We start from the raw sequence: 230686 nt of genomic DNA on the forward strand, positions 1-230686 counted from the left end.
GAATCTGGCGAACCATGATCGCCGACGAGAAACAGCGACACACAGGCAGCTCCGGCGAGATCCTCACGGCGGCTTGACAAATAGAGAGGCACCCCGCTTCCTTGGAGGGCTCTGAGCATGGTCCGATAGGGCTGGGAAGGAGCCCCGCGTGGCAGCACCGAAGAAGTATCTGGACGAGTTGAAGGCTCGAGCGGTTCGCTTGTATCTGGAGTCGGACCCGAAACCGACGATCCGTAAGCTCGCCCAGCAGCTCGGGGTGCATCACGAGGCGCTGCGGAACTGGATCCGCCAGCGAGATTTACACCGTGGACGAGTATTTCGGTGAGGTGGATGAGGGCGGCCATCGGGCCGGGACCGGTCCGAAGCCCTGTTGGATGGTGGTGGCGAGGGCGTCGGGACGGTGCCATGCGGCGCGGTCGAGGTCGGCTGAGGTCGCGAAGGCCGCGTGATGATCGGCGCCGAGCCAGTCGTGGTGGTCACTTGCCCGAGGGCGATGCCGGTGAGTTGGGCGGCGAAGATTCGCATGCCGCCGACGAGATGGTTGAGTTCGGTGCGCAGGTCCCAGTCGTCGCACAGAAACGGTCGGTCGAGGTCGGTCTCAATGACGGCGGCGACGATGCCGCCGCCGGTGAGGAGTATCGCGGCCGGCTGCTGCTGCCGCGGTGGCGAGGATGTGGCGCATTGCTCAGCTGAGGCCGTATCCGAGTCCGAACGTAACGGCCATCCATCTGAGGAACGCGTGGAGGCCGACGCCGATATCGAGGCCTAAGGAGTCCATCGATCTCATCTCCTTCCGAGATCGAATCTTCTGCGGTTCCCCGACCTGTTCATCATTTTATCGCTGATCACAGCCTTGCCGCATCATCGATCGACACTGACCGGAGGTTGGTCGGCGCGGTCGGTGGCGCGGGCGCGGCCGAGGGGGAACGGGAGGGTGATGAGGTCGCCGCGGTGATGGGCCTCGATAAGTTCGAGATGGGGGGTGAGGCCGGTCAGGCCGGTGAGGCGGGCTTGGCTGTAGGGGGTGCCGACGAGCAGCAGTTCGACTTCGCAGTCGTGCGCGGTGTCGGTCGGTAGCGAGCGGTCGAGGGTGGCCGCCATCGTCGTGACCGGTTCGAAGGCCGCGGTCGAGATAGCTCTCACCGGCGTCGGACGGTCCGTAGATCCAGGTGAGGACTTCCGGGCCGGAGCATTCCCCGAGGAAGGTCCAGCCGCGTACTCGCATCATGATGTCCAGCGCGGCGAACACCCGCAGGTCCGCCGCGGGCACGGGGTGACCGCAGGGTGTGCCCAGCGCGCCTGCGTCACCGAGGACGGGGGTATCGGCGATGCCAGATGTGCGCGCGCATCGCCGCGACCTACGCGGCCTCACCGCGCGGTGAGCTCCAGGCCACCTCACCGCCGGATCGGCTGGCGCGTCGGCGGGCTGGTTTCTTCGCACCGGACATGGGCGCTCATGCTCGCAGCCCGCCTTGCCGGACCCCGACGCACGCCCACCGTGTCGCGGGTGACAGCAGGATCTACCCGGCGGCCCCGGGCGCGCCCCCCTCGGTGCACACCGGCTTGTCGATGGGGTCCTCCTCAGGGCTTGATCTGCTCGTGGTCTGCGTCACTGCGCCGGTGACGCCGCGCCGCTGGCGCTGCGTGATCACCACAGGCCGGGCTTGCTGAAAGATATGCGGCGGCGCTGCTATGCGCCGCTTACCAGGGCCCAGCCTCATTGCGGAGATTGCGGAGATTGTCGACCCACGGCTTTCCGGATTGATTGCGGCCGCTGCTAACGGGAAACCGTGGACGACGAACGATATCCGGACCCGAAGGTGCTGTGGCGGCCTGTCGTTGGTCTTCGCCGCACGGCGGGGTGTCGCACGATCGCAGGAGGTGTTGCATTGTCTGTCGACCGGCACGACGGGTATGCCACGACGGGCGCTGACCGCCCTGGCGGCCCGGTCCATCGAAGTGAGGCCGCGGCCGCAGAACGATTCGCTGTCCGTAGTGCCGCGGCGTTGCTGGGTGTCGCGGCCGTCGGTATCGGGTTCGGTGTACTCACAGCACTGGTCCGGGCGCGGTGGGCACCCTTGCAGACCGCGGATCAAGCGGTCACCGACAGCCTGGTCTCCGTGGTGGCGGAGGACAGGATTCTGCGGAGGATTCTCATCGGTGTCACCGATCTCGGAGGGACCGGCACGCTGATCCTGGCGCTCGCCGTCGGCGGGCTCTGGCTGCTGCTGCGTCGTCTGCCACGACTCGCCGTCTACGTGGTACTCACAGGCGCGGGCGGACTGATTCTCAACCCGGTCGTGAAAGAACTTGTCGAACGGTTACGTCCGGTGGTGGAGACTCCCGTCTACAGCACAGGCGGGTGGAGTTTCCCCAGTGGACACGCGATGGGATCACTGGTGTGCTACGGCGTTGTCCTGCTGGTTTTCGCACCCACCCTGCAAGCGGGCCCACGCCGCGTGCTGATCGGGTTCGCAGTCCTGATCGTGATCGGGGTCGGGCTCAGCCGGATAGCCCTTGGCGCGCACTACCTCACCGACGTCCTCGCGGGCTGGTTACTCGGGTCGCTGTGGCTCGTGCTGGCCACCGTCGCGTTCCACCGATGGCGTGGCGACGCGCAAGTCGACGACGCAGGCCCGTTACCCGGTGACGTACCGCCGGCCGAGGAAGACGACTTGCGGCCGGTCCCGCTTCGGCATCCGCCCACCCTGCCCCACCCATGGCGCGGGATCGGCGAGCTGGCGGTCGCGTGGGTGCTGCTGGTCGGGCTGCTCGTCGGAATCGGCATGCTGGTGCGCGCCCCGGAGTCCGAGACCCCTGTCCTGCGGTGGGACCACAGCATTGTGGCGGCGCTGGCCGAGCACCGTAACCCCACGCTCACCTCCGTCCTCGGCGTGTTCGGCGAACTCGGCAATACCACCGCCGTCATCACGCTCGCCCTGATTGTCTCCGCACTGGCGGTTGGTCTCCTGCGCAGCTGGCGACCGGTGTTGTTCCTCGGCGTCGCACTGCTGGGTGAGATCACGCTGTTTCTGACCACCGCCGCGATCGTCGACCGTGACCGTCCTCATGTCCCACACCTCGATCCCGAGCTCCCACCCACCGCGAGTTTCCCCTCCGGGCACGTCGCTGCCTCGCTGACGCTTTACGCAGGCACCGCCGCACTCCTGTGGGCGACCAGCCGAGGCCGGTACCGGCTCTTCGCCGCCGCACCGATCCTTATTCCCGTACTGGTGGGTGTGCAGCGCATCTACGCCGGTGCCCACCATCCCACTGATGTCATCGGCGCGGTCCTGCTGTCTTCGATATGGACCGCGATCGCCTGGTGGGTCGTCCAACCCGTATCGACCTCTGGTCAGCCGCCACAGGCGCAACACCATGCCCAGCAAAGAAGGACCGGGAGTTTCTCTACAGCGTGAGGCCGATGTGGAACTCCTCGGCGAACTCGGCCGCACTTCTGTACTCCCGACCCGCCTACGCCGAAGCCCTCCCTGACGAGAAGGCCACGAGCGCGACCGCATTCACGCACCGGGCCAGGGCATGGTTTGCCGCGCACGGCATTACCCGTATCGAGAGAATCGTGACAGACACCGGTTCCTGCTGTCGCGCTGAAGCGTTCGCTCGCGCCTTGCTATGTTCACGGCATCATGGTTATGCGCTGGAATACCTCGCACCACCGATCGGCTGATCGAGCCGTCGGCTCTGGGCCGCGCTCGCGATGGCGGCCAAGGGGAGGTGGTGGGCACGCTCAACCTCGCATGGTCACACTGCTGGGCCGCGTACTGGCCCTGCGCCCAGCACCCGAGAACACTTCCAACCTCCTCACCGTGCCCGGCCCGGACGACCTCACCCGGTAACGGCGGGCCGCCAACCGATCACGGCAGTGTCGGCGCCTGCGAAGGCGGTGATCGGGTCATCAGTGTCGTAGCCGACCAGGCGGCGCGACCACCAGACCGCCAGTGCGGCCGTTGCGGCGGCGGTGAGGGGAGCAAGTGTCGGCCTGCGCGCGGCTCCGTTCCGGGGGTCGAGGAACTCGGCGCGGAATGTTCCGGTAGCACCCGATTGGCCTTCCAAGAGGCCGAGAGCCGTGCCGAACCGGGGCGCTACCGCACATAGTTTCGTGAGTCGACCGTGACAGCGGGGCTGTTGCGCCAGCTCGGAGCTGCACAGCCTTTGCTGTGCCGCCTTCGCGGGGTGCCTGCCGCCGGGGTCGAGTGCGTGTCGGGGGATTCGAGGAGCAGTGCAGCGAGCCCGAGTATGCTCACCTGGTCCCGAAACGCTCACGGCCTGTGGGGGTTCCAGGGGCTGCGTGGTTCGCTTCTGTTGTGTCCTGCTCTGCCTCGGGAGGTCGTCGTGCGTGTCGGTCGATTGGTATCAGTCGTTACTGCGGTGATGCTCGCCGCGCTTGTCACCGGCGGCGGCCCCGCAGCCGGACAGAGCGATTACGCGCAGACCGGGCTCACCCTGCACAACAAGTACCGGGCCAAGCACGGCTCCCCGGCCATGACCTTGGCCCAGAACCTGAACAACCAGGCCCAGCAATGCGCGAAGTATTACGCCACCAAGAGAACGATCGATCACAGCTGCCCCTACAAGAACGGGGCCGGGGAGAACCTCGTCGGGGGACAGGGCAGCTGGGACGCGGTCTCCTTTGTCCAGATGGGCACACAGATGTGGTACGACGAGATCAAGAACTACGACTTCGACGACCCCGGGTTCAGCATGTCGACCGGGCATTTCACGCAGGTGGTGTGGAAGGCCAGCACCCGACTCGGTATCGGGTACGCCTCGGAGGGCGGCTGGACTGCCGCCGTCGCTCTCTACAACCCAGCCGGCAACGTAGAGGGGCAGTACCCCCAGAACGTGGCACGCCCGCGTTGAGCCGGGCCTGTCCACGTCGATGCGCTGGTGGGTGACGGCATCGATGATGACGGTGCCGTAGCGGTGACGGCGACGCAAAGCGAAATCGTCGAGGCTCACGGCACTGGGCACCCGGCGTTGCGGCAGCGGGATCTGAAGTAGCGTTCGGATGGCGGTATGACGGGAGAGGCGAATCGACAATGCTCGCAACAGTCGGATGCTTGCTCGTCCAGCCAGTTCCCGCACGACCGCACGCAGCTGAGAGGTCAGCCGTGTGGTGCGTCGCTGATAGCGTTCCAGGACACCGGGAACCTGCTCACGGAAGGTTTTCCGGCACGACGGGGTCGGACACTGCAGACGGCGGACACGCACACGGACGACCACTGGTCGGCCGTCCAACGGCAGGTCGGTCACCGTCCGATCGTGATACCCGTGGACACTGGTCGACCGCGCGCCGCAGCCAGGGCAGGCGGCGGTGGCGGAATCCGGAGTCCTCGCCCGAACCGCGACCCGACCCGGCTCCATCACCGCATCCTCGACGATCAACAGGGACAGGTCCGAAAACAACAGGCCCACAGGAACATTGACGAACCCGCGAACCGGCAGTTCTCCCGCCACCGCGCTACCACCAAAAATGGGACAGAGCCCATCGGGACTGTCGGGTTGTCCCTTCGTCCGCGGCGGCCGCACGTGACCATTGAAAGACCCGGTCGAATAGCGTGAAGAGCGATCACTCGGTACATCGGCCTGCCCGCCCTACCATCTGGCCGTCGTCATCGGACGTGCGGCGGCATCATCGGCGGCCTCGCCCATGCGAGTACCGGCATCGACCGGCCCGCCGGGTTCAAAGGTAGTTCGTTCCGAGCAGCGCCAGCGGTGGTGTCGTGAGGGGGTCGTCTACTTCGGTTCCGATTGCGACTGACGTGTGCGGGGGGTGATGCCGAATGCTGTTGCCGCACCGGCGGCGGCGACGAGGGCGACGAACAACCAGCCGTGCCGGAACGCGGTCAGCATCGCGTCGTCGTCGGCGTCGAGCGATCCGAGGACGGCGACCAGCATGGCGACACCCAGCACATAGCCGAGCTGGCGAGCGGTGTTCACCACAGCACTGCCGGTGGCGGACTCCGCCGGCGGCAGATCGACGGCAGCGGTGGCGATCATGCTGGGCAGCGCGAGACCGATGCCGATGCCGGAGATCACCCACCCCGGCAACACGTCGGTGGCGTACCCCACGGGCGTGGTGGCAGTGACCAGCACGAGCACCACCCCACCGGCAAACAGCAGATTCCCCAGGGCCACAACGACACCCACCGGAATCCGCCGGATCAAGCGCTGGCTGACGGCGGCGAAGATCGGCACCATGAGCGGGCCCGGGACGATGGCGAGTCCGGTTTCGATGGTGCTGAAATGTGCCCTATTCTCCAGCCACAGAGCGATGCTGAGGAACCACGCCCCGAACGCAGTGCAGAACGCCAGCACGGTGACGTTGGCCCACACGAACGTCCGCACCCGGAACAAGGCCGGCGACACCACCGGATTCGGATGCCGCATCATCCGCACCACGAACGCGACCACGCCGACCGCCGCGACGGCCAGTGCGCCGCCCATCGCGGCACTAGTCCAGGGCCAGTCGCCGCTCTTCACCAGGCACAGCGACAGCGCCCCGATCGCCACGATCAGCAGCGCCACCCCGAGCAGGTCCGGCACCCGCGCCGGGATCCGCTGGTGCAGATTCGGTACCAGGTGCATGGCCGCCAACCCGGCGACCACTCCCACCGGGAGATTGATCAGAAACACCCAGCGCCACGAAGCCTCGGCCAACGCCCCGCCCACCACCGGGCCGAACGCCGCAGCGGCCGAACTCGTTGTGGCCCAGATCTTCACCGCCCCCGACACCCGTGCCGGCGGCAGCACGGTGAGAATCAACCCCAGGCTGGCCGGGGTCAGCGCGGCGGCGCCGACCGCCTGTAGGACCCGGAACGCCACCAGTGCCCACAGCGACGGAGCCACCGCACAGGCCAGGCTCGCCACCGTGAAAAGGCCGAGGCCGACCAGGAATCCGGCCTTGCGCCCGAACCGGTCCGAGAAGCGCCCCGCCGGAATCAGCAGTGCCGCATAGACGATCGCATATCCATTGAGCACCCAGCTCACATCCGCCAGCGAGGAACCTCGATAGGACTCACCGATCTTCGTGAACGCGACGTTCACCACGAAGACATCGAGCATGGCCATGAACGCCGCTGCGCACAGCACCCACACGATCGCCGTCGAATGGTCCCGGCCCGACCGTAAGGTGGTCGTCTCGTCCGTGGTCACGGTCCGCTCGGCTGCTACGCCGTCCATCAGGTATCCCTTCTTGTCAGCACCGCGCTCGGCGCCATGCGTCGATCAATACCGGTGCGATCAAAGAATACGGTCGACCGTATGGACATGTCGAGGTCTCTTCCAAGTGTCGGAACTGACAGAATACGATCGACCGTATTGTCACAGGCGAGTAGAAGGTGGCCGAGGAAGGCATCGATCGGCGGACATTGCGCGGCGGGCGGTCACGGCGTGCCGTGACCAGCCGTGCGGTCGAGATCGCCTCTTTGGACCGACTCGACGGACTCAGCTTCGGACGTCTGGCCAATGACCTCGGCATCAACAAAGCCGGAATTCAGACCCTGTTCCGCACCAAGGAGAGGTTGCAGCTCGCGACCGTGAAAGCGGCACAGCAGGCCTCGTCGCGGCGGTCGTCCTGCCGGCTCGGGACGCCCCCGAAGGCGTCGCACGCCTGCGCGCCCTCGTCGACGGATGGATCGACTACGCTGCACGGCCGCTGTTCCCGGGGGGTCTGGGGCGCAAACCTGCCGATATTCGACAGCCGACCAGGCCCGGTGCGGGATGCGTTGCTCCAGCAGCAGCGTGCCTGGGTACTTCGAGACATTGCCTAGCTTTTCGAGCCCGTCTTCAGGTAGCTATGGGCGACGAGTGCCGAGCGCAAATGCCACAGCCCCTTGGAGGGAGCAGTATCGAGGCCGGTCAGCTGAGCGATCCGCTTGAGGCGGAAGTCGACGGTGTTGGGGTGTACATACAGAGCCCGCGCGGTGAGCCGCCTGTCCGAACCGTGGGCGACATAGCAGGACAGCGTGGCCAGCAGTTCCGGATGCTCATCGATCGGGTCGAGCAACGCCGCCAGGTGTGTGCGCCCCGGCCCTGGCCGCGTCAGCTGGTACTCGAGGGCCAGATCCTGCATCCGATACACGCCGCCGGTCATACCGAGCTGCTGCACCATGTCGAGAAGATCATGGGCCTGCCGCGCGCCGTCGGGAATATCGGGGGCTGCCGAGCGGACGACGGTCGCGGTGATCGGCGCGCCCGCCGCGTGGGCGACGTCGCCTACCAACGAGTCCAGTAGACCGTCGGGGATATCGGTGGGCAGCAGAACGGTGCCGCCGCCTACCGACAGAATCGACAATGATCGGTCGTAGCTGCGGCGGGCCAGTTCCGCCTCGATGGTGCCCGGGATGCGGCGGTCGGCGACCAGCGGCGGGGAGCTGTGCCGCGGCCGATCGGGCTCGGGCGGGATCGCGAGTGCGAGAACCCAATATTCTCTGGCTATCTCGATGCCACATTCGCGGGCGGCGGCCGCCGTGACGTCTCCGCTGAGGAGTGCCGCGGCCAACGTCCGCGCCGCGATGTAGCGCTCCGCTGTCATCATGTGAACATGTCCTGCCCCGGTATGGAGCTCGCGGACGTAGGCGCAGGAGATCGTCGAGTCCAACAGCGCGAGAAGCTCGAGCACCGCGGCCGCAAGGTGTTCTACGGCGACGTCGTTACCGTCCGACGCATGAAATCCGTCACCGTGGCGGCCGCCCACGGCGAGCTGTCCGATGCTCGCTCGCAGAGTCTCGTGAACTGTACGCAGGACCGTTTCCAGCGGGATTCCGATGCGCGCCCAAGTGGCGGCCGCATCCGCGAGTTGTACTGTCCCGTCCTCGTCGACCGCACCGACCGCCAGCCGCACGCACTCTTGTGCCAGCTGGGTGATCCGGCCCCTCTCGACGCCCGCGATCCCGCCTGACAGTGCGACACCGGTGGTGAAGCAGTCGATGACGCTGCGTGCGAGCGGGCCGACCTCGTCGACGGCATCGGTCGCGAATGACAGCGGCGGACGCGTGTCCGGGGTGTCCGCCTCGATTACCCCACCGCGTGTTACTGGATTCCTTGACACTTGTGACTCCCATCGCGCCCAACGCCGCGCGTACCCCTCGGTCCCGATTCCGAGGAGTTGCGGTACCGGTACCGCGGGCTGACTCGCGCCACGTCCCACGTAGCCGTCACGTCCACTCGGTGAAACAAGCGGCGTCTCGGGCTCGAACCGACACTAGAGTTGGTTCGGATGCGGAAATGTCCAGCAATTTGGACAGTGACCGTGCCGGCCTGCCGGCGACCGTGTCGGCCGGCGAGATCAGGTCCGGAGGTGTGCGGGCCGGCCCGCGGCCACCTCATCGGTCCACAGTCCGCGCTTCTCGAGCATCTCGATCACGTAGTCGGCGTTCTCGATGATGTGCGCCTCGGTGAGGTTCCTGGCACGACGCGAATCCTGTTTGCGCAACGCCTCGATGAGCTCTTCATGTTGCGGCGCGGCGGTTTTCACATGAGCTTCGATGGAGGCGTAGAAATGGTTCGGCAGGTGTTTGACGATGTTGGCCAGCAACCGGGCCAGGCCATCGGAATCGGCGGCCAAGTTGATCGTGCGGTGGAACTCGTGACCCAGCCGGCCGATCTCATCCACGTCACCACGCTGGATCGCGGCCTCGCACTCGGCCACGAGATCGGTCAGTCGATCCAGCTCCTGTGGGGTGATCCGTTCGGCCGCACGTGCGGCCAGCTCGCCGGACAGTTGGCTCTGGGCCCAGAACAGGTCGCGGATGTGCTGGCGGGTGAAGGCGGCCACCACGAAGCCACGGCGTGGGAGCAGGGTGATGAGTCCCTCGGTGCTCAATGACAACAGCCCCTCCCGGACGGGAGTGATACTCACACCGACGGCCTCCGCGATCGGCTCCATGCGAAGGAACTCACCTGGACGCAGGTTGCCGGACAGAATCTGTTCGCGCACATACGCCGCGACTTCCTCGGGCAACTGCTGATGCCGGGCACGGGTACGGGCGGGAATGTCGGCCCCGTTCGACTTCACCGGCTGCTCCTCCTCTGCTCGCGGCACACGGATGCGCCACCCTACGGGCAGCGCTTCGTGCAGCACTGATCGCAGATACAATATATCGCGCATGCGCCCTGGCGGCGCGGCCGCGCGACGCGGAACCGCCGGTGTCGCCGGGGCCGCCCTGTGCGGCTCGATCCGCGACGATGGCCGCCGTCTCCGCGGCGCGAAGTGGCAACGCCCCGTGCCGTTCTGGCGCGGCCGGTGCGGTTCACTCCTTCATCGGCCCTGGACCTTGTGGGCGGGTCATCCTCGTCGGCGATACGGGTGCGCGCCAGCCGCACGGCAGTCCACAGGTCGCGATGATCTCGCGTTGCGTGCTGCCATCCGAATAGTGGTGTATCAGCAGCGAGGCGGACGCGGGGTAGTGGCAGTCCGCGCATAGGCCGAAGTAGTTCAGAATCTCGCTGACGTCCGTGCGAATTCGCTCTGTCACTGCTTCTACTCCGGAGGCTTGCCCGGCGCGCCGCTGGGCGCCAGGAGTTAAAGTATTATATAAATAATGCAGGGCGACCGGTTCCGCCGAGTCGGGGCCGGGGAGGCGAGCGACGACTCGATCTTCGTGGACTTTGTGTCAGTCCGGTCGGTACTCCGACTCGACACGGAGGAGTGTGGCGGTCCATATGGTGAGGATGCGGAGAGTTTGCACCTAGGCGCCGCTAGGCACCGGCCAGGCGCAGCGAGTGCCGCTTGGCGGCGGCCGCCAGTTCCCGCTCTCTGGCGCTGTCCGGCCCGCCTTGCCTGGCAAGATGTTCGTGCAGGCGGGCTTTGGCTGCGTACCACGCCGCGAGCGATTCCGTGTCGGCGCCGTGGGCGGGGCGCGTTAGGCACAGTGTGGTCATTTCGATCAATACGTTCATATCAGGGTCCTTCGACGATGCGGGCGTGAACGGCGGTCCACCGGAAACCAGCCATTATGTTAAATATATAATATCTCCACCATGTTGGTGAGGCAACTGCGGAGAGTGGCGAGAAGTAGGTAGGTCCGCGGCCGATCAGCCGTCGCGAGGGGGATGAGGGTGCACGAGACGAGGCTTTCCTGCACCAGTCCGACCTGAAGCGCGCCCGCTCCCGTGGACGAGGACGTGGCGCCGCTGTTCGGCACGTGTTCGTCGTGCCACTCCGCCGAGCTGGAATATGGGTGCCATCCTCCGGCGTGGATTCGATCGTTCCGTCGTGGTCGTGCTTTCCAACGGAACCGAAGAAGAGCAATGCGATGGCGTAGCTGGATTGTGCCCCGGCGATGGTCCGCGGCGATACGCTGGGCATCGGCGAAAGGTGAGCGTATTGCCTGGTGTCCGGATCGACTCGCACCGATGACCGACGATGACCCGCTGCGAACGCGCCGTGAGATGAGCACATCCGTCACGGCGTCGGCGGCGGTCGGTCGGAGGGGGCCGGGGAATCTGCCGCTCGAGTTGACCAGTTTCGTCGGTCGGCGCACCGAAATCTCCGAAGTGCGGAATCTGCTGTCGGCGTCGCGGCTGGTGACATTGACCGGGAGTGGGGGCGTCGGGAAGACGCGGCTGGCGCTTCGAGCCGCGTCGAATTCGCGGCGTGGTTTTCCCGAGGGGGTGTGGTTGGTCGAATTGGCCGACGTTTCGGACCCCGCACTGCTGGTCGAGGTCGTGGCGGCGACCATGGGCGTGCGGGACGAGTCGGCCGAGCGGTTGCTCGAGATTTTGGTCGGGTATCTGAGTTCGCGGCAACTCCTGCTCGTGCTCGACAACTGCGAGCAGTTGGTCGACGCGGTGGCCGAGCTGACCGAGACGTTGCTGCGGGCCTGTCCTGACCTGCGGGTCCTGGTCACCAGCCGCGAGCCGTTGAATGTCGCGGGCGAAGTGCTGCTGCGGGTGTCGCCGCTGACGGTCCCGGATCCGGATCGGGAGCCGTCGATGCAGGGGCTGGCTCGCTTCGATGCGGTGACGCTGTTCGCCGATCGCGCGGCCGCCGCGGTTTCAGGATTCGAACTCGATGAGGACAACAAGGCAGCCGTAGCGGGAATATGCGCCCGCCTCGAGGGAGTACCGCTGGCGATCGAGCTGGCCGCGGCCCGGATACGGACGATGTCGCCGCAGCAGATCCTGCGGCGTCTCGACGATAGGTACGCATTGCTCACGCGCGGCAGCAGGACGGCGCCGACCCGGCAGCAGACGCTGCGGTGCTGCGTCGACTGGAGCTACGAGTTGTGCACCGCGCTGGAGCGGCGGTGGTGGGGGCGGCTGTCGGTGTTCGCGGGAGGCTTCGAGCTCGACGCCGCGGAGCAGATCTGCGGCGTCGATCTCGCAGCACACAGCGCGCTCGATGTGTTGTCGTCCTTGATGGACAAGTCGATTCTGCTCCGGGAGGAAACCGACGGCATCGTACGTTTCCGGATGCTCGAGACTTTGCGGGACTACGGTCGGGAGAAACTGCGTGCGTCCGGCGAAGAGAAGGATCTGCGCCGACGTCACCGCCACTGGTACCGGCAGCTGGCACTGGATTGGGAATCGGAGTGGGTCGGCGCCAGGCAGCCGGAGTGGATCGCCCGGCTCGATCGCGAACAACCCAACCTTCGAGAAGCGTTGGAGTCTTTCCTGTCCGACGACGCCGACGGAGCCGCCGACGCCGGAATGAGCACAGCCGCTGCGCTGTTCGAGTTCTGGAACTTCCGCGGTCTGTACGGGGAAGGCCGGGCCTGGCTGGATCGTGTCCTGGCCCGGCCACGCGCTCACTCGATACCCGATCGCGTCAACGCATTTCGTGCCGACAGTCAGCTGGCCGCGGCGCAAGGCGATTTCCAGGCGGCGACCGCCCTGCTGGAGCAGGGACGAGCGCTCGCCGAACAATCGCCCACTCCCGTGGTCGAAGCGCGCATCGCCTACGCCGAGGGTGCTCTCGCGCTCGCCGGGGGCGACTCCGCCCGTGCCCGCGCCGCCTTCGCGCGTGCCCTGACGTCACTCGGCCCGGAGGGGCCGGACAATCTACGCTTCAGTGCCCTGACGTTGCTCGGTTGGGCATACGAATTGAGCGGTGACACAGCCCGGGCGGCGACGTGCTATCAGCAGATTCTTTCCGCCACGCGGACAAGCGGCGAAATTCTGCATCGTTCGGCGGCGCTGCGCGGCTTGGGCGTCGCGGCCTGGCGACAAGGCGAGCGGCATCGCGCGAGGCGACTGCTGGAGAACTCCCTGCGTCTCAACCAGCGGCTGAACAACCCGTTCGTGGCCGCGTTCGGCCTCGAGGCGCTGGCGTGGACGGTCGAGCACGGGGACGAAGAGCGTGGCGCCGTTCTGATGGGCGCTGCGCAGGGAGCCTGGCCGGCCGGTAGCAGCGTCGCGAGTGTGTTCCCCAACATGGCGCGTTTTCACAGCGAAGGCGAACAGCGCATGCGCCGCGAGCTCGGTGAACGCCGATTCGAGGCGGCATTGCGGCGTGGCCTGGCGATGGGGATGGCCGCCGCCGCGGCGTACGCGGTGGGCGAACGGTCAGGCGGCGCGACGGCCCCGGCGGGCTCCTCGGAGTTGACCAGACGTGAGCGGCAGGTCGCCGACCTCGTCTCGCGAGGACTCACCAACAAGCAGATCGCCGCCAAACTGGTGATCTCGCAGCGCACCGCGCAGGGCCACGTCGAGCACATCCTGACCAAACTCGGCTTCACTTCGCGCGCGCAGATCGCGGCCTGGGTGGTGGAGGAGGCCGAACGAGGCGGATCTTGACCGGCGCGCCTCCTCCACCACAGTCGCCGCTACGCGTGTGCGGAGCCGGGGACGTCTACTTCATGTGGGAGTCGAACCAATCGAGCATCACCTCGGGGTGCTCACCGAAGTAGTTGTACCCGCGGAAGCGTTGGTCGGTCCCTTCGATCCAGTGCAGTTTCTTGTCGGCGGCACCGATGTTGTCGTAGATCGCCTGCACATCGGACGGGTAGGTCAAGGTGTCGTCGCGCACCTGCGCGACCAGCGTCGGCATCCGCACCGCTTCGGCACGTGGGATGGGCGATTGCTCGTCCACGTGGAAGCCGGTGCGCGCGTGCAGCGCCTCGTCGAACAACTCGACACCGTTGTCGATGCCCGCGCCCTCGACGATGGTGCGCTCGACGAACGCGCGCGCGGAGATGGGTTGGAGCGCGATCATCGCCTTGATGTCGGTGAATTCACCGGGATGTTTGTCGATCGCCACGAATGTCGAGTCGGCTCCCAGACAGACGCTCAGTAGTCCGGTGGTCATGGTCGCGGTGTCCGGCCGGGACTTCGCGTAGCGAATCGAGCCGATCACATCCCGGTATTCGAGCAGACCGATCCCGACGGTGCGGCCGTGGCCGTCAGGGCTGAGGCCGTGATTGCGGATGTCGTAGCACAGGATGTTGTAGCCGGCATCGTGCAGGACTTTGTACTCGGGCAGGAAGTTCACCTCGAACCCGCCGAAGTCCTGGAACCCGTCGAGGTGACCGGCGTAGCCGTAGCGGTTGCCGGGCAGGAAATGGTTGTGGATGATCAACCGGTCGGAGTCGGCGGGGATGAACCAGCCCTCCAGCGTCAGACCGTCCATCGAGGGGAAGAACACATCCTCGTAGGTCAGCCCGACCTCGTCGGGGCGCCGATACACCGGACTGCGCTTTCCGTGCGCCCAGAGCTCGACCATCGGGTCGATGACCTTGTTCGGCGCGACCGCTCCCATAGCCTTCGCGCCGACGTCGGTCAGTATGTCCTTGACCTTTGCCGTTGTGCGAGTCATCGCGTAACGCCTTTCTGCTTGTGGGTTTGCCTCCCTCTGAGACCTACCCGATGGACGTAGAGCGAATCACACAAAGCATAAAATTTGACGCATAATATGTGTCCCTCTTAGGCCGGCCTGGCGGCGATCCTTCGGTCGCTACCCATCGACGGGGCGGCTCCGTTGCGGGGAGAAACGATGTCGGCGCGAGGTGCGAGGTGGTCGGTTTCGTCGTGCATCTGGCGTGCCCTGAGTGCCTGCAAGTCGGTCCACGCGGCCAGCCGTCCGCCGACGCTGCCGCGTGCCCGAGCGGACTCGAGTCCTTCGAGGGTGCCTTCGGGCCCGTCTGGGCCCGGACACCGCTGTGCGGGCGAAGGTTACGAACAGATCTGCGAGCGGGGCATTCGTGATGAAGCGCTTCTGGCCGTCGACGAGTCAGTCGTCGCCGTCGCGGCGGACTCGGGTGCGCAGCCCGCCCGCTCGGAGCCCACAATATAGAATGTGTAATATTAGGTAGGATTGTCATCGATGTCACGAACTCGCGCTGGTGACACCAGTCGGCCGAAGGTCCTACTCGAATCGGACCAGCGGCGGATGTCGTCGACCCCGATCAGCGCCATCGTTCGTATCGGTGTCACCACCGCGCGGTAGCAAGGAAGGACCTCCGTTCGTGTCGAGAACCATCGTCGAACAACTGGCCGATTTCACCACCGAGGTCGACTATCGTCGCCTGCCGGAAGAGGTCGTCGTCGAATGCAAGCGCATCCTGCTCGATTCGATGGGCTGCGCACTCGGTGCGGTCGACCAGCACAAGGGAAAGATCGGCATCGAATTCGGGCGACTGGCCGGTGGCGCCGGCGGTGCCGCCACCATCATCGGCACCGCCGATCGGACGTCGATCTTCGGTGCCGCCTTCGCCAACGGCGAGTTGATCAACGCCCTCGACTTCGATGCGGTGCTGCCGCCCGGTCATGTGACGCCGTATGTGCTGCCGCAGACGATGGCGGTGGCCGAAAGTCGGCAGCGTTCGGGCCGGGATGTGATCGCCGCGATCGCGCTGTCGCACGAGATGTCGTTCCGCTTCTACAAGTCGGTCGACTATCTGCGCGACCGCACCGACACCGAGATGAACCTGTCGCCGGTGCTGGGGTACAGCAACACGATCTTCGGCGCCACCGCGGCTATCGGAAAGCTCGAGGGCTACTCCGCCGAGGTGCTCGCCAACGCGCTCGCGATCGCGGCCAGCACCTCTCCGGTGAATTCGATGCGGTCGTGGCTCGCGCACGCGCCGACCGCGACGATCAAATACTCGCTGGCCGGCGCCCTCACCAATGCCTCGCTGACCGCGGCTTACATGGCCAAGCTCGGTCATCGTGGTGATCTACCGGTGCTCGATGACGCCGACCTCGGCTACCGGCGCTTCATCGGCACCCGGCGCTGGGAACCGCAGAACATCACCGCCGGTCTCGGCAGCGAATGGTTGTTTCCCGCCGAGCAGACCTTCAAGCCGTATCCGCACTGCCGCATCCTGCACGCGCCGCTGCACGCGCTGACCGAGATCGTGGAGAACAACGATCTGAAGCCGGAGGAGATCGAGGCGATTCGTTGCTGGGGCGAGGCCGCGGTCCTGCATCCGCTGTGGTTGAGCAATGTCATCGAACACACCCATGACGCGCAGTTCAGCATCGCGCACGGTCTGGCCGTCGGGGCACACAACATCACCCCGAGCAAGGCGTGGCACGATCCGGAACTCGTGTTCAGCCGTTCGGTCATGGATCTGATGGAGCGGGTTACCTTCCAGCCGCATCCGGACTATTTCAAGGCCCTCTCCGCGCATCCGTCCGCGCGGCCTGCTCGTATCGAAGTAGACGCCCGCGGAACGACTTTCGTCGCCGACCGGGTGTATCCGAAGGGCAGCCCGACCCCGGATCCGGAGACCAGGATGACCGACGCGGAACTGATCGCCAAATTCCGGGTCAACGCCGACGGGGTGATTCCGGAGTCGCGGATGGACAGCATCGTCGAAGCGGTGTTCGACCTCGAGAGCGTCGACGACTTCGCGACGGTCATGCGCCGGTTGGGCACCCGGTGACCGCTATCGGCTGAAGGTCGCAGTCGAATACGACCGGCGACGGATATCGCCTCGGGTGTGCGCTGCGACACACCCGAGACCGGGCGCCACGCAGCGCAACTACCGAGCCGCCCCACCGTGTCGGGACACGGCGGCTCCAGGACAGGACCGGCGGGAGCGAAGCTCGGCCGGTGCGAGGAGAAGAACGTGGTCTATCAGGGCAACTACTCAAAGCTGTTCATCGGCGGCCGCTGGGCCGATCCCACCGCCACCGAGCAGATCGCGGTGATCTCGCCGTATACGGAACAAACCGTGGCGCACGTGCCCAACTCCGCCGCCAGCGACGTCGATCGTGCCGTCGCGGCGGCCCGGCATGCCTTCGATCACGGCCCATGGCCGCGGATGCCGCTGGCCGAGCGTATCGAGGTACTGGCCCGCGTCAGTGCCGGGTTGGGGGAGCGGCAGGAGGAGATCGCCGAGCTGATCACCACCGAGATGGGCAGCCCCATCACCCTGTCGCGCGGTACCCAGTCGCTGGGGGCGAAACTGCTGCTGGATGCCTTCCTCGGCCTGGCGCCGAGCTATGAGTGGAGCGGTATCAGGCGCTCCGCCACCGGCACAGGCCTGGTGACGCGGGAACCGGTCGGCGTTGTCGCCGCGGTCATTCCGTGGAATATGCCGTTGCAGATCACCATGCTCAAACTGGGACCTGCCCTGCTCGCCGGATGCGCGGTGGTGCTCAAGACCGCGCCCGAGGCGCCACTGAACGCCTACGTACTCGCCGAGATCCTGCAGGCAGCCGGGTTGCCGGACGGCGTGGTCAACATCCTGCCCGCCGACCGCGGGGTCAGCGAACACCTTGTCACCCATCCCGATATCGACAAGGTGTCGTTCACCGGCTCGACCGCTGCCGGCCGGCGCGTCGCGGAGCTCTGCGGACGCGATCTGCGGCGCGTGACCCTGGAACTGGGCGGCAAGTCGGCGGCGATCGTGCTCGACGATGCCGACCTCGATCTCGCGATCGGCCAGATCCGCAAGCTCTCGATGCGAAACAACGGCCAGGCCTGCAGCAACAAGACCCGGATCGTGGTGGCCAGGTCCCGCGAGGCCGAACTCGTCGAACGGCTGGTCGCGATGGTCGAGTCGATGCCGGTCGGTGATCCGGCCGATCCGGCGACCGAGATCGGTCCGGTGGTCAGCGCCCGCCAGCGCGCGATGATCGAGAGCTATCTCGAGATCGGTCGCAACGAGGGCGCGAAGGTCGTCATCGGCGGCGGCAGGCCCGCCGGACTGGACCGGGGATGGTTCGTGGAGCCGACGGTTTTCACCGGGGTCCAACCGGATATGCGCATCGCGCAGGAGGAGATCTTCGGCCCGGTGCTGTCGGTGCTCAGCTTCGCCGACGAGGACGAGGCCGTGGCGATCGCCAACAACTCGATGTTCGGTCTCAATGGTTCGGTGTTCGCCGCCGACGACGAACACGCGTTGGCGGTGGCCCGCCGGATACGCACGGGGACGGTGGAATTGAACGGCAATGTGGTGGGCTTCCACTCGCCCATCGGGGGCTTCAAGTGCAGTGGCATCGGTCGCGAGGCCGGGCTGGAAGGGTTCGACGGATATGTCGAGCCCAAGTCCTACGGTCTGTCGCCTTCGCTGGCGGAATCGCTGTCCTGACATCGCCATTCGATCGACCCGGCACGGTGACGTGGCCGCGGCGGCTGCGGCGAGTTGTTCCGTTGGTCATTCGGCCGGCACGGTGCCCGGCTCGATCACGGTGGAGCGCAGAGCGGCCACGTCGGTGCGCAGCGCTCGGATCTCGGCGACGAGTTCGGTGATCTCCCGGTCGGTACTTTCCACATTCGCCTCGACGCTCTTCAGCTGATCCATCACCCAGCTGGTGGTGGTGCCGATCGCGAAACTGATCAGGCCGATGCCCAAGGTCATCAAGATCAGCGAGATCAAACGGCCTTCGGTGGTCACCGGATACACATCGCCGTAGCCGACGGTGGTCACCGACACCATCGACCACCACAACGCGTCACCGAAATTGTGGATCTTGGTGTCGGTCGCTCCGTACTCGGCGTCGAAGAAGGCGAGACTGCACAGCACGAGAAGCAGTAGCGAACTCGTCCCGACGAAGACCGCGAGTCTGGCTCTGGTCGTGGTGTTCCGGTTCAGGGTGCCGATCACGAGCATGGCTGCCCGCAACAGCCGTAGGGGGCGAAGCGGCGGCAACACCACGATCAACAGGTCGACCGGGTGGGTACGCAGGAACCGCAACCGGTTCCCGGAAAGTCCCAACCGCACCGCGAAATCCAGCGCGAACGCCGCCCAGATCACCACGTCGACCCGGGTGAGCCAGGCGTCCAGACGAGGTGAGGCCCCGGTATCGAGGACCTGCCAGGCGTAGACGCCCAGGAATGCGACGGCCAGCACCATCAGGGGGATGCCGGTCGTCCGCTCCCAGGACTCTCTGCGGGTGAACTCGGAATGTGTTTCGGTCATCGGACTACCTGTGTCGCTCAGCTGCGGTGTCGGCGACACCGCAGGCTCGGCCGCTGAGTTCCCGGAAGAGACCGGCCGTTCTCCAGCCGATTCTCACACGGAACCCAGATCACCGTCCCGATCCGGTCGTGATTCCAGCGACGTGTCGGCTGACGGCGTCGCGACAGCCGCCGCTGTCGCCGACGGCGGTGATCGGTTCGTGGCATCCTGGCACGGCAACGACCCCGCATCGCCGCGGTGGGCTGGAGCTGGTCTGATACCGAAGGCCGCGGGTCGGAGCTGGGCCGCGGCTCAGAGGTCGTCGGCGAGCTCGTCCTCGTCGACGGGGCGGGTCAGCAGCTGCTCCATGAGGATTTTCGTGGCGGGGCTGGATTCGCGTCCACGGGCAGTGGCGAGGTGGATCCGCCGTTCGGCCCACGGCTCGGCCAGATCGAGCACAGCGACGCGGCCGGTCCATTCGTGACCGACCAGGCACTCCGGTTGCACGGTGACACCGAGCCCGGCATTGACCAGGCTGATGGCCGCGCCGCCACTGCGCAACACGTGCTTCGATGTGTAGTCTTCGCCGATGCGCTTCGCCGCGGCGCGCAGCGCCCCGACCAGCGCGCGGGGAGCGATCAGGTTCTCCGGCAACAGATCCCGGATCGTCACGCTGCCCTGTCGGCTGAGCCGGTGCCCGAGAGGAACCACGGCGACGATGCGGTCGCGCCGGTACGGCGTCACCTCCACGCCGTCGAGGTCGAGCCCGTACGCGGAGGCGAAGAAGCCCAAGTCGGCCTCGCCGCGCGCGACTTCCTGCACGATGTCGGCGTTCTCCACCTCGTGCACGACCAGATCGACCAGCGGGTACTCGCGACTGAACTCACCCAGCTCACGGGCCAGGAACGGCACGATCACCGACCTGGCCGACACGATCCGCAACTCGCCCTGCACGCCCTCGGTCAGCGAGGCGAACTCCGCGCGCATGTCGTCGAGGGTGGCGAAGATCATGCGCGCGTGGCGGGCCAGGATCGCACCCGCCGGACTCGGCGCCACGCCCTTGGCGGTGCGGTCGAGGAGCTTGACGCCTGCGATGTTCTCGAGCACTTGGATCCGCTTGGTCGCGGTGGACGCGGCGATGTTCTCGCGGATCGCGGCCAACCCGATCTGCTGTTCCTCGATCGCGGAGAGGAACAGGCGCAAGGTGAACAGGTCGACCTGGCGAATCAGGTGCAACCGGTTGAGCGTGCCCATCTCATCACTCACCTCCGCCATCGAGCTGTGACCGGGTGACTCCGATCATAGTGCAGAACCTGCCGAAGAATATTTTATATGCTGCATTCAGTTGGCGGGCACCCGTTCGATGAGGGCGACCTTGACGTGGTCGGGTCGCTTCAGGGTGCCGTCGGGCACCAACTCCACAACGGTCTTCACATTGAGGGCCGAGCGCACGCGCTGTTCGATGGTGGCGCGCAGATCGTTCTGCTGGTCGGCGTTCAGATCCTGGGCGTACTCGACCACCAGCGGCAGCGGGCGCTGGGTGGAGTGGCCCTCGAAATCGGCGCGGATTCGCATCTCGCCGGTTGTCGCGGGCGCGAGTTCCAAGACGAGTTCCTTGACCGCGGAGGGGAACAGGTTGATGCCGCGCACGATGAGCATGTCGTCGGTGCGGCCGACGCAGCGCACCTTGTAACCCGTGCGGCCACAGGCGCAGTCGGTGCCGGTGACCACCACGTGGTCACGGGTGCGGAAGCGCAGCAGTGGAGAGGCCTGGCGGCGGAGCGCGGTGTAGACGAGTTCGCCGCTGGCACCTTCGACCGGTGTCACCTGGTCGCCGGTCTCGGGATCGATGAGCTCGGCGATCATCAGATCCGGTGACAGGAAGTGCATGCCGTCGCCGACCTCGCACTCGCCCCAGTAGGTGCAGGCGATGTCGGTGCCGCCGAGCATTTCCCGGGCGGTCGCGCCCCACAGTGATTCCAGCTTCTCGCGCACGGCGGGCAGACCACCGCCGGGCTCGCCACCCACGCTGATGGCCCGTACGCCCAGTTCGGCGGCTGCCCGCCCGACGATCTGCGGAGCCTGCTCGGCGAGGTGGGCGAGGAAGTACGGGGTGCCGATCAGGGCGTTGGGGCGCTGGTCGGCTTGCACGCGAAGCAGCCGTTCGGCGCCTGCCTCGGCGCCGATCGGAATGTCGACGATGCCCATGTACCGCAGGATCTGCACGATCGGCAGGCCACCGACGAAGCCCTTACTCATGCCGAAACCGTGCAGCAGGCGGTCGCCTGGCCGGAAACCGTTGGCGTACAGGGCGCGTGCGCCCAGCTCGCTCCACGTGTGGATGTCGCTTTCGGTGAGGCCGACATAGGACGGCGAGCCGGTGGTCCCCGACGAAGCCTGGATCTGCACGATGTCGGCATCGGCGGCCGCGACGTGCGCGCCCAGCGGCGGTGCGGCGGCGAGGCTGTCGCGCAGTTCCTGCTTCTCGGTGAACGGCAGATCGGCCAGGTCGGCGATTGTGTCGATCTTGTCCACGTCGACGCCGTGTTCGGCGAACTTCGCTCGGTAGAACGCGCTGTTCGCGGCCAGGTAGGCGACCTGCTCGCGGAGCCGCTCGTCCTGAACCCGGCGCGCCTCCCGCACCGAGAGGGTCTCGACAGCGCTCCAGTACCGCGCCGAGAAAGGAACACTTCTCATGATGACTCCCGAATGGCCGTTGCAACGTCGCCGCGCTACCGTGTGGTCCGGCGACGATTGTTCCCCGACCATAGTGGGGCTACTAATTCTATTCAATTCGCTGTCTTCGAATTGTAGATTCGGAATTTTTCACTTGCTAACACTCCTTCCGTTCGTCAACCTCGGATTGTCGCTGAATCTGCCCTGCTGACCTGCTGATTCGAGAAGAAGTCGGCTTCGGCCAGACGAATGCGGGAAGAGGAGTATCTGCCCGGCTCGATCCCCTTTTCGGGGATTCGGAGCTGTCGAATGGGTAATTCGAAGAACATCACTTGGCGCATCGGACGAGCGGAATTAACGTACTGCCCGGCGAAACAAATATCCGAACCCATCGCATACGGAGCGCAAAGCATGAATTCGAACTTCCTGGACGAGGCGCAGGCCGCCTGGCTCGACGTCGTGAACAAGTTCATGGACGACGAGATCACCGTCGAGTACGTGCGCAAGTGCGATGTGGGCCGGGAGTACCCGTACGAGGCGTACGAGAAGATCGCCGCGCAGGGCTGGCTCGGCATCCTGATCGAGGAGGCCGACGGGGGCTCCGGCGGCGACATCTTCGACTACTCGCTGATGGCCGAGGGCCTGGGCAAGTTCGGCTTCGATTTCGCCTGCTCGGTGCTGGTGCCCACCTTCACCGCGATGAACATTCTGAAGTACGGCACCGACGAGCAGAAGGCGCGCTACGTCAAGCCGTTCATCGACGGCCAGATCCGCTTCTCGGTGTCGATCTCCGAGCCCGACGCCGGCTCGGATGCCTCCAACACCAAGACCCGCGCCCGGCGTGACGAGAACGGCGACTGGGTGGTTTCGGGTCAGAAGCTGTGGTGCTCGGGCGCCGCTGCCAAGGACACCGTCATCGCGATGCTGGTACGCACCGACGCCGACGACAAGCACGGCGGCCTGTCGGTCCTGCTGATCCCGAACGACACCCCCGGCCTGGACATCCGCAAGCTGCCGACGCTGTCGCGCCACGCCACCGGCACCACCGAGATCTTCCTCGACGAGGTTCGCGTCCCCGCCGACGCGCTGCTGGGCGAGGTCGGCCAGGGTTGGAAGATCATCACCGAACACCTCGAGCTCGAGCGCTGCGCCGTCGCCGCGGCGTACGTCGGCAACGCCCAGGAGGCGGTCAAGGCCGCCAACAAGTACGCCCACGAGCGCATCCAGTTCGGCAAGCCGATCTATGAGTTCCAGGTGCTCAAGCACATGCTGGCCGAGAACCAGACCCGCGTCGACGCCGCGCGGCTGCTCTGCTACCGCGCCGCCATGATGAAGGCCGCGGGGCTGCCCGCCGCCCGCGAGACCTCGATGGCCAAGCTCTACGGCTCCGAGACCCTCAAGCAGTGCGCCCTCGACGGCATGCAGATTCTCGGCGGCTACGCCAACCTCCCGGAGGCCGACATGGAGCGCTACCTGCGCGAGAGCGTGCAGTCGACCATCGGCGGCGGTACCTCGCAGATCCAGCGCACCATCATCGCCAAGTCGATGCGCCTGTAGTCCGGCGTGTAATTCCACCCTCCCGCAAGTACTTTCGAGGAGAATTCCGATGGCCACCATCAACAACCGCATCGACATGCCGCTCGATGAGATCGAGGTCGGCACCGTCTTCCGCTCGGGCGGACGCACCATCACCGAAGCCGACGTGGTGAATTACTGTGCACTGACCGGCAATTGGATCGAGATCCACTCCAACGTCCACTACGCCGCGCAGACCCGCTTCGGTGAGCGCTTGGTGCAGGGGTCGCTGACCTATTCGCTGATGACCGGTCTGATCCAGTTCGGTCCGTCGATCCAGGCGAACTACGGCATCGACAACCTGCGCTACCTGAAGCCGGTGCTGATCAACGACACCATCTATGTCACCGCCGAGGTGATCGCCAAGAAGGACAAGGACGAGAAGTTCGGCGTCATCACCTTCCTGATGAAGGCGCTCAACCAGCACGGTGACGTGGTCCAGCGCAGCGAGTGGAGCCTGCTCATGCTGCGCAAGCGTGAGGACCTCGACGCCCTTGTCGGCGCGTCGCTGCCGACCGAAAAGGTGCGGGGCTGACCTCATGACCGGACAACCCGTCGCCGCGATCGTCGGCATGGGCGATGCCTATGCCACGCGCGCCGACCGCAAGGACCCGCTGCAGCTGGCCGTCGAGGCCACCGTGGCGGCGCTCGCCGACGCGGGGATCACGAAGAACCAGGTGGACGCCCTGTTCACCGGTCGCTCGCCGTGGGCCGACAAGCGCTCGCAGTGGAACAACATCTTCGCCTCGCATATGCAGATGCCGCTGACGTTCACCAGTGAACTCACCCTGCACGGCGCCGGCCTGACCGCCACGCTCGCGCAGGCCTCGCAGATGATCGCCGCGGGCAAGGCCGAGTACGTGCTGTGTCTGCAGAGCGATGCGACGGAGTTGTTCGTCGACGCGGTGGCCATGGGCGCCGAGGCCGACGCGGATCCGCAGTACGAGGTGATGTACGGACCGACGATCCCGTCGCTCTACGCTCAGGCCGCGCGCCGGTACTTCCACGAATTCGGTATCACCGAGGCCGATCTGGCCGAGGTCGCCGTCGCCAACCAGCGCTGGGGCGCGCATCATCCGCACGCGGCCAAGGCCAAGCACGGCGAGATCGATGTCGCGACCGTGCTCGCTTCGCCGTACGTGGCGACCCCGCTGCGCCGGTGGATGTGCTCCACCTGGGGCGGCGGCACCGGCGGCGCGCTGGTCGTCACCGCGCCCGACAATGTGCGGGCCGAGCAGAAGCCGGTCTACCTACACGGGTACGGCTCGGCCACCACCCACGAGTACCTGTCGGACCGGATGAATATGCGCACCTGCAAGTTTCCCGACTTCGGCACCCTGCCGAACCTCACCCACACCGCCACCATCGAGGCGGCGCGGCAGGCCTACGCGATGGCCGGGCTCGGCCCCTCCGATATCGACATGGTGCAGATGTCGGTGAACTTCGCGCACATGGGCCCCATCGTCATGGAGGACCTGGGCTTCGCGAAGAAGGGCCGTGGCATCGACGTCTATCGCGAGGGCCGCACCGGCGTCGACGGCGACCTGCCGACCGACACCAACGGCGGCTGGCTGTCCTTCGGCCAGCCCGGCATCTCCTGCAACATGGACACCATCATCGAGACCGTGCGTCAGCTGCGCGGGCAGGCGCTAGGACTGGCGCCGACGCGCAAGCCGGAGACCGCGCTGGTCCAGGGCGCGGGCGGCATGCTGGCGGCGGGCAGTGTCCTGGTGCTGACGGCCTGAGCGGAATCGGAGAACATCATGAGCGAAGCAACCGCACCCAACGACTGGCCGCAGCCCTACCAGCTGCTCGACGCCGCGCCCTACTGGGCGGCGCTGGACGAGCATCGGCTCACCTTCCAGCGCTGTGCCGACTGTGCCGAAGCCGTCTGGCCCGCGCACTCGTACTGCCCCTACTGCGCCTCGGCGGCGCTGGCCTGGGAGGACTCGGCCGGTCGTGGCACGGTCTATTCCTTCAGCACGGTGCTGCGCGGCCCGACGCCGGTCTGGGCGTCGATCACGCCCTACACCGTCGGGTTCGTGCAGATGGCTGAGGGCTACATGCTCTTCGCCCAGATCGAAGGCGCCCCTGAATCCCTCGCGATCGATCAGGACGTCACCCTCCGGTTCGTCGAACGCGGCACCCAGACCATCCCCGTTTTCACTGCCGCGAACCCCGGGTAGACGCGCACGATGACAGCACATGATCGATCACGACCAGGGCAGGAGCAGGCCATGCAGAACGAACTTCCGCTGTCCGGGATCGTCGTGGTCGAGCTCGGCGACAGCGCCTCGGCGCCGTTCACCGGCAAGATCCTCGCCGAACTCGGCGCCGAGGTGTGGAAGGTCGAGCGGCCGACCGGGGATTCCTCGCGAGGCTGGGGCCCGAGCATGTGGAAGGGTAGCGGCGCGGCGTTCCACGCGCTCAACCGCGGCAAACGCTCGATCAGCATCGACATCAAGGATCGCGATCAGCTCGTGCTGCTGCAGCAGCTGATCGCCGAACGCGCGGATGTGTTCCTGCACAATCTGCGACCGGGTTCCGCGGCGAAATACGGGCTGGACGCCGAGAGCTTGCGGGTGACGAAGCCCGAGCTCGTGCACTGCGAGGTCGGGGCCTTCGGGCACAGCGGGCCGATGAACACCCTCCCCGGCTACGACCCGCTCATGCAGGCCTTCTCCGGGATCATGAGCATCACCGGCGAGAACACCGGGCCGCCCGTGCGCGCGGGGGTGTCGATCATCGACTTCGGCACCGGCATGTGGGCTGCCATCGGCATCCTCGCCGCGCTGCACCGGCGCCGGTCCAAGCTCGACGGTGCCGCCGTGAACGCCTCACTGCTCGAGACAGCGATCGCGTGGATGTCGGTCGGCGTGGCCGGCTACACCACCGACGGCGCGCCCGGGGAACGGCACGGCTCCGGTGTCGCGTTCATCGTGCCGCACCGGGCGTACTCTGCCGCCGACGGCGATCTGATCGTCAGCTGTGGAAACGACGGCTTGTTCGCGCGCCTGAGTCAGGCGCTGGACCGGCCCGAGTGGGCGAGCGACGACCGGTTCGCCACCAACGCCGGACGCCTGGCCAACCGCGCGGAGATCGATCGCCTGATCGGTGGTCGGCTGGCCGCGCATCCGCGTGCGTACTGGCAGAAACGCTTGCAGGACTTCGGAGTTCCCGTCGCACCGGTGCAGACCACCGCCGAGATGGTCGCCCACGAACAGACCAAGGCGCTGGCCATCATCGGCGCGCCGTCCGAGGACGAGATCGGGGTGGTCGGGCTGCCGCTGTCCTTCGACGGCAAACGGCCACCACCCTTGCCCGCGGCACAGGACATCGGAGCTTCCGACGACGAGCTGCGTGACCGCCTCGGTCAGCGTTCGAGCGGGCTGGGCAATGGGTAGCGGTCCGCTGGCGGGCGTTCGCGTCGTAGAACTCGGCGGCGTCGGACCGACCCCGTTCTGCGCCATGCTGCTGTCGGACCTGGGCGCCGATGTCATCCGGATTGACCGGCCACCCGGCTACGACGGCGGAGCCCCGATCGACGCCCGATTCAATCTGCTCAACCGCGGAAGACGCAGTGCGGTGGTCGATCTGAAGAATCCTGCCGCCGTGCGGGCTGTGCTCAAGCTGGTCGGCGAAGCCGACATTCTGCTCGAGGGCTTCCGGCCGGGCGTTGCGGAGAAACTGGGTCTGGGCCCCGATCAGTGCTTGGCGGCCAACCCGGCACTGGTCTACGGCCGGATGACCGGCTGGGGCCAATCCGGCCCACTCGCCCAGGACCCCGGCCACGATGTCAACTACATCTCGCTGACCGGTGTCCTGCACTCGGTGGGCCGCGCAGGCGAACCACCCGCGATCCCGCTCAACCTGGCCGGCGACTTCGGCGGCGGCGCACTGTATCTGGCGCTCGGCGTTGTCTCCGCACTGCTGGAGAGCGGAACCTCGGGCCGGGGCCAGGTGGTCGACGCCGCCATGGTCGACGGCTCGGCCTCCCTGATGACCCTGTTCTACGGCCTGTTCGCCGCCGGCTACTGGAGCGACGAACGCGGCGTGAACCGGCTCGACTCGGGCGCGCCTTGGTACAACGTCTACGAAACCGCCGACGGCGGCTGGATCAGCTTGGGCGCCAACGAATCCCGCTTCTGGCGCAACCTACTGCGCGTACTCGGCATCGACGAATCGGAGATACCCGACCAGCACGACAAATCGCAGTGGCCGACGGTGCGCAAGCGGTTCACCTCCGTCTTCCGGACCAAGACCCGCGACGAATGGTGCGCCCTCGCCGAAGGCCAGGAGGCATGCCTGGCACCGGTGCTGTCCCTCACCGAAGCCACACGAAACACCCACCTGCGCGCCCGCGGCACCTTCGTCGACATCGACGGCGTCGTCCAGCCCGCTCCCGCACCGCGTTTCAGCCGGACGCCCGGTGCGATCCAGCGTCCGCCGGCCGAACCCGGTGAGCACACCGACGAAGTGCTGACCGACTGGGGATTCACCGAGGGTGAACTGTCGGCACTGCGCGACGCGGGCGCCATCGGCTGATCATCCACAGCTCCAGCACCACAAATGAAGAGCGGCCATGGCCACCGGAAACGTCTCGCTTTCGATCTCGGCAACGGACGGACCGGAACCGAGACCTACCACGTGAAGAACGACAAGGTCGTCTTCGAAACCGCCACCTTCTGAGGTGCGAGTGCGGTCCGGCGGACAGTGTTACCGGACCGCACTGTGGCGATCGTCGGCTGAAGATCAGAGATGCTCGGCGGAAAACGGCTCGATCTCAAATTCACTTCCGGCACCTTCCGCGACGATCTGGTGATCCCGCCCGGCACCATCACCAGCGCCCTGCCGCCAGACGGTGCGATCTTCTGCTATTGGGAGATCGAGGCGGTGATCTTCACAGTGCTGTTGCGTGCGCTGGAACCCGTGCTGGGGGTCAATGTCATCGGTGGTGCCTTCGGTTCGACCAACGTGCACAACGCCAACGGTGTCGGCCCCGACGCACGCCCTGGTTCTGCTCGGCCATGGCCGGCGGCGAGAACGGGCCATCATGCGACGCGAATACATCGCCGACACCGCCGGTCCCGGCTTGCATCGGGGCGGCGCCGCGATCGCCGTGATATCCAGTACGTGCAGGCCGCCCAGCACCAGACGATGCCGCTGCGGTTTCGCCAGGCCAGCGAAGTCGGCCCGCTGGTCCGAACCGATGACGACGTCTGTGCCCGGCCTCAGGAGCCGGTGCGGGCCGCCAGTGTTTCGGGCGTGTGGGCCGCGCCGGTGGACACCAGACGATCGATCTCGCCACTGTCGAAGCCGTATTCGCTCAATACCTGCACCGAGTTCTCACCGAGTCGTGGTGCGGGATAGCGGAAATCGGGTGTGTCCTCGCTCCAGTGCTGAGGGATGCCCAGCGCCCGCAGCAGACCTTCGGTCGGGTGCTCTTGCTCGACGAAGAACCCGACGTCCTTCATGTGCGGATCGTCGAGGAGTGTTTCGGGGGTGTTCATCTCGATGGCGGGGATGTCGGCCTCGGTGAGGATCTGCACCCACTCCGACGTCGTCTTGGATTCGAGTACTTCGGCGAGGAATCCGTAGAGCAGGCCGATGTTCTCGGTGCGGCCACCGATATCGGCGAAGCGTGGGTCCTGCGACATTTCCGGCTTGCCTGCCAGGGCGAAGAATCGGTGCCAGTGCTTGTCGGTGTAGACGTTGACGCCGAGGTAGCCGTCGCGGGTGCGGTAGGGGCGGCGGTCGGAGTTCATCATCCGGGCATAGCCGGAGGTGCCGATCGAGGGAATGAAGGTGTGGCCGTAGAGATGATCGCCCATGGCGAATTGGGCGAAGGTCTCGAACATCGGCACCTGCACCTCCTGGCCACGGCCCGTGCGTTCGCGGCGGTAGAGGGCGGTGGTGACGGCGTTGGCCGCGGCCATGCCGACGACGCGGTCGGCGATCGCGGTGGCGATATAGGTGGGCGGGCCGGATTTGCGGCTCTGCAGGACCGGCATGCCGACGGCGGCCTGGATCAGATCGTCGTAGGCGGGCCGCTCGGCGTACGGGCCGTTCTGGCCGAAACCGAAGGTGCCGCAGTAGATGAGGCGCGGATTGCGTTCTCGCACCTGCTCGTAAGCCAGGCCCAGGCGCGCCATCGACTTCGGTCGCAGGCTGTAGAGCAGCACATCGGCCGAACCCAGCATGCGCTGCAGCGCGGCATCGCCGTCAGGAGACTTGAGATCGAGCACCACGCTGCGCTTATTGCGATTGAGGTGCAGGAAGATCGCGCCCATGCCCGGGTTGCGGCGCGGGCCGACACCGCGGGTGGTGTCGCCGGCCGTCGACTCGATCTTGACCACGTCGGCGCCCATGTCGGCGAGCAGCAAGGTCGCGAAGGGGCCCATGAAATTCGAGGTCAGGTCCAGGATGCGCACGCCGTCGAGCGGTCCGGTCATGTGTTCGTCTCTTTTCGTGAAGTCCGGAATTCGTGCCGGGAGAACCCGAGGCTCGATCACCGGCTCCTCCGAGCCTAGGTCGCTGGGGCGGCCGGTCCCAGTGACAAGTTCCGAAGCAGGGATTCGCCGAGGCCGAATCGGTCTGCCGCTGATTCAGACAGTAGTTCTTCCGGGGTCAGCGGGTGCATAGGAAGAATCTTTCCCATTGTCGGAAGTTTCTGCCGGAGAGAAGGTTGTTGCATCGGCTCCGAGCCGGAACAGATCTCACCGAAAGGATCGTGCCTGATGCGCACAAGCGTGAATTTCCCGAGCAACGGCCTGCGCCTCGCAGGCATCCTGTTCACCCCCGACGACCGCACCGGAGAGCGCCTGCCCGCCGTCGTGGTGTCGCACCCCGGCGGTGGTGTCAAGGAGCAGACCGCCGGCATCTACGCGCAGCGCCTGGCCGACAAGGGCTACGCCGCCCTCGTGTTCGACGCCGCCTACCAGGGCGAGAGCGAAGGCGAGCCGCGCTTCCTGGAAGACCCGTTCCAGCGCAGCGAGGACGTCAAGTCCGCGGTCACCTTCCTGACCACCCGCGACGATATCGACCCCGCCCGCATCGGTGCCCTCGGCATCTGCGCGTCCGGCGGCTATGTGCCCTTCGCGGCGCAGACCGATCACCGCATCAAGGCCGTGGCCACCGTCAGCGGCCTCGACATCGGCGACTACCTGAGCAACGGCCTCGGCCGCAGCCAGGACCCGTCGGTGCTGCAGGAGATGCTCGATGCCGCCGGTGCGCTGCGCACCGCCGAGGCGCAGGGCGCCGAGCCGAACTACCAGATCTGGGCGCCGCCGAGCGCCGAAGGTCTCGAGGACGCCCCCGAGCTGTTCCGTGAGGCGCACGACTACTACCGCACGCCCCGCGCGCAGCATCCGCGCTCGGAGAACAAGTGGCCGCTGCAGAGCATCGACCGCATCGCCCAGTTCGACGCGTACGCCAAGATCGCCATGATCTCCCCGCGTCCGCTGCTGATGATCGTCGGCTCGAAGGCCGACACCGCCTACTTCAGCGAGGAAGCCGTCGCCAAGGCCGCCGAGCCGAAGGAACTGTTCGTGGTCGACGGGGCCAGCCACATCGACCTCTACGACGTGGACCAGTACGTCACCCCGCCGTGGAGAAGCTGGACGAGTTCTTCGGAAAGGGTCTGGCCGGCTGATCTCGGCCGTCGCGTCACCGTTCACACGGACGTCTGCCCCGCACGGGTGATCCTCGTGCGGGGCAGACATTTTCGTGTGTCGGTCAGGAAGTTTTCACCAGGATCGGTCCGTCGCCGAAGATGGTTCCGGTGTCGACCGAGGGCAGTGCCGAGCACACTGCTGCCCTGCTCATTGCTCACGTAGACGAACCGGCCATCGGGCGTGTAGCCCGGATCGACCGGGAGAGTACCGCCGCGCACGGGATCACCGAGCGAGGTGAGTTCTCCCTCCGCACCGATCCGGTAGCTGTGAATCTTGGCATCGGCGGCGCTGGTGAAGCGCAGATATCGGCCGTTCGGATCGACCGTGACCATGGGCCTGCGGGCGCGGTTCGCCGTCGGCGCGCCGCGGTAGGTGGTGCGGAGGGCCGGTCCGCTACGGTCGTCCCGGGTCGGGCTGCGCGGACGGCGCCGGGTGCCATGAGGTGCCGCGGTAGCGGTGACGAGGGAGGATGAATCGGGGGAGGGTGTCACGCCGAGAGGTGAAGTGATCGTACTCAGGGCGTGGCAGCGCGCGGCAGACCTGGGCAGAGTTCGGTATACGGGATCGCCTTCGACACGAAGTCGTCCCATTCCTCGGGACTCGGATTCACCGTGAGCTTGGCGCATATCCGCGCCGGATCGGCGGAGTACACCGGCGTCAGCTTGATCGTGCCGTCGACGCCGCTCGTGGCGATGGTCTTGCCGTCGGGCAGGAAGGCGACGTCGGTGATCGCGGCGGTGTGGCCGGTGAGCGGTGCCGCGAGGGGCTGTCCGCTCGGGATGTCCCAGAGCCGGATGGTCCGGTCGAGACCGACCGAGGCGAGGACGCGCCCGTCGGGGCTGAAGGCCACCTTCGACACCGCCTCGGTGTGCCCTTGCAATATGGCTGATTGTTTCGCGGAGGCCGCGTCCCACAGGATGATTCGACTGTCGGCGGCGGAGGCGATCGTCTTTCCGTCCGGACCGAACGCCGCGCTCTGCACGCTTCCGGTGGTACCCATATCCAGTAAGTTCGACACTTCGCCGGTCGCGACATCGAATAGCAGCACCGAAGGGACTTGATCGCTGCCTGCGGCCAAGAGATGGCCGTCGGGGCTGACAGTGACGGCGGTACCCATCAGCGCATGCCCGATTGCCGGGGGAGTGTCGAGGGCTTGCCCGCTCTCGACATCCCACCAGCGCCACCTGCCTTCGCCGCTGGTCACGAGGCGCGCGCCGTCGGGGCTGAAGGCCACACCCGATAGCACTCCACGGTGGCCGACGAGTGGGCCGCCGAAAAGCGCTCCGGTATCGGCGTTCCACAACCGTGCGGTGCCGTCGACACTCGCGGAGGCGATCCGCCGTCCGTCGGGGCTGAATGCCACCTGCGTCACCGCGCCGGTGTGCCCGGTCATCGGCCTGCCGATCGGCTGTGCGGAACGCACATCCCACAACTGGACGACGCCGTCGTCGCTACCGGACACGATCCGGCGACCATCCGGGCTCACCGCCAGCGCGTCGAACGCCGAACTCTGATACGCGAGCGCGATGCTCGCCACATCCCAGATCCGCACCGAACCGTCGCGGCCGCCGGAGACGACCTCGGTGCCGTCCGCGCTGAACACCACATCGGCAACCAGATCGGTATGACCGGTGAGCGCCGTTCCGATCGGTCGGCCGGTGGCGGTATCCCACAACCGCACCGCGTGATTGGAGTCCGCACTGACGACACGTTTGCCGTCTGGACTGAAGGACACCGCGACCACCGCGCTGCCACCGTCGCCGTTCCAGGGCGCACCGATCTGCTCTCCGGTGGTCGTATCGCGCAGCCGTAGCGTGCCGTCGGCGTCGCCGAAGATCATCCGGCTCCCGTCCGGGCTGAACGCGATGTCGCGCACTCCATTGCCATCTCCGGTCAGTGTCGGGCCGATCTGCCGGGCGGTCGTGGCGTCGCGCAGCCGTATGACGCCGTCGCTACGGACAGCGGCGATCGGTTGTCCGTCCGGGCGGAACGCGACTCGCACCACGGCTTCACCGGCCCCGCTGAGCACTGAGCTGATCTGCTGCCCGGCTCTGACGTCCCACAACTGGAGGGTGCCGAGGAGCCCGCCGGAGACGATCCGTTGTCCGTCGGGGCTGAACGCCATCATCTTCACGTCGACGGCCGCGCCGGTCATCGAGCTGCTGCTCGGCTGCGCGGTCACCGCATCCCATAGTTCGATGCCGGTGTTGCGGCCGACGGCGACCCGCTGCCCATCGGGGCTGAACGCCACCGCCTCAGCCGGTCCCGGCCCTAGATGAAACGAGGTGGGGTCTCGATCGGCACGCCGGAGGCGCTGTCCCACAACCGGACCGGTGACCGACCCGGCCGGGCATCGGGGCCGAAGCTACCGATCCGGCCCGCGCCACCGGTGGCGATTCGGGTCCCGTCGGGGCTGAGGGCCAGGCTCGAGATGGGTTCGCCGGTCTGGAAGACGGTGCGCAGATGCTTCCGCGCGTACAGCGCGTCGATCACCGCCTTGTCGGTCTGACCGCGGTCGATCGCGCGTGCCGTGAGGATCTCGTGCAGCGCCCGCGTGTCGGAGCTGGATCGGTTTCCGGACAGGATGCTGTCGCTGTCGGTGAGCAGACGCCGGACCACGGCTTCGCGGGTGCGGGCGTCGGCTCGGTCGCTGGCGATATCCGCGCGCCAGAAACCGATTCCCGCGAGTACCGCCACCGCGGCGGCGACGACCAGCAGTGCCGCGAGGGTGCGTGCCTGTCGGCGAAGAGCGGCGATACGGTCGCGTTCGCGGTGCCTGCCCGCGAGCAGGAACTCGCGGGTGGGCTCGAGCCGCCGCTGGAAGGCGGGGTTCGCCGAGAGGGTTTCGGCCTCGGTGAGCCGGGTGCCTCCCCACAGCCAAGCCTCGTCGCGCCCGTTGTGTTCCCAGGCTCGCGCTGCTTGCTCGAGACGGTCGGCGGCTTTCAGGTCGTCTGCTTGCTCGAGCAGCCAACCGGCCAAATCCTCCCATTGCCGCAACAGGCTTTCCAGCGCGACCTCGACGACGATCCGGCCGTCACGGTGATCTTTGACGAGCAATCTCTTGTTCACGAAAGCATCGATGAGCGGGTGGCTTTCGGCCGGGAGTTCCGCCCAGCTCGCGATACGGCGCATCGGCTGATCGTTGTCGGGGTTGATCGTCGCCAGCGCGGGCACGAACGCCGACCGCAGCAGCCGCAGCTGTGCTCGCCTGGCGTCGGGATCGGTTGACAGCAGAGCGTCGATCTCCGTTTGCACCACGCGGTCGATGCCCCCGATCGAGCTGTACTGCTCGAGGGTGAGAACTCCGCCGGAGGCATAGTCGTCGTAGAGCCGGGACAAGGTCAACGCCAGCAGGGGCAGGGTGTCCGCGCCGTGGTCACCGTCGGCCAGGAGCCGATCCACCAGCTGGGGTTCGATGGTCAACGGCGCGTGTTCGTCGGCGCGCGCGGCCGGTGCGGTGATGACCTCTTTGAATTGGGTGCGCGGCAACGGTTTCAACTCGTTGAACACGTAGGTCCGCACGCCGTCGAACTGGGGCGCGTTCTGCAACTGTTCGTAGCGATCGGTGCGAATGGTGAGCACCGCGATGATCGGCGGCTGTCGCACGGCCTCGTCTTGCGGCGCGACGAGCAACCGGCCGAGCAGGGCAAGGAATTGCTCACCCTGGACACCGGCGTCCGCGACGAACAACTCCTCTGCTTGATCGATCGGCAGCAGCAGCGTGGGAAGGGGTGCGGCCCCGTCGTCGAGCTGCCTGTCTCGCGCCGCATGCTGCATCTCGAGCAGCCAGTCACGGATCCGATCGGTGTCTCCGGGCAAGGCGGCCTTGATGTCCCCGAGCGCAGGCGCGGTCAGACCCAGCCGAACCCGGGTGGCGTGGATCGCAGCGGCCAAGCCGTGCGCACCGGTGAGCGCGTGCTTTTCCGGCCGCACCAGCCCCAGCACGAGGAACTGCCGGTCCTCACGCATCAACCGCGGCAACAACCCGGCGCGCAGGAACGACGACTTCCCGGTACCCGACGGGCCCACCACGGCGAACACCGACTCCGACCCGGCCGCCCGAATCCCACGCAGGCGATCCAAGCCCTGCCTGATCTGCGCGTCGCGACCGAAATACACCGCGGCATCCACCGCGTCGAACGGTTGCCAGCCGCGATACGGCGACCTGTCCGGCTCATTCGGGGGCGGCCAGGGGAAATTCTCGGCGCCGATCCCGGCATCGCCCAACCCGGCCAGCAACCGGCGCAAGCCCTCGGTGCGGAACAGCACCGGTTCGGGAGAGCCGTCGACCGGAATCTCCGTGACGGGACCGTCGCCGAACAGATCACAGCGTTGCCACGCGCGGGTGGCATCGAGATCGGTCACCGGTTCCAGTGCCGCGCAGTAGATGCGCTTGCCCAGGTTCTCCGCTGTCAGATATTCCGCTACACACTCGGTGGACGCATGCCAATCCCGGGAAGTCAAGCAGATCACCGCTTCACAGCGAGTGATGGCGCGACGCAGCGCATCCCGCCAGCGCACGCCCTGGGGGATCCCCGCCTTCTCGTCCGAGTCCAGGAAGATATTTCCCGCCAGCCCTGGCTGCTGCTCGACCAGCCAACGCACGAGGGCGACGGCTCGCACGTTGTCCCGACTCGAATGACTCAGGAAGACCCGCGTCATCCCACCTCCACCACGGAGAACCAGTGGCCGTCAACATCATCCAGGCCGCGCGGCTACCCTACCGGCTCGGTTTGCCTACAGCAGGCACCGGTCGAGCGCCGGTCGGGCAGTTCCACGGGGGCGTGGGCGATCGCGCGATCACACCGCTGTCGTTGCTGCTCGGTCGTCGTTGTTTGGTCTCTGCTGACCAGGGAAAGTAATGGGAGATAACCGGTTCCGTAGCCCGGGGTCGAGTCAGGGAGGTCGCTAATGCCCATCAAGTACCGTCAGCGTAGATCCTTCGGGCCGCTGAAACTCAATTTCACCCAATCGGGTCTGTCCTCGTGGAGTATCAAGATCGGCCCGTGGTCGTGGAACTCCCGCAGCAAGAAGAACAGTGTCGACCTGCCGGGTCCGCTGAGCTGGCGCCAGCGCTGAGGGATCGGCGAAAGCCGTTGACGGCTCACCGGTTCGAACCGGCCCAAGCCGCACCGAGACGAGACGCCTCCACGAACCATGTCGGACCGCCGGTCGCGCGGCCGTGCGCGGTCGGCGGCGTGAAACTCCGGCCACGGTGCCGGGCTCGATCGCCGTTGGCCACATCTTCCAGCGGCGAGGTTGTCTCTGGACGCGAGCCGCAAGCGCGTTGCCGAGCGGCGCGGCCTCGACCCCTGGCGGAGGCGCAGTGCCCCTCCCGCGGCCGGGGTTCGCGCCGGCTCGACCGGTTCCCGCCGAGCTGCTGATCACCCCGCGCGTCCCGCGCTTGACCTTGACACTGTGACATGGTCTTCACTGGGTGCAGGAGGTGGTCCCCATCAACTCGGCACACAGGAATTCACCCGACACGCGGCTGCTCGAGGCATTGTCCGCCGGAGACTCGTCGACGCGGCTCCAGGCGGCGCTGGCGGTCGGCACGCACCCCGACAACGGCTTCGTCGACGCGCTCGTGGCACGGTGCGCGATCGAGCCCGACTTCTTCGTGCGCGACATGCTCACCTGGGCGTTGACGCGCTTCCCATCGGAGATCACGGTGCCCAGACTCCGTGCGGAGCTGCGGTCCGAACGCTCCCAGGCCCGGAGCCAGGCGTTGCATACGCTGTCGAAGATCGGCGACCGGGATTCGTGGCCCGCGATCACCCGGTCGTTGCTGCACGACGCCGACGACGAGGTCGCGCGAAGTGCGTGGCGTGCGGCCGTCGTCCTCGTCCCCGCGGGGGAGGAGGAAGGTCTGGTCGCGGAACTGGCCGCACAACTCGGTCGCGGTGACCGGAATGTGCAACGGAGCCTCAGCCGGGCACTCGTCGCGCTCGGAGACGTGATCGAGCCCGCCCTGCGGACCGCACGGGCGAGTGCGGACCCGGCGGTGTGTGCACATGCCCGCGCCACCCAGCAGCTCCTGCACGACCCGGATGCCGGTTTCGACCCGGCCGTCGACGAGGCGAAACGGATCGTCGCGCTCGGCCCGGAACGGGTCGAGGGAACAGCGTGCTGATCGGCGAGGTGGCGCGCCGTTCCGGAGTGAGTACCCGGATGCTCCGGCACTACGACTCCCTCGGGCTGGTGCGGCCGACCGGCCGCACCGTGGGGGGCTACCGCGAGTACTCCGCCGAGGACATCCGCCGGATCTTCCACGTGGAAAGTCTGCGGTCCCTGGGATTGTCGCTGCGGCAGATCGGATCCGCCCTGGAGGATCCCGCCTTCACCCCGTCCGCGCTGGTCGGTGACCTCATCCGACGGACCGAGGAGCGATTGCGGCGCGAGCAGGAGCTGCTCGAGCGACTGCGTGCCGTCGATGCCTCGGCGCCCACCGGCTGGCAGGGCGTCCTGCGCATCGTCGAACTCCTGCACGGGCTGCACTCGCCCAGCGCTGCGCGCCGCCAGCAAACCGTCCTGGCTCCGCCCGAGGACGTGCCGGTTCCCCTCGAGTTACTGGCTGAGGCGGTGCTCGCCGAATCCGATCCGAACGTCGCCGGTGCCCTCCGGTGGGCCCTGGCGCGGGCGGGCGGTGACGGTGTGGCGAGCGTGGCATCCGGCGTGTACTCCGAGAATGTCGACATCCGGCGGCGCGCGGTGCAGGCGATCGCCGAGATGCCCGGCGATGAGGCGACCTCGCTGCTCGCGGACGCCCTCGGGGACACCGACGCGACAGTGCGCGGGCACGCGGCTCTGGCATTGGGTACACGTGGCGTGACCACAGCCGTGCCCGCGCTGGTCGGCATGGTGGTCGAGGGTGCGAACGACGTCGAGGCGGCCGAGGTGCTCGGCGCACTGGCACTGGATCCGGAGTGCGCGGACCGGATCATGAGCGCGCTGGCCGATGAACTCGCCGCACCCACCGCGGACTCCGCTGTGCGGATACGCCTGACTCAGGCACTCGCCGAGATGCCGGGGACCATCGCGCTGGGCATCCTGCGACGAACGGCCCAGGACGACGATCGGGCGGTCGCCATGATCGCCTCGGCCCTCGCCGGAGTGCTCGAGAAGCGGGCCACGCCCGGACCCGAGGCGTAGCCGATTGCCGACCGCTCGCTGTTGCCCGCCGCCACAGCACCGTGGCGCAGACCCACGGACGGCACGTCGGTGTGGCTGCCCGGGGGTAGACCTCTCGCCAGAGACTTCCGCAAGAGCGTGCATGGGGGTCGACTGGGCATCCTACAGCCACCGCCGACCACCGAGGCGCCCGCGCGGATCCGCACCGGCGAGGTCTGGTTCGACACCCGCTACCGCGCCGAGGAATCCTGACGTCAGGCCAGAGTCCGGGTCGGAACGCTCGGTATATCGTTCATCGCCGAGCGGCGGTATGTCCCCGGCGCCACGCCGTAAGCGCGCTTGAACGCCTTGGCGAAGGCGAATTCGGAGCTGTAGCCGACCTGCGCGGCCACATTCCTGAGCGGGGCGTCGGATTCGCGGAGCATGCGGCCTGCGCTGGTCATCCGCCACCAGGTCAGATACGACACCGGAGGTTCGCCAACCAGTGCGGTGAACCGCTGGGCGAACACCGACCGGGACAATCCGTTTCGCGCCGCCAGTTGTTCCACCGTCCAGGGGGCGGCCGGGTGGGTGTGCATATCGCGCAGCGCCTGGCCGACCGCCCGGTCGGCGAGCGCCCGCGCCCATCCCGGCGCATCGGTGCGCTGGTCTGCCCAGGTGCGCAGGATGTAGAGCAGCATCGCGTCGACCAGCGGGGGAACGATGCCATCCCGGCCGGGCCGATCCTGGTCGAATTCGGTCGCCAGCAGGCCGACGAGATGACCGAGCTCCGCGTTCCCGGCGGGTAGGTGCAGGAACACGGGCAATTCCCGCATCAGCGGATGCGGCCGCGTTCGATCGAGCTGGTAGGCGCCACAGAGCAGGATCGACTGCGCTCCCGTGCCGTCCACGCGGACATGACCGATCGGCGAATCCGGTTCCGAGCGCTCGGGAGCGAAGTCGATCAGCGGCGTATGCGGACTGTCCGCGAGAGCGTGTGTGCTCCCTGTGCGGAGGAAAACCACATCGCCCGGGCTCAGCGCTAGGGGCTGGGTGCCGTCGGCCAGCAGCCAGCACGTGCCGCTGAGCACGACGTGGAAGGTCGTGCCGGTGACGGCCGAAAAGCGCAGGCCCCACGGCGCTCGTACATCGGTGCGGGCCGCGCGGGTTCGGCCCGTTCGCATCGCGGCAAGCGCGTCGGAGAGAACGTCCACAGGTTCAGGACTATAGGACATGTATTCCGGATTTTCAGGCATTCATCATCCGGGCGATGATCCGTAGATTTCTTCCGGTACAACCGATCCGAGGAGAAATACGATGACTGTTCTGGTGCTCGGCGCGACCGGCAAGACCGGTAGGCCCGTGGTGGACGCGCTGGTAGCCCGCGGCGTCCACGTGCGCGCGGCAAGCCGCACTCCCGCCGCGGCCACCACCGGGGTCGAACCCGTGCGTTTCGACTGGGCCGACCGTTCCACCTGGGCTCCCGCGCTGCACGGCATCGACGTCGTGTACGTCGTCGGCCCGTACGCCGTGCCCGGTGAACCCGGCCTCGTCGGCGAGCTGCTGGCCGCCGCCGCGCACGTGCGCAAAGTAGTGCTGCTGTCGGTGCTGGGCGTCGACGAGTTGCCCGACGCTGTTCCGATGGCCGCTTGGGAGGCGGACGTGCGCGCTTCGGGCAAGGAGTGGATCATTCTGCGGCCGAACTGGTTCCAGCAGAACTTCGGCGAGGGCTTCGCGGTGTCCCTGCGCGAGAACGGCGAACTCGCGCTTCCGGCCGCCGATGCCGTCGTTGGCTTCATCGACACCCGTGACATCGCGGAAGTGGCCGCCGCGCTCATCGAGGAGGGACACTCGGGAGAGGTTCACATCCTCACCGGCCCAGAGGTCCTGACCCTCCGGCAGGTCACCGAGACCTTGGGTGAAGCCGCGGGCCGGGAACTGCGCTACCGGGCCATCACCGCCGACCGGTTCGCCGACGGCCTGCGCGAAGCCGGTCTGGACGAACGCTCGATCATCTGGCAGCTGGCCCTGTTCCGGTTGATCCGCGACGGCGGCAATGCCGTGGTGACCGATACGGTCGAACGGATCACCGGCCACCCTGCACGGGATCTGAAGTCCTATGCCCGCGAGAACGCCGCCACATGGAGGTGATCACGCCCGGGATCGACCGACGGTGACCCCGGGGTCGGTCGCGGAATTCAATCCAGGCCGGCCCGGGTGGCGATCTGTGTCGCCCCCGCATCGGGCTCCCAGCCAGGAGGTCCGAAGGTGTAGCCGAGCCAGTCGCGTACGCGCCGCGTGGAGCGGAGGTCACGCCACAGCGCACCGAATTGGTAGTACTGGAGTGTGAGGATATCGGTGCTTTCGATGTTCTTGGTGAGTCCGTAGGTCGGACGGAACGTTTCGGCGCGGAAGCTGCCGAACACGCGGTCCCAGAGGATGAGGATTCCGCCGTAGTTCTTGTCGAGGTATTCCGGATCGCTGGCGTGGTGCACGCGGTGATGGGAGGGGGTGTTGAACACGAACTCGAACCACCGCGGCAGTGTCCCGATGGTCTCGGTGTGCACCCAGAATTGGTAGACGAGGTTGAACGACCAGGCCGTGAACACCATCCACGGCGGTACGCCCAGCAGGGGCAGCGGCGTCCAGAAGAGCAGTTCGAACCACGGATTCCACTTCTGCCGCAGCGCTGTCGCGTAGTTGAAGTACCGGCTGTTGTGGTGCACCTGATGCGCGGCCCAGACCAGCCGTACGCGGTGTGAGACCCGGTGATAGAGATACCAGAGCAGGTCCACGCCGACCATGACCGCGACCCATGCGAGCGGATTGCGCGGATCGAGCTGCCACGGTGCGCGCACATACAGCGCCGCGTAGGCGATCAGTGCGGCGAATTTCGCCGCGCCACTGATGAATACGGATACCGCCCCCATGATGAGGCTGGTGCGGGCATCGACCTTCGCATAACCGGCCAGGTCGTCGTGCCCGCGCAGGGCGGCGATCTCGAGCGCCATGGCCAGGACGAAGAAGGGGATGGCGTAGGTCACCGGTTGATTGATCTGTTGCCACAGGGACATGGCCTGGTTCCTCCGACACCCTTATATGACCTTACGGTCACTTCCGTTGAAGTGACCGTAAGGTAAGTTCCAGGCCATGTCAACGGCCGCGGGTCTGGGAACCAAGGGCATGCCCTCCGACGATCGACGCCAAGAGATTCTGGCGGCCGCCTTGCGGGAGTTCGCCGAGCACGGATTCGCGGGAGTGTCGATGGTCTCCATCGCGGCGCGCGCGGGTATCTCCAAAGCGCTGGTGTATCAGCACTTCGTCTCGAAGGAGCAGCTGTACGCCGAATGCCTGACCATCGTGGGGGAGCCGCTGCTCGAACGCCTGGATCTCGAAATGGGCGGCGAGGCGGAGTTTTTCGCCGTACCGGCGAACGCGCTGCGCGGCATCTTCGACACTCTCGGCCCGGACCGCACCGCTTGGCGCATCATCCACGACCCCACCGCTCCCGATGCCGGTGGCGCGGGGGAATTGGCCCATGCCTACCGGGAACGGATCGCGAACCACGCGGCCTCGGGAGTACGCCGATTCCTGCACGAACTCGGCGACACCGACGAGAAGGACATCGACGCGCTCGCCCGGATCTGGACAGCCGCGGTTGACGCGATCATGGCTTGGGCTCGGGAGCATCCGGAGGAGTCGGCCGAGGGGCTCACCCGCCGGTTCGGCCGGCTCATCGACACGGTGTTCTCTATCGGCTCCAGCCGCGGGTGACCGCAGGTGGGTCTGTCGCATCGATCTGAGGACGACAGTGTGACCCGCGAATCGACAACCGGGCTGACTACAGCTTCAGCTCGTGGTCACCTCGGCCTGCGGCGCGAATTCCCGGTGACCGCATCGTGTTCCGGTCGCGGATTACGTGTCGGGGTCTTCATCTCGGTCGCTGTTGGGACCTGGGCCCGCCAGGTTGCCGGACGCCTCGGATCGGCCCTCGAGAATGCTCTTTTCTCGGGCATCCGGGGTTTCGTGCGAGTCTGCCTCGTCGGCGGTGTCGCGGGGTTGATTCATGGGTGGTTCTCCTGAGGGGTTGGATCGTCGCTATCGCGACCATCGCCTACCCCTTGATACGCGGGACAAACCGAGGGAAGCCGGCCAGCGGCGATCTCGGAGTGCCCGGCGGCCGATCAATATCGCTTGCGCCGCCGGGCTGGTCCGAGGCCTCCGGGGTCGGAGCCGGTCGATCACCCACCGCCGAGACCTCGTGCGTCAGAATCTCTGCCCGTGAACCCTGTTCATGCGCTCGGCCGCGCTTCTGAACGGGAGCCGGGTGCGGTTCACTGGGGCCCTGCGACGCACGGACTCGGAAGCGCGGACATCGTGGCCAGGTCGCAGATTCCACTGGTCAATATCTGCAAAGGGGCGGCGACCATCAGCACGAGAATTCCGATGATGTCGCCGCGCTCGAGGTAGTACAAGCCCGTGCGCGCCGCCGCCGATCCGGAGTCCGCCGCCGACGAGCCGGTTCCGGCCGCGACGGTGGTCACCGAGGCGGAGCTGATCGGTTCGGCCGTCGCACCGGCCGCGGTGACGACGAGAGTCGCCGCTGCGGCCGAGGCGGCGGCGAGCCGAAGGGGGGTACGCATCATCGCGCTCCTCTGGTTGTGAATACGTATTCACATACTAACGTGCTTGCGTGCCGTCCCGTATGCGAAATCGCAAAGCCATCGGTTCCGGAGGTGTGGGGCGCAGCTCGCGGAGGCGAGTAGAAGACTTGCTCTAAGCAGCGGCTATGTCGAGTCCACCGCATGCCGAAGCTGTCACGCGCCAGGAGGGGAAGAACCTACAGCGCCATCGAATCGCCGACGTGTCGACGCCTCCTGCATTGCGTGAATATTCAGTCACATAGTGCCGAGTCGTTCTCGAAGGGTTGGTCACCCGTCGAGTCGGTGCGGTCTCCGGGCGCCGGTCGTGTCGCTGGCCCTCGGCAAATTACGCCACCTGACTTGATCTCGCGGTGACGAAGAGCGGAGACAGATGGCACGGCACAGCGACGCGGCCCGGCGGGCTCTGATGGACGCGGCCGAGGAACTGTACGGCCGCTACGGCATCGACCAGGTCTCCAGCCGGCGGATCGCCGAGCACGCGGGCAATGCCAACCACTCCGCGGTCGCCTACCACTTCGGCGCTCGGGACGGACTGATCGGCGCCATGCTGGACCGCTACCCCGAGCAGTCCGAGCCGATGCGGGCCGGCATGCTGGCGGCGCTCGGACCGGAGCCCACCCTGGTGGAATTACTGCGCTGCCTGATCGTCCCGGCCGTCCGCGGCCTGGCCGACCGGCCCGCGCCGTCGTGGCGGGCGCGGTTCGTCAACCAGGTGCGCGCCACACCGTCGACGGCGGCGCTGCTGGAGCGGCCGATCGGCGGGCGCGCGGCCACCGACACGATCATGGCGGCGACCCGGGAACGGTTGCGGTCCATCGACCAGCGAGTGCTGGACGGGCGCGGCTGGATTCTCACCCGGATGGTGTTCGAGGTCTGTGCCGCCTACGAAGCGGAGGTCGCGGCGGGGGAGCGGGAGCCCGACTGGGCGGCATTGGGCTGTTTCCTCACCGACGCGGCGGCCGGGATGCTCGCCGCGCCGGTCACCGTCTCCGGCGGGTTCGCCCCGGACCCGTCGTTTCTTCGCATCTGAGAGGATCCGTCATGGCAGGACGTGTAGCAGGCAAGGTCGCGGTGACCGGGATGGCGCGAGCTTTCGCCGCCGAACTCGGCAAGTACGAGATCCGGGTCAACAGCATCCATCCCGGCGGGGTGAACACGCCCATGGGTTCCGGTGACATGCAGTCCGCGCTCGCCGCGGCGGGGGAGACCAACCCGCTGCTCAACGGGATGGGCACCCCGTTCCTGCCGCGCTGGGCCGCGACCGCGGAGGAGATCGCCGACACGGTGCTCTTCCTGGTCTGCGACGAATCGAAGTACATCACCGCGGTGCCGCTGTCCATCGACGGCGGTGCCGCGCACTTCTGAGGACCCCCGCCGCGAGCGAGCAGCGCGCGCGGCGGGGCGGGCGGTCAGATGCCGCGGTTCTCCGACTTGATCATCCACGCCAGCTTCTCCAGCGAGGCGATGACCTGATGCAGCAGATCGCTGGTGCTGGGGTCCTCGGCGTCCACGGCGTCGTGCACGTCGCGGATGGTGTCGATCGACGCGTAGGTCCGCGTCGTGATCAAATCGACGACGTCGGTGGTGTTCACCTCTTGGGCGGGAAAGGGCGGCAGGCTCGTCGTCGCGGCGACGGTGTCGGAACGCCCGTCGGGGACGGCGTCGAGGGCTCGCATCCGCTCGGCGATGGTATCGCTGCTCTCGCGGGCCGCGTCGACGAGTTCGTCGAGCTGGAGGTGCAGGTCGCGGAAGTTGGTCCCGACCACGTTCCAGTGCGCCTGCTTGCCTTGCAGATGCAGTTCGATGAGATCGACGAGCACGCGCTGTAGGCCTGCGGCCAGCCGGGGGGAAGCGGTGAAATTCCGGACATCGTCGGCGAGGCGGCGATTGGTCCGCTGCTCGGTCCGAGGTGCGGCAGTCATGGGTTGTACTCCTTTCGGAATCCTTCAGCAGGACCAACCGCCGCTTTATTGGAATCATTCCAGAATGCACTGTTGGGTGGGTCACTGCGCTACGGATCGGCGACCACCGCCCGCTCGCGATCATCTGCCGGAGGTAACGGCGTGAGCGAGTCCGCGAGGCCGCCGATCCATCCGCCGGCCGAGGTGAGCGGGATCGGCTGGGACTTCGGCCCCGTGACGGCTGCGGCGGCCACCCCGATGGTCGTGCAGGTCTCCCGGTTCGTAGCGTTTTTCGCTGGTCAACCGCCATCCAGCGATCAGCGGCAACGGCCGGCCCTGGCGCGCGGGACTCGAGCAGGTGTAAGCCCGTTGAGAGACGGTGGGTTTAGTCCGAGCCCGGCTGACTTCCACGGGCGGCTCACGGGCCGAGCGGAGTTGGGTAGGGGGCAGCGGCGTGTCCGGTCCGGCCCTACACTCGACGCACACACACGCTTTCGACGGAGGTGATCGGCGGTTGAATCCCATGGATCCGCGCGACCAGCACACCGCACGTTACGAAGCCGGTTATCAGCCGGGAAATTACCGTGATCCCGGGTACGGCCAAGATCACGGGTACAGCCAAAGCCCTGGGCAGGGCCGGGATCCCGGGTATGGCCAGGGGGCCGGCTACGGCCGGGAGTCCGACTACAGCGCGTATCAGCAGTCCGATCATCCGGAGCAGCAGCGGTCCCGGCCGCCGCAGGGGCCGGAGGTCAACATCGGCATGTTCACCGGCGGTGTGATCGCGGCGGCGGTGGTGACCGCGCTGGCGGCCTGGCTGTGCGCCTGGATCATCGAAATCATCGCAACCAGGGTGAGCGAGAGCGGCAATTTCGGGGTGTGGAACCCGATGGCCCAGGACGCGTACTGGTTCGCGGTGGTGGCCTTCATCTGTGCGCTGCTGGGCGGTGTGCTCTGGTATCTGCTTCGCCTGGGCACTCCGTCACCGGAACTGTTCTTCAGCTGGATCGTGGGAATCCTCACCGCCGCGGCGGTGATCATTCCACTGGCCCTGTCCAGTGACCTGTGGGTGGGTATCTCGACGGGGATCGAGCATTTGGTGATCGGGCTGCCCATTTTCAGCCTGGTGCGCATGGTGGGCGCGAAGAGCATCGTGTACCCGTGACGAACGAACCGGCAGCGTAGGCACGACCACGACGCTCCGCTGTTCCCAACAGGCATCGATGCGGTTGACGGGCCGATCAGTTCGCGGCGCCGGGCAGGCGCACGGTGAATTGGGTGTGGCCGGGTTCGCTGGCCACCGAGATGTCACCGCCGTGCGCCTTGACGACGGCCGCGACGATCGCCAGACCGAGGCCGGTGCTGCCCGCCCGCCGCGAGCGCGAGGAGTCGCCGCGCGCGAAACGGTGAAAGACCGTGGGCTGCAGAGCTTCCGGTATGCCCGGACCGTCGTCGGTCACCTGTAACACGGCTCCTCCGTCGCCGTGGAAGTTCAGCGAGGTGAGCACCGTTGTGCCGGGGCCGGTATGGACCCGGGCGTTGGTCAGCAGATTCGCCAGCACCTGATGCAGCCGGGCAGCGTCACCCGCGGTCACCACCGGCTCGTCGGGTAGCTCCAGATCCCAGCGATGCTCGGGCCCCGCGATGTGCGCGTCGCTCACCGCGTCCACCGTGAGCTGGGTCAGATCCACCGGCTCGTGTTCGAGTCCGCGACCGGAATCCAACCGCGCGAGCAGCAGCATGTCCTCCACCAAACCCGTCATCCGCCGGGATTCGGACTCCACCCGGGCCATCGCGTTGGCCACCTCGCCGGGCACCTCCGCGCGTTCGCGTTGCGCCAGTTCGGCATAACCGCGAATGGCGGCCAGCGGGGTGCGTAGCTCGTGGCTGGCATCGGCGAGGAATTGCCGGACCCGCGTCTCGCTGTCGTGGCGCGCGGACAACGCGCTGGTGATGTGATCGAGCATCCGGTTGACCGCCGAGCCGAGCTGGCCGACCTCGGTGCGCGGATCGGCGTCGGCGGCCGGAACCCGCACGGGCAGGACCACTTCACCGCGACCGAGTTCGAGGCCGGCCACCCGCGCGGCCGTCGCCGCGACCCGGTCCAGCGGCGCGAGCGCGTGCCGGATGAGCCAGATGCCGACCAGTATGGCGACGATCGACACGACCGCGGTGACGATTCCCAGGATCAGCAGGACGCGCAGCAACGTGGCATCTACGGTGGTCAACGGCAAACCGGTGACGACGACGTCGCCCGACCAGGTCTGGTCCGCGACCACTCGATACCGGCCCTGGCCGCCGAGAGCGACATCCACCGGTCTGCCGGTGGCGGCCACTGCGGCGAGTTGCTGTTGCGCGCTCCGTGACAGCGACCCTTGTGTGCCGTCGGCGCCTATGCGGCCCGCTTTGGTGACGCTTCCTTCGTGCACGATGGCGCCGATCATGTCGGGCTGGATGCCCCGTCGGTCGAGGAAGGCCGGTCCCGGACCGGTGCCAGGGGGTGGGGGCGGCGGTGGTGGCGGTGGCGGCTGCCCGCTGGGGGGTGGCCCGAGACTCGGACCGCCGCCGACATCACCGAGCGAGCGCTTCTGCACGTCGATCAGTTCGGTGTCCAGTTGGTGCACCAGGAACTGCCGCAGCGCGAATTCGGTAGCGGCGCCGATCCCGACGACGACGATCACCAGCAACAGCACCTGACCGACCAGCAGGCGGGCCCGCAACGACCAGCGCCGTGGCCGAAGCACCCGGCGCGCCGCCTCAGCCCGCGGGCTTGAGGACATACCCGGCGCCGCGCAGCGTGTGGATCATCGGTGCGCGTCCACTGTCGATCTTCTTGCGCAGATAGGAGACATACAGCTCGACGATGTTGGACCGGCCGCCGAAGTCGTAACTCCACACCCGATCCAAGATCTGCGCTTTGCTCAAGACCCGCTTCGGATTACGCATGAAGTACCGCAGCAATTCGAATTCGGTGGAGGTCAGGACGATCACCTCACCGGCACGGGTGACCTCGTGGCTGTCTTCGTCGAGCACGAGATCACCGACCACCAGCTGCGCGTCGCTGTCCTCGGTGGCCACGCCGGTGCGGCGCAGGAGCGAACGCAGCCGCAGCACCACCTCTTCGATGCTGAAGGGCTTGGTGACGTAGTCGTCGCCACCGGCGGTCAGCCCGGCGATGCGATCCTCCACCGAATCCTTGGCGGTCAGCAGGAGCACCGGCAGGGACGGGAGCTGCGCGCGCAGTCTGCCGAGTACCTCGAGGCCGGTCATGTCCGGCAGCATCACATCGAGCACTACCACGTCCGGGCGCGCCTCACGGGCCTTGGCGATGGCGGTCCGGCCGTCACCCGCGGTCGTGACCTCCCACCCCTCGTACCGCAGCGCCATCGACATCATCTCGGCCAGCACGGGCTCGTCGTCGACCACCAGGACGATGATCGGGCTGCCGTCGACGCGGCGCAGGACAACTCGTTCGGCCGGGCCGTTCCCGGTGGTCGTCGCGGACATCGTCCCACCATGGCCACGAACGCTTGGGGTTCGCTGTGCCGTACCTATGTGTCCGCTGTGAGCACGGGCTCAGCGGAATCGGGCCCGCGCCGCGGTTCACAGCCGGCACATAGCTTCCGCCAACGAAGGACAAATTCTGACGCTCAACGATTCTCGGGTCGGCCTCGAGCAGGGGCCGACGGCTCCGGACCTGATCCGACAACAGGAGGAACGCAGATGAGTTTCACATCGAAGCTGGCAATGACCGCCGTGACGGGGGCCCTCGCGCTCGGTGCGCTCGGCATCGGGGCCGGTGTGGCCAGCGCCGATGCTCCTCAGGGACCGGTGCAGGGACAGCAGTGCCAGCCTCCTGGCGATCACCCGCAGGGCCCGCCTCCCGGTGACCACCCGCAGGGTCCGCCGCCCGGCGAGCGTCCGGACGGCCCACCTCCGGGCGATCACCCCGATGGTCCGCCGCCCGGCGATCACCCGGACGGCCCGCCGCCGCAGTGCCGGCCCGGACAGTAATCTGCCGCATCCGTGACATATTCGGACAACCACTGAGCAGATCGAGCGAGGCGGTGGCCCCGACTGTCCACCGCCTCGCTGCGTCTACCGCCCCCTCCGTCCCTGTCCAGGCCCACGGGACGACATCATTTTCGGGCTCGATTCGGCCGCTGACGGTAGGTATTACGCCGCCACGGCTCCCCACTGCCGAACCGCGGGGCTCGGCCGACCGGGTTCGATTCAGAGGGGGTCGGGCTCGTGCGATCCGTGGACAGGTGGTTCGAATGCCGTGGTCTGCGGATCGGCCGGGGGCGCGGTGCCGCGACGGCTCCAGCATCCGGCAAGGAAGGCCACGGCGGTGATGATCGTGACGTGTACCGCCATCAGGACGAGGAACGGCAGGAAGAATCCCTCGTCGGTGACCGCGCCACGGTCGGTGACGCAGTAAAGGGTGTAGTCGACCGAGGTGCCCTCGGAGTCGTGGTAGGTGTCGGACACCACTACGGGTTCACGGTAGGGGTCCGAACAGAACAGTGGCGCGGTGAGTTCGGCCTCGCCGGGCCAGATCGCCACGGGTACCACGATGCTGACCATGCCGACGCCGACACCGGTCGACAGGGCGGTGGTGAGCGGTCTCGCCATGGCCTTACATCTGCCGGATTCGGAGGAACGCGCCGGTGCGGTCGAACTCGGCGACCGTGTCCGTCCGCGGGGAGGTGACGTTCGCGACGATCCGGATCTCCCGGCCGAAGCGGCTGACGATGATCACGGTGACCTGGCCGTCGGCGAGTTCGCTGCGACTCAGAGCGGTATCGGCGATGTCCTCGATCCGCCCGAGTCCCGGCACCTCGCCGATCGCGAAGTTCTCACCGTCGATGTCGTCGAAGGCCGAAACCCGCACGGGTTGCGGCGCACTGAGCGCACCGAGGGTGAACGAGTAGTCGTCGAGCCTGCGGGAACCGTCCGGCTCGCGCACCCGCAGTCGAACGGCCGCTTGCCGCGCGGTCGGATCGGGCCGAGCGGACAGGAATCGAGTCACCTGGTTCGGCTGAGCGGCCAGTACCATGCGGAACCGGGTGGAATTCGGCGCGGTCAGCAGGATGACATTCGCCTGGAAATCAGCGATTCCCAGACGCTCTCGCACCGCGGCGATCGCCGAATCCGTCAGCCCGTTCACCAGTCCGCCGCCCCGCGCCCGCAAATCCTGTTCGAAGTCGCCGCGATCGACCGCCCCGATGCATCCACCGGCGCTCAGCACGACCAAACACAGTGCGGCCCTCAGCCACCTCCGACGGCCCATACCGGAATGCTGAACGTCTAGTGGTCATACGCGACGTCGATCCGGCCGCCCGCACCTTATCGGCGATCCGAGCGAAGCAATCCCGCCTCGGCTCACAAGGTGAATCGGCGTCCCTTCGCGGCCCATTCGCCGCGGCCGCGCTGCGTGATGGTCCAGCGACCGCGGTGGCGGCAGTCCATGATCAAACCGCGCGACTGCAGCCGCAGCAATGCGCTGCGTACCGACCATGCCGTCAGTCGCGCCTGCTGAGCCAGTTGCTCGACGGTGAGCAATCCGCCTGGCGCCAGCACACCCAGCACCGCGAAATCGGCGGCAGTCCTGGGTCGTCTCATCATGTCGGAGCCCTTTCCCTCGGGGGAGAAAGGCAGCCCGGGATCGCCGTCGGCGCCGTGGCCCCGAGTTGCCGAATCGACGGTAGAAGCCACAGCGGTACCGCCGCCACGACTTTGCGCGACTTTGCGAAGTGCGTTGACCCGCAGAGCCTCCGGTAGGGACGATTGCACGACATCGTCCGCCAGCTCTCGCAAAGGATCAGCTATGAACCTGCGACTTCTCGGATCCGGATCCGATCATGGAGCTTGTCCCGCCGTGTACGCGAGCGACACCGGCGTGCTCGTGGTGCAGGGCGATGCCACCGACCGCACCGGGACGGTCCTGGTGCCGCACCAGCTGCTGGACTGGCTGGAGCCGGGGATGTGGCTACGGGTGGAGGCGAGCGGAACCTGCGGGTCGGTGCTGGTGGCCGGGGAACCGGTCACCGATCCCGAGTTGCTCGCCCAGCTGACTCTCGAATGTCACGAAACCGCCGTGGTGGTGCGCTGATGCTGCACGTCGTCGGCGACCGCTGTTACGAGCCGCTGTTCCGGGCGGCTCGGTTCCGCGCGTTCCATCTGGAGGTTCGGGATCAGTACCTGATGGACGACGAGCAGGAGGCGTTGCGCCGCTTCGATGCCGGAGTAGCGTACGAGCGAGAGGAACAGCCCGAGTCGTGGAAAGCCTGGGATGCTCTGATGGTCGAGTCAGCCGGTCGCGGGGTCGCGCTCGAACGACTACGCGTCGTGACGGTTCCGCACACGGACTACACCCGGTGGCTGTTGTCGGCGACCGACGACAACATCGCCACCGGCGAGGCGGTGCGCTGGCTGCCGCGACATCTGGTCGATCCCGCCGATCTGCCCTACGACGATTACTGGCTGTTCGACACGAACACGGTCGCCTTCAACACCTTCGCCGAGGACGGGGCGTTCACCGGGTTGTCGATCACTACCGACCCTGCGCTGGTCGCCAGCTACTCACGGGTGCGGGAGCGGCTGTGGCCCAAGGGGATCGACCATCAACGATATTGCGAGAGTGAGCACGTAGGCGAGTGAACGGTGTGTCGGACGCACGCGAGGTGCTGGGCGCGCGCCTGCGTGAACTACGTCGCGCCGCCCACCTCACCGGCTTGGAACTGGCCGCGAGGTGCGGCTGGCATTCGAGCAAGGTCTCCCGGATCGAGGGCGGCAAGCAGACGCCTTCGGAGGCGGACCTCGCCGCGTGGTGCGAGGCGTGCGGCAATACAGCGGTGCTGGACGATCTGGTTGCCAACGCGCGCAATCTGCAGTCGATGTACCTGGAGTGGCAGCGCACCGTCGCCTCCGGACACGCGCGCAGGCAACGGCAGTCGATCGACCTGGAGGCGCAGACCACGCAGATCCGCTGGTACGCGCCGGACACGTTGCCGGGACTGCTGCAAACCGAGGGCTACGCGCGGGCGATCCTGACCGCCTGCATCGCCGTCACCGGCGGACGCGACGACCTGGAGGACGCGGTGGCCGCGCGCATGGCCCGCAAGCAAGTGCTCTTCCGGGCCAAACACCGGTTCCACTTCGTGGTCAACCAGGCCGCGCTGTGGCGCACGGTCGGCGACGCCGCCACCATGACCGAGCAACTCACCCACCTGCTCGCGGTGATGGCCAATCCGAGGGTCCGGCTGGGCATCATCCCGATCTGCGCCGACTACCGCGCCCCGGCGACGAACTTCGTCATCTACGACCGGGCGCAGGTGCTCACCGAGACGGTCTCGGCCGAACTGACCATCACCCGGCCGTCGGAGATCGCCCTGCACGAGAGAACCTTCGCGATCCTCGCCGACCAAGCCGAGTACGGCGATCGCGCCCGGGCCTTGATCGCGAAGGCCTTGGAACGCCGACGCGGCTCCTGATCGCACGGAAGCGCGGAAACGGCGATGCCGCCGCTGTCGCCAGCGACGGCATCGCAGCGGCCGAGGCCCGTCAGCGGACGAATGTCGCCGCCTGATCGGCGAGGTCGAGCAGTGGCTGCGGGAACACGCCGAGCGCGAACGTGACCGCCGCGGTGATCGCCACGATCGTCGTCGTCATCGGCGGGGTGACCAGCAGCGGAGCGTCGGCGGGCGGGTCGGTGAAGAACATCAGCACGATGACTCGCAGATAGAAGAACGCCGCGATGGCACTGCAGATCACGCCGATGACGACCAGCGCTGCCGCGCCGCCCGACGCGGCGGCCTCGAACACGGCGAACTTGCTGACGAAACCGCTGGTGAGCGGCAAACCGGCGAAGGAAAGCAGGAACAGCGCGAAAACGGTGGCCAGCCACGGGGAGCGGCGGCCGAGCCCCGCCCACCGGGGCAGGCCGGTGGCTTCGTCGCCGTCCGGTTCGCGGACCAGGCTGACCACGGCGAACGCGCCGAGCGTGCCGATGCCGTAGGCCGCCAGGTAGAACAGCACCGCCGCGACACCGCGGTCGTTCGCCGCCACCGGGCCGGTGAGCAGGAAACCGGCATGTGCCACCGAGGAATACGCGAGCATTCGTTTGACGTCGGTCTGCGTGATCGCCATGACCGCGCCGACGGCCATGGTGGCTATCGCGACGGCCGCGAGGATCGGCCGCCAGTCGTCGCGCAGGCCGGGCACCGCGACCTGCAGCACCCGTACCAGCGCGCCGACCGCCGCGATCTTGGTGGCCGCCGCCATGAAACCGGTGATCGCGGTGGGAGCGCCCTGGTACACGTCCGGCACCCAGGACTGGAACGGCACCGCGCCGATCTTGAACAGCAGACCGACGGCGAGCATCGCGACCCCGAGCACCGCGAGCGTCGCGTTGTCCGGATGCTGGGCGATGGCGTCCGCGATGCCGCCGAGCCGCACCGTGCCCGCCTGGCCGTACAACAGCGCGACACCGTAGAGGAAGAACGCCGAGGAGAACGCGCCGAGCAGGAAGTACTTCAGCGCCGCCTCCTGCGACAGCAACCGCTTGCGCCGGGCCAGTCCGCACAGCAGATACAACGGCAGCGACAGCACTTCGAGCGCGACGAACATGGTCAGCAGATCGTTGGATGCCGGGAACAGCATCAGCCCGCCGACGGCGAGCAGCGTCAAGGGGAACACCTCGGTGGTCGCCACACCCGCGCGCAGCGCCGCTGTTTCGGCCGCGCTGCCGGGCACCGCCGAAGCCTGTGGTGTGAACGCGTCCACACCGCGCTCGCGGGTGGCGGCGGCCCGGCTCCAGGTTCCCGGTCCGGACCGCGCCTGCCGACGAGGCTCGGCTCCGCGCTCGGCGATGAACAGGATGGCGAGGATCGACACGACCAGGATCGTGCCCTGCAGGAACAGCGTCACGCCGTCGATCGCGACCGCACCGGCGACGGCGGTGGATTCGGTGCCCGCCAACGCCACTACGGCGATCAGCGCTGCGGCCGGGCCCGCCACGCTCAGCACCAGGTGAACGGTATAGCGGTAGTTGCGGGCGACGAACGCTTCGGCCAGTACGCCGAGCACGGCGGCGCCGAACACGATGAGCATGGGAGACAAGGCGCCGTATTCGATGCTCGGCGCGGTGACGCTCGCGGCGAGTGTCGTAGCGGAGGCGAGGTCGTTCACTTGTGGGCACCTCCGGGATGGTGGGCCGAGCCCGCCTCGGGCAGTGGGGGCGTCGAGGGCGCGGGATCGTTGCGGCCGATGGTGGTGAGGGTCTGGCTCACCGCGGGATTGATGAAGTCGGTGAGGACTTTCGGATAGATGCCGAGGAACAGCAGTGCGGCGATCAGCGGGACCATCACGACGACTTCGCGCGGCGCCAGATCATAGATCCGCTCGTTGCCCTCCTTCACCGGTCCGGTCATCATCCGCTGGTAGAGCCACAGCACATAGAGGGCCGCGAGTACCAGCGCACTGGCGGCGATCACGGCGGCGAACCCGTAGCGGGTGAATGTCCCGATCAGCACCAGGAATTCGCTGACGAACGGGGCGAGCCCGGGGAGCGACAGCGTCGCCAGACCGGCGATGAAGAACGTCCCTGCCAGCACCGGGGCCACCTTCTGCACCCCGCCGTACTCGGCGATGAGCCGGGTCCCCCGCCGCGAGACCAGGAATCCGGCCACCAGGAACAGCGCGGCGGTGGAGATGCCGTGGTTGACCATGTACAGCGTGGCGCCGGTCTGGCCTTGGCTGGTCATGGCGAAGACACCCAGGATGATGAAGCCGAAGTGGGAAATCGAGGTGTAGGCGATCAGCCGCATCACGTCGGTCTGCCCGATGGCGAGCAGAGCGCCGTACACGATGCCGATCACCGCGAGCGTGATCACCAGCGGCGCATAGGTGTCCGACGCGCCGGGGAACAGCAGCAGGCAGTAGCGCAACATACCGAACGTGCCGACCTTGTCCACCACCGCCATCATCAGCACCGCGCTGGACGGCGTGGCGGCGACGGCGGCGTCGGGCAGCCAGGTGTGCAGCGGCCACAGCGGTGCCTTGACCGCGAAGGCGAACATGAAGCCGAGGAACAGGGCATTGAGCACCGCGGGTCCGGCGCCGAGTTGCCCGGCGTTGGCGGCGGCGACCACCGTGCGGAAGTCGAACGTGCCCGACGAACCCTCCCCCAGGCCTTCCCGGGCGGTGAGCACGTACAGCCCGATGACCGCGGCCAGCATGATCAGCCCGCCGAACAGGTTGTAGAGCAGGAATTTCACCGCCGCGCGGGAGCGCTGCCTGCGCAGCAGAGCGTCCCCGGTGCGCGGCCCGAACCCGCCGATGAGGAAGTACATCGGGATGAGCATCGCCTCGAAGAACACGTAGAACAGCAGGATGTCCAGGGCGACGAAGGAGATCAGCACCATCGCCTCGACGAGCAGGGTGAGCGCGACGTAGGTGTGGGCCACCCGTCTACCGCTGCCGACTTCGCGATCGTCGTGCCAGCCGGCCAGGATCAGCAATGGCACCAGCGCCGCGGTCAGCAGCACCAATACCAGCGCGATGCCGTCCAGACCGAGGGTGTACCCCGCGCCGAATGCCGGGATCCACCGATGGGATTCGACGAACTGGTACTGCGCGCCCGCGGTGTCGAAGCGCACGGCGAGGGCGATGCCGATGCCCAGCACCAGCACCGAGAAGCCCAGCGCCACCGCACGAGCGAGGGTGCGCTGCGCGGCGGGCAGCGCGAGCACGATCGCCGCACCGACGACCGGGGCCAGCCACAGCGTCGTCAACCAGGGAAACTCGTTCACCACAACCTCACCGCCAGCAGGGCGGCGGCCACCAGGGCCGCGCCGGTGAACATGGACAGGGCATAGGAGCGCACGAATCCGGACTGCACTCGCCGGCCCCGCGCGGACAACCCGCCGATCAGCGCCGCCGTGCCGTTGACGACGCCGTCGATGCCGCGGTTGTCGAGGAAGACCAGCGCCCGGGTCAGGTGCTGTCCGGGCCGCATGAACCCGGCTTCGTTGACCGTGTCGCCGTACAGATCGCGCCGCGCCGCGACGGTCAGTGCGGAGACGGATTCGGGCGCGGTCTCGGGAACCTCGCGCTGCGCGTACTGCGAGTAGGCGACCGCGACACCGACGGCGACCACGCCGAGCGCGAGAATCGTGACCAGCGCCGCCGGAACGGTTTCGGTGCCGTGGTGGGCGCCGACGACCGGTTCGAGCCAATTCTGCAGCGAGGAGCCGAAGACGAACACCGCACCGGCTCCGACCGAGCCGAGGGCGAGCAGGATCATCGGACCGGTCATCACCGAGGGGGATTCGTGCGGGTGGGTGTCCGGTTTCCAGCGGCGCTCGCCGAAGAACGTCATCAGCATGACCCGCGTCATGTAGAACGCGGTCAGCCCCGCGCCGAGCAGCGCCGCCAGTCCCAGCGCGATCCCGCCCGGACCGCCTTGGTTGAACGCCGCCTCGATGATCCGGTCCTTGGAGAAGAACCCGGCGAACGGCGGCACCCCGATGATGGCGAGGTAGCCGAGGCCGAAGGTGACATAGGTGATCGGCAGCAGAGTGCGCAGTCCGCCGTAGCGGCGCATGTCGGTTTCGTCGTTCATCGCGTGCATCACCGAACCGGCGCCCAGGAACAGCCCGGCTTTGAAGAATCCGTGGGTGAGCAGATGCATGATGGCGAAGGCGTATCCGGCGGGCCCGAGTCCGGCCGCCAGCACCATGTAGCCGATCTGGCTCATCGTTGAGGCGGCGAGCGCCTTCTTGATGTCGTCCTTGGCGCAGCCGATGATAGCGCCGAACAACAGGGTCACCGCGCCCACCAGCACCACGCCGAGGCGCGCGTTCGGTGCGAGATCGAAGATCGCGTTGGAGCGCGTGATCAGGTATACGCCCGCGGTGACCATGGTGGCCGCGTGGATGAGCGCCGACACCGGGGTGGGGCCCTCCATCGCGTCGCCGAGCCAGGACTGCAGCGGCACCTGGGCGGACTTGCCGCACGCGGCCAGCAGCAGCAACAGGCCGATCGCGGTGAGCGTGCCCTCGCTCGCACCGGGCGCGGCGCCGAACACGACGCCGAAGTCGACCGACCCGAACGTCGCGAACATCACCATCATCGCGATCGCCAAGCCCATGTCACCGACCCGGTTGACGACGAACGCCTTCTTGGCGGCCGTTGCCGCCGAAGGCTTTTCGTGCCAGAACCCGATGAGCAGGTAGGAGGCCAGACCGACGCCCTCCCAGCCGAGGTAGAGCACGAGGTAGTTGTTCGCCAGGACCAGCAGCAGCATGGCCGCGAGGAACAGGTTCAAATAGGCGAAGAACCGCCGCCGTGCCGGATCGTGGCTCATGTAACCGATCGAGTACACGTGGATCAGCGAACCGACGCCGGTGATCAGCAGCGCGAAGCACATCGACAGCTGGTCCAGTTGCAGCGCGAAATCGACCTGGAGGCCGGTCACCGGGACCCAGCTGAACAGGTCCTCGCGCACCGCGCGGTCGGCGGTGTCGCGCCCGAGCATGTCGGCGAACGCGAACACCGCGACCCCGAACGAGGCCAGCGCCATGACGGTGCCGAGCAGATGACCCCACTTGTCGGCGTAGCGTCCGGTGAGCAGCAGGACGATCGCGCCCGCCAGCGGGAGGGCGGGCAGCAGCCACAGCGTTGCGGTGTCCACGTCAGAACTTCAGCAGGTTGGCGTCGTCGACCGAGGTCGAGCGGCGGGCGCGGAAAATGGTCATGATGATGGCCAGGCCGACGACGACCTCGGCGGCGGCGACCACCATCGTGAAGAACGCGAACACCTGACCGTCCAGGTCGGCGTGCATCCGGGCGAAGGTGACGAACGCGAGGTTCACCGCGTTGAGCATGAGTTCGATGCACATGAACACGACGATGGCGTTGCGCCGCAGCAGCACTCCGGCCGCGCCGATCGTGAACAGCAGGGCGGACAGGAACAGGTAGTTCTCGGGATTCACCGGTTGCCTTCCTCGTCGCTGGGGTTGTCGGTCCCGTCCGATGCGGGCGTGGTGCCGACCGAGATGACGGCCGCTTCGGTGAGCGCCCTGGTGCGGCGGTGCCGCAGGATGGTGCTGACCGACAGTTCCGCGAACGACCCGTCGGGCAGCCGCGCGGGGACGTCCACCGCGTTGTGCCTGGCGTAGACGCCGGGGGTGGGCAGCGGGGTCGCGCGGTGCCCTTTCTCGCGGAACCGGCGGCGCGACAATTCGCGCTGATCGGTACGGGGCCCGAACTGCTCGCGGTGGGCCAGCACCATGGCGCCGATGGTGGCGGTGATCAGCAGGGCGCCGGTGAGTTCGAAGGCCCACACGTAGCGCAGGAAGATCAGCTCGGCCAGTTCGGCGATCACGTTGCGGCCGGGAAATCCGTTGGCGGGAAAGGTGATCCCGGATTCGCGCACGCCGTGGGCGATGCCGCCGCTGAGCAGCAGCCCGAAGCCGACGCCGACCGCGGCGGCGGCGAGCCGCTGGCCGCGGATGGTCTCCTTCAGCGATTCGGCGGAGTCGACGCCGACGAGCATCAGCACGAACAGGAACAGCATCATCACCGCGCCGGTGTACACCACGATCTGCACCACGCCGAGGAACAGCGCGTCCTCGGCGATGTAGAACGCGGCCAGCGCGATCATCGTGGTGGCCAGGCACAGCGCGGAGTGCACCGCCTTGTGGGCGAACACCATGCCGAGCGCCCCGAGCGCGGCCAGCGGAGCGAGGATCCAGAACTGGATGGTCTCGCCGGTGGAGGCGCGGGTCAACGGCTCCGCGGCCAGGATCACATCGGTCACCGTGTCGCTCCTTCCGCGGCCGCGGCGGCTTGCCTCGGCGTGCCGGCCGGGAGAGGGACCGCGGTGGCGCCGTTGGTGGCAGGCGCGTCGCCGGGGACCCGGCCGAGGTAGTAGTCCGCTTCGTCGGAGCCGGGGTGCATGGCGTGCGGCGGCGCGCTCATCCCGGGCTGTAGCGGCGCCAGCAACCGGTCCTTCTCGTAGATCAGGTCGGCCCGGTTGTCGTCGGTCATCTCGTAGTCGTTGGTCATCGTGAGCGCCCGGGTGGGGCAGGCCTCGATGCACAATCCGCAGCCGATGCAGCGCAGGTAGTTGATCTGATAGACCCGGCCGTACCGCTCACCGGGCGAGAACCGTTCGGTCTCGGTGTTGTCGGCGCCTTCGACGTAGATCGCGTCGGCGGGGCAGGCCCACGCGCACAGCTCGCAGCCGATGCACTTCTCCAAGCCGTCGGGATGCCGGTTGAGCTGATGCCTGCCGTGGTAGCGCGGCGCGGTCGGCGTCTTCTGCTCCGGATAGAACTCGGTGTTCGGCTTCTTGAACATGGTCGCGGCGGTGACCGCGAACCCGGCCAGCGGGTCGAGCAGACCGGCCTTGGTGCGGGTGGCGTCGCGCTCGTGCGCGTCGGCGGGCAGCGGCGGCACCGGGAACCCGAGGAAGACCGTCGAATCGGTGGGTTCCGCGGCCACGGGTTCCTCGACGGGCGGCGCTGTTCCCATGGCCCGGCCCGCCCGCAGGAACTGCAGCACCAGCAAGCCGGTGACCACCAAGCCGCCGATCACCAGGATCGGAGTCTGCACCGGGTACCCCTCGGCCTGCAGCACCCGTGCGGTGGCCACGACCATGACCCAGGCCAGCGAGGTCGGGATCAGCAGTTTCCAGCCGAGATTCATGAACTGGTCGTAACGCAGCCGGGGCAGTGTGCCGCGCAGCCAGATGAATACGAACAGGAACGTCCAGACCTTGGCGGTGAACCACAGCACCGGCCACCAGCCGGAGTTCGCGCCGTCCCACATGTTCAGCGGCCACGGTGCGTGCCAGCCGCCCAGGAACAGGGTGGTGGCCAGCGCGGAAACCGTTCCCATGTTGACGTATTCGGCCAGCATGAACATGGCGAACTTGAGCGAGGAGTACTCGGTGTGGAAGCCGCCGACCAGCTCGCCCTCGGCCTCGGGGAGGTCGAACGGGGCCCGGTTGGTCTCGCCGACCATCGAGACGCAGTAGATCAGGAACGACGGCAGCAGCAGGAACACATACCAGGTGCCCTCCTGCGCGGACACGATGCCGGAGGTGGCCATGGTGCCGCCGAGCAGGAACACGGTGGCGAAGCACAGCGCCATCGCGATCTCGTAGGAGATCACCTGTGCGGTCGAGCGCAACCCGCCCAGCAGCGGATAGGTGGAGCCCGACGACCAGCCGGCCAGCACGATGCCGTAGACGCCGATGGAGGTGATCGCGAGGATGTACAACACCGCCACCGGCAGATCGGTGAGCTGCAGCGGGGTGGTGACGCCGAAGAACGACACCTCGGGTCCGAGCGGGATCACCGCGAACGCCATGAACGCCGGCACCACCGCGATGACCGGCGCCAGGATGTAGATCGGCTTGTCCACGATCGCCGGGACGATGTCCTCCTTGAGGGCCATCTTCACGCCGTCGGCGATGCTCTGCAGCGACCCGAACGGCCCGGTCCGGTTCGGGCCGATCCGCATCTGCATGCGTGCCACGATCTTGCGCTCCGCGAGCACCGCGATCAGCGGAATCAACATCAGATAGACGAAGATGGCCACGGCCTTGACGATCACCAGCCACAGCGGGTCGTGTCCGAAGCCCGCGGGAGTGTACGGATCGGAGGCAGCGGCGTGCGTGACCGTCGACGCGGTGACGAGCGTGGCGAGCTCACTCATGACGGTGCTCCTTCATCCTCTCGTCGGCGTGCCGCAGATGCACGATCGCGCCGGGCTGGACGGCGAGCTGCTCGGCGATGGAGCAGCCCGGCGAGTGCTGCGGCAGCCACACGACGCGGTCGGGCAGGTCGCTGATCATCAGGGGGAGCGTGACCGCGCCGCGGCTGGTGGCGACGGTGACCGGATCGTCGGGCTGTACGCCGAGTTCGGCGGCGGTGGCGGCCGACAGGCGCACCATCGGCGGCCGGGCGATGCCCGCCAGGTTCGGTTCGCCGTCTTGCATGCGTCCCGCGTCCAGCAGCATGCGCCAACTGGCGAGCACCGCGGTGCCGGGTTCGGGCCGCGGCAGCGGATGCGGCTGGTGTGTGGGCGCGGTGACGGGCGCGCCGTCCCACGCGCCGAGTTCGTCGAGTTCGGCGCGAGCGGACTCGACGTCGGGCAGGCCCAGACGCACCGACATCTCCTCGGCGATGGCGTGCAGCACACGTTGATCCGACAGCGGCGCGGACCGGCGGCGCACCATGTCCTCGCCGAGCGCGGCGGCGAACGGGCGCGGCCTGCCCTCCCAGGTGCGGAAGGTGCCGGATTTCTCCATGGCCGCGGCCACCGGGAACACCACGTCGGCGCGTTCGGTGACCGGGCTGCGGCGCAGTTCCAGGCTCACCACGAACCTGGCCGCGTCGATCGCGGCCAGCGCGGCGGCCGGGTCGGGCAGGTCGGCGACATCGACCCCGCCGATGACCAGTGCGCCGAGGCCGGAGGCGGCCTCCAGGATGGCCGTCGTGTCGCGGCCCGCGCCGACGGGCAGTTCCGGCACGTTCCAGACTGCTCGAACCTGTTGGCGGGCACGGGGATCGGCGACCGGCCTGCCGCCGGGGAGCAGGCCGGGCAGGGTGCCGGCTTCGACCGCGCCGCGTTCGCCTGCCCGGCGCGGCACCCAGGCGAGGGCGGCTCCGGTTTCGTCGGCGAGGCGCACGGCGGCCGACAGTGCGCCCACGACCCCCGCCATCCGCTCACCGACCATGATCACCGCGCCGGGTTCGCGCAGCAGCCGCGCCAGATCGGCCAGCTGGGCGGGATCCGCCCCCGGCGTGGTGATCTCGCCGGCGCGGATGGCGTCGAGCAGATGCGGTTCGGCGCCGGGCACGGCGCGCATCAGCCGTCCGGACATGCGCTCGAGCCCGCGCGAGGAGTACGGCGCCAGCGAGTAGATCGGCAGACGGCGCTTGCGCGCGGCCTTGCGCAATCGGAGGTAGACGATCGGCGACTCTTCCTCGGGTTCGAATCCGACGAGCAGGACGACCGGTGCGGCCTCCATGCTGTCGTAGGTCACCGTGGCGGACCGGCCCGCGACGCGGGCGGCGAGGAAGTCGGCCTCCTCCGCCGAATGCGCGCGGGAACGGAAGTCGATGTCGTTGGTGCCGAGGGCGACTCGCGCGAACTTGCCGTAGGCGTAGGCGTCCTCTTCGGTGACCCGGCCGCCGACGAGCACGCCGGCGTTGCCGAACGACGCGGCCAGTCCCTCGGCGGCCGCGGCCAGCGCCTCCGACCAGGAGGCGGGGGCGAGCTCGCCGTCCCAGCCGCGCACCAGCGGGGTGGTGAGCCGGTCGGGTTCGGTGGCGTAGGCGAACGCCCAGCGGCCTTTGTCGCAGTTCCACTCCTCGTTGACCTGCGGGTCGTCCCCGGCCAGTCGGCGCAGCACCTTGCCGCGCCGGTGGTCGGTGCGCTGCGCGCAACCGGAGGCGCAGTGCTCGCACACGTTCGGGCTGGACACCAGGTCGAACGGACGCGCGCGGAATCGGTAGGCGGTGCCGGTGAGCGCGCCCACCGGGCAGATCTGCACGGTGTTGCCGGAGAAGTAGGAGTCCAGGGGTTCGGCCTGCGCGGTGCCGACTTGTTGCAGCGCACCGCGGTCCATCAGCTCGATGAACGGATCACCCGCGATCTGCTGGGAGAAACGGGTGCAGCGGGCGCACAGCACGCAGCGTTCCCGGTCCAGCAGCACGGCGGTCGACAGCGGAATCGGTTTCGGATAGGTGCGTTTGCGTCCGTCGAACCGCGATTCGGCGCGGCCGGTGGACATCGCCTGGTTCTGCAGCGGGCACTCGCCGCCCTTGTCGCATACTGGGCAATCGAGCGGATGGTTGATCAGCAGCAGCTCCATCACGCCCTCCTGCGCCTTGTCGGCCGCGGGAGAGGTGAGCTGGGTGCGCACCACCATGCCGTCGGTGACGGCCATGGTGCAGGAGGCGACCGGTTTGCGCTGTCCCTCGACCTCGACCAGGCATTGACGGCAGGCGCCGACCGGGTCCAGCAGCGGATGGTCGCAGAAGCGGGGGATCTGGATGCCGATCAGTTCGGCGGCCCGGATCAGCAGCGTGCCGGGCGGCACGCTGACGGCGGTGTCATCGATGGTCACGGTCACCAGATCGGCGGGCGCGGGCCCGCCGGTGCGGTCACCCACCGTGGCGGGCCCACTCGTCGCCCGACCGCCACCCCTGATCGAATCGCTGCGCGATACCGGTTTCATCGGACCTCTTCTCCTGACTCGGCCCACGCGGTGGAGCGCGCCGGGTCGAATGGGCATCCGCCGAGCCGCAGGTGTTCGGCGTACTCCTCGCGGAAGTACTTCAGTGAGGAGATGATCGGGCTGGCCGCGCCGTCGCCGAGGGCGCAGAACGACTTGCCGTTGATGGTGTCGCTGATGTCGAGCAGCTTGTCCAGGTCGGCGGTGACGCCCGCGCCCGCTTCGATCCGTTGCAGCAGCTGCACCAGCCAGTAGGTGCCCTCCCGGCACGGGGTGCACTTGCCGCAGGATTCATGGGCGTAGAACTCCGTCCAGCGCAGCACGGCGCGCACCACGCAGGTGGTGTCGTCGAAGATCTGCAGGGCCTTGGTGCCGAGCATGGATCCCGCGCCCGCGACGCCTTCGTAGTCCAGCGGCACGTCGAGGTGTTCCTCGGTGAACAGCGGCGTGGACGAACCGCCCGGGGTCCAGAACTTCACTCGGTGCCCGGCGCGCACGCCGCCCGCGTAGCCGAGCAGTTCGCGCAGCGTGACGCCCAGCGGCGCCTCGTACTGGCCCGGCCGGGCCACGTGCCCGGACAGTGAGTAGAGGGTGAATCCGGGTGACCTCTCGCTGCCCATCGAGCGGAACCACGCGATGCCGTTGCGGATGATGGGCGGCACGCTGGCGATGGATTCGACGTTGTTGACCACGGTCGGGCAGGCGTAGAGACCGGCGACGGCGGGAAACGGCGGGCGCAGGCGAGGCTGGCCGCGGCGGCCTTCCAGGGAGTCCAGCAGCGCGGTCTCCTCGCCGCAGATGTAGGCGCCCGCGCCGGCGTGCACGATCAGCTCGAGGTCGTAGCCGGAGCCGAGGATGTCGTGCCCGAGGAAGCCCGCCTCGTAGGCCTGGGCCACCGCGGCCTGCAACCGTCGCAGGACCGGCACCACCTCGCCGCGCACGTAGATGAACGCGTGCGCCGCGCGAATGGCGTAGGCGGCGATGACGACGCCTTCGATCAGCGCGTGCGGCGAGGCGAGCATGAGCGGAATGTCTTTGCAGGTGCCGGGTTCCGACTCGTCGGCGTTCACCACCAAGTAGTGCGGTTTGGTGACCCCGTCGGGCCCTGGGCCCTGCGGGATGAAGCTCCACTTCATGCCGGTGGGGAAGCCCGCGCCGCCGCGGCCACGCAGGCCCGCGTCCTTGACGGTCTGGATGATCTGGTCCGGTTCCATCCGCAGGGCGGTGCGCAGCGCCTGGTAGCCGTCGTGGCGCAGGTAGGCGTCCATCGTCCAGGACCGCGGATCGTCCCAGTGGGTGGTCAATACCGGGGTGAGCGTCATCGCGGGCCCTCCGGATCCTCTTGCGGCGCAGGGGCTTGCATGCCCTGTTCGCGGGCGACCCGCAGACCGGCGAGCGTGGCCGAGCCCGCGGCGCCGTCGAGCACGCCGGGGCGCTCGTCCGGGAACCCGGCCAGGATGCGCGCGGTCTGCTTGAACGTGCACAGCGGCGCGCCCCTGGTGGGAGTGACCTGCTGTCCGGCGCGCAGCGCGTCCACCAGGGCGCGTGCGGATTCGGGGGTCTGGTTGTCGAAGAACTCCCAGTTGACCATCACCACCGGCGCGAAATCGCAGGCCGCGTTGCACTCGACGTGCTCGAGCGTGATCGATCCGTCCGCCGTGGTCTCGCCGTGCCCGATGCCGAGATGGTGCTCGAGCGTGGCGAGGATGGCATCGCCGCCCATCACCGCGCAGAGCGTGTTGGTGCACACTCCGACGTGGTAGTCGCCGGTGGGTGTGCGCCGGAACATCGAGTAGAAGGTGGCCACCGCGGTGACTTCGGCGCCGGTCAGGCCCAATTGCTCGGCACAGAACTCGATCCCGGTTCCGGTGACGTAGCCCTCCTCGGACTGCACCAGGTGCAGCAGGGGCAGCAGCGCTGAGCGCGGATGCGGATAGCGCCCGATGATCTCCTTGGCGTCGGTCTCGAGTCGCTCGCGCACGAATGGCTGATAGGGCTCGGGCCGGGTGCCGAGCTTCAGCAGGACTTGCGTCCCGCCCGGCCCGCGGCCACCGCCGTCGGTGGATTCGCTGTGCGATGTCGGGTTCATCGGTCCACTCCGCCCATGACCGGGTCGATACTGGCGACCGAGGCGATGACGTCGGCGACCATGCCGCCCTCGCACATCGCCGCGACCGCTTGCAGATTGGTGAACGAGGGGTCGCGATAGTGCACCCGGTAGGGGCGGGTGCCGCCGTCGCTGACCATGTGCACGCCCAGCTCGCCGCGCGGCGACTCCACCGCCGTGTACACCTGGCCCGCGGGGACGCGGATGCCTTCGGTGACCAGCTTGAAGTGGTGGATCAGCCCCTCCATGGAGGTGCCCATGATCTTGCCGATGTGCCGGGGCGAGTTGCCGAGGCCGTCCGCGCCGACCTGGAGGTCGGCAGGCCAGGCGATCTTCTTGTCATCGATCATGACCGGGCCTGGCCGCAGCCGGTCCAGGCACTGCTCGACGATCTTCAGCGACTCCTTCATCTCCTCCACCCGGATGACGTAGCGGCCGTAGCAGTCGCACCCGCTGGTGGTGGGGACGTCGAATTCGTAGTTCTCGTAGCCGCAGTAGGGCTGGGCTTTGCGGATGTCGTGCGGCAGGCCGGTGGCGCGCAGCACCGGGCCGGTGATGCCGAGGGCCATGCACCCCTGCAGGTCGAGATAGCCGATGTTCTGGGTGCGCGCCTTCCATATCGGGTTGGCGGTGAGCAGGTGTTCCATGTCGCGCAGCCGTTTGGGCAGTAGTGCGAGCAGTTCGCGTACCTTGGTGACCCCGTCGTCGGGCAGGTCCTGGGCCAGGCCGCCGGGGCGGATGTACGCGTGGTTCATGCGCAGTCCGGTGATCGTCTCGAACACGTCGAGGATCAGCTCGCGTTCGCGGAAGCCGAACAGCATCGGCGTCAGCGCGCCGAGTTCCATGCCGCCGGTGGCCAGGGCGACCAGATGCGAGGAGATGCGGTTGAGTTCCATCAGCAGCACGCGGACGATCGTGGCGCGCTCCGGGATCTGCTCGGTGATGTCGAGCAGTTTCTCCACGCCCAGGCAGTAGGCCGTCTCGTTGTAGAACGGCGACAGGTAGTCCATGCGGGTGACGAAGGTGACGCCCTGGGTCCAGTTGCGGAATTCGAGATTCTTCTCGATCCCGGTGTGCAGGTAGCCGATTCCGCAGCGGGCCTCGGTGACCGTTTCGCCTTCGATCTCCAGGATCAGGCGCAGCACACCGTGCGTGGACGGGTGCTGCGGGCCCATGTTGACGACGATGCGTTCCTCGCCCGCACCGGCCAGCGTCTCGGCCACCTGCTCCCAGTCCTGCCCCGCCACGGTGACCGTGACGGGCTCGGGTGCGACGCCCTCGGCGACGCCGGGCGCGGTGTCGGTGTCGTTCATCAGCTGTAAGCCCTCCGCTCGTCGGGCGGCGGGATGCGCGCGCCCTTGTATTCGACCGGGATCCCGCCGAGCGGGTAGTCCTTGCGCTGGGGGTGGCCGCGCCAGTCGTCCGGCATGGTGATCCGGGTCAGCGAGGGGTGCCCGTCGAACAAGATGCCGAAGAAGTCGTAGGTCTCGCGCTCGTGCCAGTCGGTGGTCGGGTACACCTCGTAGAGCGAGGGAATATGCGGGTCCGCGTCCGGTGCGGAGACCTCCACCCGCACGCGGCGGTTGTGCGTGATCGACATGAGGTGATAGACGGCGTGCAGTTCACGGCCGGAATCCTCCGGGTAGTGCACCCCGTTGACGCCGAGGCAGAGTTCGAAACGCAGTGCGGGATCGTCGCGCAGCGCGCGCGCCACCGGCAGCAGCTGCTCCCGGTGCACGTGCAGGGTGAGCTCGCCGCGGAAGACGATCACCTTCTCCAGCGCCGCGTCCGAGCGGGTTCCGGCGGCGGTGAGGGCGGCGCGCAGCGCGTCGACCACTTGGTCGAAGTACCCGCCGTAGGGGGCGGGCGTGCTGCCGGGCAGAGTGACCGGGCGGACCAGACCGCCGTAACCGGAGGTGTCGCCGGTGCCGGTGACGCCGAACATGCCGCGGCGCACCCCGATCACGTCGGCTCCGCTCTGCGCGGAATCCTCCTCCGGCAAAGTGCCTTCGGGGCCCGCTGTGGCCGCGGCGTCGATCGCGTCGTGCGCGGGCGGGATGTCGGTGTCGTCGGGGGTGTCGAAGGTCATCGCAGCAGACCCTCCATCCGGATGGTCGGCGTCGAGGCGAGCGCGGCCTGTTCGGCGGCGCGGATGGCCTCTTCGCGGTTGACGCCGAGCGGCATCTGCTGAATCTTGGCGTGCAGTGCCAGGATCGCGTTCAGCAGCATCTCCGGCCGGGGCGGGCAGCCGGGCAGGTAGATGTCGACCGGCACCACATGATCGACGCCCTGCACGATGGCGTAGTTGTTGAACATCCCGCCCGACGAGGCGCAGACGCCCATCGCCAGTACCCATTTCGGTTCGGTCATCTGGTCGTAGACCTGGCGCAGGACCGGGGCCATCTTCTGGCTCACCCGGCCCGCGACGATCATCAGATCCGCCTGCCGCGGCGAGGCGCGGAATGCTTCCATGCCGAAGCGGGCGATATCGAAGCGGCCCCCGCCGGTGGCCATCATTTCGATGGCGCAGCAGGCCAGCCCGAAGGTGGCCGGCCATAGGGAGCCCTTGCGCAGGTATCCGGCGAAATCCTCGACCGTGCTCAGCAGGAAGCCGCTGGGCAGTTTTTCCTCGAGACCCATGTTCTACTGACTCGCTTCCACTCGTCTGCTACGAATTCGGTTGCGCGGCAATCAGTCCCAATTGAGACCGCCGCGCTTCCACTCGTAGGCATAGGCCACCGAGACGTTGACGATGAACAACGCCATCGCGGCGAGACCGAAGAGACCGAGCGCATCGAAGTGGACTGCCCACGGGTAGAGGAACACGATCTCGATGTCGAAGATGATGAACAACATCGCCGTGAGGTAGTACTTCACCGGGAAGCGTTGTCCCGTAACGCTTCCCGGACCCCCGGCGACGGCATGCGGGGTGGGTTCGATCCCGCATTCGTACGGTTCCAGCTTCGCTCGATTGCGCCGCTTCGGCCCGACCAGGGCCGATAGGGCGATGGAGAACAGCGCGAACGCCGCCGCGATCGCGCCGAGTACGAGCGTCGGCACCTCGATATTCACGACTGCACTTCCCCTCTTGCGAGCTGCAGCTGATAACAGCGTCCGAGGCGGGCTGACGTCGGTGTCCGCCTCGGACGGACTCGCCCCTCGGCTCCACTCGGAACCGGTGATTCCTGGATCCGGATCCATGTGAGGTAGGGCACAGCCTACAACCGAACGGTCGCTCCGCAGCGGGTTTGGGGCCGCCGTTTGATCGAATTCAGTACAAGCATTTATGACCGAAACGGTGGTAATCCGCGCGGACGATCGCGACGTTGGGTGAACGGTCAGTTGGATGATGGCCGACAGTGGATATCACGACGTCGAATGTGGTCCCGAGCGGGATCAGAGTAGGCAACCGCAACGGAGGTACGGTGCCCGGGAGGGCTGCCGAGGGCAGGCTTGGAGCGGCGTTTCACCGCGCCGAAGCGTGGCCGGGGGCCGACCGCGACTAATTCATGATCGCTATGAATAGCTGAGTGGAGGCCTCGGTGATCAAGCCGCGGAACGGCTGCGCAGCAGCGCGACAACGGCCTCGGTGAGCCGGAGCGGATCGATCGGATGCGCCACCGCGGCCTCCGCGCGGGACCAGTTCGCCAGCCACGCGTCGTCCGGCCGCCCGGTCAGCACCAGAATCGGCGGGCAGGCGTCCACTTCGTCCTTCAATTGCTTGGCGATGCCGAGCCCGCCGGTCGGGCTCGCCTCACCGTCCAGAACGGCCAGGTCTATGCCACCGGCATCCATCTGCGCGATGACCACCGGACCGGTGGCGACCTCGAGGTACTCGAACTCCGGTAACTCCGGACTGGGACGCTTGCCCAAGGCCTGGATCACCTGGCGCCTGGTGTCGGCGTCGTTGCTGTACACGAGAACCCGCAGAGGGGTGGAACGAGGGGAATCGGCCACGAACGGCATGGTACGTCCGCGAGGGCGGACCGCGTGGCAGGTTCGGCGCAGATGGTCTCGCGCGCGTCGTGCACCGCGCGTCAGCAGCGGCATCATCGCCCGAAAGCCGATGGCAAGCAGTTGATAAGAATCTGCCGGTAGAGTCCGGCCGATGCGGGGAGATATCACCCAGGCCCTCGTCGACACCGACGTATGGACCGATGAAATGCTGGGCAGCGCCGGGATTCCGGTGATCGACGTGCCGTTCGTGACCATCGGCAGCGGAATCGGATCGTTCGTCACCTACGACACGCTCCGGATCTTCGGCGTGCCCGCCGAGGCGATGGCGGTGCTCGGCCCGCAGGAGCACCCCTGGGCCTCCTACGAGTACCTGACCCGGGTCTCGCAGATTCCGCGCGGCGAGCGCCTGCGCAGCGACTCGGCCTCGATGCCGGACAACATGTGGGGCTTCCCGTCGTACGCGGTGCGCGAGGCCGTCGCGGACAAGTCGATCAAACCGCTGTGGAACGTTTTCGTCGAGCCCATCTTCGCCAACTACTACACCCCGCGCGCGGGCCAGGCGTTCGCCGCCATGGAGCGGGAGTTCCACCGCATCGGCTACGCCCGGTCCCTGCATCGCGGCCAGGTACGCATGGTGCGCAAGCGTCAGGGCGGCGGATACTTCACCATCCTCACCCCGCCTGCGGGTGCGGCGCCGACCAAGCGGGTCGCCTTCCGCAGCACGTATGTCCATGTGGCGGTCGGGTATCCGGGTCTGAAGCTACTGCCGGACCTGCAGGAGTATCGCGAGACCCACCGTGACCCGACCCGGGTGGTCAACGCCTACGAGCCGCACGAGCACGTCTACCAGGCGCTGCAGCGTCGGCCCGGTACCGTGCTGATCCGCGGCAGCGGGATCGTGGCCAGCCGCGTCCTGCAACGGCTCATCGACGACCGCGACAAGTACCGGCTCGACACCCGGATCCTGCACCTGTTCCGCACGTATGTCGCCGGCCCGCACGGCAAGAACATCTTCAGCAGGCGCAAGGGCGGCGACGGGTGGGCCTATCAGGGGTTCAACTACCCGAAGTCGGTGTGGGGCGGTCAGTTGAAGCAGAAAGTGCGCAACCTGCAAGGTGAGGAACGGGCGCGGGCGTACAAGGAGATCTCCGGCACCAATACCCCGATTCGGGACAACTGGCAGGAACAGTTGCGCCGGGGCCGCAGGGAGGGGTGGTATCAGGTGATGGCGGGCACGATGCGGGCTCCGCGCCCCGCAGAGGGACGCCAAGGCGTGGTCGCGACGATTCTCCCGGACGCCACTGCGCCACTGCCGTTTCCGCCGCCGACGCGACCGTTCGACACGACCGTCGACTACATCGTCGACTGCACCGGGCTGGAAGCCGACATCCGCGAGCACCGTCTGCTGGCCGACCTGCTCGACCACGCCGGTGCCGGTCGCAATCCGCTGGGCAGGCTCGACGTGGACACCTCGTTCGAGCTGATCGGCACCCGCAGCGGCACCGGGCGGATGTACGCCTCCGGCAGCGCTACGCTGGGCGGGCCGTTCGCCGGTGTGGACACTTTCCTGGGGCTGCAGATCGCCGCGCAGGAGATCGCCGACGATCTGGCCGCGGTCGGGTTCTGCCGCAGGATGGGACCACTGCGCTCGACGCGGCAATGGTGGCTGTGGGTTACGAACGAGAAGATCTGAGCACATGCTTCCTACCTTGAACGGGCGAATCCAGACCCGTCTTCTCGCGCTGAGCGTGATCGGCTTCGTCGTCGCGCTGATCATCACCCCGTTTCTGCCGACCGGCTCGTCGAGCATCGGTCAGGCGTACCGGGTGACGTTGTCGGTCCTGCTGGCCACCGTTCTGGTCGGTGTGCTCTGGGAATTGCTCTACCATTTCCTGCAACAGTTCCGCTGGGAGAAGGACTGGCCGACTCTGTTCGGTCTGGTCACCATCGTCAACGAGGGGGCGCTGATGTGGCTCCTCGTGCGCCACACCACGGTGGTGTTGCCCGAACATCTGCGTCCCTCGCCCGCGGCGTTCGGCATTCAATTCGTTCTCACGTGGATCGTCTTCTGGCTCATCGTGAACGGGCCGATGCGGGTGGTGTTCCACCGGTGGCGGTTCCAGGGCGGCCGATTCCTGTGAGCGCGCAGATCGAGGTGCTGCCCGGTGCCCATCTGGTGGCGAGTGCGAGCGGCGTGGTCGTGGTCGTCGCGCACCGGGGCGACAGCGCCGTGACGGCGGAGACGATGGCGGCCCGGACGATGACGGCGCTGCTGGACATCGTGCGTGAAGCCGTCGCGCGCGACCGGCGCCGCAGCGGGCGCGCGGTGGCGCGGCTGGCCACGACGTGGCTGATGAGCCTGTCCAACGGTGAGGAGGACGAGGTCGAATTCGGGGTGATCACGCCGGTGGACGACGGCCTCGCGGTGTTCCTGCACGGTGGGGTCACCGCGGTGCTCGCCGGTCCCGGCCACCCGGAGGTGCTGCGCGGCCGGGACGCCGGATTCACCGTCGACCGCATGGTGACTCCCGCCCCCGTCGGCGGCGCGGGATTGTTCGTGGACGAGGCGGGCTGGGCGGCGGAGGCCCTGCCGGGGCGCGGGATCTTCGCGCTCGGCGAGGGGACCGCCCCGGGGTCGGGTGCGGTGCGGTGGCCGGGTGCGTTGCCCGGCGCGATCGACGGCGAACCGGAGAACCTGGGCGCCACCGAGTCCATGCGGCCACCCCGATCGGCGCACCAGCCGCCCGCGGCTACATCGGCACGAGAGCCCGGCCCCGCACCCCGGCGAACGACGGCGCCGCGGCACCTCGAAGGACGCGCAGCGGCCGAACCGGCTGTCGTCCCGGAGCCGCCCGCGGTCGCGGCGCCGCAACCGCACCCTGCCACGGGGCCGCAGTTCGCGCAGCAACCGCATCGTCCCGCGACTCGGCCGGGTTCCGAGCAGGTGTCCGGAGCACCGCCACGGCGGGCGCCGAACCTGCGCAAAGGCGAGGAATCCAACGACACCGCAACGGAAGTCGATCTCCAGGCGGCGCCGCGGCGGGCCGCGCCACGCGAAGGCATGACGCCTCCGGTCGCGCAGCCGATACCGCCGGGTTCCGAGCAGGCTGCGGCGCGGCCCGCCCATCGCACCGATCGGGAATACGCGATCGCCAACGACGCGAATCTCGCCGAGACGATGGTGCCCTCCTCCGAGGTCGTCGCGGACGCGCTCGGCTCGACCGGTTCGAACCCGCTGGGGCACCGGGTGATCGTGCACGGCTTCCAGTGCGCCCGGCATCATCACAACGATCCACGAGTGTCGTTCTGCGCGGTGTGCGGCATCCGGATGGATCAGCTCACCTGCGTGCTCAGCGAAGGGGTGCGCCCACCGCTGGGTGTGCTGTTACTCGACGACGGCACGTCGTTCGTGCTGGACAACGACTGCGTCCTCGGTCGCGAGCCGGAGTATTCGGAGGCGGTCGCGCGTGGCGCGCGCCCGATACGGCTGGAGGACAGCTCCGGCGGAATGTCGCGAGCACACGCGGAGATCCGCCTCGTCGACTGGGACGTCACGGTCGTGGACGGCGGTTCCACCAACGGCACCCACATTCGTCATCCCGGACGTCAGGACTGGGTCCGGGCGGCCCCTGGCCTACCGATAACCCTCGCCCCGGGCGCCCAGATCCAACTGGGCGGCCGGGTCCTGACCTTCGACTCTCAGCACGGCCAGCTGTAATCCCGGTACGCGACCGCCGATCGGCGGGACACGGTGACCGTTGCGGCCTTCCTGGTTTCGAAGTGGACTCAATCGGAACCAGCGTGACGGACGGTGCGTCCAAACCTGCAAGATCACAGATGAAACACGCATGACGCACTACGCAGACAGGGGATTGCATGACCGAGACAGCGGGCTTCGGCACAGATTTCGTTATGGTCCCAGCCGAAGTCTCCGACGCGGGCCGCTACATCCAGCAGGCCGCGCAAACACTGCGGGACGGCATCCGCTCGGCCGATACCGAGGTGGCCGGGCTCATGGCGACATGGCGCGGCTCGGCCGCGGATGCCTACTCCACGGCGTGGGGCGAGGCCCGTCAGGGCGCCATCAGCATTTTGGAGGCCCTGCACGGCATGGGTGAGTTGCTCGGCGTATCGGTCGACACGGTCGTGGGCACCGACACTGCCCGCACCGAGGCCATCATGGCCGCGACATCCTCGCTGGATCTGCCGTGACTTCCGCATTCGGGGTGGACCTCGACCACTTGGACGCCGTGACCGCCCGTATCGCCGGGCTCGTCGGATTCACCGAGGACACCTTCACCGGCGTCGAGCAACGGGTAACCGCGCTGCACCGCGCATGGACCGGTGCCGCTGCGGCGACCCACGCTGAGGCGCATCGAGATTGGGCCGAAGGCGCGGCCGACGTCCGCGACGGCATCGCAGCCATGCGTGCCGCTGCGGCAGCGGCACATGCCGCCTACAGCGATGCGATCACCACCAACATGCGGATGCTGGAGAGCTGAGACCGCATGACTGTGATGGATGTCGACCCGCAGACGTACTACTCGACAGCGACCAGATTGCAGCAGGCCGCTGCCAACTGGTTTTCCGCCATCGACGGACGTTTCGGTGCGCTATCGAACTGCTCGAGCATGGCGGGAAGCTATAAGGAGGCTCGTGAATGGGCGGACGCCTACGACAACGGTGCCGGAGAACTGCTGCGACAGACCACGCTCATTGCCGAAGCGGGTGGGAATTTCGCATCCGTCCTGCAGACCGTGGGCTACAACTATGCGGCGGCCGAACACACAGCCACCGTCAACGCAGGCGGTAGTGGACCGGAAAAACCTGCTCCATTTCCTCCGGCCGTGTACCTGTGCAGGGTGCCGCTGCCCAGCGCGGGTGGTCCCGGAAACGGCTTGGTTTCAGATTCTGTCGAGCTGATAGAGACAATCGGCATAACAGTCCCGGATGGTGATACCGATAAATTGCGGGCCGTGGCGGATGCGTGGAAGAATATCCGAAACGATCCGTCGGTGACCGGCTTTCCGGATACGCTCGACCAGATTGCCGAGGAAATCGAGCAGAATGCTGCGCCGGAGATTTCGCTCATCGTGCAGAATATCGCGATGCTGCGCGATGCCGCGAACGATGCCATTGCCGCCTTCGACGAGTTCTCGATGTCCTGCCTGGACCATGAAGACGACTTGAAGCAGCTGCGGGAAAAGCTTGTTCTCCTCTTGGAGGACTTGGGCAAAGAGCTGTTGAAAGAGTTGGCGATCACGATTGCGATAGCCGCTGCCGCGTCCGTCGTTACCGCCGGACTGGGCGCGGCTGCCGGTAGTGCGCGGGCGGCACAGATCATCGCGAAGGTCGCAACGCCGATTCGTGCGCTGGTCGACGGGTGGAAGATCGCCCGGAAGGCAAAGCCCTTCCGGGCGAATCGACTCGGTGGCCTGGCGCAGAAGGAGAAGGAGCTGCAGCGGCTCAAGCGGATGGGGGAGCGGGCTGCGGCGCCGACGCGACCCGCGTCGCTGTCGCGTGCCGAGGTGGACGCGATCGCGGATTACTCCGGATCGGGACACCAGTACGCGAATCTCCCCTTGCGGGCCGGGCGTCCCCTCACTCCGGAGCAGCAACGCTACGTCGACACGCTCAATTCCGCGCTGGACAAACTGCCGGACCATCAAGGACCGGTCACTCGCGTAACGGAGCTGCGGCCGGAGGACATTCAGAAGTATTACGATGCATATCGAAAAGGTGGTAATGTCACCGAAGATGCATTTACCAGTACCTCACCGTTGAAAAATGGCGGCAATGTTCGAGAAGGTAATGTCGAATTCAACTACTTCTCGCAAACCGGAAAAGATATCACGCAACACTCCGCACCTGGCAATCCTGAAGTGTTGTTCAAGACGGGAACCACATTCAAACCTACGAACATTACAACCGACTGGGTGACCGGCCGCACGATCATCGAGATGGTCGAAGTAGTTCCGAAGTAGACAGGAGAACATTGTGGAGCAGGAGACATTCAGAGCAATCGGCAAGAGGTGGAGCCCGGGAAGCCCCGACGACATTCCCCCCGAAGTGATGGCCGCAGCCGAAGCTGCTTTCGCGGAATTCAGGTCGCGGCGCCCACAAGTGCATCCAGACGACCTTCCTGAGCGATTCAAAGACGACCTGGCAGGAACCGAGGCCGACGAGTGGTATCGGCAACATAACACCGAGGAGGCGCGCGACCGGCGCGAAGCGGAGTGGTTGCGCCAACGGGCGGAGTGGGAGCAGCAGCAGCGCGACAGGCACTGATCCATCGACCGCAACGCCGACCGAAGAGAGGCCTCGCCGTAGCGAGGCCTCTTGGTTAGTTAGGTGGCGGCGTGACAAATCGAGGTCGAGACGCCCCCGCGGCCGGTCGGCCACTCACGCCCGACGGAAGCGGGTGATGCCCGACCAGGGGTTGCGCATGGGTTTGCGGGGGTCGGGCTGGGGGAGATAGGTGAACGGGCGCAGGTACCAAGGTGCACGGCGGAACCTGCGGGCGTGCACCAGCAGGTTCTCCAGCTCGACCGGCTGCCAGCCGAGGTCTTCGAAGAAGCGGACGCCGTTGGGCGGCTCGAACTTCATCGGCGCGTTGGCGAAGGTGTCCCCGGAACGCATCTTCTTCATGCCCAGGCTCAGGTCGAGCAGCCACCAGGCGATTTCCGGACGGGTCAGGGCGTCCGCCAGCTCGGTGACCGTAGACGGATCGAGGTACATCAGCAGCCCCTCGGTGAGCACCAGGGCCTTCGACGCGGGGGCGGTGACCGGGCCGATCGCGCCGAGCGCCTCGTCGAGGAACTTCCCGCGGGCCTCGGGGTCGGCCAGATCGACCGCTCGGCGCAGGAGCACGCAGTGCGGCGTCTCACCGGCGAGCGCGTCGTCCTTCTCGGCGACGATCCCCGGCAGGTCCGCCTCGATCCAGAGCAGCTCGGCCGGGAGCTCGAGCCGATAGGGTCGGGTGTCCAGGCCGGCGGCGAGGTTGAGCACGCGGTCGCAACCCTCGGTGATCGCTTTGGCGACGAGGTCATCGATCAGCTTGGTCCTGGTGACGATCGGCCACCCGTCCCGCATCATGGGGGGTGCGCTGTCGGCGATGGCATGGCCGCGTTCGCCGGCCAGCCGGTCGGCGAGCGGATCGCGGAACAGCGCGTCCCGGCGCGCCGTCTCGCGCGCACGGTAGGCCGCGACCCAGCGCGCGGTGTCGGACACGTCGGACGGTACGTCCCCTCGGGTCATGGCAGCCAGTCTGTCACATCGATCCGGCGATTCTCCGCGCCCGGCCGCCGTGCCCAGCAGCGCGATCAACCGGGGTGGAAGGCGTCGGAGCCGACCTCGGCCGGGTCGAGCAGATGGGTGAGGAACAGCCGGGTGGTCGGCGTCGGGGTGCGAGTGGTGATGGCATGCCACGGACGGTCCAGCGGAGTGCCCTCGACCGGCAGCACGCGCAGCACACCGTTCTCCAGATCATGGGAAATGGCATCGCTGTGGATCAGCGTGACGCCGAGGCCTTCTCGCGCGGCGGCCAGGACGGCGCCGTGCGAACCGAGGGTCAGCGTGGCCGGTTCGATCCGGAGCTGGTCGAGCAGGCCGAGGGTGGCCTCGCGGGTGCCGGAGCCGCGCCCGCGCAGCAGCCAGGTGGCGTGCAGCGGATCGAATTCCGGCAGGCCGACCACGACCAGGCTGCTCGGCCGCCGGGCGCGCACCACCAGCCCGGTGTCGCGCGGTGGGCGGCCCGCGATGACGAGATCCGTTTCGTGATGCTGCAATTCGAGGAACAGCGCGTCGCGCGGATGCACCGACAGGCTCAGTTCGATGTCGGGGAACCGGCGGCGGAACGACGCGAGCGGCCGCAGCAGAACGTATTCACCCGCGGTGGCGACCACGCCGATCCGCAGGCGCCCGGTCTCGGCGCGGCGCACCGCGGCCTGCGCCTCCTTCATCAGGCCGAGGATGCCGCGGCAGTATTCGGCGTAGACGCGGCCTGCCTCGGTGAGCGTGATGCCGCGGCCGGACTTCGCGATCAGCTTGGCCCCCAGCTGTTTCTCGATATGCGCGACGGCCGCGGAGACGGCGGCTTCGGTGATGTGCAGTTGCGCCGCGGCGCGGCGAATGCCGCCGTGGCGGGCGACGGCCAGGAAGGTTTCCATCCGTGCCGCGCTCACCATACCCATCGAACGACGGTAACAAACTCGAAGAAAACGTTGAGTATCGCGAGAAACAATCAAATTGTTTGTCGGTATCCGGCCCGTCATCCTGGAAATCCCAAGGCACGCCCGTTCGCCCGGGTGCGGGTGTCCCGCAGTGGCACAGCAGGAGGAACGATGGCCGAAGAAATCGAACGCGACCGCTGGGATCCGGGTGTCCAAACCTACGCCTCGATGGGGTATTACGCGCCCGACTACCAGCCGACGGAGACCGACGTGCTCGCCGTGTTCCGGGTGACCCCGCAGCGCGGCGTCGATCCGATCGAGGCGGCCGCCGCGGTGGCGGGTGAATCCTCCACGGCCACTTGGACGGTGGTGTGGACCGACCGGCTCACCGCGCACTCGCGCTATCAGGCGAAGTGCTATCGCATCGAGGAGGTCCCCGGGCGGCCGGGCGAGTACTTCGCCTACATCGCCTACGATCTCGACCTGTTCGAGGAGGGATCGATCACCAACCTGACCTCGTCGATCATCGGCAACGTGTTCGGTTTCAAGCCGCTGCTGGCGCTGCGGCTGGAAGACATGCGCATTCCGGTGGCATACGTGAAGACGTTCCAGGGGCCGCCGCACGGCACGGTGATGGAACGCGAATATCTCAACAAATACGGTAGGCCCCTGCTCGGTGCGACGGTGAAACCGAAACTCGGGCTATCGGCGCGCAATTACGGCCGGGTGATCTACGAGGCGTGCAAAGGCGGCCTGGATTTCACCAAGGACGACGAGAACATCAACTCCCAGCCGTTCATGCGCTGGCGCGACCGATACCTGTTCGCGATGGAGGGCGTCAACCGCGCGATGGCGGAGACCGGCGAGATCAAAGGCCACTACCTCAATGTGACCGCGGCGTCGATGGAGCAGATGTACGAGCGCGCGGAGTTCGCCAAGGAACTCGGCAGCGTCGTCATCATGATGGACCTCACCGTCGGATTCACCGCGATGCAGTCGATGTCGTACTGGGCGCGCCGCAACGGGGTGCTGCTGCATCTGCATCGCGCCGGGCATTCCACCTACACCCGGCAGAAGACGCACGGGGTCAGCTTCCGGGTGCTGGCCAAGTGGTGCAGGCTGATCGGCGTCGATCATCTGCACGCGGGCACCGTGGTAGGCAAGCTGGAGGGCGATCCCGCGACGACCAAAGGGTTCTACGACACCCTGCGGGACAACCACGTTCGGACCGAGCCGGCCAACGGGATCTTCTTCGACCAGTACTGGGCGAGCCTGCCCGGCGTGATGCCGGTGGCCTCCGGCGGTATCCATGCCGGGCAGATGCATCAGTTGCTCGACCTGTTCGGCGACGACGTGGTGTTGCAGTTCGGCGGTGGCACGATCGGGCATCCGCTCGGCATCGCGGCGGGCGCGGAGGCGAACCGGGTCGCGCTGGAGGCGGTCGTCCAGGCCCGCAACGAGGGCCGTGATCTGCTGAAGGAGGGGCCCGAGGTGTTGCGCAAGGCGGCCGAGATCTGCCGCCCGCTCGACGTCGCCCTCGCTACCTGGGGCGATGTCACCTTCGATTACACCTCCACCGACGCGCCGGATGCCGTGCCGACGGCCAGCCGCTGACCATCCCGGAAGGACAAACCGATGTATCTACGGCACGGAACGTTCTGCTACCTGCCGCCGCTGACCGATGAGCAGATCGCCGCCCAGGTGCGCTACGCGCTGCTCAACAGCTGGCCGGTATCCATCGAATACACCGACGATCCGCATCCACGCAACGCCTACTGGGAGATGTGGGGGCTGCCGCTGTTCGACCTGGACGAGCCCGACGGTGTCCTGGCCGAGATCAACGCCTGCCGAGCCACTTTCCCGCGGCATTACGTGCGGGTGCTGGCCTACGACGCCCGCTACACCAGACAGACGACAGCACTGAGCTTCCTGGTGCAGCGGCCGCCCGACGAGCCCGGCTTCGTGCTGACCCGCACCGAGGGCCCGGACCGCAGGCAGACCTACGGCCTGCACTCGTATGCCACGACCGTCCGCCCGGGAGACCGGTATGGCGGCTGAGCCCAACGGCTCGGGATTCCGTCTGCACCGGCCGGGGACCGACCTCCCCGGCGCGGTGCGGACGGCGCCCGCCGAAACGGAGGCGCCGGAGATCCTGGGCGAGGACGCGGTGCTGGATCTGTCGGCCGACATCGCAGGCCACGACGTCGAGGAGACGCTGCGCAGACTGGACGCGGAACTGATCGGCCTGGCCCCGGTGAAGCGGCGGGTGCGCGAGATCGCGGCGCTGCTGCTGATCGACCGCGCGCGGCAGCGATTCGGGCTGACTTCGTCGCGGCCGACCATGCACATGAGCTTCACCGGCGGGCCCGGCACGGGCAAGACCACGGTGGCATTGCGGATGGCGCAGATGCTGCACGCGCTCGGCTATATCCGCAAACCCAAGGTACACACCGTCACTCGTGACGACCTGGTGGGCCAGTTCATCGGGCACACCGCCCCCAAGACGAAGGAGGCGCTGGCCAAGGCGGCGGGCGGCGTGCTGTTCATCGACGAGGCCTACTACCTGTTCCGGCCGGAGAACGAACGCGATTACGGGCAGGAGGTGATCGAGATCCTGTTGCAGGAGATGGAGAACGAGCGCGCCAGCCTGGTGGTGATCTTCGCGGGATACCCGGACCGGATGGATCGCTTCTTCTCCGCCAACCCCGGCCTGTCCTCGCGGGTGGCCCACCATTTGGAGTTCGCCGACTACACCCACGCCGAGCTGCTGGACATCGCCGGACTCATGGTGGCCGCGGAGAACTTCCATTTCGACGACGCGGCGCGCAGCGCTTTCGGGGAGTACCTGGAACGCCGGATGGCCCGTCCGCGCTTCTCCAACGCGCGCAGCGTTCGCAACGCGCTGGACCGCTGCCGGTTGCGGCAGGCCAAGCGGCTCGTCGAGCTGCGCAGACCACTGACCAAGACCGATTTGATCACGCTCACCGATCAGGATGTGTACGGCAGCAGCGTGTTCACCGACCCCGGGCCCACCGCACGAGCCCCCCGGTGACGAGATCGAGGCGCTATGCCAGAAGGACTGAAGACCCTCACCCGCTACACCATCGAGCAGGAGCATCGGCATCCCGGCTCGTCCGGTGAGTTCTCCGCCCTGGTGAACGTGATCGCGACCGCGACGAAGATCGTCGCCAATCAGGTCACCCGCGGCGCGATCGTCGGATCGCTCGGCCCCTCGGGGCCGGACAACCGCCCGCGGACGGTGCACCGCGAACCGGACGCGATCGCCAACGACATCATGGTCGCCGAAACCCAGTGGACCGGCCACCTTTCGGCGTTGCTCTCCGAACAGATCAGCGAGATCCATCCGGTGCCCGCCACACATCGGCGCGGGAAATACCTGCTCGCGTTCGATCCCCTGGACGGTTCGTCGAACATCGACGTGAACCTTCCGGTGGGCACGATCTTCAGCGTGCTGCGCGCGCCCGTGCGGGACACGGGGTCGCGGGACGGTCCGGCCGCGGAGGACTTCCTGCAGTCCGGTGTCGAGCAGGTGTGCGCGGGGTTCACGCTGTACGGGCCCGCGACCATGCTGGTGCTGACCACCGGCAGCGGCGTGGACGGGTTCACCCTGGACCGGGAGATCGGCGCGTTCGTGCTGACCCACCCGCGGATGCGCATTCCCGAGGACACCTCCGGTTTCGCGATCAACGCGGCCAACGAGCGCTTCTGGGAGCGACCCGTGCGCCGCTACGTGCACGAGTGCCTGGACGGCGTGGACGGGCCACGCGAGCGGGATTTCAACATGCGCTGGGTGGCATCGCTGGTCGCCGACACCTTCCACATCCTCACGCGGGGCGGGGTGTACCTGTATCCGCGCGACACCCGCCCGCCCGCGCGTCCGGGGCGGGTGGCGTTGCTCTACGGCGCCAACCCGATCGCGTTCATCGTCGAGCAGGCCGGCGGCGCGGCGACCACCGGCAGCGAGCGGGTGCTGGAAGTGCTGCCCGGGGATGTCCACCAGCGGGTGCCGCTGATCTTCGGCTCCCGCAACGAAGTGGAGCGCATCGAGCGGTATCACCGTGAACCCGACGAGGGGCCCAGCTTCGACAGTTCGCTGTTCGGCAGGCGGTCGCTGTTTCGTCCGGCCCAGCGCTGAAGAGGAGAACCATGTCGGTCAAGCACCCGGTCGTCGCGATCACCGGATCCTCCGGGGCGGGGACCTCCAGCGTGACCCGGACCTTCCAGGAGATCTTCCGCCGCGAGGGGATCACCGCGGCCGTTGTCGAGGGCGACGCGTTCCACCGCTACGACCGCAACGAGATGAAACTGGCCATGGCCGAGGCCGAGCAGACCCGCAATCTGCGGTTCTCGCATTTCGGTGAGGAAGCCAACCTGCTGAAAGAACTGGAGACGCTGTTCCGCGACTACGGCGAGACCGGCGTCGGGACCGTGCGCCGATACCTGCACGACGAGACCGAGGCCAAGCCCTACGGACAGTCACCGGGGACCTTCACGCCGTGGGAGGAATTGACGCCGGGTAGCGATCTGCTGTTCTACGAGGGCCTGCACGGCGCGGCGGTCACCTCCACGGTCGATGTGGCCCGGTACACCGATCTGCTGGTCGGCGTCGTGCCGATCATCAATCTGGAGTGGATTCAGAAGGTGATCCGGGACAAGACCGAGCGCGGCTACTCCAGCGAGGCCGTGATCGACACGATCCTGCGGCGGATGCCGGACTACGTCACCTACATCTGCCCGCAATTCTCCCGCACCTACGTCAACTTCCAGCGCGTGCCGACGGTGGACACGTCCAATCCGTTCATCGCGCGCACCATTCCGACGGCGGACGAGAGTTTCGTGGTGATCCGGTTCGCCGACCCGAAGGTGATCGACTTCCCCTATCTGCTGTCGATGCTGCACGACTCGTTCATGTCGCGGTCGAACTGCATCGTTGTACCCGGCGGCAAAATGGAGCTGGCCATGCAGCTGATCTTCACGCCGCTGATCCTGCGGTTGATGGACAAGCGGCCGAAACGGTCGTACTGAGGGATGGTGCGGCCGCTGCCCGGTACCGCGAGCGCCGTCGGCGTCAGTCGGGGAGGAGCGGGACCGAGAGGCCCTCGCCCCGGTGCAGGAGGGTCGCGCGGGTGACGGCCGCGGAGCCGAAACGGTTGCGCAAGTCGTCGAGGGTCGCGTCGAGGGTGCCGGTGGCGCGGGCCTCGAAGGGAAGCGAGAGCTGGACGGTGTCGGCGTCGTCGAGATTGGTCAGCGCCAGGCCGATCAGGGTGAGGCCGCGTTCCTGGATGAGCGGCATCGCGCCGGCGAGCAGAGCGCGGGCCGCGAACAGGATCGTCTCGGTGTGGCCGGTGGCCTGGGCGAGCGTGTGGGAGCGGGTGGCCCGGGTGAAATCGTCGAAACGCAGCCGCAGCACCACCGTTCGGCACACCCGGTCGGCGGCGCGCAGCCGCCTGCCCAGCCGATCGGTGAGCCCGTGCAGGTAGGCCTCGATCTCGTCGGGAGGACGGCGCTTGCGCCCGAGGGCGCGCTGGGCGCCGATCGAACGCCGCCGCCTGCCGGTCTCGACGCGACGCGGATCCCGCGCCCAGGACAGGGCATAGAGGTGGCGGGCGGCGGCGGGACCGAGTATCGCCCGCAGCGGACGCTCGCCGAGTTCGGCCAGCTGACCGACGCGGGTGATGCCCTGCTCGTGCAACGTGCGCGCGGTGACGTCGCCGACACCCCAGAGTCTCTCCACCGGCAGCGGATGCAGGAACTCCAGTTCGCCGTCCGGCCGGACCAGCCGCAGCCCGTCGGGCTTGGCGACGGCGCTGGCCACCTTGGCGAGGAACTTGGTGCGGGCGATGCCCACCGAGATGGGCAAGCCGACCCGGTCGCGGACTTGCGCGCGCAGCCGCGTCGCGATGGCGACCGGCTCGCCCGCGATCCGGCGCAGCCCGCCGACGTCGAGAAAGGCCTCGTCGATGGAGATGCCCTCCACCACGGGCGTGGTGTCGCGGAAGATCTCGAAGACGGCCTTGCTCGCCTCGGCGTAGGCCGACATCCGCGGCGGCACCACGATCGCGTGCGGGCACAACCGGCGCGCCTGCCCGCCGTTCATCGGCGTGCGCACCCCGAACGCCTTCGCCTCGTAGCTCGCCGCCAGGACCACGCCGCCGCCGACGATCACCGGCTTGCCGCGCAGCCGCGGGTCGTCCCGCTGCTCGACCGAAGCGTAGAACGAGTCGAGGTCGGCATGCAGGATCGATGCCTCCGGCCGCGCGAGTATCCGGGGCCTGTGGGGGACGGACGCATCGGACACGAACATATGTTCGCATAAGCCTCCGTCGGGCGTGTCGAACTCCCCGGACTGCTCGGAGTACCGCCAAGCGCCCGGGAGCTGGAATCAGCGGTGGGGGCGAAGGCTACCAGTACTGATGCCGCTTTCCGTCGGTGTCGGCGACGAAGATGACCGCATCGGCGCCGTCCAAGTCCGCCGGGGTGAGCGGGATGTGGCCGGGCACGAAAGGTGCGCTCGTGCCGATCGACGGAGCCAGCGCGGCGCGCAGGGCCTGGGCTGGGAACAGAGCACGGCGCGAGGTCGCCTCGGCCAACACGCGCTGGAGGGTGCCCGGCTCACTGTGAGGACTGGCGTCGGTCGCCACGAACGCGTAGCGCTCGCCGAGGGTGAGTTCGACGAGCGCGCCGGCGCTGCCCCAGTTCGCCTCGTCCCGGCCGATCGGCGTGTGGGACTGCACGCGCTGCAAGTGCGCGTTGTGCGCGAACACCAGGCTCGGTCCGCGTCGCCGCTCCTGCGCGACGATCGCGAGCAGGTTCTCGGCCATCATCTCGGCGCGCACGCTGAGCAGGGTCGCGATGCGATCGGGTGCGGAACCGGCCATGGCCGCGTGGTAGCGCAGCAGGCCCTGGGCGGTGCGCGCGTGCGCGGCGGCGTGGTCGTAGCCGGTCGGGTCGGCGCGACGCAGGCCGGGTGCCGCGCGGTGCAGCGCGCAGGCGAGATCGTCCGCGACGACGCGCAGGGCACGAGCGCGATCCGAGTCGCCGATGGACGCAGCCGGGTCGAACATGGCCGCCTGGTTCGTCCAGTCCGCGTCCTCGCCGAGCAGTGCGTCGAGGTCGCGGACCGATCCGGGCCGCAGCGCCGCGGGCAGATAGTCGGTAACCGAGGACAGCGCGCGTCGCGGACTCGGGGCGCCGGAGTGCTCCACCGGAGCGTCGAAGCCGTGGAAGCGAACCCGGTCCGACGGCGCGCGGGTGGCGTTGTGCGTGCGGAGCCATTCGACGAGTTCGCGGTTGCCCGGCACCGCGCCGAACCCGTGGCTGAACCCGGTCGCCAGCACCGTGTCGAGGTCCGCGGTGGCCCCCGCCACGTAGTCGTCGACAACGGACGCGGCGAAGACATCGGTCTCCAGCACGATCGACCGGTACCCCCGTTCGACGAGGTGACAGAGGATCTCGTTGCGTAACAACGGGAACGCCTCGACCCCGTGCGTCGGCTCGCCGAGGGCCAGCAGGGCCGTCGGCTCGGTCCGCGCGCCGAGCAGTTCGTCGAGGGCACGGCCCAGGTTCGCCGGGTCGTCGAGTTGGCGGCCGACGGCACGCAGTGCTGCGGAAGTGGACATGAGCACCCCTTTCCAGAAGGAACTGCCCTCGACAGTATCGTTGAACATTCGAGTGAAACTTTTGTGACTGATCCCTGGTATTCAGAGATCAAAGCCTCAATCGGAGGTGTGAGCTGCGGCCGATCGACCTCGCCCGGGAACACGGTTTGTCCGCACAGGCGATCCGCAACTACGACGACGCGGGCATCCTTCCGCCCACCGAGCGCACCGAGACCGGGTACCGGCGCTATACGGCCCTGCACGCGCAGGCGCTGCGCGCCTTCCTCGCATTGCGCGCAGGCCACGGGCACCGGCAGGCGACGGACATCCTGCGCGCGACCAACCGCGGCGACTCCGAGTCCGCCTACCGGCTGATCGACGCCGCGCACGTCGCGCTGCTCACCGAACGCGACACCCGCACCGAGGTCGCGACGGCACTGGGCGGCCTGGCCCGCACGATGCCTACCCCTGTCCACGGCCGACCGCTGACCGTCGGCGAACTCGCGCGCCGGCTCGGCGTGCACGCGGCGACCCTGCGCATGTGGGAGTCCCATGGCATCCTGCGCCCCGGCCGTGACCGGGCGACGGGTTACCGCCACTACGGACCGGACTGCGTACGCGACGCCGAGATCGCACGACAGCTGCGCCGGGGCGGCTACCGGCTGTCCCAGGTCGCGCGGTTCATCGAGTCGCTGCGCGCGGCGGGCGGGGCGGACGCGTTGAGCGCTTTCCTCGACTCCTGGCAGGACCGGTTGACGATGCGCAGCCGCAATCTTCTCGCCGGCGCGGCCCAGCTCGACACCTACCTCGCCATGCTCGATCGGACGCCGCGCGACCCGGCGTGAGGGCACGGCCCCAGTCGTGCAAGGCATCCGGCGGCCCTGATCGGCGCGGACGGATCTACTGGTTGCCTCCGTAGTAACCGGCCGTAACCGGTACCCTGTTCCCACGACGGGGCACAGCTCGGATGAGGGAGTCGGTACGGTGCGTGGATTCGGGGATCTGGAGGCGGTGATCATGGACCGCATCTGGGATCAGGACGCAGAGGACACAACGGTGCGCGAGATCTTCGACGACCTGTCGGCTCAGCGCGACATCGCCTATACGACGGTGATGTCGACCATGGACAACCTGCATCGCAAGGGCTGGCTGGCCCGCGAACGCGCCGGTAAGGCCTATCGATATTGGCCGACGCTCACCAGGGAGGAGCACAGCGCCCGGCTCATGCTCGAAGCGCTGGGTTCCGGCGGACGCTCCGATCTGGTGCTCAGTCATTTCGTCGATCGGATCAGCGCCGAGGAGTCGGCCGGGCTGCGCGCCGCGCTGCGCAGACTCGCGGCGCGCAAGTCACCAGAAGTCCCGTGAACCTGGCCATCGCTCTGACGCTGTACGGCAGCGTCGTGGCGACTTTCGGTCCGCCCGTGCTGCGCAGTCTGACCCATCGCGGCATCGCGCCGCGGCTGGGCGTGATCGCCTGGGTCGTCGCGATCGTCGGCGCTCTCAGCGCCTGGGGGATCGCCGCGACGGTGGTGACCATCGAGTTCGCCACCTACTGGGGACATCCGAAGGACGCGCTGCGCTCCTGCGTATCGTTCCTGTGGACGCCCATGCATGTGCACGGCGCCGCGGCCACCCGGGCGGCCACATTCGCCGTGGCGGCGCTGGTGGCCACCGGCACGGTGGCGCTCATCGCGCGCGCGGTGGGTGTCGTGGTGGACATGCGCAGGCGCACCAGCGTCCACGCCAGGGCCGTCCGCCTGGTCGGCAGGCCGGTGCCGGGCATCGGTGCGGTCGTGCTCGATTCGCCGGAGCGGCAGGTGTATTGCGTGCCGGGACGGCCCGACACCATCGTGGTCACCACCGCCGCGCTGGACGTGCTGGACGACGACCAGCTGGCCGCGGTGCTCGCGCACGAGCGCGCGCACCTGTCCGGCAGGCACGCGGCGTTGTCGGCGGTGCTGCGCGCGGTGGCCACCACGCTGCCGGGACTGCGCTTGTTCACCGTCGGTGCGGCGGAGATCGCCCGGCTGCTGGAGATGTGCGCCGACGACAAGGCCGCCGACGAGCACGGTTCGCTGCCGCTACTGGGCGGGTTGCTGGCGATCGTCGGCATCGTGGAGCCCGCGCCCCCGGGGGCGCTGGCCGCCGCGGGCACGGCGGTACTGGCCCGCGCCGAGCGGCTGGCCGACCCGGTCGGCGCGATCCGGCGAGCGACCACCCGCACCGCGCTGCTCGGGGTGATCGCGATGACACTGACCGGGTCGGCGCTGGCGGCCGCGACGGTGGCCGGTGTCGGCGCGCTGCTGAGCTGAGTGGGAGAAGGAGCGCGCGTGCGGGCCACCTGGGATCAGGTCTTCGCCTGGCGGCTGGATCGTCAGTATGTCCGGTCCCGTGCGGACGAGGGCGCGGTAGCCATCGCCGGGCGTTTGTGCGGCGTGCAGGCCCAGGTCGCCTCCGCGGCGGAACTGGCGGTCGGGCTGCGCAGCACGAAACCGGAACCGGGTGGGCTGGTGCGCGCGCTCGGGGACGGCACGCTGATGAAGACCTGGGCGATGCGCGGCACCCTGCACGCGCTCACTCCGGATCTGGCCGCCGCCTGCCTTGCGCTCATCGGCTCGGCACGCACCTGGGAGAAGCCCGCCTGGCAGAAGAACTTCGGTGCCTCGCCCGCGGAGGTTGCCGCGCTGGCGGAGGCGGTCGCCGAGGTGCTCGACGGCGCGGTGCTCACCCGCGAGGAACTGGTCGAGGCGCTGGTGTCGGAGCCGGGCTTCCACCGGCTCGGTGAGGAATTGCGCTCCGGCTGGGGCGCGCTGCTCAAACCCCTGGCCTGGCAAGGGGTGCTCTGCCACGGCCCGTCGCGGGGCGCCAAGGTGACGTTCGCCCGTCCCGCCCAGCTGGTGCGCGACTGGCCCGGCCTGCCCGCGCCGGATGCCGCGGCGCCCGCGGCGATCCTCGGCTATCTCGGTGCCTACGGCCCGGCGACGCCGGAGACCTTCGACGCCTGGCTCAGCCGCAACAGTCTGCGCAAATCCACGGTGCGGCGCTGGTTCGCCGAGTTGGGTGACCTGCTCACCGAAGTCGACGTGGAGGGCCGCCGCGGCTTTCTGCCGACCGATCAGGTCGACGCGCTGGCCGCCGCCGCGCCGAGCGCGACGGTGCACCTGCTCGGCGCCTTCGACCAGTACGTGCTGGGACCGGGCACCGGTGACACCGTCGCGCTGCCCGCCGCCCACCGTGCGAAGGTGAGCCGGACCGCGGGCTGGATCTCACCGATCGTCGTGGTGGGCGGACGTATCGCGGGCACTTGGGAACTCACCGAGGACGCCGTCGAGATCACCATGTTCGACGATGCGCCGGTGCCGAAGCGGGGGCTGGACGCCGCTGTCGCGCACTTGGCGCTGACCGCAGGGCGCGAAAGCCTCACGGTGCGGGCCGGGTAGCGATGCAGCGGGCCACATAGATCTTCGTCGCGCCCCAGCTGATGCCGGACCGGCTGGGCTTCATCGCGGCGTGGACCGTGGTGGCGAACCCGCGAGCTGTCCGGTCCGTGGCGGGGATTTTCGGCTGGAGCAGCACTCGTCGCCGATGGCCGTGGTGCGGCCGCTGCTCAGCACCGCGGTTTTCCTGCCGCTCGCGGACCGGCGATTCCAGCGCCTCAGCCGCTGAGCCGTCGCCGCACGCAGACCCGGCGGATCAGCCGGCGGATCGGGCGACCGCCGACTCGGTGGCCGATTCCGGTTGCGCGGTAGCGGGTTTCGGCATGCGGGCGGCTACACCGACCACACCGGCGAGGACCGCGACCGCGGCCGTCACGTACCACCCGCGCCGGAACGCCTCCAGTGTCGCTTCCGGATCGGCGGGTGAGCCGAGCACCGCGACCAGCACCGCGACCCCGACCGCGAGACCGATCTGGCGCGCCATGCTCAGCACGGCCGACCCGGTGGCGAACCGCTGTGGCGGCAGTCCGCTGGTGCCGGCCGCGAAGGCGGTCGGCAGGGTGAGGCCGACACCGATGCCGCTGACCACCATCCCGCCGAGCAAGCCGCCGACGTAGTCCGGCGTCAAGGTGATCGCTCGCGCCCACCACAGCATGCCCGCACCGAAGACGATCCCGCCCGCCGCGATGACCGGCCCGGCGCCGATCCGCCCGATCAGCCGCCCCGCCAGGATCGCGATCACCGGCACCATCAGCGGGCCGGGCGCGACGGCCAGACCGGTGCGTATCGCCGACCAGCCCCACACGTTCTGCGCCCACAGCACCACCGACAGCAGCATCGCGCCGAAGGCGACGTTGAAGAAGACGGCGTTACCGGTCATCCAGGCGAAGTTGGGTGCGCGCAGCAGCGCCGGATCCACCACCGGGCTGTGGTGCCGGGCCGAGGAGACCACGAACGCCACCGTCAACAGCGCCGCCACGGCGAACGCGGTGAGCACGCCCGCCGACGACCACCCCCAGTCCGTACCCTTCACCAGTCCGAGCACCAGCCCGGCGATCGCGCCGACCAACAGCGCCGCGCCGAACAGGTCGGGCATCCGCCCGCCGTCGCCTTCGGGATCGGGCAGCATCCGGACGCCGACGACCACCGCGATCAAGCCGAACGGCACGTTGACCAGAAACACCCAGCGCCAGCCGAATTCGACGAGCAGGCCGCCCAGCACCGGGCCGAGTGCCGCGCCGAGGCCGCCGAAGGCGACCCACAGCCGCACCGCCGCGGCGCGGCGCTGCGGCGGTGCGGCCGCGAGCACCAAGCCGAGTGAGGCGGGCGTCAGCAGCGCGCCGCCGACGGCCTGCAGGACGCGGAACAGCACCAGCGACCCGACGTCCCAGGCGGTCGCGCACAGTGCCGACCCGGCGACGAATATCACCAACCCCAGCAGGAAGGTGGTTCGAATGCTGCGGCGGTCGCCGAGTCGTCCTGCCGGGACCAGCAGTGCGGCGAACACGATCGCATAGGCGTTGAGCACCCAGGACAGCCCGGAGATCCGCGCTCCGCCGAGATCGGCGGACATGTCCGGAAGGGCGACGTTGACGATGAACAGATCCAGGCTCGACAGCAGCACGCCGATCGAGACGACGGCGAGCACGGCCCGGAAGTCGGCGGCGGCCCGATTCGGCGCCGCGGCAGGGGATGGCATGATCTTCTCCGTTTCAGCCGAGCACGCGGCGGGTCTGGCGGGCCGAGGCGAGCAGCAGGCCGCTCCGGTCCCAGATCGAGGTGTCGTCTACCGACCAGCCGCCGCCGGTTGAGGAATTCACCGTGCGAACCAACACCGGCAGGCCACCGAGGGGCGCGCCGTGCACGTGCATCGACAGCGCCACCGTGGGGATCGCGACGGGCGCGCGCAGCGTGGGAAATATGGCGGGCGGCAGAGCGTCGGCGAGGATCGCGAGGGCCGCCGCGTCCGCGGGGAGCTCGGGGAGGAGTGTGATCCAGGCGCACATCATCGGTTCGTCCGCGCCGGTGAGCGGCAGCGGTCCCGCCGCGGGGCGGATGTCGAAGTGGGCGGCCGCAGGCACGAGTTCGGGCGGGAGGGCGAACCGCGCGCAGGAATCGACATCGGGCACCCGCGGTGCCGGTGCGCCCGTGTACGTCGCGATGCCCGAGTCCACAGTGCGACCGAGCGTGACGGACGCCGCCGCGACCGGGCCGCCGTCCTGCTCGGCGTGCACGTCCACCACTACGGTGCTGCGACCGACCGTGTGCTCGGTCGCCCGAAAGGTCAGGACATCCTCGGTGGGGCGGCCCAGGAACCGCAGGTCCACCGCCCGCACCGGCAATGGTTCGGCAGCTGCCGCGCGAGCCACCTCGATGAGCAGAGCCGCGATCACGCCGCCGTGCGGTCCGGTCCATCCGCGCCAGGACCGGTCGACCCGCGCCTGCCACCGGCTCGCGCCGGTGCCGGTGAGCGCGAACTCCTCGGCGAGCGTCCGCGTAGTGAGTTGCTTCATGCAACGGACACTAGGTTAGTGAGTTCTTTCAAGCAACTGACTATGCTGACGGATATGCGCAGGACGAGCTTCGAGGACATGAACTGCTCGCTGGCCCAGTGCCTCGAGGTGGTGGGGGAATGGTGGACGCTGCTGATCGTGCGCGACGCCCTGTTCGGCGTGACACGCTTCGACGATTTCCACGCCCGGCTCGGTATCGCCCGCAATATCCTCACCCAGCGTCTCGAGCATCTGATGGAGCACGGCGTGCTGACCAGAGAGCCCTATCAGGACAATCCGGTTCGCTACGACTACCGGCTCACCACGAAAGGCCGCTCGTTGTGGCTGGTCGTCACCGCGATGCGGCAGTGGGGTGACGAATGGGCCGCGCCGGACGGCCCGCCGGTGCAGACGACGCACGCCGCGTGCGGGAACCTCGCGACCGTCGAGCCGGTGTGCTCGGAGTGCGGTGAGCGCATCGCGCTGCGCGACCTGCGTCCCGTTCTCGGCCCGGGCGCCAAGGACCCTTCCCTCATTCCGGCCGGGTGAGGCGGGCGCTGTCCATTCCGCGTTCGTCGTCGCGCGGCGATAGGCTGCGGCGGTGGCGGACGGGCGAGTGCGGCAGTTGATCGACACGGTGGCATGGGTGCGCATCGAGGACGGACGGATCCTGTGTGCCAGACCGCGCGGCAAGGACGTCTTCTACATCCCGGGCGGCAAGCGCGAAGGCGCCGAGACCGATCTGCAGACGCTGCTGCGCGAGATCGAGGAAGAACTCACCGTCGCGCTGCTGCCGGAGACCGCCGCGCACGTCGGCATCTATGAGGCGCCGCATGGTCCGGGGGACGGGGCGGTGGTGCGGATGAGTTGCTACACCGCGGATTACCGCGGAACGCTCGCCGCGAGCAGCGAGATCGAAGAGGTCGCGTGGTTCTCCTATGCCCACCGGCCCCTCGTCCCTCCGGTCGACCAGATGCTGTTCGACGATCTGGTGCACGCGGGCCTGCTACGGTGAATCGCGGGCCGAACAGCGCTACCGTCGGCGGTATGTCGTGGTTTCGGGCACTCCTGCGTTACGCCGCCTACGCGCTCTGGGCGCTCCCGCTGGCGGTGCGGCGAATTCCGATCCGGCTGCGCGTGCCGCGGCGACTGCTCGGTGAATCCGTTCTGCCGCACAAATTCTCCGTCACCCGATCGGTCTCGCACTCGGTGCTCAGTGGCACGGTCGGCCTGACGGCCTGGTTTCTGGCCTTCCTGGCGATCGTCGCCGCGTTCCGCGGGATCTTGTTTCCGGTCGTCGCGAGCGACAATCTCGAAGGATCCTGGGGCGGCCCCACTTCGGCGGGTGCGTGGGCGGTGCACGCGGCGCTCGGCGTCGGGCTGCTGCCGATCTGGCTGCTGGCCCTCGCCGGGCTGGGCGCGTTCCAATTGCGGCTCACCCGCGGCCTGCTCGGCCGGAATGGGCCGTGGTGGCCTGCTCCGGCCGCGGTAGTGCTGGCCGCGGGTGGCGCGCTGCTTTTCGTGGCCTGGCTGCGGCAGGTGTGAGGGTTCACAGGTCCCGACCGCCGCGCAGCCGCCGCGCCCTCAGGTGATGGCGTGTGCGCGTTGTGCCCGCTGGATGAGGTGTTCGACGAGGGTGAGCAGGACATCCTTGCACGACCCTCGGTCGCGCGCGTCGCAGAGCATGACGGGGGTGGCCGAGTCGAGGTCGAGGGCGTCGCGTACTTCGTCGTTGGTGTAGCGCGGTGCGCCGTCGAAGCAGTTGACGCCCACCATGAACGGCAGACCGCGGCGCTCGAAGAAGTCCACGGACGCGAAAGAGTTGCCGAGCCTGCGGGTATCGGCCAGGACGACGGCGCCGAGCGCGCCGCGCGCCAGTTCGTCCCACAGGAACCAGAACCGGTCCTGGCCCGGTGTACCGAACAGGTAGAGCACCAGGTCGCGGTCGATGGTGAGCCTGCCGAAGTCCAGCGCGACCGTGGTCGTGGACTTCTGTTCGACGCCGGACAGATCGTCGATTCCGGTGCTCACCTCGGTGATCAGTTCCTCCGTGCGCAGTGGCGCGACTTCGCTGATCGCCGAGACCATGGTGGTCTTGCCGACGCCGAACCCGCCGGCGACGAGGATCTTGACCGACGCGGCCAGTTGCGGAGTGCCGCTCGGGTCAAAGTTTTCGGATTCCATCCAGTACCGCTCGCAATATGTTGAGGTCATCGGGTCCGGCCTCCGTCGGAACGGGAGCGCGGAAGATCAGTTGCCCGTCGCCGATCAGATCACCGACGAGGATCTTCGTCACCGCCAGCGGCAAACGCAACTGTGCGGAGACTTCTGCGACGGTCTGCGAAACCCGGCACAGGCGAAGGATATCGGCGTACTCGGGTTCGCTGCGTCGCAGTGTGGCCGCGGAGGAGTCCGCGATCACGGTGGTGAGCATATCCAGTTCGGGCCCCGCGCCGCTGGTGCGCCCGCGCGTGACCGCGTAGGGACGCACCAGAGGGCCGGCCGCCTCGTCGAACCAGGGCTCACGCGGATGGGTCATGGCAGGTCTTACTCGACATGTCCGACGAGGTCTTGGCGTGCGGTCGTGGACAGATAGCTGCCGACGCGCTGGACCGTCAGATTCATCTCGTAGGCCACCATGCCGAGATTGGCCGACTCGGCGGCTTGCAGTGCCAGGCAGGCGTTGTCGCCCGCGGAGGTCACGAACAGCACCGCGCGGTCGAGTTCGATGACCGCCTGGCGGACGCCGCCGCCGTCGAACCGGTTGCCCGCGCTGCGCGCCAGCCCGTAGAGCGCGGAGGACATCGCGCCGAAGTGTTCGGCGTCCTCGCGGTTCATACCGCTGGAACGACCGAGTAGTAGCCCGTCGGTGGACAGCACCACCGCGTGGCGCACGCCGGCCAGCCGGTCGACGAGATCGTCGAGCAGCCAATTGAGATCACCTGCGGGAGAAGCGGACACCCCTAGCCTTCCTGTTCGTCGGGGATGGTGGCGCGGCGGCCCTGCCTGGTTCCGTTCTCGATGGCGGACATCAGATCACGGGCCTGCTCGGCGGAGCGGGGAGCCTGTGCGGAGGCGGCTTGCTGCTCCTGGGCCGACTGCGCCAATTGCGGTGCGAGATTGGTCTGTCGGTGGCGCCGCGGCAACGGCGGGCGACCGTCGGAGCCCGGTTGCGTCGGAGCCTCGGTGTACGGGCGAGGGGCGTAGCGCGGGGGCGCGGCGGATTCGACCGGCAGGGTCGCGACCGACGACGACGGGGTCTGCGCGGAATTCGCCGTCTCCGTCGCGATCGCGGGCGTGGTGATGAGCTTGCGGCGACTGCCGGGATCGGTGAGCTCCGCCGGTGTCTGCGGCACGCCCGAATCGGCCGCGATGAGGGCGGACGGAACGAGCACGATGGCCTTGATGCCGCCGTAATCGGAGTCCGACAGCCGCACCGCGATACCGTGGCGCGCCGCCAGCTGCGCGACCACGAACAATCCCAACCGGGAGTCGGCCGACAGGGTCGCCACGCCGAAATCCGGTGGATTGCGCAGCGTCTCGTTCATCTTGGCCAGGTCGGCTTCGGACATGCCCATGCCCTGGTCGCCGATTTCGACCACGACACCTTTGCCCACCACATTGCCGGTCACCTCGACACGCGACTGCGGCGGCGAGAAGGAGGTGGCGTTGTCCACCAGTTCGGCGAGCAGGTGGATGAGGTCGGCGACCACCGCGCCGAGCACGTGGACTTCGGGCAGCCGGGTCACCCGCACCCGGGCGTAGTCGAGGGTCTCACCGACGGCGCTGCGCACCAGGTCGACCAGCGGGACCGGGTTGCGCCACTGCCTGCCCGGCTTGCCGCCGCCGAGGATGGTGAGGTTCTCGGCGTTGCGCCGCTCCCGGGTCGCGAGGTGGTCGAGACGGAACAGGGTGTCGAGCAGGACCGGGTCTTCCTGTCGCTGCTCGGCTTCGTCGAGTATCTCCAGCTGCCGGTGCACCACGATCTGGCTGCGGTGCGCGATGTTCAGGAACACCGCCTTCACGCCCTCGCGGGTACGAGCCTCGGCCACCGCCGCGGCGACGGCAGCGGAATGGGCGTGCTGGAACGCCTTGGCCACTTGGCCGATCTCGTCGCTGCCGTAGTCCAGGTTCGGGGACTCCGCGGCGGGATCGACAGCTTCGCCGTCGCGCAACCTGCGCATCATGTCGGGCAGCCGCTCGTCGGCCAGCGCGAGCGTTTCTCCGCGCAACCGCTTCAGCCTGCGAATGACGCGGTTGGCCAAGGCAACCGCGACGACGAGCACCAGAACGCCGATCACGAGCATGCCGCCACCCGTCACGGCGGATCTGGTCGCCGCCGCGGCGGCCTTGTCTTCGGCGGCCTCCTGGACATCCCGGTTGTACTCCGACCATGCGTCGAGCAGCCCGCGGCTGACCTCGGTTGCCGCGCGGTGCCATTCGTCGGTGCTCAGCGGAAGCGGAGGCAGGTTCGATTGCCGTGTGCCGGTGCTCGCGCTCGCCGCAGGGGGCGATGTGGTGGCGGAAGCCGCCGCGGCGCTGACGCGCTGGATGACGGCATTCTCCATCACGGTCAGCTGTTGCCACGCCGTGCCGGTGGACAGCGCCTGCAGGCGGGCCTTGATCGGGCCGTCCAATTCGGTGATGAGCATGGCGATTTCGGTGTGGTAGAAGCCGGTCTGGCGGATGTACTCATCGAGCGGGACGGGCGGGGGAGTGGCGCCGTGGACGTAGACCGCGCCGAGGGCGTTGCTGCGTGACATCGCCTCGCTCACGTAGAACAAGCGGATGCCTGCCACGGTGCCCACGGCGATCTCGCTCTCCGGCGCGGTCCGCACGGTGGACTGGGCGCCTGCGGAGATCGGATCGAGCAACCGGTTGTAGAACATGTACGCGTCCGGAATCGGCAGTGCGCCCGCGTCGGCGGCGGAGCGCACCGTCGTCAGGCTCTGCGTCAGCATGACCAGGTCGGCGTCCTTCTCGGTGATCTTCGTGTCGTCGACGTCGCGCAGGTTCGCCGAGGTCGCGAGCAGGTTTCGCACCGACGCGTCCACGCGCATGCGCGCGGGGCCGAGCGCGGACGTGAGAGTGTCGTCGCCGGACAGCTGGGCGAGGGTGAGGTAGCGTTCCTGCTCGATCGCGTCCATGACCTCGCTGGTCACCGCGATGGCCTTCTGGCTCGCCGCGGCCCAGTCCTTCGCCTTGGTTCCTTCGGCTACCAGGTAGCCGGCGGCGCCCATGCCTGCCAACAGCAGAGTCAGACTCGGAATGAGCGCGATAGCCAGAATCCGGGTGCGGACCCCGAGCCTCGCTCTGAACATCGGCATAACGTAAACCACGACCCGGCGATACGGACAGCCGGTCCCGGTGAGTGGGACTCGATTTGACTCGACCGGGAAAACTGTGAGCAACCGGGGGATCGTCACCCGGCCACGCCCGAACCAAGAGGTATTCGGTGCCGAGGCGGCCACGGACGGCGTGCTGCGCATTCCGTCCGCGGTGGGTTCATGACGGGCGATATCGGGCGTAGATTGTGTGTATCTCAAAGTTACTCACAAGTAGGAGGCAACGATGCCCGCGCCGGAAGCCGATGTATTCGACCGCCTCAGCGCGCTGGCCGCGATCGAGGCGCCCGCGGAACGTCCGCGCAGGACGATCGCCGAGACGTTCACCGGAAACTCCCTGGGCAGCGTGCCGGTCGGCACGCCGGACGACGTCACCGCCGCCTTCGGCAAAGCCAGGGCCGCGCAGCAGCGCTGGGCGGCCCGTCCGGTCGCCGAACGCGCCGCCGTGCTGGACCGTTACCGCGCTCTGGTGGTGGAGCACCGCGAATTCCTGATGGACGTGGTGCAGGCCGAGACCGGCAAAGCCCGCTGGGCGGCCCAGGAGGAGATCATGGGCCTGATGTTCGCGGCCCGCTATTTCGCCAAGATCGCCCCGAGCGTGCTGGACACCCACCGGGTGGCGGGCGCCTTCCCCGTGCTCAACCGCGCCTCGGTCCGGTATCAGCCCAAAGGTGTGGTCGGTGTCATCGCCCCGTGGAACTACCCGCTGCTGCTGTCGATCGGCGATTCCATTCCGGCGCTCATCGCAGGCAACGCCGTGGTAGTCAAGCCCGACAGCCAGACCCCGTTCTCCACGCTGGCCGGCGCCGAGCTGCTCTACCGAGCAGGCCTGCCGCGCGAGCTGCTCGCGGTCGTCCCCGGGCCGGGCGGCGTGGTCGGCACCGCGATCGTCGAGGACTGCGACTACCTGATGTTCACCGGTTCCTCGGCGACCGGCCGTACCCTGGCCGAGCAGTGCGGCCGCAGGCTGATCGGCTTCTCCGCCGAACTCGGCGGCAAGAACCCGATGATCGTCGCCGCGGGCGCCGACCTGGACAAGGCCGCCAAGGCTGCCGTGCGCGCCTGCTTCTCCAATGCCGGGCAGCTGTGCATCTCCATCGAGCGGCTCTATGTCGAGCGGCAGGTCGCCGCGGCGTTCACCGAGAAATTCGTCGCCGCCGTACACGCCGCGAAACTCGGCGCCGCCTACGACTATTCGGCCGACATCGGCAGCCTCATCTCCGAAGCGCAACTGGAAACGGTGTCCAAGCACGTCGCGGACGCCACCTCGAAGGGGGCGAAGGTGCTCACCGGCGGCAAGGCCCGCCCGGACCTGGGTCCGCTGTTCTTCGAGCCGACCGTGCTCGGCGACGTGACCGACGAGATGGAATGCGGCCGCAACGAGACCTTCGGCCCGCTGGTGTCGATCTATCCGGTCGACAGTGTCGAGGAGGCGGTGCGCCTGGCCAACGACACCGACTACGGCCTCAACGCTTCGGTGTGGGCGGCGAGCAAGTCCGAAGGCGAGCGGATCGCGGCGCGGCTGCACGCGGGCACGGTCTGTGTGGACGAGGGCTACGCGCCGGCGTGGGGCACCACCGGCGCCCCGATGGGCGGAATGGGCATCTCCGGTGTGGGGCGTCGCCACGGGCCCGACGGCCTGCTCAAGTTCACCGAACCGCAGTCGATCGTGGTCACCCGCTTCATGAATCTCGATGCGCCGAAGCTGTTCCCGAAGGACAAGTGGCAGCCGTTCCTGATGACCGTTGCGCGCAGCCTGCGTTTCCTGCCCGGGCGTTGACACACGAAGTCCGCCCGGGTGGTCGTGCCCACCCGGGCGGACGACCCGCCGGTTCGTGCAGGGGTCACGCCAACCGGTCGGCTCCGGTGCGCGGCGGCCCTCCGGCCGCCAGCGCCGCTGCTTCCTCGTCGGTGAGCAGCCGTGATCTGATGACGAAACGTGTGTCCTCGAGCGCGTCGGAAGCGCGGCCGCCGGGTGCTTCGGCCACATCCACGGTGAGGTGGGTGTGCTTCCAGTGCTCGTACTGCTCGCCGCTGATCCACACTTCGGTGTGCCAGGGCAGATTTCCCAGCAGGACGTCGGCGCGGTCGATCCTGGACTCCCGGATGGGCAGGCACCGTGGCGAGTCGCTGTCGCGGTGTCCGGCGGACTGGTGCAGCAGCACGGCTCCGTGCTGATCGATCACGCTGCGCAAGACCGCCCTGGCGCGGTCGGTGATGTCCACCCGGTGCGTTCTATGCGTCCCCATGCCGTTCGGCCGGCGTGGAGGACGTGGCCGGGCTGCGTCGGGTAGTCGGCGATGCCGCAGTCCCGCCCCCGGTCTGGTGTAGCTCATGATTCCTCGCAGATATCTCGGACGGATCCACTATGGTCCGCGGAGGTTGGTGCGAGGTTGGTGTGAAAGCGTCAGTCGCGCAACGCCGTATGCAACCGAGCCGCGACCACCGCGCGGCGCACGTCGTCGGGCGGGAGCAATCGCAGCGCGTGCTCGTGTACCGCGACATCACGGGGCGCGCGTTCGCCGAAGGCCACCGCGTGCTCGGCTCGGTCACCGGCGAGCACGGCGGTCCGCACGCCGACATCGAGGTAGTCGCGCCACTGCAGCACGCCGGGCGCCTCCGATCCGGGCAGCAGCGGCCCCCGGTACAGCCACACCGCCGAGGTGGTGTCACCAGCGGTGATGGCGGCGAACAGGTCGACGGCGTCGCAGGAGACCGGGCCGGTCAGCGCGTAACGGCGGTTGCTGATCGCACCGCCGATCGCGCGGCGCAGATGCGAGACATCGGCTTTGAGCGTGCTGCTGGACACCGACCGGTCGCCGTACAGGGCGGCGTGCAATTGCTCCGGGGTGAAGCCGTCCGGCTGCAGCGCCAGCAGGGCGAGGATCTCCAGCTGCCGAGGCGGCAGCGGCAGCGGCAGCCCGTCGCGTACCAGCCGTGCGGCGCCCAGGCACTCCAGCCGGATCCCCGGCTCGGGCGCGGGCTCGGCGGCGCGCAGCATCGTCTCCACGGCCGTCACCAGCGCGCGCACCGAGGTGAGCACCGCGGGATGCGAGCGATCCCAGGAACTCGACAGATCCAGCGCGCCGATCTGCCTGCCGTCGGGTCCGTGGATCGGCGCGGAATAGCAGACCCAGCCGTGCAGTGCGGCGATCAGGTGCTCGGCGGAGAACACCGAGGCGGGGCGGTCGGTGTGCAGCGCGAGTGCCAAGCCGGTGGTGCCCATATGGCTTTCGTCCCAGCATCCGCCCGGCGCGAGGTTGACCTGCTCGGCCTGCCTGCGCAGCGTGCGGTCACCGCAGGACCACAACACGGTGCCCGCGCTGTCGGTGACCACCGCCAGATACCCGGAATCCTCGGTGATGGCGCGCAGTTCACCCGCCAGTGCCGTCACCGGTTGGCGCAGTGGCGACACGGCCCAGCGATCACCGATGTCGTCCACCCCCGGCGCGATCGTGCGACCGGGATCGACGGTGTGCAGCGAGCGCCGCCAGGATTGTGCTACGTCATTGCGCAGGACGGCGTTCCGGGGGCGGACCGCCCGTGGAGCCGTCGCCCAACGCTCCCATTCTCTTTCCAGTTCGACCCGCTGCTGTGTGAGGGCGCGGAACTGTGCCACGTGGAAGACCCGTCGTCGTGTGAGCTCGAATTCTCCCTCTCATTCTGGCGTACGCCGACCGGCGTGGCGAGCGCCCGGAGCCCTACCGGCCGGTCGCCCGCGCTTTCGAGCGAAGTGGGCCACGACGCCCTAGGCTGCTGGCATGGCGACCGGTTTCGAGCGGGCACGCCTCGCCGATGTGCACGAGGTGGCCTCGGGCATGCCCCATGTGACACGCGCCGACGGACCGCGCGGTAACCCGGTGTATCAGGTCGGGGGCAAGTCGTTCGTGTTCTTCCGTACTCCCCGTCCGGATGCCGTGGACGCGGTGACCGGCGAGCGCTATGCCGATGTGATCGTGATCTGGGTGCCGTCGGAGTCCGATAAACAGGCACTGGTGCAGGACCCGGACTCGCCGTTCTTCACCACGCCGCATTTCGACGGCCATCCCTCGGTGCTGGTGCGCGCCGCCCGCCTCGGCGAACTGAGCCGTCGAGAACTCACCGAGATCATCCAGAACGCCTGGCTGTCGCGGGCCTCACGCAAGCGCGCGGCGGACTGGCTGGCCGCCCATCCGCCGCGCTGAGCGGTCACTTCCGGATGAAGATCCCGGCCACGTCGGCGTTCTTGATGGGGGTGTCGGTGTTGGCCTGGGCGCCGCACAGCAGGTCGACCGACACCATCGTCGCGTCCACCACGGTCCCCGCGGGCTCGCGGTCGTCCTGGCTCTGCTGCTTGACGAACTTGGTGATCGTCGTGCGCTTGGTGTCCTGATCCTGCTTGACGTACTCGCTGCACGGGGTGTCGCCACCGCGGTTGAGGGCGCGTTCGATGTCGGTGCAGCCGGTGAGGGCCATGGCGACCATCGCGAACCCGAGGCCGGTCCGACCGGTCCGTGACAGCGTGGCGTTCATGGGCTCCTCCTGAAGGGTCGGCGGCGACACCCGCCGCGATCGGACTCCAGACTAGAGCGCTGTTCACCGAAGACGGGCGCTAGGCACGGAAGACGCACAGCGGCACCTCCACTTCCGCCGGAGTGAGCGAACCGTGCTGCCCGACCAGCGACGACTGCAATGGTTCGACGCCGCTGCGGATGACACCACGCCGCCCTCGCGCGAGCACGACCAGATCGCCGATGCGCTGGGCGATCGCGGGGTCGACGGTGGGGCCGAACCAGCCTCGGACCACGGTCTCCTCCTTGCCGAGCACCTCGAAGTCGGGGCCCAGCGTGGCCGCCCAGGCCGCCGCGACGTCGGATTCGGCGCCTGGCACGGTGTAGACGTGCCTGGCCCGCGCTTCCCCGCCGAGCGCCCGGACGCCTTCTCGCAGGACGGGAGTGGTGTCGAAATCGATGCTGTCGTCCATCCGCACCATGCCGTGGTCGGCGGTGACCAGCAGCGCCGCGCCCGGGGGCAGCTCGGCGGCGAGCGCGGCGGCGAGCCGGTCGGTGTTGGCCAGTTCCAATTCCCAGGCCCGCGACGACGGGCCGCGCACGTGTCCGGTCAGGTCGAGATCGCCGTGGTAGGTGTAGACCAGTGAGCGCGGCCCGGCCCGTAATGCCTCGCTCACACCGGCGACGAGATCGCCGAACGACAGCTGGGGCAGGAACCGGCAACCGCGCAGCACCGCCTCGGTCAGTCCCGATCCGGCCTGATCGCGCGGCGACACCTGTGCGACGGCGATGCCGTCGGCGACGGCGCGCTGGAAAACGGTTGGGCGGGGCTGGAACTCCGCCGGGATCAATTCCTTGCGCAGATCGGACTTCGGCACGCCGTGCAGCCGCCAGGACAGCGGGGTGAACAGCCGGTCGTAGCCGGGGACGTGGAACAGATAGCCAACGATCCCGTGCTCGCCCGGCGGAACGCCCACTCCGAGCGAGGCGAGGCTGGTGGCCGTCGTCGTGGGGAAACCGGCCGTGAGCCGGACCGGGGCGAGGCCGGACAGGAATGGCGCCGCAGTGGGATCGGTGACGAGATCCTGGTAACCGAGCCCGTCCACCAGCAGAACGCAGACCCGGTCGGCGTTCAGACCCAGCACTAGGCGGTCTTCCTCGCCCGGCACGCCCAGACCGGCGAGGACGGAGGGGAACACATCGGCCAGGGAACCGGTACCGTAACGCGGCGCGACGAACACGAGGGTCAGAATGTCAATGTCGGCGGCTGCCTGGCAAGGGTATTCACGCCTGTCCGGTCTCGAAACGGCTCACCTTGCCGTCGCGCAGGACGAATCGCCAGGTGGTCCGCATCGAGCCCCATCGCGAATTGGTGTAGTCGGCAACCAGTTCGGTGCCGTTGTCGTCGATGGACTCGATCCGCATGCGGGCGTTGCTGTCGAAGATCTCCGCTCCCGTCCACTGCGCGAGGTTGCGCTCCACACCGTCGTCGGACATGGTGGCATCGTCGGTGAGCACCTCGTAGAACCGGTCCTGATCGTTGGCGTTGAGCGCGTCGACGAACTCCTGCACCGTCGGATCCAGCTGCGCGGTCATCCGTGTCGTCCTCTCGGATCGGTGGGAAGCATCGGACAGCAAATGCCTGGCGTCTACTCTAGGTCAGCGGCGTCGTGCTCGGCTCGATCAGAGCTGCGAAGGTTCGCATGACATCGTCCACCAACGCCGCGGCGTTCGTGCCGAACTGTCCCGCGCGTTTCTCCAGTTGGCCGTCCAGCCACAGCGAGGCCAGCCCGTGGCCGAGCCCCCAGAACATGACCGCCAACGTGTCGGCCTTGTCGGCGGGCAGCGCTCCCGCGCGGACGCACTCCGCGATCGCGTCGGCCAGGACGCCGAACGCCGCGTCGCCCGCCGCCATCGTGTCGGGATGCTTGTCGGGCTGGGAGAGTTCGGGCCGGAACATCAAGCGGAAGTACGCCGGGTGCTCGCGGGAGAACCGCACGTAGGCGTTCGCCAGCGCGGTCAGGGCGGCCATCGGAGTTTCCGCCTCGGCGCGGGCCGCCGCCAGTCGCGTTCCGAGTAACTGGAAGCCCTGGGTGGACAGCGTCGCGAGCAGGGCGGCCCGGTCGGGGAAGTGGTGGTACGGCGCCGCCGTGCTCACCCCCGCCTCACGCGCCACGCGGCGCAGGCTGACCGCCGCGAGTCCTTCCGTCTCGATCAATCGCAGGCAGGCGGCCAGCAGCGCGTCGCGCAAGGCGCCGTGGTGGTAACTGGTCCGCGTCACCATCCGAGCGTATGCGACGCGTCCTGGACAACCTAACTATGCGATGCTTAGATTATCTGAGCGGCGCTCAGATTGCGGCCGCGGTAGTCACTCGAGGAGAGGGATGAGCAGATGAGCACACGGGTAACGGTCACCGGCGCAACGGGATTCGTCGCAGGCCACGTCATCGCCGAGCTGCTGGAACACGGTTACGCCGTACGCGCGACGATCCGCGACCTCGCCGGCGCCGGCAAAAGAGCACACCTGGTGGAACTGGCCCGCCGCACCGGCGGCGAACTGGAGTTCGCGCAAGCCGATCTGAACGGCGACGCAGGCTGGGCGGCCGCCGTGGCGGGCAGCGTCGGCGTATTGCACGTCGCCTCTCCGTTCCCCGCCACGCCGCCCGACGACGAGCGCGAACTCGTCGACACCGCGGTCGAAGGAACTCTGCGGGTGCTGCGCGCCTGCGCCGCCGCGGGCACCGTCCGCCGTGTGGTGCTCACCTCCTCGATCGCCGCGATCGCCTACGGTCACACCGAGGACGCCCTGCGCACCGAGGCCGACTGGACGGTGGTCGAGCGCAGCCCCGCCTATCAGAAGAGCAAGACGCTCGCCGAGCGGGCGGCCTGGGATTTCGTCGCGCAACTCCCGGCCGCCGAGCGATTCGAACTGGTCGTCGTCAATCCGGGCATGGTGCTCGGACCGTTGCTGTCGGCGGCGACGAGCACCTCGCACGAGCCCGTGCGGCGGTTGCTGGCCGGAGACGTACCCGGCACGCCGCGGGTCGGCTGGGCGCCGGTGGACGTGCGTGATCTCGCCGCGGCGCACCGGCTCGCGCTGGAGACCCCGGCAGCCGCGGGCAACCGCTACATCTGCGCGGGCGAGCACCTGTGGATGGAGGATATGGCGCGCATCCTCGCCGAGGAATACGGGCCGCGTGGATTCCGGGTGCCGACCAGACGGCTGCCGAACTGGGTGGTGCGCTGTGTCGCGCTGTTCGACAAGGGCGTCCGGCTGACACTGCCGAGCCTGGGGCGTACCGAGTCGCTCAGCGCCGACAAAGCCGGGCGCGAACTCGGCTGGACCATGCGTCCGGTGCGGGAATCCGTGGTGGACACCGCGGAAAGCCTGCTACAGCGCGGGATCGTCGCGGCGCCGCGGCGCGGGTCCGCCCCGCCGGCCGCCGCGCCGCGCGCCGCGCGCGTCTGAGGGGCGGGCATGCTGATCGCGACATTGATCATCACCACGGTCGCGATGACGCGGCGTTGGTTCGCCCGCCGGTCCCCGCGCGGGAACTCCGCCGGGCGCGGCATCCCCGGCTCGGCCCGGCGGGCGTGGCGCCGCCCGTTGCCCGTGGCCGCCACCCTCCTCGCACTGCTCGGCGTCGCGGTGGTGGCGGGCGCGCTGGCCCAGTGCTGAACCGGCCCCGGCGTCCGGCCTTCCGGCGTGATTCGCTAGACAGAACACGTGACTGCGCAGCGCCCCTTCCGGTTCGGTGTCAACATGGTGGTCCCCGAGGCACGGTCGAATTGGATCGAAAAGTGCCGCCGGGCAGAAGAACTCGGCTTCGACGTGGTCGGCGTCGCCGATCATCTCGGCCTGCCCGCGCCGTTCCCCGCGATGATCCTGGCCGCCGAGGCGACCGAACGGGTGCGGTTGAACACCTTCGTGCTCAACACCGCGTTCTACAATCCGGTCCTGCTGGCCCGCGACGTGGCAGGCGCCGATCAGTTCACCGACGGGCGCGTCGAACTCGGGCTCGGCGCAGGCTACGTGCAGGCGGAGTTCGAGGCCGCGGGCATCCCGTTCGAAAGCGGGAGCAAGCGCGTCGAGCACCTGGAGCAGACGGTGATCACGTTGCGCCGCCTGTTCTGCGACCCGGAGTATCAGCCGCAGCCCGCCCAACCGTCGGGTCCGCCCGTGCTCATCGGCGGGTGGGGTGATCGGTTGCTCGCCGTCGCCGCGCGGCACGCCGACGTCATCGCCTTCACCGGGGCCGCGGCCGCGCGCAACGGCGGACCGCTGCAGATGGCCGGGCTCGCCGAGATCGAGGAGCGCGTCGCCTACGTGCGGGAACTGCTCGGTGCGCGGCTGGACAAGGTCGAGTTCAACATCCTGGTGCAGCGGGTGGTCCCGCCGGCGGAACGCGCGAGCGTCCTGGAGGTCTTCGGTCCGGCGCTGCCGCCGGACGTCGCCGACTCCCCGGAGGAGCACCCGATCCTGCTCATGGGCACCCCCGAGGAGATGGCCGACCACCTGCGCGATCGGCGCGACCGTTACGGCATCAGCTACGTCACCGTCCTCGAGGACAGCATGGAGAAGTTCGCCGCCGTCATCCCGTTGCTGCGCTGATCCGCCTGCGGTTCACGGCAGCCGGTCGACGATGACGCGCGGGTCGATCTGCCGCAGTCTTCTCGGCCTGCTGGTCAGACAGGGCCAGGTGCGTGCGACCGCCTCGCGGGTGACATGACCGGCAGCGACCATGGCGTCGGCGGCAGAGCAGGCACCGCCCGGCTCGCCGGGCGGGTTCACGGTTCGGTCGAACGCCGGGACCACGGTGTGCGGCAGGCCGACCAGCACGGCGAGGATGTCGAGCCGGTCGGCCGGGATGTGCGTGCGCGCCGCCGCGAGCACGGTGCTCGGAACGACGATGGTGTTCCCCGCGTCGACCGTCGCCCAGACGATCGCCTGGGCATAGTCGGCGCGGTTGGTGAACGCGACGACCGCCGCGGCGTCGAAGACGACGCCGCCGAAGGCTCGCAACCTCACGCCGCGCCGGCGTGAGGTGCGTCCACCTCCCGGCCGGATAACGGCGGTGGCCCTGGCGCGGCGACGGCTCTCGGCGCGAAAAGCCTGCCGCCGTGAACGTCTCGCGGAACGAGGCCACCCGGTTGCGGCCGCGCGACGATGTCGTCGGGCAGCGTGACGGTGGCCTTTCGCGGTCTGTGCTCCCGAAGCGGCGGCATGCCCCGACTCTAGCCGGGCGTTGCGCCTCTGGGCAGGACGCTCGAGCGGGATTGCGTCCCGGCGGGCGCGGCGCCGCACGAGCCGTCGCCGCATTCGTGACCCGAGCAGGAGATCCGCTGCGGCCGAGCGGATCTCGGCGTGCACACCGGTGGTTTCACGAATGCGCACGCTGGGCCCCGTCGGTCCCCGATGCAGGAAACTCTTCGCCAGGGCGCCGGGTGCTCCCGGCGGGTCGTGGAAGTCATCGCGCAGCGCCACCTTTCAGAGGGCGGGCATGGCGACACCACCGGTGGTTATTGTGATTTAGATCACACTTACCGCGGCATTTTGTCGGTGCGGAGTGGCAAGGTGTGCGGTATGCCTTTCGCCGAATCCCCCGCAACGCTCGACGCCATCCGGGTTCTGGGAGCCAGTGAGCACAATCTGCGCGACGTGTCGCTCGAGATCCCGAAGAACAAGATCACCGTCTTCACCGGCGTCTCCGGCTCGGGCAAATCCTCGATCGTCTTCGACACCATCGCCGTCGAATCGCAGCGCCAGCTCTACGCCACGTTCCCGGCGTTCATCCTCAATTTCCTGCCCCGCTACGAACGCCCGCACGCCGAGGCCATCGAGAATCTCACCGCGCCGGTGATCATCGATCAGCAGCCGGTGGGCGGCGGCCCGCGATCCACGGTCGGCACCATGACCGACATCTTCTCGATGGTGCGGGCCATGTTCGCCCGATTCGGTTCGCCCTCGGCCGGATTCGTCTACAACTACTCCTTCAATGTGCCGCAGGGCATGTGCCCGGACTGCGACGGTCTCGGGGTCACCGTGCGCGCCGACCCCGATCGGCTGCTCGACCGGACGAAGTCGCTGAACGAAGGCGCGATACTGCTGCCGGGGTACGGCGTGGGCAGCGGAGATTGGCAACTCTATGGCAAGTCCGGCCGCTTCGACCCGGACAAGAAGCTGACCGCCTACACCGGCGAAGAACTCCACGACCTGCTCTACGGCACCGGCGGCAAGGTCGAGCTGACCTTCAGCAAAGGCACCTGGAAGGCGAATTACGAGGGTCTGGCCACGAAGTTCACGCGGACCCGGTTGCAGCGCGACACCTCCACGCTGAGCGAGAAGACCCGCGAGCAGATGCGGCAATTCCTCACCGAGGGCGTCTGTCCGACCTGCGCGGGCGCCCGGCTGAACCAGGCGGCCCTGGCCACGAAGATCCACGGGCGCACCATCGCGGACTGGGCGCGCTTGCAGGTCACCGATCTGATCGAGGTGCTCGACGAGATCACCGATCCGGCCGCCGTCGGCCTGGCCCGCGCCATCCGCACCGGGCTGCGGCGGGTGGCCGACATCGGGCTGGGCTATCTGAGCCTGGACCGGCCGACCTCGACCCTCTCCGGCGGCGAAGGGCAGCGGCTGAAGATGATCAAGCATCTGTCCAGCACGCTGATCGGACTGACCTACATCTTCGACGAACCCAGCGTCGGGCTGCACCCACGGGATGTGGGACGGTTGAACGACCTGCTGAAAGCGCTGCGGGACAAGGGGAACACGGTGATCGTGGTGGAACACGATCCGGATGTCATCCAGATCGCCGACCATGTCGTCGATGTCGGGCCGCGCGCGGGCGTGCACGGCGGGCAAGTGGTGTTCCAGGGCAGTTTCGCCGACCTGCGGACCGCCGACACCCCGACCGGCGCCGGTCTGCGCAGGCCCTTCCGGGTGAAGGACTCCTTTCGTACGGGCACCGGTGAGCTGCTCATCGAGCGTGCGGCGGTGCACAACCTCAAGAACGTGACGGTCGGAATCCCAACCGGTGTCTTGACCTGCGTCACCGGCGTCGCGGGCTCGGGCAAGAGCAGCCTCATCCGGGACGTGTTCGTCAAGGAGCACCCCGAGGCGATCTTCGTGGACCAGTCGCCCATCGCGGCGTCGTCCCGGTCCACGCCCGCGACCTACCTCGGGTTGATGGACCCCATTCGCAAGCTGTTCGCCAAGGTGACGGGGGAGTCCGCGGGCCTGTTCAGCTTCAATTCGGCGGGCGCGTGCGAGCAGTGCGAGGGTCGCGGCGTGATCATCACCGAGATCGCCTACATGGACCCCGTGACCACCCACTGCGACGCCTGCGACGGACGGCGCTTCTCCGATGAGGTGCTCGCCCTGACGCTGCGCGGCAAATCCATCGCCGACGTGCTGGAGATGTCGGCCGAGGAGGCGCTCGGATTCTTCGCCGAGAAGGCGCTGCACACCAAGCTGCGCACCATGAACGAGGTGGGCCTGGACTATCTCAGCCTGGGGCAGGCGATGAGCACGCTCTCCGGCGGAGAGCGGCAGCGCATCAAATTGGCGACCCAGTTGCAGAACACCGGCAGCGTCTACGTGCTCGACGAACCCACCACCGGGCTGCACATGTCCGATGTGGACACGCTGCTCGCACTGATGGACGGTCTGGTCGACCGCGGCAATACCGTCGTGGTGATCGAGCACAATCTCGACGTGGTCGCCCACTCCGACTGGGTGATCGATCTCGGCCCGGATGGCGGCAAGGGCGGCGGCGAGATCGTCTTCACCGGGACGCCCGCCGAGTTGCTCGCGCATCCGTCCTCGCTCACCGGCGAATACCTGCGCCGCTACAAGGTGGGTAGCCGGCCGGCGGGCTTCGGCGCCGTGAACTGCTGAGTCCCGCTCACCCGCAACAGTTCCAGTGCCGAGGCCTCCCGGCTGTCGGCCGCCGCCGAGTAGACCACGACCGCCTGGTCGGTGTCCGGGACCAGCAAGGTGTCGCAGTCCAGCCGCAGCGCGCCGAGATCCGGGTGTTCGATCGTCTTGGTCGCGCTGCGCCACTGCCCGGATCGCCGTGCGGTCCACAGCTGCTCGAAGCGTGGACTGCGGGAACGCAGTTCGGAGACCAAGCGCAGGAGGCCGGGATCGTCGGGATAGCGGGCGCGGGCGCTGCGCAGGCTGGCGACGGAGAACGACGCCGCGTTCTCGGCCTCGGCGGGCGTCATCGCGACCCGTCCCGGCTCGGTGCCGAGAAAGCGCTGCCAGATGATGTTGCGCTGGGCGGGCGGCCATGCGGAGAAATCGCCGAGCAGCGCGGTGGCCATCGGATTCCAGGCCAGCACGTCGGCTTTGGCCGACAGCACCAGTGCGGGCAGATCCGCCATCCGGTCCAGCAGGCGCAAGACGCTCGGCCGCACCACCATGTCGATGCGGCCCTCCTGCGGAGGCGCCGCGCCCGCGAGCTGGAACAGTAGCGTGCGGTCCTCGTCGTTGAGCCGCAGTGCGCGGGCGAGCGCGGCCAGCACCGCGGTGGACGGACGGGGGCCGCGCCCTTGTTCCAGGCGCACCACATAGTCCACGCTGACGCCGGCGAGCTGGGCGACCTCCTCGCGGCGCAACCCCCGCACCTGCCTACGCGCGCCCGCGGGCAATCCGACATCGCCCGGACGCACTTGGTCGCGCGCCTGCCTGAGCAACGCGGCCAGTTCGGTTCGATCCACATGTCGATCATGCCGCAGCCGGTGGGCGCCGGGGTAGGACCGCTGCTCCCGGGAGGTGGCAGCCTTGGGGGACCGGTGCCGCGGTTGCCCGCGGTGCCCCGGCAGTGGGGCACCGCCGGATTTCCGCGCTCGGTGCCCAGCGCCCCGCTAGGCGGTGACCGCGCCGAACTCCGTCGCGAGCCAGGCGGGGAACTCGGTGAGGTCGGTGAGGACCACATCCGCGCCCGCCGCGCGCAGTTCGTCGGCCGAGCACGGTCCGGTGCTGACGCCGACCGCGAAGACATCCGCGGCCCGCGCGCCGTTCATGTCGCCGACGTGGTCGCCGACGAAGAGGTCCGCGCCCTGCTCGCGCAGTGTCGCCGCCTTGCCCGCCGACCAGAGGTCGCCCGCGAGATGGTCGATGCGCCACCCGAGTTCGGCGATATGCAGCTGTGCCAGCGGGGCATGCTTGCCGGTGACCACGAGTACCCGTCCGTTGCGGGCCTCGACGGCCGCCAGCGCGGACTGCGCGCCGGGCATCGGGGGGATGGTCGACACGAGCGTCGGATACAGCGCCCGGTAGCGGGTCACCAGCGCTGGGACGAGTTCCTCCGGCGCGCCGGCCTCGACGAGCAGGGTGGCCAGCGGTGGGCCGAGCCGATCGGCGAACGTCGTCCCGCACAGCGGCAGGCCGAACTCCGCGCCGAGCAGGTCGATGGCCCGCGCGACGCCGGGCCGCGAGTCGATCAGCGTCATGTCGAGGTCGAAGCCCACGGTCCAGGTCACTTGATCGACCCTAATCGCCCGCGTGGCGGCGTGCCGGTCGGGCTGTTGTGATTCACAACTCCGCCGCACGCGGGTGTGTGGGCCGTGGGGCTGTCCGAACGGTGTGGTGGTGCTGCCGTGCTTCACGTGGAACCACCGATGCACTCGATGTCACGTAACCGGCTGTGCGACCGCATATTTCGGCAGCCGACGCAAACCTGCGTCAGGTGCGGATCGGTGGCGCGGTGCGTTTGGCGTACCCGCTGATCGGGCTGATTTCCATGCGATCTATCCCGCTGAGGGTCCCGATCCGCTCGGTGGTGTAGCGGAACAGGGCATCGGTGTCGCGGCAGACAATGCACACCAGCAGATTGTGCGGGCCGGTGGTGGCGCCGACGAACGCCGCCTCCGGATCGGCGCCCAGCGTGGTCGCGACGGTGACCAGGTGCGCGGGCGTGACGGTGAGCCAGAGCAGGCTTTGCACCGTGAACCCGAACAGTACGGGATCGATCTCGACATCGAATCCGAGCACCCGGGCGTCACGCAGTTCCTCCACCCGCCGCCGCACTGCGGATTCCGACCACCCGACGGCGCGCGCGAGCCGTGGATAGGCTGCCCGCCCGTCGGCGGCCAGCGCGGGCAGCAGACGCTGATCCAGTTCGCTCGGCGCCACGGGTGCGGCCTGGTCCGCGTGCGGCGCACGGATGACGGCGCTCTGCTCGGCGGACAGCGCCGACATCCGTTCCCGCCAGCGGTGTCGCATGACGTGCCGCAAGACGCGCTGCGCGTCCACCGCCTGGACGGCCGGATGGCGGGCCAGCTCGGGCAGGGGAGCGTCGCCGGGGACACGGAAAAGGCAGGTCAGTTCCGCTCCACCGGCGATGACCGTCACCCAGGCGGTATCGGCGCGGCGCGCCAGCGCGCGGGCCAACGCGGCGGTGGCATCCGGCCGGACCCGCAGGCGAACCAGCCACTCGGCGTGGCCCACGTGCCCGCTATCGGCGACTCCGGTCACCCGCAGGCCGCCCGTGGCGAGTAGCCGCCGGTAGCGGCGGGCCAGCGTGCGCTCGGAGACCTCCAGCACGGGCGCGAGCCTGCTGAACGGCGCCCGGCCGTCGAGCTGCAAGGCGTGCAGCAGTCTTCGGTCGACGTCGTCCAAGGTGACCGAATCCACCACGTCAGCGTAGGACAATGCCGGATTCCGCCGAATCCTCCTCGGTGAAGGGCGGTGCGGCGCCGGCAGGACCAGCATCGCCCGTGTGCAGAAACCGATCGACGCCATCCACCACACCGGAATCCTGACCCGCGATCTGGACGGCCTGGAACGCCGCTATCTCGATCTCGGGTTCACGCTGAGTCCCCGCTCGCGGCACCTGCTGAGCGCGCGCCCGGGCGAACCCCCCACGCCCGGTTGCACGGCCAACCGGTGCGCGTTGTTCGGCGGGGCATACCTCGAACTGCTCGGCATCGTGGACGAATCCGCGCCGGATCCATGGCACACCAAGGCGATGGCCGACGCGTACGAGGGCTTTCGCCTGCTCAACCTCGAGACCGATGACGCCGAGTCGGCACGGCGGCAGCTCGCGGCGGCGGGCGTGCCCGCCTCCGGCGTGCTCGACCTGGAGCGCAAGGTCGAGACCGAGGACGGCGTTCGTGTGGTGCGCGCGCGGGCCGTGCACGTGGACCCGCGTTCGACGCCGGAGGCGATGCTGGGCGTCGCCCAGCATCTGACCCGTGAATATGTGCACCAGCCGCGCTACCTGTCGCACCCGAACGGCGCCCGCGCCATCGCCGCCGTGCTCATCGTCGCGGCCGACGCCGAGTTCGATGCGATCGTCGAACGCTACAGCCGCATCTTGGCTGTGCGAGCCATCCGCGAGGGAGCGCTGACCGTGTTGGAGATGGGCGCGGGGCGGCTGGAGTTGGTGCGCGCGTCCGAGGCCCCTGCCGTGTTGCCGGGCGAACCGGCGCCCGCGCCGTCGTACCTGGCCGCCATGACCATCGCGGTGCATGATTCGGCCGTCGCACGCGACATCGTCGGGAACGCGGGTGTACCGGTTCGGGAGACGAATGAGGGTTTCTTCGTCTCCGCACGGGATGCCTACGGCGCGGGTCTGTTCTTCGTGGCGGGCTGAGTCAGGCCCCAGCCGGTGGGCCTGCGGCGGGTCGTGGCTCGGCGAGCGTGGAGCGCTTGCGTCCGTATCCGAGGTAGACCGCGATGCCGACCAGGACCCACACGCCGAACCGCACCCAGGTCAGCGCCTCCAGGGTGGTCGCGAGCAGGACGCAGCCGAACAGCGCGAGCAACGGAACCACCGGCACCAGCGGGGTGCGGAACGGGCGCTCGCGCTCGGGCTCCGCCCGGCGCAGCACCAGCACGCCCACGCACACCACCGCGAACGCCGACAGCGCGCCGATGTTCACCAGTTCGACCACGATGTCGATCGGCAGCAGTCCGGCGATGACCGCGCCCAGCGCGCCCAGCAGCAGCGTCAGCCGCACCGGCGTGGACCGTTTCCCGGTGGCCGCGAGGCGGTAGGGCAGCAGCCGGTCGCGGCACATCGCGAACATCAATCGCACCTGCGCGTAGACGATCAGCAGCAGGCCCTTCGTGAGCGCGATGATCGAGGCGATCACGATGACGTCGCCGATCCATCCGATCCGCACCGCGCCGAACGCGGTGGCGATCGGCGCGCCGTTGTTCAGCGTGGCGAACGGCACCATGCCGGTGAGCACGGCGCTGACCAGCGCGTAGAGCACGGTGGCGATGAGTACCGTGCCGATGATGGCGAACGGTACGTCGCGGCGTGGGTTGCGGGCCTCCTCCGCCGACGCGGCGACCACGTCGAAGCCGAGGAAGGCGAAGAACGCGATCGCCGCGCCGCCGATGATGCCTCCGACGCCGAACGGCGCGAACGGGGTCCAGTTGTCCACGCTCGCGTGCGGGGCGCCGACGGCGACCACCAGCACGAGCACGCCGATGGTCACCCCGACCAGCGCCTTGGTGATGCGCGCGGTGAATGTCACCTCGCCGACCAGCACCGCGACGACGGCGGCGACGATCAGGACGGCGGGCAGGTTCACCACACCGCCTTCGGCGGGCCCCGCGACGAGTGCGTGCGGGATGGTGATGCCGAACAGGGAGTTCAGCGCGGAGACCGTGGTCCCGGACCAGCCGATCGCCACCGCGGCGCCCGCGATGACGAACTCCAGCAGCAGGTTCCAACCGACCAGGAACGCCGGTGCTTCGCCGAGGGTCGCGTAGGTGTAGGTGTACGCGCTGCCGGAGACCGGCACCATCGCCGCGAGTTCGCTGTAGCACAACGCCACCAGTGCGCACACCGCTCCGGCCAAGATGAACGACAGCACGATGGCGGGACCGGCCTTCTCCGCGGCGGCGACGCCGGTGATGACGAAGATGCCCGCGCCGACGATGGTGCCGACGCCCATGGCGGTGAGATCGAGTCGGCCGAGCCTGCGCGCGAGCGTGGGAGCGCCCGCCTGGGTCGTGGTGTCGGGCAGTCGGCGGCGCCATCGCCGGGCGGATGCGGTGGTCATGACTCCCTTACGAGAACGGTCCGTCGGTCACGGCCGGTGTGCCGAACCGATAGCCCATTCTCGCCGCGCGGCCCCGCCTGGGAATAACTGGGGTGTTGCGCTCTCAGCTACCGGAGGACGCGGCGAAGGGCGTGGCGGCGACGACGCGGGCGGTGCGGTGCGGATGCCGCCACAAGCCCTCGCGTTCCAGGATCGGGAGCACGCCTTCGCCGAACCAGTACGCCTCCTCCAGGTGGGGGTAGCCGGAGAGGATGAAGTGGTTGATGCCGAGCCGCGCGTATTCGGCCAGCCGATCGGCCACTTCGGCGTGTGAACCGACCAGGGCGGTGCCCGCACCGCCGCGGACCAGGCCGACTCCCGCCCAGAGGTTGGGCGCGATCTCCAGCCGCTCGGTGCTGCCGCCGTGCAGTTCCGACATGCGCCGCTGGCCCTCGGATTCGCTGCGCGCCAGGTTGGCCTGCACCCGCTCGATGTCGGCGGGGTCGATGCCCGCCAGCAGGCGGTCGGCCTCGGCCCACGCCTGCTCGGAGGTGTCACGGCTGATCACGTGGACGCGCAGGCCGTAGTCGAGGACGCGTCCGTGATCCACCGCCAGACCGCGGATCCACTCCAGCTTCCTGCTCACCGCGGGCAGCGGCTCGCCCCAGGTCAGATAGGCGTCGCTGTAACGGGCCGCGATCGGGCCCGCCGGTTCGGAGGAACCGCCGAAGAACACCGGCGGCACCGGATCGGGCCGGTTGCTCAGCAACGCCTGGTGGACCCGGATGTGCTCACCGTCGAACGTCACGGGCTCGGTGGAGGTCCACAGTTCCCGCACCACGTGCAGGAATTCGCCGGTGCGGGCGTAGCGCTGGGTCTTGTCCAGGAAGTCGCCGTAGGCCCGCTGCTCGTGCGGCTCGCCGCCGGTCACCACGTTGAGCAGCAGCCTGCCCCGGGAGTGCCGCTGGAAGGTGGCCGCCATCTGCGCCGCGAGCGTCGGGCTGACCAGGCCGGGACGGAAGGCCACAAGGAACTTCAATGTCTCGGTGGTGTCGACCATCATCGCGGTGGTCAGCCAGGCGTCCTCGCACCACGCGCCGGTGGGGGTGAGCACCGCCTCGAAGCCGTTGTCCTCGGCGGCGGCGCCGATCTGGTTCAGATACCGCAGGTCGGCAGGGCGATCACCGGACATGAAAGTGCCGTGCCCGCCCGCGACCAGTCCACGGGAATCGCCGTAGGTGGGGAGGAACCAGTGGAACGACAGACTCATGTGAGCCAACTTCCTTCCGGAGACCGCGGCCGAGCCGGTAACGGGCAGATCGAGGTGGTGCGCCCGGGGGGCGCCGCAGTGATCCATGCTGGGCGCTCGCCCGGCTCGGGTCACGGTTTGGAACCAGCCCGGTTTTAATCCCGGGGTCCGCGCGTGTCACGATTCGTGACTAGACGTAACCACGAATAACACGTAATCTGGCCTCAGCACGCACCCTCGGGTGTGCGAGGCGGAGCGGACGAAACGAGTACCTCAATGACGCGGCATGTCGACGTATTGATCATCGGCGCTGGGCTGTCCGGAATCGGCATGGCCTGCCATCTCACCAGAGAGCGGACCGGACGCAGTTACGCGATCCTGGAGCGCCGGACGGCCATCGGCGGCACGTGGGACCTGTTCCGTTATCCGGGCATTCGCTCCGATTCCGACATGTACACCTTCGGCTACGGCTTCCGTCCGTGGAACGGCACCAAGGTGCTCGCCGACGGTCCGCACATCCGGCAGTACATCGAGGAGACCGCCGCCGAGTACGGCGTCACCGAGCACATCCGGTTCGGGCGGAAGGTGACCAGGGCACGCTGGTCCGGTGAGACGTCCACCTGGACGGTCGAGGCGCTCTGTGAGCAGACCGGCGAGACCGAGGTCTTCACCAGTAACTTCCTGGTCGGCTGCACCGGCTACTACGACTACGACAAGGGCTACCGCCCGACGTTCCCCGGCGAGGAGAACTTCGGCGGGCAGATCGTGCACCCGCAGCACTGGCCCGAAGATCTCGACTACACCGGCAAGCGGGTTGTGGTGATCGGCTCCGGCGCCACGGCGATCACCCTGATCCCGGCCATGAGCGACGCGGCCGCGCACGTCACCATGTTGCAGCGCTCACCGACCTACATCACCGCGCTGCCCGCCGACGACCCGGTCGCGGTGGGGATGAAAGCCGCCAAGGTGCCCGAGAAGCTCGCCTACCGGATCGGGCGGGCGCGCAACATCGCCTTGCAACGCGCGAGCTTCCAACTCTCCCGCACCAACCCGGAGGCGGCCAAGAAGCTGCTGCTGGCCGCCGTGCGGATGCAGGTCGGCTCCGGTATCGATATGCGGCATTTCACCCCGAGCTACAACCCGTGGGACCAGCGGCTGTGCGTGGTGCCCAACGGCGACCTGTTCAAGGTGCTGCGCAGCGGCAAGGCGTCCATCGTCACCGACCGCATCGAGACCTTCACCGAGACCGGCATCCGCTTGGTCTCCGGCGAGGAACTGCCCGCCGACCTGGTGATCAGCGCCACCGGCCTGAGCGTGCAGATGCTGGGCGGTATGAGCCTGGAGGTAGACGGCGAGCCGGTGGTCACCCGTGACCGGGTGGTCTACAAGGGGGCCATGCTCGACGGTGTGCCGAACGCGGTGATGGTGCTCGGCTACACCAACGCGTCCTGGACGCTGAAGGCGGACTTGGCCGCCGAGTACTTCTGCCGCGTGCTCAACCACATGAAGACCAACGGTTTCACCCGGGTCGAGGCCGTTGCCGCCGATGGCGATCGGGGTGCCGATTCGGTGATGGGCGGCGCGCTGACCTCCGGCTACATTCAGCGCGGCGACGCGGTGATGCCGCGCCAGGGCACCAACGGTCCGTGGCAGGTGATCAACAACTATTTCCGCGACCGCAAGCTGCTGCGCAAGGGCGCGCTCGAGGACGGGGTGCTGACCTTCGGCCGGGCCGAGCAGACACCGACCGCCGCGCGTCCGCTGGAAGGCACGCGCAGCGCCTGAGCGCCGCCGCGCGTCGCCTACAGACCCAGCAGGGTTTCGGCGACTCTGCCCATGGCGGCGCAGTACTCGGCGCGGACGGCGTCGTCGGCGGTCCGGCGGGCCAGGACGCCCGCGGTGAGGGTGTAGCCGATGGTCTCCGCGATCACCCGCGGGTCCGCCACCGGCGCGATGCGGCCCGCCTCGAGCTGACGCTGGAGATACCGGGTGAAGCGGCGGATCGGGCGCTCGGTGATTTCCTCGGCCAATGTGGCCACCTTCGGGTCCACCGCACCGCGCTCGTCGATCAGGCGCAGTGGGGCCCCGGCCGTGGCGACCGCCGTGGCGAAGGATTCTATGGTGGCGCGCAACACTATTCGCGGATCGTCGTCCTCGATGCCCGGCTCCTGGGCGGCGAGGAAGTCGTCGCGAACCCGTTCGGCCAGCGCGAGGAAGATCTCCTCTTTCGAGGCGAAGTAGACGTACATCGTCGCGCGGGAGACGCCCGCCGCCCCGGTGATCGCGGCGACCGTGGTGTTGTCGTAGCCGCGCTCGGCGAACACCCGGGCGGCGGCGTCGAGCAGGGCGTGGTGCCGGGGGGTGTGCGAACGCTCCCGCGCTGCGCGCACCGACCAGGTGGACTGGGTCACACCGGTTATCGTGCCCCATATTGACGTTGACGTCAATGTCAACGAGACTGGGCGGCATGCAGCTCGTTGTGGTCAACAGAGGAGAAGTAGCGGTTCGCGTGCTGCGCACCGCCAGGGAACAGGGCTGGCGGACCGTGGCGGTGCACACCGCCGAGGAACAAGACGCGCTGCATGTCCGGTTGGCCGACGACGCCGTGCCGTTGCCGGGCGCCGGGGCAGCCGCCTACCTCGACGTGACGGCGGTGATCGCCGCGGCCAGGAAGGCGGGGCCGGGAGCGCTGGTGCACCCGGGCTACGGATTTCTCAGCGAGAGCGCCGAATTCGCGCGCGCGTGCGCCGCGGCGGATCTCGTGTTCGTCGGTCCGTCGCCCGAAGCGCTCGAGGTCTTCGGCGACAAGACCGCCGCGCGCGCGGCGGCCGATCGCGCGGGCGTCCCGGTGATCCCGGCGACTGATCGCGGTGCCGGCATCGCCGCTGTCGAGTCCCTGCTCGCCGCACATCCCGACGGCGTGATGGTGAAGGCCGCCGCGGGCGGTGGAGGCCGTGGTATGCGCGCCGTACGGGATGTGGCTCACCTTCCGCAAGTGATCGAACGCTGCCGCGCGGAGGCGCTGGCCGGATTCGGCGACTCGAGGATCTACGCGGAGGCGCTGGTCACCGGCGCCCGCCACATCGAAGTCCAGATCGTCGCCGACGGCCGCGGCGCGGCGGCCGTCGGCGATCGCGATTGCAGCGTGCAGCGCAGGCAGCAGAAACTCCTCGAGGTGGCGCCTGCGCCCGACCTGTCCGCCGCGTTGCGCGAGCGGTTGCACAGCTGGGCCGTCCGGATCGCCGAATCGGTCGGTTGCCGCGGGGTCCTCACCGTCGAGTTCCTCGCGCGCGGCGACGAGGCGTGGTTTCTCGAGGTCAACCCGCGATTGCAGGTCGAGCACACCGTCACCGAAGCGGTCATGGGGATCGACCTGGTCGCGGTGCAATGCGCTCTGGCCCGCGGCGCCACGCTGGCCGAATTGGCGCTGCCCGCTCCTGATGGCGCACGCGGCTTCGCGGTGCAGGCGCGCCTGAACGCCGAGACCGTCACCTCGGGCGGCGACGTGCTGCCCGGCGCGGGCACGCTGACCCGGTTCGCGCCCCCGACCGGTGGCGCGGTGCGGGTCGACACCGCCGCGTTCACCGGGATGCGGCAGGACGTGCGTTTCGACTCTCTGCTGGCGAAGATCGTCGCGAGTGGTCCGTCCTATCCGGCCGCACTGCGCCGGTGCGCGGACGCCCTGGCCGAGACCGTCGTGACCGGGGTGGACACCAATCTCGCCGTGCTGCGCGCGGTCCTGGCGGAGTTGTCGCGGGGCCGCGTCGTCTCGACCACGTGGTTCGAGCAGCACGTCGGTGAATTGGTCCGGCGCGCCGAGGATTTCGCTCCCGCCCTGCCCGCCGCGCCGGTCGGAGAGCCGGTCACGGCGGCCGAGGTGACACTGGCCGGTGACGAGCAAGCGGTGCGTTCGCCGATGGGCGGCACGGTGGTCGCGCTCCCGGAGCCCGGGGCCGTCGTGGCGGCGGGCGGCGAGGTCGCGGTACTGGAAGCGATGAAGATGCAACACGTGGTGCGGGCCGAACAGGACTTGCGCGTGTGCCGCCACGTCGTGGCGCTCGGTGCCGTCGTCGATCCGCATGCGCCGCTGCTGACCTTCGTCGCCGCCGACTACGACGGCGCGGTCGTGGAGGACGGTGCGGTAGACCTGGATTCGGTGCGCGCCGATCTCGCCGAGGTCCACGCTCGCCACCGCGTCGGCCTCGACGAAGCCCGCCCGGAGGCCGTCGCGAAACGCCATCGACTCGGGCGGCGCACCGCCCGGGAGAACATCGCCGACCTGGTCGACGCGGACAGCTTCGTGGAATACGGCGCGCTCGCGGTCGCCGCGCAGCGCCTGCGTCGGAGCCAGGAGGACCTGATCGCGAACACACCCGCCGACGGTCTGGTCGCGGGCGTCGCCACCGTCGGCGCCGAGCGATTCGGCCCCGATCGCTCCCGCGTGGTGGTGCTGTCCTACGACTACACGGTGCTGGCGGGCACCCAGGGGATGCGCAACCACGTCAAGACCGACCGCATGCTGGAACTCGCTCGCGAGCAACGGCTTCCGGTGGTCTTCTTCACCGAGGGCGGTGGCGGCAGACCGGGCGATACCGACTACCCCGGCATCTCCGGCCTGGACGTCACCACCTTCCGCGCGATGGGTGCGCTCTCCGGCCGCGTGCCGCTGATCGGGATCGTGTCCGGGCGCTGCTTCGCGGGCAACGCGGCCCTGCTCGGCATGTGCGACGTCGTGATCGCCACCCCCGACGCGAACATCGGCATGGGCGGTCCGGCCATGATCGAGGGCGGCGGACTGGGCGTGTACGCACCGGAGGACATCGGGCCGGTCGAGGTGCAACGCCGCAACGGCGTCGTGCACATCGTCGCCGCCGACGAGGCCGAGGCGGTCGCCACCGCGCGTCGCTATCTCGCCTACTTCCAAGGCGACACCGCCGACTGGACCGCGCCGGACCCGCGCCTGGCGCGGCACGTGGTCCCGGAGAATCGCCTGCGCGCGTTCGACATCCGCGCCGCCATCGAAGCCGTCGCGGACGTCGGGTCGGTGCTGGAATTGCGGCGCGACTGGGCGGTCGGGATCGTCACCGCGTTGATCCGGGTCGAGGGACGGCCCTTCGGGTTGATCGCCAACAACTGCCACCATCACGGCGGGGCGATCGACGCTCCCGCCGCGGACAAGCTCGGCATGTTCCTGCGCTTGTGCGACGCCCACGGCCTGCCGATCGTCTCCTTGTGCGACACACCGGGTTTCATGGTGGGCCCGGACGCGGAGAAGGACGCCACGGTGACGAAGTTCAGCCGCCTGTTCATCGACTCCGCCGCGCTCTCGGTGCCGCTGGGCACCGTCATCGTCCGCAAGGGTTACGGTCTGGGCGCTCAGGCCATGGCTGCCGGCTCGTTCCGTGCGCCCCGGTTCGTCGTCGCGTGGCCGACCGGGGAGATCGGCGGCATGGGCCTCGAGGGCGCGGTCCGCCTCGGGTTCGCCAAGGAACTGGCCGCGATCGATGATCCGGTCCAGCGTCAGGAGGCTTTCGACAACCTGGTCCAGCTCGCCTACGCCAACGGTAAGGCACTCACGGCCGCCACCGTGCTCGAGGTCGACGACGTCATCGACCCCGCCGACACCCGCCGCTGGCTCCGCACGCTGCGTTGAACTGGGGCGGGCTCGACCGATAGCGCCGTGCTCGGGGTTTCGGTACGCGCAGCCGCGCCGCGGCGGGCGCCCTCGGCTCATCGGCCGGGTCGGCCGCCCCGCGACGGTGCGGAGCCGTCAGCGCACCCCGCTCAGCGCGTCGACCAGGTTGCGGGCGCGCGGGTCCAGCGCGCCTTCGACGATGTGGTTGGTGACATAGGCGAAGGCGAGGCGGCGATCGGGGTCGGCGAAGGCGAGGCTGCCGCCACGGCCCGGATGGCCGAACGAAGCGCCACCGCCGAGCGGCAGCTCCGGGGTGGGCAGCATGTACCCGGAGGCATACCGGCCGGGCAGCATCAGCACCCGATCGGTGCCCGCCACCTGTTCGCGAGTGGCCGCCGCGAGGGTGTCGTCGGTGAGCAGGCGGCGGCCGTCGACCTCGCCGACGAGCGCCGCATACAGCCGGGCCAAGCCGCGGGCGGTGCCGATGCCGTTGCTGGCGGGCAGTTCCGCGGCCTGGACGGTCGGGGAATCGAAGTCGATGTCCGCGGGGTCGGTGATCTGGAAGGCTCGATTGACCAGCGCCTGCGGGTCGCGCATCGCGGCGAGCAGTGGACGCAGCGACTCGGGAACGTTTTCCTCGGGCACCTCGGACAGATCGGGTACCGGAGCGAACACCAATCGGCTCACCCGGTGCCGCGCCGCCGGGGGGAGCCCGATGAAGAAGTCGATATCGAGTGGACCCGCGATCTCCTCGGCCAGAAACCGGCCCGGCGTACGACCGGACACCCGGCGGATCACTTCGCCGATCAGCCAGCCGTAGGTGCGGCCGTGATAGCCGAACGCGGTCCCGGGCTGCCAGTTCGGCGCCTGCGCGGCCAGCGCCTCGACCATCGGCGTCCAGGCCAGGGCGTCGTCCAGCGGAACGGGCTCGTCCAGCGCCGCCAGGCCCGCCTGGTGGGTGAGCAGCCACCGCACCGGGATGCGTGCTTTGCCCGCCGCCGCGAACTCCGGCCAGTAGCGCGCGACGGGAGCGTCGAGGTCGAGTTCGCCCCGTTGCGCCAGCAGGTGCGCGATCGTCGCGACGACGCCTTTCGTCGCCGAGTAGACCAACTGCAGCGTGTCGCGCTGCCACGGCCGCCCGGTGCCGGGATCGGCCGATCCGCCCCACAGATCGACCACCGGCTGCCCGTCCCGGTACACACAGACCGCGCCGCCGACCTCGCCGTGTTCGGTGAAGTTCGCCGCGAACGCCTCCCGCACGACCTGGTAACCGGCGGCGACGGTTCCTTCGACTGTCATGCGGCACAGCATGTCACGCCGCGGCAGAGCGGGCACCCGGCCCGATCTCGCGGCGGACCGCGCTCGGCGCCCGGAAGCATGCCCGGAGCATCGCTCGGAATCGGTTCTGGTGTTCGGTCACCCACTCGGCGAACGTTCGGGCGGCCGCCCCGGCATTCCCGACGACCGGCCTACGGTGGTCGGCCGGTCATGCGGCGATGGTGCGGTCGGTGTGCCGATGCGGCCGGCGGCCAGCGGTCAGGGGCCTGCCGAACGTCACGCGCAGTGCCGTCCCAGCCATAACGAGCAAGCCGCGCACTCCGGGCGCCATGGTCGCGACAGAACGTACCGTCCGGGTGCCTGCGTGCGGCAACTGTTTGCCTGCGAATCGGTCGGCAAGCCATCGCAGGCTGATCGGCGTCGAGAGTGGCAAGAGAGTGAAATGGTCGCTGCACCGGTCGCGCAGGTAGGTGACGTGGACGCCCGCGCGGCGGTAACTGTCGACTTGTGCGTCGATTCCCTCGATGTGGACGATCTTGTCGCGCACGGGCTGGACGACCAGCAGCGGGCACCGTGGAGCGGATCCGCCGAGCCGCAAATCGTTTAGCATGCCCTGCAGTTCCGGTTCGGCCATGATTTCTTCCAAGGGCTTGTGCAGGTAGTCGTCGAATTTCTGGTTGGCCAGCCGCAGCAGCGCGGTGATGGGCGGCAGCCTCCGCGCGCGCTCCAGTAGGCGGTGGCCTTCGGGAGTGAGGTTGGCCTCGATGACGCGATCGAGGATCGGGTACAGCGGCCGCAGCGCGGCGATCACGATGGCGGGGAAGCCGGCGTAGCGGCCGCCGTTGAGCCGGATGAACACCTGCCCGGGATCGCCGACGGGGGAGCCGAGGACGGCGCCGACGATGTCGAGTTCGGGGGCATAGGTCGGCGCCATCTCGACGAGCCAGGAGCTGGCCATGCCGCCACCGGAGTAACCCCAGACGCCGACCATGGTGTCGGGGCGCAGATGTAGTGGCCCGAATTGCAGGGCGGCCCGGATGCCGTCCAAGGCGCGGTAGCCGGGCTCGCGTGGGGCGCCGAAATTGCCTGCGCGGCCACCGTGGTCGGCGATGCTCACCGCCCAGCCGCGCCGCAGGGCGCCGGCGACCAGCAACCACTCCGCCTGCGTGATGGACCCGCGGGCCCGGGCGCCGCGCTGCAGGACATAGGAGGGGTCGCAGCGCTCGGTGACGGCGTCGATCGCCGATTGGAACGCCAACAACGGCCGGTCGGGGTCGGGTACGGCCCCCGTGGGCAGCAGCACGGTCGTGACCGCGGCCTCCGCCCGGCCGTGCAGATCGCTGCTGCGATACAGCAGTTGCCATGCCGAAACCTTCTGCGGCACAACCGCGAACAGCGCCACCTCGACAGGACGGCTCCGCACGATCGCGCCCGGCCTGTGCGCGGCCAGATCGGCCGGTGGTCGGTAGAAGGGATCCTGTGCGGGCAGGAGTGGGTTGTGTCCTGCCTTCCGCCGGCCACCGATATTCGAACGCCTCGTCATCACGACCTCTTGTTTCTTCCGGCGGAGGACCGGCGGAGCCAGGCGCTCGGCGATGGTGCGGCCGGAGCGGCACACCGTAGGCCCCCGAGCGAGCACGCATTTCCCCGCGCCGACCGCCGGAATCGACATGAATGAGGGTCGCTCGCGTTCGGCATCAGTTGACTCGGTCCGCGTATCCGGACGGTAATTCGTCCGGTGCGCAGGCGATGACGGCGTCGTCGTTCTCGCCGACATGTTCATACCACGTGATGGTGGCGAGCTCGCTGACCACATGGATCGGGTAGGTCGGGCCCTGGTCGCGATAGGAAGCCATCCGGTCGAGGAACTCGTTCTGGAACAGCACTGTTCGCTCGGGGTGCTCGTGTACCCAGCGCGGGAAGAAGATGACCCCGTGCAGAAGTCGCCGCGCGGGCAGGATGTCCACGGCGACGCTGGTGCCGGTCGGTTCGGTCCAGGAGACCTTGAAGTGGTCGGTAGTGATCCGGACGGCGTCGACATGCTGATCTTTGACCCAGCGTCCACCGACCATGCCCGAGTGGATCCGGTAGTCGATGGTGTGGCTGTTCTTCACGTACATCTCATACCGCCACCCGTTGTCGTAGCGGTAGATGAATCGATGCCCCACGAGGCCGGTCAACTCGGCTGTCGGCGGCGCGCTGTCCTCGGTGTGACGTGGGACGTTCATCGGAAAGGCTCCTGTGCGGGGTGGCCGGGGCGGTACGCGCCCGTGCAGCTAATACTTTTGTTGCAAAAGTAATGGCGGGTGCCGTGCACCGCAAGTGCACAATGAGTTCGTGGATGCCATCACCGTCCGGGCTGGAGCGATATCGGAGCCCGATGTCGAGGCTCGGCTCAGTGCTCTGCTGGGGCCGCTGCGGCGTGCGGTGCTGAACCGCACGCGCGCCGCCGAGGGGTTGCCGGATTTGCCGGAACCTCAGATCGAATTGCTCCGGTTGCTGGTGGCCACCGGTGGCCTGACGCCCACCCGTGCCGCGAGTGAACTCCGAATGGCGCCCTCGACGATCAGCAACCTCGTCAAGACGATGGCCGAAACGGGGCTGGTCGATCGCAAGCCGCTGTCTTCCGACCGGCGCGGCGCGATGCTGGTGGCGTCCTTGCGGGCGCGGCATCTGCTCGATCGGTACGACCAGGCCAGCGCCGCGATGTTGCGCGAAGCCCTCGACGCCCTTCCCGCCTCCGACCGCACGGCGATCGACTCCGCGCTGCCCGCGCTGCAGCGCTTGCTGACCATCCTGGCGAGTGGTCCCGACGCCGAGTAGCCGCCCGCGATCTGATTCGTCCAATTCCTCCCGCCCATGGCGCCGGCCCGGTAAGTTGCTTTTGTCACAAAAGTAGGTTCCAGGTCGGTGTGGCGATGCGTCAGGCGCCGACCTCAGGTGTGCAGGAGTGTTCTCATGCCGGTCGACGTCGGGATATCCCAGCGTGTGCGCCCGCTACGGTGGTTGGTCGTTGTCGTGGTCCTGGTCGTCGGGGCGGTCGGCTTTCCCGCCGCCGGACCGGCAGGCGCCGACGAGGGTCCGGCTACGAGTGTTTCCGGTGGGATGATCCGGGGTGCGCGCGTCGACGGGGTGATCCAGTATCTGGGCGTCCCGTTCGCGGCCTCCACCGGGGGCGTCAACCGTTTCGCGCCGCCGCGGCCCGCGCCGTCATGGACGGGCGTTCGCGCGGCCACCGCGCACGGCCCGCAATGCCCGCAATCCTCTCCGTTGCCGTGGACCCCGGCGGTGCAGCCCGCGAGCGAGGACTGCCTCTCCATCGACGTCTACGTGCCGGAACATCCTGCCGGAACCGAACTTCCGATCATGGTGTGGTTCTACGGTGGTGCGTTCGTCCTCGGTTCCAACGCCCAGTACGACTCACCCGCCCGGCTCGTGCGCGATGGCCAGGTCATCGTCGCGATACCCAACTACCGACTCGGCCCGTTCGGTTTCCTGGCGCTGCCCGAACTCGCTGCGGCCGAAGGCGGGATGACCGGAACCTACGGCACCCTCGACCAGCAAGCAGCACTGCGATGGATCCGCGACAACGCTGCGGCCTTCGGTGGAAACCCGGACAACCTCACCTTGTTCGGCGAATCCGCGGGCGGCATGAGCGTCTGCACGCAACTGGCCTCACCGACGGCCCGCGGTCTTTACGCGAAAGCCATCATCGAAAGCGGTTCCTGCGCACGCAGCCCCCTCGCACCCGCCTCGAAAGAACAGGCCTATCAGCGATCGGCCGACTACGCCGCCGGTCTCGGCTGCGCCGAGGCCGCGACTCGCCTGGCGTGCCTGCGCGCGCTACCGGCCGACCGGATGCTGGATTCGCCCACGACGACTCTGCACACGATGGCCGTCACCTGGAGCCCGGTGCGCGACGACGTCGTCGTCACCACCTCGCCGGAGAACGCTTTGGCCGACGGGGCCGCACGCGATATTCCGCTCGTCGTCGGCAGCAACGCCGACGAAGGGGCGACGTTCCTCGCGCTGCTCGACTTCGCTCACGCCACCATGCCGGGCTCGGCGGACTACCTGGATTGGGCTCGGGAAATCTTCACCGGCAACGTCGATCGCGTGCTGCAGCGATACCCCGTCTCCGCCTTCCTGAGCCCGGTCGAGGCCAAGCAGCACGTGATCACCGACGGTTTCTTCGCCTGTCCGGCGTTGTTCACGACCCGAGCCGCCCGTCGCGGCGGTGCTCAGGTGTGGCAATACCAGTTCAACGAGGCGCCCCTGGGGCACAACCCGATCCTGCCCGGAGCCTTTCACGGCGCCGAAGTGCCCTACGTCTTCTCCGGATTGTTGGGCGTGCCCATCCCGCTGCCACCCGCGGCGGACCGTCTCTCCCAGCGGATCCAGCAGAGCTGGGCCCAGTTCGCGCACACCGGGAATCCCGAAACGCCGGCCTTCGCCCCGTGGTCGTCGGCCTCGGACACGACCCGAACCCTCGAACTCGGCAGCGATGCCATCACCGTCGCGGACTCCTTCGCCCGACAACACCACTGTGACCTCTGGTCGGATATCGGCCATATCGGCTAGCGGCACGTTCGGTCGCCCAATGAGCGCACCCTCGGGTCGGCAGCGCCCGACCGGCCGGATCGGCGGCGAACCTGTCGTGGGTCACCGGAATACTCGGCGCCGACCGATCATCGTGACGAACTGGAGGAGCGCATGGCGCGCGAACTCGACGACCTGCCCTACGCGCGGTACCTCACGGTCCCGGACGGCGACCTCGAGGCGGAAGGCGACTACGACTGCGTCCGGATGGACGGCGGTGAACTCCACGATCTCGATGTGCGGCAGGCGCGTTTCAACGAGTCGGCGTTCACCTCGATGACCTTCACCCGGGGGAGTCTGCGCTACAGCCGGTTCACCGATGTGTGGCTGCGTCACGTCCGCTGGGTGGGCACCGAACTGGCCGACACGGGATGGCTGGACGCGGAGGTGGTGTCGGGCGCGATGTCCGGCGCCGATTTCGCGGGAGCGAACCTGCGGCGGGTGCGGTTCGAAGGCTGCAAATTCGACTCGGTCAACTTCCGCGGCGCCCACTTGCGCGAGGTGTCCTTCGTCGACTGTGTGCTGCGTGACTGCGACTTCGCCGAGGCCGCGCTGACCGACGTCATGGTGCCCGGCTCGGCGCTCGTCCGGCTGTCGTTGCGCAAGACGCGGCTGGCGAAAGTGGATCTGCGCGGCGCGACCGCCCTCGACTTCACCGAGGGGCTCGACAGCCTGCGCGGGGCGACGGTCACCAGTCTGCAGCTGATCGACCTGGCGCCCGCTTTCGCGCGTTCCCTCGGCATCACCGTGCGGGATTGAGCGCGTGCGAGCACCGGATTCCGCTGTTCGGGGGACGAAAAGTACTGTGCGCCAGTCGGTGGCGCACCGGCATTTCGGCGAACCACCGATGCGCGCGACACCCGATTGATACATTGCGCCGATACCGCGTAGTACCGCTTCATCGAGGATGCGAGCCATGGTCGATCCGGATTCTCTTCGCAGTGCCGCTGGCGTGCGCGCTCTCGTCCATATCGCCGGTGAGCGGGGCATGGCGCCTGCCGAGTGCCTGGCCGGTACGGCGCTGGGGCCCGCCGAGCTGGACGATCCGGCCGCCGAGATCACCGCGCACGACGAACTGCGGGTAGTGCACGCGGTGCTCGGTCGCTTCGGTGACGAGCCCGGGCTCGGCCTCGCGGCGGCGGTCCGGCGCCGGCTGCGCTCGCGCGGGCCGTGGGGGCTCGCGCTGCTGGGCAGCCGGACACTGCGCGAGCTGATCGAAGTCGGGTTGTGCTGCGTCGGTCGTACGGTGCCGTTCGGGCGATTGACCGTCGAGGAAGCCGGCGGCGAAGCGCGGCTGGTATTCGAGGATTCGAACATTCCGCCCGGGACGCGGGCATTCTTCGCCGAAGCGAGCCTGGCCGGGTTGCCCGCCTTCGATCGTGAGCTGTTCTCCGCGGGTGTGCCGGTACGGCAGGTCAGTTTCCGGCATGCTGTTCCGCGCGACATCAGGCGTTATCGCGACATCTTCGGGGTCGCGCCGATATTCGGTGCGCCGGTGAGCGCGGTGGTCTTCGACCGCGGTGTGCTGGACCGGCCGTTGCCTCCGGCGAACGACGCCGCGCGGGACAACTGCGGGCAACTGTGCCGTGATCTGCTCGACCGGCACCGGACGCGCACCGGCGTCGCGGCTTCGGTGCGCGACCGCCTGGTCCGCACTCCGGGTGAGATCCCCGATCAGTCGACGGTCGCCCTCGGGCTGTATATGAGCTCGCGCACGCTGTCTCGGCGGCTGCACGAGGAAGGCACGTCGTTCCGGGCACTGCTGGACGAGGTGCGCCGAACCATGTCGGAGGTGTTGCTCGCACACACCGATATGACCACCGAACAGGTCGCCGCACGGCTCGGCTACGCGGAGGCGGCCTCCTTCATCCGTGCCTTCCGCCGCTGGCAGGGCTGTCCTCCGCAGACGTTTCGCTCGCGGGGCCGCCCGCATCGCGCGCTCGAGTTGGTCTGAGCGTCAGCGGCTCCCCGCCGAGCCGGCCATCCGGTGGAGCATGCCTCAGCGCGCGGCCGCGGGCAGACCGTCGGCTATCGTGCCGCCCGGCAGCGGCCGGTCGCTCCAGCACTGGGACGGAAGCCCGCGACGCTCCCGTACTATCGCGATCGGAGTCGGCCTGCCGGGGAGATGAAGGAGGACGGTGTGGAAGTTCGCACCAGCAACGAGCCACTGTGGTTACGGTTGGGCCAACGACTTCCGGAGCATGCCGGATCCGCGGCATCGTCGGCCGGGGGAGCGAACCGATGAGCGATGACGGTGCCGACCTACGCTGCGCGGGATGCTCGGCTGTCGGATTGGACAGCAAGCGGTGCCCGTCATGCGGTCTGGAACTCGGTTACCGGTACGTCGCGCTGCCCGGTGAGGATCCGACGCCGTGCGTCGAGTGCGGGGGAGACCGCTTCGACGCGGAGGGGCGCTGCGCGCAATGCGGCCGGGCACGGTCGGCGCCGGATCGCTTCGACGCCGACCTCGGCGCGGTCGCGGTGCTCACCGATCGGGGCATCGTCCATGCGCGCAACGAGGACGCCGTCGCTGCCGGGGTGCTCGAAGGTGCCGAGCCCGGAGCGGCCGCATCCGTCGTGATCGTGGTCAGCGATGGGGTGTCGACCTCGTCGCGCCCGCAGGTGGCTTCGGGTGCGGCGGTCCGCGCCGGCGTCGGCGCCACCGCCGCCGCGCTCGCCACCGGAGCGCCCGCGGCAGAGGCGATCATGGCCGGACTGACGGCCGCGGTGCAGGCGGTCCGCGACGTCGACGTTCCCGACGGCCCCGCGCCCTCGTGCACCTACGTGTCCGCCGTCGTCGCCCACCGCGGCGAGGAAACCGAGATCACCGTGGCCAACGTCGGTGACAGTCGCGCTTATTGGTTGCCGACCGGCCGAGACGGCCGACCGGCCGACGAGCAGGCCCGACGGTTGACCGTCGACGACTCGTGGGCCCAGGCGCTGGTCGACGCGGGTGCGATGGACGAGCGTGCGGCGATGGCCGACCCCCGGGCGCACACGTTGATCCGCTGGCTGGGCGCGGACAGCCCGCCGGAACCGTGGGCGGACAACTGCGTACGGACGGTCCGTGTCTCGGGGCCCGGCCTGCTGCTGCTGTGCTCCGACGGACTGTGGAACTACGCTCCCTCCCCGTCCGCGCTGGCCGAGCAGATGGCGGGCGCGTCGCCCGCGGCGGCGGCCCGCGCGCTCGCGGAGTTCGCGTTGCGCTGCGGCGGCGGGGACAACATCACGGTCGCGCTGGCGCCTGTTCCGTGGGGAAGCCGTCCGTCCGTTCCATAGACAGCGATGTTCATGGTTGCGTATGGTCGTCCACTATGACGAAGTTCGCCGGCAAAATCTGCCTGATCACCGGGGCGGCCAGCGGTCTCGGTCGCAGCACGGCGCTGGCGGCGGCGGCCAAGGGCGCCGCGCTCGTGCTGACCGATATCGCCGCGGAGGGTCTGGCGCGGACCGCCGCGGACGCACGTGCCGCAGGCGCGACCGTGCACCTGGCCGAGGCGGCCGATGTCAGTGACTACGACCAGGTCGTCGCACTGGCGGCGCGGGTGCACGACGCGGTGGGCAGCGTCGACATCGTCATGAACGTGGCGGGCATCGCCACCTGGGGCACTGTCGACCGGCTGACGCACAGCCAATGGCGGCGCACCATCGACATCGACCTGATGGGCCCGATCCACGTGATCGAAGCGTTCGTCCCACCGATGATCGCGACCAGGCGCGGCGGCCACCTGGTGAACGTGTCGTCGGCGGCGGGGCTGTTCGGCCTGCCCTGGCATGCGCCGTACAGCGCGAGCAAGTTCGGCCTGCGCGGGGTGTCGGAGGTGCTGCGCTTCGACTTGGCGCGCCACCGCATCGGCGTGAGCCTGGTGTGTCCGGGTGCGATGGCGACACCCATGGTGGACAACGTCGATATCGCGGGCGTCGATCGCACGGCCGAAGCGGTGCAGCGAGGAATGGCGCTGTTCATGCGGCACGCGGTGACGCCGGAAGCGGCGGCGCGGTCGATCGTGCGCGGCGTCGAGCGCAACCGCTACCTGGTCTTCACCTCACCCGACATCCGGGTGGGCTTCTGGGCGCAGCGCTATTTCCCGCCCGGATACAACGTCGCGATGCGCGGGTTGAACTGGGCGATGAACCGCTATGTCGCACAGAAGGCAGGCGCAGCCGCCAACTGAACACGGCAGGGCGCCCGCCGACGGTCGAGCCGGGATTCGCCATGATCGTCGTCATGACATCGGCTGTCTATCTGATCACCGGGATCCAGGCGTCGGGCAAATCCACCGTGGCCCAGGCATTGGCCGAACGGCTGCCGCGCTCGGCGCACGTGCGAGGGGACGTGTTCCGCCGTTTCGTCGTGCGCGGGCGGGTGGAGATGAGCGCCGATCCATCGCCCGAGGCGCTGGCCCAGCTGCGGTTGCGCTACCGCCTCGCCGCCGCGACCGCCGACGCCTATGCCGAATCCGGGTTCACGACCGTGCTGCAAGACGTCGTGCTCGGCGACTTCCTGCCCTGGCTGGCGGATCTCATCGTCACGCGCCCGCTCTATGTCGTGGTGCTCGCGCCGCGCCGGGAGGTGGTCGCCGCGCGGGAGGCCGGGCGGGGCAAGGTCGCCTACGACGAATTCACCGTGGCGGAGCTGGACACGCTGCTGCGCGAGAGCACGCCCCGGATCGGACTCTGGCTGGACACCTCGGAGTCGACGGTCGAGCAGACGGTCGGCCGAATCCTGACCGAGGCCAGGCCGCTGACGGACTGACGCGGGGCGTTCGATCCGGATCCGGCGGACCGTCCGCTCAGGGGGTGTCCCGCGGCACGTGCAGGGGAGTGAGCGAACTGGTGGCCGGTCCTTCGATCAGCGTGCCGTCCGCGGCGAAACGCGACCCGTGCAGCGGGCAGTCCCAGGTGCGTTCGGCGTCGTTCCAGTTGACGATGCCGTACAGGTGCGGGCACACCGCCGAGACCCGGTTGGTGACGCCGTCCACCGTGCACACGGCGGTCGGGTGCAGGCCCTCGCGCAGTACCGTGCCGCAGCCTTCGTCCGGAGCGGCACCGTCGTGGTGGGTCGCGACCCGCAGCCAGCCCGCGGAGAGTTTCTGCGCCACAGCACTGTTGATCTTCGTGGCCGCCGGTAGCGCCTTGAGTTCGTCCGGGCGCCAGCTCGCCAGGGCGCCCGCCCACCGGGGCGGCGTGCCGGTGAGCCGTCCGGCCAGCGCGATGGCCGCGGCCACACCATTGGTCAGACCCCATTTGGCGTAGCCGGTGGCCAGCTGTATGTCGTTCTGGCCGGGCAGCACCGGACCCACGTAGGGAAGTTCACCGATGGGGGAGTAGTCCTGAGCGGACCATCGGTGCGTCGGTTCGGCGCCGGGGAACCAGGTTCGCGCCCAGCTCACCAGATCCTCCACTTTCTCGCGGGTCGATCCGCCGCGGCCGACGACATGGCCGTTGCCGCCGACCAGCAGGAGCTCACCGTCCGGTCCCTGCGCGCGACGCAGGGACCTGGTCGGGCTGCCCGCGCTGATGTACATGTCGCGCGGAGCGGGCCGGTCCAGGCGGAGGGCCGTCAGGTAGGAGCGCTGCGGAGTCAGACGGGCGAAGAACCCGCCGCGATCGAGGATCGGCGTCCCCGTGGCCAGCACCACCCGGCGTGCGCCGAGGTCACCGTGCTCGGTCGAGACGACGAGGTCGCCGCGGCCGCCGTGGTGCACGCCGCGAACCGAGGTGGATTCGTAGATCGGCGCGCCGTGTGATTCCACGTCGGCCGCGAGGGCCGCCAGCAGCGCCATCGGGTCGAGTTGTGCCTGATCGGCGAGGCGGACCGCGCCGTGCGCCGGGAAGGGGGCATCCAGCTCGAAGAGTAGTTCGGTGGGCAGGCCGGCCTTCTGCGTCGCGGCGTATTCCGTTCGCACGGCGGACATCTCGTCGTCGGTCTGCGCGTAGGTCAACGCCGCGGCCCGCTCGACGGTGACGTCATGGGCGGCGCAGAAACGCAGCAGCCATTCCTGGCCTTCGCGATTGGCCGCCACGTAGTCGCGCAGGACGTCATCGGAGTGGTGCTTGGCGATCTGCTGGGCACGGGTCCCCTGGAGCAGGCTGACCTTCCCGGTGGTCGCGCCGGTCGTTCCCGCACCGACGCGCTTGCCTTCGACCACGGCCACCTCGACGCCGTTCTCGACCAGCAGCAGTGCTGTCACCAGTCCGGTGAGCCCGCCGCCGATCACCACCGTGTCGAAGTGCGATCCCGGCGTCAACCGCAACCGCGCCGGAACCTGCGCGCCGTGCAACCATAGGGACGTCATAAGCCCGAGATAGCCGGTCTCGGCGGCCTGAAACGCCCGCGTCGCTTCCTCGTCACACCCGGACCTGACCGCTGAGCTGCCGATCCGCCGCGGCGAGCACCTCGGCGGCGCTGATCATCGCCAACCCGGGCGCAGGCGCGTCCGACCGGGGATCGCCGACGTGTCCGGCCCACAAGGCGACATGGGCCATCCGTTCCGGGGGCGGTCCCCACACCGCGGGCGAATCGGGGCCGAAGACGAGCACCGACGGGGTGCCGAACGCCGTGGCCAGATGCCCCACACCGGTGTCGCCGCTGAGCACGAGGGCGGCGTCGGCCACCGTGACGGCCAGTTGCCGCAGCGTGAGTTCGCCTGCCAGCACGCTGTCTTCGGGCAATCCGGCCGCTTCGGCCACGCCGCGCGCGAGCGGACGGTCGGCCGCGCTGCCGACGATCCGCACCGGATACCCCCATTCACGCAGGCCGGCCGCCACCGTCGCGAACCGCTCGGCGGGCCAGCGCCGAGCAGGCGCCCCGCCCGGATAGACGACGATCCAGCGGCGCTCACCCGTGCTCTCCGGCGGCGGTGTGAGGTCCAGCCGCGCCGGATCGGCCGCGATACCCGCCCATTCCAGCAGACGGCACCACCGCACGGTCTCGTGCAGGCCCGGCTCGCACAGCGCACCTGGCAACTGCGGAAAGTCTTTGTGGCGGAAGGTGATCGTCTGTTCGGGATCGGTCGCCAGCAGCGCGCGTATGCTGTCGGCCCCGGCGTCGTGCAGATTGACCGCGAAGGCCGGCGGCGGAGCGTTCCAGCGCAGTCCACCCGCCATCGGAGTCGCATGGAGTTCGTCGACGCAATCGGCCAGTTCTACGACGGGACGCAGCCATCCCGGCGCGGCGAGTACGAGCCGGTGGCGCGGACGGACGTCGTGCAAGGCGCGCAGCGCGGGAACCGCGGTCAGCAGCTCCCGCAGCCCGTGCGCGCGCAGCGCGAGCAATACAGTCACGGAAAAAGCCTCCACTTCGGCGCCGAGGGCACGGCCCCGCCGCCCGGGCCGACATCGTCGGCGGCCCGGGGCGGGTGTGCCACATAGCTTCGAGTCGTTCGCGAGAATGCCGCGAAACGGGGCTCGAAGCCCGCCGCCGTGGTGCGGTCCTCGACGCCGTTGTCGAGGGAAACGCACGGATGACGGCGGTGCTCCCGAGGGGGTTCGGCGCCTGGACACCCACGGCGGGAGCGGCATTCGTAAATCGGACGAGCAGTCCTTGCTACATCCGAAGATGCCCGTTCCGCCTGATTCGAAACCCTCGCTATTTCGGCACGAAGATGCCGGTGAGATCGGCCTTGCGGATCGGAGTATCCGGATTGGCCTGTGCCGCGCACATCAGCTTGATCGCCGCGATCGAGGCATCGACGGTCCTGGCGTCGGGCGTGCCATCGCCCTCGCGTTCCTGCTCGAGGAACTTCTCGGTGGTGATGCGCTGCTTGTCGTCATCCTGGGCGACGAATTCGTTGCACGGCGTGTCACCGCCCTTGTTCACGATCTTCTTCGGCTCGTCGCCGCATCCGCCCGCGCAGAGTGCCAGCGCGGCGAGCGCGGCGATTCCCATGCGGCCCGCGGCGCTCATCGGCCGAATCCTGCCAGAGCCGAGGCCAGGTCCGGCACGTTCAGCGCCTGCACCGCCTGCTCGCGGACATCGGGGCAATTCTGCGTGGTGATGGTGTCGATCGTGCCCCGGTCGGTGACGACCACGTCGTTGAGACCGCCGTTGCGGGCGGCCCAGTTGTGCACGGTGCCGTTGAACGTCACTTTGGCGACCGTCGCGCCCTGGCCACGCCAGGTGTCGATGTCGGCGCGCATCATGTCGCACAGCTGCTCGGCCGCCGCGGGAGTGATCTCGTCGGTATTCGGTACCTGCGAGCTGGACGGCCCCGGCATGGTGATCGAGACGGTCGCGGGTGCGGGCGTGTCCGCGGCCGGATCGCCGTCGTCGGCCGAACACGCCGTGAGCACCGAGCCCGCCGCCAGCGCGCCCATGAGCAGCGCGAAGCGGCCCAAGGGCCGGTTGGGCTGGTTTGTCATTCTTTCTCCTGGTTGTCGAAGCCGCGTTTCTCCGGGCGGCGTCACGGGGCGGCCGCACGGCCTCAGCCGAGCGGGCGGACTCGCGATCAGTGCCCGGCGGCGTCCCGCAGCCGCTTGCCTTCTCCCGCCTTGATCCGGCGATGCTCGGCGATGATCACGAGGACGCCCGCGATGATGCAGACGCCGCAGACGACACCCGCGATCACCGCCCACCCCGCGAACCCGTACCCGGCGGCGGTGAGCGTGAGCGCCATGGCCACGATGCCTACCGCGACCAGGATGATGCCGGGCCAGTTACGGGCGTCCTCGATGGATTCTCCGGCGTGTGTGCGGTTGGTGCGGGTGTCGTCCGGGAACGTGTGGGTCCGGGGTGCGTGCTGCTCTCCGGCGCCGGATCCCGCGTTCGGCTCGTTCGGTGCTGGCAGCATCGGATGTCCTTTCTGCTGAGCGGCAACGTCTTCGGTGCAGGGGCGGCCCGCGGCTCGAGCGTTCGAGCCGGGCCCGTCCGGAGCGGCCGTACCGGTCGGATGCCCGCGTTAGCGGATCCGAAACGGGGGTACGACCTCAGCGAGCCGCCCGGTTCGGGCCGCTCTTACCGGTAAGAAAGTCCCAGGAGGGATACCGATGACAACAGCACGGGACATCATGACCGCGAATGTGGAATGCGTCCGGTCCAGCGACACCGTGGTCGCCGCCGCGCAGCGCATGGCGGAGTTGAATGTCGGCGCCTTGCCGATCTGCGGCGAGGACGACAAGCTGAAGGGAATGCTCACCGACCGCGACATCGTCGTCAAAGTGATCGCTCAGCGCAAGGACCCGCTCGGCGTCGACGCGGGCGAGCTCGCAGGCGGGGAGTTGATCACCGTCGAAGCCGACGACGACGTGCGCAAGGTCATGTCGGTCATGTCGCAGCATCAGGTACGCCGCGTACCGGTGCTGGAGCAGGGCCGGCTGGTCGGCATCATCGCGCAGGCCGACGTCGCCACCGCCGTCGACAACACCCAATCGGGCAGCACGGTGGAGGCGATCTCGACCGACTTCTGAATTCGGCGTTTCCTCAGACCGTGGCCGGGTGCATGTCGTAGATCGCGTACGCCGCTCGGATCACCGGCTGGGCGACATTGCGCACCCGGATGCCGCCCGGAGTGGTGCCGCGCTCGGTCCCGGCGTGCGCGTGACCGTGCAATGCCAGGTCGGCGCCGTGTTCGTCGATCGCCTCACCGAGCAGGTAGGAACCGAGGAACGGATAGATCTCCCTCGGTTCGCCGTGCAGCGTGTCGCTGATCGGGGAGTAGTGCGTGAGCGCGACGGTGATATCGGTGCGCAGCGCGGCGAGTGCTTCGCCGAGCGCGGCGGCCACGTCCACGGTGTGCGCGGCGAATTCGCGCATCAAAGGTTCGCCGAAGACGCTCGCGCACTTGCCCGCGAACCCGCCGCCGAAACCTTTCGTGCCCGCGACTCCCAGCGTGCGCCCGTCCACGTCCAACGTCACCGAGGTTCCTTCCAGAACGGTGATGCCGTGGTCGGTCAGCACGGACGCGATCTCGCCTTCGGCGTCGCCGTGATAGTCGTGATTGCCCAGGACGGCCACGACCGGCAGGCCCAGGTCGGCGAACTCCGCCGCGACGACCCGGCCTTCGTCGGCGGTGCCGTGGCGGGTCAGGTCGCCCGCCAGCAGGAGCACATCGGCTCGCTCGGAGAGGCCGTCCAGGGCGGGCCGCCATTGCCCGCGCGAATCCACGCCGAGATGTACATCACCGACGGCGGCTATCCGCATGCGGCTCAACTCCTTTCGGGTCCGTCCGGCTCCAGCGTCTCGGTCTCGACGGGTGCCGTGGGACGGTTGACATGGACGTCGTTGTGGATCCGCGCGTGCGGAAGCTGCTCGTGCACGACGGTTTCCATCTGTTGTTTGCAGTTCTCGCTGCTCACCTCGCCGCACAGCACCACGACGTCGCCACGGATGGTCACCTGCACGCCGAGCTCGGCGGTGCGGGGATCCTCGGCCAGCGCCCGGCGCAACCGTGCGACCAGGTATTGCGGCTGCTCCATCTATTCCACCTTTCCGGTGCGAGTGATGCCGAGATCGTCGAGCAGGCCCATGAAGGCCCGCGCGTAGGGCGAGGCCTTGGTCTGTTCGCGCACCGCCTCCCAGTCCACCTGTTCCCGCAGGTCCCGCGCGATGTGCAGAATCGGGCTGAGATCCAGGCGGTGTGCGTCGAAGACGAGCATCTTGTCCACCATCAGGTCGGTGCCGCTGATCACCGGGGCCTTCGCGGGCCCGATCCGCATCTCGGTGGCCCGGTCGAGCAGCTCGTCGGTCACGTCACGATCGTTCGGACGGTGGATCACATCGACGAGGATGTCGTCGGCGTAGACCTTGCGCAGCCAGTTCTCCGGCGGGTCGCACACCCGCAGGCCCGCGCGGGCCAGCGTGTGGATCGCTCGCCCACTGTCCTCCGGTTTGACGAAGATGTCGACGTCGTGCTGGGAGGTGGGGCCGCCACGGGCATAGACCGCGCAGCCGCCCGCCACCGCGAATCGGATATCTGTCGCCGCCAACGCGTTCACCGTGCGGGTGAGCGCATGCAGCAGCTGATCGGTGGTAACGGCCATGCAGCGGTGGTACCCGGCAGACCCCGGGTTAATCGGCGTTTCACCGGGTATGCGTCCGGATATCCGGAGGGTCCGCGCGGCGGCGCACCGGGCTTTCGCACTACTCCGGACCACGGCCTCGGGACGGGAGAGGAGCGATATATGCCCAAGACGACAGCACGCGGCGACGTCGAGCAGTCGGAGTTGCCGAGCACGCTGCAGCGCTCGGAGGAGAAGGCGCAGCGCACCTTCGCCGAGGCGCACGACGCCGCGCTGGAACAGTACGACGGCGACGAGCAGCGCGCCTACCGCGTCGGCTACGCCGCGTTGAAGCACAGCTACGAGAAAGTCGGCGATCACTGGGAGCCCAAGGCTCGCCGCGGTCCCTCCGACGAGCGCGCCGAACAGGGCGGCCCGGACGCGCGGGGCGAGACCGCCGAAGGCGTCGATGCCAACGCGTCCAAGGAGCACCTGCTCGGCATCGCCCGGCGACTGGACATCTCCGGTCGCTCGCGGATGACCAAGGACGAACTCGTCGAGGCGATCAAGAAGCGCAATCGCCGGGAGTCCGCGCGTGCCCGAGGATGAGGACGACGCCTGGGCGCGCCGCGCCCGTGGCGAGACCGAACTCGAACGACTGGACCGGAACTGGGGCAGCCTGATCCAGGAGTTGCGTGTCGTGCAGACCGGTGTGCAGTTCCTCTTCGGGGCGTTGCTGGTCCTGCCGTTCCAGGCGTCGTTCGGCACGCTGTCACCGGGTATGCGAGCGCTCTATATGGCCACCTTGGCCGCCGTTCTGGGGGCCACGGTGTTCTTGATCGCCCCGGTGTCCTGGCACCGCATCCTGTTCCGCCGCCACCGCCTGGGCAATGTCGTCGCGGCGGCGCACCGCTGCGCGATGGCGGGCGTCGCACTGCTGGGTCTCGCGTTGATCGGCGCGGTGATCCTCGTCGTCGACTACGTGACGGGGACGGCAGCGGCAGTGGCGACCGGCGTCGTCTCCGTCGCGTTGTTCGTGATGACATGGCTCGTCGCGCCATGGCGCTGGCGCAGCGGCTCCGAGGATGTCCGCGCCGACCACTCCTGACACGAATACTCGCGAGTCAGCGGGCCCACGAGACGACTTCTCCCGCGTGGGCGGGGGCACCTCGGTGATAGGCGCTGAGCGTCTCGGTCGCGACCCGATCCCAGGAATTCCGGCTCGCGGCCCGCTGATACCCTGCGGCGCCCCAGGTTTCGCGGAGTGTCGCGTCCTCGAGCAGGGGGCGCACGGCCCGGACGATCGCGTCGGGTTCGGGCGGAGCGACGAAGCGTCCGGTGACGCCGTCGACCACCGTGTCGAGCAGACCGCCGACGGGCGTGGCGATCACCGGCTTGCCGCAGGCCATCGCTTCCAGGGCCACCCGGCCGAACGGCTCGTACCAGGGCGTGCAGAGCACCACGTCCGCGGAGCGGTACAGCCGCGGCAACGTCGGCCGCGTCACCGCTCCGGCCAACCGGAGACGCTCGCGCACACCGTGATCCGAGGCGAGGCGGCGCAGCCGGCGACCTTCGGCGTCGTCTTCGTCGTCGGCGTCCGGGGCTCCCACGATCACCAGTTCGGTATCCGGGAGGTCCGCCAGCGCTCGGATGACCGGGTCGAATCCGCTGCGCCGCACCAACTCTCCGGACGCGAGCAATCGGTGGGTGGCGTGCCGATCTGCGGCCGCGCCCTCCGGGGTGAACGCGGTGAGGTCGACGCCGTGCGGCACGATCGTGGTCCGGAACCGCGGCACGCCCATCCGGGCCAGCTCCGCGACCTCGTCGGAGCAGGTGGCCACCACGTGCGCGGCCCGCGTCGCGATGAGCCGCTCGAACCGGATGCGCGAGCGCGGGCTCGGGTCGGCGAGCCCTTCGCAGCGCCGCTGCACGGTGCCCAGGCCGTGGAAGGTCAGCACCACCGGGATGCCGTGGGCGCGCGAGGCCAGCTCGGCGGCGAGTCCCGATTTCCAGTAGTGCGCGTGCACGATATCCGGTCGTTCGGCGGCCCAGTGCCGCCGCAGGACCGTGCCGAAATCCCCGAGGTACGGCAAGGTCCGATCGCTCGGCAGCGGGGTGGGCGGTCCGGCCGCGACGTGCACCACGCGATAGCCGCCCTCGGTGAGCAGCTCGGCGGGGGCGCGCGGACCGATGCGCCGGGTATAGACCGTCACCTCATGCCCGCGGCGCGCGTAGGCCGCCGACAATTCGGCGACGTACGCACCGCGGCCGCCCCCATCGGCAGGGCTCCCTTCGGCGAGGGGGCTGGCGTCTTCGGAAACCATGGCAATCTTCACCGGGTTGCTCCGTTCTCGTCGCGGGGCGCCGTGCGGACGCGCTCATCCGCGCGCTTGCCCTACGACCGGCATCGCGTGACGTTCGGGAATATGTCGGGGATATGCCCGGACGCGGGCCGATGAAACCCCACGTCAACGGGTAGATCGCGAGCCGAACGGTCGGTTTTCCGTGATCCCGGGCCCGCCGCCGACGGGTCACGTTCTCCTACCGAACGCTGTCGGGAACGTGTCGACCGTGCCACACTGTAGAAAGGTTGAGATCACAGCCGACCCCGGTTCGACGCATTCGGCGCAGCCGGTCGATGGGACGGCACGGCAACCGATTCGCGCTCGCGCCGCCCTCGTCCCGGCCGCTGCGAAGGACTGGAAACCCCCTACACGGGAGGTTCGACTTGTCTGCCATTTCTCTGCTACGAGAGCATGCCGAGGGCGTGCATCTCAATGGTTCGGGACCGGGACGTCGTCGGGACAACCGGATGTGGGCACAGCGGGTGGATCGCCGCCGCGAATGCGTGGTGGTCCGAGTCGAAGGCGAGTTGGACGCCGCCGTGTCGGCCGAGTTCTTCGAGACGGTCGACCGGGCCTTGCAGTCACCGTGCGATGCGGTGGTGATCGACCTGCGCGCGGCGAGGTTTTTGAGCCTGCGTGCGGCCGTGCGGCTCGGCGCGCTGCGCGGGGACGCGGTGGGTGGTCGTCCGGATCTGCGGATCGTCGCGGGCGGACCGGGGGTGGAGCGGGCACTCGAGGTGACCGGCGTGCGATCGCTGTTCCCCCGCTACTCGTCCATGCGGACCGCATTGGACGCCTGAGCCGAAGGCCGTCTCGAAGCCAGCGCTCGCGGTGTGACCCCCCGATCCGGTCACACCGGGCGCACCGGCATCGGATACTTCTGCGGTGAGTGAAAGCAGGTCGGTCCAGCCCGAGGAAGCACTCGCGCTGGATCGGGTGATCGGTACGGGAACGCCGCAGAGCGTCGGCGGTTTTCGTTTCTGGTTCGCCGACCAGCGATGGGAATGGTCGGACGAGGTCGCGTCGATGCACGGCTACCGACCGGGGTCGGTGACGCCGACGACGGAGTTGTTGCTGACGCACAAACACCCCGACGACCGCGAGGCGGTGGCCAGCGCCTTGGCGCGATCGATCGCCGACGCGGAACCGTTCTCCAGCAGGCATCGCATCATCGATACCGCGGGCGCCGTGCATCACGTGATCCTGGTCGCCGATCGGATGATCGACGAGGGTAGCCGCGTGGTCGGCACTTCGGGGTATTACATCGACGTCACCGACACCCTCGCCGAACACCGGCAGGAGACGCTGGACGACACCCTGCCCGAGCTGTACGCCGCGCGATCGGTGATCGAACAGGCGAAGGGCGCCCTCATGCTGATCTACGGCATCGGTCCCGAGCAGGCGTTCCGGGTGCTGAGCTGGCGATCGCAGGAAACCAACGTCAAGCTGCGGACACTGGCCGCGCGGCTGGTCGCCGATCTGCCCGGTCTGACCGGTGTCCCGCCCGGGCTGCGCACCCGATTCGACCATCTGCTGCTGACCGCCCACGAGCGCATCGACGCCGACTGACCCGCGTTTCGATCCGGTCGCGGCGGGTACGTCCTCGACGAGGAACGCGGCGGTATTTCTGCTCCACAGTCCGCGGCGCCTGCGGTGTTCCGGTGGTCGAGGAGAACCCGCAGCGGTATGCAGGCCACGGTGGAGTGGCTGTGAGGACAAGGTGGTGATGGGCAAATGGGGGAGTGGACTTCCCGATCCTTTACCGACACAACGACTATCGGTGTACGGGTGCCCGCCCGGCTGGAGCAGCTGACCATGCTGCGCGCGCTCGCCGAGACCGTTGCCCTCATCGCCGACTTCGCCCTGGACGAGGTGACCGACATCCGCCTCGCGCTCGATGAGGTGGCGACTTCCCTCATTCTCGACGCCGCGGCGGGCTCGACGATCGACTGCGAATTCACCTACGACACCGACAAGATGTTCGTGCACGTCTCGTCGGTCGCGGTGACCGAGTCGGTGATGGGCCATGCCGGGCTGGGCTGGCACATCGTGCGCACGCTGACCGACTCGATCGCCGCCGCGCAGGGGTCCCACGACAACGTGCTCGGGGGATATCCGACAGTGATCGATTTCAGCTGGGTGCGGGGTGCCCGCAATGGCGGGTGAATCGAGGTCGCGTGGGGACACCTACGACAACATCGAGCCGCTGTTCGAGAAGATCGCCGCATTGGATCCCGGCGACGCGCGGCGCGAGGCCCTGCGCTTGGAGCTGATCGAACGATGCCTGCCCCTGGCCGAGCACATCGCACGGAAGTTCTCCGGGCGCGGCGAGAACTTCGATGATCTGCTGCAAGTGGCGCGCCTGGGCTTGGTGCAGGCAGCCGACCGTTTCGACGTGTCGCGCGGTTCCTCGTTCCTGTCCTTCGCGGTCCCCACCATCATGGGCGAGGTCCGCCGGCATTTCCGGGACAACACCTGGGCCGTCCGGGTGCCGCGCCGGACCAAGGAGATCCAGCTGAGCATCGGGCCCACGGTCGAGTCGCTGTCGCAGCGCCTGGGCCGGATGCCGCGGGCCAGGGAGATCGCGGCGGAGCTGGAGGTCGATCTGGTCGAGGTGACCCAGGCGCTGATCGCGGGCAACGCCTACCAGTCGGCGTCCATCGACGCGGTCGCCGGTGAGGACGCCGAGAGCGCCCCGCAGCCGCTGCTGGACAGCCTGGGCATCGAAGAGCCCTCCTATCACCTCGTCGAGGACGTCATGGCCGTCCAGCCGCTGCTCGGCGAACTCCCCGAACGCGAGCGTCAGGTGCTGATCATGCGATTCTTCGAATCGTTGACGCAGAATCAGATCGCCGAGCGGCTCGGGGTCTCCCAGATGCATGTCTCGCGCATTCTGTCCAGGACCTTGAATTCGCTGCGCGAACAGGCGATGCGGGACTGAGCACAGGCCGGCTACACCGGATTCGGCGGAGCCGGGTCCGGCGACGGCCCGGGCAGGCCGGGGTCCGGCGCGGGGCGCCCGGGGTCCGGTATCGGAGGCGTCGGCGCGGGGCCGGGTGCGGGTGGCCGTGGCGCGGGACCGGGCACCGGCGGCAGCGGATCCGGATCGGGTTGAGGCGGAACGGGATTCGGATCAGGAATGGGGTCCGGCTCGGGAATGGGCGGTACCGGGTCCGGCTCCGGGATGGGCGGCACCGGGTCCGGCTCGGGTGTGGGCGGGACCGGCTGTGTCGCGCTGTGACTGGACATGCCAACTCCTTCTCGTACGGGCGAACACCGGCCGGTTACCCATCGCCCGCCGGACGAACCGGTCCGTGCTCGCGCCGCCCGCGGTTCGGCCGACCAGTTTGCGGAAGATCGCGGACGGGTACCAAGACAGGAACCGGACAACAGATGCCGATGGCTCGAGGAGCTCGTCATGACCGACCAGCGCCGCCCAGGCACCCGGAATCCGCGGTTCGGACCGGGTGGGCCAGGGCCGTCGCCCCATGCTCGCGGCATTTCCGTCACGAGGAACCACGACGTCATCCGCCGCTGGGCCGAGCAGCGCGGCGCACGGCCCGCGACTGTGCCGGGCAGCGAGTACGACGGACGGCTCGGGGTGCTGCGTTTCGACTTCCCCGGGTACGGCGGAGCGGTGCTGCGCCGGGTGGACTGGGACGAGTGGTTCGCCACCTTCGATGCCCGCAAATTGCGCTTCTGGTATCAAGAGCCGGGCGTCGACCGTCCGCCGAGCAACTTCAACCGGTTGGAGCCGCCGCGATAGCCGGTGGGCCGCTGGCACTGCCGTGAGACCGATCACCGACGAGCCTCAGCGATAGATGGATCCGGAGTATGTGACACACGGCATGCTGTCTCGGTAAGCTTCTCGCTCGGTCCTGCGCGCCGCGTGGGTTGCGGCTCGTTCGATCATTCGATCGAAATCACCTGTAAACAAGAGCTTTTGGCGAACCGATTGGTCCTGTGCGCAATGTGCGCGGCGCGCGGGAGCCGCGCTGCGCGACCGCCCCGCTGCCCGGCGAACCGGGCGGGCGTATAGCGTCGACGGAAGGACGAGGAGGCCCCGCGTCGGTCTGCCGGAGGTTTACCGGCTGGGCACCGGGGTACTCGAAGCCGAGCAAAGGTTGCTCGAAAAGCGGAAGGTCGCGTCGGTATGGGGATGCGGTTGTCCGCATCGTGACGCGCTTCCGCATGTCTGCAAGGGATAGGGTCTTGAGCGCAAACCTGATGATCGTGGAAGACGACGACCGGGTCCGTGGTGCGTTGCGGCTCGCTATGGAAGATGAAGGGTACGACGTCGACGAGGCGGAGGAAGCCGAGGACGCGCTCACTCATCTGCGCAGCAATGGGGTTCCCGATGTGATGATCGTCGATCTGATGCTCGGCGGCATGGACGGCTTCGAATGTATCCGCGAGATCCGCCGCGACCATGACGTCCCGATCATCGTGGTCAGCGCTCGCGACGACACCCACGACGTGGTGGCCGCGCTGGAGGCGGGCGCCGACGATTTCGTCACCAAGCCGTTCGAGATCAAGGAGATCACCGCCCGCATGCGCGCGGTGCGCCGCCGGTCCCGGCTTTCCGCCGAACGGGAGACCCCCCAGGAGATGGTGCTCGAGGCCGACGACACGGCTCCGCTCGTCCTCGCTCAGGACAGCGGTGTGGTGCGCCGCGGCGACGAGGAGATCCGGCTCACGCTCACCGAGTTCCGCCTGCTGTGTGAGCTGGCCGAATCACCGGGCCGGGTGCTCAGCCGCACGGTGCTGCTCGAGCGCGTGTGGGACCGCGGATTCTTCGGTGACGAGCGCATCGTCGACGTGCACATGCGCCGGTTGCGCACGAAGATCGAACGGGATCCGTCCGATCCACGCATCGTGGTGACGGTGCGCGGGCTCGGCTACCGCCTCGATGTGCGGCGCTGAGCGCTGTCTCGACGCCGAACGCTGGAATCCGAACGCTTGGAGCCTGCGCGCCCGGGTGACCGCCGTCTTCGCGACGATCGCCGCGCTGATGTCGCTGGTACTGGTCGTCTCGGTGTTCGTGATCAGCCGCGGCTATCTGGAAGCGCAGCGACCGCACGCGGGCAGCGAATCGCCGGGAGACCTCAACGCCGATCTCGATCTGCTGCGCAACGTGCTGATCGGCTGCGCCGTGGTGGTGACTCTGATCGGCGCGGCAGTCGGCTGGTGGGCGAGCAGGCGAGTGCTGACCCCGCTGCACCAGCTCGCGGGCACCGCCGCGCGAATCGCCTCCGGCGACCTCGACCAGCGGTTGCCCGCCACCGATGACCAGGACCTGGCGATCACCGTCGAGGCGTTCAACACCATGGTGGACTCGCTGCAACGGCGCATCGAACGGGAGCACCGGCTCTTCGGTGATGTCAGCCACGAGCTGCGTACGCCGCTGACCACCTTGATGGCCGGCGTCGACGTGCTCAACCGGCATCGCGGCGATCTGCCGGAACGTTCGCAGCGGGCGCTCGGCCTGGTCACCGCCGAAGTCGAGCATCTGCGCAAGCTGCTGGACGATCTGCTCGCCCTGGCGCGGGTGGAAGCGAGGATGCACCACGGCGACGCCGAGCCTCTGTCGGTGCGCGACCTGCTGGTCCACACCCTGGCCGATCGCCGCTACCCGGGCGAGCTGCTCACGGTGCGCCAAGACGTCACCGTGCGCGGCCGCAAGGTGGAGCTGGAGCGGGCAGTGGCCAACCTGCTGCACAACGCCGACCGGCACGGCGGCGGTGTGGTCGCGGTCACCGTCGACCGCGACGGCACCGAAGCCGTGCTCACCGTCGACGACGCGGGCCCCGGAGTACCGCCGGTGGATCGCAACCGGATATTCGAACGCTTCGCGACCGCGCGCAGCGGCCGCCGCTCGCCCGACGGGACGGGCATCGGCCTGGCGCTGGTCGCCGAAACGGTCGCCACGCACGGCGGCCGGGTGCAGTGCACCGATCGCCCTGGCGGGGGCGCGCGATTCGTCGTGCGGTTGCCCCGGCTCGGCGACATCCAACCGTAATACGACCGTAAAGAAGTCGACTGGTTCACCTCAAAGTCGCTTCGTAAGCCTGGATAAGTACGGCTGATCGACGAGGGAGTTGTATGTCAGTGCCAACCCTGTCCCCAGCGGAGATCGAACGATCGCGCGTCGGCAACGCCGCTGCCGCCCTCGGGGCCACCCCGTCTCGCAAGGACACCGGACCCGCCGTGGTCCTGCGCACGCCTCGCCTGAGCGACGGCGCTCCGATGTGGCGCATCGCGAAGGATTCCGCGGTGCTGGACCTCAATTCGAGCTACGCGTACCTGATGTGGTGCCGCGATTTCGCCGGAACCTCGGTGGTCGCCGAACTGGACGGCCGCGTCGTCGGCTACGTGATCGGATTCGTCCGCCCGCAGGCGCCCGACACCGTCTTCGTCTGGCAGATCGCGGTGGACCGCTCGCAGCGCGGACGCGGGATCGGCGCCGAGCTGCTCCACACGTTGCTCAACAGTGTTGCTGCGCAAGGCGTCTCGGTGCTCGAGACGACCATCTCACCGGACAACGCGGGTTCCATCGCCCTGTTCACGTCGGTGGCGGCGGCCCGGGGCGCGGATCTGACCAAGCGCCCCCTGTTCGACGCGGGCGTCTTCCCCGACAGCCATGCACCCGAAGACCTGTATCACATCGCCCCGACCGCCCGCACCACCGAGGAGGATCACCGATGATCAACGCCGACACCACCGTTTTCGAAAGCCTGGAGTCGAACGTGCGCGGTTATTGCCGTGCCTGGCCCACCGTGTTCACCACGGCGAAGGGCAGCTGGCTGCGCGACGAGGAAGGCAAGGAGTACCTGGACTTCTTCGCGGGCGCAGGCGCACTGAACTACGGCCACAACAACGACGTGCTCAAGCGCTCGCTGCTGGACTACATCGCGAGCGACGGCATCACCCACGGCCTGGACATGTCGACCGCGGCCAAGCGTGAGCTTCTGGAGACGTTGCGCGACACTCTGTTCACCCCGCGCGGCCTCGACTACAAGGTCCAGTTCCCCGGCCCCACCGGCGCCAACGCGGTCGAGGCCGCGCTCAAACTGGCGCGCAAGGTGACCGGTCGCGAGACCATCGTCAGCTTCACCAACGCATTCCACGGCATGACCCTCGGCGCGCTGTCGGTGACCGGCAACGCCGCCAAGCGCGCGGGCGCCGGTGTGCCGTTGGTGCACGCCGCGCACATGCCCTACGACGGCTACTTCGACGGCACGACCGCCGACTTCCAGTGGATGGAGAAGGTGCTCGACGACACGTCGTCCGGCTTCGACCGCCCGGCCGCCGTGATCGTGGAGACGGTGCAGGGCGAAGGTGGCGTCAACGTCGCCCGCGCGGAGTGGCTGCGGCACCTCGCAGGCCTGTGCGGGGAGCGGGAGATCCTGCTGATCGTCGACGACGTGCAGATGGGCTGCGGCCGCACCGGGCCGTTCTTCTCCTTCGAGATCGCGGGCATCACGCCCGATATCGTCACGCTGTCGAAGTCGATCGGCGGCTACGGCCTGCCGATGGCGCTGGTGCTGTTCAAGCCGGAACTCGACGAGTGGTCGCCGGGTGAGCACAACGGAACGTTCCGCGGCAACAACCCCGCGTTCGTCACCGCGACGACCGCCCTGCGCCACTACTGGTCCGACGACGCCCTCCAGAAGGCGACCGAGGTCAAGGGCGAGAAGATCGCGCGCACCCTCGGTGAACTCGCCGGATACTTCCCCGGTGTCTCGACCCGTGGCCGCGGATTGGTGCAAGGCGTGGTGTTCGACGATCCCTCGCAGGCGGGCAAGGTGTGCCAGATCGCCTTCGAGCGCGGGCTGCTGGTGGAGACCTCCGGTTCCACCGACGAGGTGGTGAAGCTGCTGCCGCCGCTGACGGTCACCGACCAGGAACTCGACCAGGGTTTGCAGATCCTCACCGGCGCCGTCGAGTCGGTGTGCGGCGGAATGGGGGCGATGGCATGATCGTGCGCAGCACCGCCGAGATCACCGGCACCGAGCGTGACGTGGCGGGCGAGGGCTGGCGCAGCAAGCGCATCGTCCTCGGCGGCGACGGCGTCGGCTTCTCCTTCCACGAGACCACCATTGACGCGGGGACGGTGCACGAGTTCCACTATGTGCATCACGTGGAAGCCGTGTGGCTCGTCGAGGGCGAGGGCACGCTGACCGATCTGGACAACGGCGTCACCTACGAGCTCGCACCCGGCTCGATGTACCTGCTCGACGGACACGAGCGGCACCGCTTGGAAGTGCGCACCACGATGCGGATGATGTGCGTGTTCAATCCGCCGGTCACCGGGCAGGAGGTTCACGACAGCAACGGCGTCTACCCGCTGGTCGCCGCGAACATCGGAGGTTGAGAACACCAATGGTTCTGCAGCACACCGAAACCCGGCCCGAGACGGCTCGCTACGATCGCTACCCGACCCGTCTCGGCACGCCCGCTCCGCACCTGGAGCGCGCCGACCCCGCGGTGTGGGGAGAGATCGAGAGCCCGGAACTCGCCTCGTTCGACGCCGACGGGTTCGCCATCCTGGACCAGCTGCTCACGCCCGACGAAGTGGCCGACTTCAGCGGCGAGATCAGCAGGCTCGCGAACGACCCGGCCCTGCGCGACGACGACCGGGTCATCGTGGAGAAGTCCTCGAACCGGGTGCGCTCGGTCTTCGAGGTGCACGAGCTGAGCGAGGCGATCGCCGAACTGGTGCGTCAGCCGCGCGTGCTCCGGCTCGCCGAGCAGGTGCTGGGTTCTCCGGTGTATGTGCACCAGAGCCGGGTGAACTACATGCCCGGCTTCCGGGGCACCGGGTTCTACTGGCATTCCGATTTCGAGACCTGGCACGCCGAGGACGGCATGCCCGCGCCGCGTGCGGTGAGCCTGTCGATCGCGCTGACCGACAACTACCCGATCAACGGCAGTCTCATGGTGATGCCGGGTTCGCACCACACCTTCGTGCCGTGCCTGGGCAGTACCCCGGCCGAGCACTACCGGGAGTCGTTGCAGGAGCAGGAGATCGGCGTGCCGACGACCGACGACATCACCGCGCTGGCGAACCGCTACGGGATCAGTCAGTTCACCGGCCGGGCGGGCTCGGCGCTGCTGTTCGACTCCAATCTCATGCACGGGTCGTCGAACAACATCACGCCGTTCCCGCGATCGAACATCTTCGTGGTGTTCAACAGCGTGCACAACACGCTGGTCGAACCGTTCGCCGCGCCCGCCCCGCGACCGGGCTACATCGGCAGCCGCGACTTCACGCCGCTGTCGGCCTGAGCCGGAGCAGCCCCGCGCGTGCGGCCCGCCCAACCGCTGGCGAGCCGCACGCGCGGGGCGTTTCGCACGGCAGCCGCCGACCTCGCGCACCTACGGTCAGGCAAGCCGCCGGATCGCTTCCGGACCCAGGTCCGCGATCGTCGGGTACCCGTCCACCGCCATCAGCAGGTCCGCCTCGGCGAGCAGTGAACGCACCACGTGCACGAGGCCGTCGACGCCGCCGAGGGCGAGTCCGTACGGGTAGGGACGGCCGATCCCGACGGCCGTCGCACCGAGCGCCAGCGCTTTGACGATGTCGGCGCCGGTGCGGACGCCGGAGTCGAACAGCACGGGCAGACCGTCGGCCGCCGCGACCACCTCGGGCAGATGCTCGATCGCCGGGATACCGCCGTTGGCTTGCCTGCCGCCGTGGTTCGAGCAGTAGATGCCGTCGACGCCCGCGTCCATGGCTCGCCGCGCGTCGTCGGGATGACAGATGCCCTTCAGCACGAGCGGCAGCGTCGTCAGCGACCGAAGCCATGCCAGGTCATCCCACGTCAACGCGTTGCCGAACAGCGAGATCCAGGTCAGGATGGCGGTCTTCGCGTCTTGCTCGGGTGGGCTGGACAGCAAGCCGCGGAACACCGGATCGCTGAAGTAGTTGGCCAGGCAGTGTCCCCGCAACTGCGGGAAGTTGGATACCGCCAGATCGCGCGGGCGCCAGCCGGGCACCCACGTGTCCAAGGTGACCACGATGGCCTTGAATCCCGCGGCCTCGGCCCGCTGGACCAGGCTCTGCGCGAGGTCCCGGTTGGTGGGGGTATAGAGCTGGAACATTCCGGGAGTGTCACCGAACTCCGCCGCCACCTGTTCCAACGGATCCACGGTGAGGGTGGAGGCGACCATCGGGACGCCGGTGCGCGCCGCGGCCTTCGCGGTGGCGATGTCACCGTGCCCGTCCTGGGCGCACAATCCGATCACTCCGACCGGGGCCAGGAAGACCGGCGTCGGCAGCGTGATCCCGAACAGTTCGATCGAGAGGTCCCGCGTCTTGCTCGCGCGCAGCATGCGGGGGACCAGGCCCAGTTTCTCGAAAGCCGCCACGTTGGCACGCTGGGTGCGTTCATCGCCGGCTCCACCCGCGACATACGACCAGATGCCAGGAGGTAGCGCCGCCTGGGCCTTCGCTTCCAGTTCGGCGTACGTCATCGGGAAATCGGGCAGCACACCTCCGAGGCCTTGGAAGTAGATCTCGTTCTGATAGTCGCCGAAGTTGGTCACGCCGCTCCTGTCCTCGTCTCGATGCATGAATGTATCCGATACGTTCCTGTAGCGAGCCCGGTTCACGCCCGCAGCACCGTGTACAGGATCAGCCAGCGATCGGGGGAGACCAGCCCCACCGGCTGATCCAGCGAGATCCCGGCTGCCCGGCAGGCGCCGCGCACCGCGCGAGCGGGGAACTCCCGCCGCAGCGACGCCGCCACACTGCCGCCGACCCCCGAGAAACCCAGCTCGACCAGTCTGCGGTACTCACCGATTCGCTCGCGCGGCAGCAGCGGAGCCGACCGGGTGCGCAACCGCAGGATGGCGGCATCCACCCGCGGAACCGGATGGAAACTGTGCCTGCCGACGCGCGCGCCCAGGTCGATCGCCGTCGTCGGCCAGTGACCGACGGTGAGCTTGGTCCAGCGCCCGTAGTCACCGGAGTGCTTGCGGGCGAATTCGAGCTGGGTGAGCAGGGTGGCGGAGGTGAGTCCTCGCGCGGCCAGACACCAGCGCACGATGTCGGTCGTGCTGCCGAACGGCACGTTGGCCACCACCGCGAACGGCTCACGCGGCGGGCGCACCGTGCGGAAATCTCGGTGATACAACCGAATTCGCGGATCGTCGGCGTAGCGGCGGCGCAGCAGTGCCGCGTAGCGCGGATCCTTCTCGTATGCCTGCACCCGGCCGCACGCCTTCAGCAAGTGCCTGGTCAGCATGCCGTCGCCGGGTCCGATTTCGAGGACGAGGTCCTCGGCGGTGAGGCCGGAGGCGCGCACGATCAGCCGGGCGGCGCCGGCATCGGTGAGGAAATTCTGCGACAGCAGTTTTCGCGTGTTCGAGGGGACGGCCGCGCTGCCGCGGGCACGCGAAAGGGAACGATGGTGGGACATGGGTGTCCTCCGAACGGAGTGGTCGAATCGGGAAGGTCGATTCGCCCGGACCCATGCCGGGGCACGAAGAACTCGGCGGCCGCTATCGGCCGCCGATGCGGATTCCGCTCGAACGGATCAGGAGATCGGAGCGATACGGTGCGCCGGCAGAGCCCGGGCCTCCGTACGCAGCCGGATGTGATACGCGCCGACCGCGTACGCTCCGTTCACGCCAGGACTGCCACACATGTCCCGCAACGTACGACATCCGCGCTGCCAGGTGCCACTTCTTTTCCCGCGAGATCGCGAGTGGGCGGGCTGGGATTCAGAGGGATGTCGGCTGACCCACCACGTCCGGGTCTTGCAGCTCGGCGGCGAATGTCCGCCAGGACTTGGCCTCCGCGTGTTTGCCGAGCTGGTCGAGCAGATCGGCGAGTTCGGCGATGGCGCGCGGCTCGCGGCGATCGGCGGCGGTGCGCCACCAGGATTCGGCTCCGACCGGATCGCCACGCCGTAGTCGAACCAAGCCGAGTTCGTATGCGGCGCCGGCGTGCCCGGCCTCCGAGGCCTGCGCCCACAATCCGCACGCCTGGTCTTCCTCGCCCCGGCGGTACATCGCTACGCCCAGGTCGTAGAGCGCACCACGATATCCGGGATCGCCGGACTGCGTCGGCTCGCTCGACCGCCGCGGCGCATCGACCGCCGCGGAGTGCTCGGCGAGCCGCGGCAGTCCGTCCGGAGCCGGCGCGGCTTCGGAAAGGATGCCGGGCGCGGCGATCGGCGTACTCGCCGCGGGAGGGGTGCTCGTCACCGGCTGGCCGATCTCCGGGGCAGATGTATTCGCTGCGGGCGGCGTCGTCCGCGACACCGGTTCGCCGGAAGATCTCGATACGCTCGATACGCTCGGTGCGGCATCCGGCTTCGCGGCGCCGGAACCGGCGAGCGCGGTGTCCGCCGCGGGTTTCGGGTGCGTGCCGACTGGCTCGAATGCGCGAAATGGGGCCGCTGCGGTCCCAGGGTCCGCGACCGGCGAGCTGGAATCGCTGTGTGGCCCTTCCGTCGCCGGTCGAGTGGTGGCGGAGCGGGGAGAGGCTTCGGTGGGATGCGGATCTCTCGGCGCGGGCACCGAAGCGGGAGGCGAAATCTCCGCCTGGGACCGGGTGTGCCTGCCGTTGCGGGCGAATGCGTGAAAGGGGTCCGGTGCGCTCCAGGGGTTCGCGACCAGCGGGCTGGATTCGGTGCGCGTCCCGTCGGCCGCGGGGCGAGGGATGGGCGGGAATTCCGGGGCGGGTGGCGTATTGCCGGTTACCGGGCGTGCCGGGTCTGCTGGCGGATGCGTATGCGCGACCGGGGGGCCGAAGGCGCCATACGAGTCCGCCGTGGATCTCTCGGTGCGGGGACGGATGTAAAGACCTTGCGCGGGTACTCCGGCATGCGTCTGCGGATTCTGCGGGACGCCATGGGCTTCGGACCGGCTGTCGCCGGCGCGTGGATCGGGACCACTGTGGGCGGCGTCCGTCACGGATTGTCCGGCGAGCGGGCCCGGCGCCGGATGCGGGTTGTCCGGGCTGCTGGAGCCGGAGGCCGCGGCCGCGGACGGATCGGCGGCAAGCCACTCGGCAGCCGCGGGTTCGAACGCGGCCGCAGTGGCGTCGATCCGCGGAACCGGCATGGTCGGCGCGGTGGGCGGACCCGCCGAAGAAGCGGGAAGCGAGGCGGGCGGGCTCATGCCGATCGAAGCCGTCGCCGGTGTGGCGGTCGCCGACCGCTCTGGCGCGACGGGTGTGGGAGCGGTGGAGACTTCCACCACCAGGTTCGCGAAGTTCGGCGGCCCCTCGCCGATGCTGCACCACAAAACGACGCGACCGTTGGGCTGGTGCTCGACAACGATGCCGTAGTTGCCCGCCCAGGACTTCTGCGTGCCGAATTCGTCCACCCAGACCGGTGTCAGGGTCACCAGGGTCACCGGCGCGGCGGGCGTGACGTCGAAGCTCACACCCGCGGCCAGCGCGTCGCTCCACGCGTCGACGCCGGCGAGGGAACGTCCGTGCAGGTCCAGGTAGCCGTCGACGACCGAGAGCCCCATTCCGAGCCCGCGCAATCCGGCGGGTGGCGCCGCCGAGATCATCGTCAAGGTGACGGTGGTGGGTGCGGGACCCACCTGCTCGGTGTACATCGGGTAGACCATGCTGCCGTGCCAGCGAATCGGGTCCGCGCTCTGGTAGCGCGCGGCCAGCGGCAGCTCTTCGGGCGTATTCCGGGCAGCCCACGACGAATACCGCTCGTTCACTGTCGCGCGCCTGCCTTTCCACCCGATCCCGACCGCCGCCCCCGCGCCGGGCGGCGGGGTATACCGTACTCGCCGCGAACCACGACTGCGTTGCAATCCCTCGGCCGTAGGTAATGCCCCGAGGCTCAACGCTACCGGGGGGTTCGTCTCATTTCCCAATGGTGCGCAACGCGCCGTGGTCAGCAGGTGATCGCGTGGTGAGCTGGGTCGCACAGTGCTGCACTCGGCCACCCGGCAGGTGGGCGGCCGGCTCCGGAGGACCCGCCACTGTGCGTCACGCGTCGGCGAAGCGCTCGATCACATCGGCACCCCGCTTTCCCGGGCGATCGGCCCGCAGCGACCGTCGTCGCCGGAACCGGCGGGGCGGGGTGCGCCATGGAGTGATCGGCTCGCCGGAAGCGCTTCCACGGAACGCCGAACAGTCGACCAAGCGCTTGCTACGCTCGATCGATGATCTCCACGGTGGTCTGGGGGACCGGCAATGTCGGACGGGCGGCCATCCGGGCCGTCGATGCCCATCCCGCGCTGCGTTTGACCGGGGTGCTCGTACACGATCCGGCGAAGATCGGCCGCGACGCGGGCGAACTCGGCGGCCTCGGCCATGTCCTCGGCGTTCCGGCCACCGACGACGTCGGCGGCGTTCTCGACGCGCACCCGGACGCGGTGGTCTACGCGGCCTCCGGCGATATCCGTCCCGACGACGCGCTCACCGATATCCTGCGCGCACTCCGCGCGGGCGCGGTGGTCGTCACTCCGGCGCTCTACGCCCTCTACGATCCGCGCAACGCACCGCCGGAGGTCCGCGACCCGGTGCTGGCCGCGATCGCCGAGGGCGGTGGCTCGCTGTTCGTCTCGGGTATCGACCCCGGTTGGGGCAACGATGTACTGCCCCTGCTGATCAGTGGGCTCGGTAGCACCGTGGAGACGATCCGCTGTCAGGAGATCTTCGACTATTCCACCTACGACCAGCCGGACTCGGTGCGCTACCTGGTCGGCATGGGTCAGCCGATGGATTATCAGCCGCCGATGCTCGCGCCGTCGGTGCCGACCATGGTGTGGGGCGGGCAGATCCGGCTCATGGCACGGGCGCTGGGTGCCGAACTCGACGAGATCCGCGAGACGCTGGACCGGCGTGCCCTGGACGCGACCGTCACCACGACATCCATGGGCGAGTTCGCGGCGGGCACGCAGGGTGCCGTGCGATTCGAAGTCCAGGGCATCGTCGGAGGGCAGCCGCGTCTGATCATCGAGCACGTCACCCGAATCCATCCCTCCTGTGCGCGCGATTGGCCCACACCGGCCGACGGCGGGGCGGGTGCGCACCGGGTGATCATCGAGGGTCACCCGCGCATCGAGGTCACCGTCGAGGCCATCGACGAAGACGGCAACCGCTCCGCGGGCGGGAACGCCACGGCCGTCGGCCGCCTGGTCGGCGCCATCGACTGGCTGATCGCCGCGCGGCCCGGACTCTACGACGCACTGGACGTCCCGCTGCGGCCCGCGGCCGGCAAACTCGGAAGGAAGCACCTATGATCATCGACGTCCCCGAGGGGAAGGATCCGATCGGCTACGTCTGGGGCGAAATGGTTCCCGGCATCGGCGTCGCCGCCTCGAATTTCTCGCTGTCGGTGTACTCGCACAGCACGCTCGGCCTGCGCGAATTCGAGGCCGCGCGGCTGCGCATCGCCCAGATCAACGGGTGTCTGTTCTGCATGGACTGGCGCACCGAACGGGACGGCGCCAAAGTCGAGCCGGAATTCGCCGACGCGGTCACGCAGTGGCGCACCACCGACGCCTTCGACGAACGCACCAGGCTCGCCGCCGAATACGCCGAACGCTACGCCACCGACCACCACAATCTCGACGATGAGTTCTGGAACCGGATGTTCGCCCACTACACCCAGGTGGAAGTGGTGGAACTGAGCATGAGCATCGGCTCATGGCTCGCTTTCGGCCGGCTGAATCGTGTGCTCGGCCTCGATTCGGTCTGCGTGCTGCCCGATCATTCCGCCGGCCGATGAATCGACGCCGGAGAAGCTAAGCCGGGATTCTCGATACCCACGCGGGCTGCCCGTCGACCAAACCCAATTCGAACTCCTCGGGAGCGTCCAGCACGGCGCCGAGTTGACGGAGCGCTCGATCCGCCGAGATCTCCGCCGGAAAGCGGATGTATTCGAGGGTCGCGCCGGATATCCGGGCTCGGAATCGGTACCGGAATTCGACGTGACCCGCGTAGGTCAGCGCGATGCGGCCCTGCCAGTCGATGTCGTGCCTGCCGTCGGGACGCCGGGTGAAGAACACCTCCTGATCGGCGACCGAGTCGTGCCCGAGCAGATAGATGTTGAACGCCAGGCATTCGACGTCGTCGGCGTGCGCGAGGGGCAGTGGATCGACCGTGAGACGTTGCGGCTGTTCGGATCTCAGCAGGAAAGGACGGCCGGGGGCCGCGGCGCGCAGCCCGGTGGCGTCGTCTTCGCCCCAGTACGTGGACGACAGCGTGCAGCTGTGATAGTTCTGCCAGGTGATCGGCGACATCCAGCTCTCGCCGTTGTCCTCGTCGTCAGTGGCGTCGCGTTCGGCGTTGTACGCCGCGGAGCGCAGATGCAGATCGAACCACAGGCTGCCGGCCTGGTCCATGCGGCCGGTCCACGCGAACTCTTCGATCGCGTGCCCTTCCGGCCACGGATTTCCCGGGAACACAATTCTCCCGGCGGGCGAGAAACGCACCAGGTCGGTCCTTTCCATGCCGACACACCCTAGCGACCGAGACCGACAAACTCGACATGCCAGAACCGGGAAGCCGCGCCGTGCCGGGTTCCGCCTCAGGCGTTGGCCGGTGTCTCCTCCTCCGGTCGAGTGGCCGGAGGCTCGTCCACCGTCCGCTTCGGCCCGGTGAACCAGGACCGCGCCGACGCCAGCCACCAGATGCCGATCGCGCCCACCACGCCCACCAGGGTGATCGGCGCGTAATTAACGGTGCTCCAGGTGAATTCACTGTGCCACGGATACCCGCGGGCGTCGGTGGGCAGGATGAACAGCACGCTGATCAGCGCGATCCAGATCAGCGCGACCGATCCGACCGGGCGGTACCACCGCCCCAGTTGCCATGGACCGGTGCGGAATCGAGCCCCGTGGCGCTGCCGCAGCAGGATCGGGATGCCGTAGGCGATATAGAGCCCGATGGTCGCGATCGAGGTGGCCGCGGCATACGCGGTCGGTGCGTTCGCCGGGGGCACCAGCATCGAGGGAATCAGCAGCACGAACGCGAAGAACGAGATGAACAGCACGGCGTGCACCGGCACCTTCCGCGGGGAAAGCCTCGACCAGAACTTCGACCCGGGCACCGCGCCGTCGCGGGCGAACGCGAACAGCATCCGGGAGGCGGAGGTCACCGAGGCATATCCGCAGAACAATTGCGCGACCGCCGCGACGATCAGCAGCAGCCCCGACCAGAACCCGCTCAGCGAGTTCTCCAGGATGTAGATGACGGGATAACCGCTGTTCTTCTCCGGGTCCAGCGCGTCGTCCAGATTCGGAACGGCGAACGTCACCGCCATGATGAGCAGATATCCGGCGATCGCCGATACGACGATCGTGTTGATGATCCCTTTGGCGGCCATTCGGGACGCGTCGTGCGTTTCCTCCGACATATGCGCCGAAGCGTCGTAGCCGGTGAACGTGTACTGCGCGTGCAGCAGGCCGAGCAGGAAGCTGAACGCGACCCCGCCGAAGCCGATCGCGCTGTTGTCGACGGTCTCGGTGAAGACCCATCCGGCGCTCTGGTGGTGTTGCGCCCCGAATCCGAGGACGACTACGAAAATCGCCACGCCACCGACGTGCCACCACGCGGACACATTGTTGATCACCGCCGACAGATGCGGGCCGAGCGCGTTCAAGGCCGCGTGCAAGATCAGAATGACGGCGAACACCAGGAAGATCGCGGTGCGGTCGGTGCCGATCTCGATCCCGACGACGTTCAGCACGACGGTGGTGAAGATGGCCGCGCCGTAATCGATCGCCGCGGTGACCGCGATCTGTCCGATCAGGTTGAACCATCCGGTGAACCACCCCCACACCGGTCCGCCCAGTTCGGCGGCCCACCAGTACAGCCCGCCCGAGGTGGGGTAGGCGGAGGCCAATTCCGCCATGGCGAGCCCCACGAACAGCACCATGATCGAGACCAGTGGCCATCCCCAGGACATGGTGATCGGGCCGCCGTTCGCCAAACCGATGCCGTAGCTGGCCAACCCGCCGGTCAGGATGGACACGATGGTGAAGCTGATGGCGAAATTGGAGAAGCCCGACCAGGATCTGGCGAGTTCTTGTTTGTAGCCCAGTTCGGCGAGCCGACGTTCGTCGTCGGAAGGAGGTCGGGTGTCGGTCATATCGTGCTCCCGGGTGAAAACGCTGCCCTCATATCGCGTTTGCCAGAAGATCAGTGTGCGGTACCGACCGGTCGACCGCAGGGCAACCACCCAATTCGGGAAACGGCGTCCCCCAGCGCCCGCGCGGGGGACGCCGAACGTAGCGTGAGGGTCATGAGCGAGCGACTGGTGGTCATCGGCGGTGACGCGACGGGCATGTCGGCGGCCTCGCAGGCACGCCGGATGAAGGACGCGAGCGCGCTGGAGATCGTCGTCTTCGAACGCGGCGGGTTCACCTCGTACTCGGCCTGCGGCATTCCGTACTGGGTCGGCGGACACGTCGCCGAGCGGGACGCCCTGATCGCCCGCACACCCGAGGAACACCGCTCCCGCGACATCGACCTGCGGCTGTACACCGAGGTGACCGAGATCGACGTCGACGCGGGCCGAGTGCGCTCCCGCGACCGGCAGACCGGCGCCTCGGCGTGGATGCCCTACGACCACCTGGTGATCGGCACCGGCGCGCGCCCGGTCCGGCCACCGCTGCCCGGTATCGACGCGCAGGGTGTGCACGGAGTGCAGACCCTCGCCGACGGGCAGGCGCTGCTCGAGACGCTGGAGCGAGCGCGCGGTAACCGCGCCGTCGTGGTGGGCGCGGGCTACATCGGCGTGGAGATGGCGGAGGCGCTCATCCGGCGCGGTTACGACGTCACCATGGTCAACCGAGGTCCCGAACCGATGTCCACGCTCGACCCCGACATGGGCGCGCTGGTGCGTGAGGCGATGTGCGGGATGGGCATCAAGGTCGTCGGCGACGCGGCAGTGGCCGGGCTGCGGACCGCCGAGGACGGCCGGGTAGCCGCGGTCGTCACCGATGCCGCGGAATATCCGGCGGACGTCGTGGTGCTGGGCATCGGCGTGCGCCCGGAGACCGAACTGGCCCGCGCCGCCGGACTTCCGCTGGGACAGCACGGGGGGCTGCGGACCGATCTCGCCATGCGGGTGCGCGGACACGAGAACATCTGGGCCGGCGGCGACTGCGTCGAGGTGCTGGATCTGGTCTCGGGCCGGGAACGCCACATTCCGCTCGGCACCCACGCCAACAAACACGGTCAGATCATCGGCGCGAACATCGGCGGGGGGTACGCGATCTTTCCCGGCGTCGTGGGCACCGCGGTCAGCAAGGTCTGCGAACTCGAGGTGGCCCGGACGGGCCTGCGCGAGAAGGACGCCCAGGCGGCCGGTCTGCAATACGTGACCGTCACGGTGGAAGCCACCAACCGGGCGGGCTATTACCCGGACGCGGCGCCGATGACGGTGAAGATGCTCGCCGAGCGTTTCACCGGCCGCCTGCTCGGCGCGCAGATCGTGGGCCGCGACGGCGCGGGCAAACGCGTCGACATCGCGGCGGTCGCGCTGACCGCCCGGATGACCGTCGAGCAGATGACGATGCTCGACCTCGGCTACGCGCCGCCGTTCTCCCCGGTGTGGGACCCGGTTCTGGTGGCCGCGCGCAAAGCCGTCACCGCCGTGCGCGAGCGCGGGTAGCGCGCTCAGGCGCCGAAGAGTTCGAGTAACTCGCTCTTGCCGAACATGGCCGCGGCGTCGCGGGCCGACGGAGTGCCCGCGTCGGGGTCGGCTCCGGCCGCCGTGAGGTGCCGGACGATCTCGGTCTCGCCCTTGAAAACCGCCCCCGCCAGCGGGGTTTGGCCTTTGTCGTTCGCGCGATTCGGGTCGGCCGACCGCTCCAGCAGCGTCGTCACGGCCTCGGTGTGTCCGTGGTAGGCGGCGAGCATGAGCAGCGTGTCGCCCGCGTCGTTGGTGAGGTCGACCGGCACGCCCGCGTCCACGTAGGCGGCCAGCCGCGCGGAGTCACCTCGGCGAGCGAAGTCGAACACCTTGCCGGCCAGTTCGAGCAGTTCCGGATCGATCTCCTCGGCGCTCATCCGCTCACTCCTCTCCCGGGGCGCCCGGCCAGCGCGTTGCCGCAGGCTTTCCCAGTTGTTCCCGCACTATGCGCAGATCGGCGACGAACGCATCGTAGGCCGCGGTGCGGTCGGGCGCGCGCAGCACCGACGACGGGTGCACTGTGGCGATCGCGCGGAACTCCGCTGTCTCGACGACTTCGCCGCGGCGTTCGCTGACCTTGAACGAAGGGCCGAGCAGCGCCTGCGCGGCGATCGCCCCGAGACACACCACCAACCGTGGCCGCAGCAGTCCGAGTTCGGCGTCGAGCCATGCCGAACAGGCGACCACCTCGGTGCGGCCGGGTTGTTTGTGAATTCGTCGTTTGCCGCGCTCGACGAACTTGAAGTGTTTCACCGCGTTGGTCACGTAGACCGCGTCGCGATCGATGCCGACGTCCGCCAGCGCCCGGTCGAGCAGCCGTCCCGCCGGGCCGACGAACGGCTGCCCCGCCACGTCCTCCTGATCGCCGGGTTGCTCACCGATCAGCACGACATCCGCGTCCGGGGGACCCGCACCGAAGACCGTCTGCGTGGCGTGGCGGTAGAGATCGCAGCCACGGCAGTCGCACGCCGCCCGGCGCAGCCGCGCCAAGTCCGCGTCCTCGGGGACGAACATCGCGGCGCCGGGCGCCCTCATCGCTGTTCTCCTCCTGCCCTTCGCGGGGCTGCCACCGCCATTCGCCGACCTCCTCCGCCGACCGATGCCACTGGCGGCTTACCCGTTTCCGTGGCCCTCACGCGCCGGTCGCGAATCTCCCTCCCACGTGCTGAACGGCCGGGCGTGGGTCGGTATAGTCGCCGCGGATGAGTAGTGTCACCGCCACCGCCGCAACGCCGATGTCCCAGAACCGTCGACTCGGGCGTGTGCTTCGGCTGGCGCCGGTCCTCTCGATCGCGTTCTCCGCGTTCTGTCTGCTGACACCGGTCTGGCCGTTCCACACGATCACCGGCGGGTTCATCGATCTGCAGGTGTATCGGCTGGGCGTGGACGCCATGCGGCACGGCGCCGACATGTACGGGCAACTGCCGCAGACCACCATCGGGGCGGGCCTGCCGTTCATCTACCCGCCGTTCGCCGCGCTCGCGCTCGGCCCGTTCGCGATGCTGCCCTGGGACGTGGCCGCACCGAGCTTCTTCGTCTCCTCGGTGGCCGCGCTCGCTCTCACGCTCTATCTGGTGGCGCGGCGGGTATGGCCGCACGAGTCGCAGCGCGGACTCGCGGTCTGGGCCACCGCGTGTGCCGCTCCGTTGGGACTGCTGCTGGAGCCGATCCACTCCACGCTGGACTTCGGTCAGGTCAATCTACTGCTGATGGCCTTGGTCGCGGCGGATTGCCTCACCCACAAGCCGCGCTGGCCCCGGGGCATGCTGATCGGCATCGCCGCCGCGATCAAGCTGACACCCGCGGCGTTCGTGCTCTACTTCCTGGTCCGCCGGGACTACCGTGCCGCCGCGACCGCCGCGGTCACCGGTGCGGCCGCGACGGCGCTGGGCTTCGCGATCCTGCCGAAGGAATCCGTCGAGTACTGGTTCGGCGGTCTCGGCAACGTGTCCGGGCTGAGCGGCTCGGCGTTCCATACCAATCAGTCGATTCAAGCGGTGTTCGCTCGATTCGAAGTGCCGGAGCCCGCCTTCACCGCGATCTGGTTGGTGCTCGGTGCCTTGGTGCTCGCGCTGGTCGTCACCGCGATGCGCCGGGCCGCCGACCTGCCCGCGCTCGCACTGGCCCTCAACGCCGTCTTCACGCTGCTGGTCTCGCCGATCTCCTGGTCGCACCACTGGGTGTGGATCGCGCCCGCGTTGTTCGCGGTCGTCGGGTACGCGACCCGCCTGCCCGTCCGGCGGGCCATCGGTTGGTGGGTGACGTTCGTGGTGACCGCCGCGGTGTTCGTCATCGGCCCGCAGAACTGGCTGCCCGACGGCGAGCATCGGGAGACCGCGTGGACGCCCTGGCAGCACTTCATCGGCAACACCTACGTCTGGTTCAGCGTGGTGCTCGTCGTGCTATTCCTGATCAGCAGCAGGCGCAGCGCCGCTCGGGTCGCGAACCCGTTGCCGGACGAACCGGTTCACGCGTCCGCTGCCGCGCCCTCGGCGCTGACCGCACGCTGAGTCGGCTAGCGGCGGCTACTCTCGCCGCGTCAGCCCATGCCTGGCGCGGACGGCGCGACGAAAAGGAAGCTCTTCTCCTCGACGCGCTTCTTGATACGCCACTGTCCGTCCGCGCGGACGAACGTGTCCAGGTACCACAGTCCGCACAGCATCATCGTCGGCGGCCCGTCACCGCCGGAGACCAGCATCGGGTTGTGGCACATCGTCCGCCCGGTTGCCGTGTCACCGTCGACCGTGATGGACGAGTTGCTGATCAGATGTTGGAAGGCCGGGAAGTTCGGGAGGACCGAGGCGAGGAATTCCTTCGTTGCCGCCAGATCGCCTACCGAGCCGCCCATGGCCGAGTAGTCGATGTGCGCGTCGGGGGTGAACACCTCGTCCAGCAGGTCCCACTGCCGAGTGTCGACCGCGTGCGAATATCGCACCATGAGGTCTTCGATCTCGAGTCGATCCGAAATCTCCTGCAACGACAGCATGCCTGCCTCCGATTGACGTCGATACCCGGTAGATGCCACCAGGATCCGGCGTGCGAGGCAAGGGGCCGTGTGGTTACGTCCGGTGCGGCAGGATGTTCAGAACCAGCGTGAGCCCCGCCACAATGCTCACGCAGGCCACCAGGGTGGTGAACGCGGACTGGGTGATCGTCGCAATGCCGATGGAAAAGGCAAGGCACGTGGCTAAAGCGAGCGCGCCGGTTCCCGGTTCCACACCGGCGATCCGGGTTGGTCGGTGATCCGTCATAGCTATGTAATACCCCGAGCGCGCCGTTACGAAACCGTGATAGATAGTCGGTCTTCCGGCGCGGGCGTGTTCGCAGGTCAGGCGTCTCCAGCGCGGCTCCGGCCGACGGGCGTACAGTACGTACGTACGGTTTGGTAGCGCGTCTCGGAGTGGCCGATGTGGGATCCCCAGCAGTACCTCGCGTTCGACGACCACCGGTCCCGGCCCTTCTTCGACCTGCTGTCCCGGGTCACGGCGGCCCGGCCGCGGGAAGTAGTGGATCTGGGCTGCGGTCCCGGGCATCTCACGGCCGTTCTCGCGCGGCGCTGGCCCGAGGCGATCGTGCGAGCACTCGACTCCTCGCCGGAGATGGTCACGGCCGCGCGTGAGCGCGGCGTCGATGCGACGCTCGGCGCGGTGCAAGAGTGGCAGCCGGGCCCGGAGACCGATGTCGTCATGTGCAACGCCGTCCTCCACTGGGTGCCCGGCCACCCCGACCTGCTGGCGCGGTGGATGCGCGCGCTGTCCTCGGGCGCGTTCCTGGCCGTCCAGGTGCCCGGCAACTTCGACGCGCCCTCCCACCGGGCGATCCGTCGAGTGGCCGCCCGCGACGAGTGGCGCGACCGTCTCGGCCGAGCGGGCATTCTCGAACCGCGAGCGGTGCTCGATCCCGCCGGATACGCCGACCTGCTCGCCGCCGCGGGTGCGGCTGTCGACGCCTGGGAGACGACCTACTTGCAGCGCCTGACCGGTGACGATCCGGTGCTCGAGTGGGTCTCCGGCACGGCGCTGCGGCCCGTGCGCGGCGCGCTCGACGAGCCGCGGTGGCGGGAGTTCACCGCGCAACTCGCTCCGCTGCTGCGCGGCGCCTACCCCCGGCGCGCCGACGGCACGACCTGGCTGCCGTTCCGGCGGGTCTTCGTCGTCGCCCGGAAGCGGTAGCCGACGCGTCGGAGGCCGCGGACGAGACCGGACAATCAGATGTCCGCGTCCGGCGTTCGAGCTGCTCGCCGCGCAGGCCCGGCTGTCCATGCTCTCCTCGGTGCGCCGGGCGTCAATGGGCTTGCTCGTGTGCGGTGGACAGCAGCCGGTCGACGCGGTCGCGTAGTGCGCCGGACACGGCGGGAATGCCGATCGACGGGAGCTGCGCGGCTACGTTGGCGGCGAGAACCCGCAGCTTGATGTTGGTTTCCTGGGATCGACCGCGCAGAATGGCGAACGCTTCGTCGGCATCGAGGCCATAGACCAGCATCACCGCGCCCTTGGCTTGTTCGATCACCGCCCGGGCGGCTACCGGATCGAGATCCCCGGCTGCTGTGCCGTCACCGTCGTCGCTCACAGTGACGCACTACCCGCCCGCGGCGGTCTGACACGGCCTCGCGGCGGGAGGAACGACGACACCGCGGATGTCCTAGGCCCTGCGGGAGGGTTGACGCGGGCCGCGCGGATCGCGATACTTCGAACGTCATATCGATTGCGTATAACTCGTCCTGCGGAAACGCGATGGAGACAGATCAATGATGATCCATACGGCAGTCGAAGCATTTCTTCTGGCTCAGGTGGACGACCCGGTCCCCGAAGCTCCGCCGAACTCGGAAAAAATTCTCCAGCTGTTCCGGTATTTCACCTGGTTCGTGATTCTTTCGGGTGTCACCGGAATCGCCTACGCAGGCGGAAGATTCGCCTGGGAGAAGTGGAACGGCGGTCCGCTCGCGTCGGCGAAAATGGTCGCGGGCGGCATGCTCGGCGGCGTCATCGCCACCAGTGCGGGAACGATCATGAACGCGCTGATCGGGTGAGCCGGCCCGCGCGGTGTGGCGGGAGCGGCGATCCGTCCGTGGCCGCGGTTATTCGGTGACCTCCAGTTCCACCAATTGACCTGGCGTGAAAGACTTCTCGCGCCGATTGGTCTCCACGCCGAAAACCGCGACCACGAGGTCGCCGCCCGGCTGGACCACTCCCGCTTGGGTGAGGGTGCCGTACCCGACGACGGATTCGCCGACATGATCGGCGAGTTCCGCCGCGGGAATTCGAATTGTCCTGCTCACGGGGCACCTCTATCGAGTCGAAGTGTCACTGGCTGCTGTGTGACTGTTCGCAGGAATCGATCCTAATCCGAGAAAGCGGACGCAGAACCCTTCGGTCGCCACCGACACGCAGCGCGCCGACCCCGCAGCCGCAAACTCCGTCGTCAAAGCGTAATTCGGTGCGCCATAACGATTTACCCTCGCGGCCTTGACCGGTTCGTGACCAGCGCGAGCGCGCCGGCGACCTGGGCCTGGAAGTGCGGGCATTCGCGAAAGTCCTCGGAGGCGCAATCGAGAGCGTGCGAGACGGTCTCCAGCGCGGCGGTGGCCGCGGCGATGCGGCGGACGAGCCGAGCGCGGTGCGCACGCAACAGCTCACGGCGAGCGGCCCGGTCGGACGCCCCGGCGAACAGCGCGGCGAGTTCCTCCAGCGACAAACCCACTTGCTTGCCGAGAAGGATCATCGCCACGGTCTCCGCGTCGTCGTCGTGATATCGACGCCGGCCCGCGCCGTCCCGCCGGGGGGCGAGCAATCCCACCTCCTCCCAGTGCCGCAGCACGTGGGGGGCCAGACCGAAGCGCGCCGCGAGTTCACCGATGGACATGTCACCGCCCGCCATACCCGCACTCTAGGCGGCGCGGGCGGTGAGCCGCACGTACAGCCCGATCGGATGCCACCGCGGACGTACCGGCTCTCGCCGTACCGTCGCGGCCTCGAACGACCGGCGCAACGCGCTCTGCGCGGCCGCCGAGCGCACGAACCGGAAATCGTAGATCGCCGCGGTGCCGCCGGGGCGCAGCACGCGTGCCAGCTCGATGCTCGCGCGGTCGACCTCCGGCCACTCGTGCATGCTGAGGCTCGAGACGACCACGTCGAAGCCGGCGTCGGGGTAGGGCAGCGCGGCGACGTCACCCACCGAGAGCTCCGCCGCGCCACCGGGTAGCGCCGCATCGGCGAGCTCGATCATGTGCGGTGACAGGTCCACGCCGTGCAGCCGCAGGTCCGGTCGTCGAGAATGGATCTGCGCCAGCAGTTTTCCCGGTCCGGTCCCGACGTCGAGTATCCCCGCGCCCGGTCGCGCCACGGCGTCGATGTCGGCGGCGATCCGCCGGTACAGACCGCCGAGCAGGCGAGCAGCCCGCTGGTCGTAGTCTCGGCTCTGCTTTTCTCCGAACGTTGTCATGTTTTCCTCTCTCGCAGTGCGTTCAGCTTGCGAGTTGAGGTCGACCTGAAGTCAAGGAAAAGCGAGCCCGCGGTCTCCTGCGCGCAGGTTACGGCTGTGCCGGGTACTTCTGCTCGAGCCACTGCTCGAACGTAGGGCCGGCTATGATCGCGCCCGGCCCGGCCAAGAGCGCACCACCGGCCAGCAATTCGTGATCCGGGTCGCCCGTGTCGACGATCTCTTCCACCCGAGCCGGTTCGCCCCGCAGGGCGGCCACCTCGGCTACGGCCGCGGCAAGATCGAACTCCTCCGGCCCGGCTATCTCGACGCGCTCGGGCGCAGTCTCCGCGACGGCCAGTTGCGCCAGATGCTCGGCGACAGTTCGCGCGGCGACGAGCTGAGCCCGGTACTTCGGGACGTAAGCGGTGTCGCCGCGAGTGGTCCAGTCGAGCATCATCTCGGTGAATTCGTGGAACTGGGCCGCGCGGAGGATGCGCACGGGCACCGGACCTTCGCGGTAGGCGTTCTCCTGGGCGAGTTTTCCGGCGTAGTGCCCGGCGGTGAAAGAATCGATGCCGATGATGGAGACCACCGCGATCCGGCGCACCCCGGCGGCGGCCGCCGCATGTTGCACGTTGCGCGCGATGGTGCGGAAGAAATCGGTCACCGCATGGGTCTCGGTGGTCGTGGCGTTCACCGCGTCGATCACGACATCCGCCCCGGTCAGCGCCCCCGCCAAACCGTCTGCGGTGTAGACGTCCACGCCGGCCGCCCGGCTGATCCGCACGACCTCGTGACCCTGGTTCGCCAAGACGTCGATCACGTCCCGGCCGATCCGCCCGCTTGCACCGATGACCGCTATCCGCATCGCCTACTCCTTCGTCTCGTTGGTTCATCGAGTGGACGAAGCGGCGAGGCGGGGTGTGACACAAGGGGCGTGCGTCACAGAGCCGCCGCGACGGTCGATCCACGTGCGGCGGCAACTACTGTGCTGTGCCTCCCTACTTCGATTCGTGCTGGAGCCGGCGGGAGATCGCCGGTTGTCGAGATGGGAAGAGGGCCTCGGGCCGAGGAGTGCGACCCGCCTCGCCTCGGCGCGGCCGCACACCAGGCGCTGTCAGATGCACCAGACGACGCTGCCGAGCGGGAAGCAGAGTACGACGGAGCCCCAAACCGGCGTCGCCAGATCCGATGGCGTTTCGGCGGAAGCGGCGGGAGCCGCGAGGACACCCACGGAAACGGCCATTGCGGTCGCGGCGAGAACTTTCGTGATTCTGGTGGTCATTATGCATCCTTTGGCTCGAGTGAAATTTATCTCTGACTCACGGATTTCATGCTTCACCTTAAGGGCGGTGAACGCCAGGCAAAGAAATGTCAAGGTCCCCGGCGTTGCGTAACAGGAAGATCACCATTGGTGCTTTTTTCGGGGTAGTGGACCCGAATTTCGGTCCGAAACAGACCGAAAGATTTCTAGGTCCCTATGTTGCGCCCTAATTGTGCACGCCCATGAACATACGCGGAGGTTTGCACAATGGAGACCGGCGTTGCCAGGTGGTGGCGTGTGCGCGATGGTCTCCGGTCGGTGCGGCTGCTGCGGTCGGCGTCGGTGGACGGCTCATCGGCGAAGGGTCGACGCTTGATAACGGGGATCGTTACGTGACCGATGCGGCCCACGCCCCTGCCGTACCGTTTCAGCCCCGGGGTCCACCCCGGTTCGATGCCGTCGCCGCCAGAAGCCGGAACTCTCGGTCGGTGGGTCGGTGGCCCGCATTGCGACACTTCCCACTGGCGGTGAGCCGTGCCCGAAATCGTACGGTTGCGCGACCCTAAACTGAGACAATGGTGCAGCCAACGCCCTGGCAGTCGAAGGAAACTCCAGACGGCCAGCCCGCCAAGCAGAACTGGGCGGAGAGGGGCGCCGTACCGGCAAAGGCGATTTCGGTCGCGCTGCGCGGGTATTGGGGCTATGTTTGGGCCGCGGTCGGAAGCCTCGTGACGCTGATTTTGCTGTTCCAGCCGTGGATGACCGCGCGCGGCGCGGATGGCAGCGTGAGCACCAACGCGTTCGGCCGGATGCAGATCACCACACGATTCATGAACGTCTGGTCCCGCTCGGGCCCGCGTCCTGCCCAGATCACCGGCTTCTGGGCACTGCTGGCCTGTGCCGCCATCGTCATCACGATTCTGGTGGTCGTGATCAACCTGCGTCTGCGCCTCGTCGCCCTCAGTCGGCTTGCGACGCTGTCCTCGCTGGTCTCCGCGCTGCTCGTGTTGTTCACCGTGCTGTACATCAACAGCAAGGGCGGTGACCTGAAGGCCATGGTCGGACGCCGTACGGATCTCGGCGGCCAGATCGGATCGCTGATGAGCTGGGCGTTCGGCAACGGCAGGCTCGTCGTGCCGGGAATCGGGCAGGTCGCGTACTCGTCGGCGGGTCTGACGCCATGGGCGTTGATCGCCGGCGCGACGTCGCTCAGCTCGGCGGTGGCCGCGCTCGCCCAGTGGATCCGCAACAGATCAGGCGGTCTTTTCACTGTCCCGTGGCGTGTCCAGGTCATTTCATCGAAGCCATCGGCCGAACCCGAAGACACGGAATAACCGTCGGCCCTCGGCGGCAGCCGAGCCGTCCCGCGATTCCTCCTCTTGCGCACGACGGGCCCGGGGAGTACCCCGGATACCAGGAGGTGTTCGATGCCGTCCGCACCCCGGTTCCCGACGCGGACAGAAGAAGTCATCGTGCCGTCGGAAAACGCCCGACCGGCCGGGATACTGGCCGTGCCACCGGGCAGCACCGCCCTGATCGCCTTCGCGCACGGCAGCGGCAGCGGCAGGCGAAGTCCGCGAAACCGGTTCGTCGCCGATGAACTGAACCGGGCGGGGTTCGCGACGATGCTGGTCGATCTGCTGACCGCCGAGGAGGAGGGCGACCGCGCGCGCGTCTTCGACATCCCGCTGCTGGCACATCGCCTTGTCGAGGTGACCCACTGGTTACGGACGCGGCCGGACGTCGGCGGCCTGCCGACCGGATATTTCGGGGCGAGCACCGGCGCGGGCGCCGCACTGTGGGCGGCGACGGAACCGGGGACCGAGATCGCGGCGGTCGTCTCCCGGGGCGGTCGACCGGACCTGGCGGGTCCGCGCCTGGGGTCGGTCCGCGCACCGACGCTGCTCATCGTGGGCGGTGACGACAAGTGGGTGCTGGAGGTCAACCGGGAGTCACAGCTACGGATGCCGTGTCCGAGCGAACTGGACATCGTCCCTGGCGCGACACATCTGTTCGAGGAACCCGGCGCACTCGAACAAGTCGCCGACCTGGCGGTCCAGTGGTTCCACCGCCATCTCACCGTCGTGCTGCACTGACCACCACCGGCAGACCGTCGGATCGGGGCGCTACGCGGGTGCCGAAGCCACGGCTGATGTCCTCGATCTTCTCGCACAACCAGCGGGATTCGCTGCGCGGAGCCCATTCCAGGCGCATGTGCCGCACGCGCAGCGGAATCAGCCGGACCTCCGCCGAGCCGGTGTCGAGTGATACCAGATACAACGGATGCAGGTCGGCGCGGTAGCGCTCGTGGCCGCGGATGCCTTCGTAGTCGTCGATGACGTCGCCGCACCCGTACAGGATCGGTTTGCCGCGGTAGATCTCGATCGGGCGCGGATGATGGGCGGAGTGCCCGTGCACCACGTCGACTCCGGCGTCGATCAATCGATGCGCGAACTGTATTTCGGTTCGCGTGACTTCGTAACCCCAGTTCGGTCCCCAGTGCACGGAGACGATGCCGATATCGTTGTCGCGCTTGTGTGCCGCCACCTCGGCCGCGACATCCTCGGCGGCCGCGGCCCCGGGAGAGTAGCCCACTCGCCACAGCCCCGGCCGGTTGTCGCGTGCCGACCAGGATTCCGGCACCCCGCTCGACCCGGCGGCGACCGAGACGATCACCACGCGGCGACCATCGGCGAGTTCCACCGTGGCGGGCGCACGGGCACCCGCCAGGTCCGCCCCGGCCCCGGCGCGGCCGATATTCGCCGCGTCGAGCGCCGCGAGGGTGTCGGCCATCCCGGGAATCCCGAAATCGAGGACGTGATTGTTGGCCAGCGCGCAGACCACCGGTGCGATCGCGGTCAACGCGGGCATGTTGTCCGGATGCATCCGGTAGTGGATGCCTTTCGCGGGCGCGAACGCGCCGTCCGCGGTGATCGAGGTCTCCAGATTCAGCAACCGCACCTCGGGGGCGATCCGGGCGAGGATGGGCAAAACATCACCCCACAGTTGCCCGTAGTCGACCGGATGGGTGAACTCGCCGTACGCGCGTTCGGCCAACTCGACGTAGGTTCGCGCGTCGTTGACATATCGTTCGCGCAGCCTCGGGTTGCCGGGGTGCGGCAAGATCTGGTCCACACCCCGCCCCAGCATGACGTCGCCGCCCAGCAGCACGGTCGCCATATAGACCATTCTCGATCATCGCGATGGCGATGTGAACGCGTGCTCGTCGACTTTCACGTGCCGGTTCCGGCTGCCGAAGGGTGCTGTGACTTCTTGTAGACGAACTCTTGCCGCTTGCGGCGGAATTCGTTCCGGTCGAGAAAGATGTCCTGCGCCATTCGCCGCAGCTCGGCGGCCTCGACGGAATTCAGGTCGATCGAGCGAGTTCGCTTCGCGGCCATGATCGCCGCCCACCTGGCCGGATGGGCGCATTCGCCGGCGAGTTCCGCCACCCATTCGCCGAATCGCCCGCTCGGCGCCACCGCGTCGATCATGCCGAGGTCGACGGCGCCTGCCGCGTCGAGGGGCTGACACTCGTTCAGCAGCCGACGAGCGGATGCGCTGCCCACCCGCCTCGGCAGGGTGTAGGTGTGGAACTCCGAGCCCGACAATCCGATCGTCCGGTAGTGCGGGTTGAACACCACCGCTTCGGTGGCGACAACCAGATCAGCGCTCGAGGCGAGCATGACACCGCCCGCGCCGGCATTGCGGGACACCGCGGCCACGGTGACCTGGGTGGAACAGGTCAGGATCGCCCGGCAGAGCTTGTTGATGGCCAGCAGGTTGCGCCATGTCTCGCCCTCGGGATCGCCGGACCATTCCACCGCGTTCAGATCGATGCCGTTGCTGAAGTACGGGCCGGTGTTCGCGAGCACGAGCACCTTGGTGTCCCGCGCCGCCGCGTCGGTGAACGCCGCGAGCAACCGGTCGCATCGGGCGGTGTCCATAGCACCGTTGTAGAAGTCGAAGTCGAGGTATCCGATGTCGCCCTCGCGCCGATACCGGATGTCCCGACATGGGCCGGTCCGCTCGCACGGTATCGCATGCACCGGGAATCCGGCCGCGGCCAGGACCCGAATCGCTGGTCCCTTACACGACGGCCGGTCACCGGTGTGGGGCTGCAGGCGGCCGATCCAAAGGCTCGCGTCGCCGCAGGCGACTTCGATGGCTTGGTCACTGCGGCCGATCACCGCGCCCGGCGGCGCCTGGGGATCGACCTGTCCCAGGAAGGCGTCGTAGACGAGCACCGGTGCGCCGCCGATGATCGCCCCCGCCCCGGGTGAGCCGTCGCACGCGTGCACGAGGCTCAGTATCTCGACGGCGTCGTCGCTCCAGCGGATCGCGCGGTCGTTTCGACGCATCGCGGGCCGGGTCCGGGCATGGGCCACGGGCCGCGGTGCCTCGGCCTGCGGAATGGGGGAGCGGGCCGCGCCTGCGGCTTTGTCGAGCGCCTCGAGCAGGCACTCGATCGCGGCGTCCGCGACCACGGTGTTGTAGACGGCGGACTTACGTTCGGCCGGTAACGGGAACACCCTGGTGGACCAGATCGGCCCGGCGTCCATTTCCTCGACCGCGGTCAGTGCCGTGACGCCCCACAAGGGTTGGCGTTCAATGATCGCCCAGTCCAGGGAATGAGGGCCGCGGTCGCCCACCGGTCCGGGATGAACGATGATGCACGTCCATTTCGAATGGACGTCGGCGGGTATTTTCGTCGTCAGGTAGGGGCAGACGACGATATCGAAGCCGTTCGATTCGACCGCCGCGCGGATATCTGTTGCGCAATGCACGATTTCGGTCCGGGTGGGGCGTCCGGACCGGCGAATCGCGAGCGCGGCCCGTTGGGTCAGGCCATTGTTCGCACTGGCGAGAATCAGTACTCGCTGTGTCATCGTCGGGTCTTCCGGGCCCGCCTCGCCGGGTGGATCACCTGCTGGACATCGAGAGCAGCTGTTGCGGGTCCTCGGCATAGACGGTGGCGATGACGTTCGCTCGCGCGGCGAGATCCCGGGCGAGGTCACGGATCTCGTCCGATGTGTTCGGGTCGGTGTCGATCCGGGCCAGTAGATCACGGGTGTGGATCGCCGTTGTCTGCGCGCAGCGCCGCAGGCGGGCTTTCGCGACGGTATCCAGCGCGACCGGACTGAGGTAGCGCTGAATGTGCTCACCACGGTCGGTGACCTGGTTGACGACCGGTTCGGTCGCCGCGTCGGTGAGCCATCGTTCCGCGTCGGCCGTGATCTCGAAGACGAGATCGTGGTCTCGGATGTCGGTGGGATTCGCGGATGTGGTCAGCAGGGCCATGCTCGCTCGCCCGATCGCCAGGAACCCGCTCATCGCGTGCGCGAGCAGGACATGCGGGTTTGCGGTGGGCAACTGATGTAGACGTTGCCCGACGACGGTGACCCAGCAGGCGAGGTGTTCGGCTCCGGTGTCGATCGACGTCGCAGTCGGCATAGCGCGACAATACGCCGTTACACGGGTGAGACATACGAAGAAACGCTGGAAGTTCGCCAGATGTCGTCGATCGCAGGAAGGAAAGGGTTCGGCCGACCGCTGAGTCCGCTTGTCGCGGGGCGGAACCAGCGTCTCGCCGGTCCCGGCATTCGAGTCTCCGCCGGACAGCGGCCCTGCGCGTTCCGCGGTGTGGCAGGGAGTCCCGGAGCGGTCGCGGGCTATCGCGGCGAGATGATGGCAGTGCTCCGCCGATGGGGTTAACTGCGATTGTGCCCGTTGCCGTCTGCCGAAAGAGTCGGCCGCTGTTCACGAATCGACATGTGCACGTGCATCCCGAAAACGACTTCGTCTGCCGTTCGCGGCACTTCGATGTATGACCTGAGCCCGGGGCCGCCGAGGTCGGATGCGGCGAGAAACCGCGACAGTGAGCCGATGGCGCTCAGGAGACCAGACGGGCCTGATAGACGCTCGCGAGGTCGCGCAGGGCGGTGGCCCCGTCGCCGGCGAAACTCGAACCGTGCATGATCGCCAACGTGGTCGGCGCCAACCCGGCGAGCCGATTGAGGGCGGCGGGCACGGCGGGCCCCAGCGACGTGGGATGAAAGACGTCCTCCGCGACGCCCGCCCGATCCACCAGATCCGATGAGGTCAGCGCTGGTCCGTTGCCGAGTTGAGTCATCAGATCGCCGCAGAACAGCACGCCGGTGGTCTCCTCGTAGAGCACCCGCGCCTCCCAGTTGTGCGGCGCATGCGGGGTGTCCAGATGCCGAATTCGACGGCCGCCGAGATCGATCACCTCGCCGTCGGACAACCGGCGTGGCAGCCGGTCGGCGAGATCGTCGAGCGAGACGAGGCATCCGACCAAGCCGTGGGCCACCTGGGCGTGCGGCGCGGCGGCGAGGAAGAGGTTCATCGCGCCGCACTCGTCGGCTTCCACATGTCCGAACGTGATCCAGCGCAACCGCTCCACCGGCATGATTCGCGTGATCTCCGTGGACACCACCGGGAACAGCGCGCGCATGCCGCAGTGGAACAGCAACGGTTCCTCGGCGTCGAGAAGGAATTGGTTGAACGTGAAGCCGGTGGGCCCCACCTCCGGAATGAAGGTGGAGATGCGGTAGATCTTCTCGGCTATCTCGTCGGTGTGGGTTTCCATGGGAAGTCCCTGGTCGAAGTGGTCCCCCCATTGTCGTAGATCGCCTGCCGCCATGCGGCAAATTCCTGGTTCTCCCGGGGCAACCGGATCGACAGCTGTGATGTCGTCGCAGATGTGGTCGTCACGCAAGTGGTGGACCGGCGGCTGTACGGTGGCGGGACCCTCGACCGTGTGACCTGCGCGCTCGTGATGGCACTCGGAAGCCAGCTGCTAGCTGATGGGGGCTTCCTCGGTCGGGTGGTGCTGAGTGGATCGGCGGGCGAACGTTTCGGCCGAGCTTCAGCGCATTTCCCGCTATCCGAGACTCATCCTATGATTTTAAAGAGGATAGTAGTACTCTAAACCATCTACCTGCAGTTTCACTATGTGAGATTCGGGCGCCCTCCGGGTGATGCTCGAATCTATCCAGCGAGGAGTGTCGCGTGCTGGAAATCGACCACTTCAGCCACGGGTGGCTCACACCCATCGTCGCCTATGTCATGTCGTTCACCGGTTCATTGCTGGGATTGCGATGCATGGCCAGGTCTCGCAGCGGTTCCGCCCGCGACGGCTGGTTGCTCGCCGCGGCGGTCGCGATCGGCGGCACCGGGATCTGGGTCATGCACTTCATCGCGATGCTGGGTTTCGCCATCGACGGCGCATCGATCCGGTACGACGTCCCGATCACCCTGATCAGCGCGCTGATCGCGATCGCGGTGGTCTGGATCGGACTGCGCATCGCCCATCAGCGGACGCTGGGGCCACTGGCGCTGTTCTCCGGCGGCGCGATCACCGGTCTCGGTGTCGGCGCGATGCACTACGCGGGCATGTACGCGATGAAATCCGACGCGATGATCGGCTACGACGGACGGATCGTCGCGTTGTCCATGGTGATCGCCGTTGTCGCGGCGACCGCCGCGTTGTGGTTCACGTTGCACGTCCGAGGCACGGTCGCCACCGTCGGTGCGGCGCTGGTGATGGGTGTCGCGGTGTCGGGCATGCACTACACGGGCATGTTCGCGATGCATGTCCACGAAACCCAGCACATGCATCCACCGTCCGGGGCGGGAGCGACGCAGTTGCTCACCCCGCTGATTGTGAGCATCAGCCTGGTTACCGTGCTGCTACTGCTCCATCTCGGCGTCACCGAGGTAGACGACGAGAACACTTATGTCCCGCAGGGCAGGCATGCCGACAGTTACTGGCCGACTCGCGACTGAACGAACCGTGCGGTCTCCTGTCGGCGGTCCTGTCGGGTGACGTATCAGTTGCCGCCGGGAGCGGACCTGCCGCGTACGGGTGCGGCGAAGTTTTCGCTGCCGGATGCGGGGTAAGCGCGCCGAGAGCCGGTTGCCGAGATGACCGGCCGCTCCCAGCCGAAGCAGGAGGTTGCGATGCGTATCGGGTACAAACTGGCGGCCGAGGCTTTCGGCCCGAACGAGCTTGTCCGCCAAGCCGTCAGGGCCGAAGCGGCCGGGTTCGACTTCGTCGAGATCAGCGACCACTTCCATCCCTGGCTGGACAACCAGGGGCATTCGCCGTTCGCCTGGACCGTGCTCGGAGCGATCGCGGCGAAGACCGAGCGGATCGAGCTCGCGACCGGCGTGACCTGCCCCATCCTGCGATATCACCCCGCGATCATCGCGCAGGCCGCGGCCACTCTGGCGATCATGTCCGATGACCGTTTCACCCTCGGTGTCGGTTCGGGCGAACGTCTCAACGAACATGTCGTCGGCCGTGAGTTCCCGCCCGTGCGTATCCGGCAGCGGATGCTTCGCGAGGCCCTCGAGATCATCCGTTTGCTATGGAGCGGGGGCTACCAGTCCTACGACGGTGAGTTCCTGACCGTTTCCGAGGCTCGCGTCTTCGACCTGCCCGAGACGCTCCCGCCGATCGCCGTCGCCGGTGGCGGGCCGGACGCGGCGCGGATCGCCGCCGAACTCGGTGACGGCCTGTTCGCCACCGAACCGAAGCCCGAGCTCGTCGACAGCTATCGCGCGGCGGGCGGCACGGGCCCCCGATACGCGGAGGTCGGCATGGCGTGGGCTCCCGACGAGGAGACGGCCGCGAAGGCGGTGCTCGATACGACGCGCTGGGCGGTGACGGGATGGAAGGTGATGAGCGAGTTGCCGAACCCGGTCAATTTCGCCGCCGCGACGACCACCGTCCGCTTGGAGGACATTCTCGACAACTTCGCCTGCGGTCCGGACCCGGCCCGGTACCTCGAGGCCGCGAAACAGTACACCGACGCGGGCTTCGACCACCTCGTGATGCAGAACGCGGGCCCCGACCCGGACGGCTTCCTGGACTTCTACCGCCGTGAACTCGACAAGCCGCTCCGGGCTCTGACGCCGAGCGCCTGAGCTCGAGGATCCGGCCGCGTCGTTCGCGGCACCGGCGCTGCGGCGAGGGTGTACCCGGGGCAGCTCGTGGACCGTAGTCGTAGTCGGGCCGAGGGAAGCTCGGTGGTCGCGAACATGAGAGCGCTCGTCGGAGCATGGAGGCAGTCGCTCCAGCGCCCTGTCGAACGGATGGTCAGCGCGCGCCGAGGAGCTTCCCGAGCAGCCCTGTGAGCTGTTCGCGTTCCTCCGGTTCGAGGGCGGCGAACGTGCGGTCGAGGAAGCCGGGAACCGCTCGTTCGGCGTCCGCCAAGGCCTGCCTGCCGGCCTCGGTGATCGTGACCGCGTAGGCCCGGCGGTCGGCAGGGTCCCGTTCGCGCCGGACGAAGCCCGAGGCCTCGAGATCGTCGGCGATGCCGACCATCACGCTGCGGTCGATGCGCAGTTCCTCGCTGAGCACGCGCTGCGAGCGCGGGCCCACATCCGCCAGCATCTTCAGCACCAGGTGCTGGCCCACGCCCAAGCCTTGCTCCTGGGCGTGCGCTTCGGCCGCGCGGGCGACGGCGGATGACACGCGGCACAGGGCGATATCGGGCCGCTGCGCGGCGAGCCTCGAAAGGTACTGCGCCCGCGCCTGATCGGTCCTTGTCGGCATTCCCGCAGCCTAGCAGACCATCTCACACAAGATGATTTGACGCCAGACGATCGGTGACCGTACCGTCCGAGATGATCTGTGCAGAAACTATCTTCTGAGAGATGGATGGTTGCGATGTCGTTGAACCTGTCCGCGGACGAAGTCCTGTCCACCACGCGAGCCGTGCGCAAACGGCTCGACTTCACCAGGCCCGTACCGCGCGGGCTGATCGAGGAATGTGTCGACCTGGCGACGCAGGCTCCGACCGGACGAAACCGTCAGCGCTGGCACTTCCTCGTCGTCACCGACGACGCGCGGCGCCGCGCCGTCGCCGACATCTTCCGCCGCGCCGTCCATATCGCGGGTGGCCGGCCGCTCACGCCCGCCGACCTGCGTCGTATGTCGGCGCATCCCGGGTCCATGCGACGGATCGGAGAAGGGTTCCAGTACCTCTACGACAACGTTCACCGCGTGCCGGCCTTCGTGATTCCCGCCGTCGAAGGCCGCACCGACCACGCGGGCGTGCTCGAACAGGCCATGACCTGGGGCTCGATCCTCCCTGCCGTCTGGAGTTTTATGCTCGCCGCCCGAGCCCGCGGGCTCGGCACGGTCTGGACCACCGCCCACGCACCGCTGGAACGGGAACTCGCCGCCGTGCTCGGCGTTCCCTACGAGAAGGTCATGCTGGCGGCGTTCATCCCGCTCGCGTTCACCATCGGCACCGATTTCCGGCCCGCGAAACGGGTCGACCGCGCGCAGGTCCTGCACTGGGACAAGTGGTGACCTCGCCCGCGCGATCAGGTTGCGCGCTCGGCCGTCCGGCGGACACGAGTGTCTCGGAAACCCCTGCGGCCGAGGCGATCTCGGTGACGGAAGCGTTCATAGATCGCCCGGCGCTCCTCGGTGCCCGGTCTGCTCATCCGGCCTCCGGTGCGGGCAGGCGAGGGCCGGGTCGATCAGGACGCCGGGATTGAGTATTCCGGCGGGATCGAGCGCCGATTTCGCGGCCCGCAGTGCCGCGGCGAAAGGTTCGGGCCGCTGGCGGTCGTACCAGGGGCGGTGGTCGCGGCCGACGGCATGGTGGTGGGTGATGGTCGCGCCGCCGACGTGGAGTGCCTCCGAGACGGCGGTCTTGATCTCGTCCCACTGCTCGACGGTCCGGCCCCAGCGGCCTGCGGCGTAAATGCCGAAGTAGGGCGCGGGCCCGTCCGGGTAGACATGGGTGAACCGGCAGGTCAGCACGCCGGTCACCCCGGCGGATCGGAACGCGGCCGCGGTCGCTTCCCGCACTGCCGCGCGCAGGGACTCGAAACGATCCCAGGTGCACGCGGTTTCGAAGGTCTCCACGATCATGGACTGGGCTGCGAGCGCGTCGCGCTGGTACGGCATGCGAAGGAACGACGAGCGCCACGTGTCGGCCGCGCCCGCGCGCGCCGGGTCTCGCGCCGAGTCGGTGGTGCGGACCCCGTCCGGAACGGCGCCGCCGTGCTCGCGGCAGATCTGCGCCGCCCGGCGCATCGGTTCGTCCACCGGGTGGTCCGCGGACTCGAATCCGAGGACCAGCACTCCACCGGCCGCCTCGACGCCCGCGTTGATGAACGCCTCCATCGGATCGAGCAGTCGGCAGTTCGCCGGATACAGCGCTGACTGGGCGATGGCGCGCGTCGCGGCCACGGCCGCGCCGTAGTCGTCGAACACCACCGAGGCTCCGGATCGCCGGTGCGGACGATCCTGCACGCGCATCCACGCCTCGGTGATGACCCCGAGGATGCCCTCCGATCCGAGGAACATCCGGTCCGGTGAGGGTCCCGCGCCCGACGCGGGAAGCCTGCGCGATTCACTGATCCCGGCCGGGGTCACCACCCGCATCGATTCGACCATGTCGTCGATGTGGGTATAGACGGTCGCGTAGTGGCCGCCCGCCCGGGTGGCCAGCCAGCCGCCGAGCGTCGAGAACTCGAACGACTGCGGGAAGTGTCGAAGCGTCAGGCCCTCCGGCCGTAATCCCGCTTCCAGCGCCGGACCCAGAATGCCCGCTTGAATCCGCGCCGCCCGGCTGGTGCGGTCGAGTTCCACGATCCGGTCCATGCGGCCGGTGTCGAGGGCCACGGCCCCGGCGTAGGCGTCGGCGCATCGGGGTTCGACACCGCCAACCACCGACGTCCCGCCGCCGAACGGCACCACGGCGACGCCCGCGCTCGCGCACCAGTCCAGGATGTCGACCACGTCCTGCTCGGCGCGTGGCCGCAATACTTGATCGGGTACCTGATCGACTCGGCCGAGCAGATTGCGCACCACATCGCGAAAGGCCTGCCCGCTGCCGTGCGCGACGCGATCGCCGAGGTCTTCCGAGGCCAGCGGGGCCAGGGAATCCGGCACCCGGACGCGGGGCGCGGGCACATCCAGCGACGTCGGGTCCGGCGCGTCGTGCACTGTGAGATCGGCCGTCGGGAGCAGGGCCGCCACGCGCTTGGTCAGCGCCTCTCGTTCGCGGCCGGTCACCGCGTCTTCCCGGTTGCCCCATCCCCACCATGACCTCGTGGCCATCTCGGCTCCATTCGCAGAACGCTCGGCTACGGGGCGAGCGCGTTGTTCCGGGTGACGATCAACGGGTCGGTGGGAGTGAAGGGCAGGTCGGGGAGAGCGCCGAGGGCGACGCCGAAGGTCGCGGCGAGCACCTTGCGGGAGTAGGCGCTCATCGAGGCACGGTAGCCGATGTCGGCGGGCGTGGGTTGGTCGAAGAAGATCAGCAGGTGGATCTCCGGTGCGTCCACGACCTCGATGTGATGCGGATAGGCCCGGGGGACGAAGTACACCTCGCCTTCGTGCACGGTGTAGGTGTCCAAGGCGCCGTCCGGGTCCATGATCGTCATCCGTGCCGAGCCTCGGTGGACGTAGCCCATCTCGGCGGTCACGGGGTGCCAGTGCGGTTCGCGCATGCCGTCTTCCCGGACCCGTAACGAGTACATCGATATGTCGTGCAGTGCCGGCCAGAACTGTGCGCGGGCGGTGCGCGCGGAGCCGACCGGCGAGTCCACCGACGCGGGCATCGCCTCGAGTGCGAAATGGTGCGGGTCGCCGAAGTGGGCGGTGGACGGGATGTCGGGGTCGCCGTCGCGTTTCACCACGAACTTCGCGGTGGTGTCGCGCCGGATCGCGGCGAAGTCCTCGGCGGGCAGGTCGTAGGTATTGCCGAGAACCGAATCGGTCATCGCGCCCAGGGCGGCGCTGAAGCCGAAGTCCTCCGGTCGTTCGTGGCGGAAGGCCAGGATGAATTCCGCGTCGGTGTCGCCGACGTTCTCCACGTGGTGCAGCGCGCCGGAATCGATGTGGAACATCTCGCCCGCGCGCACCAGGAACGAGGAGAATCGGCTGCCGTCGTCCAGGACCGAGACCAGTGCCCGTCCCGCGGTGCAATAGGTGAGTTCGGTGGCGTTGGCGTGCCAGTGCGGTTCGCGGATGGCGCCCGGTGCGAGCGTCAGGCGTTTGATCGACAGCCCGCTGAGGATCGGGAAGCTGTCGGCGGTGAGTCGCGTGAGTGAGCCGAGTTCGCTGCGGTAGATCTCTTCGCCCTTGCGTAGAGAGGCGACATGAAGGGATGGACTTCGCACGGTTCCTCCTCGCTCGCGGTCAAAGGATCGTTCCGGTTCGATCATGCCGGTCTCGGCGCGTGAGCTCCCGGGAAACCCGGAGCCGGAAGGCGGAAAACCCCGATCATCCGAGGTGATTTCCCCCACATTTATTACGTGCAGAAATGAATGTACTTCACATCACACCATGTCGTAGCCCAAAGTGTGCCGGGGTACTCCTGTCATCTTTCCCAACCTGGGCGCGCCGATCCGCGCCGAGTTCGCTAAGGTCCGATCCGCACGCTCGGGTCATGGTTCACGCATTTGAGGCACTGCTTCTGGCTCCATAGCCAGAGCGGACAGTGATCGACCAGAGAGTGAACTCGCAGCCGTATGACCACGACACGCCGTTCCGCACGTCGCGCCCACCATTCACGAGCACGCAATCTCCTGCTCCCCCAACTGCTTACCGCCGCGGTCGATACGGCGTTCGATTCCGCAGCCATCCGGTATAATCCCACGGGCGATCCGGCGGATCAGCGTGAGCTCAGCTACCGGGAGCTGGACGAGACGTCCTCGCGATGGGCCCGCTACCTGATCGGGTTCGGTGTGGGGCCGGGAGACTTCGTCGCGGTGGCCATCACCCGCTCGGTCGAGTCGGTGCTGGCGGTCTGGGCGGTCGCGAAGACCGGCGCCGCCTACGTGCCCATCGATCCGTCGTATCCGGCGGAGCGAATCGCGCACATGCTCGCGGATTCCGGCGCGGCCGTCGGCCTCACCACCTCGGCGCACCGGGCCGCACTCGCCGCGCCCGGGATGGAGTGGATCGAACTCGACTCCGAGGTCCACCGGCGGCGAGCCGCCGCTGAGCCCGGTCATTCGGTCTGCTATTTGGACCGGTCGCGTGCGCTGACCGAACAGCACCTCGCCTACGTGATCTACACCTCCGGCTCGACGGGCAGGCCGAAAGGCGTCGCGGTCACCCACGCCGGCCTCGCGAGCCTGGTCGAGCACGAGATCGCCGCGCGGGCGGTGACCAGCCGCTCGCGTGTCTCGCACCTGTGCACACCGAGCTTCGACTTCTCGGTGATCGAGATGCTGCTCGCCTTCTCGGCGGGCGCGACTCTGGTCGTGGCGCCGCCCACGGTGTTCGGCGGGGTCGAGCTGGCCGATCTGCTGCGGCGCGAGCGCGTCACGCATCTGTGCATCACCCCGGGAGCGCTCGAATCCATCGAGCCGGCCGGACTCGACGATCTGAAGGCCATCTTGTGCGGTGGGGAGCGGGTGAGCCCCGAACTGGCCGCCCGGTGGGCGACCGGCGACCGGGCGTTCTACATCGTCTACGGCCCCACCGAGACCACCATCTTCGCCACCGGCACCGTAGCGCTGCGCGCGGGCGGCGCGACCCATATCGGCACTCCGGTACCGGGGCTGGGCGTCCATGTTCTCGACGCGCGGTTGCGGATGGTGCCGACGGGCGTGGTCGGGGAGCTGTATCTGTCCGGTCCCGCGCTGGCAGAGGGGTACCTCGGCCGGCCCGCGCCGACCGCCGACAGGTTCGTCGCCAATCCGTTCGCGGCGGTACCCGGCGCGCGCATGTATCGCACCGGTGATCTGGTACGGCGCACCTCGGCAGGACTTCTCGAACATCACGGCCGGGTGGACTTCCAGGTCAAGATCCGGGGGCTGCGGATCGAGCTCGGCGAGATCGACAACGCGCTGACCGCCCACCCCGACGTCGACTACGCCGCGACCCTGGGCGTGACGCTGCCCTCCGGTGGCGCGGCGCTGGTGTCCTACGTGCTGCCACGGGTGGAGTCCACTCCGTGCGGCAGCGGCCGGGTCGCGCCGGACACCACCGAACTCATCGAACTGCTCGCGAAAACCCTTCCCGCCTATATGGTTCCGGCCGCGATCACGGTACTCGACGAACTACCACTGACGCCGGTCGGCAAGCTGGATCGCGCCGCGCTGCCGGAGCCCGTGCTCACCGCCGAGCAGTTCCGGGCGCCCGGCACGCCGACCGAGCGGGTGGTGGCCGAAGTCTTCGCCGCGCTGCTCCTGCCGGCGGGCGCCGCCGAGCCCGGCCGCGTCGGCGCGAACGACGACTTCTTCGAGCTCGGTGGCAATTCGCTGATCGCGACGCAGGCGGCCGCGCGGCTGGGCGCCGCACTGGGCGTCCGCGTTCCGGTCGCGCTGCTGTTCGAGGCGTCGGTGGTGGCGAAACTCGCCGGACGCCTGGACGAACTGGGCCCGGGGTCGTATTCCGTCCCGCGACCGATGGCTCGACCGGAGCGGGTGCCGCTGTCGTTCGCGCAGCGGCGGATGTGGTTCCTCAACCGGTTCGACCCGGCCGGAGCGAGCAACAACATCCCGCTGGCGGTGCGGCTGAGCGGGCGACTGGACGTGGACGCGCTGCGGGCCGCGATCCGGGACCTGGTGCAGCGGCACGAGGTGCTGCGGACCAGCTACCCCGAGCACGAGGGAATGGGCAGCCAACGGGTGCACCCGATGACGGATCCGGTCGCGGTACCCGAGCTGCCGGTGCTCGACGTCGCCGAAGCCGAGATCCCCGAGCGTACGGTCGCCGCGGTGGTCGAGGGCTTCGATGTCACGGCGGCGCCGCCGATCCGGTTGCGCCTGCTGCGCTCCAACGAGACCGAGCACGTACTGGTCGGCGTGGTCCACCACATCGCCGCGGACGGCTCCTCCATGGGCCCATTGACCACCGACCTGATGACCGCGTACTCGGCCAGGGCCGCAGGCCGCGCTCCCGCCTGGACGCCGCTGCCCGTGCAATACGCGGATTACACGCTGTGGCAACGCGAAATGCTCGGCGCGCCGAGCGATCCGAACTCCCTGTTCGCCCGTCAGCTCGGGTTCTGGCGGGAGCGGCTTGCCGACCTGCCGCCACGTCTGGACCTGCCCGCCGACCGGCCGCGCCCCGCGGTGTTCTCGGGCCGGGGCGCCACGCACGAATTCAAGATCGACGCGCCGGTGCACGCGGCGTTGAACCGGCTGGCGCACCGAAACGACGCGACGTTGTTCATGGTCGTGCACGCCGCGTACTCCGTCCTGCTGGCCCGGCTGTCGAACACCCGCGACATCACCGTGGGCACGCCGGTGGCCGGCCGCGGCGAGGCCGCGGTGGACGGCCTGATCGGCATGTTCGTCAACACCCTCGCGCTGCGTACCGAGATCGATCCGGGCCACACCTTCGCCGAGCTGCTCGCGCGGGTGCGTACCCGCGACCTCGAGGCGTTCGGGCAGGCCGACGTGCCGTTCGAACGCCTGGTGGAGGTGCTGGACCCGGTGCGGTCGAGCGCCCATCACCCGCTGTTCCAGACGATGCTGACCTTTCAGAACCTCGCGCAGGCGACGCTGGAACTGCCCGCGCTCTTGGTCTACGCGCTGGACTTCACGCTGCCGCTGACGAAATTCGATCTCGAACTGACCATGGTGCCGCACGAGGACGAGCGGACGCCGCTGGGAATCTCGGCGGCGTTCACCTATTCCACCGAACTGTTCGACGAGGTGACGGTGGCGGGGTTCGCCCGGCGGCTGTGCGGGATCCTCACGGCCGTCGCCGATTCGGCGGATCACGTGGTCGGGGAGATCGAACTGCTCGATGCCGCGGAGCGCACCGCGATCCTGGGCAAGTGGAACGAGACCCGCCACCAGGTCCCCTCGGGTCTGGTGCTCGACGGGTACCGACATGCGGTGCAACGGCACCCGGACGATGTGGCGGTCGTCTACCTGGACCGGCAACTGACCTATCGCGAGTTCGACGAGCGGGTCAACCGGCTCGCCCGGGTGCTCATCGACCACGGTGTCGGCGCGGAAACGCTGGTGGGACTGGCGGTTCGGCGTTCGCTGGATCTCGTGGTCGGCATGTACGCGATTCTCACCGCCGGTGGCGCGTACGTTCCGCTGGACCCCGATCATCCCGCCGAGCGGATAGCGCACGTGCTCGACGCCGCCCGCCCCGTCTGTGTGCTGACCACATCCGCCGACGCCGTGCCGATGCCAGGCGACGTCGCCGTCCTGCGGCTGGACGCTCTCGGAGCCGATCAGCGCTCGGGCGCTCCGCTGCGTTCCGAGGAGCTGACGCGCACGGTGCTGCCGGAGCACCCGGCGTATGTGATCTTCACGTCGGGCTCGACCGGACGCCCGAAAGGTGTGGCGGTCTCGCACAAGGCGATCGGCAACCAGATCGAGTGGATGCTCGCCCAGTACCCCATGGGGCCGGGGGAGGCGTACCTGCAGAAGACCGCCGCCACCTTCGACGTCTCGTTGTGGGGCTACCTGATGCCGCTGCGGTCGGGTGCGAAGCTCGTCGTCGCCGAACACGACGGACACCGCGACCAGGCCTATCTCGCCGCGACCGTCGCCGAGCACGGCGTCACCGTCACCGATTTCGTGCCGTCGACGGCGACGGAGTTCGCCGCGCACGCGGCGGCGGAAAGCCTTGTGACACTGCGGCATCTGTTCCTCATCGGCGAAGCTCTGCCGCCGGAGACCGTGCGCGCGATCCGGTCGGTCACCGGTGCGCAGGTGCACAACCTGTACGGCCCCACCGAGGCCGCGGTGTCGGTGACGTACCACCCCGCCGGGACGGGCGACGCGACGACGGTGCCGATCGGCGGGCCGCAGTGGAATACCCAGGTCTACGTGCTCGATTCGCGCCTGCGGCCGGTGCCGCCCGGGGTTCCTGGCGAGCTGTACCTCGCCGGGGACCAGCTCGCCCGTGGATATGTGCGCCAGGCGGCACAGACCTCGGGCCGTTTCGTCGCGAACCCGTTCGGCCGCGGCACGAGGATGTACCGAACGGGCGACCTGGCCCTCTGGCGCGCACCCGCCCCGGACGCGCCCCAGCGACTGGAATACCTCGGGCGCACCGATTTCCAGGTGAAGTTCCGCGGACAGCGGATCGAGCTCGGTGAGATCGAGACCGCGCTGCTCGCACAACCGTCGGTGAGCCAAGCGGTCGCGGCGGTGATGCCTTCGGCGTCGGGGGAGCGGCTGGCGGCGTATGTGGTCGCGTGCCCCGGGCAGGTCGTCGACCGCGACGAACTCACGGCCGCGATCTCGGGGGTCCTCCCCGCGTACATGATGCCGTCCGCGCTGATGGAACTCTCCGCCCTGCCGCTGAACGCGAGCGGCAAACTCGATCGCAAGGCGCTGCCCGCACCGGCGGTCGAGGTCAGGGAGTTCCGGGCCGCTCGCAACCCCGTGGAACGGGCCGTGGCGCAGGTGCTGGCCGATCTGCTCGGCGTCGAGCGAGTGGGCATCGATGACGACTTCTTCGCGCTCGGCGGCAATTCGCTGCTCGCGACCCGAGCCGTCGCGCGGATCAACGAGGCGCTGCGATCGCAGGTCACCGTGCGCGACCTGTTCGAGGCGCCCCTGGTCGCGGCGCTTGCCGCGAGGGTGGAGGCCGGTGGGGCGGGCACTGCTCGTCCGCCTTTGGCGCGGTCGCGACGGCCGGATCGGATCCCACTCTCGCTCGCCCAGCAGCGGATGTGGTTGCTCAACCGCATCGACCCGGACTCGCCCGCCTACCACCTGCCCTTCGCCGTACGGTTGACCGGCGTCCTCGACCCGACCGCACTGAGCCACGCGGTCGCCGACGTGATCGAACGGCACGAAGTGCTGCGCACCCGCTACCCGGTCGACGCCGAGGGACAGCCGTATCAGGAGATCCTTCCGTCGCGCGCGGTCCTTCCCGGCGGCCTCGCGGTCGAGCACGGCGTCACCGATGTCGCGGACATGGTGAACGAGCTGATGTCCGCGGGCTTCGACGTGACCGCGGCCGCACCCGTTCGGCTGCGGCTGTTCAGCTCGGGCCGCGATCATCTGCTCGTCATCGTGACCCATCACATCGCGGCGGACGGATCGTCGCTCGCGCCGCTGGCACGTGACCTGGTGACCGCTTACTCGTCCCGTCTCGCGGGCGCCGCGCCGGACTGGCCACCCCTGCCGGTGCAGTACGCCGATTTCGCGATCTGGCAGCGCGCCGCCGTGGGATCCGAGGACGACGGTCGATCCATCGCGGCACAACAATTGTCGTATTGGCGCGACCAGTTGGCCGGCTTCGCGGGGCCGCTGGAGCTGCCGACCGATCACCCGCGCCCCTCGACCGCATCGACCCGCGGCGCATCGATCGGCCGCACCATCCCGGCGCGGATCCACGAGCAGCTGACCCGGATCGCGCGCGACCACAACGCGACGCTGTTCATGGTGGTGCACGCGGCGCTCGCCACTCTGGTCGGACGCCTGTGCGGCGTCACGGAAGTCGTGATCGGTACCCCGGTCGCCGGGCGCGGCGACCGCGCACTCGACGACCTGGTCGGGATGTTCGTCAATACGTTGGCGCTGCGTGTCGAGGTCGACCCCGGCGCGACCTTCGATGATCTCGTCGAACGGTCCCGGGAAACGGCTCTCTCGGCGTTCGCCAACGGTGACGTGCCGTTCGAGCGTGTGATCGAGGAAACCGCCCCCCTGCGCACCGGAGCACACAACTCGCTGTTCCCGGTGATGCTGTCGTTCCAGAACATCGAGCAGCCCACCCTGCAACTGCCGGACCTGACGATCACCGCTGTCGGCAACGGCGAGACCACGGCCAAATTCGATCTGCACGTCGTTGTCGAGCCACGGCTTCGCGACGACGGCCGGTCGGAGCTGGCCGTGACCTTCACCTACGCCACCGAACTCTTCGCCGAGCCGACTGTCCGCGCCTTCGCCCGCCGGTTCGAGCGGATCGTGTCCGCGGTCGCGGAAGATCCCTCGGCGCGGGTGTGGGACATCGACATTCTCGACGAGGACGAAGGCTTTCCGGCGACAGCGCACTCGTACGAGGCGGAGAATGCGCCGACAGCGACGCTGCCCGAGCTGATCGGTGAGCAGGTCAGGCGCAGGCCCGGGGCGGTGGCGGTCCGATTCGGTGCCGCCACGCAGAGCTTCGGGGCGCTGTGGCGGCGCGCGAATCGCATCGCACGCGCGCTGATCGCGGCCGGAGCGGGCCCCGAAACCGTTGTGGCCGTGGCGGTGCCGCGCACCGAAGACCTGCCGGTCGCGCTGCTCGGGGTACTCATGGCAGGCGCCGCCTACCTGCCCATCGACCTCACATATCCGGCGCAGCGCCTGGCCTTCGTCCTCGCCGACGCGGCGCCGGTGTGCGTGCTGACCACCGCTGCCGAGCGCCCGGCGCTCCCGGACGCCGAACTGCGCACCGTCTTGCTGGAGCAGACGGCGGAGTTCGCCGACGATCCGGTCACCGACGCCGACCGGATAGCGCCGCTGCTCGCGGACAACCTGGCCTATGTCATCTACACCTCGGGCTCGACGGGCGTGCCGAAGGGTGTCGGCGTGACGCACCGCAATGCGGTGCGGCTGTTCACCGAGGCGCAGCCGCTGTTCGCCTTCGGCGAGCGTGACGTCTGGACGCTGTTCCACTCCTTCGCCTTCGACTTCTCGGTGTGGGAGCTGTGGTGCGCGCTCGTGACCGGCGGCACCGTCGTCGTGGTCGACTACGCGACATCGCGCTCACCGGAGCTGTTGCGCGACCTGCTCATTCGTGAGCGGGTGACGGTGTTGAACCAGACGCCGTCGGCCTTCCGCCAACTCGTCGAAGCCGATCGCGACGCCTCGACCGCCTCCGGGGAATTCTCCCTCCGGTACGTGATATTCGGTGGTGAGGCGCTCGATCTGCGGCACCTGCGACGCTGGTCCGAGCGCCATCCGGGGGACACGCCGCGATTGGTCAACATGTACGGCATCACCGAAACCACCGTGCACGTCTCCTTCCTCGAGGTCGGTGCGCACCTGATGGACAGTCCGGTCAGCCTGATCGGCCGGGCGCTGCCCGGGCTGGACACCCACGTGCTGGACCTCCGCCTGCGCCCGGCGCCGTTCGGTACTCCCGGTGAGATCTATGTCGCGGGCGCTCAGCTGTCCCGCGGCTACTCGGGGCGGCCCGGGCTCACCGCGACGCGGTTCGTCGCGAATCCGTTCGGCCCGCCGGGCTCCCGGATGTACCGCTCGGGCGACCTCGCGCGCTGGGGCCGATTCGGCGACGACACCGGGCTCGCCTACGCCGGTCGCGGCGACCAGCAGGTGCAGTTGCGCGGCTTCCGGATCGAGCTGGGCGAGATCGAAGCGGCGCTGCTGCGTTGTCCCGGCGTGTGCCAGGCCGTCGCGCTGGTCCGGACCGATCCCGCCCTCGGTGATCAGCTCGTGGGCTACGTGCTACCCGAGCCGGGCGCGCGGCCGGACCCGGCCGAATTGCGCGGTCGGGTGGCCGAATACCTGACCGGTTACATGGTGCCCGCCGCGATCGTCGTGCTCGATGCCATCCCGCTGACCCCGAACGGCAAGCTCGACCGGCGGGCCCTTCCCGCGCCCGCATTCCGTACGCGTGAATTCCGCGCGGCCGCCACCCCTGTGGAGGCGACCGTCGCCGCCGCCTTCGCCGCCGTGCTCGGCGCCGAGCGCTTCGGCATGGACGACAATTTCTTCGAACACGGCGGAAACTCCCTGCTCGCCGCGAAGCTGACGCTTCGGCTGTCGACCGCGCTCCGCACCGGGATCCCGGTGATGCGGGTGTTCACCGCACCCACGCCCGCGCAGCTGGTCGCCGACCTGGCCCGCCGTGCGAGCGGCGCGGTGGAGACCGAAGCGGCCTTCGACATGCTGCTGCCGCTGCGCCCCGCGGGTTCGGCCGCGCCCCTGTTCTGCGTGCACCCCGTCTCGGGAATCTCCTGGTCGTATGCCGGCCTCGCCGCCTACCTCGACCCCGAACGACCCCTCTACGGTCTGCAGACGCCCGTGCTCGCGACCGACGAGATGATGCCGGCTTCGATCGAGGAATGGGCCCACCGCTATATCCGGCTGATCCGCTCGCAACAACCGGCCGGTCCCTACCATCTGCTCGGCTGGTCCTTCGGCGGCGTCATCGCGCACGAGATGGCCGTGCAATTGCAACGCGAGGGCGAGCAGGTCGCGTTGCTCGCGGTGATGGACAGCTACATGGCGGACCCACCGGGCACCCCGCCCGGCGACGCGGGCAAGGTGCCGGTGGCCGAGTTGATCGGCGGTTTGCTCGGTGAGCAGGCCGGCGACCTCGGCAATGTCGCGGATGTGGACTGGGCCGCGCTTCCCCAGAAGATGAGCGAACTCCCCGAGCCGTTCGCGTCGTTCGGCTCCGACCGCGTCACCCGGATCCTCGACGCGGCGGTGCACTCGGTGGCGCTGCGCAGCGCCTATGACCCGCCCGTTTACCGGGGCGACGTCGTCTATTTCACCGCCGCGCTCGACGATCCGACCGGAACTGTCGGCGCGTCGATCTGGAGCGAGGTCATCGACGGGCAGGTGCACAACCACGCCGTGCCGACGACGCATTGGCGGATGACCACGGCATCGGGTCTGGCCCGGATCGCCGAAGTGCTGACACGGGCGTGGCATGCGGGCGAACCGGAGGGGGAACACCCGGTCCGCCGCTGAATCGGCGGCGCGGCCGGGCTTCGGCGGCGGCTTTCGGCCGGATCCACCGACGGCACGGAGAACAGTGCGACCGGAGCGGAAGCCGGAGTGCCCTGCTTTCGGTGACCTTCGGCCATCATCTCGCCCGGCGCTTCGCGCCATGCTGAGAGGACGAACCGGAATGAGCATGCCCATGACAGAACTACGGCCCCTCGATTCGGGCTTCATGGAACTAGAGGACTCCGACCGGCATATCAGTCTCGGAATCGGGGCGGTGGCGATCATCTCCGGCGCTCCGCCGGGCAGGGGTGAGTTCGACCGCATCCTCGCCAGGGGAGTGCAGCAGAACGCACGCCTGCGCCAGAAGGTGCGGCGGGCGCCGCTCGACCTGGCCACGCCGGTGTGGGAGGACGACCCGAATTTCGACCTCGCACACCACATCCGATGGACCGCGCTGCCCACGCCGGGTGACGAACGCGCGCTGTGCGAACTGGTGGCCACGGAACTGGAGGAGCGGCTCGATCGCGACCATCCGCTGTGGCAATGCGTCGTCGTCGAACATCTCGCGGGGGACCGCTGGGCGCTGCTGGTCAAAGCGCATCACAGCCTGGTGGACGGCGTGTCCGGTCTGTCGGTGTTCCGGAGTCTCTGCGATTCCGTACCGGGAGCGGCCGAGAACGCCGCGCCCGAGCCGCGAAGTCGTGCCGGGATGCCGTGGCTCGACGTGGTGCGGGGTGTGACGCGGCTGCCCGTCGTCGTGCCGCGCTCCGTGGCCGCCATGACGCGCGGTCTGACACCACTGGTGTCCGCCGTCGTGTCGCCCGCCGCGGAATGTTCGCTCAACGGACCCATCGGACGCCAGCGCCGGTACGTGCTGGCCCGGGCCGCGCTGTCGGACGTCCACGAGATCCGCGCGGCGTTCGGCGTCACGGTCAACGATGTCGTCCTGGCCGCGGTCGCCGCCGCTTATCGCGACCTGCTGGTCGGCCGCGCCGAGCGGCCCGCTCCGGACAAACTGCGCGTTCTCGTCCCGGTGTCGATGCGATCCGAGCAGGCGAAATCCACGCTGGACAATCGTGTTTCGGCGATGCTGCCGTTCCTGCCGATCGATGTCGCCGACCCGGTGGAACGGCTGGACGTGATTCGGCGGCGGATGACCGGACACAAGTCGCGAGGCGAAGCGCAAGCGGAGAACTCGGTGCTCGCGCTGGCGGGCCGGCTCCCGTTCGCGCCCATCGCGTGGAGTCTGCGTCTGCTGGCGCGGTTTCCGCAGCGAACCGTCGCCGCGCTGGTGACGAACGTGCCCGGCCCACGCGAGCGGTTGACCGTGCGGGGGCACGCGGTAACCGAACTGCTGCCTGCCACGCCCATCGCCATGCGGTTGCGCACCGCGATCGCGGTGCTCAGCTATGCGGGGCAACTGACGTTCGGGATCACCGGGGATTACGACACCGCGCCCGATATCGCGGTGCTCGCCGAGGGCATCGAGCGGGAGATCAAGCGGCTCCGGGAGCGTGCGGGGATCCGGCGACCCTCCCGGCCGGAGGTGACCGGGCCGTGAGGAGTAGCGGCCGGCGGGTGACTCGGCCCGCCGCAGCGCCTGCCGGGAGAGGACCGATCGGGGACTTTCTGCCCTGTCCGGCAGTAGGACCCGGTGATGGTATGGGAGGCCGTGGTGTCGAGTGAAGACCGGAAAGCGAGGTCGTTGCCAGGTGGAAGCACGCGCGATGTGCCTGGGCACGAGATCATGATCTCCTCCGGCGGCCGCGTCGCGGATAACGGCATCCCCGGCCGCACGATGGTCGAGATCGACCGTGACGAGGCGCTGCGGCTGCTGGCCGGTGTGGCCTACGGGCGCGTGGTGTTCACCCGCGATGCGCTCCCGGCGATCCGCCCGGTCAACCATTTCGTCGACGGTGGCGCGGTCATCGTGCGTACCCGGGTCACGTCGCGGCTCACCGACACCGTCCGTACCGATCCCTCCGTCGTCGTGGCCTATGAGGCCGACGACATCGACGCGGTGAGCCATGTGGGCTGGTCGGTCGTCGTGACCGGCCTGGCCCGGACGGTCACCGACCCCGCCCGGGTCGCGCGCTATACGCGGCTGCTGCGACCGTGGGCCGACGGGATGATGGATACGGTCATCGCGATCGAACCCACCATCGTCACCGGCTTCCGGCTCGTCGAGGAACAGCGTTAGGTCGCAGCGGGCGAAGGTGGTTCGGATTTACCGAACCATCATCCCGAGAATTATTTGTGGGCATATCCGGCGAGGTCCTGCGCCGGTTCGCCCTTCACGCGCGAGTTCGTTGCGGGAATAACGCACTCCATGGCGGGTGGGCACGATCGGCGTAGGCGCGGTGGGCGTTTGTGGCTGCCGGAGGCCGGTCGCGCACATCCGGATTCGCGTCGATCGGCGGAGCCGATTCGCGGTCTGACCGGCCGGATACCCCTCGGCGGCCTGCCGTCGACCGGCGCCCGCCTTCGATGCGCGCGCCGAACCGTGCGAAACCTGAGCGCTGAAACGCCCGTGCTCGGCGGCATCCTCTCGGAAAGCACGCAGGCCCCCGACATGAAATTAGAATCACCGTGTACCTGATTCCAGGCGGAACTATGTGCCGAGAATGTGCATTCCGAGAGGTCCTTCGAGTTGAGTGAATTGATGAGTATTCGGAAATGTGCGCGCCGGATAGGAATGTAGTAAAGGCGCGGAGGTAGCACCAGTATGGGTGATTGCCAATATATTGCTATCGGGATGCACATTCCCTTGTGGTGCAATCGATCGAGCCGGCGGATCGGCTGTCGGCGGCCGCTGTCCGCCCGGTGGATCACGATGGCCCTCCCGGCTTGATTCCGGCCCCTGCCCGGCATGTACGATGCCCGATCGCGGGTGGTTCTGTCTGGATCCACCCTCTTGCACCAGGCACTTCTACGAGCGATACGGGCACGCGACGGCTCCATCGCGCGGGCGGTGTCATGGCCGCATTGCTCGAAACGAGATTCGAAACGCCCGGCCTCCGTGCGGAGCTGGGAGGTTTGATACCACTAGACTGACCCGAGCTGCTGTCAGATAGCTTGTCCCACCAGAGTGGCGATGCTTCACGGTAGATTCAAAAGTTCTGTTTTCAGATTTTGAGACGACTGAAATGCCGACAAAGGGGAGGTGTGGAAGTCGCCGCGAATGTCCGGTTCATGCCGGACACCGGCGGATCGAGCTACCCGCGAAACCTGAACGGCGCGGCGCAGAGCAGGGGTGGCGCCGCTTCGAAGTAGACGAAGTGCATACAAAGCCAGATTTCGGATGCGGTGGGCCGACGTCCTTCCGTCGTGCCTTCGCGCGTCCGGGTAGGAATAAGGGGTCATGCGATGAATCTGAAGTCAGACGAAACCGCCGACGGCGATCAGGGGCTGATTCCGCTCTCGAGTGCGCAGTACGGTATGTGGCTCGCGGACCATATGCCCGGTGGACCGGCTGTCAACATCGCACACTGCGTCGAGATCAAGGGCCCGGTGGACCACGACGTGTTCACGCGGGCGGTGAACGCCGGCGGGCACGAAACCGAGTCCCTTGTGGTTCGCGTGGTCGAATCCGACGGCCGGCCGTATCAATTCGTCGACCGCGGCATCATCTACGACGAGCCGGTGCTGGATTTCAGCGACGCGCGGGATCCGGTCGCGGCGGCGATGGAGTGGATGCGCCGCGACTACAACACCAAGGCCGTCGACCTCGCCCGCGACCGGCTCACCGTGACGAGGCTCCTGCGGGTCGGCGAGGACCACTACTTCTGGTACGGCCGCGCGCACCATCTGGTGGTCGACGGGTACGGCGCCTTCAACAGCCTGATGCGGATGGCCGAGCATTACAACGCGCTGCTGGAGGGCAGGCCTCCGACGCGGCTGGACGCGGCGAGCCTGCGCGACATCGTCGAAGCGGAGCGTGCCTATCGCGCCAGTTCGCGCTACGAGGCGGACAAGACATTCTGGCTGAACAAGGTTTCCGGCCTGCCCACGCCGGTCAGCCTGTCCGGCCGCACGGCCCGTTTCGGCAAGGTCGACCGCGTGGCCGGCCTGCAGCTGCCCGGCCACCTGTCCGACCGGCTCGACCGTTTCGCCGACGAGGTGAACGCGTCGGCCGCGCAGGTGGTGATCGCCGCGTTCGCCGCCTTCCTCGCCCGGATGACCGGCACCGAGGATGTCGCGCTGTCGCTGCCGGTGACCGCCCGCGTGACCAAGCGCCTGCGCAACGCCGCCGCGATGCTGGCGAACATGGTGCCGATTCGTTTCGCCGTGCGCCACTCGACCACCGTGGAGGAACTGGTCCGCGCCTCGGTGTCCGAGATCGTCTCGGCGATGCGCCATCAGCTGTACCGGTTCGAGGATCTGCGCCGCGACTCGGCCGCGATCGACTCCGCCGCCAATTCGTTCGGCCCGATCGTGAACATCCTGTTCTTCGACTCCGAGATCCGGCTCGGCTCGGCCGTCGGCCGCTACCGCGCGTTGACCTCCGGCGCGCTCGACGATCTGCAGCTCAATCTGTACCGCTCGGGCGCGGACGCCCCGTTGCTGATCGAGCTGCACGGCAATCCGAACCTCTACGGGCAGGACGAACTCGAGTCGCATGCCGACCGGTTCCTCGATTTCCTGCACCGGATGATGGACTCGCCCCTGGACACCCGCATCGGTGACCTCCAGCTCGTCGGACCCGCCGAGGAACTGCGCATCGTCGAGGAACTCGCCGGCCACGACGGCGAATCTCCCTCCGCCACACTGGTGGAACTGCTGACCGATCAGGCGGCGTCCACGCCCTCCGCGGTGGCGGTGACCTCGGACGCCGGCACGCTCACCTACCGCGAACTCGACGAACGATCCAATCGGTTCGCCCGCGGGCTCATCGCGCTCGGCGCGGGTCCGGAATCGTTGGTGGCCATCGCGATGCCACGGGACGCGGATCTGATCGTCGCCGTGCTCGGGGTGCTCAAATCGGGCGCCGGCTACCTCCCGCTGGACACGGCCCATCCGGCCGAACGGCTCGAATACGTACTGGGCGACGCGAACCCGATCGCGGTGGTGACGAAGCGAAGCATGCGCGAACACGTACCGGGCGATCCCGGCCGCGTTGTGCTGTTCGACGACCTTCTCGCCGCGGAGCAGGCCGCGGGCCCGATCAGCGATGCGGATCGGACCGGCTTGCTGCGCCCCGACCACCTCGCCTACGTCATCTACACGTCCGGATCCACCGGCCGGCCGAAGGGCGTCTCCATCACCCACCGCGCCGTGTCCACCTATCTGGTGAACTCGTGCGCCGAGATCGGCATCCGGTCCGACGATGTCTGGACGTTGTTCCACTCCTTCGCGTTCGACTACTCGGTCTGGGAGATCTTCGGTGCGCTGATCACCGGCGGCCGGATCGTCGTCGTGGACAGTCTCACCACCCGATCGCCGGACGACGTGGTGCGTCTGGCGGCGCGCGAACGGGTCACGGTCTTCAGCCAGACGCCGTCGGCGTTCTACCAGTTCGCGGCCGCCCGACAGCGCTACGCGCACGCCGGGGAGCACGAAGGCGAGTTGTCGCTGCGGCTGGTCGTCCTCTCGGGTGAAGCTCTCGATCCGGCCGCGCTGGCCGACTGGTACGAGCACAACCCGAATCTGCCGGTCCTGGCCAACAGCTATGGAATCACCGAAACCACCGTCTTCGTCACCTACACAGACCTCACACCGGACATCGCCGTTCCGGGCGCACCGAGCACGGTCGGCCCGGCGTTGCCGGGCTTGCGCACATACGTCCTGGACGAGCGCTTGCGTCCGTGCCCGCTCGGCGCCTGGGGCGAGATCTATGTCGCGGGCGCACAACTCGCTCGCGGCTACCTCCGGCGACCGGCGCTGAGCGCGGGACGTTTCGTCGCGAATCCGTTCGGGCTGCCGGGAGAGCGCCTCTATCGCAGCGGGGACGTGGCGCGCTGGAATCACAAGGGCGAGCTGGAATACCGCGGACGCGCCGACCAGCAGGTGCAGTTGCGCGGGTTCCGGATCGAGCTGGACGAGATCCGCAACGCGCTGCTGGGCCATGACAGCGTCGCCACCGCGGTCGTCGTCGTGCATCTGGCGGGCACCGAGGCCGCCCGGCTGGTCGGCTACGTCGTACCCGCCGTCGGCGCGAGCTGCGAGCCGGACACCCTGCGCACGCACGTCGCCACGATGCTGCCGGAATACATGGTGCCGTCGAGCGTCGTCGTGCTCGAGGTGGTGCCGCTGACCGTGAACGGCAAGGTGGACTACCGGGCGCTGCCCGAGCCGGTCTTCGATTCGGCCGCCGCGTACGTCGCGCCACGCACGGTGGTCGAGGAGTCGATCGCGGACGTCTTCGCGGAGGTTCTCGGCACCGACCGGGTGGGCGTGTTCGACAGCTTCTTCGAACTCGGCGGCAACTCGATCACCGCGACCAGCGCGGCCGTGCGCATCGCGGAGGTGACCCGATGCGACGTGTCGGTCCGCGACCTGTTCGTCAAGCAGACCGTCGCCGAACTCGCCGCGCACCTCGAGGACGGTAGCCGCTCCGGCAGGCCCGTGCTGCGCGCGGCGGCCAGGCCCGAGCCCATCCCGCTGGCGCCGGCGCAGAACAGGATGTGGCTGGTCAATCAGGCCGACCCGGCCTCGGCCGCCTACAACATCCCGCTGATTGTGCAACTGACCGGACGTCTCGACACCGCGGCGCTGCGAGCCGCGCTGACCGACGTGATCGATCGGCACGAATCGCTGCGCACCGTCTACCCCGCCGTGAACGGCGAGGGGATCCAGGTCGTGCTGCCCGCCGAAGAGGTCGTCGCCGGTCTCGACCTGGCCCCGCGGCCGACCGATCCGGACGATATCGAGCAGCGGATCCGCGAGCTGGCATCGGTCGGGACCGATCTGCGCGAACGCGCCCCGATCCGGGTGGCGCTGCTGGCCACGACCGACCGCTCGCGACATGTCCTGGCCGTGGTCCTGCACCACATCTGCTGTGACGGATCCTCGCTGCGGCCGCTCGCGGTCGATGTCGCCGTCGCCTACGAGGCGAGGGTGCAGGGGAAGAAGCCGGACTGGGAACCCTTGAGCGTCCAATACGCCGACTACAGCGTCTGGCATCACAGCCTGCTCGGCGACCCGGACGATCCGGAGTCGCGAGCCGCCCACCAGCTGCGGTATTGGTCGCAGCGATTGGCGGGCATGCCGCCGGTGCTGGAGCTGCCCGCCGACCGTCCGCGTCCGGCCCGCCGATCCATGCGCGGCGACGTCGCGGACACCGTGATCCCGGCCGAGACCTTCGCCGGTATCGAGCGGCTGGCCCGCGCGGCCAACGTCACGACGTTCATGGTGGTCCACGCCGCGCTGGCCGTGCTGCTGGCGCGGATGTCGGGTTCGGCGGACATCACCGTCGGCACGCCGGTCGCCGGGCGCGGCGAGCGTGCGCTCGAGCCGCTCATCGGCATGTTCGTCAACACCGTGCCGCTGCGCACCGAGGTGTCCTTCGAGGAGTCGTTCACCGAGTTCTTGGCGCGGGTCAAGGACATCGACGTCGATGCCTTCGCCAACAGCGACCTGCCCTACGAGCGTGTCGTGGACGAACTGCATCCGAAGCGGTCCCTGGCGTACGCGCCGCTGTGCCAGGTTTATCTGGCGTTCGAGAACATGGACCGGGCGAGCCTGGAGCTGTCCGAGCTCACCGTCGAGCTGCTGGATCCCGGCGCCGAACCGGCGAAAGTGGACATCATCGTCACCGTCGCCGAGAACACCGCGGCGGGCGGCGATGTCGCGCTGCGGATCAACTACGCCACGGACCTCTTCGACCGGGAGACCGTCGAAGAACTCGCCGAGCGGCTGAACCGGATGCTCGACGCGTTCGTGTCGAATCCCCGGGCCCGGGTCGGCGAAGTGGATCTGTTGTCCGGTGTCGAGCGGCTGGGGTTGGTCCCGGCCTCCGGTGGTCGCGCCGAGAAGCCCCGGGTGCTGGCGGATGTGCTGCTGGTCGGTGATCGCACCGCGCCGGCCGTGGTGGCGGGCGCTCGGGTGCTCTCCTACGGGGAGCTGGACGAGTGGTCGAATCGTCTCGCGCGAGTACTGATCGACTGGGGCGTCGGGCCGGGGGACCAGGTCGCGCTGGCAATGGGGCGGTCGGTGGAGTTCGTGGTCGGTGTGTGGGCGGTGGCGCGTGCCGGCGCCGCGTTCGTCCCGGTGGACCCGCGCTACCCCGGCGAGCGAGTGGCGCACATGGTCGCGGACTCGAATGTGGAGGTCGCGCTCACGGTCGAGGCCTCGAGCACCCTGCTTCCCGGTCATGTGCGGCAACTGATCCTCGACCATCCGGGCACCGAGGCGTTCATCGCGACGCATTCCCCGGCCCCGGTGACCGACGCCGATCGCGTACGCGCCTGCCGGATCGCCGACGCGGCCTACGTGGTGTACACCTCGGGCTCGACCGGCAAGCCGAAGGGCGTGGCGGTCACGCACGAGGGCTTGGCGAATTTCGCGATCGAGCAGCGTGAGCGCTATCGCGTCGATCGCAGGTCGCGCGTGTTGCAGGTGGCCGCGCCCGGCTTCGACGCGGTGATGCTGGAGCTGCTGATGGCGCACGCGAACGGCGCGCTGCTCGTCGTGTCGCCGCCGGAGGTGTTCGCCGGGGCGCAGCTGGCGGAATTGATTCGCGCCCAGGAGGTCTCGCACGCGTTCGTGACGCCCAGCGTGCTGGCGACGATGTCGCCCGCCGGTCTCGATTCGCTGCGGGTGCTGGTGGCCGGCGGGGAAGCGGTGTCGGCCGAGACGGTCGCGGTATGGGCGCCGGGGCGGCGGCTGCACAACGGGTACGGTCCCACCGAGACCACCATCATGGTCGCGATCAGCGATCCCCTGTGCGTCGGCGACCCGGTCACCATCGGTGGCCCGATCCGCGGCGTCGACGCGGTGGTGCTGGACGAACGACTGCGGCCGGTCCCGGTCGGGGTGACCGGTCAGCTGTACGTCTCGGGCGTGCAGTTGTCGCGCGGGTACCTCAACCGGCCCGCGTCCACGGCCGCCACGTTCGTGGCCAACCCGTACGGCCCCGCGGGCACCCGCATGTACGGCACCGGCGACTTGGCGCGCTGGACCGCCGATCACACTCTGGAATACCTGGGGCGCACCGACTTCCAGGTGAAGATCCGCGGCCAGCGCATCGAACTCGGCGAGATCGAAGCCGTTCTCGCCGGACATCCGAGCGTCGCGGCAGCGGTCGTGGTGGGCGTGCAGGCGGAGAGCGGATCACGGCTGGCGGCGTACGTAGTGCCCGCGTGCGGCGCCGTCGAGACCGCGGAGCTGACGAAGTACGCGGCACAACGCCTGCCGTCGCACATGGTGCCGGACACGGTCATGGTGCTCGACACCCTGCCGCTGTCGTCGGTGGGCAAGGTCGATCGCGCCGCACTGCCGGAACCGGAATTCGCGCCCGCCGTGGAGTTCGTCGCGCCGCGCAACGCGACCGAGCAGATCGTCGCCGACATCTGCGCGGGCGTGCTCGGCATCGACCGCGTCGGCGTGCTCGACAGCTTTTTCGATCTCGGCGGCAACTCGCTGTCGGCCACCCGCGCGGCGGCGCAGCTCAGCGGCGCGTTCGGTGTCGAGGTGCCTCTGCGTGCCATCTTCGAGACGCCGACCATCGGTGCGCTGGCCGAACGTCTGCGCAGTGCCGACACGGCGACCCGGGTGCCGCTCGCGCCGCAGGAGCGCCCGGACCGGATCCCGCTGTCGCCCGCTCAGGCCCGCATGTGGTTCCTCAACCAGTTCGACACGAGCTCGCCGGTCTACAACATTCCGCTGGTCGTGCGGATGTCGGGTGACCTCGACGTGGCCGCGATGCACGCGGCCGTCGCGGACGTGCTGGAACGGCACGAGGCGCTGCGAACCGTGTACCCGGACAGCGACAGCGGGCCGCATCAGGTGATCGTTTCGGTGGAAACGGCGCTGCCCCCGCTGACACCGGTGCCGGTCGCGGCCGGTGAGGTCGAGGCGCGCGTGGCCGCCGAGGTCACGGTGGGCTTCGACGTCACCATCGAGGTTCCGTTCCGGGTCGCGTTGCTGCGCAGCGCACCCGGCGACCATGCCTTGGTGCTAGTCGTCCATCACATCAGCTTCGACGGGTCCTCGCTCGCGCCGCTGGCCGCGGACCTGATGACCGCCTACCGTGCCCGGGTCCGGCGCCAGGCGCCGCAGTGGGCGCCGTTGCCGGTGCAGTACGCCGATTACGCGCTGTGGCAACGGAAGATGCTGGGCACCGAGGACGATCCGCACAGCCCGACCGTCGCCCAGACGCGCTACTGGCTCGCCGCACTCGCCGACCTGCCCGAGGTGCTGGATCTGCCGACCGACCGTCCGCGGCCCGCGAAGCAGTCGTTCCGCGGCGCGACGGTCTCGGCCGTCCTGCCCGCGGATCTGCATCGTGCGGTGGTCGCCTTGGCCCGCCGTCACGACGCGACGGTCTTCATGGTGATGCACGCGGCCTACGCGGCGTTGCTGGCGCGGCTGTCCGGCACCGGGGACATCGCGGTCGGCACACCGATCGCCGGTCGTGGCGAGCCGGGGTTGGACGGCCTGGTCGGCATGTTCGTCAATACGCTGGTGTTGCGGACGTACATCGCGCCCGGCGCGTCCTTCGTCCGGATCCTGGATCAGGTCAGGGCCACCGACCTCGCAGCCTTCGAGAACGCCGACATCCCGTTCGAGCGTTTGGTCGAGGTGCTCAATCCGCCGCGCTCCACCGCACACGCGCCGCTGACCCAGGTGGGCTTCTCGTTCCAGAACATCGAGATCCCCACGGTGCGGTTCGAGGGCCTGACGGTCTCGGCGCAGATGGCCGATCCGAGCGTGGCGAAGTACGACCTGCACCTGAATCTGGTCGACGCCTTGGAGCCGGATGGCGAACCGGGCGATATGGCAGTCGAATTCGGCTATGCGACAGATCTTTTCGACGAGGCGACGGTCGCGGCGATGTTCGACCGCTACCTGCTTCTGCTGCGCGCGATCGTCCTCGATCCCACCCGCGCCATCGGCGACATCGATCTGCTGACCGCGCAGGAGGCGCGGCGGATCGCGCGGCGGTCGAGCGGTGCGGCCACGCGGGCTCCGGCGGTGACGGTCGCGGACTTGTTCGCCGTGCAGGTCGCACTGACTCCGGATCACCCGGCGGTCATCGATGCCGTGAGCGGGGCGCGGCTGGATTACCGGCAATTCGGTGCGCGGGTGAATTCCCTGGCCCGGGCGCTGATCCGGCGCGGGGCAGGCCCGGAAACCGTGGTGGCGGTGGCGATGCGCCGCTCGGTGGATCTGCTGGCCACGCTGTACGCCATCCATGCGGCGGGGGCGGCCTACTTGCCGCTGGATCCGGACCACCCGGCCGACCGGGTGCGTGCCGTCCTCTCCGCCGCGCGGCCGATCGCGGTGCTCACCCGTCCGGACGACCGGGCAAGCCTGCCCGCCGGCGTGCCGGTCTGGGCGCTCGGCGACCTCGAGGCCGAGCACTCGGACGGATCGGCGCTGACCGATGCCGACCGGACGCGGCCGCTGCGCCCGGAGGATCTGGCCTACGTCATCTACACCTCCGGTTCGACGGGTGTGCCCAAGGGCGTGGCCGTCCCGCACGCGGCGGTGGTGAACCAGTTGCGCTGGATGCGCGAGCACTACCGCCTCGGCGGCGACGACGTGATGCTGCTGCGCACGCCCGTGACGTTCGACCTGTCGGTGTGGGAGCTGTTCTGCGCGCCGACCTGTGGCGCGGCGCTGGTCGTCGCCGGTCCCGACGCGCAGAGCGATCCGCGTGAGGTTGCCCGGCTGCTGGCCGAGTACCGGGTGACCACGGTGGATTTCGTGCCGTCGTTGCTCTCGGCGTTCCTCGAGGTGGCCGCCCCGCGGCAGTTCCCGGCCCTGCGGCGTGTGTTGTGCATCGGGGAGGCGCTCCCGGCCGAAACGGTTCGCCGTTTCCGGGAATTCAGCGATGCCCGCATCGACAACCTGTACGGCCCGACGGAGGCGGCGGTCAGCGTCACCGCGCATCGGATCGACACGGTCGAGGGCGTGGCCGTACCGATCGGCGTGCCCGAGGCGAACGTGACCGTGCACGTGCTGGATTCGCGGATGCATCCGGTGCCGGTGGGCGTCACCGGTGAGCTGTACCTCGGCGGTGTCCAGCTGGCTCGCGGATACCACGACCGTCCGAGCCTGACCGCGGCGACGTTCGTCGCGGATCCCTTCGGCGGCGCGGGCGGCGCGCGCCTCTACCGCACCGGCGACCTCGTTCGCTGGGAGGAGGCCGGCGGCCTGCGCTACGTCGGCCGCGCCGACACCCAGGTGAAGGTGCGCGGCCTGCGCATCGAACTCGGCGACATCGAAGCCGCGCTGATCGCGCACGAGCAGGTGCACGCGGCGGTCGCACAGGTACGCGCCGACGGCGGCGAGCAGCGGCTGGTCGTCTACGTGGTCGCGGACGCGGCGCTCGACGTACGGCAGGTCCGGGGCTTCCTGCTGGATCGGCTGCCTGCCTACATGGTGCCGTCGTCGGTGACCCGGATCGACTCGATTCCGCTCAACGCCAACGGCAAGGTGGACTACCGGGCGTTGCCCGAGCCGGACCCGGGTGTCCAGGAGTCCGAGTTCCGTGCGCCCCGGGGCCTGGTGGAACAGGCGATCGCCGGGGTCTTCGCGGAACTGTTCGACCGGCCCGAGATCGGCGCGGACGACAATTTCTTCGAGCTGGGCGGCAACTCGCTGGTCGCGACGCGCGCGCTGAGCCGGATCGGCGACGTCGTGGACGTGACCATTCCGGTGCGCGCGATCTTCGAGGCCCCGACCGTGGCCGGTCTGGCCGAGCGGATCGCCCGGTTGCGCGCGGTCCCGAGTCTTCCGGCGCCGACCGCGGCCCCTCGGCCGGACCGTATCCCGCTGTCGCACGCGCAGACCCGGATGTGGTTCCTCAACCAGTTCGATCCGGCCGCCCCCGGTTACATCGTGCCGCTGGCGATTCGATTGGAGGGCGAGCTCGATCCGGCGGCCTTGACGGCCGCCGTCGGCGATGTCGTCGAGCGGCACGAGAGCCTGCGCACCATGTACCCGGCGGTCGACGGTACGCCCACCCAGGTCGTGCTGAACGCCGAGGACGTGCTGGCGACGTGCGACCTCACCCCGCAGGCGGTGGGCGAGCGGGAACTGCCGCACCGGCTGGCCGAGTTCTGCGGCACCGGATTCGACGTCGCCGCGGGCGTGCCACTGCGCGTGGCGCTGTACCAGTTGTCCGACCAGGCGTGGACGCTCGCGCTGGCCGCCCACCACATCGCCTGCGACGGCTTCTCGGTGGCTCCGCTGGCCGCCGACCTGGTGACGGCGTATCGAGCGCGCTCCGGTGGTACCGCGCCGGACTGGGCGCCGCTGCCCGTGCAATTCGCCGACTACGCCCTGTGGCAGCGTGCGGTCCTCGGCTCCGCGGACGACCCGGACTCGTACGTGGCCCGTGACATCGCCTACTGGCGAACACAACTCGCGGGTGTGCCCGATCTGCTCGAGTTGCCGACCGACCGGCCGAGGCCGCTCGAACAGTCCCAGCGCGGCGCGGTGCTCCAGGTCCCCATCCCCGGGGAACTGCAAGGCCGGGTGGAGGCGCTGGCGCGGCGGTCCGGGGCCACCACGTTCATGGTGGTGCACGCGGCCCTGGCGGTGCTGCTGTCTCGGCTGTCCGGCAGCGATGACGTCACCGTCGGCGTGCCGCACGCGGGACGCGGCGACCGGTCGCTGGACGGCATGGTCGGAATGTTCGTCAACACCTTGGTGATGCGGACGCCGATCACGCTCGACCAGACCTTCTCGAGCCTGCTGGACCAGGTGCGGCGCACCGACATCGAGGCGTTGGACCATGCCACCGTGCCGTTCGAGCAACTGGTGGACGCGCTCAACCCGGTGCGCTCGACCGCGCACACGCCGCTGTTCCAGGTGCTGCTGGCCTACCAGAACATGGCGCGGGCTCGCGTCGAGCTGCCGGGGCTGATCGTGGAGAATGTGGACCCTGGCGACAGCGCGGCGATCTACGACCTGCTGCTGATGGTGAGCGAAAGCCACGGCACGCACAACGAGCCGACCGGCATGACGCTGCGCCTGACCTACGCCACGGACCTCTTCGACGAGGACACGGTGCGGCGCTTCGCCGACCGATTCGTCGGAGTACTCGACGCCGCGGCTCGAAACGCCGAGGCCACCGTCGGCGAGATCGGGTTGCTCGACGAGGCGGAGCGGTCCCAAGTGCTGGAGCGGTGGAACGACACCGGAGGCTCCGCCGCACCCGGCCGTACGCTCGTCGATGTCTTCGACGAACAGGTCGCGCGCACCCCGGACAACACGGCGCTGCGACTTCCGGACGGCAGTACCTCGACCTACCGGGAGTTCGACGCACGGGTCAACCAGCTGGCCCGATGGCTCATCGCACGCGGCGCCGGGCCGGAGACGATCGTGGCGGTGGCCGTCCGCCGGTCGGCCGAACTCGTCACGGCTGTCTACGCGGTGGTGAAGGCGGGCGCGGCGTTCCTGCCGATCGACCCGGATCACCCGAGCGCGCGGATCGCGCACGTGCTGGGCGCGGGCCGTCCGCTGCTGGTGCTGACGACCGCCGCCGATGGCGGCGACCTGCCGGAGGGTTTCGAGTACGCGCCGATCGACCGGCTCGACGTGACCGATCTGTCCGGCGACCGCATCACCGACGCGCAGCGGCGCACACCGCTGCGGCCGAATCACCTGGCCTATGTGCTGTTCACCTCCGGGTCCACCGGCGTCCCCAAAGGCGTGGCCCTGACCCATGCCGCCACCGTGAGCCAGTTGGCGTGGGCGCAACGGCAGTGGCCGCACGGAACGTCCGACGCCGTGCTGTACAAGACGCCGATCACGTTCGACATCGCCGTGTGGGAGCTGTTCTGGCCGTTGCAGACCGGTGCGCACATCGTCGTCGCCGAACCGGACGGACATCGCGACCCCGCGTACCTGGCGGACGTCATCGCGCGGCACGAGATCACCACCGTTCACTTCGTGCCGTCGATGCTCGATGTCCTGCTCGAATCCGCGGGCGTCGCCGAACTGCCCTCGGTCCGGCAGGTGTTCGTCGCGGGTGAGGCGCTGGCGCAACGCACGGTCGACGCCGCGGCGCACGTCTTCACGCGGGCGGAAGTGGTGAACTGGTACGGGCCCGCGGAGGCGGAGGTGGTCACCGCCCAGCGGTGCGCGCCGCGGGCGACGACCGCGGCGACGGTGCCGATCGGAGCGCCTGCCGCGGGCATGAAGGTCTACGTCCTGGATTCGCGGTTGCGGCCGGTGCCCGTCGGTGTGGTCGGTGAGCTGTACGTCGCGGGCGTCCAGTTGGCGCGCGGCTACCACGCGCGCGCCGGACTCACCTGCGCCGCGTTCGTCGCGAACCCGTTCGGTGCGGCCGGGGAGCGGCTGTACCGAACGGGTGACCTGGTTCGCTGGCGCAAGAGCGGCGAGTTGGAGTATCTGGGCCGCAGCGACTTCCAGGTGAAGGTGCGCGGTCAGCGGGTGGAGCCCGGTGACATCGAAGCCGCGCTGCGCGCGATTCCGCAGGTGGCGCGCGCGGTGGCGATCGTGACCACCGAACGCATCGTCGGATACGTGACATCGGTTCCCGGCGCGGTGATCGACGGCCGCGCGATCCGCGAACAGCTGACCCGCACACTGCCGTCCTACTTGGTGCCGGACGGTGTGCAGGTGCTGGAGGCGATGCCGCTCACCGCCAACGGCAAGCTCGACCGGTCGGCGCTGCCCCGGCCGGTGTTCGACGACGGCGAAACCTTCGTCTCGCCGCGCACCGACGCCGAGGCGGTGCTGGCGCGCCTGGTCGCCGAACTCACCGGCGCGGACCGGGTGAGCGTGACGGCGAACCTCTTCGAGATCGGCGTGAACTCGCTCTCGGCTGCCCAGCTCGCGGCGCGGGCCCAGGCAGCCGTCGGTGTCGACGTCGGCATCCGGGACGTGTTCGACGCGCCGACGATCTCCGCTCTGGCCGAACGGATTTCGACGCGGACCCGGTCTACCGTGGTTGCGCTGACGGCGCGGCAACGTCTCGGTGCGGTCCCGTTGGCGGCGGCGCAACGGCGGATCTGGTTCCTCAACCAGTTCGACACCGCCTCGGCGGCCTACAACATCTGCTTCGCGGCCCGGCTGACCGGCTCGCTGGACACCGATGCGCTGCGGGCGGCGTTCCTCGACGTGGTGACCAGGCACGAGCCGCTGCGGACGGTGTATCCGCTCGTGGACGGCGAACCCAGCCAGGTCGTGCGGGATGTCGCGGCGATCGGCACGGACGTGACGTTCACACCGGAGCCGGTCGACGGCGAGACGGAACTGGCCGACCGCATCCGAGAAGACGTCGAAGCGGGATTCGACATCACGGAGTCGGTGCCCGTGCGGGCGCGGCTGTATCGCAGCGCGCCCGACGCGCACGTGCTGGTGGTCGTGGTCCATCACATCGCGGCCGACGGCGCGTCGATGGCTCCGCTGGCCCGCGACGTGTTCGCCGCCTACCGGGCGCGGGTGAGCGGCCACGCGCCGCGGTGGGAACCGCTGGAGGTGCAGTACGCCGACTACGCGATGTGGCAGCAGGAGTTGCTCGGTTCGGAGGACGACCCGTCGTCGCTGATCGCGCGGCAGATCGGTTACTGGACCGACGCTCTCGACGGTTCCCCGGAGCTGCTGGCCCTGCCGACGGACCGGCCGCGCCCGGCCACCATCTCCACCGCGGGCGGCAACATCCGGTTCGAGATGCCGGCGCGGCTGCACGACGAGATCGTGCGGCTGGCCCACCGCGAGGGCGTCACCGTGTTCGTCGTCCTGCACGCGGCGCTGGCGATCCTGCTGGCGCGCACCGCGCACAGCGACGACATCTCGGTCGGCACCCCGGTCGCCGGTCGCGGCAGGCCGGAACTCGACGATCTGGTCGGCATGTTCGTGAACACGGTCGTGCTGCGCACGCGGATCGATGACGACCGATCGTTCCGGGAACTCCTCGCCGAGGTGCGCGACGTGGACCTGGAAGCGCTCGCCCACGCCGATCTGCCCTACGAACGGCTGGTCGACGTCATCGGCCGTCCGCGTTCCACGGCGTATTCGCCGCTGTTCCAGGTGATGTTCGGGTTGCAGAACACCCGGGCGGCCCGGTTCGAGCTGCCCGGCATCGGTGTCGAGGTTCTCGACCCCGGTATCGCGCAGGCCAAGGCCGACCTCACCGTGCTGGTGACCGAACGCCGCGAGGGCGATCGGCCCGCCGGGATCGACGGTGAGATCATCTACGCCACCGATCTTTTCGTCGAGTCGACAGCGCATTCGCTGGCCGAGAGGTTCGTCCGGGTCCTCGCCGCGGTCACTTCCGAGCCGGCGCGGCCGATCGGGCGCATAGGTCTGCTGGGCGCCGCCGACACCGAACGCCTGGTGCCTGCGCGGGGCGGCGACGGCACCCGGCCTTGCCTGCTGCCGGACCTGCTGGCCACGGCCGTTGCCACGGCCCCGTCGGCGGTGGCCCTGATCGGGGACACCGGAACCCTCACCTACGCCGAACTCGATCGCAGGGCCAACCGGCTCGCCCGCCATCTGATCGGCCGAGGCGCGGGACCGGGCGTGTTCGTGGCGCTGGCGGTGCCACGGTCGGTCGACTATCACGTCGCCATGTGGGCGATCGCGAAGACCGGCGCCACTTTCGTTCCGGTGGATCTGCGCTACCCCGTCGAGCGGATCGCGCACATGGTCGATGATTCCGGCGTCGCCATCGGCATCACGCTCGCGGCCGCGCGCGCGTCGCTGCCGGACGGCGTGCGCTGGTCGACGCTCGACGATCCCCGCACGGCCGACGAGATCGCGGAACAGTCCGACCGGTCGGTGACCGACGTGGACCGCGGACGGGCTCTGCGGATCGAGGATGCCGCCTACCTGATCTACACATCCGGTTCGACGGGAACGCCCAAGGGTGTGGTGGTCACGCACGCGGGGTTGGCGAACTTCGCAGCCGAGCAGCGTGATCGCTATCGGGTGGACGGGTCCTCCCGCGTCCTGCAAGTAGCCGCGCCCGCCTTCGACGCGGTGCTGCTGGAAGCGTTGATGGCGCACGCCGCGTGTGCGACGTTGGTCGTCTCGCCACCGGAGGTGTTCGGCGGCCCGGACCTGGCCGAGTTGATCCGCACGCATCGGGTGACGCACGCCTTCCTGACGCCGAGTGTGCTGGCGACCATGTCACCCGCCGGTCTCGAGTCGGTGCGGATGCTCGCGGTCGGCGGGGAGATGGTGCCCGCGGAGTTGATCGCCACCTGGGCGCCCGGACGGCGGTTGCACAACATCTACGGCCCCACCGAGACCACGATCGTGATCACGATGAGCGATCCGGTGCGGCCCGGCGATCCGATCGCGATCGGCGGCCCGATCCGGGGCGCGGAGGCACTGGTGCTGGACGCGCGCTTGCGCCCGGTGCCGGTCGGGGTCGCGGGGGAGCTGTACCTTTCGGGGGCGCAGCTGGCGCGCGGCTACCTCGGCCGGCGCGCGGTGACGGCTGGCGCGTTCGTCGCGAACCCCTACGGCGGGCCGGGTGCGCGGATGTACCGCACCGGCGACATCGTCCGCTGGACCGCGCAGTGCACCCTGGAGTACGTCGGCCGCAGCGATTTCCAGATCAAGATCCGTGGCCAGCGCATCGAACTCGGTGAGATCGACGCCGCGCTGCTGACGCATCCCGAGGTGGCCGCGGCGGTCACGGTCAGCCGTACCGGACCGAGCGGGCAGCCGCTGCTGGCCGCGTACATCGTGAACGAGGCCGCGACGGCCGTCGACCCGGACGCCGTGCTCGATCACGTCGCGTCGGTATTGCCCGCGCACATGGTGCCGTCGGTGGTCACCGTGCTCGACCGCATGCCGATCACCTCGACGGGCAAGGTGGATCGGAAAGCGCTGCCGGAACCGGTTTTCCGAGCCGCCGGGGACGACGCGACAGAGGCGTCGACGGAGGTGGAGCGCATCGTCGCGGCCGCGTTCGCGGACGTTCTCGGGATCGAGTCGGTCGGCGTCACCACCTCGTTCTTCACCCTCGGCGGTGATTCCATCCTGTCGATCCAGCTGGCTTCGCGGTTGAAGTCGGCGGGTGTCATCGTGACGGCGCGCGACATCTTCGAGCACAAGACCGTCCGGGGGCTGGCGCGGGTCGCCGCGGCCGCCGAACGGGTCTCGCTCGCGGAGTTGCCGGGCGGCGGCGTGGGCGAGGTCCCGTTCACCCCGGTGGTCTCCTGGTTCACCGAGCGTCTCGGCGCCGCCCCGCGGTTCGCTCAGTCGATGCTGGTGCGCTTGCCGCGCGACGCGCGAGTCGACGACGTGACCGCGACGGTGCGGGCAGTGCTCGAACAGCACGACATGCTGCGAGCGCGGCTGCGGGAACAATATCTGGAGGTGGCGCCGCGCAGCGCCGCGGACGCCGCGAGCGCGGTGTTCACGCGCACCTTCCGCGCCGAGGAGACGCCGGGCAGCGAAGGTTTCACCGCGTTGGTGGAGGCGGCGCTGGGAGAGGCGTCCGACCGTCTCGACCCGGCGGCCGGCCGGATGGTGCAGGTGGTGTGCCTGCTGCCCGAACCCGGTGTGGACGCCGAAGCGCGCGCCCTCGTCGTGGTCCATCACCTGGCGGTCGACGGTGTGTCGTGGCGGATCCTGATTCCCGACTTCGCGACCGCCTGGCAGCAGGTCACGCGGGGACGCGCGGTGGAATTGCCCGCACAGGGCACCTCCATGCGCCGGTGGGCGCACGCGGTGGCCGATGCCGCAGCGGCCCGCGCCGGGGAGCTCGAACTGTGGCACCGGATGGGCGCGGCTCCCGATCCGCTGCTCGGCAGCGCGGTGCTCGATCCCGCCCTCGACACCCACTCGACCGTGCGGCATCTGACGGTGTCCCTGCCGGCGGAGGTCACCGCGGCATTGCTCGACGCGGTGCCCAGGGCCGCGCACGGCAGCGTCGACGACGCGTTGCTGGCCGGTCTGGCCATGGCGACGACAGGCTGGCGGCACCGGCGCGGCATCGCGCACGCGGGTGTGAAAGTACTGCTGGAAGGGCACGGCCGGGCGGAGCAGATCGCCGAGGGCGCGGATGTCTCCCGCACGGTGGGGTGGTTCACCAACACCTACCCGGTGGCGCTCGACCTGAGCGGTGTCGAACCGGACGATCCGCGCGCCGCGGTGAAGTCCGTGAAAGACCAGTTGCGCCGAATCCCGGACAAGGGAATCGGTTACGGTCTGCTGCGCTACCTGCACGCGGGCACGTCCGACCGGCTCGCGGCACTGCCGGAGCCGCAGATCAGCTTCAACAACCTCGGCCGGGTCGGTGTCGATTTGACGACACTGTCGGACCTCGCGTGGATTCCCACCGACGAGCCGTTCGACCGGCGGGGCGCCTTCGATCCGGACATGCCCGCGGCGGCGGCCGTCACGATCGACGTGAACATCGTGGACACCGAGGCGGGACCGCGACTGTCGGCGCATGTCGGCTACGCGTCCCGGTTGCTCGAGCACGCCGACGTGGCCGAACTCGTCGACGCGTGGGTCGACGCGGTGACCGGGATCGCCATGGCGGCCCGCGCCGACGAGGACTGGGGCTTCTCACCCGCCGACGTTCCGCTCGTCGCGGTCACGCAGTCGGACCTGGACACGTTCGCCGGGTGCTACGGATCCCTCGGCGATGTCTGGTCGCTGGCTCCGCTGCAGGCGGGCCTGCTGTTCCACGCCGAACTCGCCGCCGGCGATCTCGACGTCTACACGGCGCAATCGACACTGGCCCTCGCCGGCGTGATCGACGAGGATCGGCTCGAGCGGTCCGCGGCGGCCTTGCTGGAGCGTCATCCCAACTTGCGCGCCGCCTTCGTCCGAACTGCCGACGGCGTTCCGGCGCAGGTGATTCCGGCGGCCGCGGTGGTGCGCTGGCGACGGGTCGATCTGCGTGAGGGCACGACGACACCGGAGGAACTGATCGAGGCCGAGCGGGCGGTCCCGTTCGATCCCGCCGATCCGCCGCTGCTGCGGTTCCTGCTCATCGCCGTGGCGCCGCAGGACTTCCGGCTCGTGCTGACGGCACACCACCTGCTGCTGGACGGCTGGTCGTTGCCGTTGCTGTGGCGCGAGCTGATCGGCCTGTACGCGGTGAGCGCGCGCGCCGAACTGCTGCCCGCCGCGGCGTCGTACCGCGGCTACCTGGAATGGCTGGATCGGCGCGACCCGTCCGCCGGTATCGAGGCGTGGCGCGATGCCCTCGGTGAATTCACCGAACCCACGGTGGTCGCCGATACGCGCACGCAGACGACGGTCGGCATTCCGGCCGACCTGGCGGTGGTCCTGGATCACGCCGCCACCACCGAACTGGTGGAATTCGCCCGGACACGGGCGGTGACCATGGCGACGATCGTGCAGTTCGCCTGGGCGGTGGTCCTGGGCAACCTGCTCGGCGCCGAGCGCGTGATATTCGGCGGCACGGTCTCCGGACGTCCCGCCGACCTGCCCGGCGTGGAATCGATGATCGGTTTGTTCATCAACACGATCCCGGTGCCCGTGCACGTCCCGCGGACTTCGACCATCGAGGACGCGGTGCGGCGGTTGCAGGCCGACAACACCCGCCTGCTCGATCATCACGACGTCGAGCTGTCCCGGATCCTGTCGGCCGCCGGCGCTGCCCAGCTGTTCGACACCCTGGTCGTCTTCGAGTCGTACCCGGTCGACAGCAGCGGCCTGGGCGACGCCGACATCGACGGCATGCGGGTGGTCGCGGCGGACGGCAGCGATGCCGCGCACTACCCGATCACCGTGCAGGCCCACCAGACCGACCGGCTGCACGTCATGATCCGCTACCAGCGGGCACGCGTGGACGACCGGACGGCCGCGGGTCTGGCCGCCCGCCTGGAGACCGTACTGCGCGCCATCACGAGCGATCCGCGGGCGCGGCTGGACGGGCTCGACCTGTTGTCCGCGACCGAGCGCCGTGATCTGGTGCCGGCCAGCGGCGGCCGCGCGGAGTCGCCCCGGGTGCTGGCGGAGTTGCTGTCCGCCGGTGCCGCGGTGGATCCGGAAGCGGCGGCGGTGGTCTCGAACGAATGCACGATGTCCTACGCCGAGCTGGACGCCCGGTCGAACCGTGTCGCGCGCGAGCTGATCGACTGGGGTGCCGGGCCGGGCGACCAGGTGGCGTTGGCGATGGCGCGGTCGGTGGACTTCGTGGTCGGCATGTGGGCGGTGGCCAAGACCGGCGCCGCGTTCCTGCCCGTGGATCCACGGAATCCGGCAGAACGCGTCGGGCACATGGTCGCCGACTCGCAGGTGCGGGTCGCGATCACGGTGGGCGCGTCGCGAGAACTGGTCCCCGACCCCGTCCGGCGGCTGGTGCTCGATGATCCCGAAACCCGGAAGGCGATCGAGGCGCGGTCCTCGGCCGCGGTGACGGACCGGGACAGGGTGCGGAAGCCGCATCATCGCGACACGGCCTACGTGCTGTACACCTCGGGCTCGACCGGCACGCCGAAGGGAGTCGCCGTCACCCACGAGGGTCTGGCCAATTTCGCCGCCGTGCAACGTGATCGCTTCGGTGTGGACGCCCGGTCGCGGGTGCTGAACGCGTCCGCCCCCGGTTTCGACGTGGTGGTCCTGGAGCTGCTGCTGGCCCATGCCAACGGCGCGGTGCTCGTGGTGCCGCCGCCGGACGTTTTCGGTGGCCCCGAACTGGCGGAATTCATTCGCGCGCAGGGTGTCTCGCACTCGTTCATGACGCCGAGCGTGCTGTCGACGATGGACCCGAATGGGTTGGACTCCCTCCGCGTGCTGATGGCGGGCGGCGAGGCGGTGACACCGGAGATCGTCACGCAGTGGTCGCCGGGACGGCGACTGCTCAACGGATACGGTCCGACCGAGACGACGATTCTGGCCGGTATCAGTGCTCCGCTGTATCCCGGCGAAACCGTCACGATCGGTGGTCCGATCCCCGGAGTCGAGGCCGTCGTGCTGGACGCGTGGCTGCGACCGGTGCCGGTCGGCGTGGTCGGCGAGCTGTATCTCGCCGGAGTGCAACTGGCCCGCGGATACGTGAACCGGCCGGTGGCGACATCGGGTGCGTTCGTGGCGAATCCGTTCGGCGCGCCAGGGTCACGCATGTACCGCACGGGAGACCTGGCTCGCTGGACCCCGGAACACACCGTGGAATACCTCGGCCGTGGCGACTTCCAGGTCAAGATCCGCGGTCAACGCATCGAGCTCGGTGAGATCGAAGCCGTTCTCGCCGGACAGCCCGGTGTGGAACACGCGGTGGTCGTGCTGCGCAAAGACGAGCGCGGCGTCGGCAGGCTCGTCGGCTACCTGGTCGGCTCCGAGGACCTGGATCCGGAGGATGTCCGCGCCGCGGCGCGGCTGCGGCTGCCCGCGCACATGGTGCCCGACCTGTGCATGGTGCTCGCCGAATTTCCGCTCACCCGAACCGGGAAGCTCGATCGCCTGGCGCTTCCCGCACCGGAGTTCTCGGCGGCGCGGGCCTGGACCGCTCCGCGGACCGAAACCGAACGGCACGTCGCGGAGGTCTTCGGCAACGTCCTCGGCATCGACCGGGTCGGAGCCACCGACAGCTTCTTCGACCTCGGCGGCAACTCGCTGTCGGCGACGCGGGTGACCGCCCAGTTGGGCACCGCGCTCGGAGTGAGCGTCGGCGTTCGCGACCTGTTCGAAGCGCCCACGGTCGCTGAACTCGCCGCCCGTCTGGACAACTCCGAGCGGACGGTCCGGGTGCCGCTGGTGGCGCGCACCCGTCCGGCGCTGGTGCCGTTGTCGCCGGCACAGCAGCGGATGTGGTTCCTCAACCAGCTCGACACTTCCGTCGGCGCGTACAACATCCCGCTGGTGATCCGGCTGACGGGCGAACTCGACATCGATGCCCTGCGCCGTGCGTGCGAGCTGGTCATCGAGCGGCACGAGTCCCTGCGGACCAAGTTCCCGATCACCGACGGGACGCCACACCAGGTCGCGGTCCCCGCCCGGGAGGTCCCGGCCGGGCTGACCGCCGTCCCGGTCGAGGCGGAGCGGCTGATGGAGCGCGTGCTCGCCACCGTTTCGGCGAGCTTCGACGTGACGCAGGCGCCGCCGCTGCGCATGGAATTGCTCCGGCTCGGCGACCACGAGCACGTCCTGGTGATCGCCGTGCACCACATCTGCGCCGACGGGCAGTCCATGCTGCCGCTCGCGCGGGACGTGGCGGTGGCCTATCAGGCGAGCAGGCAAGGGACGGAACCGATCTGGCCTGCCCTCGCGGTCCAGTACGCGGACTACACGCTGTGGCAGCGCGACGTACTCGGCGACGAGCACGATCCCGGCTCGATCATGTCCCAGCAGCTGCGCTTCTGGAAGGACACGCTCGGCGGGCTGCCCGAACTGCTCGAGTTGCCCACCGACTTGCCGCGCCCGCCGGTGGCGTCCATGCGCGGCCGGACAGTGGATTTCGAGATCTCCGCTGCGCTGCGGGAGCGCGTCGGCGCGGTCGCGCGCACGGCGAACGCGACGGTCTTCATGGTGATGCACGCCGCGCTGACCGTCCTGCTGTCGCGGCTGGCCGGGGTCGGCGACGTCGCGGTGGGCACCCCGGTGGCCGGACGCGGGGAGCGTGAACTCGATGATCTGATCGGCATGTTCGTCAACACCCTCGTGCTCCGGTCGCGGATGTCGTCGCACCAGTCGTTCGCCGATCTGCTCGCGGCGACCCGCGACACCGATCTGGCGGCATTCGCGCATGCCGACGTGCCCTTCGAGCAAGTGGTGGAGGCGCTCAATCCACCCAGGTCCACCGCGCACCTGCCGCTGTACCAGGTGACCCTCGATGTCCAGAACCTGAGCGAGGCCGCGTTGAAGCTGCCCGGGCTCACCGTCGAACCGGTCGAGAACGGATTCGAACCGGCGCAGGCCGACCTGAATCTGAACCTGGTCGAACGCGTCGGCGGCCACGGGCAGCCGGACGGCATGCGGGCACGCCTGACCTACGCGACCGATCTGTTCGTCGAGGAGACGATGACCCGGTTCGCGCAGGCCTACGTGCGGATCCTGGAGGAGGTGACCGCTGATCCCGCGATCGCGGTCGGGGACATCGACCTCGCGGGCCCGGCGCAGCGCCGCGAACTGCTCGACGCGGCCGGTAGCGCCGGCGCCGCGGTGGCGGACACGACGCTCGCCGAGCTGTTCACCGTCCAGGCCGCCGCGCGACCGGACGCTATCGCGGTGACCGACGGGGCGTCGCAGCTGACCTACGCGGAGCTGGATCGCCGCGCCGCCGCGGTGGCCGCCCGGCTGGCCGAGCACGGAGTGCGTCCGGAATCGCTGGTGGCCGTGGCCTTGCCACGCACGGTCGACCTGGTGGTGGGCCTGCTCGGCGTCCTGCGCGCCGGCGCGGGATATCTGCCGCTGGATGTGGCGTATCCGACGGAGCGCCTGCGATTCATGCTCGACGACGCTCGTCCGGCCGCGGTGCTCACTTCGGCGGGCATGTCCGCGGCGGTGCCGGAGTGCGCCGCACCGGTACTGCTCGTCGAGGACTGCGCGGACGCTTCCGATCCGGCGGTGATATCGGGTGCGCGGCCCGGCAACGTCGCCTACGTGATCTACACGTCCGGATCGACGGGCCGCCCGAAGGGCGTGACGGTCAGCCATCGGGAAGCGGTCACCCTGTTCACCAACGCGGCCGAGCGATTCGATCTCGGGCCCGGCGACGTGTGGACGATGTTCCATTCCTACGCCTTCGATTTCGCGGTGTGGGAGATCTGGGGCGCGCTGCTGTCCGGCGGCAAGGTGGTCGTGGTGGATTACGACACCTCCAGGTCGCCGGAGACGTTCGTGGAGGTCGTGGCCCGGGAGGGCGTGACAGTGCTGAGCCAGACCCCCTCGGCGTTCTACGGATTCGCCGAGGCCGAGCGCCGCTATCGCGAAGACGGTTGTCCCGCAGGTGATCTCGCTCTGCGGTATGTCGTCTTCGGTGGCGAGGCGCTGGACGCCGCCCGGCTCGACGACTGGTTCGCCGCGCATGCGCCGGGATCGCCGCGGCTGGTCAACATGTACGGCATCACCGAGACGACCGTGCACGTGACGTTCCGCGAGGTCACGCGGACGAGCGCGGCCGGAATCGGCGCTGCGCTCCCGGGGCTGCGGGTGTACGTCCTCGACGACCGGCTGCGTCCGGCTCCGATCGGCGTCGCGGGCGAGATCTACGTGGCCGGTGGCCAGCTCTCGCGAGGTTATCTGGGAGCGGCGGCGCTGACCGCGGGCCGATTCGTGGCCAACCCGTTCGATCGGGACGGCACCCGGCTCTACCGTTCCGGGGATGTGGGGAGGTGGCGGAAGTCCGCGAGCGGGCTGGAACTGGTGTACGCGGGCCGGGCCGACGCGCAGGTGCAGTTGCGCGGCTTCCGCATCGAACTCGGCGAGGTGGAATCGGCGCTGCTGCGCCACCCGCTCGTCACCCAGGCCGCGGTCACGGTGCACCGGCACGATCGCGGCGTGGACCAGCTGATCGGCTACGTCGTGGGCGTGGACGGCGAGCGGATCGATCCGGCCGAGGTCCGCGAGACCGCCGCTCGAATGCTGACCGGTTACATGGTGCCCGCGGCGATCATGGTGTTGCCCGCGCTGCCCTTGACGGTCAACGGCAAGCTCGATCGAAAGGCATTGCCCGCTCCCGAGTTCGAGGAATCGACGTCCGCGTTCGTGGCGCCCCGGACGCACACCGAAAAAGTGATCGGCGAGGTCTACGCGCAGGTCCTGGGTGTCCAGCGTGTCGGGATCACCGACGGGTTCTTCGATCTCGGCGGCAACTCGCTGCTGGCGACGATGGTGGTGACCGAATTGCGCACCCGCGGCGTGACGATCCAGCTGCCGTGGATGTTCGACGACGCGACGCCGCGAGCGCTGGCGGCCAGGGCCGACGGCACGGCAGGCGGCTCGGGGCTGCAAGTGTTGCTGCCGCTGCGCGCGCACGGCCGGAAACCCGCGGTGTTCGCGGTACATCCCGCCGGCGGGCTGGCCTGGTTCTACGGCGGCGTGGTCGAGCATCTGCACAAGGACCGGCCGGTCTACGGCTTGCAGGATCCGCATGTCGTAGCGGGCGAACCAGGTGCGCATTCCGTCGACGAACTGGCGGAACGCTATGTGGCCGAGATACGCCGAGTGCAACCGAGCGGGCCGTATCACCTGCTCGGGTGGTCGCTGGGCGGCGCGATCGCGCACGCCGTCGCGGTCCGGCTCCAGCGCGCGGGTCAGCAGGTCGGCATGCTGGCCATGATGGACAGCGCCGTGGGCGACTCCGAGGCGCTGGCCGCGTCGATGAGCGCCACCGCGAACGAGCCCGCGCCGGGTGAGTTGATGGCCGATCTGCTCGGTGGCTGGCGTGAGCTGTTCGATCTCGGCGCCGAGGTGGCAGCGGACACCCATGAGCAGGCCTGGGCGGTGATCCGCGCCCAGGTGACCGCCACCGGGATGTTCACCGCCGAACAGGTCGACCGGGTGATGGAGAGTTTCGAGACCGCCACCGCCATCGCCCAGCAGTACCGGCCGGACGTCTTCGACGGCGACCTGGTCTTCTTCACCGCAGGCAAGGACCGCGCCGACCACGACGCCGCCGTGCGGACGTGGCGGCCGTTCGTCACCGGCGACCTGCGCAACACGGTCGTCGACGCACGACATCTCGAATTGACCCACCCGCACGCATTGGCCGTCATCGGCCCGATCCTCGAAAGGTTCTTGAACGAATGCTGAAGGCTCTCGACCGACCGGCCTGCTCGAGATCGACGTCGGGCGAGCGGAGCCGGGCGTAGCCGAGACGGACCGGCGCCGCATCCGCGCCGTCGTCGCGGAAGTGCGCGAGATCTACGCCATCCGGCAGGAGACCGTCTGACGCGTTCCTCGACCGGCGCGGCGTGGCCGCCGCCACCGCATCGAAGATGTTCGACCCGGCACGGGAACAGTCCGGAGCTTTCCGGACTGTTCCCGTGCCGGTCTGCTCTCCCCGATCGCACGTTCCCCGGCGCGGTCTTCGTGACCGCACCCTGCTGCCGAGCCGTCGTTCGGTCGACGCGCCCCGGGCCTGCGCGCGGTGGCCCGTCAGAACGCGGCTTCGTCGAGATCCATGACGCTGATGTCGACATCGGAGATAACCGACCATTCCGCGCTGAGGTGCGGCAGGACCGTCTTGGCGAAGAACGACGCGACGGCGACCTTGCCTTCGTAGAAGGCGCGGTCCTGCTCGCCGGGGCCGGCGTCGAGTGCGGCCGAGGCGATCTCGGCGGCGACGATCAGCCGCCAGGCGACGAGGAGGTCACCGACGGAGAGCAGGAAGCGAACGGAGTTCAGCCCGATCTTGTACAACTCGGTGGGCTGTTGCTGGGCGGCGAGCAGGTGCTGGGTGAAGCGGCCCGCCATGTCCTGGACGTCTTCGAGCGCGGTGGCGAGCAGGATCTTCTCCGCCTTGAGCCGGCCGTTGCCGTCGGTGGATTGCGCCGTGTCGCGGATCTTGCCCGCGAGGTGGGCCAGTGCGACGCCACGGTCGCGGGCGATCTTGCGGAAGAAGAAGTCCTGCGCCTGGATCGCGGTGGTGCCTTCGTAGAGCGAGTCGATCTTCGCGTCGCGGATGTACTGCTCGATCGGGTAGTCCTGCAGGAAGCCGGAACCGCCGAGGGTCTGCAGCGACTCGGTCAGGTACTGGTAGGCCCGCTCCGAGCCGACGCCCTTGACGATCGGCAGCAGCAGGTCGTTGACCCGCGCGGCCAGATCGGCGTCGGCGCCCGAGATATGTTGCGCGACAACGTCGTTCTGATGGCCTGCGGTGTAGAGATAGATCGCGCGCAGCCCCTCGGCGTACGCCTTCTGCATCATCAGCGACCGGCGCACGTCGGGGTGCCGGGTGATGGTCACCTTCGGCGCGGCCTTGTCCGCCATCCGGGTGAGATCACTGCCCTGCACGCGTGTCTTCGCGTATTCGAGGGCGTTGAGGTAGCCGGTGGACAAGGTGGCGATGGCTTTGGTGCCCACCATCATCCGCGCTTCCTCGATGACTTGGAACATCTGCGCGATGCCGTTGTGTACCTCGCCGACCAGCCAGCCCTTGGCGGGGATGCCGTGGCCGCCGAAGGTGACCTCACAGGTGGCCGAGGCCTTCAGGCCCATCTTGTGCTCGACATTGGTGACGAAGACGCCGTTGCGCTCGCCCAGTTCGCCGGTCTCGTGGTCGAAGTGGAACTTCGGTACGAAGAACAGCGACAGGCCCTTGGTGCCCGGTCCGGCGCCCTCGGGGCGGGCCAGCACCAGGTGCATGATGTTTCCGAACAGGTCATCGGAGTCGGCGGAGGTGATGAACCGCTTGACGCCCTCGATGTGCCAGGAGCCGTCCTCCTGCTCGACCGCCTTGGTGCGGCCCGCGCCGACGTCGGAACCGGCGTCGGGCTCGGTCAGCACCATCGTGGCGCCCCAGTTGCGTTCGGTCATGAACTGGGCCCAGCGCCGCTGCTGCTCGGTGCCGATGCCATAGGTGATGTGGGCCATCATCGGTCCGGTCAGGTACATGTAAGCCGCGGGCTGCGCCCCGAGGACGAATTCGGTGATCGCCCAGCTGACCATCGAAGGGGCGGGCACGCCCCCGACACCCTCGGCCTTGCCGACGCGCCACCATTCCGCGTCGTACCAGGCGCGCACCGCCTTCTTGAACGACTCGGGCAGGCTGACCGAGTGGGTGGCCGGATCGAAAACCGGCGGGTTGCGGTCGGTGTCGGCGTACGGTTCGGCGACCGGTCCTTCGGCCAAGCGCGCGGCCTCCGCCAGCATCGACCGCACGGTGTCGCCGTCCAGGTCGCCGAATGCTCCGTTCCGGAGGATGTCGTCGAGTCCGTACACCTCGAACAGATTGAACTCGAGGTCGCGCACGTTGCTCTTGTAATGGCTCACGGGCCAATGCCTTTCGAGAAACGGCCGGTGTACCGGCAAGGGATTCGGCGGGCGCGCGCAGCGGCGATCACCCACGGCACACTGTGCGGCACCGATGACCCGAAAGCAATCTCATGTTAATGACCACTAAGTAAATGGTCGTATGTCCGACAGTGTTCTATCCGCTGCTAGCGCGCAATTGGTGAAGCTAAGTTAATGGTCACTAAGTGGCATAAATCACGGTGCGGAAACGCGGCCAGGGATTCCGGCCGTTTCGATCCGCTCGCCGATGGCCACGAGAACGTCGACGAGATCGGCCCTGCGCCGGAAGCGCGGGTTGCGGACGGCATCGATGACGACGGTGGTGACGGCTCGGCTCAGCACCCGCGCGGCCGGAGCGGGCAGGTCCGGCCGCACGGCCTGCAGCATGCGGGCCCACTGGGCGATGCCGTCCAAGCGCACTCTCCGGTAGCGCTGCACCGCCTCTCCCGGAAGATGCCGGGTCTCGCTGACGGTGATCGCCAGCAGATCGGGCTCGTCCACGCCCAGTTGCGCGAAGCTTCGCATGAGTGAGCGCATGGATTCCTCGGCGCTGCGGCCCTCGGCGATCGCCCGGGCGAGCAGCAGCCGAAGCCACTCGTCCTGGCGCCGCACGATTTGGTCCAGCAACTCCGCCTTGCTCGAAAAGTGGTGATACAAGGCGGGGCCGGTGACCCCGACGGCCGCACCGATGTCTTCGATTCCCACCGCGGCATACCCGCGGGTGCTGAACAATCGCGCCGCCTCGGCAAGCATCCGCTCCGACCGCAGCGCTCGATCCAGCGCGGTGTTGCCGGTCTCGGTGCGCGGTGGCCGGTTCGGGGCGGGGCCGGCCGGGTGCTCGGGCATTTCGGTGGTGATCACCGCCGCGACGGCGGCGTCGAGCACCTGTGCGGCAACCGGCGCGGGTAGTTCGGCGCGGTGATAGGAGGGACTGACCGCGATCGAGAGCACGCACCAGCTCAGCAGTTCGACATCCGCGCCGCTCAACTCCGGTCGGCGCATGCCGATGGTGTGCCGCAGATAGCGGGTGATCCGCGAGGCGCGGACCAGGACGGCGGTCTTGTCGGCGGTGGTGAGGTTGCGGAACTCCAATTGCCACAACCTCGGCAGGCCGCGCAGTTCCAGAGCCACCCGGACCAGTTCGGCGAGCACGGCGTCACCGGAATCGTCGGTGTGATACGCGGCGTCCAGCCGGTTCAAGGTGTCGTCGAGCCCCACCAGCAGGCACTGGCCCAGAAGCTGCTGCTTGTTGCGGAAGTGCCGATACAGCGCCGTCGCCGAGATGCCGACCGCCGCGGCGATGTCGGCCATCGTGGTGCCGTAATAGCCGCCGTGGGTGAAGGCGTCGACCGCGGCGTGCAGGATCATCTCGCGCCGATGAGGTGGTCTCCGCCGCGGCTGTGCGCCGTTCGCCTGTGTGCCCATCGCGGTCAGTGTCGCGTATCGGAGGGTCCGCGGCGGTGCCGGGCCGCCTCCGCGCGCGATCCGTTCGCCGGTACGCCACGGGGGATCGGCGCGGCCACCCATATGTATGACGATTTCGTCATAGCCGACGTACGGCTTCTACTGTCGAGTAGGCTTCCCGCAGCTATCACCAGCCCGTGGATCGTTGTCGATCAGGTAAGCAGAGGGAGCCCGCCCGTGAGCGCTGACACCGCGGACGCCACAGCACTGTCGAGCATGGCGGCCCGCCTGCGTATCGCGTCGACCGTGATTCTGCGGCGCGCCCGGAGGGATCCCGATGAACGGCGGCTGTCGGCGACGCAGTGGGCGGTGCTGGGACGTCTGCACCGATACGGCGCCTTGGCCGCGGTCGACCTGGCGCGGCTGGAGATGCTGAGGCCGCAGACGATGCGCAATGTGGTCGACGGGCTGCGCGATCAGGGCCTGATCGTCGGTGTGCGCGATCCGGACGACGGGCGCCGGGTGAATCTGACCCTCACCGACGAAGGCCGGGCGTGGGTGTGCGGCCACCAGGCGTCCGCGAACGACGCTCTGGCGCAGGCGTTGTCCGAGAGCCTGCGGTCCGGCGAGTTGTACAAGGTCGGCGAGGTCCTGGATCTGCTCGAGCGCATCGCCTACGGTGATCGCGGCCCGGAGGCGTTGATCGGCGGCGGTACCGGCCTCGACGACGAGTCGTCTCGCGCGGACTGCCCCCTATGACCCGGCCGCCGGGCGCGCGGGGGCGGCCGGCGGAGTGAGCGCTCGGGTCCACAGGTCGACGATGGCTCGGCCGCAGTCGTCCGCGGTGCGGCCGGCCGGCGGATCGAGGACCGCGCCGTGGATCTGCGCCTCCACCGCCTGAACGAGCAACATGGCGGTCAACGCCGGGTCGGTGCCGCCGACGTCGAGACGGCGCAGGTGGAATTCCACTTCGCCTGCGAGGGCCTCTTCGACTTGCCGTAGGCGTGCGATGCCTTCGGGTGTGCGCGGCGCCTGATCGAAGAGCAGCCGGTGCAAGTCCGGTTGAGCGGTGTGCAACCGGGTCACGGCGACGACCAGCTGCCGAATGGTTTCCTCCAGCGGTGGTTGCTCGGCCCGCAGTCGCTCGGCTGCCGCGAGCAAGGCCACCGAGGCCTGGCGCAGGTGGCGCTCGGCGAGCGAGTAGAGGAGTGCGTCCTTGTCGGGGACGTAGTGATAGAGCGTGCCGATCGAGACACCGGCGAGTTCGGCGATCTTGTTGGTCGTCGTCGCGGCGTAGCCGTGCTGTTGGAAAAGTCGAGCAGCGGCGTCCAGGATCGCGTCGAAGGTGAACTCCGACCGCTGCTGGCGCGGGGTTTTCCGGGGTGTCGACATGGCGTCCTGAAATCGAGTTGGCAAAACCGAGGATTGCTCGAATTATTAGAGCATGCACGCCTCCTACCTCGCATTTCTTCCCGCCGACCTACGTGGGGACGCCGATCTCCGACCGGAATCCGGTGTCTGGTCGTGGCGTGACCACCTGGTGCACATCGAGCGCATCCCCCGGCCGGAGGCGCGGGTGCGGATGATCGTGCTGCACGGTGCCGGTGGTCACGCCGCGGCGATGTGGCCGTTCGCGGCGCTCGCGGCGGCGCGGGGGTTCGACGTGCGGGTTCCCGACCTGCCCGGCTATGGCCGGACCCGAGTCCCGTCGTCGCGCGGAATCCGTTATCAGGACTGGGTGGACTGCGTCGTGGATCTGGTCCGGACGGTCCGGGCGGAGGACCCGCGGCCGCTGGTGCTGGCCGGAGCGAGCATGGGCGGCATGCTGGCGTACGCGGCGGCGGCGGGCACCGGCATGGTCGACGCGGTCGCGGCCACCTGTCTGCTCGACCCGCGGCTGCCGCGGGTTCGCGCGGCGATCGCCCGGCACCGGTGGCTGTGCCGGCGCGGGACACGGTTGCTGGTTCCCGTGGCCGATAACGTGCGCGTCCCGATGCGGTTGCTCGCGAACATGTCCGCGATAGCGAACGACCCCGAGCTGACCCGGATGATCTCTACCGATCCCCGCGGTGGTGGCACCTGGATACCGCTGGGCTTCCTGCGGACATATCTGCGATCCGTTCCCGTTCTCGAACCGGAGGAATTCACCGCCTGCCCCGTGTGGCTGGTTCATCCCGGCGCCGATCGGTGGACACCGCTTTCCCTGAGCCAGGCGTTCTTCGATCGGATCGCCGCACCCAAGCGCCTGGTCGTGCTGGACGCGGCGGGGCACTACCCCGTCGAGACGCCGGGCATCCACCAGTTGGGGGACGCGTTGGCCGAGATCCGCGACGAGCTCACCTCCGGCCCCCCGATCGGCCGGTGGGTGAAGTCACGCGGCCGGGCGGGCAGGTGACCGCGCCGAGCGGCTCGCGCTGCCCTCCGTGCCCGCCGCGGCGGGGCGGGTAAGTAAGGTCTGAAGCGTCGTGGAACGGATGCCACGATGCAGCCGCCGAACAGTTTCGCGCGGACGCGCCGCCCTGTCGAACGAAGAGAGCTGATTGATGCCGACCTCTACAGCGCGTGCACAGATCGGGGTCACCGGTCTGGCGGTCATGGGTAGCAACATCGCACGGAACTTCGCCAGGAACGGCTACACCGTCGCGCTGCACAACCGCACCGTCGCCAAGACCGACGCACTGCTGGAGGCGCACGGCGACGACGGCGACTTCGTGCGGGCCGAGACGATCGAGGAGTTCGTCGCCGCGCTGGAGAAGCCGCGCCGGGTGCTGATCATGGTCAAGGCAGGCGCCCCGACCGACGCGGTCATCGAGGAACTGGCGGCCGCGATGGAGCCGGGCGACATCATCATCGACGGCGGGAATGCCCTCTACACCGACACCATTCGGCGGGAAGCCGCGATGCGCGAGCGCGGGCTGAACTTCGTCGGCGCAGGTATCTCCGGTGGCGAAGAAGGCGCGCTCAACGGCCCCGCGATCATGCCGGGCGGGCCCAAGGAGTCCTACGACTCGCTGGGGCCGCTGCTGGAGTCCATCGCGGCGAAGGTGGACGGTACGCCCTGCTGCACCCATATCGGTCCCGACGGCTCAGGGCATTTCGTCAAGATGGTGCACAACGGCATCGAGTACGCCGACATGCAGCTGATCGGCGAGGCCTACCACCTGTTCCGCGACGCGCTCGGCTTCGACGCGAAGCAGATCGCCGATGTGTTCACCCAATGGAACTCCGGTGACCTGGAGAGCTACCTCGTCGAGATCACCGCCGAGGTCCTGAATCAGGTCGACGCGAAGACCGGCAAGCCGCTGGTCGATGTGATCGTCGACGCGGCGGAGCAGAAGGGCACCGGGCGCTGGACGGTGAAGTCCGCGCTCGACCTCGGTGTGCCGGTGACCGGCATCGCCGAAGCGGTATTCGCCCGGGCACTGTCGGGCTCGCGTGCGCAGCGCAAGGCCGCGCAGGGTCTCGCCTCCGGCCGGTTGGCCGAAAAGCCCACCGACGTCGAGCAATTCACCGAAGACATCCGGCAGGCGCTCTATGCCTCGAAGGTGGTCGCCTACGCCCAGGGCTTCGACCAGATCGCCGCGGGCAGTGCGGAATACGACTGGAGTCTGCGCCCCGGCGACCTCGCGACGATCTGGCGCGGCGGCTGCATCATCCGCGCCCGTTTCCTGAACCGGATCAAGGAAGCCTACGACGAGAACCCGGCGCTGCCGAGCTTGATCCTCGCGCCCTACTTCCGCGCGGCGATCGAGACCGCCATCGACAGCTGGCGCCGCGTCGTGGCCACCGCGACCCTGCTCGGCATTCCGGTGCCCGCGTTCGCGTCGTCGCTGTCCTACTACGACGCTCTGCGTGCCGAGCGCCTCCCGGCCGCGCTCACCCAGGGGCAGCGTGACTTCTTCGGCGCGCACACCTACGAACGCGTCGACGCCGAAGGCAAATTCCACACGCTCTGGAGCGAGGACCGCAGCGAGGTTCGCGCCGACTAGCCGGTCGCGCTGCCGCATGCCGGGGCCGGTGTCAATCCGCTGTCCCGGCAGCTCGTTCCCACGCCGCCCGGCGGAGCAGGCGTAATCCGTTGAGCCCGACGATGACGGTGGAGCCCTCGTGCCCGGCGACGCCGAGCGGGAGCGGCAGGGTTCCGGCGAGGTCCCAGACGACCAGCACGCCGATGAAGGTGGCGGCGATGGCCAGGTTGGCGACCACCACCCGCCGCGCCTGCCGGGACAACGCGATCACCGCCGGGATCGTCGTCAGATCGTCGCGCACGACCACAGCGTCCGCGGTCTGCAAGGTCAGATCGGATCCGGCCCCGCCCATGGCGATACCGACCTCGGCCGCGGCGAGAGCCGGGGCATCGTTGATGCCGTCGCCGACCACCGTCACCTTCCGCCCGTCGGCCTGCAGCCGGCGCACCGCGGTCACCTTGTCGTCGGGCAGGAGTTCGGCTCGTACGTCGGTGATGCCGACCCGGGCGGCGAGCCGCTCGGCGGTGGCGGCGTTGTCGCCCGTCATCAATACCGGTGCGGTGCCGGTGATCTCGGTGGTCGCCCGCACCGCCGCCGCCGCTTCCGGCCGCGGCCGGTCGGTCAGCGCGAATACCCCGATCGGCTGGTGCTCGCGGGTCACGACCACGGCGGTGCAGCCGCTCGCCTGGAGCGCTTCGACGGTTGTTCGCAGGCCGGGGGCGAGTTCCGACGCGGTGGGGGAGCCGACGCCGATGAGCTGGTCGCCGACGCGGGCGGTGACGCCGCGACCGGGGTTCGCGGTGAACGCGGTGACCTCGGGCAGTCGCAGCCCCCGGGCGCGGGCCGCGCGCACGATCGCCGCCGCCAAGGGGTGCTCGCTCGGGTGCTCGGCCGCGGCGGCCAGTCGGAGCAACTCGTCGTCGGTGAATCGTTCGTCCAGGCAGCGGATTTCGGCCAGCTCGGGAATGCCACGGGTCAGCGTGCCGGTCTTGTCGAAGGCGACGTGCGTGGTGGCGCCGAGCCTTTCCATGACCACCGCGGATTTGACCAGGACGCCGTGGCGCCCGGCGTTGGCGATGGCCGCCAGCAGGGGCGGCATGGTGGCCAGCACCACCGCGCAGGGGGAGGCGACGATCATGAACGTCATCGCCCGCAGCAGCGCCCGCCGCAGGGTGTCGCCGAACAGCAGCGGAACGACGAACACGGCGAGGGTGATCAGAACCATGCCGATCGAGTAGCGCTGCTCCACCTTCTCGATGAAAAGCTGTGCGCGCGCCTTGGTTCGGGCCGCTTGCTCGACCAGGGCCGCGATCCGCGCGACCACGGAGTCCTCCGCGCGGCGATTCACCCGGATTCGCAGCACTCCGGTGCCGTTGAGAGTGCCCGCGAACACCTCGTCGCCCGCGGCTTTGTCCACCGGCAGCGGTTCGCCGGTGATGGTGGCCTGATCGACCTCGCTGCCGCCGGAGAGCACCGTCGCGTCGGCGGCGATCCGTTCACCGGGACGCACCACGAGAAGATCACCGACGCGCAGGTCGGCGGCGTGCACCGTCTGCTCCTCTCCGCCATCGGCGAGCCGGGTCGCGGTCTGCGGCGTCAGGTCGAGTAGTCCGCGTACCGAGTCCTCGGTCCGGGCAGTGGCCAGCGCTTCCAGGGCGCCCGAGGTGGCGAAGATGACGATCAGCAAGGCGCCGTCGGTGATCTGGCCGATGGCCGCCGCGCCGATCGCCGCGGCGACCATGAGCAAATCGACGTCGAGCGTCCTGTCGCGTAATGCCCGCAGCCCGGCCCATCCCGGTTCCCATCCGCCCGCGGCGTAACAGGCCAAGTACAAACCCCACCACACCCCGCGCGGTCCATCGGCCAGCTGCGTCGCCAGACCGGCGAGGAAGAACGCGACAGCCACTGCGGCCCACCGTACTTCCGGCAGAGCGAACAATCGGGTCCGGTGCGTAGGCACACGACCGGTCGGCGAAGTCGGACGGGTCGGCACGAGGGTCGGCGCGGCCACGGGTCACCTCCAGGACGGCAATGAACAGACCGCCCGACCATATCAGAAAGCATGAACATGTCTTCATTTGTTCCTAGGGTATGCTGTTCACTCATGGGACACGGTGTCGAAGGCAGGGATCGACCTGCCGCGCGCCTGGATCCGGAATCGGCCAACCATGTGGCGACCACATTGCAGGCGCTGGCCACCCCGAGCCGCTTGATGATCCTCACGCAGCTGCGCCAGGGGCCTCTGTCGGTGAGCGCGCTGGCCGACGCGGTCGGCATGGAACAGTCCGCTGTTTCCCACCAGCTTCGCCTGCTGCGCAATCTGGGGCTGGTCACGGGTGCGCGCACCGGCCGCAGCATCGTCTACAGCCTCTACGACAACCACGTCGCCCAGCTGCTGGACGAGGCGATCTACCACAGCGAACATCTGCGCCTCGGATTGTCCGACCGCCCCGAGACCGCCGGCTGACCGCTCTGCCCTGATCCGGTCCCTTGACCTGGAGCGCACTCCAGCACTTAGTGTGCGCTCGTACACGGTTGACCAGCAGAAGGGACCGCTTCATGGAGCTCGGTTTTCACGTACCCGTCTTCGATATCGACGGTGGCACGACCGCTATCGCCGGTGAGCTGGCGCGGGTCGGCGCGGCAGCGGAGGCCTCCGGGGCGACCTGGTTGTCGTTCATGGACCACTACTTCCAGATCGAGCCGACGGGCCTGCCCGCGGAGGCGAACATGCTGGAGGGCTACACCACTCTCGGCTATCTTGCCGCGCACACGTCGCGCGTCGACCTCGGCCTGCTCGTCACCGGCGTGACCTATCGCCACCCCGGGCTGCTCGCCAAGATCGTCACCACGCTCGACGTCCTGTCGGGTGGCCGGGCGGTCCTGGGCATCGGCGCCGCCTGGTTCGAGCGCGAACACCGTGGGCTCGGCGTGGCGTTTCCCTCGACCGCCGAACGCTTCGAGCGGCTGGAAGAGACGTTGCGCATCTGCCGCCAGATGTGGGACCCCCAGGACAACGGGGTGTTCGACGGGAAGTACTACCAGCTGGCCGAGACGCTGTGCTCGCCGCGGCCGATCAACCGGCCGAAGGTGCTCATCGGCGGCGGAGGAGAGCGCAAGACGCTGCGCTTGGTCGCGCAATACGGCGACGCCTGCAACCTGTTCGGCTCCTCGCCCGCGGACGTCGAGCACAAGCTCGATGTGCTGCGACGGCATTGCGACGACGTCGGCCGCGACTACGACGAGATCCGCAAGACGATCATCGCCAACAATCCGCGGCCGAGCCCGGAGAACCGTGACGATTTCGTCCGGCAGATGGCCGACTACGCGAAACTCGGCATCGACACCGCCATCGTCACTCCGACCACCGGCTCACCGGCGGCTTGGATCGATGGCATGGCGCCCGCCGTGGCGCAACTGGCGGAACTCGGCTGAGGCGCGGCGGCGGAACGCGAAGGCGCCGCGGATGAGGTGTCGCGGTAGGGGATTGCGGACCCGGGGATGAGCATGTCGCGGTCGGCGGCCTGGAAGGTCGCCGACCGCGGGCTACAGTTTGTAGCCGATCTGGCGCAACAGCCGCCTACGGGCTGCCTGGTCGTCGGCATTCTCCACGCCGAGCGGCGCCGAGCCATCGATCACGCCGACGACTCCTCTGCCGAGTTCCGTCTCGGCGATCAGAACCTCGACGGGATTGGCTGTGGCGCAGAAGATTTCGCAGACCTCGGGGACCTGCCGCACGGCATTGAGCACGTTGACGGGATAACCCTCGCGCAGAAAGACGATGAACGAGTGCCCGGCCCCGAGGTCGACCGCGTTCTTGGTGGCGAGTTCGACGAGGGAATCGTCGTTGCCGGAGTGGCGGACCAGGCGCGGGCCGGAGGCCTCGCAGAACGCCAGCCCGAAGCGCAGGTGCTGACTTACGCCGACCAGCGCTTCGTGCAGGTCTTCCACAGTTTTGATGAAGTGGGACTGTCCGATGATGACGTTGAGTTCGTCCGGTTTGTCGATGCGTACGGCTGTCAACTCCACAGCGACATACTGCGCCTCGGCGATGTCGATTCATAGCATTTCGGCATTTCTCTCGCACGCGTCGCGTGCAGCCCGCGGTGACTCCCGAGCCGGTCGCGGGAGCTAGCCGTCGGCGGTGCGGGCAGGGAGGTCCACCACCAGCGCGGTGGCGTTGTCCCTTCCTCCGGCCACGAGGGCGGCGTCGACCAGGGAGTTGGCGATCGCGTGGGCCGCCTCGCCGTCCGCGAGAATGGCCTTGACGGCGGCGATACCGAGTGGCTTGTGCACTCCGTCGGTGCTCAGCAGCAGTCTGCCCGTGCTCGATCCGGTGGCGGCATACCCGATCTCGTCCGGTCGGACGGTGCGGGCCGAGGTGGTGACCAGATGGCTCATTCGCGGGGTGACCGCCAGCCCGCGGGCTCGGTAGGACTCGGCCACGGTGTGGTCGGTGGTGATCTGGTGCAGCACCCGCCCGTTCCAGCGGTACGCCCGGCAGTCGCCGACCCATGCCACCTCGCAGGGGCCATCGGGTCGACCGGCGGTCGGCAATACCGCCACCACGAGCACGCTGTCGGCGGAGGGTTCCGGGACTTCGCGCAGCAATTCTTCTTGCGCCGCGAGAATTCCCGCTCGCGCCCCGTCCCGGGCGCCCGCATGTGCCGCCGCCGCGGCCACCGTGCGTGCCGCCCTGGCGCCGAGGAGATGGTCTCCCACACCGTCGGCGACCACGAACGCTGTCGCTCCGCTCATCGCATCGCTCTCGATCGCGACAGCGTCGGCGTTGATCGACCGTGACGAACGCCGACTGGCCGAGGCGCCCATCGCCGCGCCCAGCCAGGGCATCTCGATCCGCGGCAGGCTTGCAGTAGTGCCGGTGTACATGAACTGGTCTCCTCCTGGCTGGGCTCGAGTGCTGCCGACCAGCACCCTTCAAGGAGACCGCACCCGTATTTGGGCTTGTCGAGAGTTCGTTGTGGGGACACTGAGAATTCGCTCTCGATCCGGTCACGGCCGCCATCCCGCGGCCGCTCCGGCAAGCATCGGTGTGCTTTGCGTCTCGTATTCGATCGATGCCGATCGCGGGTGGATGCAGTGGCGCAATATCGATCATTGTTTCCGTGTCGAACTTCCCATTTCGCAACATTGCTTCCGGATTCCGGCAATCAATCGGCTTACTGCCGGGCTGCTCGGCATATTCATCTTCTCGTCAGTGCGGTGGGGACGCACGCAGCATGTCACTCGCCGAGGCCGATTCCTCCCGTGCGGGCAGGCAGGCCGAGGGCGAACAGTGCGCCCGATACCGCGACGGCCGCAAACTCGGAGCCGTCGGCTCGCAACGGCTCAGCGCGGCCTCCGGGACAGGACATGGTCGCCGCTGTCCGGCGCTGCGGCAGCGCTCGCCTCGCCGGTCGCGGTCGCGTGCGCACGGATTGTGTCGGCGGGTGGTCCGGGCAGCGGACCGCTCCTGCTCGGCGAGGGGATGTGGACGCGACGGTGGTCGGGTGTCGGCTCGGCGGTCCTGGT

At 68.7% G+C, this 230686-nt stretch carries 193 protein-coding genes and 5 pseudogenes; 97 read left to right on the forward strand and 101 right to left on the reverse strand.

The window, feature by feature from the left end:
* Positions 1 to 148: 148 nt before the first annotated feature.
* Positions 149 to 325 carry a transposase gene (locus tag ACZ6DL_RS26625; RefSeq protein ID WP_466055136.1) on the forward strand — a complete coding sequence of 59 codons (177 nt, stop codon included), beginning with the start codon at positions 149 to 151 and terminating at the stop codon, positions 323 to 325.
* A gap of 155 nt (positions 326 to 480) precedes the next feature.
* On the forward strand, positions 481 to 693 hold the full coding sequence (locus ACZ6DL_RS26630) for a hypothetical protein (protein WP_466055138.1): 213 nt from the start codon (positions 481 to 483) through the stop codon (positions 691 to 693).
* A gap of 168 nt (positions 694 to 861) precedes the next feature.
* Here ACZ6DL_RS26630 and ACZ6DL_RS26635 read toward each other — a convergent pair whose 3' ends face one another.
* Positions 862 to 1143 carry a hypothetical protein gene (locus ACZ6DL_RS26635; RefSeq protein WP_466055140.1) on the reverse strand — a complete coding sequence of 94 codons (282 nt, stop codon included), beginning with the start codon at positions 1141 to 1143 and terminating at the stop codon, positions 862 to 864.
* A gap of 863 nt (positions 1144 to 2006) precedes the next feature.
* Here ACZ6DL_RS26635 and ACZ6DL_RS26640 point away from each other — a divergent pair.
* The 3 genes and pseudogenes from ACZ6DL_RS26640 (at position 2007) to ACZ6DL_RS26650 (ending at position 4881) form a co-directional block, all read left to right on the forward strand.
* A complete protein-coding gene (locus tag ACZ6DL_RS26640; protein WP_466055142.1) occupies positions 2007 to 3419 on the forward strand; it encodes a phosphatase PAP2 family protein in 1413 nt (470 codons plus the stop codon).
* Positions 3420 to 3460: 41 nt separating this feature from the next.
* Positions 3461 to 3646, forward strand: a pseudogene (locus ACZ6DL_RS26645) (IS481 family transposase); the annotation flags it as partial.
* 746 nt (positions 3647 to 4392) lie between these two features.
* The gene (locus ACZ6DL_RS26650) at positions 4393 to 4881 is read left to right on the forward strand and encodes a CAP family protein (protein WP_466055144.1); all 489 of its coding nucleotides are present in this window, start codon (positions 4393 to 4395) and stop codon (positions 4879 to 4881) included.
* On the opposite strand, the pseudogene ACZ6DL_RS26655 reads toward ACZ6DL_RS26650, so the two are convergent.
* Positions 4876 to 5466 (reverse strand): annotated as a pseudogene (locus ACZ6DL_RS26655) (transposase family protein); the annotation flags it as partial. The gene ACZ6DL_RS26650 and the pseudogene ACZ6DL_RS26655 overlap by 6 nt on opposite strands.
* Before the next feature lie 291 nt (positions 5467 to 5757).
* A complete protein-coding gene (locus ACZ6DL_RS26660; protein WP_466055146.1) occupies positions 5758 to 7203 on the reverse strand; it encodes an MFS transporter in 1446 nt (481 codons plus the stop codon).
* A gap of 158 nt (positions 7204 to 7361) precedes the next feature.
* On the opposite strand from ACZ6DL_RS26660, the gene ACZ6DL_RS26665 reads away from it, so the two are divergent.
* Positions 7362 to 7793 carry a hypothetical protein gene (locus ACZ6DL_RS26665; protein WP_466055148.1) on the forward strand — a complete coding sequence of 144 codons (432 nt, stop codon included), beginning with the start codon at positions 7362 to 7364 and terminating at the stop codon, positions 7791 to 7793.
* On the opposite strand, the gene ACZ6DL_RS26670 is transcribed toward ACZ6DL_RS26665, so the two are convergent.
* The 3 genes from ACZ6DL_RS26670 to ACZ6DL_RS26680 form a co-directional block, all read right to left on the reverse strand.
* Positions 7790 to 9073: a PucR family transcriptional regulator gene (locus ACZ6DL_RS26670; RefSeq protein WP_466055150.1), complete on the reverse strand. Its 1284-nt coding sequence runs from the start codon at positions 9071 to 9073 to the stop codon at positions 7790 to 7792. The two genes, ACZ6DL_RS26665 and ACZ6DL_RS26670, sit on opposite strands and share 4 nt — an antisense overlap.
* A gap of 237 nt (positions 9074 to 9310) precedes the next feature.
* Positions 9311 to 10039, reverse strand: coding sequence for a GntR family transcriptional regulator (locus tag ACZ6DL_RS26675; protein ID WP_466055151.1), 729 nt, complete (start codon positions 10037 to 10039; stop codon positions 9311 to 9313).
* 683 nt (positions 10040 to 10722) lie between these two features.
* Positions 10723 to 10923, reverse strand: coding sequence for a hypothetical protein (locus ACZ6DL_RS26680; protein WP_396984107.1), 201 nt, complete (start codon positions 10921 to 10923; stop codon positions 10723 to 10725).
* Positions 10924 to 11379: 456 nt separating this feature from the next.
* Between ACZ6DL_RS26680 and ACZ6DL_RS26685 the strand changes: the two genes are divergently transcribed.
* Positions 11380 to 13761 carry an ATP-binding protein gene (locus ACZ6DL_RS26685; protein WP_466055154.1) on the forward strand — a complete coding sequence of 794 codons (2382 nt, stop codon included), beginning with the start codon at positions 11380 to 11382 and terminating at the stop codon, positions 13759 to 13761.
* Positions 13762 to 13816: 55 nt separating this feature from the next.
* Here ACZ6DL_RS26685 and ACZ6DL_RS26690 read toward each other — a convergent pair whose 3' ends face one another.
* Positions 13817 to 14722, reverse strand: coding sequence for an alpha/beta hydrolase family protein (locus tag ACZ6DL_RS26690; protein ID WP_466055468.1), 906 nt, complete (start codon positions 14720 to 14722; stop codon positions 13817 to 13819).
* 399 nt (positions 14723 to 15121) lie between these two features.
* Positions 15122 to 15247, reverse strand: a pseudogene (locus ACZ6DL_RS26695) (acyl-CoA dehydrogenase family protein); the annotation flags it as partial.
* Positions 15248 to 15428: 181 nt separating this feature from the next.
* Between ACZ6DL_RS26695 and ACZ6DL_RS26700 the strand changes: the two are divergent.
* Together ACZ6DL_RS26700 and ACZ6DL_RS26705 are read left to right on the forward strand one after the other, a co-directional pair.
* On the forward strand, positions 15429 to 16850 hold the full coding sequence (locus tag ACZ6DL_RS26700; RefSeq protein WP_466055156.1) for an MmgE/PrpD family protein: 1422 nt from the start codon (positions 15429 to 15431) through the stop codon (positions 16848 to 16850).
* 186 nt (positions 16851 to 17036) lie between these two features.
* On the forward strand, positions 17037 to 18503 hold the full coding sequence (locus ACZ6DL_RS26705; RefSeq protein ID WP_466055157.1) for an aldehyde dehydrogenase: 1467 nt from the start codon (positions 17037 to 17039) through the stop codon (positions 18501 to 18503).
* Positions 18504 to 18569: 66 nt separating this feature from the next.
* On the opposite strand, the gene ACZ6DL_RS26710 is transcribed toward ACZ6DL_RS26705, so the two are convergent.
* The 3 genes from ACZ6DL_RS26710 to ACZ6DL_RS26720 all read right to left on the reverse strand — a co-directional run bounded on the left by ACZ6DL_RS26710 (position 18570) and on the right by ACZ6DL_RS26720 (position 22010).
* On the reverse strand, positions 18570 to 19334 hold the full coding sequence (locus tag ACZ6DL_RS26710; protein ID WP_466055159.1) for a potassium channel family protein: 765 nt from the start codon (positions 19332 to 19334) through the stop codon (positions 18570 to 18572).
* Positions 19335 to 19625: 291 nt separating this feature from the next.
* Positions 19626 to 20579, reverse strand: a complete 954-nt coding sequence (locus tag ACZ6DL_RS26715; protein ID WP_466055161.1) for a LysR family transcriptional regulator — start codon at positions 20577 to 20579, stop codon at positions 19626 to 19628.
* A 75-nt stretch (positions 20580 to 20654) separates the two neighbouring features.
* The gene (locus tag ACZ6DL_RS26720; protein ID WP_466055163.1) at positions 20655 to 22010 is read right to left on the reverse strand and encodes a phenylacetate--CoA ligase family protein; all 1356 of its coding nucleotides are present in this window, start codon (positions 22008 to 22010) and stop codon (positions 20655 to 20657) included.
* 390 nt (positions 22011 to 22400) lie between these two features.
* On the opposite strand from ACZ6DL_RS26720, the gene ACZ6DL_RS26725 reads away from it, so the two are divergent.
* The 6 genes from ACZ6DL_RS26725 to ACZ6DL_RS26750 are packed head-to-tail and all read left to right on the forward strand — an operon-like array spanning position 22401 to position 28109.
* Complete coding sequence (locus ACZ6DL_RS26725) at positions 22401 to 23546, forward strand: acyl-CoA dehydrogenase family protein (protein ID WP_466055165.1); 1146 nt, start codon at positions 22401 to 22403, stop codon at positions 23544 to 23546.
* Between the two features lie 49 nt (positions 23547 to 23595).
* Positions 23596 to 24099: a MaoC family dehydratase gene (locus ACZ6DL_RS26730; RefSeq protein WP_195152253.1), complete on the forward strand. Its 504-nt coding sequence runs from the start codon at positions 23596 to 23598 to the stop codon at positions 24097 to 24099.
* Positions 24100 to 24103: 4 nt separating this feature from the next.
* Entirely contained in the window at positions 24104 to 25309 is a 1206-nt protein-coding gene (locus tag ACZ6DL_RS26735) for a thiolase family protein (RefSeq protein WP_466055168.1), read from the forward strand.
* 18 nt (positions 25310 to 25327) lie between these two features.
* Positions 25328 to 25750 carry a Zn-ribbon domain-containing OB-fold protein gene (locus tag ACZ6DL_RS26740; RefSeq protein WP_466055170.1) on the forward strand — a complete coding sequence of 141 codons (423 nt, stop codon included), beginning with the start codon at positions 25328 to 25330 and terminating at the stop codon, positions 25748 to 25750.
* 51 nt (positions 25751 to 25801) lie between these two features.
* Positions 25802 to 26968 (forward strand): CaiB/BaiF CoA transferase family protein, encoded by a 1167-nt coding sequence (locus tag ACZ6DL_RS26745; RefSeq protein ID WP_466055172.1) that lies wholly within the window; start codon positions 25802 to 25804, stop codon positions 26966 to 26968.
* On the forward strand, positions 26961 to 28109 hold the full coding sequence (locus tag ACZ6DL_RS26750; protein ID WP_466055470.1) for a CaiB/BaiF CoA transferase family protein: 1149 nt from the start codon (positions 26961 to 26963) through the stop codon (positions 28107 to 28109). Before ACZ6DL_RS26745 ends, ACZ6DL_RS26750 begins: the two co-directional genes overlap by 8 nt.
* Before the next feature lie 686 nt (positions 28110 to 28795).
* Here ACZ6DL_RS26750 and ACZ6DL_RS26755 read toward each other — a convergent pair.
* Positions 28796 to 30016, reverse strand: coding sequence for a CaiB/BaiF CoA transferase family protein (locus ACZ6DL_RS26755; RefSeq protein ID WP_466055174.1), 1221 nt, complete (start codon positions 30014 to 30016; stop codon positions 28796 to 28798).
* Between the two features lie 285 nt (positions 30017 to 30301).
* Here ACZ6DL_RS26755 and ACZ6DL_RS26760 point away from each other — a divergent pair, with 285 nt between their 5' ends.
* The gene (locus ACZ6DL_RS26760) at positions 30302 to 31399 is read left to right on the forward strand and encodes an alpha/beta hydrolase (RefSeq protein ID WP_466055176.1); all 1098 of its coding nucleotides are present in this window, start codon (positions 30302 to 30304) and stop codon (positions 31397 to 31399) included.
* A 352-nt stretch (positions 31400 to 31751) separates the two neighbouring features.
* Here the strand turns inward: ACZ6DL_RS26760 and ACZ6DL_RS26765 are convergent, their stop codons facing one another.
* Positions 31752 to 33488: a WD40 repeat domain-containing protein gene (locus tag ACZ6DL_RS26765; RefSeq protein ID WP_466055178.1), complete on the reverse strand. Its 1737-nt coding sequence runs from the start codon at positions 33486 to 33488 to the stop codon at positions 31752 to 31754.
* Positions 33489 to 33508: 20 nt separating this feature from the next.
* Positions 33509 to 35899, reverse strand: coding sequence for an nSTAND1 domain-containing NTPase (locus tag ACZ6DL_RS26770; RefSeq protein ID WP_466055180.1), 2391 nt, complete (start codon positions 35897 to 35899; stop codon positions 33509 to 33511).
* Positions 35900 to 36148: 249 nt separating this feature from the next.
* Between ACZ6DL_RS26770 and ACZ6DL_RS26775 the strand changes: the two genes are divergently transcribed.
* From ACZ6DL_RS26775 to ACZ6DL_RS26785, 3 genes are all read left to right on the forward strand, one after another.
* Positions 36149 to 36316 (forward strand): DUF4236 domain-containing protein, encoded by a 168-nt coding sequence (locus tag ACZ6DL_RS26775; RefSeq protein ID WP_084466474.1) that lies wholly within the window; start codon positions 36149 to 36151, stop codon positions 36314 to 36316.
* Between the two features lie 367 nt (positions 36317 to 36683).
* Positions 36684 to 37370: a HEAT repeat domain-containing protein gene (locus tag ACZ6DL_RS26780; protein ID WP_466055472.1), complete on the forward strand. Its 687-nt coding sequence runs from the start codon at positions 36684 to 36686 to the stop codon at positions 37368 to 37370.
* Positions 37364 to 38389, forward strand: coding sequence for a MerR family transcriptional regulator (locus ACZ6DL_RS26785; protein ID WP_466055182.1), 1026 nt, complete (start codon positions 37364 to 37366; stop codon positions 38387 to 38389). The genes ACZ6DL_RS26780 and ACZ6DL_RS26785 overlap by 7 nt, the downstream gene beginning before the upstream one ends.
* 233 nt (positions 38390 to 38622) lie before the next feature.
* Here the strand turns inward: ACZ6DL_RS26785 and ACZ6DL_RS26790 are convergent, their stop codons facing one another.
* Entirely contained in the window at positions 38623 to 39603 is a 981-nt protein-coding gene (locus ACZ6DL_RS26790) for an AraC family transcriptional regulator (protein ID WP_466055184.1), read from the reverse strand.
* 61 nt (positions 39604 to 39664) lie between these two features.
* Here ACZ6DL_RS26790 and ACZ6DL_RS26795 point away from each other — a divergent pair, with 61 nt between their 5' ends.
* Positions 39665 to 40498, forward strand: coding sequence for an NAD(P)H-binding protein (locus tag ACZ6DL_RS26795; RefSeq protein WP_466055186.1), 834 nt, complete (start codon positions 39665 to 39667; stop codon positions 40496 to 40498).
* Between the two features lie 47 nt (positions 40499 to 40545).
* Here ACZ6DL_RS26795 and ACZ6DL_RS26800 read toward each other — a convergent pair whose 3' ends face one another.
* Positions 40546 to 41421, reverse strand: coding sequence for a sterol desaturase family protein (locus tag ACZ6DL_RS26800; protein WP_466055188.1), 876 nt, complete (start codon positions 41419 to 41421; stop codon positions 40546 to 40548).
* Positions 41422 to 41497: 76 nt separating this feature from the next.
* On the opposite strand from ACZ6DL_RS26800, the gene ACZ6DL_RS26805 reads away from it, so the two are divergent.
* The gene (locus ACZ6DL_RS26805; RefSeq protein WP_466055189.1) at positions 41498 to 42121 is read left to right on the forward strand and encodes a TetR/AcrR family transcriptional regulator; all 624 of its coding nucleotides are present in this window, start codon (positions 41498 to 41500) and stop codon (positions 42119 to 42121) included.
* 560 nt (positions 42122 to 42681) lie between these two features.
* Here ACZ6DL_RS26805 and ACZ6DL_RS26810 read toward each other — a convergent pair.
* A complete protein-coding gene (locus ACZ6DL_RS26810; RefSeq protein WP_466055191.1) occupies positions 42682 to 42990 on the reverse strand; it encodes a hypothetical protein in 309 nt (102 codons plus the stop codon).
* A 391-nt stretch (positions 42991 to 43381) separates the two neighbouring features.
* Here ACZ6DL_RS26810 and ACZ6DL_RS26815 point away from each other — a divergent pair, with 391 nt between their 5' ends.
* Together ACZ6DL_RS26815 and ACZ6DL_RS26820 are read left to right on the forward strand one after the other, a co-directional pair.
* A complete protein-coding gene (locus tag ACZ6DL_RS26815; protein ID WP_466055193.1) occupies positions 43382 to 44041 on the forward strand; it encodes a TetR/AcrR family transcriptional regulator in 660 nt (219 codons plus the stop codon).
* Between the two features lie 26 nt (positions 44042 to 44067).
* Positions 44068 to 44376: pseudogene (locus ACZ6DL_RS26820) on the forward strand (SDR family oxidoreductase); the annotation flags it as partial.
* Between the two features lie 44 nt (positions 44377 to 44420).
* Here the strand turns inward: ACZ6DL_RS26820 and ACZ6DL_RS26825 are convergent.
* On the reverse strand, positions 44421 to 44933 hold the full coding sequence (locus ACZ6DL_RS26825) for a Dps family protein (protein ID WP_466055194.1): 513 nt from the start codon (positions 44931 to 44933) through the stop codon (positions 44421 to 44423).
* Between the two features lie 502 nt (positions 44934 to 45435).
* Between ACZ6DL_RS26825 and ACZ6DL_RS26830 the strand changes: the two genes are divergently transcribed.
* On the forward strand, positions 45436 to 46077 hold the full coding sequence (locus ACZ6DL_RS26830) for a DUF6069 family protein (RefSeq protein ID WP_466055196.1): 642 nt from the start codon (positions 45436 to 45438) through the stop codon (positions 46075 to 46077).
* A gap of 76 nt (positions 46078 to 46153) precedes the next feature.
* On the opposite strand, the gene ACZ6DL_RS26835 is transcribed toward ACZ6DL_RS26830, so the two are convergent.
* Together ACZ6DL_RS26835 and ACZ6DL_RS26840 are read right to left on the reverse strand one after the other, a co-directional pair.
* The gene (locus ACZ6DL_RS26835; protein ID WP_466055198.1) at positions 46154 to 47692 is read right to left on the reverse strand and encodes a sensor histidine kinase; all 1539 of its coding nucleotides are present in this window, start codon (positions 47690 to 47692) and stop codon (positions 46154 to 46156) included.
* Entirely contained in the window at positions 47670 to 48419 is a 750-nt protein-coding gene (locus ACZ6DL_RS26840; protein WP_466055200.1) for a response regulator transcription factor, read from the reverse strand. Before ACZ6DL_RS26840 ends, ACZ6DL_RS26835 begins: the two co-directional genes overlap by 23 nt.
* A gap of 216 nt (positions 48420 to 48635) precedes the next feature.
* On the opposite strand from ACZ6DL_RS26840, the gene ACZ6DL_RS26845 reads away from it, so the two are divergent.
* Complete coding sequence (locus ACZ6DL_RS26845) at positions 48636 to 48926, forward strand: hypothetical protein (RefSeq protein ID WP_466055202.1); 291 nt, start codon at positions 48636 to 48638, stop codon at positions 48924 to 48926.
* Positions 48927 to 49145: 219 nt separating this feature from the next.
* Here the strand turns inward: ACZ6DL_RS26845 and ACZ6DL_RS26850 are convergent, their stop codons facing one another.
* The 3 genes from ACZ6DL_RS26850 to ACZ6DL_RS26860 all read right to left on the reverse strand — a co-directional run bounded on the left by ACZ6DL_RS26850 (position 49146) and on the right by ACZ6DL_RS26860 (position 50540).
* Positions 49146 to 49547, reverse strand: coding sequence for a hypothetical protein (locus ACZ6DL_RS26850; protein WP_466055204.1), 402 nt, complete (start codon positions 49545 to 49547; stop codon positions 49146 to 49148).
* A 4-nt stretch (positions 49548 to 49551) separates the two neighbouring features.
* Complete coding sequence (locus ACZ6DL_RS26855; RefSeq protein WP_466055205.1) at positions 49552 to 50205, reverse strand: hypothetical protein; 654 nt, start codon at positions 50203 to 50205, stop codon at positions 49552 to 49554.
* A 92-nt stretch (positions 50206 to 50297) separates the two neighbouring features.
* Complete coding sequence (locus ACZ6DL_RS26860) at positions 50298 to 50540, reverse strand: GntR family transcriptional regulator (RefSeq protein WP_357120211.1); 243 nt, start codon at positions 50538 to 50540, stop codon at positions 50298 to 50300.
* A gap of 202 nt (positions 50541 to 50742) precedes the next feature.
* Here ACZ6DL_RS26860 and ACZ6DL_RS26865 point away from each other — a divergent pair, with 202 nt between their 5' ends.
* Genes ACZ6DL_RS26865 through ACZ6DL_RS26875 form a run of 3 tightly spaced genes read left to right on the forward strand, consistent with a single transcriptional unit; the run spans position 50743 to position 52408 of the window.
* Positions 50743 to 51027, forward strand: a complete 285-nt coding sequence (locus tag ACZ6DL_RS26865) for a hypothetical protein (RefSeq protein ID WP_040866739.1) — start codon at positions 50743 to 50745, stop codon at positions 51025 to 51027.
* The gene (locus ACZ6DL_RS26870; RefSeq protein WP_466055208.1) at positions 51027 to 51575 is read left to right on the forward strand and encodes a DUF6879 family protein; all 549 of its coding nucleotides are present in this window, start codon (positions 51027 to 51029) and stop codon (positions 51573 to 51575) included. The genes ACZ6DL_RS26865 and ACZ6DL_RS26870 overlap by 1 nt, the downstream gene beginning before the upstream one ends.
* A gap of 5 nt (positions 51576 to 51580) precedes the next feature.
* Positions 51581 to 52408: a helix-turn-helix domain-containing protein gene (locus ACZ6DL_RS26875; RefSeq protein WP_245659807.1), complete on the forward strand. Its 828-nt coding sequence runs from the start codon at positions 51581 to 51583 to the stop codon at positions 52406 to 52408.
* A 70-nt stretch (positions 52409 to 52478) separates the two neighbouring features.
* Here the strand turns inward: ACZ6DL_RS26875 and nuoN are convergent, their stop codons facing one another.
* The 14 genes from nuoN to ACZ6DL_RS26945 form a co-directional block, all read right to left on the reverse strand.
* Positions 52479 to 54104 carry an NADH-quinone oxidoreductase subunit NuoN gene (gene nuoN / locus ACZ6DL_RS26880; RefSeq protein WP_466055210.1) on the reverse strand — a complete coding sequence of 542 codons (1626 nt, stop codon included), beginning with the start codon at positions 54102 to 54104 and terminating at the stop codon, positions 52479 to 52481.
* Complete coding sequence (locus ACZ6DL_RS26885; RefSeq protein ID WP_466055212.1) at positions 54101 to 55726, reverse strand: NADH-quinone oxidoreductase subunit M; 1626 nt, start codon at positions 55724 to 55726, stop codon at positions 54101 to 54103. Before ACZ6DL_RS26885 ends, nuoN begins: the two co-directional genes overlap by 4 nt.
* Positions 55723 to 57609 carry an NADH-quinone oxidoreductase subunit L gene (gene nuoL, locus ACZ6DL_RS26890; RefSeq protein ID WP_466055213.1) on the reverse strand — a complete coding sequence of 629 codons (1887 nt, stop codon included), beginning with the start codon at positions 57607 to 57609 and terminating at the stop codon, positions 55723 to 55725. The genes ACZ6DL_RS26885 and nuoL overlap by 4 nt, the downstream gene beginning before the upstream one ends.
* Position 57610: 1 nt before the next feature.
* Positions 57611 to 57910: an NADH-quinone oxidoreductase subunit NuoK gene (gene nuoK, locus ACZ6DL_RS26895; protein WP_063048808.1), complete on the reverse strand. Its 300-nt coding sequence runs from the start codon at positions 57908 to 57910 to the stop codon at positions 57611 to 57613.
* A complete protein-coding gene (locus ACZ6DL_RS26900) occupies positions 57907 to 58737 on the reverse strand; it encodes an NADH-quinone oxidoreductase subunit J (RefSeq protein WP_466055215.1) in 831 nt (276 codons plus the stop codon). Before ACZ6DL_RS26900 ends, nuoK begins: the two co-directional genes overlap by 4 nt.
* Positions 58734 to 60641, reverse strand: a complete 1908-nt coding sequence (gene nuoH / locus ACZ6DL_RS26905) for an NADH-quinone oxidoreductase subunit NuoH (RefSeq protein WP_466055217.1) — start codon at positions 60639 to 60641, stop codon at positions 58734 to 58736. The genes ACZ6DL_RS26900 and nuoH overlap by 4 nt, the downstream gene beginning before the upstream one ends.
* The gene (locus tag ACZ6DL_RS26910) at positions 60634 to 63171 is read right to left on the reverse strand and encodes an NADH-quinone oxidoreductase subunit G (protein WP_466055219.1); all 2538 of its coding nucleotides are present in this window, start codon (positions 63169 to 63171) and stop codon (positions 60634 to 60636) included. The genes nuoH and ACZ6DL_RS26910 overlap by 8 nt, the downstream gene beginning before the upstream one ends.
* Entirely contained in the window at positions 63168 to 64490 is a 1323-nt protein-coding gene (nuoF, locus tag ACZ6DL_RS26915; RefSeq protein ID WP_466055221.1) for an NADH-quinone oxidoreductase subunit NuoF, read from the reverse strand. The genes ACZ6DL_RS26910 and nuoF overlap by 4 nt, the downstream gene beginning before the upstream one ends.
* Positions 64487 to 65257 (reverse strand): NADH-quinone oxidoreductase subunit NuoE, encoded by a 771-nt coding sequence (gene nuoE, locus ACZ6DL_RS26920; protein ID WP_466055222.1) that lies wholly within the window; start codon positions 65255 to 65257, stop codon positions 64487 to 64489. Before nuoE ends, nuoF begins: the two co-directional genes overlap by 4 nt.
* Positions 65254 to 66588: an NADH dehydrogenase (quinone) subunit D gene (gene nuoD, locus ACZ6DL_RS26925; protein ID WP_466055224.1), complete on the reverse strand. Its 1335-nt coding sequence runs from the start codon at positions 66586 to 66588 to the stop codon at positions 65254 to 65256. The genes nuoE and nuoD overlap by 4 nt, the downstream gene beginning before the upstream one ends.
* The gene (locus tag ACZ6DL_RS26930; protein ID WP_174550030.1) at positions 66588 to 67364 is read right to left on the reverse strand and encodes an NADH-quinone oxidoreductase subunit C; all 777 of its coding nucleotides are present in this window, start codon (positions 67362 to 67364) and stop codon (positions 66588 to 66590) included. The genes nuoD and ACZ6DL_RS26930 overlap by 1 nt, the downstream gene beginning before the upstream one ends.
* Positions 67361 to 67915 carry a NuoB/complex I 20 kDa subunit family protein gene (locus ACZ6DL_RS26935; RefSeq protein ID WP_040866749.1) on the reverse strand — a complete coding sequence of 185 codons (555 nt, stop codon included), beginning with the start codon at positions 67913 to 67915 and terminating at the stop codon, positions 67361 to 67363. The genes ACZ6DL_RS26930 and ACZ6DL_RS26935 overlap by 4 nt, the downstream gene beginning before the upstream one ends.
* 51 nt (positions 67916 to 67966) lie before the next feature.
* Positions 67967 to 68347: an NADH-quinone oxidoreductase subunit A gene (locus ACZ6DL_RS26940; RefSeq protein WP_466055227.1), complete on the reverse strand. Its 381-nt coding sequence runs from the start codon at positions 68345 to 68347 to the stop codon at positions 67967 to 67969.
* A 474-nt stretch (positions 68348 to 68821) separates the two neighbouring features.
* On the reverse strand, positions 68822 to 69241 hold the full coding sequence (locus ACZ6DL_RS26945; protein WP_466055229.1) for an Rv3143 family two-component system response regulator: 420 nt from the start codon (positions 69239 to 69241) through the stop codon (positions 68822 to 68824).
* A gap of 142 nt (positions 69242 to 69383) precedes the next feature.
* On the opposite strand from ACZ6DL_RS26945, the gene ACZ6DL_RS26950 reads away from it, so the two are divergent.
* From ACZ6DL_RS26950 to ACZ6DL_RS26980, 7 genes are all read left to right on the forward strand, one after another.
* A complete protein-coding gene (locus tag ACZ6DL_RS26950; protein ID WP_466055231.1) occupies positions 69384 to 70925 on the forward strand; it encodes a hypothetical protein in 1542 nt (513 codons plus the stop codon).
* Positions 70926 to 70929: 4 nt separating this feature from the next.
* A complete protein-coding gene (locus ACZ6DL_RS26955) occupies positions 70930 to 71373 on the forward strand; it encodes a hypothetical protein (RefSeq protein ID WP_466055233.1) in 444 nt (147 codons plus the stop codon).
* A complete protein-coding gene (locus tag ACZ6DL_RS26960; RefSeq protein ID WP_466055235.1) occupies positions 71370 to 72950 on the forward strand; it encodes an FHA domain-containing protein in 1581 nt (526 codons plus the stop codon). The genes ACZ6DL_RS26955 and ACZ6DL_RS26960 overlap by 4 nt, the downstream gene beginning before the upstream one ends.
* Before the next feature lie 158 nt (positions 72951 to 73108).
* A complete protein-coding gene (locus ACZ6DL_RS26965) occupies positions 73109 to 73444 on the forward strand; it encodes a WXG100 family type VII secretion target (RefSeq protein ID WP_466055236.1) in 336 nt (111 codons plus the stop codon).
* Positions 73441 to 73734, forward strand: a complete 294-nt coding sequence (locus ACZ6DL_RS26970; RefSeq protein ID WP_466055238.1) for a WXG100 family type VII secretion target — start codon at positions 73441 to 73443, stop codon at positions 73732 to 73734. The genes ACZ6DL_RS26965 and ACZ6DL_RS26970 overlap by 4 nt, the downstream gene beginning before the upstream one ends.
* 6 nt (positions 73735 to 73740) lie before the next feature.
* Complete coding sequence (locus ACZ6DL_RS26975; RefSeq protein WP_466055240.1) at positions 73741 to 75216, forward strand: ADP-ribosyltransferase family protein; 1476 nt, start codon at positions 73741 to 73743, stop codon at positions 75214 to 75216.
* A 13-nt stretch (positions 75217 to 75229) separates the two neighbouring features.
* Positions 75230 to 75520, forward strand: a complete 291-nt coding sequence (locus tag ACZ6DL_RS26980; RefSeq protein WP_466055242.1) for a hypothetical protein — start codon at positions 75230 to 75232, stop codon at positions 75518 to 75520.
* 114 nt (positions 75521 to 75634) lie between these two features.
* Here ACZ6DL_RS26980 and ACZ6DL_RS26985 read toward each other — a convergent pair whose 3' ends face one another.
* Together ACZ6DL_RS26985 and ACZ6DL_RS26990 are read right to left on the reverse strand one after the other, a co-directional pair.
* Positions 75635 to 76489: a class I SAM-dependent methyltransferase gene (locus ACZ6DL_RS26985; protein WP_466055244.1), complete on the reverse strand. Its 855-nt coding sequence runs from the start codon at positions 76487 to 76489 to the stop codon at positions 75635 to 75637.
* A 65-nt stretch (positions 76490 to 76554) separates the two neighbouring features.
* Positions 76555 to 77424 carry a LysR family transcriptional regulator gene (locus ACZ6DL_RS26990; protein ID WP_245659809.1) on the reverse strand — a complete coding sequence of 290 codons (870 nt, stop codon included), beginning with the start codon at positions 77422 to 77424 and terminating at the stop codon, positions 76555 to 76557.
* Between the two features lie 150 nt (positions 77425 to 77574).
* Between ACZ6DL_RS26990 and ACZ6DL_RS26995 the strand changes: the two genes are divergently transcribed.
* The 5 genes from ACZ6DL_RS26995 to ACZ6DL_RS27015 are packed head-to-tail and all read left to right on the forward strand — an operon-like array spanning position 77575 to position 82449.
* Positions 77575 to 79017 (forward strand): form I ribulose bisphosphate carboxylase large subunit, encoded by a 1443-nt coding sequence (locus tag ACZ6DL_RS26995; protein WP_466055246.1) that lies wholly within the window; start codon positions 77575 to 77577, stop codon positions 79015 to 79017.
* Positions 79018 to 79038: 21 nt separating this feature from the next.
* Positions 79039 to 79461 (forward strand): ribulose bisphosphate carboxylase small subunit, encoded by a 423-nt coding sequence (locus tag ACZ6DL_RS27000; RefSeq protein ID WP_043691098.1) that lies wholly within the window; start codon positions 79039 to 79041, stop codon positions 79459 to 79461.
* A complete protein-coding gene (locus ACZ6DL_RS27005) occupies positions 79451 to 80455 on the forward strand; it encodes an AAA family ATPase (RefSeq protein ID WP_466055248.1) in 1005 nt (334 codons plus the stop codon). Before ACZ6DL_RS27000 ends, ACZ6DL_RS27005 begins: the two co-directional genes overlap by 11 nt.
* 15 nt (positions 80456 to 80470) lie before the next feature.
* Positions 80471 to 81559 carry a class 1 fructose-bisphosphatase gene (locus ACZ6DL_RS27010; protein ID WP_466055250.1) on the forward strand — a complete coding sequence of 363 codons (1089 nt, stop codon included), beginning with the start codon at positions 80471 to 80473 and terminating at the stop codon, positions 81557 to 81559.
* An 11-nt stretch (positions 81560 to 81570) separates the two neighbouring features.
* Complete coding sequence (locus tag ACZ6DL_RS27015; protein WP_040866760.1) at positions 81571 to 82449, forward strand: phosphoribulokinase; 879 nt, start codon at positions 81571 to 81573, stop codon at positions 82447 to 82449.
* Between the two features lie 43 nt (positions 82450 to 82492).
* Here the strand turns inward: ACZ6DL_RS27015 and dinB are convergent, their stop codons facing one another.
* Together dinB and ACZ6DL_RS27025 are read right to left on the reverse strand one after the other, a co-directional pair.
* Entirely contained in the window at positions 82493 to 83728 is a 1236-nt protein-coding gene (dinB, locus tag ACZ6DL_RS27020) for a DNA polymerase IV (protein WP_466055252.1), read from the reverse strand.
* Between the two features lie 97 nt (positions 83729 to 83825).
* The gene (locus ACZ6DL_RS27025; protein WP_466055254.1) at positions 83826 to 85043 is read right to left on the reverse strand and encodes an erythromycin esterase family protein; all 1218 of its coding nucleotides are present in this window, start codon (positions 85041 to 85043) and stop codon (positions 83826 to 83828) included.
* 113 nt (positions 85044 to 85156) lie between these two features.
* Between ACZ6DL_RS27025 and ACZ6DL_RS27030 the strand changes: the two genes are divergently transcribed.
* From ACZ6DL_RS27030 to ACZ6DL_RS27045, 4 genes are all read left to right on the forward strand, one after another.
* On the forward strand, positions 85157 to 85867 hold the full coding sequence (locus ACZ6DL_RS27030) for a MerR family transcriptional regulator (protein ID WP_466055474.1): 711 nt from the start codon (positions 85157 to 85159) through the stop codon (positions 85865 to 85867).
* A 139-nt stretch (positions 85868 to 86006) separates the two neighbouring features.
* On the forward strand, positions 86007 to 86387 hold the full coding sequence (locus ACZ6DL_RS27035) for a BlaI/MecI/CopY family transcriptional regulator (protein ID WP_040866763.1): 381 nt from the start codon (positions 86007 to 86009) through the stop codon (positions 86385 to 86387).
* The gene (locus ACZ6DL_RS27040; RefSeq protein WP_466055257.1) at positions 86384 to 87334 is read left to right on the forward strand and encodes a M56 family metallopeptidase; all 951 of its coding nucleotides are present in this window, start codon (positions 86384 to 86386) and stop codon (positions 87332 to 87334) included. The genes ACZ6DL_RS27035 and ACZ6DL_RS27040 overlap by 4 nt, the downstream gene beginning before the upstream one ends.
* An 18-nt stretch (positions 87335 to 87352) precedes the next feature.
* The gene (locus ACZ6DL_RS27045) at positions 87353 to 88462 is read left to right on the forward strand and encodes a DNA glycosylase AlkZ-like family protein (protein ID WP_466055259.1); all 1110 of its coding nucleotides are present in this window, start codon (positions 87353 to 87355) and stop codon (positions 88460 to 88462) included.
* Between the two features lie 253 nt (positions 88463 to 88715).
* Here ACZ6DL_RS27045 and ACZ6DL_RS27050 read toward each other — a convergent pair whose 3' ends face one another.
* Both ACZ6DL_RS27050 and ACZ6DL_RS27055 read right to left on the reverse strand, forming a co-directional pair.
* Positions 88716 to 90158, reverse strand: a complete 1443-nt coding sequence (locus ACZ6DL_RS27050; protein ID WP_466055261.1) for an MFS transporter — start codon at positions 90156 to 90158, stop codon at positions 88716 to 88718.
* Positions 90159 to 90171: 13 nt separating this feature from the next.
* Positions 90172 to 90972 carry an acyl-CoA thioesterase gene (locus ACZ6DL_RS27055; RefSeq protein ID WP_466055263.1) on the reverse strand — a complete coding sequence of 267 codons (801 nt, stop codon included), beginning with the start codon at positions 90970 to 90972 and terminating at the stop codon, positions 90172 to 90174.
* Positions 90973 to 91026: 54 nt separating this feature from the next.
* Between ACZ6DL_RS27055 and ACZ6DL_RS27060 the strand changes: the two genes are divergently transcribed.
* From ACZ6DL_RS27060 to ACZ6DL_RS27070, 3 genes are read left to right on the forward strand one after another with little or no spacing between them, the layout of a single operon-like run.
* Positions 91027 to 91500: a winged helix-turn-helix transcriptional regulator gene (locus ACZ6DL_RS27060; protein ID WP_466055265.1), complete on the forward strand. Its 474-nt coding sequence runs from the start codon at positions 91027 to 91029 to the stop codon at positions 91498 to 91500.
* A gap of 52 nt (positions 91501 to 91552) precedes the next feature.
* Positions 91553 to 91966 (forward strand): NUDIX hydrolase, encoded by a 414-nt coding sequence (locus ACZ6DL_RS27065; RefSeq protein WP_466055267.1) that lies wholly within the window; start codon positions 91553 to 91555, stop codon positions 91964 to 91966.
* A gap of 32 nt (positions 91967 to 91998) precedes the next feature.
* Positions 91999 to 92496: a hypothetical protein gene (locus ACZ6DL_RS27070; RefSeq protein ID WP_466055269.1), complete on the forward strand. Its 498-nt coding sequence runs from the start codon at positions 91999 to 92001 to the stop codon at positions 92494 to 92496.
* Positions 92497 to 92535: 39 nt separating this feature from the next.
* Here the strand turns inward: ACZ6DL_RS27070 and ACZ6DL_RS27075 are convergent, their stop codons facing one another.
* Genes ACZ6DL_RS27075 through ACZ6DL_RS27090 form a run of 4 tightly spaced genes read right to left on the reverse strand, consistent with a single transcriptional unit; the run spans position 92536 to position 96272 of the window.
* Positions 92536 to 93135 (reverse strand): GTP-binding protein, encoded by a 600-nt coding sequence (locus ACZ6DL_RS27075; RefSeq protein ID WP_466055476.1) that lies wholly within the window; start codon positions 93133 to 93135, stop codon positions 92536 to 92538.
* A complete protein-coding gene (locus ACZ6DL_RS27080; protein ID WP_040866768.1) occupies positions 93116 to 93490 on the reverse strand; it encodes a DUF742 domain-containing protein in 375 nt (124 codons plus the stop codon). The genes ACZ6DL_RS27075 and ACZ6DL_RS27080 overlap by 20 nt, the downstream gene beginning before the upstream one ends.
* An 8-nt stretch (positions 93491 to 93498) precedes the next feature.
* Positions 93499 to 93912 carry a roadblock/LC7 domain-containing protein gene (locus tag ACZ6DL_RS27085; protein ID WP_040866769.1) on the reverse strand — a complete coding sequence of 138 codons (414 nt, stop codon included), beginning with the start codon at positions 93910 to 93912 and terminating at the stop codon, positions 93499 to 93501.
* A gap of 2 nt (positions 93913 to 93914) precedes the next feature.
* On the reverse strand, positions 93915 to 96272 hold the full coding sequence (locus tag ACZ6DL_RS27090) for a sensor histidine kinase (protein WP_466055272.1): 2358 nt from the start codon (positions 96270 to 96272) through the stop codon (positions 93915 to 93917).
* 250 nt (positions 96273 to 96522) lie between these two features.
* Here ACZ6DL_RS27090 and ACZ6DL_RS27095 point away from each other — a divergent pair, with 250 nt between their 5' ends.
* Positions 96523 to 98076, forward strand: coding sequence for a succinic semialdehyde dehydrogenase (locus ACZ6DL_RS27095; protein ID WP_466055274.1), 1554 nt, complete (start codon positions 96523 to 96525; stop codon positions 98074 to 98076).
* A 64-nt stretch (positions 98077 to 98140) separates the two neighbouring features.
* Here ACZ6DL_RS27095 and ACZ6DL_RS27100 read toward each other — a convergent pair whose 3' ends face one another.
* Positions 98141 to 98521, reverse strand: coding sequence for a DUF779 domain-containing protein (locus ACZ6DL_RS27100; RefSeq protein ID WP_466055276.1), 381 nt, complete (start codon positions 98519 to 98521; stop codon positions 98141 to 98143).
* 182 nt (positions 98522 to 98703) lie between these two features.
* Positions 98704 to 99915, reverse strand: a complete 1212-nt coding sequence (locus ACZ6DL_RS27105; RefSeq protein ID WP_466055277.1) for a sigma-54-dependent transcriptional regulator family protein — start codon at positions 99913 to 99915, stop codon at positions 98704 to 98706.
* 142 nt (positions 99916 to 100057) lie between these two features.
* On the opposite strand from ACZ6DL_RS27105, the gene ACZ6DL_RS27110 reads away from it, so the two are divergent.
* Positions 100058 to 100480 carry an MmcQ/YjbR family DNA-binding protein gene (locus tag ACZ6DL_RS27110; protein ID WP_466055279.1) on the forward strand — a complete coding sequence of 141 codons (423 nt, stop codon included), beginning with the start codon at positions 100058 to 100060 and terminating at the stop codon, positions 100478 to 100480.
* A 4-nt stretch (positions 100481 to 100484) separates the two neighbouring features.
* Here the strand turns inward: ACZ6DL_RS27110 and ACZ6DL_RS27115 are convergent, their stop codons facing one another.
* From ACZ6DL_RS27115 to ACZ6DL_RS27130, 4 genes are all read right to left on the reverse strand, one after another.
* A complete protein-coding gene (locus tag ACZ6DL_RS27115) occupies positions 100485 to 100808 on the reverse strand; it encodes a hypothetical protein (RefSeq protein WP_062969045.1) in 324 nt (107 codons plus the stop codon).
* 79 nt (positions 100809 to 100887) lie between these two features.
* The gene (locus ACZ6DL_RS27120) at positions 100888 to 102027 is read right to left on the reverse strand and encodes an alkaline phosphatase family protein (RefSeq protein WP_466055281.1); all 1140 of its coding nucleotides are present in this window, start codon (positions 102025 to 102027) and stop codon (positions 100888 to 100890) included.
* Positions 102028 to 102070: 43 nt separating this feature from the next.
* The gene (locus ACZ6DL_RS27125) at positions 102071 to 102382 is read right to left on the reverse strand and encodes a nuclear transport factor 2 family protein (protein WP_466055283.1); all 312 of its coding nucleotides are present in this window, start codon (positions 102380 to 102382) and stop codon (positions 102071 to 102073) included.
* 58 nt (positions 102383 to 102440) lie between these two features.
* The gene (locus tag ACZ6DL_RS27130) at positions 102441 to 103070 is read right to left on the reverse strand and encodes a TetR/AcrR family transcriptional regulator (protein ID WP_393230432.1); all 630 of its coding nucleotides are present in this window, start codon (positions 103068 to 103070) and stop codon (positions 102441 to 102443) included.
* A gap of 108 nt (positions 103071 to 103178) precedes the next feature.
* On the opposite strand from ACZ6DL_RS27130, the gene ACZ6DL_RS27135 reads away from it, so the two are divergent.
* The 3 genes from ACZ6DL_RS27135 to ACZ6DL_RS27145 are packed head-to-tail and all read left to right on the forward strand — an operon-like array spanning position 103179 to position 105398.
* The gene (locus ACZ6DL_RS27135; RefSeq protein ID WP_466055285.1) at positions 103179 to 104255 is read left to right on the forward strand and encodes an SDR family oxidoreductase; all 1077 of its coding nucleotides are present in this window, start codon (positions 103179 to 103181) and stop codon (positions 104253 to 104255) included.
* Between the two features lie 9 nt (positions 104256 to 104264).
* Positions 104265 to 104465 (forward strand): hypothetical protein, encoded by a 201-nt coding sequence (locus tag ACZ6DL_RS27140; RefSeq protein WP_466055287.1) that lies wholly within the window; start codon positions 104265 to 104267, stop codon positions 104463 to 104465.
* Between the two features lie 48 nt (positions 104466 to 104513).
* Entirely contained in the window at positions 104514 to 105398 is an 885-nt protein-coding gene (locus ACZ6DL_RS27145; protein ID WP_466055289.1) for an LLM class F420-dependent oxidoreductase, read from the forward strand.
* A 12-nt stretch (positions 105399 to 105410) separates the two neighbouring features.
* Here the strand turns inward: ACZ6DL_RS27145 and ACZ6DL_RS27150 are convergent, their stop codons facing one another.
* A complete protein-coding gene (locus ACZ6DL_RS27150) occupies positions 105411 to 105815 on the reverse strand; it encodes a hypothetical protein (protein WP_466055291.1) in 405 nt (134 codons plus the stop codon).
* 432 nt (positions 105816 to 106247) lie between these two features.
* On the opposite strand from ACZ6DL_RS27150, the gene ACZ6DL_RS27155 reads away from it, so the two are divergent.
* Positions 106248 to 108686, forward strand: coding sequence for an ATP-binding cassette domain-containing protein (locus ACZ6DL_RS27155; RefSeq protein WP_466055292.1), 2439 nt, complete (start codon positions 106248 to 106250; stop codon positions 108684 to 108686).
* Here the strand turns inward: ACZ6DL_RS27155 and ACZ6DL_RS27160 are convergent.
* The 3 genes from ACZ6DL_RS27160 to ACZ6DL_RS27170 form a co-directional block, all read right to left on the reverse strand.
* On the reverse strand, positions 108638 to 109510 hold the full coding sequence (locus tag ACZ6DL_RS27160; protein WP_466055294.1) for a helix-turn-helix transcriptional regulator: 873 nt from the start codon (positions 109508 to 109510) through the stop codon (positions 108638 to 108640). The two genes, ACZ6DL_RS27155 and ACZ6DL_RS27160, sit on opposite strands and share 49 nt — an antisense overlap.
* 147 nt (positions 109511 to 109657) lie before the next feature.
* Positions 109658 to 110275 (reverse strand): HAD family hydrolase, encoded by a 618-nt coding sequence (locus ACZ6DL_RS27165; protein WP_040866782.1) that lies wholly within the window; start codon positions 110273 to 110275, stop codon positions 109658 to 109660.
* Positions 110276 to 110477: 202 nt separating this feature from the next.
* The gene (locus ACZ6DL_RS27170; protein WP_466055296.1) at positions 110478 to 111428 is read right to left on the reverse strand and encodes an Lrp/AsnC family transcriptional regulator; all 951 of its coding nucleotides are present in this window, start codon (positions 111426 to 111428) and stop codon (positions 110478 to 110480) included.
* A gap of 85 nt (positions 111429 to 111513) precedes the next feature.
* Here ACZ6DL_RS27170 and ACZ6DL_RS27175 point away from each other — a divergent pair, with 85 nt between their 5' ends.
* Positions 111514 to 112389 (forward strand): VOC family protein, encoded by an 876-nt coding sequence (locus ACZ6DL_RS27175; protein ID WP_466055298.1) that lies wholly within the window; start codon positions 111514 to 111516, stop codon positions 112387 to 112389.
* Position 112390: 1 nt separating this feature from the next.
* Here the strand turns inward: ACZ6DL_RS27175 and ACZ6DL_RS27180 are convergent, their stop codons facing one another.
* Positions 112391 to 113812 carry an amino acid permease gene (locus ACZ6DL_RS27180; protein ID WP_466055300.1) on the reverse strand — a complete coding sequence of 474 codons (1422 nt, stop codon included), beginning with the start codon at positions 113810 to 113812 and terminating at the stop codon, positions 112391 to 112393.
* A 103-nt stretch (positions 113813 to 113915) separates the two neighbouring features.
* Entirely contained in the window at positions 113916 to 115061 is a 1146-nt protein-coding gene (locus ACZ6DL_RS27185; RefSeq protein WP_466055302.1) for an LLM class flavin-dependent oxidoreductase, read from the reverse strand.
* A gap of 255 nt (positions 115062 to 115316) precedes the next feature.
* Between ACZ6DL_RS27185 and ACZ6DL_RS27190 the strand changes: the two genes are divergently transcribed.
* The gene (locus tag ACZ6DL_RS27190) at positions 115317 to 116825 is read left to right on the forward strand and encodes a flavin-containing monooxygenase (RefSeq protein ID WP_466055304.1); all 1509 of its coding nucleotides are present in this window, start codon (positions 115317 to 115319) and stop codon (positions 116823 to 116825) included.
* Between the two features lie 17 nt (positions 116826 to 116842).
* Here ACZ6DL_RS27190 and ACZ6DL_RS27195 read toward each other — a convergent pair whose 3' ends face one another.
* Positions 116843 to 117451: a TetR/AcrR family transcriptional regulator gene (locus tag ACZ6DL_RS27195; protein WP_466055306.1), complete on the reverse strand. Its 609-nt coding sequence runs from the start codon at positions 117449 to 117451 to the stop codon at positions 116843 to 116845.
* A 56-nt stretch (positions 117452 to 117507) separates the two neighbouring features.
* Here ACZ6DL_RS27195 and ACZ6DL_RS27200 point away from each other — a divergent pair, with 56 nt between their 5' ends.
* On the forward strand, positions 117508 to 120693 hold the full coding sequence (locus ACZ6DL_RS27200; RefSeq protein ID WP_466055308.1) for an acetyl-CoA carboxylase family protein: 3186 nt from the start codon (positions 117508 to 117510) through the stop codon (positions 120691 to 120693).
* A gap of 117 nt (positions 120694 to 120810) precedes the next feature.
* On the opposite strand, the gene ACZ6DL_RS27205 is transcribed toward ACZ6DL_RS27200, so the two are convergent.
* The 3 genes from ACZ6DL_RS27205 to ACZ6DL_RS27215 all read right to left on the reverse strand — a co-directional run bounded on the left by ACZ6DL_RS27205 (position 120811) and on the right by ACZ6DL_RS27215 (position 124181).
* Positions 120811 to 121974, reverse strand: coding sequence for a serine hydrolase domain-containing protein (locus ACZ6DL_RS27205; RefSeq protein WP_466055309.1), 1164 nt, complete (start codon positions 121972 to 121974; stop codon positions 120811 to 120813).
* A 187-nt stretch (positions 121975 to 122161) separates the two neighbouring features.
* Complete coding sequence (locus ACZ6DL_RS27210) at positions 122162 to 123496, reverse strand: lipase family protein (RefSeq protein WP_466055310.1); 1335 nt, start codon at positions 123494 to 123496, stop codon at positions 122162 to 122164.
* Between the two features lie 154 nt (positions 123497 to 123650).
* Positions 123651 to 124181, reverse strand: coding sequence for a phenolic acid decarboxylase (locus tag ACZ6DL_RS27215; protein WP_040866787.1), 531 nt, complete (start codon positions 124179 to 124181; stop codon positions 123651 to 123653).
* Between the two features lie 109 nt (positions 124182 to 124290).
* Here ACZ6DL_RS27215 and ACZ6DL_RS27220 point away from each other — a divergent pair, with 109 nt between their 5' ends.
* The 7 genes from ACZ6DL_RS27220 (at position 124291) to ACZ6DL_RS27250 (ending at position 131308) form a co-directional block, all read left to right on the forward strand.
* Positions 124291 to 124776 carry a MarR family winged helix-turn-helix transcriptional regulator gene (locus ACZ6DL_RS27220; protein ID WP_466055311.1) on the forward strand — a complete coding sequence of 162 codons (486 nt, stop codon included), beginning with the start codon at positions 124291 to 124293 and terminating at the stop codon, positions 124774 to 124776.
* Positions 124777 to 124911: 135 nt separating this feature from the next.
* Complete coding sequence (locus ACZ6DL_RS27225) at positions 124912 to 126534, forward strand: carboxylesterase/lipase family protein (protein ID WP_466055312.1); 1623 nt, start codon at positions 124912 to 124914, stop codon at positions 126532 to 126534.
* 132 nt (positions 126535 to 126666) lie between these two features.
* Positions 126667 to 127311, forward strand: a complete 645-nt coding sequence (locus tag ACZ6DL_RS27230; RefSeq protein WP_466055314.1) for a pentapeptide repeat-containing protein — start codon at positions 126667 to 126669, stop codon at positions 127309 to 127311.
* Positions 127312 to 127468: 157 nt separating this feature from the next.
* The gene (locus tag ACZ6DL_RS27235; RefSeq protein WP_466055316.1) at positions 127469 to 128506 is read left to right on the forward strand and encodes an AraC family transcriptional regulator; all 1038 of its coding nucleotides are present in this window, start codon (positions 127469 to 127471) and stop codon (positions 128504 to 128506) included.
* Positions 128507 to 128793: 287 nt separating this feature from the next.
* A complete protein-coding gene (locus ACZ6DL_RS27240) occupies positions 128794 to 129831 on the forward strand; it encodes a PP2C family protein-serine/threonine phosphatase (RefSeq protein ID WP_466055317.1) in 1038 nt (345 codons plus the stop codon).
* A 35-nt stretch (positions 129832 to 129866) separates the two neighbouring features.
* The gene (locus ACZ6DL_RS27245; protein WP_466055319.1) at positions 129867 to 130727 is read left to right on the forward strand and encodes an SDR family oxidoreductase; all 861 of its coding nucleotides are present in this window, start codon (positions 129867 to 129869) and stop codon (positions 130725 to 130727) included.
* Between the two features lie 53 nt (positions 130728 to 130780).
* Positions 130781 to 131308, forward strand: coding sequence for an AAA family ATPase (locus ACZ6DL_RS27250; RefSeq protein WP_466055321.1), 528 nt, complete (start codon positions 130781 to 130783; stop codon positions 131306 to 131308).
* A 37-nt stretch (positions 131309 to 131345) separates the two neighbouring features.
* Here ACZ6DL_RS27250 and ACZ6DL_RS27255 read toward each other — a convergent pair whose 3' ends face one another.
* The 5 genes from ACZ6DL_RS27255 to ACZ6DL_RS27275 all read right to left on the reverse strand — a co-directional run bounded on the left by ACZ6DL_RS27255 (position 131346) and on the right by ACZ6DL_RS27275 (position 135344).
* Complete coding sequence (locus ACZ6DL_RS27255; RefSeq protein WP_466055323.1) at positions 131346 to 132851, reverse strand: FAD-dependent oxidoreductase; 1506 nt, start codon at positions 132849 to 132851, stop codon at positions 131346 to 131348.
* 52 nt (positions 132852 to 132903) lie between these two features.
* Positions 132904 to 133839 carry a glycosyltransferase family 9 protein gene (locus ACZ6DL_RS27260; protein ID WP_466055325.1) on the reverse strand — a complete coding sequence of 312 codons (936 nt, stop codon included), beginning with the start codon at positions 133837 to 133839 and terminating at the stop codon, positions 132904 to 132906.
* A 304-nt stretch (positions 133840 to 134143) separates the two neighbouring features.
* Positions 134144 to 134461 (reverse strand): hypothetical protein, encoded by a 318-nt coding sequence (locus tag ACZ6DL_RS27265; RefSeq protein ID WP_062969099.1) that lies wholly within the window; start codon positions 134459 to 134461, stop codon positions 134144 to 134146.
* Positions 134458 to 134916: a hypothetical protein gene (locus tag ACZ6DL_RS27270; RefSeq protein WP_357030869.1), complete on the reverse strand. Its 459-nt coding sequence runs from the start codon at positions 134914 to 134916 to the stop codon at positions 134458 to 134460. The genes ACZ6DL_RS27265 and ACZ6DL_RS27270 overlap by 4 nt, the downstream gene beginning before the upstream one ends.
* Positions 134917 to 135002: 86 nt before the next feature.
* A complete protein-coding gene (locus ACZ6DL_RS27275) occupies positions 135003 to 135344 on the reverse strand; it encodes a hypothetical protein (protein WP_466055326.1) in 342 nt (113 codons plus the stop codon).
* Positions 135345 to 135540: 196 nt separating this feature from the next.
* Here ACZ6DL_RS27275 and ACZ6DL_RS27280 point away from each other — a divergent pair, with 196 nt between their 5' ends.
* Complete coding sequence (locus ACZ6DL_RS27280) at positions 135541 to 135960, forward strand: CBS domain-containing protein (protein WP_466055328.1); 420 nt, start codon at positions 135541 to 135543, stop codon at positions 135958 to 135960.
* Between the two features lie 13 nt (positions 135961 to 135973).
* Here the strand turns inward: ACZ6DL_RS27280 and ACZ6DL_RS27285 are convergent, their stop codons facing one another.
* From ACZ6DL_RS27285 to ACZ6DL_RS27295, 3 genes are read right to left on the reverse strand one after another with little or no spacing between them, the layout of a single operon-like run.
* Positions 135974 to 136693, reverse strand: coding sequence for a metallophosphoesterase family protein (locus ACZ6DL_RS27285; protein WP_466055330.1), 720 nt, complete (start codon positions 136691 to 136693; stop codon positions 135974 to 135976).
* Positions 136694 to 136698: 5 nt separating this feature from the next.
* Complete coding sequence (locus tag ACZ6DL_RS27290; protein WP_062969109.1) at positions 136699 to 136968, reverse strand: BON domain-containing protein; 270 nt, start codon at positions 136966 to 136968, stop codon at positions 136699 to 136701.
* The gene (locus tag ACZ6DL_RS27295; RefSeq protein WP_357030856.1) at positions 136969 to 137532 is read right to left on the reverse strand and encodes a nucleotidyltransferase; all 564 of its coding nucleotides are present in this window, start codon (positions 137530 to 137532) and stop codon (positions 136969 to 136971) included.
* A 141-nt stretch (positions 137533 to 137673) separates the two neighbouring features.
* On the opposite strand from ACZ6DL_RS27295, the gene ACZ6DL_RS27300 reads away from it, so the two are divergent.
* Together ACZ6DL_RS27300 and ACZ6DL_RS27305 are read left to right on the forward strand one after the other, a co-directional pair.
* A complete protein-coding gene (locus tag ACZ6DL_RS27300) occupies positions 137674 to 138099 on the forward strand; it encodes a ChaB family protein (protein ID WP_466055333.1) in 426 nt (141 codons plus the stop codon).
* On the forward strand, positions 138086 to 138598 hold the full coding sequence (locus ACZ6DL_RS27305) for a DUF6328 family protein (protein WP_466055335.1): 513 nt from the start codon (positions 138086 to 138088) through the stop codon (positions 138596 to 138598). The genes ACZ6DL_RS27300 and ACZ6DL_RS27305 overlap by 14 nt, the downstream gene beginning before the upstream one ends.
* Positions 138599 to 138614: 16 nt before the next feature.
* Here the strand turns inward: ACZ6DL_RS27305 and ACZ6DL_RS27310 are convergent, their stop codons facing one another.
* Positions 138615 to 139826, reverse strand: a complete 1212-nt coding sequence (locus ACZ6DL_RS27310; RefSeq protein WP_466055337.1) for a glycosyltransferase — start codon at positions 139824 to 139826, stop codon at positions 138615 to 138617.
* A 392-nt stretch (positions 139827 to 140218) separates the two neighbouring features.
* On the opposite strand from ACZ6DL_RS27310, the gene ACZ6DL_RS27315 reads away from it, so the two are divergent.
* The 4 genes from ACZ6DL_RS27315 to ACZ6DL_RS27330 all read left to right on the forward strand — a co-directional run bounded on the left by ACZ6DL_RS27315 (position 140219) and on the right by ACZ6DL_RS27330 (position 142776).
* A complete protein-coding gene (locus ACZ6DL_RS27315; protein WP_466055339.1) occupies positions 140219 to 140635 on the forward strand; it encodes an STAS domain-containing protein in 417 nt (138 codons plus the stop codon).
* Between the two features lie 85 nt (positions 140636 to 140720).
* Complete coding sequence (locus ACZ6DL_RS27320) at positions 140721 to 141404, forward strand: PAS and ANTAR domain-containing protein (RefSeq protein WP_466055341.1); 684 nt, start codon at positions 140721 to 140723, stop codon at positions 141402 to 141404.
* A gap of 219 nt (positions 141405 to 141623) precedes the next feature.
* On the forward strand, positions 141624 to 142001 hold the full coding sequence (locus tag ACZ6DL_RS27325) for an ATP-binding protein (protein ID WP_245659811.1): 378 nt from the start codon (positions 141624 to 141626) through the stop codon (positions 141999 to 142001).
* Positions 141991 to 142776, forward strand: a complete 786-nt coding sequence (locus ACZ6DL_RS27330) for an RNA polymerase sigma factor SigF (RefSeq protein WP_466055342.1) — start codon at positions 141991 to 141993, stop codon at positions 142774 to 142776. Before ACZ6DL_RS27325 ends, ACZ6DL_RS27330 begins: the two co-directional genes overlap by 11 nt.
* Positions 142777 to 142787: 11 nt before the next feature.
* Here ACZ6DL_RS27330 and ACZ6DL_RS27335 read toward each other — a convergent pair whose 3' ends face one another.
* Complete coding sequence (locus tag ACZ6DL_RS27335) at positions 142788 to 143084, reverse strand: hypothetical protein (protein WP_466055344.1); 297 nt, start codon at positions 143082 to 143084, stop codon at positions 142788 to 142790.
* Positions 143085 to 143253: 169 nt separating this feature from the next.
* Here ACZ6DL_RS27335 and ACZ6DL_RS27340 point away from each other — a divergent pair, with 169 nt between their 5' ends.
* The 7 genes from ACZ6DL_RS27340 (at position 143254) to thpD (ending at position 149123) form a co-directional block, all read left to right on the forward strand.
* The gene (locus tag ACZ6DL_RS27340; protein WP_466055346.1) at positions 143254 to 143601 is read left to right on the forward strand and encodes a hypothetical protein; all 348 of its coding nucleotides are present in this window, start codon (positions 143254 to 143256) and stop codon (positions 143599 to 143601) included.
* Positions 143602 to 144047: 446 nt separating this feature from the next.
* The gene (locus ACZ6DL_RS27345) at positions 144048 to 144758 is read left to right on the forward strand and encodes a response regulator transcription factor (RefSeq protein WP_040866806.1); all 711 of its coding nucleotides are present in this window, start codon (positions 144048 to 144050) and stop codon (positions 144756 to 144758) included.
* On the forward strand, positions 144745 to 145854 hold the full coding sequence (locus ACZ6DL_RS27350) for an ATP-binding protein (RefSeq protein ID WP_466055348.1): 1110 nt from the start codon (positions 144745 to 144747) through the stop codon (positions 145852 to 145854). Before ACZ6DL_RS27345 ends, ACZ6DL_RS27350 begins: the two co-directional genes overlap by 14 nt.
* 83 nt (positions 145855 to 145937) lie before the next feature.
* Entirely contained in the window at positions 145938 to 146540 is a 603-nt protein-coding gene (ectA, locus tag ACZ6DL_RS27355; RefSeq protein ID WP_083863500.1) for a diaminobutyrate acetyltransferase, read from the forward strand.
* On the forward strand, positions 146537 to 147814 hold the full coding sequence (gene ectB, locus ACZ6DL_RS27360) for a diaminobutyrate--2-oxoglutarate transaminase (RefSeq protein WP_357030831.1): 1278 nt from the start codon (positions 146537 to 146539) through the stop codon (positions 147812 to 147814). The genes ectA and ectB overlap by 4 nt, the downstream gene beginning before the upstream one ends.
* Positions 147811 to 148209: an ectoine synthase gene (locus ACZ6DL_RS27365; protein ID WP_040866808.1), complete on the forward strand. Its 399-nt coding sequence runs from the start codon at positions 147811 to 147813 to the stop codon at positions 148207 to 148209. Before ectB ends, ACZ6DL_RS27365 begins: the two co-directional genes overlap by 4 nt.
* An 8-nt stretch (positions 148210 to 148217) precedes the next feature.
* Complete coding sequence (thpD, locus tag ACZ6DL_RS27370; RefSeq protein WP_466055350.1) at positions 148218 to 149123, forward strand: ectoine hydroxylase; 906 nt, start codon at positions 148218 to 148220, stop codon at positions 149121 to 149123.
* 96 nt (positions 149124 to 149219) lie between these two features.
* Here thpD and ACZ6DL_RS27375 read toward each other — a convergent pair whose 3' ends face one another.
* From ACZ6DL_RS27375 to ACZ6DL_RS27385, 3 genes are all read right to left on the reverse strand, one after another.
* Positions 149220 to 150383 carry a lactate 2-monooxygenase gene (locus tag ACZ6DL_RS27375; protein WP_466055352.1) on the reverse strand — a complete coding sequence of 388 codons (1164 nt, stop codon included), beginning with the start codon at positions 150381 to 150383 and terminating at the stop codon, positions 149220 to 149222.
* Between the two features lie 62 nt (positions 150384 to 150445).
* A complete protein-coding gene (gene erm, locus ACZ6DL_RS27380; RefSeq protein WP_466055353.1) occupies positions 150446 to 151258 on the reverse strand; it encodes a 23S ribosomal RNA methyltransferase Erm in 813 nt (270 codons plus the stop codon).
* 304 nt (positions 151259 to 151562) lie between these two features.
* A complete protein-coding gene (locus tag ACZ6DL_RS27385) occupies positions 151563 to 153527 on the reverse strand; it encodes a tetratricopeptide repeat protein (RefSeq protein ID WP_466055355.1) in 1965 nt (654 codons plus the stop codon).
* 450 nt (positions 153528 to 153977) lie between these two features.
* Between ACZ6DL_RS27385 and ACZ6DL_RS27390 the strand changes: the two genes are divergently transcribed.
* Entirely contained in the window at positions 153978 to 155060 is a 1083-nt protein-coding gene (locus ACZ6DL_RS27390) for an NAD(P)H-dependent amine dehydrogenase family protein (RefSeq protein ID WP_466055357.1), read from the forward strand.
* Positions 155057 to 155548 (forward strand): carboxymuconolactone decarboxylase family protein, encoded by a 492-nt coding sequence (locus ACZ6DL_RS27395; RefSeq protein ID WP_466055359.1) that lies wholly within the window; start codon positions 155057 to 155059, stop codon positions 155546 to 155548. The genes ACZ6DL_RS27390 and ACZ6DL_RS27395 overlap by 4 nt, the downstream gene beginning before the upstream one ends.
* 16 nt (positions 155549 to 155564) lie before the next feature.
* On the opposite strand, the gene ACZ6DL_RS27400 is transcribed toward ACZ6DL_RS27395, so the two are convergent.
* Together ACZ6DL_RS27400 and ACZ6DL_RS27405 are read right to left on the reverse strand one after the other, a co-directional pair.
* The gene (locus ACZ6DL_RS27400) at positions 155565 to 156272 is read right to left on the reverse strand and encodes a hypothetical protein (protein ID WP_051175207.1); all 708 of its coding nucleotides are present in this window, start codon (positions 156270 to 156272) and stop codon (positions 155565 to 155567) included.
* 77 nt (positions 156273 to 156349) lie between these two features.
* Positions 156350 to 157912, reverse strand: a complete 1563-nt coding sequence (locus tag ACZ6DL_RS27405) for an amino acid permease (RefSeq protein ID WP_466055361.1) — start codon at positions 157910 to 157912, stop codon at positions 156350 to 156352.
* Between the two features lie 153 nt (positions 157913 to 158065).
* Here ACZ6DL_RS27405 and ACZ6DL_RS27410 point away from each other — a divergent pair, with 153 nt between their 5' ends.
* Positions 158066 to 159439: an FAD-dependent oxidoreductase gene (locus ACZ6DL_RS27410; protein WP_466055363.1), complete on the forward strand. Its 1374-nt coding sequence runs from the start codon at positions 158066 to 158068 to the stop codon at positions 159437 to 159439.
* A 5-nt stretch (positions 159440 to 159444) separates the two neighbouring features.
* Here the strand turns inward: ACZ6DL_RS27410 and ACZ6DL_RS27415 are convergent, their stop codons facing one another.
* Both ACZ6DL_RS27415 and ACZ6DL_RS27420 read right to left on the reverse strand, forming a co-directional pair.
* The gene (locus ACZ6DL_RS27415) at positions 159445 to 159837 is read right to left on the reverse strand and encodes an ankyrin repeat domain-containing protein (RefSeq protein WP_466055365.1); all 393 of its coding nucleotides are present in this window, start codon (positions 159835 to 159837) and stop codon (positions 159445 to 159447) included.
* 4 nt (positions 159838 to 159841) lie between these two features.
* Positions 159842 to 160495 carry a UdgX family uracil-DNA binding protein gene (locus ACZ6DL_RS27420; RefSeq protein ID WP_466055367.1) on the reverse strand — a complete coding sequence of 218 codons (654 nt, stop codon included), beginning with the start codon at positions 160493 to 160495 and terminating at the stop codon, positions 159842 to 159844.
* Positions 160496 to 160662: 167 nt separating this feature from the next.
* On the opposite strand from ACZ6DL_RS27420, the gene ACZ6DL_RS27425 reads away from it, so the two are divergent.
* Positions 160663 to 161970, forward strand: coding sequence for a glycosyltransferase 87 family protein (locus ACZ6DL_RS27425; protein WP_466055369.1), 1308 nt, complete (start codon positions 160663 to 160665; stop codon positions 161968 to 161970).
* A gap of 29 nt (positions 161971 to 161999) precedes the next feature.
* Here the strand turns inward: ACZ6DL_RS27425 and ACZ6DL_RS27430 are convergent, their stop codons facing one another.
* Complete coding sequence (locus ACZ6DL_RS27430) at positions 162000 to 162446, reverse strand: nuclear transport factor 2 family protein (protein ID WP_357120476.1); 447 nt, start codon at positions 162444 to 162446, stop codon at positions 162000 to 162002.
* A gap of 73 nt (positions 162447 to 162519) precedes the next feature.
* Positions 162520 to 162711, reverse strand: coding sequence for a hypothetical protein (locus tag ACZ6DL_RS27435; protein WP_466055371.1), 192 nt, complete (start codon positions 162709 to 162711; stop codon positions 162520 to 162522).
* Between the two features lie 156 nt (positions 162712 to 162867).
* On the opposite strand from ACZ6DL_RS27435, the gene ACZ6DL_RS27440 reads away from it, so the two are divergent.
* Positions 162868 to 163632 (forward strand): trans-aconitate 2-methyltransferase, encoded by a 765-nt coding sequence (locus ACZ6DL_RS27440; protein WP_466055373.1) that lies wholly within the window; start codon positions 162868 to 162870, stop codon positions 163630 to 163632.
* A gap of 112 nt (positions 163633 to 163744) precedes the next feature.
* On the opposite strand, the gene ACZ6DL_RS27445 is transcribed toward ACZ6DL_RS27440, so the two are convergent.
* Complete coding sequence (locus ACZ6DL_RS27445; protein WP_466055375.1) at positions 163745 to 164029, reverse strand: ANTAR domain-containing protein; 285 nt, start codon at positions 164027 to 164029, stop codon at positions 163745 to 163747.
* Between the two features lie 181 nt (positions 164030 to 164210).
* Here ACZ6DL_RS27445 and ACZ6DL_RS27450 point away from each other — a divergent pair, with 181 nt between their 5' ends.
* Positions 164211 to 164489 (forward strand): hypothetical protein, encoded by a 279-nt coding sequence (locus tag ACZ6DL_RS27450; RefSeq protein WP_040866913.1) that lies wholly within the window; start codon positions 164211 to 164213, stop codon positions 164487 to 164489.
* Positions 164490 to 164537: 48 nt separating this feature from the next.
* Here the strand turns inward: ACZ6DL_RS27450 and ACZ6DL_RS27455 are convergent, their stop codons facing one another.
* The 5 genes from ACZ6DL_RS27455 to ACZ6DL_RS27475 form a co-directional block, all read right to left on the reverse strand.
* Positions 164538 to 164738: a hypothetical protein gene (locus tag ACZ6DL_RS27455; protein WP_040866820.1), complete on the reverse strand. Its 201-nt coding sequence runs from the start codon at positions 164736 to 164738 to the stop codon at positions 164538 to 164540.
* 173 nt (positions 164739 to 164911) lie between these two features.
* Complete coding sequence (locus tag ACZ6DL_RS27460) at positions 164912 to 165337, reverse strand: MerR family transcriptional regulator (RefSeq protein WP_466055378.1); 426 nt, start codon at positions 165335 to 165337, stop codon at positions 164912 to 164914.
* A gap of 9 nt (positions 165338 to 165346) precedes the next feature.
* Positions 165347 to 165901 carry a class I SAM-dependent methyltransferase gene (locus ACZ6DL_RS27465; protein ID WP_466055380.1) on the reverse strand — a complete coding sequence of 185 codons (555 nt, stop codon included), beginning with the start codon at positions 165899 to 165901 and terminating at the stop codon, positions 165347 to 165349.
* An 88-nt stretch (positions 165902 to 165989) separates the two neighbouring features.
* Entirely contained in the window at positions 165990 to 166748 is a 759-nt protein-coding gene (locus tag ACZ6DL_RS27470) for an SDR family oxidoreductase (protein WP_466055382.1), read from the reverse strand.
* A gap of 249 nt (positions 166749 to 166997) precedes the next feature.
* Entirely contained in the window at positions 166998 to 167165 is a 168-nt protein-coding gene (locus tag ACZ6DL_RS27475; protein ID WP_169332575.1) for a hypothetical protein, read from the reverse strand.
* Positions 167166 to 167719: 554 nt separating this feature from the next.
* Here ACZ6DL_RS27475 and ACZ6DL_RS27480 point away from each other — a divergent pair.
* Positions 167720 to 168478 (forward strand): hypothetical protein, encoded by a 759-nt coding sequence (locus tag ACZ6DL_RS27480; protein WP_466055383.1) that lies wholly within the window; start codon positions 167720 to 167722, stop codon positions 168476 to 168478.
* Between the two features lie 120 nt (positions 168479 to 168598).
* Positions 168599 to 169240, forward strand: a pseudogene (locus tag ACZ6DL_RS27485) (dienelactone hydrolase family protein); the annotation flags it as partial.
* Here ACZ6DL_RS27485 and ACZ6DL_RS27490 read toward each other — a convergent pair.
* From ACZ6DL_RS27490 to ACZ6DL_RS27505, 4 genes are all read right to left on the reverse strand, one after another.
* Entirely contained in the window at positions 169221 to 170324 is a 1104-nt protein-coding gene (locus ACZ6DL_RS27490; protein ID WP_466055385.1) for a CapA family protein, read from the reverse strand. The pseudogene ACZ6DL_RS27485 and the gene ACZ6DL_RS27490 sit on opposite strands and share 20 nt — an antisense overlap.
* 53 nt (positions 170325 to 170377) lie before the next feature.
* Positions 170378 to 172033 carry an enoyl-CoA hydratase-related protein gene (locus tag ACZ6DL_RS27495; RefSeq protein WP_466055386.1) on the reverse strand — a complete coding sequence of 552 codons (1656 nt, stop codon included), beginning with the start codon at positions 172031 to 172033 and terminating at the stop codon, positions 170378 to 170380.
* 34 nt (positions 172034 to 172067) lie between these two features.
* Positions 172068 to 172598 carry a hypothetical protein gene (locus ACZ6DL_RS27500; RefSeq protein ID WP_466055388.1) on the reverse strand — a complete coding sequence of 177 codons (531 nt, stop codon included), beginning with the start codon at positions 172596 to 172598 and terminating at the stop codon, positions 172068 to 172070.
* A 439-nt stretch (positions 172599 to 173037) separates the two neighbouring features.
* A complete protein-coding gene (locus ACZ6DL_RS27505) occupies positions 173038 to 173754 on the reverse strand; it encodes an oxygen-binding di-iron domain-containing protein (protein ID WP_466055390.1) in 717 nt (238 codons plus the stop codon).
* 422 nt (positions 173755 to 174176) lie between these two features.
* Between ACZ6DL_RS27505 and ACZ6DL_RS27510 the strand changes: the two genes are divergently transcribed.
* Both ACZ6DL_RS27510 and ACZ6DL_RS27515 read left to right on the forward strand, forming a co-directional pair.
* Positions 174177 to 174953 carry an MHYT domain-containing protein gene (locus tag ACZ6DL_RS27510; RefSeq protein ID WP_466055392.1) on the forward strand — a complete coding sequence of 259 codons (777 nt, stop codon included), beginning with the start codon at positions 174177 to 174179 and terminating at the stop codon, positions 174951 to 174953.
* 174 nt (positions 174954 to 175127) lie between these two features.
* Positions 175128 to 176096 carry a TIGR03557 family F420-dependent LLM class oxidoreductase gene (locus ACZ6DL_RS27515; protein WP_466055393.1) on the forward strand — a complete coding sequence of 323 codons (969 nt, stop codon included), beginning with the start codon at positions 175128 to 175130 and terminating at the stop codon, positions 176094 to 176096.
* Positions 176097 to 176268: 172 nt separating this feature from the next.
* On the opposite strand, the gene ACZ6DL_RS27520 is transcribed toward ACZ6DL_RS27515, so the two are convergent.
* Complete coding sequence (locus ACZ6DL_RS27520) at positions 176269 to 176727, reverse strand: MarR family winged helix-turn-helix transcriptional regulator (RefSeq protein WP_466055395.1); 459 nt, start codon at positions 176725 to 176727, stop codon at positions 176269 to 176271.
* Between the two features lie 114 nt (positions 176728 to 176841).
* On the opposite strand from ACZ6DL_RS27520, the gene ACZ6DL_RS27525 reads away from it, so the two are divergent.
* On the forward strand, positions 176842 to 177489 hold the full coding sequence (locus ACZ6DL_RS27525) for a nitroreductase family protein (RefSeq protein ID WP_466055397.1): 648 nt from the start codon (positions 176842 to 176844) through the stop codon (positions 177487 to 177489).
* A 96-nt stretch (positions 177490 to 177585) separates the two neighbouring features.
* Here the strand turns inward: ACZ6DL_RS27525 and ACZ6DL_RS27530 are convergent, their stop codons facing one another.
* Positions 177586 to 179253, reverse strand: a complete 1668-nt coding sequence (locus ACZ6DL_RS27530) for an FAD-binding oxidoreductase (protein WP_466055399.1) — start codon at positions 179251 to 179253, stop codon at positions 177586 to 177588.
* A 26-nt stretch (positions 179254 to 179279) separates the two neighbouring features.
* A complete protein-coding gene (locus ACZ6DL_RS27535) occupies positions 179280 to 180362 on the reverse strand; it encodes a cupin domain-containing protein (RefSeq protein ID WP_466055401.1) in 1083 nt (360 codons plus the stop codon).
* A gap of 306 nt (positions 180363 to 180668) precedes the next feature.
* On the opposite strand from ACZ6DL_RS27535, the gene ACZ6DL_RS27540 reads away from it, so the two are divergent.
* The 4 genes from ACZ6DL_RS27540 to ACZ6DL_RS27555 all read left to right on the forward strand — a co-directional run bounded on the left by ACZ6DL_RS27540 (position 180669) and on the right by ACZ6DL_RS27555 (position 217580).
* Positions 180669 to 189776 carry an amino acid adenylation domain-containing protein gene (locus ACZ6DL_RS27540; protein WP_466055402.1) on the forward strand — a complete coding sequence of 3036 codons (9108 nt, stop codon included), beginning with the start codon at positions 180669 to 180671 and terminating at the stop codon, positions 189774 to 189776.
* A 172-nt stretch (positions 189777 to 189948) separates the two neighbouring features.
* Entirely contained in the window at positions 189949 to 191316 is a 1368-nt protein-coding gene (locus tag ACZ6DL_RS27545) for a wax ester/triacylglycerol synthase family O-acyltransferase (protein ID WP_466055404.1), read from the forward strand.
* A gap of 189 nt (positions 191317 to 191505) precedes the next feature.
* A complete protein-coding gene (locus ACZ6DL_RS27550) occupies positions 191506 to 191955 on the forward strand; it encodes a pyridoxamine 5'-phosphate oxidase family protein (RefSeq protein WP_466055478.1) in 450 nt (149 codons plus the stop codon).
* 1166 nt (positions 191956 to 193121) lie between these two features.
* Positions 193122 to 217580 carry a non-ribosomal peptide synthetase gene (locus ACZ6DL_RS27555; protein ID WP_466055406.1) on the forward strand — a complete coding sequence of 8153 codons (24459 nt, stop codon included), beginning with the start codon at positions 193122 to 193124 and terminating at the stop codon, positions 217578 to 217580.
* 345 nt (positions 217581 to 217925) lie between these two features.
* On the opposite strand, the gene ACZ6DL_RS27560 is transcribed toward ACZ6DL_RS27555, so the two are convergent.
* Both ACZ6DL_RS27560 and ACZ6DL_RS27565 read right to left on the reverse strand, forming a co-directional pair.
* Positions 217926 to 219761, reverse strand: coding sequence for an acyl-CoA dehydrogenase (locus ACZ6DL_RS27560; protein WP_466055408.1), 1836 nt, complete (start codon positions 219759 to 219761; stop codon positions 217926 to 217928).
* A 216-nt stretch (positions 219762 to 219977) separates the two neighbouring features.
* Positions 219978 to 221207, reverse strand: coding sequence for a TetR/AcrR family transcriptional regulator (locus tag ACZ6DL_RS27565; protein WP_466055410.1), 1230 nt, complete (start codon positions 221205 to 221207; stop codon positions 219978 to 219980).
* Between the two features lie 216 nt (positions 221208 to 221423).
* Here ACZ6DL_RS27565 and ACZ6DL_RS27570 point away from each other — a divergent pair, with 216 nt between their 5' ends.
* The gene (locus ACZ6DL_RS27570) at positions 221424 to 221945 is read left to right on the forward strand and encodes a MarR family winged helix-turn-helix transcriptional regulator (protein WP_466055412.1); all 522 of its coding nucleotides are present in this window, start codon (positions 221424 to 221426) and stop codon (positions 221943 to 221945) included.
* Here the strand turns inward: ACZ6DL_RS27570 and ACZ6DL_RS27575 are convergent.
* On the reverse strand, positions 221940 to 222578 hold the full coding sequence (locus ACZ6DL_RS27575) for a TetR/AcrR family transcriptional regulator (protein ID WP_466055414.1): 639 nt from the start codon (positions 222576 to 222578) through the stop codon (positions 221940 to 221942). The genes ACZ6DL_RS27570 and ACZ6DL_RS27575 overlap by 6 nt on opposite strands.
* A gap of 52 nt (positions 222579 to 222630) precedes the next feature.
* Here ACZ6DL_RS27575 and ACZ6DL_RS27580 point away from each other — a divergent pair, with 52 nt between their 5' ends.
* The gene (locus ACZ6DL_RS27580; RefSeq protein WP_466055416.1) at positions 222631 to 223581 is read left to right on the forward strand and encodes an alpha/beta hydrolase; all 951 of its coding nucleotides are present in this window, start codon (positions 222631 to 222633) and stop codon (positions 223579 to 223581) included.
* A gap of 148 nt (positions 223582 to 223729) precedes the next feature.
* Positions 223730 to 225175, forward strand: coding sequence for an NADP-dependent phosphogluconate dehydrogenase (gene gndA / locus ACZ6DL_RS27585; protein ID WP_466055418.1), 1446 nt, complete (start codon positions 223730 to 223732; stop codon positions 225173 to 225175).
* 31 nt (positions 225176 to 225206) lie between these two features.
* On the opposite strand, the gene ACZ6DL_RS27590 is transcribed toward gndA, so the two are convergent.
* Positions 225207 to 227165 (reverse strand): heavy metal translocating P-type ATPase, encoded by a 1959-nt coding sequence (locus ACZ6DL_RS27590; RefSeq protein ID WP_466055420.1) that lies wholly within the window; start codon positions 227163 to 227165, stop codon positions 225207 to 225209.
* Between the two features lie 93 nt (positions 227166 to 227258).
* Between ACZ6DL_RS27590 and ACZ6DL_RS27595 the strand changes: the two genes are divergently transcribed.
* Both ACZ6DL_RS27595 and ACZ6DL_RS27600 read left to right on the forward strand, forming a co-directional pair.
* Positions 227259 to 227621 carry an ArsR/SmtB family transcription factor gene (locus ACZ6DL_RS27595; RefSeq protein ID WP_466055422.1) on the forward strand — a complete coding sequence of 121 codons (363 nt, stop codon included), beginning with the start codon at positions 227259 to 227261 and terminating at the stop codon, positions 227619 to 227621.
* 92 nt (positions 227622 to 227713) lie between these two features.
* Entirely contained in the window at positions 227714 to 228589 is an 876-nt protein-coding gene (locus tag ACZ6DL_RS27600) for an LLM class F420-dependent oxidoreductase (protein ID WP_466055423.1), read from the forward strand.
* Between the two features lie 111 nt (positions 228590 to 228700).
* Here the strand turns inward: ACZ6DL_RS27600 and ACZ6DL_RS27605 are convergent, their stop codons facing one another.
* Positions 228701 to 229183, reverse strand: a complete 483-nt coding sequence (locus ACZ6DL_RS27605) for an adenosine-specific kinase (RefSeq protein WP_466055425.1) — start codon at positions 229181 to 229183, stop codon at positions 228701 to 228703.
* Between the two features lie 102 nt (positions 229184 to 229285).
* On the reverse strand, positions 229286 to 230044 hold the full coding sequence (locus tag ACZ6DL_RS27610; protein ID WP_466055427.1) for a PP2C family protein-serine/threonine phosphatase: 759 nt from the start codon (positions 230042 to 230044) through the stop codon (positions 229286 to 229288).
* Between the last annotated feature and the right edge of the window lie 642 nt (positions 230045 to 230686).

It is taken from the genome of Nocardia sp. NPDC041819 (assembly GCF_055590505.1).

Bases quoted from the DNA above. Each gene is read 5' to 3' on its own strand.
- ACZ6DL_RS27450 (WP_040866913.1), top strand. From the start codon at position 164,211: ATGATCCATACGGCAGTCGAAGCATTTCTTCTGGCTCAGGTGGACGAC.
- ACZ6DL_RS27200 (WP_466055308.1), top strand. From the start codon at position 117,508: ATGCAGCTCGTTGTGGTCAACAGAGGAGAAGTAGCGGTTCGCGTGCTG.
- ACZ6DL_RS27400 (WP_051175207.1), bottom strand. From the start codon at position 156,272: ATGGAAAGGACCGACCTGGTGCGTTTCTCGCCCGCCGGGAGAATTGTG.
- ACZ6DL_RS26730 (WP_195152253.1), top strand. From the start codon at position 23,596: ATGGCCACCATCAACAACCGCATCGACATGCCGCTCGATGAGATCGAG.
- ACZ6DL_RS27190 (WP_466055304.1), top strand. From the start codon at position 115,317: ATGACGCGGCATGTCGACGTATTGATCATCGGCGCTGGGCTGTCCGGA.
- ACZ6DL_RS27505 (WP_466055390.1), bottom strand. From the start codon at position 173,754: ATGGAAACCCACACCGACGAGATAGCCGAGAAGATCTACCGCATCTCC.
- ACZ6DL_RS27595 (WP_466055422.1), top strand. From the start codon at position 227,259: ATGGGACACGGTGTCGAAGGCAGGGATCGACCTGCCGCGCGCCTGGAT.
- ACZ6DL_RS27280 (WP_466055328.1), top strand. From the start codon at position 135,541: ATGACAACAGCACGGGACATCATGACCGCGAATGTGGAATGCGTCCGG.
- ACZ6DL_RS27365 (WP_040866808.1), top strand. From the start codon at position 147,811: ATGATCGTGCGCAGCACCGCCGAGATCACCGGCACCGAGCGTGACGTG.
- ACZ6DL_RS27555 (WP_466055406.1), top strand. From the start codon at position 193,122: ATGAATCTGAAGTCAGACGAAACCGCCGACGGCGATCAGGGGCTGATT.
- ACZ6DL_RS27415 (WP_466055365.1), bottom strand. From the start codon at position 159,837: ATGAGCGCCGAGGAGATCGATCCGGAACTGCTCGAACTGGCCGGCAAG.
- ACZ6DL_RS27350 (WP_466055348.1), top strand. From the start codon at position 144,745: ATGTGCGGCGCTGAGCGCTGTCTCGACGCCGAACGCTGGAATCCGAAC.
- ACZ6DL_RS27005 (WP_466055248.1), top strand. From the start codon at position 79,451: ATGGCGGCTGAGCCCAACGGCTCGGGATTCCGTCTGCACCGGCCGGGG.
- ACZ6DL_RS27330 (WP_466055342.1), top strand. From the start codon at position 141,991: ATGGCGGGTGAATCGAGGTCGCGTGGGGACACCTACGACAACATCGAG.
- ACZ6DL_RS26830 (WP_466055196.1), top strand. From the start codon at position 45,436: ATGGATCCGCGCGACCAGCACACCGCACGTTACGAAGCCGGTTATCAG.
- ACZ6DL_RS27210 (WP_466055310.1), bottom strand. From the start codon at position 123,496: ATGACGAGGCGTTCGAATATCGGTGGCCGGCGGAAGGCAGGACACAAC.
- ACZ6DL_RS27465 (WP_466055380.1), bottom strand. From the start codon at position 165,901: ATGACAACGTTCGGAGAAAAGCAGAGCCGAGACTACGACCAGCGGGCT.
- ACZ6DL_RS26935 (WP_040866749.1), bottom strand. From the start codon at position 67,915: ATGGGTCTCGAGGAAAAACTGCCCAGCGGCTTCCTGCTGAGCACGGTC.
- ACZ6DL_RS26945 (WP_466055229.1), bottom strand. From the start codon at position 69,241: ATGCCGTTCGTGGCCGATTCCCCTCGTTCCACCCCTCTGCGGGTTCTC.
- ACZ6DL_RS26930 (WP_174550030.1), bottom strand. From the start codon at position 67,364: ATGACCTTCGACACCCCCGACGACACCGACATCCCGCCCGCGCACGAC.
- ACZ6DL_RS27515 (WP_466055393.1), top strand. From the start codon at position 175,128: ATGCGTATCGGGTACAAACTGGCGGCCGAGGCTTTCGGCCCGAACGAG.
- nuoE (WP_466055222.1), bottom strand. From the start codon at position 65,257: ATGAACCCGACATCGCACAGCGAATCCACCGACGGCGGTGGCCGCGGG.
- ACZ6DL_RS27015 (WP_040866760.1), top strand. From the start codon at position 81,571: ATGTCGGTCAAGCACCCGGTCGTCGCGATCACCGGATCCTCCGGGGCG.
- ACZ6DL_RS27460 (WP_466055378.1), bottom strand. From the start codon at position 165,337: ATGGCGGGCGGTGACATGTCCATCGGTGAACTCGCGGCGCGCTTCGGT.
- ACZ6DL_RS26840 (WP_466055200.1), bottom strand. From the start codon at position 48,419: ATGTCCGCGACGACCACCGGGAACGGCCCGGCCGAACGAGTTGTCCTG.
- ACZ6DL_RS27575 (WP_466055414.1), bottom strand. From the start codon at position 222,578: ATGTCGACACCCCGGAAAACCCCGCGCCAGCAGCGGTCGGAGTTCACC.
- ACZ6DL_RS26690 (WP_466055468.1), bottom strand. From the start codon at position 14,722: ATGGGAGCGGTCGCGCCGAACAAGGTCATCGACCCGATGGTCGAGCTC.
- ACZ6DL_RS26775 (WP_084466474.1), top strand. From the start codon at position 36,149: ATGCCCATCAAGTACCGTCAGCGTAGATCCTTCGGGCCGCTGAAACTC.
- ACZ6DL_RS27275 (WP_466055326.1), bottom strand. From the start codon at position 135,344: ATGCTGCCAGCACCGAACGAGCCGAACGCGGGATCCGGCGCCGGAGAG.
- ACZ6DL_RS26795 (WP_466055186.1), top strand. From the start codon at position 39,665: ATGACTGTTCTGGTGCTCGGCGCGACCGGCAAGACCGGTAGGCCCGTG.
- ACZ6DL_RS27535 (WP_466055401.1), bottom strand. From the start codon at position 180,362: ATGATCGAACCGGAACGATCCTTTGACCGCGAGCGAGGAGGAACCGTG.
- ACZ6DL_RS26790 (WP_466055184.1), bottom strand. From the start codon at position 39,603: ATGCCTGAAAATCCGGAATACATGTCCTATAGTCCTGAACCTGTGGAC.
- ACZ6DL_RS27530 (WP_466055399.1), bottom strand. From the start codon at position 179,253: ATGGCCACGAGGTCATGGTGGGGATGGGGCAACCGGGAAGACGCGGTG.
- ACZ6DL_RS27545 (WP_466055404.1), top strand. From the start codon at position 189,949: ATGACAGAACTACGGCCCCTCGATTCGGGCTTCATGGAACTAGAGGAC.
- ACZ6DL_RS27180 (WP_466055300.1), bottom strand. From the start codon at position 113,812: ATGACCACCGCATCCGCCCGGCGATGGCGCCGCCGACTGCCCGACACC.
- ACZ6DL_RS27115 (WP_062969045.1), bottom strand. From the start codon at position 100,808: ATGAACGCCACGCTGTCACGGACCGGTCGGACCGGCCTCGGGTTCGCG.
- ACZ6DL_RS26850 (WP_466055204.1), bottom strand. From the start codon at position 49,547: ATGGCGAGACCGCTCACCACCGCCCTGTCGACCGGTGTCGGCGTCGGC.
- ACZ6DL_RS27390 (WP_466055357.1), top strand. From the start codon at position 153,978: ATGATCTCCACGGTGGTCTGGGGGACCGGCAATGTCGGACGGGCGGCC.
- ACZ6DL_RS27095 (WP_466055274.1), top strand. From the start codon at position 96,523: ATGCCCGCGCCGGAAGCCGATGTATTCGACCGCCTCAGCGCGCTGGCC.
- ACZ6DL_RS26975 (WP_466055240.1), top strand. From the start codon at position 73,741: ATGACTGTGATGGATGTCGACCCGCAGACGTACTACTCGACAGCGACC.
- ACZ6DL_RS27490 (WP_466055385.1), bottom strand. From the start codon at position 170,324: ATGGCGACCGTGCTGCTGGGCGGCGACGTCATGCTGGGGCGGGGTGTG.
- ACZ6DL_RS27410 (WP_466055363.1), top strand. From the start codon at position 158,066: ATGAGCGAGCGACTGGTGGTCATCGGCGGTGACGCGACGGGCATGTCG.
- thpD (WP_466055350.1), top strand. From the start codon at position 148,218: ATGGTTCTGCAGCACACCGAAACCCGGCCCGAGACGGCTCGCTACGAT.
- ACZ6DL_RS26800 (WP_466055188.1), bottom strand. From the start codon at position 41,421: ATGTCCCTGTGGCAACAGATCAATCAACCGGTGACCTACGCCATCCCC.
- ACZ6DL_RS27240 (WP_466055317.1), top strand. From the start codon at position 128,794: ATGAGCGATGACGGTGCCGACCTACGCTGCGCGGGATGCTCGGCTGTC.
- nuoH (WP_466055217.1), bottom strand. From the start codon at position 60,641: ATGAGTGAGCTCGCCACGCTCGTCACCGCGTCGACGGTCACGCACGCC.
- ACZ6DL_RS26740 (WP_466055170.1), top strand. From the start codon at position 25,328: ATGAGCGAAGCAACCGCACCCAACGACTGGCCGCAGCCCTACCAGCTG.
- ACZ6DL_RS26805 (WP_466055189.1), top strand. From the start codon at position 41,498: ATGTCAACGGCCGCGGGTCTGGGAACCAAGGGCATGCCCTCCGACGAT.
- ACZ6DL_RS27580 (WP_466055416.1), top strand. From the start codon at position 222,631: ATGCACGCCTCCTACCTCGCATTTCTTCCCGCCGACCTACGTGGGGAC.
- ACZ6DL_RS27060 (WP_466055265.1), top strand. From the start codon at position 91,027: ATGCGCAGGACGAGCTTCGAGGACATGAACTGCTCGCTGGCCCAGTGC.
- ACZ6DL_RS27125 (WP_466055283.1), bottom strand. From the start codon at position 102,382: ATGACCGCGCAGCTGGATCCGACGGTGCAGGAGTTCGTCGACGCGCTC.
- ACZ6DL_RS27025 (WP_466055254.1), bottom strand. From the start codon at position 85,043: ATGTCCACTTCCGCAGCACTGCGTGCCGTCGGCCGCCAACTCGACGAC.
- ACZ6DL_RS27110 (WP_466055279.1), top strand. From the start codon at position 100,058: ATGGCGACCGGTTTCGAGCGGGCACGCCTCGCCGATGTGCACGAGGTG.
- ACZ6DL_RS26660 (WP_466055146.1), bottom strand. From the start codon at position 7,203: ATGGACGGCGTAGCAGCCGAGCGGACCGTGACCACGGACGAGACGACC.
- ACZ6DL_RS26860 (WP_357120211.1), bottom strand. From the start codon at position 50,540: ATGATGAGACGACCCAGGACTGCCGCCGATTTCGCGGTGCTGGGTGTG.
- ACZ6DL_RS26750 (WP_466055470.1), top strand. From the start codon at position 26,961: ATGGGTAGCGGTCCGCTGGCGGGCGTTCGCGTCGTAGAACTCGGCGGC.
- ACZ6DL_RS26770 (WP_466055180.1), bottom strand. From the start codon at position 35,899: ATGACGCGGGTCTTCCTGAGTCATTCGAGTCGGGACAACGTGCGAGCC.
- ACZ6DL_RS26985 (WP_466055244.1), bottom strand. From the start codon at position 76,489: ATGACCCGAGGGGACGTACCGTCCGACGTGTCCGACACCGCGCGCTGG.
- ACZ6DL_RS27420 (WP_466055367.1), bottom strand. From the start codon at position 160,495: ATGAGGGCGCCCGGCGCCGCGATGTTCGTCCCCGAGGACGCGGACTTG.
- ACZ6DL_RS27265 (WP_062969099.1), bottom strand. From the start codon at position 134,461: ATGAGCGCCGCGGGCCGCATGGGAATCGCCGCGCTCGCCGCGCTGGCA.
- ACZ6DL_RS26955 (WP_466055233.1), top strand. From the start codon at position 70,930: ATGCTTCCTACCTTGAACGGGCGAATCCAGACCCGTCTTCTCGCGCTG.
- ACZ6DL_RS27205 (WP_466055309.1), bottom strand. From the start codon at position 121,974: ATGACAGTCGAAGGAACCGTCGCCGCCGGTTACCAGGTCGTGCGGGAG.
- ACZ6DL_RS27520 (WP_466055395.1), bottom strand. From the start codon at position 176,727: ATGCCGACAAGGACCGATCAGGCGCGGGCGCAGTACCTTTCGAGGCTC.
- ectB (WP_357030831.1), top strand. From the start codon at position 146,537: ATGATCAACGCCGACACCACCGTTTTCGAAAGCCTGGAGTCGAACGTG.
- ACZ6DL_RS27235 (WP_466055316.1), top strand. From the start codon at position 127,469: ATGGTCGATCCGGATTCTCTTCGCAGTGCCGCTGGCGTGCGCGCTCTC.
- ACZ6DL_RS27290 (WP_062969109.1), bottom strand. From the start codon at position 136,968: ATGGAGCAGCCGCAATACCTGGTCGCACGGTTGCGCCGGGCGCTGGCC.
- ACZ6DL_RS27215 (WP_040866787.1), bottom strand. From the start codon at position 124,181: ATGAACGTCCCACGTCACACCGAGGACAGCGCGCCGCCGACAGCCGAG.
- ACZ6DL_RS26910 (WP_466055219.1), bottom strand. From the start codon at position 63,171: ATGAAACCGGTATCGCGCAGCGATTCGATCAGGGGTGGCGGTCGGGCG.
- ACZ6DL_RS26990 (WP_245659809.1), bottom strand. From the start codon at position 77,424: ATGGGTATGGTGAGCGCGGCACGGATGGAAACCTTCCTGGCCGTCGCC.
- ACZ6DL_RS26950 (WP_466055231.1), top strand. From the start codon at position 69,384: ATGCGGGGAGATATCACCCAGGCCCTCGTCGACACCGACGTATGGACC.
- erm (WP_466055353.1), bottom strand. From the start codon at position 151,258: ATGTCCCACCATCGTTCCCTTTCGCGTGCCCGCGGCAGCGCGGCCGTC.
- ACZ6DL_RS26870 (WP_466055208.1), top strand. From the start codon at position 51,027: ATGCTGCACGTCGTCGGCGACCGCTGTTACGAGCCGCTGTTCCGGGCG.
- ACZ6DL_RS27075 (WP_466055476.1), bottom strand. From the start codon at position 93,135: ATGGAATCCGAAAACTTTGACCCGAGCGGCACTCCGCAACTGGCCGCG.
- ACZ6DL_RS27270 (WP_357030869.1), bottom strand. From the start codon at position 134,916: ATGACAAACCAGCCCAACCGGCCCTTGGGCCGCTTCGCGCTGCTCATG.
- ACZ6DL_RS27565 (WP_466055410.1), bottom strand. From the start codon at position 221,207: ATGGGCACACAGGCGAACGGCGCACAGCCGCGGCGGAGACCACCTCAT.
- ACZ6DL_RS27245 (WP_466055319.1), top strand. From the start codon at position 129,867: ATGACGAAGTTCGCCGGCAAAATCTGCCTGATCACCGGGGCGGCCAGC.
- ACZ6DL_RS26845 (WP_466055202.1), top strand. From the start codon at position 48,636: ATGAGTTTCACATCGAAGCTGGCAATGACCGCCGTGACGGGGGCCCTC.
- nuoD (WP_466055224.1), bottom strand. From the start codon at position 66,588: ATGAACGACACCGACACCGCGCCCGGCGTCGCCGAGGGCGTCGCACCC.
- ACZ6DL_RS27295 (WP_357030856.1), bottom strand. From the start codon at position 137,532: ATGGCCGTTACCACCGATCAGCTGCTGCATGCGCTCACCCGCACGGTG.
- ACZ6DL_RS27080 (WP_040866768.1), bottom strand. From the start codon at position 93,490: ATGACCCATCCGCGTGAGCCCTGGTTCGACGAGGCGGCCGGCCCTCTG.
- ACZ6DL_RS26755 (WP_466055174.1), bottom strand. From the start codon at position 30,016: ATGACCGGACCGCTCGACGGCGTGCGCATCCTGGACCTGACCTCGAAT.
- ACZ6DL_RS26685 (WP_466055154.1), top strand. From the start codon at position 11,380: ATGACCGACGATGACCCGCTGCGAACGCGCCGTGAGATGAGCACATCC.
- ACZ6DL_RS26650 (WP_466055144.1), top strand. From the start codon at position 4,393: ATGCTCGCCGCGCTTGTCACCGGCGGCGGCCCCGCAGCCGGACAGAGC.
- ACZ6DL_RS27480 (WP_466055383.1), top strand. From the start codon at position 167,720: ATGGTGCAGCCAACGCCCTGGCAGTCGAAGGAAACTCCAGACGGCCAG.
- ACZ6DL_RS26995 (WP_466055246.1), top strand. From the start codon at position 77,575: ATGGCCGAAGAAATCGAACGCGACCGCTGGGATCCGGGTGTCCAAACC.
- ACZ6DL_RS27540 (WP_466055402.1), top strand. From the start codon at position 180,669: ATGACCACGACACGCCGTTCCGCACGTCGCGCCCACCATTCACGAGCA.
- ACZ6DL_RS27135 (WP_466055285.1), top strand. From the start codon at position 103,179: ATGAGCACACGGGTAACGGTCACCGGCGCAACGGGATTCGTCGCAGGC.
- nuoF (WP_466055221.1), bottom strand. From the start codon at position 64,490: ATGACGCTCACCCCGGTATTGACCACCCACTGGGACGATCCGCGGTCC.
- ACZ6DL_RS27055 (WP_466055263.1), bottom strand. From the start codon at position 90,972: ATGAAGCAACTCACTACGCGGACGCTCGCCGAGGAGTTCGCGCTCACC.
- ACZ6DL_RS27335 (WP_466055344.1), bottom strand. From the start codon at position 143,084: ATGTCCAGTCACAGCGCGACACAGCCGGTCCCGCCCACACCCGAGCCG.
- ACZ6DL_RS27435 (WP_466055371.1), bottom strand. From the start codon at position 162,711: ATGACGGATCACCGACCAACCCGGATCGCCGGTGTGGAACCGGGAACC.
- ACZ6DL_RS26810 (WP_466055191.1), bottom strand. From the start codon at position 42,990: ATGCGTACCCCCCTTCGGCTCGCCGCCGCCTCGGCCGCAGCGGCGACT.
- ACZ6DL_RS26745 (WP_466055172.1), top strand. From the start codon at position 25,802: ATGCAGAACGAACTTCCGCTGTCCGGGATCGTCGTGGTCGAGCTCGGC.
- ACZ6DL_RS26725 (WP_466055165.1), top strand. From the start codon at position 22,401: ATGAATTCGAACTTCCTGGACGAGGCGCAGGCCGCCTGGCTCGACGTC.
- ACZ6DL_RS27425 (WP_466055369.1), top strand. From the start codon at position 160,663: ATGAGTAGTGTCACCGCCACCGCCGCAACGCCGATGTCCCAGAACCGT.
- ACZ6DL_RS27000 (WP_043691098.1), top strand. From the start codon at position 79,039: ATGTATCTACGGCACGGAACGTTCTGCTACCTGCCGCCGCTGACCGAT.
- ACZ6DL_RS27495 (WP_466055386.1), bottom strand. From the start codon at position 172,033: ATGACACAGCGAGTACTGATTCTCGCCAGTGCGAACAATGGCCTGACC.
- ACZ6DL_RS27255 (WP_466055323.1), bottom strand. From the start codon at position 132,851: ATGACGTCCCTATGGTTGCACGGCGCGCAGGTTCCGGCGCGGTTGCGG.
- ACZ6DL_RS27395 (WP_466055359.1), top strand. From the start codon at position 155,057: ATGATCATCGACGTCCCCGAGGGGAAGGATCCGATCGGCTACGTCTGG.
- dinB (WP_466055252.1), bottom strand. From the start codon at position 83,728: ATGTTCGTGTCCGATGCGTCCGTCCCCCACAGGCCCCGGATACTCGCG.
- ACZ6DL_RS26735 (WP_466055168.1), top strand. From the start codon at position 24,104: ATGACCGGACAACCCGTCGCCGCGATCGTCGGCATGGGCGATGCCTAT.
- ACZ6DL_RS27600 (WP_466055423.1), top strand. From the start codon at position 227,714: ATGGAGCTCGGTTTTCACGTACCCGTCTTCGATATCGACGGTGGCACG.
- ACZ6DL_RS26760 (WP_466055176.1), top strand. From the start codon at position 30,302: ATGCGCACAAGCGTGAATTTCCCGAGCAACGGCCTGCGCCTCGCAGGC.
- ACZ6DL_RS27525 (WP_466055397.1), top strand. From the start codon at position 176,842: ATGTCGTTGAACCTGTCCGCGGACGAAGTCCTGTCCACCACGCGAGCC.
- ACZ6DL_RS27440 (WP_466055373.1), top strand. From the start codon at position 162,868: ATGTGGGATCCCCAGCAGTACCTCGCGTTCGACGACCACCGGTCCCGG.
- ACZ6DL_RS27130 (WP_393230432.1), bottom strand. From the start codon at position 103,070: ATGGTGACGCGGACCAGTTACCACCACGGCGCCTTGCGCGACGCGCTG.
- ACZ6DL_RS27185 (WP_466055302.1), bottom strand. From the start codon at position 115,061: ATGAGTCTGTCGTTCCACTGGTTCCTCCCCACCTACGGCGATTCCCGT.
- ACZ6DL_RS27230 (WP_466055314.1), top strand. From the start codon at position 126,667: ATGGCGCGCGAACTCGACGACCTGCCCTACGCGCGGTACCTCACGGTC.
- ACZ6DL_RS26815 (WP_466055193.1), top strand. From the start codon at position 43,382: ATGGCACGGCACAGCGACGCGGCCCGGCGGGCTCTGATGGACGCGGCC.
- ACZ6DL_RS26965 (WP_466055236.1), top strand. From the start codon at position 73,109: ATGACCGAGACAGCGGGCTTCGGCACAGATTTCGTTATGGTCCCAGCC.
- ACZ6DL_RS26710 (WP_466055159.1), bottom strand. From the start codon at position 19,334: ATGACCGAAACACATTCCGAGTTCACCCGCAGAGAGTCCTGGGAGCGG.
- ACZ6DL_RS26865 (WP_040866739.1), top strand. From the start codon at position 50,743: ATGAACCTGCGACTTCTCGGATCCGGATCCGATCATGGAGCTTGTCCC.
- ACZ6DL_RS27050 (WP_466055261.1), bottom strand. From the start codon at position 90,158: ATGCCATCCCCTGCCGCGGCGCCGAATCGGGCCGCCGCCGACTTCCGG.
- ACZ6DL_RS27070 (WP_466055269.1), top strand. From the start codon at position 91,999: ATGTCGTGGTTTCGGGCACTCCTGCGTTACGCCGCCTACGCGCTCTGG.
- ACZ6DL_RS27475 (WP_169332575.1), bottom strand. From the start codon at position 167,165: ATGACCACCAGAATCACGAAAGTTCTCGCCGCGACCGCAATGGCCGTT.
- ectA (WP_083863500.1), top strand. From the start codon at position 145,938: ATGTCAGTGCCAACCCTGTCCCCAGCGGAGATCGAACGATCGCGCGTC.
- ACZ6DL_RS27300 (WP_466055333.1), top strand. From the start codon at position 137,674: ATGCCCAAGACGACAGCACGCGGCGACGTCGAGCAGTCGGAGTTGCCG.
- ACZ6DL_RS26680 (WP_396984107.1), bottom strand. From the start codon at position 10,923: ATGAACGTATTGATCGAAATGACCACACTGTGCCTAACGCGCCCCGCC.
- ACZ6DL_RS27500 (WP_466055388.1), bottom strand. From the start codon at position 172,598: ATGCCGACTGCGACGTCGATCGACACCGGAGCCGAACACCTCGCCTGC.
- ACZ6DL_RS27090 (WP_466055272.1), bottom strand. From the start codon at position 96,272: ATGTTCAGAGCGAGGCTCGGGGTCCGCACCCGGATTCTGGCTATCGCG.
- ACZ6DL_RS27140 (WP_466055287.1), top strand. From the start codon at position 104,265: ATGCTGATCGCGACATTGATCATCACCACGGTCGCGATGACGCGGCGT.
- ACZ6DL_RS27470 (WP_466055382.1), bottom strand. From the start codon at position 166,748: ATGCGGATAGCGGTCATCGGTGCAAGCGGGCGGATCGGCCGGGACGTG.
- ACZ6DL_RS27285 (WP_466055330.1), bottom strand. From the start codon at position 136,693: ATGCGGATAGCCGCCGTCGGTGATGTACATCTCGGCGTGGATTCGCGC.
- gndA (WP_466055418.1), top strand. From the start codon at position 223,730: ATGCCGACCTCTACAGCGCGTGCACAGATCGGGGTCACCGGTCTGGCG.
- ACZ6DL_RS27010 (WP_466055250.1), top strand. From the start codon at position 80,471: ATGCCAGAAGGACTGAAGACCCTCACCCGCTACACCATCGAGCAGGAG.
- ACZ6DL_RS27430 (WP_357120476.1), bottom strand. From the start codon at position 162,446: ATGCTGTCGTTGCAGGAGATTTCGGATCGACTCGAGATCGAAGACCTC.
- ACZ6DL_RS26855 (WP_466055205.1), bottom strand. From the start codon at position 50,205: ATGGGCCGTCGGAGGTGGCTGAGGGCCGCACTGTGTTTGGTCGTGCTG.
- ACZ6DL_RS27405 (WP_466055361.1), bottom strand. From the start codon at position 157,912: ATGACCGACACCCGACCTCCTTCCGACGACGAACGTCGGCTCGCCGAA.
- ACZ6DL_RS27225 (WP_466055312.1), top strand. From the start codon at position 124,912: ATGCCGGTCGACGTCGGGATATCCCAGCGTGTGCGCCCGCTACGGTGG.
- ACZ6DL_RS27250 (WP_466055321.1), top strand. From the start codon at position 130,781: ATGACATCGGCTGTCTATCTGATCACCGGGATCCAGGCGTCGGGCAAA.
- ACZ6DL_RS26825 (WP_466055194.1), bottom strand. From the start codon at position 44,933: ATGACTGCCGCACCTCGGACCGAGCAGCGGACCAATCGCCGCCTCGCC.
- ACZ6DL_RS26835 (WP_466055198.1), bottom strand. From the start codon at position 47,692: ATGTCCTCAAGCCCGCGGGCTGAGGCGGCGCGCCGGGTGCTTCGGCCA.
- ACZ6DL_RS27340 (WP_466055346.1), top strand. From the start codon at position 143,254: ATGACCGACCAGCGCCGCCCAGGCACCCGGAATCCGCGGTTCGGACCG.
- ACZ6DL_RS26720 (WP_466055163.1), bottom strand. From the start codon at position 22,010: ATGAGAAGTGTTCCTTTCTCGGCGCGGTACTGGAGCGCTGTCGAGACC.
- ACZ6DL_RS27610 (WP_466055427.1), bottom strand. From the start codon at position 230,044: ATGTACACCGGCACTACTGCAAGCCTGCCGCGGATCGAGATGCCCTGG.